225 protein-coding genes, 1 tRNA gene and 3 pseudogenes (1 of these 229 cut by a window edge) are annotated in these 224,211 nt (G+C 65.9%); 96 read left to right on the top strand and 133 right to left on the bottom strand.

The genetic code is table 11. The features are described from left to right. Positions 1-110: 110 nt before the first annotated feature. Positions 111-848: pseudogene (locus tag GGR43_RS06810) on the top strand (IS110 family RNA-guided transposase); the annotation flags it as partial. Between the two features lie 253 nt (positions 849-1,101). Here the strand turns inward: GGR43_RS06810 and GGR43_RS06805 are convergent. The 3 genes from GGR43_RS06805 to GGR43_RS06795 form a co-directional block, all read right to left on the bottom strand. After that, on the bottom strand, positions 1,102-1,827 hold the full coding sequence (locus tag GGR43_RS06805; RefSeq protein ID WP_120216664.1) for an RES family NAD+ phosphorylase: 726 nt from the start codon (positions 1,825-1,827) through the stop codon (positions 1,102-1,104). Next, positions 1,824-2,237, bottom strand: a complete 414-nt coding sequence (locus GGR43_RS06800; RefSeq protein WP_007011065.1) for an MbcA/ParS/Xre antitoxin family protein — start codon at positions 2,235-2,237, stop codon at positions 1,824-1,826. Before GGR43_RS06800 ends, GGR43_RS06805 begins: the two co-directional genes overlap by 4 nt. A gap of 61 nt (positions 2,238-2,298) precedes the next feature. After that, on the bottom strand, positions 2,299-4,029 hold the full coding sequence (locus GGR43_RS06795; RefSeq protein WP_425502163.1) for a strawberry notch C-terminal domain-containing protein: 1,731 nt from the start codon (positions 4,027-4,029) through the stop codon (positions 2,299-2,301). Positions 4,030-4,193: 164 nt separating this feature from the next. Between GGR43_RS06795 and GGR43_RS06790 the strand changes: the two genes are divergently transcribed. Genes GGR43_RS06790 through GGR43_RS06780 form a run of 3 tightly spaced genes read left to right on the top strand, consistent with a single transcriptional unit; the run spans position 4,194 to position 7,650 of the window. Continuing rightward, positions 4,194-5,741, top strand: coding sequence for a tyrosine-type recombinase/integrase (locus tag GGR43_RS06790; RefSeq protein ID WP_188071168.1), 1,548 nt, complete (start codon positions 4,194-4,196; stop codon positions 5,739-5,741). After that, positions 5,735-6,649, top strand: a complete 915-nt coding sequence (locus GGR43_RS06785) for a tyrosine-type recombinase/integrase (RefSeq protein ID WP_188071167.1) — start codon at positions 5,735-5,737, stop codon at positions 6,647-6,649. The genes GGR43_RS06790 and GGR43_RS06785 overlap by 7 nt, the downstream gene beginning before the upstream one ends. Continuing rightward, on the top strand, positions 6,646-7,650 hold the full coding sequence (locus GGR43_RS06780) for a tyrosine-type recombinase/integrase (protein WP_093067882.1): 1,005 nt from the start codon (positions 6,646-6,648) through the stop codon (positions 7,648-7,650). The genes GGR43_RS06785 and GGR43_RS06780 overlap by 4 nt, the downstream gene beginning before the upstream one ends. Positions 7,651-7,787: 137 nt before the next feature. Here GGR43_RS06780 and GGR43_RS06775 read toward each other — a convergent pair whose 3' ends face one another. Next, positions 7,788-10,256 (bottom strand): strawberry notch-like NTP hydrolase domain-containing protein, encoded by a 2,469-nt coding sequence (locus tag GGR43_RS06775; protein WP_188071166.1) that lies wholly within the window; start codon positions 10,254-10,256, stop codon positions 7,788-7,790. 103 nt (positions 10,257-10,359) lie between these two features. Further along, positions 10,360-11,268 (bottom strand): DUF7146 domain-containing protein, encoded by a 909-nt coding sequence (locus tag GGR43_RS06770; RefSeq protein ID WP_188071165.1) that lies wholly within the window; start codon positions 11,266-11,268, stop codon positions 10,360-10,362. Positions 11,269-11,395: 127 nt separating this feature from the next. Here GGR43_RS06770 and GGR43_RS06765 point away from each other — a divergent pair, with 127 nt between their 5' ends. Both GGR43_RS06765 and GGR43_RS06760 read left to right on the top strand, forming a co-directional pair. Continuing rightward, positions 11,396-12,055 carry a lytic transglycosylase domain-containing protein gene (locus tag GGR43_RS06765; protein WP_120216667.1) on the top strand — a complete coding sequence of 220 codons (660 nt, stop codon included), beginning with the start codon at positions 11,396-11,398 and terminating at the stop codon, positions 12,053-12,055. Between the two features lie 12 nt (positions 12,056-12,067). Next, entirely contained in the window at positions 12,068-12,277 is a 210-nt protein-coding gene (locus GGR43_RS06760; RefSeq protein ID WP_343054461.1) for a DUF5818 domain-containing protein, read from the top strand. Here the strand turns inward: GGR43_RS06760 and GGR43_RS06755 are convergent. The 5 genes from GGR43_RS06755 to GGR43_RS06735 form a co-directional block, all read right to left on the bottom strand. Next, positions 12,265-13,539: a tyrosine-type recombinase/integrase gene (locus tag GGR43_RS06755; protein ID WP_120216668.1), complete on the bottom strand. Its 1,275-nt coding sequence runs from the start codon at positions 13,537-13,539 to the stop codon at positions 12,265-12,267. The genes GGR43_RS06760 and GGR43_RS06755 overlap by 13 nt on opposite strands. Positions 13,540-13,955: 416 nt before the next feature. Next, entirely contained in the window at positions 13,956-14,090 is a 135-nt protein-coding gene (locus GGR43_RS23720; protein WP_281392429.1) for a hypothetical protein, read from the bottom strand. A gap of 422 nt (positions 14,091-14,512) precedes the next feature. Then, on the bottom strand, positions 14,513-15,064 hold the full coding sequence (locus GGR43_RS06745) for a hypothetical protein (protein ID WP_188071163.1): 552 nt from the start codon (positions 15,062-15,064) through the stop codon (positions 14,513-14,515). Between the two features lie 215 nt (positions 15,065-15,279). Beyond that, positions 15,280-16,224, bottom strand: coding sequence for an IS1595 family transposase (locus tag GGR43_RS06740; protein ID WP_188071162.1), 945 nt, complete (start codon positions 16,222-16,224; stop codon positions 15,280-15,282). Positions 16,225-16,435: 211 nt separating this feature from the next. Beyond that, positions 16,436-18,283 carry a HAMP domain-containing methyl-accepting chemotaxis protein gene (locus tag GGR43_RS06735; protein WP_188071161.1) on the bottom strand — a complete coding sequence of 616 codons (1,848 nt, stop codon included), beginning with the start codon at positions 18,281-18,283 and terminating at the stop codon, positions 16,436-16,438. 398 nt (positions 18,284-18,681) lie between these two features. On the opposite strand from GGR43_RS06735, the gene GGR43_RS06730 reads away from it, so the two are divergent. After that, positions 18,682-19,416: a DUF72 domain-containing protein gene (locus GGR43_RS06730; protein ID WP_188071160.1), complete on the top strand. Its 735-nt coding sequence runs from the start codon at positions 18,682-18,684 to the stop codon at positions 19,414-19,416. Between the two features lie 2 nt (positions 19,417-19,418). On the opposite strand, the gene def is transcribed toward GGR43_RS06730, so the two are convergent. Continuing rightward, positions 19,419-19,958 (bottom strand): peptide deformylase, encoded by a 540-nt coding sequence (gene def, locus GGR43_RS06725; protein ID WP_188071159.1) that lies wholly within the window; start codon positions 19,956-19,958, stop codon positions 19,419-19,421. A 152-nt stretch (positions 19,959-20,110) separates the two neighbouring features. Between def and GGR43_RS06720 the strand changes: the two genes are divergently transcribed. The 4 genes from GGR43_RS06720 (at position 20,111) to GGR43_RS06705 (ending at position 26,120) form a co-directional block, all read left to right on the top strand. Then, positions 20,111-21,751 (top strand): MBL fold metallo-hydrolase, encoded by a 1,641-nt coding sequence (locus GGR43_RS06720; protein WP_223177316.1) that lies wholly within the window; start codon positions 20,111-20,113, stop codon positions 21,749-21,751. 111 nt (positions 21,752-21,862) lie between these two features. Continuing rightward, positions 21,863-22,606 carry an ABC transporter ATP-binding protein gene (locus GGR43_RS06715; protein WP_188071158.1) on the top strand — a complete coding sequence of 248 codons (744 nt, stop codon included), beginning with the start codon at positions 21,863-21,865 and terminating at the stop codon, positions 22,604-22,606. Beyond that, positions 22,603-24,966, top strand: coding sequence for an ABC transporter permease (locus GGR43_RS06710; protein ID WP_188071157.1), 2,364 nt, complete (start codon positions 22,603-22,605; stop codon positions 24,964-24,966). The genes GGR43_RS06715 and GGR43_RS06710 overlap by 4 nt, the downstream gene beginning before the upstream one ends. Further along, positions 24,963-26,120 carry an efflux RND transporter periplasmic adaptor subunit gene (locus GGR43_RS06705; protein WP_246343379.1) on the top strand — a complete coding sequence of 386 codons (1,158 nt, stop codon included), beginning with the start codon at positions 24,963-24,965 and terminating at the stop codon, positions 26,118-26,120. The genes GGR43_RS06710 and GGR43_RS06705 overlap by 4 nt, the downstream gene beginning before the upstream one ends. A gap of 196 nt (positions 26,121-26,316) precedes the next feature. Here the strand turns inward: GGR43_RS06705 and GGR43_RS06700 are convergent, their stop codons facing one another. After that, positions 26,317-27,306, bottom strand: coding sequence for a zinc-dependent alcohol dehydrogenase family protein (locus GGR43_RS06700; protein ID WP_348538650.1), 990 nt, complete (start codon positions 27,304-27,306; stop codon positions 26,317-26,319). 303 nt (positions 27,307-27,609) lie between these two features. Here GGR43_RS06700 and GGR43_RS06695 point away from each other — a divergent pair, with 303 nt between their 5' ends. The 4 genes from GGR43_RS06695 to GGR43_RS06680 all read left to right on the top strand — a co-directional run bounded on the left by GGR43_RS06695 (position 27,610) and on the right by GGR43_RS06680 (position 30,548). After that, positions 27,610-29,103, top strand: coding sequence for an ATP-binding protein (locus tag GGR43_RS06695; RefSeq protein ID WP_246343377.1), 1,494 nt, complete (start codon positions 27,610-27,612; stop codon positions 29,101-29,103). Continuing rightward, positions 29,066-29,716 carry a response regulator transcription factor gene (locus tag GGR43_RS06690; protein WP_188071156.1) on the top strand — a complete coding sequence of 217 codons (651 nt, stop codon included), beginning with the start codon at positions 29,066-29,068 and terminating at the stop codon, positions 29,714-29,716. Before GGR43_RS06695 ends, GGR43_RS06690 begins: the two co-directional genes overlap by 38 nt. 73 nt (positions 29,717-29,789) lie before the next feature. Then, a complete protein-coding gene (locus GGR43_RS06685) occupies positions 29,790-29,933 on the top strand; it encodes a hypothetical protein (protein ID WP_188071155.1) in 144 nt (47 codons plus the stop codon). Between the two features lie 120 nt (positions 29,934-30,053). Next, complete coding sequence (locus GGR43_RS06680; RefSeq protein WP_188071154.1) at positions 30,054-30,548, top strand: Hsp20/alpha crystallin family protein; 495 nt, start codon at positions 30,054-30,056, stop codon at positions 30,546-30,548. Positions 30,549-30,615: 67 nt separating this feature from the next. Here GGR43_RS06680 and GGR43_RS06675 read toward each other — a convergent pair whose 3' ends face one another. Beyond that, complete coding sequence (locus GGR43_RS06675) at positions 30,616-31,041, bottom strand: CBS domain-containing protein (protein ID WP_223177315.1); 426 nt, start codon at positions 31,039-31,041, stop codon at positions 30,616-30,618. 361 nt (positions 31,042-31,402) lie between these two features. Between GGR43_RS06675 and GGR43_RS06670 the strand changes: the two genes are divergently transcribed. From GGR43_RS06670 to GGR43_RS06660, 3 genes are read left to right on the top strand one after another with little or no spacing between them, the layout of a single operon-like run. Further along, positions 31,403-32,734 carry an erythromycin esterase family protein gene (locus GGR43_RS06670; RefSeq protein WP_188071153.1) on the top strand — a complete coding sequence of 444 codons (1,332 nt, stop codon included), beginning with the start codon at positions 31,403-31,405 and terminating at the stop codon, positions 32,732-32,734. After that, entirely contained in the window at positions 32,731-33,396 is a 666-nt protein-coding gene (locus tag GGR43_RS06665) for a dienelactone hydrolase family protein (RefSeq protein WP_223177314.1), read from the top strand. Before GGR43_RS06670 ends, GGR43_RS06665 begins: the two co-directional genes overlap by 4 nt. Next, positions 33,393-34,088 carry a phosphoribosyltransferase gene (locus tag GGR43_RS06660; protein WP_223177313.1) on the top strand — a complete coding sequence of 232 codons (696 nt, stop codon included), beginning with the start codon at positions 33,393-33,395 and terminating at the stop codon, positions 34,086-34,088. Before GGR43_RS06665 ends, GGR43_RS06660 begins: the two co-directional genes overlap by 4 nt. 4 nt (positions 34,089-34,092) lie before the next feature. On the opposite strand, the gene GGR43_RS06655 is transcribed toward GGR43_RS06660, so the two are convergent. From GGR43_RS06655 to GGR43_RS06645, 3 genes are all read right to left on the bottom strand, one after another. After that, positions 34,093-34,536: a baeRF12 domain-containing protein gene (locus GGR43_RS06655; protein WP_188071152.1), complete on the bottom strand. Its 444-nt coding sequence runs from the start codon at positions 34,534-34,536 to the stop codon at positions 34,093-34,095. A gap of 159 nt (positions 34,537-34,695) precedes the next feature. Beyond that, on the bottom strand, positions 34,696-37,614 hold the full coding sequence (locus GGR43_RS06650; protein WP_188071151.1) for a TonB-dependent receptor domain-containing protein: 2,919 nt from the start codon (positions 37,612-37,614) through the stop codon (positions 34,696-34,698). Positions 37,615-37,676: 62 nt separating this feature from the next. Continuing rightward, positions 37,677-38,750 carry an alpha/beta hydrolase gene (locus GGR43_RS06645; RefSeq protein ID WP_188071150.1) on the bottom strand — a complete coding sequence of 358 codons (1,074 nt, stop codon included), beginning with the start codon at positions 38,748-38,750 and terminating at the stop codon, positions 37,677-37,679. Positions 38,751-38,934: 184 nt separating this feature from the next. Here GGR43_RS06645 and GGR43_RS06640 point away from each other — a divergent pair, with 184 nt between their 5' ends. From GGR43_RS06640 to GGR43_RS06630, 3 genes are read left to right on the top strand one after another with little or no spacing between them, the layout of a single operon-like run. Beyond that, positions 38,935-39,813: a shikimate dehydrogenase gene (locus GGR43_RS06640; RefSeq protein ID WP_188071149.1), complete on the top strand. Its 879-nt coding sequence runs from the start codon at positions 38,935-38,937 to the stop codon at positions 39,811-39,813. A gap of 48 nt (positions 39,814-39,861) precedes the next feature. Beyond that, on the top strand, positions 39,862-41,154 hold the full coding sequence (locus tag GGR43_RS06635; RefSeq protein ID WP_223177312.1) for an MFS transporter: 1,293 nt from the start codon (positions 39,862-39,864) through the stop codon (positions 41,152-41,154). Continuing rightward, a complete protein-coding gene (locus GGR43_RS06630) occupies positions 41,151-42,194 on the top strand; it encodes a hypothetical protein (RefSeq protein WP_188071147.1) in 1,044 nt (347 codons plus the stop codon). Before GGR43_RS06635 ends, GGR43_RS06630 begins: the two co-directional genes overlap by 4 nt. Before the next feature lie 11 nt (positions 42,195-42,205). Here the strand turns inward: GGR43_RS06630 and GGR43_RS06625 are convergent, their stop codons facing one another. The 10 genes from GGR43_RS06625 to GGR43_RS06580 form a co-directional block, all read right to left on the bottom strand. After that, a complete protein-coding gene (locus GGR43_RS06625) occupies positions 42,206-42,811 on the bottom strand; it encodes a TetR/AcrR family transcriptional regulator (RefSeq protein ID WP_188071146.1) in 606 nt (201 codons plus the stop codon). Between the two features lie 165 nt (positions 42,812-42,976). After that, complete coding sequence (locus GGR43_RS06620) at positions 42,977-44,650, bottom strand: carboxylesterase/lipase family protein (protein WP_188071145.1); 1,674 nt, start codon at positions 44,648-44,650, stop codon at positions 42,977-42,979. A 29-nt stretch (positions 44,651-44,679) separates the two neighbouring features. After that, positions 44,680-46,539, bottom strand: a complete 1,860-nt coding sequence (locus tag GGR43_RS06615; protein WP_188071144.1) for a bifunctional sugar phosphate isomerase/epimerase/4-hydroxyphenylpyruvate dioxygenase family protein — start codon at positions 46,537-46,539, stop codon at positions 44,680-44,682. 367 nt (positions 46,540-46,906) lie between these two features. Continuing rightward, positions 46,907-47,851: an isocitrate lyase/PEP mutase family protein gene (locus tag GGR43_RS06610; protein WP_188071143.1), complete on the bottom strand. Its 945-nt coding sequence runs from the start codon at positions 47,849-47,851 to the stop codon at positions 46,907-46,909. A gap of 35 nt (positions 47,852-47,886) precedes the next feature. Beyond that, the gene (locus GGR43_RS06605) at positions 47,887-50,748 is read right to left on the bottom strand and encodes a TonB-dependent receptor (protein ID WP_188071142.1); all 2,862 of its coding nucleotides are present in this window, start codon (positions 50,746-50,748) and stop codon (positions 47,887-47,889) included. A 43-nt stretch (positions 50,749-50,791) separates the two neighbouring features. Next, positions 50,792-52,138, bottom strand: a complete 1,347-nt coding sequence (locus GGR43_RS06600) for a spinster family MFS transporter (RefSeq protein WP_188071141.1) — start codon at positions 52,136-52,138, stop codon at positions 50,792-50,794. Between the two features lie 142 nt (positions 52,139-52,280). Continuing rightward, positions 52,281-52,787 carry a gluconokinase gene (locus GGR43_RS06595; RefSeq protein ID WP_188071140.1) on the bottom strand — a complete coding sequence of 169 codons (507 nt, stop codon included), beginning with the start codon at positions 52,785-52,787 and terminating at the stop codon, positions 52,281-52,283. Beyond that, complete coding sequence (locus GGR43_RS06590) at positions 52,784-53,671, bottom strand: NAD(P)-dependent oxidoreductase (RefSeq protein WP_246343375.1); 888 nt, start codon at positions 53,669-53,671, stop codon at positions 52,784-52,786. The genes GGR43_RS06595 and GGR43_RS06590 overlap by 4 nt, the downstream gene beginning before the upstream one ends. Continuing rightward, positions 53,668-54,753 carry a LacI family DNA-binding transcriptional regulator gene (locus GGR43_RS06585; RefSeq protein WP_223177311.1) on the bottom strand — a complete coding sequence of 362 codons (1,086 nt, stop codon included), beginning with the start codon at positions 54,751-54,753 and terminating at the stop codon, positions 53,668-53,670. Before GGR43_RS06585 ends, GGR43_RS06590 begins: the two co-directional genes overlap by 4 nt. Positions 54,754-54,828: 75 nt before the next feature. Continuing rightward, positions 54,829-55,875, bottom strand: coding sequence for an L-idonate 5-dehydrogenase (locus tag GGR43_RS06580; protein ID WP_188071139.1), 1,047 nt, complete (start codon positions 55,873-55,875; stop codon positions 54,829-54,831). 201 nt (positions 55,876-56,076) lie between these two features. Here GGR43_RS06580 and GGR43_RS06575 point away from each other — a divergent pair, with 201 nt between their 5' ends. Genes GGR43_RS06575 through GGR43_RS06565 form a run of 3 tightly spaced genes read left to right on the top strand, consistent with a single transcriptional unit; the run spans position 56,077 to position 58,591 of the window. Further along, positions 56,077-56,853: an SDR family oxidoreductase gene (locus GGR43_RS06575; protein WP_188071138.1), complete on the top strand. Its 777-nt coding sequence runs from the start codon at positions 56,077-56,079 to the stop codon at positions 56,851-56,853. Between the two features lie 6 nt (positions 56,854-56,859). After that, positions 56,860-57,810: a 2-hydroxyacid dehydrogenase gene (locus GGR43_RS06570; RefSeq protein WP_223177310.1), complete on the top strand. Its 951-nt coding sequence runs from the start codon at positions 56,860-56,862 to the stop codon at positions 57,808-57,810. A gap of 34 nt (positions 57,811-57,844) precedes the next feature. Further along, positions 57,845-58,591 (top strand): SDR family oxidoreductase, encoded by a 747-nt coding sequence (locus GGR43_RS06565; RefSeq protein ID WP_188071137.1) that lies wholly within the window; start codon positions 57,845-57,847, stop codon positions 58,589-58,591. A 21-nt stretch (positions 58,592-58,612) separates the two neighbouring features. Here the strand turns inward: GGR43_RS06565 and GGR43_RS06560 are convergent, their stop codons facing one another. Beyond that, positions 58,613-59,245 (bottom strand): DJ-1/PfpI family protein, encoded by a 633-nt coding sequence (locus tag GGR43_RS06560; protein ID WP_188071136.1) that lies wholly within the window; start codon positions 59,243-59,245, stop codon positions 58,613-58,615. A 282-nt stretch (positions 59,246-59,527) separates the two neighbouring features. On the opposite strand from GGR43_RS06560, the gene GGR43_RS06555 reads away from it, so the two are divergent. The 9 genes from GGR43_RS06555 (at position 59,528) to GGR43_RS06515 (ending at position 70,245) form a co-directional block, all read left to right on the top strand. Then, on the top strand, positions 59,528-60,415 hold the full coding sequence (locus tag GGR43_RS06555) for a universal stress protein (protein ID WP_188071135.1): 888 nt from the start codon (positions 59,528-59,530) through the stop codon (positions 60,413-60,415). Between the two features lie 157 nt (positions 60,416-60,572). Continuing rightward, positions 60,573-63,464, top strand: coding sequence for a monovalent cation/H+ antiporter subunit A (locus GGR43_RS06550; protein WP_188071134.1), 2,892 nt, complete (start codon positions 60,573-60,575; stop codon positions 63,462-63,464). Continuing rightward, positions 63,464-63,808: a Na+/H+ antiporter subunit C gene (locus GGR43_RS06545; protein ID WP_188071133.1), complete on the top strand. Its 345-nt coding sequence runs from the start codon at positions 63,464-63,466 to the stop codon at positions 63,806-63,808. Before GGR43_RS06550 ends, GGR43_RS06545 begins: the two co-directional genes overlap by 1 nt. Continuing rightward, entirely contained in the window at positions 63,808-65,439 is a 1,632-nt protein-coding gene (locus tag GGR43_RS06540) for a monovalent cation/H+ antiporter subunit D (RefSeq protein WP_188071132.1), read from the top strand. The genes GGR43_RS06545 and GGR43_RS06540 overlap by 1 nt, the downstream gene beginning before the upstream one ends. Then, positions 65,436-65,924: a Na+/H+ antiporter subunit E gene (locus GGR43_RS06535; RefSeq protein ID WP_188071131.1), complete on the top strand. Its 489-nt coding sequence runs from the start codon at positions 65,436-65,438 to the stop codon at positions 65,922-65,924. Before GGR43_RS06540 ends, GGR43_RS06535 begins: the two co-directional genes overlap by 4 nt. Beyond that, positions 65,921-66,202, top strand: a complete 282-nt coding sequence (locus GGR43_RS06530; RefSeq protein ID WP_188071130.1) for a K+/H+ antiporter subunit F — start codon at positions 65,921-65,923, stop codon at positions 66,200-66,202. Before GGR43_RS06535 ends, GGR43_RS06530 begins: the two co-directional genes overlap by 4 nt. Continuing rightward, the gene (mnhG, locus tag GGR43_RS06525) at positions 66,199-66,579 is read left to right on the top strand and encodes a monovalent cation/H(+) antiporter subunit G (RefSeq protein ID WP_188071129.1); all 381 of its coding nucleotides are present in this window, start codon (positions 66,199-66,201) and stop codon (positions 66,577-66,579) included. The genes GGR43_RS06530 and mnhG overlap by 4 nt, the downstream gene beginning before the upstream one ends. Position 66,580: 1 nt before the next feature. Further along, entirely contained in the window at positions 66,581-69,259 is a 2,679-nt protein-coding gene (locus GGR43_RS06520; RefSeq protein WP_188071128.1) for an HAD-IC family P-type ATPase, read from the top strand. Beyond that, positions 69,256-70,245 (top strand): L,D-transpeptidase, encoded by a 990-nt coding sequence (locus GGR43_RS06515; protein WP_188071127.1) that lies wholly within the window; start codon positions 69,256-69,258, stop codon positions 70,243-70,245. The genes GGR43_RS06520 and GGR43_RS06515 overlap by 4 nt, the downstream gene beginning before the upstream one ends. A gap of 83 nt (positions 70,246-70,328) precedes the next feature. Here GGR43_RS06515 and guaA read toward each other — a convergent pair whose 3' ends face one another. From guaA to rpsL, 35 genes are all read right to left on the bottom strand, one after another. Next, positions 70,329-71,888 (bottom strand): glutamine-hydrolyzing GMP synthase, encoded by a 1,560-nt coding sequence (gene guaA, locus GGR43_RS06510; protein ID WP_188071126.1) that lies wholly within the window; start codon positions 71,886-71,888, stop codon positions 70,329-70,331. A 90-nt stretch (positions 71,889-71,978) separates the two neighbouring features. Continuing rightward, a complete protein-coding gene (locus GGR43_RS06505) occupies positions 71,979-72,575 on the bottom strand; it encodes a hypothetical protein (RefSeq protein WP_188071125.1) in 597 nt (198 codons plus the stop codon). Between the two features lie 118 nt (positions 72,576-72,693). After that, positions 72,694-74,901: a prolyl oligopeptidase family serine peptidase gene (locus GGR43_RS06500; protein WP_188071209.1), complete on the bottom strand. Its 2,208-nt coding sequence runs from the start codon at positions 74,899-74,901 to the stop codon at positions 72,694-72,696. A gap of 171 nt (positions 74,902-75,072) precedes the next feature. Next, positions 75,073-75,498: a 50S ribosomal protein L17 gene (gene rplQ / locus GGR43_RS06495; protein WP_188071124.1), complete on the bottom strand. Its 426-nt coding sequence runs from the start codon at positions 75,496-75,498 to the stop codon at positions 75,073-75,075. A gap of 276 nt (positions 75,499-75,774) precedes the next feature. After that, the gene (locus GGR43_RS06490; RefSeq protein ID WP_188071123.1) at positions 75,775-76,833 is read right to left on the bottom strand and encodes a DNA-directed RNA polymerase subunit alpha; all 1,059 of its coding nucleotides are present in this window, start codon (positions 76,831-76,833) and stop codon (positions 75,775-75,777) included. Between the two features lie 112 nt (positions 76,834-76,945). Beyond that, the gene (gene rpsK / locus GGR43_RS06485) at positions 76,946-77,335 is read right to left on the bottom strand and encodes a 30S ribosomal protein S11 (protein ID WP_129404559.1); all 390 of its coding nucleotides are present in this window, start codon (positions 77,333-77,335) and stop codon (positions 76,946-76,948) included. Between the two features lie 102 nt (positions 77,336-77,437). Continuing rightward, positions 77,438-77,806: a 30S ribosomal protein S13 gene (gene rpsM / locus GGR43_RS06480; protein WP_188071122.1), complete on the bottom strand. Its 369-nt coding sequence runs from the start codon at positions 77,804-77,806 to the stop codon at positions 77,438-77,440. 195 nt (positions 77,807-78,001) lie between these two features. Further along, positions 78,002-79,087: an acyltransferase family protein gene (locus tag GGR43_RS06475; RefSeq protein WP_188071121.1), complete on the bottom strand. Its 1,086-nt coding sequence runs from the start codon at positions 79,085-79,087 to the stop codon at positions 78,002-78,004. Positions 79,088-79,611: 524 nt separating this feature from the next. Continuing rightward, positions 79,612-80,262 (bottom strand): adenylate kinase, encoded by a 651-nt coding sequence (locus tag GGR43_RS06470; protein ID WP_188071120.1) that lies wholly within the window; start codon positions 80,260-80,262, stop codon positions 79,612-79,614. Positions 80,263-80,299: 37 nt separating this feature from the next. Further along, entirely contained in the window at positions 80,300-81,664 is a 1,365-nt protein-coding gene (secY, locus tag GGR43_RS06465) for a preprotein translocase subunit SecY (RefSeq protein ID WP_188071119.1), read from the bottom strand. A gap of 465 nt (positions 81,665-82,129) precedes the next feature. Further along, positions 82,130-82,657, bottom strand: a complete 528-nt coding sequence (gene rplO / locus GGR43_RS06460; protein ID WP_188071118.1) for a 50S ribosomal protein L15 — start codon at positions 82,655-82,657, stop codon at positions 82,130-82,132. A gap of 135 nt (positions 82,658-82,792) precedes the next feature. Further along, complete coding sequence (gene rpmD, locus GGR43_RS06455) at positions 82,793-82,969, bottom strand: 50S ribosomal protein L30 (RefSeq protein WP_188071117.1); 177 nt, start codon at positions 82,967-82,969, stop codon at positions 82,793-82,795. A 5-nt stretch (positions 82,970-82,974) separates the two neighbouring features. After that, complete coding sequence (gene rpsE, locus GGR43_RS06450) at positions 82,975-83,664, bottom strand: 30S ribosomal protein S5 (protein WP_188071208.1); 690 nt, start codon at positions 83,662-83,664, stop codon at positions 82,975-82,977. 1 nt (position 83,665) lies between these two features. Then, positions 83,666-84,019, bottom strand: coding sequence for a 50S ribosomal protein L18 (gene rplR, locus GGR43_RS06445; protein ID WP_188071116.1), 354 nt, complete (start codon positions 84,017-84,019; stop codon positions 83,666-83,668). Positions 84,020-84,022: 3 nt separating this feature from the next. After that, positions 84,023-84,556, bottom strand: a complete 534-nt coding sequence (rplF, locus tag GGR43_RS06440) for a 50S ribosomal protein L6 (RefSeq protein ID WP_188071115.1) — start codon at positions 84,554-84,556, stop codon at positions 84,023-84,025. After that, positions 84,556-84,951: a 30S ribosomal protein S8 gene (gene rpsH, locus GGR43_RS06435; protein ID WP_188071114.1), complete on the bottom strand. Its 396-nt coding sequence runs from the start codon at positions 84,949-84,951 to the stop codon at positions 84,556-84,558. The genes rplF and rpsH overlap by 1 nt, the downstream gene beginning before the upstream one ends. A 12-nt stretch (positions 84,952-84,963) precedes the next feature. Continuing rightward, positions 84,964-85,269 carry a 30S ribosomal protein S14 gene (gene rpsN, locus GGR43_RS06430; protein WP_188071113.1) on the bottom strand — a complete coding sequence of 102 codons (306 nt, stop codon included), beginning with the start codon at positions 85,267-85,269 and terminating at the stop codon, positions 84,964-84,966. Positions 85,270-85,307: 38 nt separating this feature from the next. After that, on the bottom strand, positions 85,308-85,883 hold the full coding sequence (gene rplE / locus GGR43_RS06425) for a 50S ribosomal protein L5 (protein WP_188071112.1): 576 nt from the start codon (positions 85,881-85,883) through the stop codon (positions 85,308-85,310). Then, entirely contained in the window at positions 85,883-86,194 is a 312-nt protein-coding gene (gene rplX / locus GGR43_RS06420) for a 50S ribosomal protein L24 (RefSeq protein ID WP_188071111.1), read from the bottom strand. Before rplX ends, rplE begins: the two co-directional genes overlap by 1 nt. Continuing rightward, positions 86,194-86,562 (bottom strand): 50S ribosomal protein L14, encoded by a 369-nt coding sequence (rplN, locus tag GGR43_RS06415; RefSeq protein ID WP_188071110.1) that lies wholly within the window; start codon positions 86,560-86,562, stop codon positions 86,194-86,196. Before rplN ends, rplX begins: the two co-directional genes overlap by 1 nt. 167 nt (positions 86,563-86,729) lie before the next feature. Further along, positions 86,730-86,993, bottom strand: coding sequence for a 30S ribosomal protein S17 (gene rpsQ / locus GGR43_RS06410; RefSeq protein WP_188071109.1), 264 nt, complete (start codon positions 86,991-86,993; stop codon positions 86,730-86,732). Positions 86,994-87,006: 13 nt separating this feature from the next. Beyond that, positions 87,007-87,207 carry a 50S ribosomal protein L29 gene (gene rpmC / locus GGR43_RS06405; RefSeq protein WP_188071108.1) on the bottom strand — a complete coding sequence of 67 codons (201 nt, stop codon included), beginning with the start codon at positions 87,205-87,207 and terminating at the stop codon, positions 87,007-87,009. Continuing rightward, positions 87,207-87,641, bottom strand: a complete 435-nt coding sequence (gene rplP, locus GGR43_RS06400) for a 50S ribosomal protein L16 (RefSeq protein ID WP_188071107.1) — start codon at positions 87,639-87,641, stop codon at positions 87,207-87,209. Before rplP ends, rpmC begins: the two co-directional genes overlap by 1 nt. 19 nt (positions 87,642-87,660) lie before the next feature. Beyond that, entirely contained in the window at positions 87,661-88,356 is a 696-nt protein-coding gene (gene rpsC / locus GGR43_RS06395) for a 30S ribosomal protein S3 (RefSeq protein ID WP_188071106.1), read from the bottom strand. Between the two features lie 3 nt (positions 88,357-88,359). Then, complete coding sequence (gene rplV / locus GGR43_RS06390) at positions 88,360-88,746, bottom strand: 50S ribosomal protein L22 (protein ID WP_188071105.1); 387 nt, start codon at positions 88,744-88,746, stop codon at positions 88,360-88,362. Further along, on the bottom strand, positions 88,746-89,024 hold the full coding sequence (gene rpsS / locus GGR43_RS06385; RefSeq protein ID WP_188071104.1) for a 30S ribosomal protein S19: 279 nt from the start codon (positions 89,022-89,024) through the stop codon (positions 88,746-88,748). The genes rplV and rpsS overlap by 1 nt, the downstream gene beginning before the upstream one ends. A gap of 3 nt (positions 89,025-89,027) precedes the next feature. Beyond that, entirely contained in the window at positions 89,028-89,864 is an 837-nt protein-coding gene (gene rplB / locus GGR43_RS06380; RefSeq protein ID WP_188071103.1) for a 50S ribosomal protein L2, read from the bottom strand. Between the two features lie 14 nt (positions 89,865-89,878). Next, entirely contained in the window at positions 89,879-90,193 is a 315-nt protein-coding gene (locus GGR43_RS06375; protein WP_188071102.1) for a 50S ribosomal protein L23, read from the bottom strand. Further along, positions 90,186-90,809, bottom strand: a complete 624-nt coding sequence (rplD, locus tag GGR43_RS06370) for a 50S ribosomal protein L4 (RefSeq protein WP_188071101.1) — start codon at positions 90,807-90,809, stop codon at positions 90,186-90,188. The genes GGR43_RS06375 and rplD overlap by 8 nt, the downstream gene beginning before the upstream one ends. Positions 90,810-90,812: 3 nt before the next feature. Next, complete coding sequence (gene rplC / locus GGR43_RS06365) at positions 90,813-91,550, bottom strand: 50S ribosomal protein L3 (RefSeq protein WP_188071100.1); 738 nt, start codon at positions 91,548-91,550, stop codon at positions 90,813-90,815. 259 nt (positions 91,551-91,809) lie between these two features. Beyond that, a complete protein-coding gene (rpsJ, locus tag GGR43_RS06360) occupies positions 91,810-92,121 on the bottom strand; it encodes a 30S ribosomal protein S10 (protein ID WP_014077880.1) in 312 nt (103 codons plus the stop codon). Between the two features lie 154 nt (positions 92,122-92,275). After that, positions 92,276-93,466, bottom strand: a complete 1,191-nt coding sequence (gene tuf / locus GGR43_RS06355; protein ID WP_188071099.1) for an elongation factor Tu — start codon at positions 93,464-93,466, stop codon at positions 92,276-92,278. Between the two features lie 140 nt (positions 93,467-93,606). Next, on the bottom strand, positions 93,607-95,679 hold the full coding sequence (fusA, locus tag GGR43_RS06350) for an elongation factor G (protein WP_188071098.1): 2,073 nt from the start codon (positions 95,677-95,679) through the stop codon (positions 93,607-93,609). Positions 95,680-95,783: 104 nt separating this feature from the next. Continuing rightward, positions 95,784-96,254 (bottom strand): 30S ribosomal protein S7, encoded by a 471-nt coding sequence (rpsG, locus tag GGR43_RS06345; RefSeq protein WP_188071097.1) that lies wholly within the window; start codon positions 96,252-96,254, stop codon positions 95,784-95,786. 18 nt (positions 96,255-96,272) lie between these two features. Beyond that, a complete protein-coding gene (gene rpsL / locus GGR43_RS06340) occupies positions 96,273-96,644 on the bottom strand; it encodes a 30S ribosomal protein S12 (protein ID WP_019831557.1) in 372 nt (123 codons plus the stop codon). Positions 96,645-97,192: 548 nt separating this feature from the next. On the opposite strand from rpsL, the gene GGR43_RS06335 reads away from it, so the two are divergent. Then, positions 97,193-98,332 (top strand): M23 family metallopeptidase, encoded by a 1,140-nt coding sequence (locus GGR43_RS06335; protein ID WP_284277277.1) that lies wholly within the window; start codon positions 97,193-97,195, stop codon positions 98,330-98,332. After that, positions 98,313-98,702: a bactofilin family protein gene (locus GGR43_RS06330; protein WP_188071095.1), complete on the top strand. Its 390-nt coding sequence runs from the start codon at positions 98,313-98,315 to the stop codon at positions 98,700-98,702. Before GGR43_RS06335 ends, GGR43_RS06330 begins: the two co-directional genes overlap by 20 nt. Before the next feature lie 11 nt (positions 98,703-98,713). Here GGR43_RS06330 and GGR43_RS06325 read toward each other — a convergent pair whose 3' ends face one another. Further along, entirely contained in the window at positions 98,714-99,136 is a 423-nt protein-coding gene (locus tag GGR43_RS06325) for a DUF805 domain-containing protein (protein WP_284277279.1), read from the bottom strand. Positions 99,137-99,446: 310 nt separating this feature from the next. Between GGR43_RS06325 and GGR43_RS06320 the strand changes: the two genes are divergently transcribed. After that, positions 99,447-100,502, top strand: a complete 1,056-nt coding sequence (locus GGR43_RS06320) for an amidohydrolase family protein (protein ID WP_188071094.1) — start codon at positions 99,447-99,449, stop codon at positions 100,500-100,502. Between the two features lie 18 nt (positions 100,503-100,520). On the opposite strand, the gene GGR43_RS06315 is transcribed toward GGR43_RS06320, so the two are convergent. The 3 genes from GGR43_RS06315 to GGR43_RS06305 all read right to left on the bottom strand — a co-directional run bounded on the left by GGR43_RS06315 (position 100,521) and on the right by GGR43_RS06305 (position 103,271). Beyond that, positions 100,521-100,790: a hypothetical protein gene (locus GGR43_RS06315; protein WP_188071093.1), complete on the bottom strand. Its 270-nt coding sequence runs from the start codon at positions 100,788-100,790 to the stop codon at positions 100,521-100,523. A gap of 26 nt (positions 100,791-100,816) precedes the next feature. Next, positions 100,817-101,824 (bottom strand): zinc-dependent alcohol dehydrogenase family protein, encoded by a 1,008-nt coding sequence (locus GGR43_RS06310; protein ID WP_188071092.1) that lies wholly within the window; start codon positions 101,822-101,824, stop codon positions 100,817-100,819. A gap of 121 nt (positions 101,825-101,945) precedes the next feature. Continuing rightward, positions 101,946-103,271, bottom strand: a complete 1,326-nt coding sequence (locus GGR43_RS06305; protein ID WP_188071091.1) for an MFS transporter — start codon at positions 103,269-103,271, stop codon at positions 101,946-101,948. Between the two features lie 332 nt (positions 103,272-103,603). Between GGR43_RS06305 and GGR43_RS06300 the strand changes: the two genes are divergently transcribed. Beyond that, positions 103,604-104,722 carry an NAD(P)-dependent alcohol dehydrogenase gene (locus GGR43_RS06300; protein ID WP_188071090.1) on the top strand — a complete coding sequence of 373 codons (1,119 nt, stop codon included), beginning with the start codon at positions 103,604-103,606 and terminating at the stop codon, positions 104,720-104,722. A 62-nt stretch (positions 104,723-104,784) separates the two neighbouring features. Here GGR43_RS06300 and GGR43_RS06295 read toward each other — a convergent pair whose 3' ends face one another. Then, positions 104,785-105,096 (bottom strand): hypothetical protein, encoded by a 312-nt coding sequence (locus GGR43_RS06295; protein ID WP_246343372.1) that lies wholly within the window; start codon positions 105,094-105,096, stop codon positions 104,785-104,787. 149 nt (positions 105,097-105,245) lie between these two features. After that, a pseudogene (locus tag GGR43_RS06290) lies at positions 105,246-105,752 on the bottom strand (magnesium chelatase subunit ChlI family protein); the annotation flags it as partial. A 387-nt stretch (positions 105,753-106,139) separates the two neighbouring features. Between GGR43_RS06290 and GGR43_RS23510 the strand changes: the two are divergent. Beyond that, positions 106,140-106,694 carry a hypothetical protein gene (locus tag GGR43_RS23510; protein ID WP_246343370.1) on the top strand — a complete coding sequence of 185 codons (555 nt, stop codon included), beginning with the start codon at positions 106,140-106,142 and terminating at the stop codon, positions 106,692-106,694. Positions 106,695-106,960: 266 nt separating this feature from the next. On the opposite strand, the gene GGR43_RS06280 is transcribed toward GGR43_RS23510, so the two are convergent. Next, on the bottom strand, positions 106,961-107,293 hold the full coding sequence (locus GGR43_RS06280) for a hypothetical protein (RefSeq protein ID WP_188071089.1): 333 nt from the start codon (positions 107,291-107,293) through the stop codon (positions 106,961-106,963). Next, on the bottom strand, positions 107,293-108,357 hold the full coding sequence (locus GGR43_RS06275) for a hypothetical protein (RefSeq protein WP_188071088.1): 1,065 nt from the start codon (positions 108,355-108,357) through the stop codon (positions 107,293-107,295). The genes GGR43_RS06280 and GGR43_RS06275 overlap by 1 nt, the downstream gene beginning before the upstream one ends. Positions 108,358-108,820: 463 nt before the next feature. On the opposite strand from GGR43_RS06275, the gene istA reads away from it, so the two are divergent. The 3 genes from istA (at position 108,821) to GGR43_RS06260 (ending at position 111,845) form a co-directional block, all read left to right on the top strand. Then, positions 108,821-110,344, top strand: a complete 1,524-nt coding sequence (gene istA / locus GGR43_RS06270; protein ID WP_037487495.1) for an IS21 family transposase — start codon at positions 108,821-108,823, stop codon at positions 110,342-110,344. Then, positions 110,334-111,116 carry an IS21-like element helper ATPase IstB gene (gene istB / locus GGR43_RS06265; RefSeq protein ID WP_037487492.1) on the top strand — a complete coding sequence of 261 codons (783 nt, stop codon included), beginning with the start codon at positions 110,334-110,336 and terminating at the stop codon, positions 111,114-111,116. The genes istA and istB overlap by 11 nt, the downstream gene beginning before the upstream one ends. 201 nt (positions 111,117-111,317) lie before the next feature. Then, positions 111,318-111,845, top strand: a complete 528-nt coding sequence (locus tag GGR43_RS06260) for a hypothetical protein (RefSeq protein WP_188071087.1) — start codon at positions 111,318-111,320, stop codon at positions 111,843-111,845. A gap of 989 nt (positions 111,846-112,834) precedes the next feature. On the opposite strand, the gene GGR43_RS06255 is transcribed toward GGR43_RS06260, so the two are convergent. Continuing rightward, positions 112,835-113,371 carry a recombinase family protein gene (locus GGR43_RS06255; RefSeq protein WP_188071086.1) on the bottom strand — a complete coding sequence of 179 codons (537 nt, stop codon included), beginning with the start codon at positions 113,369-113,371 and terminating at the stop codon, positions 112,835-112,837. Between the two features lie 248 nt (positions 113,372-113,619). On the opposite strand from GGR43_RS06255, the gene GGR43_RS06250 reads away from it, so the two are divergent. Continuing rightward, positions 113,620-114,078, top strand: a complete 459-nt coding sequence (locus GGR43_RS06250) for a DUF6641 family protein (protein WP_188071203.1) — start codon at positions 113,620-113,622, stop codon at positions 114,076-114,078. 217 nt (positions 114,079-114,295) lie between these two features. On the opposite strand, the gene GGR43_RS06245 is transcribed toward GGR43_RS06250, so the two are convergent. Further along, positions 114,296-114,451, bottom strand: coding sequence for a hypothetical protein (locus GGR43_RS06245; protein ID WP_188071085.1), 156 nt, complete (start codon positions 114,449-114,451; stop codon positions 114,296-114,298). 148 nt (positions 114,452-114,599) lie between these two features. Between GGR43_RS06245 and hxsD the strand changes: the two genes are divergently transcribed. Genes hxsD through hxsC form a run of 3 tightly spaced genes read left to right on the top strand, consistent with a single transcriptional unit; the run spans position 114,600 to position 117,491 of the window. Continuing rightward, a complete protein-coding gene (gene hxsD, locus GGR43_RS06240) occupies positions 114,600-114,875 on the top strand; it encodes a His-Xaa-Ser system protein HxsD (protein ID WP_188071084.1) in 276 nt (91 codons plus the stop codon). Further along, a complete protein-coding gene (gene hxsB, locus GGR43_RS06235; protein WP_188071083.1) occupies positions 114,868-116,334 on the top strand; it encodes a His-Xaa-Ser system radical SAM maturase HxsB in 1,467 nt (488 codons plus the stop codon). The genes hxsD and hxsB overlap by 8 nt, the downstream gene beginning before the upstream one ends. Beyond that, complete coding sequence (gene hxsC / locus GGR43_RS06230) at positions 116,316-117,491, top strand: His-Xaa-Ser system radical SAM maturase HxsC (RefSeq protein ID WP_223177308.1); 1,176 nt, start codon at positions 116,316-116,318, stop codon at positions 117,489-117,491. Before hxsB ends, hxsC begins: the two co-directional genes overlap by 19 nt. A 231-nt stretch (positions 117,492-117,722) precedes the next feature. Here the strand turns inward: hxsC and GGR43_RS06225 are convergent, their stop codons facing one another. From GGR43_RS06225 to GGR43_RS06205, 5 genes and pseudogenes are all read right to left on the bottom strand, one after another. Next, positions 117,723-119,327, bottom strand: a complete 1,605-nt coding sequence (locus tag GGR43_RS06225) for a recombinase family protein (RefSeq protein WP_188071081.1) — start codon at positions 119,325-119,327, stop codon at positions 117,723-117,725. 34 nt (positions 119,328-119,361) lie between these two features. Continuing rightward, positions 119,362-120,393: pseudogene (locus GGR43_RS06220) on the bottom strand (YifB family Mg chelatase-like AAA ATPase); the annotation flags it as partial. Positions 120,394-120,483: 90 nt separating this feature from the next. Continuing rightward, the gene (locus GGR43_RS06215) at positions 120,484-120,972 is read right to left on the bottom strand and encodes an SRPBCC domain-containing protein (protein ID WP_425502159.1); all 489 of its coding nucleotides are present in this window, start codon (positions 120,970-120,972) and stop codon (positions 120,484-120,486) included. Next, on the bottom strand, positions 120,969-121,772 hold the full coding sequence (locus GGR43_RS06210) for a VOC family protein (protein WP_188071080.1): 804 nt from the start codon (positions 121,770-121,772) through the stop codon (positions 120,969-120,971). The genes GGR43_RS06215 and GGR43_RS06210 overlap by 4 nt, the downstream gene beginning before the upstream one ends. Before the next feature lies 1 nt (position 121,773). Beyond that, positions 121,774-122,136 (bottom strand): DUF1428 domain-containing protein, encoded by a 363-nt coding sequence (locus tag GGR43_RS06205; protein WP_188071079.1) that lies wholly within the window; start codon positions 122,134-122,136, stop codon positions 121,774-121,776. 176 nt (positions 122,137-122,312) lie between these two features. Between GGR43_RS06205 and GGR43_RS06200 the strand changes: the two genes are divergently transcribed. Continuing rightward, entirely contained in the window at positions 122,313-123,011 is a 699-nt protein-coding gene (locus tag GGR43_RS06200) for a winged helix-turn-helix transcriptional regulator (RefSeq protein ID WP_188071078.1), read from the top strand. Here GGR43_RS06200 and GGR43_RS06195 read toward each other — a convergent pair. The 4 genes from GGR43_RS06195 to GGR43_RS06180 all read right to left on the bottom strand — a co-directional run bounded on the left by GGR43_RS06195 (position 123,004) and on the right by GGR43_RS06180 (position 127,753). Continuing rightward, positions 123,004-124,182, bottom strand: a complete 1,179-nt coding sequence (locus GGR43_RS06195; RefSeq protein ID WP_188071201.1) for an MBL fold metallo-hydrolase — start codon at positions 124,180-124,182, stop codon at positions 123,004-123,006. The genes GGR43_RS06200 and GGR43_RS06195 overlap by 8 nt on opposite strands. Positions 124,183-124,251: 69 nt before the next feature. Then, the gene (locus GGR43_RS06190) at positions 124,252-124,521 is read right to left on the bottom strand and encodes a hypothetical protein (protein WP_188071077.1); all 270 of its coding nucleotides are present in this window, start codon (positions 124,519-124,521) and stop codon (positions 124,252-124,254) included. An 82-nt stretch (positions 124,522-124,603) separates the two neighbouring features. Beyond that, positions 124,604-125,995, bottom strand: coding sequence for a class II fumarate hydratase (gene fumC, locus GGR43_RS06185; protein ID WP_188071076.1), 1,392 nt, complete (start codon positions 125,993-125,995; stop codon positions 124,604-124,606). A 240-nt stretch (positions 125,996-126,235) separates the two neighbouring features. After that, on the bottom strand, positions 126,236-127,753 hold the full coding sequence (locus GGR43_RS06180) for a fumarate hydratase (RefSeq protein ID WP_188071075.1): 1,518 nt from the start codon (positions 127,751-127,753) through the stop codon (positions 126,236-126,238). A 688-nt stretch (positions 127,754-128,441) separates the two neighbouring features. On the opposite strand from GGR43_RS06180, the gene GGR43_RS06175 reads away from it, so the two are divergent. Together GGR43_RS06175 and GGR43_RS06170 are read left to right on the top strand one after the other, a co-directional pair. After that, positions 128,442-130,343 carry a ribonucleoside-diphosphate reductase subunit alpha gene (locus tag GGR43_RS06175; RefSeq protein ID WP_425502162.1) on the top strand — a complete coding sequence of 634 codons (1,902 nt, stop codon included), beginning with the start codon at positions 128,442-128,444 and terminating at the stop codon, positions 130,341-130,343. A 135-nt stretch (positions 130,344-130,478) separates the two neighbouring features. Then, positions 130,479-131,534 carry a ribonucleotide-diphosphate reductase subunit beta gene (locus GGR43_RS06170; RefSeq protein ID WP_188071073.1) on the top strand — a complete coding sequence of 352 codons (1,056 nt, stop codon included), beginning with the start codon at positions 130,479-130,481 and terminating at the stop codon, positions 131,532-131,534. 341 nt (positions 131,535-131,875) lie between these two features. Here GGR43_RS06170 and GGR43_RS06165 read toward each other — a convergent pair whose 3' ends face one another. Continuing rightward, positions 131,876-131,986 carry an entericidin A/B family lipoprotein gene (locus GGR43_RS06165; RefSeq protein ID WP_425502161.1) on the bottom strand — a complete coding sequence of 37 codons (111 nt, stop codon included), beginning with the start codon at positions 131,984-131,986 and terminating at the stop codon, positions 131,876-131,878. A gap of 206 nt (positions 131,987-132,192) precedes the next feature. On the opposite strand from GGR43_RS06165, the gene GGR43_RS06160 reads away from it, so the two are divergent. The 5 genes from GGR43_RS06160 (at position 132,193) to queG (ending at position 137,798) form a co-directional block, all read left to right on the top strand. Next, on the top strand, positions 132,193-132,720 hold the full coding sequence (locus GGR43_RS06160; RefSeq protein WP_188071071.1) for a glycine zipper 2TM domain-containing protein: 528 nt from the start codon (positions 132,193-132,195) through the stop codon (positions 132,718-132,720). A gap of 113 nt (positions 132,721-132,833) precedes the next feature. Then, positions 132,834-134,417, top strand: a complete 1,584-nt coding sequence (locus tag GGR43_RS06155) for an NAD(P)/FAD-dependent oxidoreductase (protein WP_284277295.1) — start codon at positions 132,834-132,836, stop codon at positions 134,415-134,417. A 4-nt stretch (positions 134,418-134,421) separates the two neighbouring features. Next, a complete protein-coding gene (locus GGR43_RS06150; protein WP_188071069.1) occupies positions 134,422-134,826 on the top strand; it encodes a GtrA family protein in 405 nt (134 codons plus the stop codon). Next, entirely contained in the window at positions 134,823-136,700 is a 1,878-nt protein-coding gene (locus GGR43_RS06145; RefSeq protein ID WP_188071068.1) for a hypothetical protein, read from the top strand. Before GGR43_RS06150 ends, GGR43_RS06145 begins: the two co-directional genes overlap by 4 nt. A gap of 39 nt (positions 136,701-136,739) precedes the next feature. Next, complete coding sequence (queG, locus tag GGR43_RS06140) at positions 136,740-137,798, top strand: tRNA epoxyqueuosine(34) reductase QueG (protein ID WP_188071067.1); 1,059 nt, start codon at positions 136,740-136,742, stop codon at positions 137,796-137,798. Positions 137,799-137,896: 98 nt separating this feature from the next. On the opposite strand, the gene GGR43_RS06135 is transcribed toward queG, so the two are convergent. After that, complete coding sequence (locus GGR43_RS06135) at positions 137,897-138,292, bottom strand: hypothetical protein (protein WP_188071066.1); 396 nt, start codon at positions 138,290-138,292, stop codon at positions 137,897-137,899. Between the two features lie 138 nt (positions 138,293-138,430). Between GGR43_RS06135 and GGR43_RS06130 the strand changes: the two genes are divergently transcribed. The 6 genes from GGR43_RS06130 (at position 138,431) to GGR43_RS06105 (ending at position 144,516) form a co-directional block, all read left to right on the top strand. Next, positions 138,431-139,426, top strand: a complete 996-nt coding sequence (locus tag GGR43_RS06130; protein WP_188071065.1) for an adenosine kinase — start codon at positions 138,431-138,433, stop codon at positions 139,424-139,426. A 143-nt stretch (positions 139,427-139,569) separates the two neighbouring features. Then, entirely contained in the window at positions 139,570-140,307 is a 738-nt protein-coding gene (mtgA, locus tag GGR43_RS06125) for a monofunctional biosynthetic peptidoglycan transglycosylase (RefSeq protein ID WP_188071064.1), read from the top strand. Positions 140,308-140,318: 11 nt separating this feature from the next. Next, positions 140,319-140,984, top strand: a complete 666-nt coding sequence (locus GGR43_RS06120) for a pyrimidine 5'-nucleotidase (RefSeq protein ID WP_188071200.1) — start codon at positions 140,319-140,321, stop codon at positions 140,982-140,984. Between the two features lie 2 nt (positions 140,985-140,986). Continuing rightward, positions 140,987-141,844 (top strand): 2,3,4,5-tetrahydropyridine-2,6-dicarboxylate N-succinyltransferase, encoded by an 858-nt coding sequence (dapD, locus tag GGR43_RS06115; protein ID WP_188071199.1) that lies wholly within the window; start codon positions 140,987-140,989, stop codon positions 141,842-141,844. 317 nt (positions 141,845-142,161) lie between these two features. After that, on the top strand, positions 142,162-143,988 hold the full coding sequence (locus GGR43_RS06110; RefSeq protein WP_188071063.1) for an ABCB family ABC transporter ATP-binding protein/permease: 1,827 nt from the start codon (positions 142,162-142,164) through the stop codon (positions 143,986-143,988). 93 nt (positions 143,989-144,081) lie between these two features. Beyond that, complete coding sequence (locus GGR43_RS06105) at positions 144,082-144,516, top strand: protein tyrosine phosphatase family protein (protein ID WP_188071062.1); 435 nt, start codon at positions 144,082-144,084, stop codon at positions 144,514-144,516. 222 nt (positions 144,517-144,738) lie between these two features. Here the strand turns inward: GGR43_RS06105 and GGR43_RS06100 are convergent, their stop codons facing one another. From GGR43_RS06100 to GGR43_RS06085, 4 genes are all read right to left on the bottom strand, one after another. Next, positions 144,739-146,067: an ammonium transporter gene (locus tag GGR43_RS06100; protein WP_188071061.1), complete on the bottom strand. Its 1,329-nt coding sequence runs from the start codon at positions 146,065-146,067 to the stop codon at positions 144,739-144,741. Positions 146,068-146,081: 14 nt separating this feature from the next. Further along, positions 146,082-146,420, bottom strand: coding sequence for a P-II family nitrogen regulator (locus GGR43_RS06095; RefSeq protein ID WP_188071060.1), 339 nt, complete (start codon positions 146,418-146,420; stop codon positions 146,082-146,084). Positions 146,421-146,816: 396 nt separating this feature from the next. Next, complete coding sequence (locus GGR43_RS06090; protein WP_343054453.1) at positions 146,817-147,017, bottom strand: hypothetical protein; 201 nt, start codon at positions 147,015-147,017, stop codon at positions 146,817-146,819. A gap of 97 nt (positions 147,018-147,114) precedes the next feature. Beyond that, entirely contained in the window at positions 147,115-147,333 is a 219-nt protein-coding gene (locus GGR43_RS06085) for a circumsporozoite protein (protein WP_188071059.1), read from the bottom strand. Positions 147,334-147,591: 258 nt separating this feature from the next. On the opposite strand from GGR43_RS06085, the gene GGR43_RS06080 reads away from it, so the two are divergent. From GGR43_RS06080 to metH, 5 genes are read left to right on the top strand one after another with little or no spacing between them, the layout of a single operon-like run. Continuing rightward, entirely contained in the window at positions 147,592-148,563 is a 972-nt protein-coding gene (locus tag GGR43_RS06080; RefSeq protein ID WP_188071058.1) for an ArsR/SmtB family transcription factor, read from the top strand. Next, positions 148,560-149,492 carry a methylenetetrahydrofolate reductase gene (gene metF, locus GGR43_RS06075; RefSeq protein ID WP_188071057.1) on the top strand — a complete coding sequence of 311 codons (933 nt, stop codon included), beginning with the start codon at positions 148,560-148,562 and terminating at the stop codon, positions 149,490-149,492. The genes GGR43_RS06080 and metF overlap by 4 nt, the downstream gene beginning before the upstream one ends. Then, positions 149,489-150,544, top strand: coding sequence for a homocysteine S-methyltransferase family protein (locus GGR43_RS06070; protein WP_188071056.1), 1,056 nt, complete (start codon positions 149,489-149,491; stop codon positions 150,542-150,544). Before metF ends, GGR43_RS06070 begins: the two co-directional genes overlap by 4 nt. 4 nt (positions 150,545-150,548) lie before the next feature. After that, complete coding sequence (locus tag GGR43_RS06065) at positions 150,549-151,097, top strand: GNAT family N-acetyltransferase (protein ID WP_188071055.1); 549 nt, start codon at positions 150,549-150,551, stop codon at positions 151,095-151,097. Beyond that, positions 151,094-153,709 (top strand): methionine synthase, encoded by a 2,616-nt coding sequence (metH, locus tag GGR43_RS06060; RefSeq protein WP_188071054.1) that lies wholly within the window; start codon positions 151,094-151,096, stop codon positions 153,707-153,709. Before GGR43_RS06065 ends, metH begins: the two co-directional genes overlap by 4 nt. 28 nt (positions 153,710-153,737) lie before the next feature. Here the strand turns inward: metH and GGR43_RS06055 are convergent, their stop codons facing one another. Continuing rightward, entirely contained in the window at positions 153,738-154,046 is a 309-nt protein-coding gene (locus GGR43_RS06055; protein WP_188071053.1) for a Kazal-type serine protease inhibitor family protein, read from the bottom strand. A 139-nt stretch (positions 154,047-154,185) separates the two neighbouring features. On the opposite strand from GGR43_RS06055, the gene GGR43_RS06050 reads away from it, so the two are divergent. The 7 genes from GGR43_RS06050 to GGR43_RS06020 all read left to right on the top strand — a co-directional run bounded on the left by GGR43_RS06050 (position 154,186) and on the right by GGR43_RS06020 (position 159,452). Then, a complete protein-coding gene (locus tag GGR43_RS06050) occupies positions 154,186-155,136 on the top strand; it encodes a right-handed parallel beta-helix repeat-containing protein (protein ID WP_188071052.1) in 951 nt (316 codons plus the stop codon). 308 nt (positions 155,137-155,444) lie between these two features. Continuing rightward, positions 155,445-155,579 carry a 50S ribosomal protein L34 gene (rpmH, locus tag GGR43_RS06045; protein ID WP_188071196.1) on the top strand — a complete coding sequence of 45 codons (135 nt, stop codon included), beginning with the start codon at positions 155,445-155,447 and terminating at the stop codon, positions 155,577-155,579. A 50-nt stretch (positions 155,580-155,629) separates the two neighbouring features. Beyond that, the gene (gene rnpA / locus GGR43_RS06040) at positions 155,630-156,049 is read left to right on the top strand and encodes a ribonuclease P protein component (RefSeq protein ID WP_188071197.1); all 420 of its coding nucleotides are present in this window, start codon (positions 155,630-155,632) and stop codon (positions 156,047-156,049) included. After that, entirely contained in the window at positions 156,046-156,258 is a 213-nt protein-coding gene (gene yidD, locus GGR43_RS06035) for a membrane protein insertion efficiency factor YidD (protein ID WP_188071051.1), read from the top strand. The genes rnpA and yidD overlap by 4 nt, the downstream gene beginning before the upstream one ends. Positions 156,259-156,329: 71 nt before the next feature. After that, positions 156,330-158,030, top strand: a complete 1,701-nt coding sequence (gene yidC, locus GGR43_RS06030) for a membrane protein insertase YidC (RefSeq protein ID WP_188071050.1) — start codon at positions 156,330-156,332, stop codon at positions 158,028-158,030. Next, entirely contained in the window at positions 158,027-158,674 is a 648-nt protein-coding gene (yihA, locus tag GGR43_RS06025) for a ribosome biogenesis GTP-binding protein YihA/YsxC (protein WP_188071049.1), read from the top strand. Before yidC ends, yihA begins: the two co-directional genes overlap by 4 nt. 106 nt (positions 158,675-158,780) lie before the next feature. After that, positions 158,781-159,452, top strand: coding sequence for a glutathione S-transferase family protein (locus GGR43_RS06020; protein ID WP_188071048.1), 672 nt, complete (start codon positions 158,781-158,783; stop codon positions 159,450-159,452). Positions 159,453-159,597: 145 nt separating this feature from the next. Here the strand turns inward: GGR43_RS06020 and GGR43_RS06015 are convergent, their stop codons facing one another. The 3 genes from GGR43_RS06015 to GGR43_RS06005 are packed head-to-tail and all read right to left on the bottom strand — an operon-like array spanning position 159,598 to position 161,293. Next, positions 159,598-160,263 carry a 5'-methylthioadenosine/S-adenosylhomocysteine nucleosidase family protein gene (locus GGR43_RS06015; RefSeq protein ID WP_188071047.1) on the bottom strand — a complete coding sequence of 222 codons (666 nt, stop codon included), beginning with the start codon at positions 160,261-160,263 and terminating at the stop codon, positions 159,598-159,600. A 2-nt stretch (positions 160,264-160,265) separates the two neighbouring features. Continuing rightward, on the bottom strand, positions 160,266-160,814 hold the full coding sequence (locus GGR43_RS06010) for an adenine phosphoribosyltransferase (protein ID WP_188071046.1): 549 nt from the start codon (positions 160,812-160,814) through the stop codon (positions 160,266-160,268). A 17-nt stretch (positions 160,815-160,831) separates the two neighbouring features. Next, positions 160,832-161,293 (bottom strand): cupin domain-containing protein, encoded by a 462-nt coding sequence (locus GGR43_RS06005; protein ID WP_188071045.1) that lies wholly within the window; start codon positions 161,291-161,293, stop codon positions 160,832-160,834. A 61-nt stretch (positions 161,294-161,354) separates the two neighbouring features. Here GGR43_RS06005 and dapE point away from each other — a divergent pair, with 61 nt between their 5' ends. Next, on the top strand, positions 161,355-162,497 hold the full coding sequence (gene dapE / locus GGR43_RS06000) for a succinyl-diaminopimelate desuccinylase (RefSeq protein ID WP_188071044.1): 1,143 nt from the start codon (positions 161,355-161,357) through the stop codon (positions 162,495-162,497). A gap of 7 nt (positions 162,498-162,504) precedes the next feature. On the opposite strand, the gene GGR43_RS05995 is transcribed toward dapE, so the two are convergent. From GGR43_RS05995 to GGR43_RS05980, 4 genes are all read right to left on the bottom strand, one after another. After that, entirely contained in the window at positions 162,505-164,130 is a 1,626-nt protein-coding gene (locus GGR43_RS05995; RefSeq protein WP_188071043.1) for a putative bifunctional diguanylate cyclase/phosphodiesterase, read from the bottom strand. Between the two features lie 154 nt (positions 164,131-164,284). Further along, positions 164,285-164,641, bottom strand: a complete 357-nt coding sequence (locus GGR43_RS23855; protein ID WP_343054452.1) for a Smr/MutS family protein — start codon at positions 164,639-164,641, stop codon at positions 164,285-164,287. Between the two features lie 190 nt (positions 164,642-164,831). Beyond that, entirely contained in the window at positions 164,832-166,118 is a 1,287-nt protein-coding gene (gene mltA, locus GGR43_RS05985) for a murein transglycosylase A (RefSeq protein WP_425502158.1), read from the bottom strand. 185 nt (positions 166,119-166,303) lie between these two features. Further along, positions 166,304-166,963 (bottom strand): Tim44/TimA family putative adaptor protein, encoded by a 660-nt coding sequence (locus GGR43_RS05980; RefSeq protein ID WP_188071041.1) that lies wholly within the window; start codon positions 166,961-166,963, stop codon positions 166,304-166,306. A 224-nt stretch (positions 166,964-167,187) separates the two neighbouring features. On the opposite strand from GGR43_RS05980, the gene secB reads away from it, so the two are divergent. The 4 genes from secB to GGR43_RS05960 all read left to right on the top strand — a co-directional run bounded on the left by secB (position 167,188) and on the right by GGR43_RS05960 (position 171,079). Beyond that, a complete protein-coding gene (secB, locus tag GGR43_RS05975) occupies positions 167,188-167,688 on the top strand; it encodes a protein-export chaperone SecB (protein ID WP_188071040.1) in 501 nt (166 codons plus the stop codon). 29 nt (positions 167,689-167,717) lie between these two features. After that, positions 167,718-169,307 (top strand): murein biosynthesis integral membrane protein MurJ, encoded by a 1,590-nt coding sequence (gene murJ / locus GGR43_RS05970; protein WP_188071039.1) that lies wholly within the window; start codon positions 167,718-167,720, stop codon positions 169,305-169,307. 2 nt (positions 169,308-169,309) lie between these two features. Next, complete coding sequence (gene trpS / locus GGR43_RS05965; protein ID WP_188071038.1) at positions 169,310-170,314, top strand: tryptophan--tRNA ligase; 1,005 nt, start codon at positions 169,310-169,312, stop codon at positions 170,312-170,314. A 132-nt stretch (positions 170,315-170,446) separates the two neighbouring features. Beyond that, entirely contained in the window at positions 170,447-171,079 is a 633-nt protein-coding gene (locus GGR43_RS05960) for a DUF4136 domain-containing protein (protein ID WP_188071037.1), read from the top strand. Between the two features lie 83 nt (positions 171,080-171,162). On the opposite strand, the gene dnaA is transcribed toward GGR43_RS05960, so the two are convergent. The 15 genes from dnaA to GGR43_RS05885 form a co-directional block, all read right to left on the bottom strand. Then, positions 171,163-172,587, bottom strand: coding sequence for a chromosomal replication initiator protein DnaA (dnaA, locus tag GGR43_RS05955; protein WP_284278865.1), 1,425 nt, complete (start codon positions 172,585-172,587; stop codon positions 171,163-171,165). Between the two features lie 577 nt (positions 172,588-173,164). Continuing rightward, the gene (gene rpsT / locus GGR43_RS05950; RefSeq protein WP_188071036.1) at positions 173,165-173,428 is read right to left on the bottom strand and encodes a 30S ribosomal protein S20; all 264 of its coding nucleotides are present in this window, start codon (positions 173,426-173,428) and stop codon (positions 173,165-173,167) included. Positions 173,429-173,569: 141 nt separating this feature from the next. Further along, complete coding sequence (locus tag GGR43_RS05945; RefSeq protein WP_188071035.1) at positions 173,570-174,334, bottom strand: metallophosphoesterase family protein; 765 nt, start codon at positions 174,332-174,334, stop codon at positions 173,570-173,572. A 147-nt stretch (positions 174,335-174,481) separates the two neighbouring features. Next, complete coding sequence (locus tag GGR43_RS05940) at positions 174,482-175,219, bottom strand: Bax inhibitor-1/YccA family protein (protein ID WP_188071034.1); 738 nt, start codon at positions 175,217-175,219, stop codon at positions 174,482-174,484. Between the two features lie 157 nt (positions 175,220-175,376). Next, on the bottom strand, positions 175,377-175,949 hold the full coding sequence (locus GGR43_RS05935; protein ID WP_188071033.1) for a superoxide dismutase family protein: 573 nt from the start codon (positions 175,947-175,949) through the stop codon (positions 175,377-175,379). A 172-nt stretch (positions 175,950-176,121) separates the two neighbouring features. Then, a complete protein-coding gene (locus GGR43_RS05930; protein ID WP_188071032.1) occupies positions 176,122-177,201 on the bottom strand; it encodes an OmpA family protein in 1,080 nt (359 codons plus the stop codon). A gap of 212 nt (positions 177,202-177,413) precedes the next feature. Continuing rightward, positions 177,414-177,920 carry a DUF2793 domain-containing protein gene (locus GGR43_RS05925; protein ID WP_188071031.1) on the bottom strand — a complete coding sequence of 169 codons (507 nt, stop codon included), beginning with the start codon at positions 177,918-177,920 and terminating at the stop codon, positions 177,414-177,416. A 38-nt stretch (positions 177,921-177,958) separates the two neighbouring features. Beyond that, a complete protein-coding gene (locus tag GGR43_RS05920; protein WP_188071030.1) occupies positions 177,959-180,166 on the bottom strand; it encodes a phage tail protein in 2,208 nt (735 codons plus the stop codon). Between the two features lie 29 nt (positions 180,167-180,195). Next, the gene (locus GGR43_RS05915) at positions 180,196-180,600 is read right to left on the bottom strand and encodes an NlpC/P60 family protein (RefSeq protein ID WP_188071029.1); all 405 of its coding nucleotides are present in this window, start codon (positions 180,598-180,600) and stop codon (positions 180,196-180,198) included. Beyond that, a complete protein-coding gene (locus GGR43_RS05910; protein ID WP_188071028.1) occupies positions 180,600-181,427 on the bottom strand; it encodes a DUF2163 domain-containing protein in 828 nt (275 codons plus the stop codon). The genes GGR43_RS05915 and GGR43_RS05910 overlap by 1 nt, the downstream gene beginning before the upstream one ends. After that, a complete protein-coding gene (locus GGR43_RS05905; RefSeq protein WP_188071027.1) occupies positions 181,424-183,748 on the bottom strand; it encodes a DUF2460 domain-containing protein in 2,325 nt (774 codons plus the stop codon). The genes GGR43_RS05910 and GGR43_RS05905 overlap by 4 nt, the downstream gene beginning before the upstream one ends. Before the next feature lie 203 nt (positions 183,749-183,951). Continuing rightward, positions 183,952-184,527 (bottom strand): tail tape measure protein, encoded by a 576-nt coding sequence (locus GGR43_RS05900; RefSeq protein ID WP_188071026.1) that lies wholly within the window; start codon positions 184,525-184,527, stop codon positions 183,952-183,954. After that, entirely contained in the window at positions 184,520-184,756 is a 237-nt protein-coding gene (locus GGR43_RS05895) for a phage tail assembly chaperone (protein WP_188071025.1), read from the bottom strand. The genes GGR43_RS05900 and GGR43_RS05895 overlap by 8 nt, the downstream gene beginning before the upstream one ends. Then, positions 184,753-185,094, bottom strand: coding sequence for a gene transfer agent family protein (locus GGR43_RS05890; protein WP_188071024.1), 342 nt, complete (start codon positions 185,092-185,094; stop codon positions 184,753-184,755). Before GGR43_RS05890 ends, GGR43_RS05895 begins: the two co-directional genes overlap by 4 nt. 11 nt (positions 185,095-185,105) lie before the next feature. Continuing rightward, positions 185,106-185,513 carry a phage major tail protein, TP901-1 family gene (locus GGR43_RS05885; RefSeq protein WP_188071023.1) on the bottom strand — a complete coding sequence of 136 codons (408 nt, stop codon included), beginning with the start codon at positions 185,511-185,513 and terminating at the stop codon, positions 185,106-185,108. Between the two features lie 84 nt (positions 185,514-185,597). Between GGR43_RS05885 and GGR43_RS05880 the strand changes: the two genes are divergently transcribed. After that, a complete protein-coding gene (locus GGR43_RS05880) occupies positions 185,598-185,909 on the top strand; it encodes a hypothetical protein (protein WP_223177306.1) in 312 nt (103 codons plus the stop codon). A 387-nt stretch (positions 185,910-186,296) separates the two neighbouring features. On the opposite strand, the gene gp17 is transcribed toward GGR43_RS05880, so the two are convergent. The 12 genes from gp17 to rnk all read right to left on the bottom strand — a co-directional run bounded on the left by gp17 (position 186,297) and on the right by rnk (position 196,042). Then, entirely contained in the window at positions 186,297-186,695 is a 399-nt protein-coding gene (gp17, locus tag GGR43_RS05875; RefSeq protein ID WP_188071022.1) for a tail completion protein gp17, read from the bottom strand. Continuing rightward, positions 186,692-186,910 (bottom strand): hypothetical protein, encoded by a 219-nt coding sequence (locus GGR43_RS05870; RefSeq protein WP_188071021.1) that lies wholly within the window; start codon positions 186,908-186,910, stop codon positions 186,692-186,694. Before GGR43_RS05870 ends, gp17 begins: the two co-directional genes overlap by 4 nt. Beyond that, positions 186,907-187,446, bottom strand: coding sequence for a head-tail connector protein (locus tag GGR43_RS05865; protein ID WP_246343367.1), 540 nt, complete (start codon positions 187,444-187,446; stop codon positions 186,907-186,909). The genes GGR43_RS05870 and GGR43_RS05865 overlap by 4 nt, the downstream gene beginning before the upstream one ends. A 74-nt stretch (positions 187,447-187,520) precedes the next feature. Next, a complete protein-coding gene (locus GGR43_RS05860; RefSeq protein WP_188071020.1) occupies positions 187,521-188,663 on the bottom strand; it encodes a phage major capsid protein in 1,143 nt (380 codons plus the stop codon). A gap of 94 nt (positions 188,664-188,757) precedes the next feature. Then, positions 188,758-189,174, bottom strand: coding sequence for an HK97 family phage prohead protease (locus GGR43_RS05855; protein WP_188071019.1), 417 nt, complete (start codon positions 189,172-189,174; stop codon positions 188,758-188,760). Beyond that, entirely contained in the window at positions 189,171-189,482 is a 312-nt protein-coding gene (locus GGR43_RS05850) for a DUF6127 family protein (RefSeq protein ID WP_188071018.1), read from the bottom strand. Before GGR43_RS05850 ends, GGR43_RS05855 begins: the two co-directional genes overlap by 4 nt. Further along, a complete protein-coding gene (locus GGR43_RS05845; protein ID WP_188071017.1) occupies positions 189,479-190,648 on the bottom strand; it encodes a phage portal protein in 1,170 nt (389 codons plus the stop codon). Before GGR43_RS05845 ends, GGR43_RS05850 begins: the two co-directional genes overlap by 4 nt. Before the next feature lie 201 nt (positions 190,649-190,849). Then, positions 190,850-191,575: a helix-turn-helix transcriptional regulator gene (locus GGR43_RS05840; RefSeq protein ID WP_188071016.1), complete on the bottom strand. Its 726-nt coding sequence runs from the start codon at positions 191,573-191,575 to the stop codon at positions 190,850-190,852. A 217-nt stretch (positions 191,576-191,792) separates the two neighbouring features. Beyond that, entirely contained in the window at positions 191,793-193,121 is a 1,329-nt protein-coding gene (locus GGR43_RS05835; RefSeq protein WP_188071015.1) for a DNA-packaging protein, read from the bottom strand. Continuing rightward, positions 193,118-193,717, bottom strand: a complete 600-nt coding sequence (locus tag GGR43_RS05830) for a transposase (RefSeq protein WP_188071014.1) — start codon at positions 193,715-193,717, stop codon at positions 193,118-193,120. The genes GGR43_RS05835 and GGR43_RS05830 overlap by 4 nt, the downstream gene beginning before the upstream one ends. A gap of 541 nt (positions 193,718-194,258) precedes the next feature. Next, a complete protein-coding gene (locus GGR43_RS05825) occupies positions 194,259-195,644 on the bottom strand; it encodes an ATP-binding protein (RefSeq protein WP_246343366.1) in 1,386 nt (461 codons plus the stop codon). Next, positions 195,641-196,042 (bottom strand): nucleoside diphosphate kinase regulator, encoded by a 402-nt coding sequence (gene rnk, locus GGR43_RS05820; RefSeq protein ID WP_188071013.1) that lies wholly within the window; start codon positions 196,040-196,042, stop codon positions 195,641-195,643. Before rnk ends, GGR43_RS05825 begins: the two co-directional genes overlap by 4 nt. A gap of 476 nt (positions 196,043-196,518) precedes the next feature. Here rnk and GGR43_RS05815 point away from each other — a divergent pair, with 476 nt between their 5' ends. From GGR43_RS05815 to trmB, 6 genes are all read left to right on the top strand, one after another. Then, positions 196,519-197,169: a YqaA family protein gene (locus GGR43_RS05815; RefSeq protein ID WP_188071012.1), complete on the top strand. Its 651-nt coding sequence runs from the start codon at positions 196,519-196,521 to the stop codon at positions 197,167-197,169. Between the two features lie 3 nt (positions 197,170-197,172). After that, the gene (lnt, locus tag GGR43_RS05810) at positions 197,173-198,720 is read left to right on the top strand and encodes an apolipoprotein N-acyltransferase (protein WP_188071011.1); all 1,548 of its coding nucleotides are present in this window, start codon (positions 197,173-197,175) and stop codon (positions 198,718-198,720) included. 54 nt (positions 198,721-198,774) lie between these two features. Beyond that, positions 198,775-199,986: a methionine adenosyltransferase gene (metK, locus tag GGR43_RS05805; protein WP_188071010.1), complete on the top strand. Its 1,212-nt coding sequence runs from the start codon at positions 198,775-198,777 to the stop codon at positions 199,984-199,986. Positions 199,987-200,115: 129 nt separating this feature from the next. Then, entirely contained in the window at positions 200,116-200,301 is a 186-nt protein-coding gene (locus GGR43_RS05800; RefSeq protein ID WP_188071009.1) for a hypothetical protein, read from the top strand. A 351-nt stretch (positions 200,302-200,652) separates the two neighbouring features. Next, the gene (locus tag GGR43_RS05795) at positions 200,653-200,976 is read left to right on the top strand and encodes a YnfA family protein (RefSeq protein WP_188071008.1); all 324 of its coding nucleotides are present in this window, start codon (positions 200,653-200,655) and stop codon (positions 200,974-200,976) included. Between the two features lie 52 nt (positions 200,977-201,028). Continuing rightward, positions 201,029-201,727 (top strand): tRNA (guanine(46)-N(7))-methyltransferase TrmB, encoded by a 699-nt coding sequence (gene trmB, locus GGR43_RS05790; protein ID WP_188071007.1) that lies wholly within the window; start codon positions 201,029-201,031, stop codon positions 201,725-201,727. Between the two features lie 57 nt (positions 201,728-201,784). Here the strand turns inward: trmB and GGR43_RS05785 are convergent, their stop codons facing one another. After that, the gene (locus GGR43_RS05785) at positions 201,785-202,102 is read right to left on the bottom strand and encodes a hypothetical protein (protein WP_246343364.1); all 318 of its coding nucleotides are present in this window, start codon (positions 202,100-202,102) and stop codon (positions 201,785-201,787) included. Between the two features lie 86 nt (positions 202,103-202,188). Next, positions 202,189-202,740 carry a hypothetical protein gene (locus GGR43_RS05780; protein WP_188071006.1) on the bottom strand — a complete coding sequence of 184 codons (552 nt, stop codon included), beginning with the start codon at positions 202,738-202,740 and terminating at the stop codon, positions 202,189-202,191. A gap of 661 nt (positions 202,741-203,401) precedes the next feature. On the opposite strand from GGR43_RS05780, the gene uvrA reads away from it, so the two are divergent. After that, positions 203,402-206,329, top strand: coding sequence for an excinuclease ABC subunit UvrA (uvrA, locus tag GGR43_RS05775; RefSeq protein WP_188071005.1), 2,928 nt, complete (start codon positions 203,402-203,404; stop codon positions 206,327-206,329). Between the two features lie 19 nt (positions 206,330-206,348). Here uvrA and GGR43_RS05770 read toward each other — a convergent pair whose 3' ends face one another. Continuing rightward, the gene (locus GGR43_RS05770) at positions 206,349-206,924 is read right to left on the bottom strand and encodes an SH3 domain-containing protein (RefSeq protein ID WP_188071004.1); all 576 of its coding nucleotides are present in this window, start codon (positions 206,922-206,924) and stop codon (positions 206,349-206,351) included. 252 nt (positions 206,925-207,176) lie between these two features. Here GGR43_RS05770 and GGR43_RS05765 point away from each other — a divergent pair, with 252 nt between their 5' ends. Then, positions 207,177-207,548: a glycine zipper 2TM domain-containing protein gene (locus GGR43_RS05765; RefSeq protein ID WP_188071003.1), complete on the top strand. Its 372-nt coding sequence runs from the start codon at positions 207,177-207,179 to the stop codon at positions 207,546-207,548. A 41-nt stretch (positions 207,549-207,589) separates the two neighbouring features. On the opposite strand, the gene mutM is transcribed toward GGR43_RS05765, so the two are convergent. Next, entirely contained in the window at positions 207,590-208,402 is an 813-nt protein-coding gene (gene mutM, locus GGR43_RS05760) for a bifunctional DNA-formamidopyrimidine glycosylase/DNA-(apurinic or apyrimidinic site) lyase (RefSeq protein WP_188071002.1), read from the bottom strand. A gap of 110 nt (positions 208,403-208,512) precedes the next feature. On the opposite strand from mutM, the gene GGR43_RS05755 reads away from it, so the two are divergent. The 6 genes from GGR43_RS05755 (at position 208,513) to GGR43_RS05730 (ending at position 213,723) form a co-directional block, all read left to right on the top strand. Next, on the top strand, positions 208,513-209,244 hold the full coding sequence (locus GGR43_RS05755) for a class I SAM-dependent methyltransferase (RefSeq protein ID WP_188071001.1): 732 nt from the start codon (positions 208,513-208,515) through the stop codon (positions 209,242-209,244). Between the two features lie 11 nt (positions 209,245-209,255). Next, complete coding sequence (ubiB, locus tag GGR43_RS05750; RefSeq protein ID WP_188071000.1) at positions 209,256-210,794, top strand: 2-polyprenylphenol 6-hydroxylase; 1,539 nt, start codon at positions 209,256-209,258, stop codon at positions 210,792-210,794. A gap of 19 nt (positions 210,795-210,813) precedes the next feature. After that, positions 210,814-212,070 (top strand): bifunctional phosphopantothenoylcysteine decarboxylase/phosphopantothenate--cysteine ligase CoaBC, encoded by a 1,257-nt coding sequence (gene coaBC / locus GGR43_RS05745; protein ID WP_188070999.1) that lies wholly within the window; start codon positions 210,814-210,816, stop codon positions 212,068-212,070. Between the two features lie 68 nt (positions 212,071-212,138). After that, positions 212,139-212,594 (top strand): dUTP diphosphatase, encoded by a 456-nt coding sequence (dut, locus tag GGR43_RS05740; RefSeq protein WP_188070998.1) that lies wholly within the window; start codon positions 212,139-212,141, stop codon positions 212,592-212,594. After that, positions 212,591-213,370, top strand: a complete 780-nt coding sequence (locus GGR43_RS05735) for a HesA/MoeB/ThiF family protein (RefSeq protein WP_188070997.1) — start codon at positions 212,591-212,593, stop codon at positions 213,368-213,370. Before dut ends, GGR43_RS05735 begins: the two co-directional genes overlap by 4 nt. After that, positions 213,355-213,723, top strand: a complete 369-nt coding sequence (locus GGR43_RS05730) for a DsrE family protein (RefSeq protein WP_284278631.1) — start codon at positions 213,355-213,357, stop codon at positions 213,721-213,723. The genes GGR43_RS05735 and GGR43_RS05730 overlap by 16 nt, the downstream gene beginning before the upstream one ends. A gap of 210 nt (positions 213,724-213,933) precedes the next feature. Here the strand turns inward: GGR43_RS05730 and GGR43_RS05725 are convergent, their stop codons facing one another. Then, positions 213,934-215,013, bottom strand: a complete 1,080-nt coding sequence (locus GGR43_RS05725; protein WP_188070996.1) for a branched-chain amino acid aminotransferase — start codon at positions 215,011-215,013, stop codon at positions 213,934-213,936. Between the two features lie 223 nt (positions 215,014-215,236). Here GGR43_RS05725 and GGR43_RS05720 point away from each other — a divergent pair, with 223 nt between their 5' ends. Further along, complete coding sequence (locus GGR43_RS05720; RefSeq protein ID WP_188070995.1) at positions 215,237-215,956, top strand: SIMPL domain-containing protein; 720 nt, start codon at positions 215,237-215,239, stop codon at positions 215,954-215,956. Between the two features lie 4 nt (positions 215,957-215,960). On the opposite strand, the gene GGR43_RS05715 is transcribed toward GGR43_RS05720, so the two are convergent. Beyond that, positions 215,961-216,851 carry a tetratricopeptide repeat protein gene (locus GGR43_RS05715; RefSeq protein ID WP_188070994.1) on the bottom strand — a complete coding sequence of 297 codons (891 nt, stop codon included), beginning with the start codon at positions 216,849-216,851 and terminating at the stop codon, positions 215,961-215,963. Further along, on the bottom strand, positions 216,848-217,609 hold the full coding sequence (locus tag GGR43_RS05710) for an alpha/beta fold hydrolase (protein ID WP_188070993.1): 762 nt from the start codon (positions 217,607-217,609) through the stop codon (positions 216,848-216,850). Before GGR43_RS05710 ends, GGR43_RS05715 begins: the two co-directional genes overlap by 4 nt. Before the next feature lie 173 nt (positions 217,610-217,782). Between GGR43_RS05710 and GGR43_RS05705 the strand changes: the two genes are divergently transcribed. The 3 genes from GGR43_RS05705 (at position 217,783) to infC (ending at position 220,813) form a co-directional block, all read left to right on the top strand. Beyond that, complete coding sequence (locus GGR43_RS05705) at positions 217,783-217,962, top strand: hypothetical protein (RefSeq protein WP_188070992.1); 180 nt, start codon at positions 217,783-217,785, stop codon at positions 217,960-217,962. 185 nt (positions 217,963-218,147) lie between these two features. Continuing rightward, positions 218,148-220,154, top strand: coding sequence for a threonine--tRNA ligase (gene thrS / locus GGR43_RS05700; protein WP_188070991.1), 2,007 nt, complete (start codon positions 218,148-218,150; stop codon positions 220,152-220,154). Between the two features lie 125 nt (positions 220,155-220,279). Beyond that, complete coding sequence (infC, locus tag GGR43_RS05695; RefSeq protein WP_188070990.1) at positions 220,280-220,813, top strand: translation initiation factor IF-3; 534 nt, start codon at positions 220,280-220,282, stop codon at positions 220,811-220,813. A 588-nt stretch (positions 220,814-221,401) separates the two neighbouring features. Here the strand turns inward: infC and GGR43_RS05690 are convergent. Continuing rightward, positions 221,402-222,094 carry an RlmE family RNA methyltransferase gene (locus tag GGR43_RS05690; RefSeq protein WP_284278510.1) on the bottom strand — a complete coding sequence of 231 codons (693 nt, stop codon included), beginning with the start codon at positions 222,092-222,094 and terminating at the stop codon, positions 221,402-221,404. Continuing rightward, entirely contained in the window at positions 222,091-223,155 is a 1,065-nt protein-coding gene (locus tag GGR43_RS05685) for a Ppx/GppA phosphatase family protein (RefSeq protein ID WP_188070989.1), read from the bottom strand. The genes GGR43_RS05690 and GGR43_RS05685 overlap by 4 nt, the downstream gene beginning before the upstream one ends. A gap of 239 nt (positions 223,156-223,394) precedes the next feature. On the opposite strand from GGR43_RS05685, the gene GGR43_RS05680 reads away from it, so the two are divergent. Beyond that, a tRNA-Gln gene (locus GGR43_RS05680) sits at positions 223,395-223,468 on the top strand. A 35-nt stretch (positions 223,469-223,503) separates the two neighbouring features. Here GGR43_RS05680 and GGR43_RS05675 read toward each other — a convergent pair. Both GGR43_RS05675 and GGR43_RS05670 read right to left on the bottom strand, forming a co-directional pair. Continuing rightward, positions 223,504-223,638, bottom strand: a complete 135-nt coding sequence (locus GGR43_RS05675) for a type II toxin-antitoxin system YoeB family toxin (RefSeq protein WP_188070988.1) — start codon at positions 223,636-223,638, stop codon at positions 223,504-223,506. 127 nt (positions 223,639-223,765) lie between these two features. Next, positions 223,766-224,211, bottom strand: partial view of an asparaginase domain-containing protein gene (locus GGR43_RS05670; RefSeq protein ID WP_188070987.1) — the 3' portion only. The gene runs 55 nt beyond the window's last position; only the last 446 of its 501 coding nucleotides appear in the window; its start codon lies off the right edge, out of view — the gene reads right to left on this strand; its stop codon occupies positions 223,766-223,768.

Here is a 224,211-nt window from a genome sequence, read left to right as displayed (position 1 = left end):
ACCGCAAGATCGCCGCTTAATATCAACCCCAGGACGAGGCCCGCACTCCGCTAATTTACGCCGCGAGTTGTGCCAAATGTTCTGACGACGGACAGAAGGCGATGAAGGCCAACAAGACCGATCTGCACGATGCGGCCGGGCTTGCTCAGCTGGCGCGTACCGGCTTCTACAAGGACGTGCATGTCAAGTCGCCGGCCGCGCACGGAGTGCGTTCGGTCATCACCGCCCGCGGCCATCTGGTCGAAGCACGCGTCCGGCTCGACAACACGATCCGCGGCCTCTGCGCCACCTTCGGGATCAGGCTCGGCGCGGGCCAGGGCGAGCGGTTCCTCGCGCGAATGCGAGTGGCTGCTTCTGTCCCCGGCCTCTGCGAAGCGGTGGCGTCGCTCCTTCGGGCCCGCGAGCGCCTCGTGGAGGAGATCGGGCAGATGGATCGCCAGCTCAAAGCGATCAGCCTGGCTTCTCCGGCCAGCCAGGCCCTGATGAGCATCCCTGGCGTGGGTGTGCAGACCTCCGCTGCGTTCGCCGCCGCTGTTGATGATGCCAGCCGGTTCAAGCGATCGCGAACGGCTGGCGCGTACTTTGGCCTGGTTCCACGCCGACACCAATCGGGAGAGCTCGACTGGACAGGACGCATTACCAAACAAGGCGACGGGACGGTCCGCAAGCTCCTCTACGAAGCGGCCAACTCGATCTTGACGCGCACACGCCAGAGCTTTGCGCTGAAAAGCTGGGCGCTCAAGATCGCAAAGCGGCGCGGGCTGCGAAAGGCCCGAGTTGCGCTAGCCCGCCGCCTCGCTGTCATCATGCACGCCATGCTGCGTGACGGGACCTTGTTCGAGGCCTGAGTTGAGGTAGCATCCCGATGCCAGTGGTGATGCTCTCGAGCTGACCCGATGGCGGTGTCCCGCGAGGGAACGCAGGGACGGACGATCTGCGAAGGTCGACAGATGGGCCACCAAGCCCGCTTCGAGTCAATGCAACGTCCGGCCTTGTGAGACCCGATAAAGCACCACCGATCCTCGCATCGGCGAGTGCGGATAGATCCTTGAAACCCTCAAGGGACAACCGCCAAGCGACCGCAAATTACAGATATGGACCCTAACGTCCAGATATGCTTACCACCCGAAACACCGCCCCTGTACCAGCGTCTCGAACCAGATCGACACCTGTTCCGTCCCAGTGGTAATCGAGGTGACGTCCCTGAGTGGGGTCGGATGCACAATCCGGGTAGAACAAGCCGACACACTCACCACCCGGATGCCGGATGCTCGGATAGACAAGACCTTCGGCCCCGCCCCCTTTGAGTTCAACTGCGAGAGCTTGCGATGCAGCATAGTTGTCGGGATCTAGCGCGGGATCGCCTGCCGCAAAGCTCCTGAGATCTTGAAGATCAGCGCTTACCGAAAGGATGATCTCACGGAACTGTGAGGTCCAGCCTGGCGCTTCTACAGTGCGAGCCATGAAGCGGGCATGGTGATGGATTGTCTCGAACAGCGCAGTTTCGAATGCATCCCCCGCGTATAGCACGCCGTAGGTCCCATCGGTGAAGCGACTTGGCCGGTCCGCGCTAACATGCGTGAACGGCGCCATCAGATAGGATGCGCCATTGCCGCCTACCCTGCGATCAGCCGGCACCAGATCGAGATTGCCGATCGTCGCCATAATGCGGGGATTGGTTTTTTGCTCTGCGGAGATCAGCAACGGCCAATCTGCAGGGTCTGCAATGTCTTCGAACAGGTCAATCGGTGGAAAGGCACTGCGGATAATCCGTACAGCACCTTTCCACTCGACCTGGGCAAGCGGAATCGCCTTGGGATCAATCACCAGGCACCACGTTCGGCATCAAGATAGCGACGCACCCGCATGATATCGGTCAGTTCGCCCCCAAGCATGACGTCGAGCGCACTCGCTCCGGCAAAGGCGGCGTTACCTGCCTTGATCCAGGCGTAGCCACGTTGGGCTTCGGAAAAGATGATCCTCAGCGCCTTGTGGATACCCATCAGGTTGGAGAGCCGCGCCGCACCATCGCGCGAGACACGGCCCGCACCCTCAGCCTTCCACCGCCGGTAGGAGCGAACCGGCATGTCGAGCAGAGTCGCTGCCTGCTCGTCTGTGAGTTCCCATTTGCCGAACAGGTTCAGCACGGCGCGGAACATCGCCGCTGCTTCCTCCTGGGTTACAGGATCGGGCCGGAAGGCATGGGGGACGGTATCAACGGGTTGCAGTGCCAACATGAGCATTCTCCATATGGCATCATATATCACTTTGGATGCCAATTGGCAATATAGGAGCGCCTCATCCGACAAGTCGCGCCAAGACCGCCACCGCGTTCGTCGTCGGGACGAAAAGTCGCGTCTGATAGCGTATGATCTCGGTGAAGCACCCATGTGCCTTGTACCAGTCGAGGCGCGACGCCGACCAACCAGCCAGTTCAAGCCGCTGCGCGCCATTCACGAGGCTGCGCTTGAGCGTAAGCGCTTCGCGGCATTTGATTTGCATCGGTCGCCCTGTCCCGAGCACCGCATCGACGATTTGCTCTGCTGAAAAGGCATGTTCGTCTTCCAGCCCAAGCGCCTGGCACAGTTCGGGCACGCAATGGAGCGGAACCTCTCGACCTAAGAGCGAGCGTCCGTCTCGCGCCGAGATCCGGCTGACCCGAACATAGTCGGAAGGAAGTTTGTCCCACACCGGAAGCAGCAGGCCGGTTGCAAGATGCAGGCGCTCGCGCTTGAGATTTGAGGCGGCGTCATCGACCTCAGCCTGCCAGAGGCGCTGAAATTCGGTTGGATCCACCGTTTCCCAGTTGCTCTCCTCGAGTTGATCGGCGGTAATGTGCCCGTGCTTCAAGGGGCGGACAAGCTCGAAGCGGGCCACACGCATACCTTCGTCGGTGAGCAGACTTCGCGCCGGGACAAGCAGCCCGATCCGGCCTGAGCGCGCATTACGCAGAAGTTGCTGACGCGAACCAGAAACGCCGTAGAGTTCCTCGAGCCGTTCGAGACGCAAAGGCTTGAGCGCGCGGGCGATCTCGAGTTCCAGGAGATGCGTAGTCGCACCCGACAGCGCATCGGTGCGCAGTAGCGTGTCGGTCAGCACCTCGTAATGCTCGACCGCAATGATCTCGACCCCAATGTCGAGCGTGCCCGCCTGGCGTGCTGCATCGATCCGCGCTTCGACGAGGCCGAGAAACTCGTCAAATATGCCGTTTTGCAGAGCAATCGGCAACGCGAGGATGCGATTGAGCCAGCGCTGGATTGTTGGCAGATCATCTACCATCGCGCCGTCGGGCCCTTCGACCCTGAGCCCGCTCAATTCCTCAAACCGAGAAAGCGTAACAGCTTCCAACTTGCCTGCGAACAGCAGGCCGAACCAGCGGTGAAGCGCCTCCTTGGCGTATGTACTCTCGAGATTGTCGGCAGGATCGAAGAGGTTCTGCCCACCCGTCTGGCGTTGCCCGCGGGTCAGTGCCCCGAGGCTATCGAGCCGACGTGCAATGGTCGATATAAACCGACGTTCGCCACGCACATCGGTGGTCACGGGGCGGAACAGCGGGGCCGACGCCTGATTGGTGCGGTTGGTACGGCCAAGGCCCTGAATTGCGGCATCGGCCCGCCAGCCCGGCTCAAGCAGGAAGTGGACCCGGCGCATCTGGTTCTTTGCGGCGAGGTCGGCATGATAACTGCGGCCGGTGCCACCAGCATCGGAGAAAACGAGAATTCGCTTGGTCCCGTCCATAAAATCTTGCGTCTCGGCTACATTGGCGCGCGGAGAGCGCGACTGGAGCACCTGGCGCCCATCGCGTCCGACGATCAGGCGGCGGGTACGGCCGGTGACTTCGGCGACCTGATCGACACCGAACCGTTCGATGATCGCATCGAGCGCCGTCGCGATCGGCGGCAAGGCACAGAGCTGCTCGATCATGCGATCGCGCGCGTCAAGCGCCGAATGACACAGAACAGGGGCACCGTTCTCATCACTCATCGGTTCGGACCGAGCATTGCCGTTCTCGTCCGTAAACACGGACATCAACCGCACCGGAAAGCTTTTGGTGAGGTAATCGACCACGTATTCTTTGCAGTCGCAGTTTATGTCGAGCGTGGCGGCGGTAGGCGCAGGTTTCCTTCGGTTTTCCATGATTTCACTCCAGATAACTACGGTTCCGTCGACCTCAGCAAGTCGAAGGAGCCAACATGCGAACACGATCATCACTGCCGTTTCGGACTACCCCGCTCCGGGTCGAAGACCCGCCCAGTCACGGCGCTCTTCTCACCGCATTTCTCTCCTCTCTGTCCCTCGACGAGAAGTCAGGCTGTGCGGTTCTGTATGGCGCGGCGGTCCGCCATTTCCTGCATTGGCTGGAACGGCATAGGACCGCGATCCGCACGATTGACGATCAGGCTGTCCGACGGTTCGAGAAGCATCGGTGCCGGTGCCACCGGTATTCGGCGCAGCAAGCGCACTACAAGGCTGACCAAGCAGCAAGGGTCAGGCGCTTCGTCCGGTTCCTCGAAGATCAAGGCTACGTCGAAGTCGACGACGGGATCGACGATCTGCCACGGCACCTCGCCGACTATTCCGATGCGATCGGCCGCCTGCAACTCGCCGAGGGACCCGCGCAGGCCTATCGGTCCGAGGCAGAGCATTTCATGGCCTGGCTTCGCATTACGCGACGCCAATGGATCGATATCGACGACACGATCATCGACCAGTACGCTGCGCATGATTGCCGATGCCCGGTATGGCGCAAGCGCGGCAAGCTGGTCGCCACGGGCACGAAGCGGCGGCGGCGATGCGCACGGCACTTCGTCGAGTTCCTGCGAGGCCGCGGTGTCATCCCATCGGTTGAACCGGTGGCTGACGATGACCCGCACATGTCGGCTTACCTCACGTGGCTCAAGCAACATCGCGGCGCCACCGATGAGACGATCCGGCGCTACCGGACCGATATCAGACGGCTCATGCCGATGCTGGGCGAGCCTCCGCAATGGGATGCCGCCGGACTCAGGAGCGCATTCCAACGACGAAGCAAGGAGACGCCGGGCTCGGCATCGCTGCTCGTCACGATAATGAGGAGCTACATCCGGTTTCTGGTCGTGCGTGGCGAGTGCCGGCCTGCATTGTTGCATGCAGTTCCATCAGTGCAGCGCTACCGCCTTTCGACGCTGCCGCGCCACGTCGACCCGGCAACGATCGAGAGGATCATTGCGGCCTGCCCGACAGATCGTCCGGTAGAAGTCCGGGACAAGGCCATCATTCTCCTGCTCGCCAGGCTCGGCCTGAGGGCTGCCGATGTTCAGGACATGCGTCTCGACGACATCGACTGGCGGTCCGGCCACCTGACGGTCAAGGGCAAGACGCGTCGACCGGACCGTCTGCCATTGCCGCAGGATGTCGGCGACGCGATCTTGGCATATCTTGCGGCAGCCCGCCCGGAGGCCGCCGAAGAGCATCTGTTCCTGCGTGCACAAGCACCGTTTCGGCCATTCCGCTCGTCCGCCGAGATCGCGGGCATCGTCGCTCGAACGCGCGACCGCGGTGGGATCGAAGGAGTGCCGACCGGGTCGCACATATTCCGGCATTCGCTTGCCACCAACCTGCTGCGCGCGGGCGCAGGCCTGGAGTCCGTTGGGACCATCCTGCGTCACAGCTCGCCTGAGACCACTGCCATCTACGCCAAGGTCGATCTGCCGATGCTCATGAAGATCGCGCAGCCATGGCCGGGAGAACCGTCATGCTGAACATGCACATTTCCAGATACGTCTCGCTCCATCGCAGCTTGGGACGGAAGTTCTCCGAACAGGAACGCTCGCTGCGCCAATACGCCGATTTCGCCGGCCGCGCCGGTGACCGGCACACCCAAGTGCAGCGCATTTACGACTGGTGCCACACGGCAAGCTCGCAGAACGTGGCCCGCCATAGGTTCGACGCCGTACGTAACTTCAGCCTTTTCGCTCATGCTGAGGATCCAGCTCACGAGGTTCCGCCTGCGGGCGTCTTCGGTCGGGGCAAGCGGCCACGCCCGACCCCGACCATCATCGAACCGGAACAGGTCCGGGCGATCATGACCGCGGTATTGGACGTTGCGCCCCAAGGCACGATCAGCCCGTACACGTATCATTATCTGTTCGGCCTGCTGGCGGCGACAGGTCTCCGGATTTCCGAGGCCCTCGCTCTTCAATGCAACGATCTGGTCGAGGATGGCCTGATCGTCCGCAACGGCAAGTTCGGCAAGCAGCGGCTGATTACCCTGCAGCCATCGACCCGTCAGGCGCTCGAAGCATATCTCGCCACCCGGGCAAGGCTTGGCGCTACGGGCAATGACCTGTTCGTGACCATTCGGGGGAGAGCACCACACAAGGTGCGCGCCCACGTGGTGTTCGTCAGGCTGGCCCGGCAGCTCGGATACCGCGGACCGACCGGAACGGCCGGGATGCGGTTACACGACCTGCGGCACACTTTCGCCGTGCGTTCCCTTGAGTCCTGTCCGCGCGACAGGGAAGCCATCGCACACCACATGGCCGGACTCAGCGTATATCTGGGGCATGCGTCGGTCGCCAACACCTATTGGTATCTCGAGGCCACTCCGGTGCTGCTGCGCGATATCGCTGCCGCCAGCGAGCAACTTTACCGGGGAGAAGCGGCATGACGGCACTCGCTCCGCATCTCTCGATCTACCTGCGTGAACATCTGCCGCGCGAACGTGCTGTCAGTCCGCACACGGTGAAGACCTATGCCAATTGCTTCGTCCTCCTGGTCCAGTTCGCTGCCGATCGGCTGAAGCGTCGGCCGACCGATCTCGAGATCGAGGATCTCGGCACCGACATGATCATGGCCTTCCTTGACCATGTCGAGAACGGTCGCGGCAGCTGTGTTCGGACCCGCAATGGCAGGCTCGCCGCGATCCGGTCCTTCTTCCGCTACATCGAGTATCGTATTCCGGCCTGCCTGGATCAGGCCCTTCGCGTCAGATCGATCCCTACCAAGAAGACCGACAAGGCGCTGATCGACTACCTCGACCGGGCAGAGATCAAGGCTTTGCTCGACGCCCCGGATCCCCGGACACGCCTTGGCACCCGCGATCGCGCAATGCTGCATCTGGCCTATGCTGGCGGGCTGAGGGTGTCGGAACTCGTAACGCTACAACTGCGCGATTTCCCGGATCGCTCGCTTTCGACCGTGCACATCTTGGGCAAGGGTCGGCGTGAACGGGTCCTCCCGCTCTGGAAGGAGACCCAGTTCGCATTGCGCGCGTGGCTTGCGATCCGCCCCGAAGCCGAGGTCGCCGAGATATTCCTCAATGCCAACGGGCAGCCGATGACACGCGACGGGTTTGCGTTCCGTTTGGCCGAGCACGTCAAGACCGCGGCAACGAAGCAGCCGTCGATCCTTGGAAAGCGCGTGACACCGCACGTGCTGCGCCATTCCTGCGCAATGCACACGCTCGCGGCGACAGGGGACATTCGCAAAGTCGCATTGTGGCTCGGCCATGCCAGCATCCAGAGCACCGAGACCTATTTGCGCGCCGATCCCGAGGAGAAGCTGCAGATTCTCGCGGCGCACGGCGCTCCTGCCATCAAGCCCGGGCGCTTCAAGCCGCCATCCGATGCCCTGATCACGATGCTCACCGACGTTCGAAGGCGGGCCTAGCCCGTCTCCGGACAACCCCCTGGCACTCATATTATCTGGAGTGAAATCATGGAAAACCGAAGGAAACCTGCGCCTACCGCCGCCACGCTCGACATAAACTGCGACTGCAAAGAATACATCTAATGTTGAGCTCAACATTAGACGTATTCGCGGGGGGAGAGATCGATTTCGAGTGCTTCGCGTTCCGCATCGGAGAGATCAGCGAGGCGGCGGTTAAGCATGGCTTCGGCGGTCGAGACGAGTTGCACTACAACCGCGTTGCCGTCGGCAAGTGCCGTATCAATCGCAGGCAGCAGGCTCGGCAGCTTCATCGATAAAAGGAGCTGCGCGAAGAAGCGCTGCTTGGTGCCTTCAAACACCGAAAGCGCAGCCGATTTGGCACCTGAATTGAGTGTCTCGCCACTGTCAGTGTCGACGATCCGCGTTGCCTCGAGAGCTTCGCGCAGGTTGGCATGAATGATTGCCCAGGCGTCTGCATAGGCGTCATAAACCGCTACCTGGTCGGGGGTCAGGCAATGCTCCAGAATCTCGTACTCAACTCCGGCGAATGAAAGGGCCCTCGCCGCATACAGCCCCAGTGACTTCAGATCGCGCGCGACCAGTTCCATTGCAGCGATACCGCCATCGCGGATATCTGCGACGAAGGCTTCGCGATTGGCAAAAGCCGTCTCGGGACCCCAAAGGCCAAGACGGGTGGCATAGGCGAGATTATTGATGTCGGATGCCCCGGTCGCCGAAGCGTAGAGCACGCGGGCGCGCGGCAGCAGATTCTGGATGCGAACACCGGCAATGCCCTGCTCCGAACCCTTGACCTTACCACGTGAGCCCTCCCCGCCAGCGGCGTTGGCCATCGCATGGGCTTCGTCAAAGACGATGAGCCCGTCGAAGTCCTCCCCTGCCCATTCGAGAATTTGCTCGAGCCGGGTTGCGTCGCTTCGGCCCGAACGCAGCGTCGGGTAAGTGACGAAGAGTATGCCTTCGCGCATCCCGATCGGGACACCGAGCTTCCATTGGCCAAGGGGCTGGACGTCGATGGGAAGGCCGCCGAGCGCGCTCCAATCGCGGCGGGCATCTTCGAGCAGAGCTTCGTTCTTGGAAATCCAGATGTGGCGCCGTTCGCCCCTCACCCATCGGTCGAGGATGACGGAAGCGACCTGCCGGCCTTTTCCCGCACCGGTTCCGTCACCAAGAAAGTAGCCCATACGGTAGGCGCATCCCTCGGCGCTCGCCTTCAAGGCGCAGCCCTTGTCGTCGGGCTCGAACCGGCCCGGCAGATCGCGGGCATGCGCGCTTGCGGCATAGATCAGGGTCTCGGCCTGTGCAGCGGATAAGACGCCTTCAGCAATGATGCTCGAAGGAAGCTGAGGCATCACTTCGGGCACGGGTGCAGTTATCGAACCCATCGCGACGGATTCGACCAGCGGGGTCGGATGCGGGACCGCATCTGCAATCGAGATCCGGCTCGGTCGGTAAGGCAAATAATGCCCAACCTGGCTTTCGATCGGCGCAGGTGCTTCGAGCGGAGTAAATTCAAGCGGCAGGATCGACGGCAGCGCAACTGCTGGATGGCCCCTAAGTGGAACCGGTTTCGTCCTGTTCGCCACCAGCCGAAGCGGCAATGCCGACTTGATGCCGATGCTGGGCTCGGCGGGCAAGCTTACCCGGTCAGGCAGCATATCGATCAGCAGATGAAGCTCGGCAAAGTTTGCCGGCTGGGCGATGATCGGACTGTGACTATCCTCAGCCTTGTCGAGAACCAGGAGCCGGGTTGAGATCGATGTGCCCTGCTTGACGAAACCGCGCTCGATCGTCGCGTTGAGGCGCAACGAGACGGGACCGGCGATCCCGGCAAGGAACTTCGGAAGCTCGAACCATTCTGGCATCACTGCGACCAGGCGGCCACCGGGCAGAAGGCGCTTCCAAGCAGAACGCAAGTGTCGGTCGCCAGTGCGGCTATCGTGGCCCCTCTCGATACCATGTGAATAGGGCGGATTCATCAGCACCACGCTCGGACCCACGTCGGGCGTGAGAAGTTCGTCGATCAGTTCCCCGTCAAATCCGGTGACTGTCGCTTCCGGAAACACGGCGCCCAGACATTCACGGCGCAGCGGCGATATCTCGTTGAGAGCGAGACGCGCAGTTGCCTTTGCCGCCCATACGCCGAGCATCCCGGTCCCGGCCGACGGCTCGAGAACCAGTTCAGCGGCAGAAATCGCGCATGCCTTTACAGCCATCCAGGCCAGACGGGGCGGCGTTGCGAATTGTTGCCACTCGATCTGCTCATCGCTCCGGTTGGACTGGGTCGGGACCAGACCTTCAAGGCGCGTGAAAGCCTCATCGGCAGCGCTGGATGGCATCGTGAGAGATAATTCAGTTGCCTGCGCCAAGAATAGCACCTGCGCCAATTCAAGTGCGGCATGGGCATCGCGTATGGACCAGCGTCCTTCGGCGTCGCTACCGCCGAAGTGATCTGCCATTGTTGCATTCACAGTGAGCCGTGAAATTGCTTGATCGGCAGCGAGCCGCGCGGCCAGTGCCCTCGCCGCCGCCAACACTTTCGGCTCGGCGGGATCGGAGAATGCAAAAGCGGTATTTGCGTGTGACATGAGAGACCTCCTGAAGAGGCCCTGGGTTTGTCCGGGTGTCCGTTCGGATGGATCCGCCCGGGGGCCTCAAAAGGCCTCAAGCCCGCTTTCCTCTCACCGACATTCAGACCGCAGCTCGGACTGAGCGCATGAGCACATCATTCCAGTCGTCGCCGGTTAGCTCCGGACGCCTGGTGACAATCAGCCGCCCTTCGCAAGCGTAGGCATCTCGCGCACGCTCTTCGGCAAGGCGCCCGCCCGCATCATTGTCGACAAAGAGATACAGCTGGCGCACAGATTCCGGGATTGTGGCCAAGCCGAAGCGTTCGTTTCCCAGCGTCGCCCAGCAGGGAACATTGAACATTTGCATCGCTGAGAGGGCCGTTTCGTTTCCTTCTGCGAGGCCAAGGCGTCCGCCATCCGGGTACGCGAAACGCACCGCGCCAGAACCGGGGCTACCTAACGCACGCCTGGGCTGATCGAAAGAAGCCAAGCTGGTTTTGTCCAGGTCAAGGAAGGAGCGGTGCAGCGCCAGAATTCCGGCATCATTGCGCACGGCCGCCACCATCGCGGGTAGAAACCGGACAGCACCCTTTGGCCCCAGCGGCATACGCGGGTGGAAACGCAGCTCCGGCGAAGAAATCGTGATGCCTCTGGACACGAGGTACTTCTCGGCGGGGCTGCCAGCGATGGTCGACGCCTCACGCCAGAGCCTCAGCGCATTCCGATTGGCGACTTCCTCGCGCGGTTCGGCCACGATCGGACCACTCGTGCCATCGAACAGGTCCGCAATTCGTATTCCGAGCCCGGCCATGGCTTCTATCACTGCCTCGTTCGTGCAGCCGGCAAAGCAATGAACGAGGATTGCGCGCTTTCCGAGTGTGATGCTTAGCGAAGGAGTGCGGTCGTCGTGGGCCGGGCAGCAGCACATTCCGCGCGAACGCGACCAAACACCGCCCAACTGCTCGACTATCTTGCGCGCGCGGGTTTCCAATTGCCCGCCTTGGAATTGGGATGATCGGTGTTGGCGCATGGGGGCATCTCCATCGTAACGTGCCTCCACCCGCGCAGCCTCCGCTCTGCGTCGCTGACGTTTCATTTTCCTACATCAGATGTTCTATATATGTTCTTTCCCGATTCGACCACTAAAGGATTCGGGAATGAGACTGAAATCGGCAGTAGCCGCAGTAGCAACGGCAGGACTTGGGTTCGTCCTCCCCGCCCACGCGCAGGAGTCGGAAGCCCCTCAGATGACCGTTGCCTCGGAGTTGACGACCGACGGCTTCCGCGTTGCAGAAGGAACCGATGGCTTTCGTCTCGTCGAACATGGCATTTGGAGAAAGCCTCCAACGGCCTCGTCCGAGCCGCCGGCTACCGATGCGGGTCGAACCTATCTGCCCTATCGATATCCAAAGCCCCAAGACAGCGCGCCATCGGGCTTCCGTCGGGCAAGCTACCTTCCTCATGTTTACGCTGCTGAGGCTCAATACTCGCTACCAAGCGGCCTTCTCGACGCTCTTGTATGGACGGAATCACGATATAATCCCATGGCCGTCAGCAAGGCTGGCGCCGCAGGTTTGGGCCAATTGATGCCAGGGACAGCGCGGGACCTTGGCGTTTCAAATCGCTTCGATCCCAAGGCGAACATCTTGGGTGCGGCCCGATACCTACGCCAGATGCTGGACAAGTTCGGGGTGGTTCATCTGGCCCTCGCTGCCTACAACGCAGGTCCAGGAGCCGTCGAGCGCGCAGGCGGTATTCCTCGCAATGGCGAGACGCCGGCCTATGTGCGCGAAGTGCTGCGCCATTGGCGTTTTTGAACGGGGGACGTTGTGAGCGCGGGTCGGATACGAGTGTCAGGAACGCTAAGCGGTGGCAGACGCGGAATGATCCTGACTACCACTTCTGACGATGTCTGGATTATCGAAGGCGATGATGTTCGTGAGGACTTCATTGGATATACAGTGACCGTTGAAGGCGTTGTCGCGGGCATGGATCGGATACGCGCCGACTGGCTCGGGGTGGAGAGTCATTCTTCCTGACTATCCTGCGGCGGATATTTCGCGACGATCAGTAGGACCTCCCTGCCCCACAGTGCGAGAGCTTCGCGTTTTTCATTCGTGTACTGATGCCGATGATAAACCCCGGCGACACCAGCCATTGCCGAGCCGGACTGATGATTGAGAACGGCCTCTGAAACGACCAGCGGTATTCCAATCCTCTGCAGTCCGGTCGCCACCGTCCGGCGAATGTCATGCATGGTAAAATGAGCGGCTTCATAGCCGAGTTTCTCGTCCACGCTTGCCCTTATCCGCTTCCAGGCCTTTGACAGCCCACTGACACTGTTTGTGCTGGTCACCTTGGATGCCAATAGAATTTGGGATTGCTTGTGAGCATCTTCAGGCGCGATCCCGGCGGCCGTGAAGATGTCGGTGACGACCTCGAGGGCCTGTGCGGATAAAGGCACCACATTTGCCTTGCCGTTTTTCGCTCTATCTCCTGGTACAGTCCAAACTTTCCCCTTGAAGTCGAACTCGTCGCAAGTGGCGGCGAGCACCTCTCCCCGGCGCTGGGCTGTGAGAATCAACATCTGCACAAGATGGCCAAACGGATAGCCATCCTCGACGGCGGCTTGCCACAGTGCAGCGACCTCTCGATCGCTGAGCACCCGGTCGCGAGGCTCGCTCCGTTTTGGGCGCCAGGCGTCCCGGCACGGATTGGCTGGCAGATTTTCAAGTCTGGTGAGCGCCCATGAGTAAAACGTCGAAAGGTGCCGATAAACGATGCGAGCCATCGTCAGGGTTTCCTTGCCCCGCTCAAATGCGATCTTCTCTACGAAGCGGCTGACGTCGCTTCGGGTGATCGAATCGGCGAGGCGGTCGCCTAGCTCAGGTTCGATGTACTTGCGGAAAACCCGGTCGAACTCATTCGCGCTCCGCTTTTTGCCGACGATCTGTTGAGCCAGGTATGTCTCGTATAGTTCGGCGACGGTGCCGACACCATTCGATCCCTTCCTCTTAGCTCCCGGCTTTCTGGCGATGCTTTTGCCTTGCTCAACGTCGACGAGCAGGTCCCGCGCCTTCCGACGGGCGTGTGCAAGAGTAAAATTCGGGCCATGCCGCCCGATAGTCACGTTCAACCATTTACCTTGGACGCGCTTACGCAAGATATAAGTCTTGGTGCCGCTCGCTCCCATTCGGAGCCGCAGGCCGGTCACGATGCCATCAGCGACCTCAATTTGCCCGCTTGCAGGCGCTTTCAATCCTGCGATCCGAGCATCTGTCAAACCAACCTTGTTCGCCATATGATCCTGCTACCTTAGGTAGCTTTTTGTAGTGGATACTGGCGAACATTTCAAGAACAATGCGGACTATGAATCGCAGATTTCTGCAGTTTTTGGACGCATGCGGAAGCGTAAGGACCCTCTGATTTCAGCTCTTAATCAGCGGGTCCTAGGTTCGAGCCCTAAAAAAAGGCGATTATGCACTTTACAAACCACAGCCATATTAAGGGGCTGTTAGCCGACTGGTGGTAGGTTATGGCCATGGACAAGAAGCGCAATCCAACCGAACGCCCTATGCCTCGCCTCGACATGTGGGATACGCCAGTTCGAGCGGATAAAACCGATGCAGTTTGCAGTCATTGCCACAATCCCTTCGTCAGCTATCAGGGATATGTGAGCGGAGAGTTTAACCTTTGCCCGGTGTGCTTCGACCGCGACTAGGTTTCCGGCTTCTCCACCGGCTTATGCTTCACAACCTTGGCAAGCCTCTCCTTGAAGCGCTGTTCGTCATCGTCCGTCTCTAGCTCGCGGGCGGCTTCCTTGAACTTGTCGAGTTGGGATTTATCTTCCATATCTCCCCTTACCAGAAAAGGCCGGAGGCTGTGAACCCCCGGCCAATCCTTCAAGTCGATTACTTCGCTCGGTCAGTACGAACGGGAATGCGGAAGGCGCGTCCATTGGGCATGCAAATCCGCTTACCATTCTTCAACGTGATACACCTACGAAAGATGTATTGGTCTTCCTTGTGCGGCATGGTTACCTCCATTGCACAGGTTGACCTGACGTAACTTGCGAGTACAATGCGAAGCGCTTACGTTCGCAATGTCGCCGCAAGGCGTCAGGCTTCGCACGGCGCGTCTTATGACGAACCGCCGAAGCTGGGTGGACCTAGAGGGACTTGCACCCTCGGCGCGTCAGGTGGGTAGCCGGTACGCCGCACTATGCTAGGCCCGAACTCAGAACGCCCCGTCAGAAATGGCGGGGCGTTCGCACATCAAAAAGGCACCTCTTCATCTAGGTCGTTGTCAAAGTTTGGTTTGGCATTATCCCAATCGGAAAACGGATTATTGGCCTCGCTCTCGGTAGGGCTTTGCTCGGCGGGTTGGATTGCCGAATATATTCCTTTGCGCCCAGGAACCGAAAAAATGAGTTCCTTTTGAGCCATTCGCCACAGCTTGTTTTGGAGAAATTTCCGGGTCTGGATGACCTGAAATCGGCGGAAAAGCTCAATCAGCACAGCGTCCAGATCAACCTCGGCGCCACCACTTTTTATGATGGTGTAAATTTGCTGCTCAAGGTCATCGACCTTTACTCCGGATAGCTCTTTCATGAGTTCCGGAGGCAAATCACTAAGATCACCATATGATGCAGGAATGGGTTTAGTAATGCGACGAAGCTGCTCAAGCTCGCTGACAATCGCGTTGAGGAACTGTATCCTGCTGTCATAACGAGCGACGGCGCGAGCATCACCCTTTCGCTCCGCCTCAGCTTGCCAGCCTTCCATGAGGCGCAAGTAGTCCTTTACAGAATCGACATGATCCGGCATACAGAAGCTCCAAACGACGGGGTGCTAGCTACGTCGGCAAACTGCGCTAACATCCCAATATCGGCCCGACCTTCTATGAAGGTGCGGGCCGATATGCGTTAAAGCATGATTCGTGGCGTCGCGTCAATGCCAACACTGGCATAACTCTGCATTTTTCTCTGCATCATCTCGGTTTTGCGCTTTCTTTGCAGATTACTCTGCAGGGCTTCACTAGTTCACCCGTAAGTCAGTCGCTTGCCTACGATGCCCTTCAAGCCTTCAGCTGCTCGCTGGCGATCATTGACGCCTAACGCGGCGCGATTGTTATAGCGGAACTCAAATTCAGCCAGATAGCGGTGTAGATGCTGCTCGCCACAATGCTGATAGACACCCTTCATGCCGCGCTTGAAGATCGAGAAATAGCCCTCCACAGTGTTGCTGTGAATCGTGCGGTCGGCCAGATCGACATACTGACCCTTGCCATGGCTGGTGGTGCCATGGCTGATGAAATGATCCTTCATCGAACGATAGCCGCTATGCTCGTCGGTCATGATGCGCGTTTCGCGGGCGACGTTCTCCAGCACGATCGGCATGAGGGTTTCGGCCTTCACATCGTCAATGACCATGGTGCGGGCCTTGCCAGTCTCACGATCCACCAGCGCGAGAACCTTCATTTTGTGGTGGAAAGCGCGCTTCTTCTCGACGCCTTTCAGCTTGCCGATAAAAGTCTCGTCCACTTCAACGATGCCGCCATTGCCACCGAAAGGGGCGAGGTCACCCGAACGCATGGCTTCGCGGATACGGTGAGCCAGAAACCACGCGCTCTTATACTGGACTTCCAGAACGCGGCTAAGCTGGTGAGCGCTGATGCCCTTCTTGCTGGACACGATCAGGTGAACAGCCTGGAGCATCTTGTAGAGCGGCATGCGAGCATGCTCGAACACAGTGCCAACCTTTACGGTGAATTGCTTGCGGCACTCACCACACTTCTTGAGACCGTGGCGGATCGCGCCTTCCGGGTTCTTCGCGCTCTTGGAGCCGCGGACGCCCGACAGGTCATAGACGCGACCACCAACCACGCCACAGTGCGGACAGGTCACGCCGTCCGCCCAAATGACGCTTTCCAGATACTCGAAAGCCTTGGCTTCGTCGTGAAAGTGCGGGGCGGACAGAACGGACATGACGGCTTAACTCCTTGCCATCATTCCTACCGTTTTAGCATGGGTTTGTAAAGTGCATAATCGCCAAAAAAAAAGTGCGTCCACCACCTTCTCTCCATGAAAGTTCAGTTATCCAGGCAGCAAGGCGAGCGCCCCTGCATGTCACCCGAAGCATCGGGCAGCAGACCACGCCGCCCTGTCGGCGCCATGCCGACAGGACGGCACTCAAACCTCAACTCGCGAGCGCGAAGTCATCCCGGTCGCTGTCGCCGCGCGGCCATGACGGCGCGCGCGCGGATGCCGCGAACGCCGCGACGGGGGACGACTTGTCGGCCCTTCGCCCCAGATTGAACTGGGTCAGCAGGCCCGCCATCTCATTGGCTTCCGAGGCGAGGCTGCGGGAAGCTTCGGTCGATTGCTCCACCATCGCCGTGTTCTGGTGCGTCATCTTGTCCATGTCGCCCACGGCCTGGTTGATGCTGTGCATGTTGCGGGCCTGATCCTCGGTGGAAACCGATATCTGGTTCACCAGCCCGGCGATATTTTCCACCTTCGCGACGATCCGGTCGAGCGCATGGCCGGTCTCGGTGACCAGGTCGACGCCCTTGGCGACCTGGGTCGAACTGGATTCGATAAGCTTCTTGATATGGCTGGCCGCGTCGGAGGAGCGCTGGGCGAGCGCCCGCACCTCGCTGGCGACGACCGCGAAGCCCCTGCCCGCATCCCCGGCGCGCGCCGCCTCCACCCCGGCGTTGAGCGCCAGCAGGTTGGTCTGGAAGGCGATGCCGTCGATCACATTGGTGATCTGCGCGATTTCCTGCGCGGATTTCTGGATGTCGTCCATCGCCCCGATCGCCTCGCGCGCCAGTTGACGGCCGCCCGCGGCATCCTCCGTCGCGCCGGCGACGGACTGGTTGACCTGCCCCGCCCCCTGCGCGGTCTCGCGGATCGCGTCGGTGATCTCGCTCACCGCCGTCGCCGTCTGCTGAAGCGCCGCCGCCTGCTGCTCGGTGCGGTAGGACAGGTCGTCGGCGGCATGGCTGATCGCGTTCGATCCGCTGCGGACCGCCTGCGCATTGTCGGCAATGGTCACCATCACGTCCTGAAGCGATTGCAGGGCGTCGTTGAAGTCCTTCTTCAGCTTCGCATATTCGCCGGGGAATTCGTCCGCGATGCGATAGCCCAGGTTCCTGTCCGCCAGCGAGCGCAGCGCCGTGGCGAGGCCGTTGACCACCAGTTCCTGCTCCTCGGACACCTTGCGCTGCATCTCGGCGGTCCGTTCCGCCAGTTCGCGCGAGGCGAGGCTCTTTTCGCGCAGCACCTCGACCGCCTTGGCCATGGAGCCGACCTCGTCCCGCCGCCCGGTATGGGCGACGTCGACGGAAAGATCGCCCTCCGCCACCCGGCCGATGATGCGGGTGAGGTTGTTGAGCGGGCGGATGGCGCCCATCGACCACCAGGCGATGACGAGGCCGCACAGTATCGCGCAGATGCCCATGGCAACGGCGAACTGCTCGAAGCCGCTGGACAGCGCGCGGGCGTCGGCCGTGATCGCCTTGTTCATCTCTTCCTGAAGGTCGATGAACTGGTTGATCCGGTCGAGCCATTCCACGAACAGCGGCCGCGCATCGGCGACCAGCACCGAGCGCGCCTGCTCCACATTGCCGGAACCGGCGATGGCGATCACCCGCTCGATCACCGGCAGGGTCCGGGTTTCGGTTTCCTTGATCGACGCAAGGATCGCGCGTTCGCGCGCGTCAGCGCGGGACGCATCGGCCATGATCTCGTCGAGCGGCTTTGCCGACTGCGCATATTTGGCCGTCAGCGTCTCGATCTCCGCCAGCGCCGCCCGCACATCGGCGGGATCGGACAGCAGCGTGACGTCGCGCAGCGCGATCGCCCGGTCGTGCACGCTGCCGCGGAAGTTGATCGCATAGCGTTGCTTGATGCTGTTCACGTCGTTGATCGTGGTCAGCATCCTGTCGATCTGCCTGACATTATAGATGCTGACGACGCTGATGCCGACCAGCATGGCCAGAATGAGGAAGAAAGCCGCCGAGAGCCTGTGTCCGATTTTCATGTGCGGAAAGTTCCTGTCGAATAACGCCATTATTCCTGCACGCGCCGACTGCCCGTTCAGCCGGAGCGCGCATGCGTTCGGCCGTTTCTTACGAAAATGCGGTTAAATATGGATGAAATCCGGCATCAGAGGCCGATATCTACAGTCAGCATCGGCTTAATCCATTGTTCTTTTATGAGAAAAAAACATGATAACCGGCGTTACTACGGATCGGTCAAGAAAGCATTGGTTCCGGACAGGCGAAGGCCATGATCTTGATTTGGTTTTCCTTTTCTTCAGGGTGTCTATTTTTTCGATTTGAATTCAAGGGAATAGAATAGAAGCCCCTGCGAATCACAGGAATATCGTTCCGATAAACAGAACATGCATCATTTGCACCCTTTCCGCGTTGAACGCATATGCCTGTCAGGATCGGAACGGCGGGGTGGAGCATCGCCTCGCATCATGCACATCATTTCCCACGCGAGGGCTTCGGGCTCGAACGCTATGCCGCGCGCTTTTCCTGCGTGGAGGTCAACTCCTCCTTCTACCGGTCGCACCGTCCCACGACATGGACCCGCTGGGCGTCGATCGTGCCGCGCGATTTCCGGTTCGCGGTCAAGGTCCCCCGCGCGATCACCCATAAGCGCAGGCTGCGCGAGTGCGGCGACCTGATCGCGCGGCTGCTGGACGAAACCTCCGGCCTTGGCGAAAAGCTCGGCGTGCTGCTGGTCCAGCTGCCGCCCAGCCTCGCCTTCGACCCCGCCACGGCCGAGGATTTCCTCGCCCGCCTCACCGCCGCGACGCGCGCGCGGGTAGTCTGCGAGCCACGGCACGCGAGCTGGTTCGAGGCCGGGCCCGCCCGACTGCTCGCGCGGCTCGGCGTCGCGCGGGTCGCCGCCGATCCCGCCCCGGTACCGGCGGCGGCCGTGCCGGGCAGCTGGCGCGGCCTGTCCTATTGGCGGCTGCACGGCTCGCCGGTCATGTACCGCTCGCCCTATGAGGCGGACCGGCTCGACGCCTATGCCGCGCTGCTCGCGCACGAAAGCGCGGCGGCAGAGCCGCCCTGGTGCATATTCGACAATACCGCCGCCTTCGCCGCCACCGGCGACGCCCTTGCGCTGGGCGAGCGGCTGGCCGCAACGCCGCACTGATCTCACTCCGTTTCCAGCGCCGCCAGCTCGGTTGCCGGAAACAGCGCGTCGATGAAGCCGAAGCGGCTCATGTCCCGGATGCGCTGCGGATAGAGTATGCCGTTCAGATGGTCGAACTCATGCTGGAAGACGCGGGCGTGGAAACCCTCCACCTCGCGTACCAGCTCGGTCCCGTCCTCCAGCAGGCCGCCATAGCGGATATGCGTCGCGCGCGGGACCATGCCGCGCAGGCCGGGCACGGAAAGGCAGCCTTCCCAATCCTCCTCGGTTTCGTCGGTCAGCACCTCGATCCACGGGTTGATGAGCGTCGTCACCGGCACCGGCTCGGCTTCGGGATAGCGCGGGTTGGCGGTGAAGCCGAAGATCATCAGGCGCAGGTCGACGCCGATCTGCGGCGCGGCAAGGCCGACGCCATTGGCCGCGTGCATGGTTTCGTACATGTCGGCGATGATCGCCTTCAATGCGGGGTCGTGGATATCCGCGACCGGCCTTGCCACCCGCAACAGCCGGGGATCGCCCATCTTCACTATCTCGCGGATCATGGCCTTTCCCCTTGCGCCTGCATCTTGCCCTGCCCGCTTATACCCCTGCGGCGCCGCTTTTGAAATCCGGCCGCCTTCGGGAATTAGCGGCTGCATCGCCGCGCGAAGCCGGTATAGACGAAAGGAGGACAAGGACAGGAGAGGTTTTGCCGATGCGCGCATCCGCCAGGGAGTTGACGATCAGGTTTCACGGCGCGGCCGGAACGGTGACCGGGTCCTGCATGGAACTGGAACTGGGCGGTCACTCCATCCTTGTCGATTGCGGCATGTTCCAGGGATCGCGCAATCTGGAAACGCTGAACCACGGCGCCTTTTCCTTCGACCCCGCCGAGATCGACGCGGTGGTGCTGACCCATGCGCATATCGATCATTGCGGGCTGCTGCCGAAGCTGGCGGCGCAGGGCTATGACAAGGCGATCTGGTGCACGCCCGCCACCACCGACCTGCTGGAATATATGCTGGCCGACGCCGGGCGCATTCAGGAAAGCGAGGCGGACCGGCGCAACCGGCGGCGCGACCGCGCGGGCGACCCCGGCTTCCAGCCGCTCTATACCGAGCAGGACGCGCTGCGGGCGTGGCGGATGTGCCGTCCGGTGAAGCTGTGCGACTGGTTCGAACCCGCCCCCGGCTTTCGCGCGCGGCTGTGGAATGCGGGGCATATATTGGGTTCCGCCTCGGTGGAGATCGAGGCGGGCGGCACCCGCCTGCTGCTGTCCGGCGACCTCGGCCCCGACAACAAGGCCTTCCACCCGGACCCGGCCGCCCCGGTCGGCGTCGATCATCTGGTGTGCGAATCCACCTACGGCAACCGCGCGCGGGAGAAGCTGACCATCGCGCAGCGCCGCGACCTGCTGGAGCGGGAGGTGAAGGCGGCGCTGGCGCGCGGCGGCAACCTCATCATCCCGGTCTTCGCGCTGGAGCGGACGCAGGAGCTGCTGCTCGACCTCGCCCATCTGGCCGACGACAACCGCATCCCCAATGTGCCGATCTTCGTCGATTCCCCGCTGGCCAGCCGCGCCACCAAGGTGTTCGCCGCCCATGCCGCCGATCTGGAGGACATGGGCGACCGCGCCATCTTCGACCATCCGTCCATCCATTATGTGGAAGAGGCCGCCGCGTCGATCCGCCTCAACAGCATGTCGGGCGCGATCATCCTGGCCGCATCCGGCATGTGCGAGGCCGGGCGCATCCGCCATCACCTGAAACACAACCTGTTCCGGCGCGAATCCACTGTCCTCTTCGTCGGCTTTCAGGCGAGGGGGTCGCTGGGACGGGTCATCCTCGACGACGCGCAGCGGGTGCGCATTTCCGGCGACGACATCAATGTGCGCGCGCAGATCCGCCGGATCGACAGCTATTCCGCCCATGCCGATCAGGAGGAGCTGCACGGCTGGATCCGCGCGCGCCGCCCGATAGCGGGCAGCCTGTTCCTGAGCCATGGCGAGCCGGAGGCGGTCGAGGGGCTGCGCGCGCTCGTCGCCGCCGACGATCCGGCGGCGAGCGTGATCGCGCCCCGCATCGGCGAAACCTGGGCGCTGCCGACCGGCGCGCCTGCCCGGCGGCTGCACACCGGGCGGGTGGATCTGGAGGAACTGGTCGGCGAGGATTGGCAGAACGACTATGCCGACTTCATCACCAACCTGAAGCGGAACCTCGGCAAGATACGCGGCGAGCGCGCCCGGCGCGAGGCGCTGGCCGACATGCGCCGGGTGCTCGACAGCTACAACGCGGTGCGGGAGGAGCGGCGCAGGCGCAACACCGCCCCCGCCTCCCGCCGCGCCGGGCGCGCGTGATCGGCAGCACCTTGCCTTGCCCATCCACGCGGCTACTATGGCCGCGCGCCGAGACGGCAGGGACCGGAGCAGAGGCCAGATGAACTTCCCCGACCGCATCGCGGCCCGATCATGACGGAGCGCCCCGCCGGGCAGGAGAGCGGCCAGAGCCGCGGCCTCGCCTTCCGGGGCGAAGAACTGCGCAAGATATACCGCACCGGCGAGACCGAGGTGCATGCGCTGCGCGGCGTCGACCTCGCCATTCCGGCGGGCGAGATGCTGGTGCTGCTGGGGCCGTCGGGCAGCGGCAAGTCGACGCTGCTCAACATCATCGGCGGACTGGACCGCGCGACATCGGGCAGGCTCTTCTATGGCGACACCGATCTCACCGCGCTGGACGACAAGGCGCTGACCCGTTTCCGCCGGGCCGAGGTCGGCTTCATCTTCCAGTTCTACAACCTGATCCCCAGCCTGACGGCGGAGGAGAATGTGCGGCTCGTCACCAACATAGCCGACAATCCGATGGACCCGGCCGAGGCGCTGGCGCTGGTCGGCCTCGCCGAGCGGCGCGATCATTATCCCGCGCAGCTTTCCGGCGGCGAGCAGCAGCGCGTCGCCGTCGCCCGCGCGGTCGCCAAGCAGCCGGGCGTGCTGCTGTGCGACGAGCCGACCGGCGCGCTCGACAGCAAGACCGGCATCCGCGTGCTGGAAACACTGGCGCGCGCGAACCGGGAGCTGGGCGCGACGGTGGTGATCATCACCCATAATGTCGGCATCGCGGCGATGGCCGACCGCGTGTTCCATTTCCTCGACGGGCGGATCGCGCGGACGGAGGTGAACGAACATCCCATCGCCCCGTCGGAGATAAGCTGGTGACGGCGCTCGACCGCAAGCTGCTGCGCGACCTGTGGCGGATGCGGGGACAGGTGTTCGCGATCGCGCTGGTGCTGGCGGCCGCGACGGCGACCTTCGTGCTGTCGATGGGCGTGCACCGTTCGCTCACCGAGACGCGCGACGCCTATTATGCGCGCAACGCCTTCGCCGACGTATTCGCCGAGATGACCCGCGCGCCGCGCGGCGTGGTGCAGCGCGCCGCCGCGATCCCCGGCGTCCGGCGCGCGGAAGGATCGATCCGCCAATATGCGACGCTCGATTTCCCGGACCGGGTGGAACCGGTGCGCGCGCTCATCAACTCGGTCAACGAGCATGGCCGCACCCATCTCAACCGGCTGACGCTGCGGCAGGGGCGCCTGCCCGAAGCGGGCCATGCGGGTGAGGCGGTGGTCGACGAGGCGTTCGCCAAGGCCAATGGGCTGGGCATCGGCGATGGCGTCGACGCGCTTATCTATGGGCGCAAGCAGCCGCTGCGCATAGTCGGCATCGGCCTCGCGCCCGATTATATCTATGCGATCGCGCCCGGCGACCTGATCCCCGACGACCGGCGCTTCGGCATCTTCTGGATGGGCGAGAAGGCGCTGGAGGCCGCCACCGACCGCACCGAGGCGATCAACGCGCTGTCGGTGACGCTGGAACGCGGCGCGCGGCAAGCCGACGTGATCCGCAAGCTGGACGCGCTGCTCGCCCCCTATGGCGGCAGCGGCGCCTATGGCCGGGCCGATCATTTGTCCCACGCCTTCCTCGACAATGAACTGATGCAGCTCGACGCGCTGACCCAGGTGATCCCGCCGATCTTCCTGCTGGTGGCGATATTCCTCGTCTATATCGTGCTGGGGCGGATGATCCGCACCGAACGGACGCAGATCGGCCTCATCAAGGCATTCGGCTATTCCGGCTGGGCGATCGGCTGGCATTATATGAAGTTCGCGCTCGCCATCGCCGTGCTGGCGACGGTGCTGGGCGCGGTCGCGGGCGTGTGGATGGGCCGGGGCATGACCCGGCTCTACACCGAATATTACCACTTCCCCTTCCTCTATTACCACATCTCGCCCGGCGTCTTCGCCGGGGCGGCGGCGTTGTCGGTGGGCGCGGCGGCGCTGGGCGCGCTGGGCGGCATGCAGGAGGCGGTGCGGCTGAACCCGGCGGTGGCGATGACCCCGCCCCCGCCGCCCGTCTATCGCGGCGGCTGGGGCGAGCGGCTGGGACGCAAGGCGGGCTTTTCCGCCATCGGCCACATGATCGTGCGCCATATCGCGCGCTGGCCGGGGCGCTCGGCGATCACGGTGACGGGCGTGGCGCTGTCGATGGGGCTGCTGTTCGCGACCATGCAGTTCGTCGACGCCAGCCGCACGATGATCGATTCCTGGTTCCTGCGCAGCCAGCGGCAGGACCTGACCATCACCTTCATCGAGCCGCGCAACGAGGCGGTGCTGCACGCGCTCGCCCAGATGCCGGGCGTGCTGCGGGTGGAGCCGACGCGCGCCGTGGCGGCGAAGATCAGCCATGGCAACCGGACGGAGCGCGGCGCGATCGAAAGCGCGCCGGAAGGGGCGGTGTTGACCGCAAGGATCGACGGCGACGGGCAGGAAATCGACCTGCCCCCCGCTGGCCTGATGCTGAGCCGCCAGTTGGCGGACAAGCTCGGCGTGAAGACCGGGGAGCGGGTGACGGTCGAGATGCTCGGCGGCCGCCGCACCCGCGCCTTCCTGCCGGTGGTGCGGATCATCGACGAGTTCATCGGCAAGCGCGCCTATGCCGCCGACGCCACCTTGCAGGCGCTCGCCCGCGACGGCGCGCCCGCGGGCGCGGCGCTGCTGCGGATCGATCCGGCGGCGCGCGACCGGATATTGGCGAAGCTCAAGACCATGCCGGTGGTGCTGGGCGTGACGGAGCGCGACGCCGCGCTGCGAAAGTTCGAGCAGATGATCGACGAGAATATCTTCACCATGCTCGGCTTCTATGTCTCCTTCGCCTCGGCCATCGCGGTGGGCGTGGTCTACAACAGTGCGCGCATCCTGTTTTCGGAGCGGGCGCATGAACTGGCGACGCTGCGCGTGCTCGGCTATCATCGCACCGAGGTCGGCATGGTGCTGCTGGGCGAGCTGGCGCTGTTGGTCGTGCTGGCCGTGCCGGTCGGCTGTGTCGCGGGCTATTGGCTGGCGCAGATGATGACGGCGATGTTCGGGTCCGACCTGTTTCGCTTGCCTTTCGCCCCGTCCCGCGCCAGCTATGGCTATTCCATCCTGATCGTGCTCGCCGCGGCGACCGCGACCGCCCTCATCGTCGGGCGCCGCGTGCTGCAGCTCGACATGGTCCGGGTTCTGAAGGCGCGCGAATGATGTGGGACAAGTTGAAGCGCTGGCGCTGGGCTGCCGCGATCGGCCTGCTGCTGCTCGCGGGCCTCGCCTTCGCTTTCTGGCCGGAGCCGACCCCGGTCGACACCGGCACGGTGAGGCGCGGCCCGATGGCGGTGGGCGTCACCGACGACGGCGTCACGCGGGCGGAGGAACTCTATGTCGTCACCGCCCCGGTGACCGGCTATCTTTCACGCATAGAGCTGGAGGCGGGCGACGGGGTGGCGCGCGGCGCGCTGATCACGACGATGACCGGCCGCCCTTCGACCCCGCTCGATCCGCGCAGCGAACAGGAGTTGCGCGGCGCGCTCGCGGCGGCGCGGGCGGCGGAAAGCGGCGCGACGGCGACGCTGGCACAGGCCCGCCGCGATCTGGCGCGGGCGGAGGAAATCGCCGGGCGGGGTTTCCTTCCGCGCGCGCAGCTGGAGGCCGCCCGCACCCGCACCGCCAATGCCGAGGCGTCGCTTCAGGCCGGCCGCGCCGAGGTGCGGCGCATCGAGGCGCAGCTGGCCAATCCCTCGGGCCGGGCGGCGCAGGCTCCGGTCGCGGTGCGCGCGCCCGCGAGCGGATCGGTGCTGAGCGTCATCACCGAAAGCGAGGGCGTGATCGCCGAAGGCACGCCGATCATGACCATCGGCGACCCCGGCAAGATCGAGCTGGTGGTCGACCTGCTCTCACGCGAGGCGGTGCGGGCCAAGCCCGGCGACCGGGTGGAGATCCGCGCCTGGGGCGGGCCGGAGCCGCTGATCGGCCATGTGAAGCGGATCGAGCCGTTCGGGCGGCTGAAGGTCTCCGCGCTCGGCATCGAGGAACAGCGCGTCAACGTCATCATCGGCTTCGATCCTGCGGCGGCCCGGCAGGCGGCGCGTCTCGGCCATGGCTATCAGATCGACGCGACCATCATCCTGTGGAGCAGCAAGGACGCGCTGCGCGTGCCGATCGGCGCGCTGTTCCGGGGCACGGACGGCGGCTGGCGCGCCTTTGTCGACGCAGACGGCCGGGCGCGGGAACGCGCGCTGAAACTCGGCCATATCAGCGAGGAATATGCCGAGGTGCTGGGCGGCCTTTCCGCCGGGGAGACGGTCATCCTCAACCCCGGCAACGCGCTGGCCGACGGGGCGAGGATTACCGCGCGCTGATGGTGGGAGCGATGGGCTGAGGACCGGGTTGGGTGGAGAGCCGCCATACCCAATCGTCATGCTGAACTTGTTTCAGCATCCATCAAGCCCCACGCTCCTCCGCTCAATCCGGTGAAATGGACCCTGAAACAAGTTCAGGGTGACGATGGAGGCGAGAGGTCAGCTCTTGGCCGAAAGCGGACACCCTGCGCCAACCCTACGGCACCAGCACCGCTGCCCCGGTAAGCGCCCCCGACCGCAGCCGCTCCAGCGCTGCATTCGCCTCCTCCAGTGGGAACGCCTCCGTCACCGTGCGGATGCCGGCCTGCTGCGCGATCTCCAGAAAGGACACGCCGTCCTCGCGGGTCAGGTTGGCGACCGAAAGGATGTGCCGTTCCTCCCACAGATCGGCATAGGGAAAGGCCGGAATATCGCTCATGTGGATGCCCGCGCACACGCATCGTCCGCCCTTGCGCAGCGCCTTCAGCGCCAGCGGCACCAGCGCGCCCACCGGCGCGAAGATCAGCGCGGCGTCGAGCGGTTCGGGCGGCCGCTCCGACGACGCGCCCGCCCAGACGCAGCCCAGCGAGCGCGCGAAGGCCTGCGCCTCCCCGTCGCCCTCGCGGGTGAAGGCATAGACCTCGCGCCCCTGCCACAGCGCCACCTGTGCGAGAATATGCGCGGCCGCGCCGAAGCCGTAGAGGCCGAGGCGCCGCCCCTCCCCCGCCAGCCGCAGCGCGCGCCAGCCGATCAGCCCGGCGCAGAGCAGCGGCGCCGCCTCGACATCGGAAAAGCCGTCCGGCAGGGCGAAGCAATAGCGCGTGTCGGCGATAACATGGGTCGCATAGCCGCCGTCGCGGGTGGCGCCGGTGAAGCGGGGATGGTCGCAGAGATTTTCCTGCCCCGCGCGGCAATAGGAGCAGGCGCCGCACGTATGGCCGAGCCACGGTATGCCGACCCGCTGGCCCGGCGCGAACCCTTCCGTTCCCGCGCCCGCCTCGATCACATGGCCGACGATCTCATGCCCCGGAATGATCGGATAGGTCGCCGCTACCTCGCCGTCGAGCACATGCAGGTCGGTGCGGCACACGCCGCAGGCCACTACCCGCACGAGCAGCTCGCCCGGTCCGGGACGCGGCACCTCCCGCTGCACGCGCCGCAGGGGCCGGCCGGGCGCGTCGATCTGCATCGCGGTCATCAGCGTCATCGCGTCTCTCCCTCACCCTGCTTATCCACCGCCCGTCCCGGCGCGGCAAGAGCCTCCCCGTCATGTCGGCGCGGACAGGACGAAGGCGACGGCCCCGCGGCCATCCGGTCGCCATGCTTTTCAACCATTCAGGCGCAGGAACCGCCCCGCTCGCCGGGCCGCTCCATTTAATTCCCGGTCGAAGGCGGTTAAGCTGCCGCTGCTTCGGGCGCGCATGTGAGTCTTTTCGAATCGGGTCTGTCCCGGTCCAGCGAAGAGAGGTCCGCCATGCCCACAGGGGAGCCGACAGGGAACCGATCGCCCTTGCCGCGCTATCTGGCCGCCGCGCTGGTCGTGCTGCTGATGGCGGCGCTGCGGGCTGCGGTCGAGCCGTGGCTGGGCGACCGCGCGCCCTTCCTGCCCTTCGTGCCGGCGATACTGGCGGCGGCGCTGTGGTGCGGCCTCGGCCCGGCGATCCTCGCCACGCTGCTTTCCTTCGTGCTGGTCCATGGCTTCGCCGGGGCCCGCCAGCCCGGCATGGGCGACCGGCTGGAGGGCCTGCTGTTCCTGTTCGTCGCGGCGGGCGTCGTGCTGCTGGGAGAGATCGTCAACCGCTCGCGCCGCAGGATCGCCGAAGCCGAGCGCCTCAACCGCCTGCGCACGCATGATGCGGAAGAGCTGGCGGAGGAACTGAACCTGCTGATCGATGGCGCGCAGGGCCATGCGATCTGCATGCTGGACGCGACGGGCCGGGTCACGATCTGGAACCGCGGCGCGGAACGGCTGCTGGGGTGGAGCGAAGCCGAGGCCAGGAGCCTGCCGCTGTCCGCCTTCTACCCGCCCGATGCGATCGCGGCGGGCGAACCGGAAAGGGACCTCGCCCGCGCCGCGACGGAGGGCAGGATCATGCGGGAGGACTGGCGCCTGCGCAAGGACGGCTCCCGCTTCCTCGCCGCCATCGCCTTAACCGCGCTGTTCACCGGCGAGGGGCGGCTGCGCGGCTTTGCCGGCTTCATCCGCGACCTGACCGAGCAGCGGCATACCGAGGAGCAGTTGCAAGCCCTGCAATCCGAGCTGATCCACGTCGCGCGCGTCAGCGCGATGGGGACGATGGCGTCCACGCTCGCCCATGAACTCAACCAGCCGATCACCGCCATCGCCAATTATGTCGAGGCGGTCCGCGACCAGCTCGCCGATCCGCGTCCGGCGGAATTTCCGGCGATGCGCGGCGCACTGGACGAAACCGCGCGCGAGGCGATGCGGGCGGGCCAGATCGTGCGGCGGCTGCGGGATTTCGTGGCGCGGGGCGATGTGGAAAAGACGATCGAGCCGCTGCCCGACCTGATCCACGAGGCGGCGGTGCTGGGGCTGATGGGCACCCGCGAGAAGGGCATAGAGGCGGTGTTCGACCTCGCCCCCGGCGACGCGTCCGTCCTGGTGGACAAGGTGCAGATCCAGCAGGTCCTCATCAACCTGATCCGCAACGGCTGCGAGGCGATGGGCAGCACCCCGGAAAGACGCCTCGTCATCGCCAGCCGCCCCGACCGGCCCGGCTTCGTCCGCGTGACGGTGACCGACACCGGCGCCGGGATCGCGCCCGAAGTGGCCAAGCAGCTCTTCCGCGCGTTCGTGAGCACCAAGTCCGAAGGCATGGGGCTGGGCCTGTCGATCTGCCGCACCATCGTGGAGGCCAATGGCGGCCGCATCTGGATGGAGCCCCGCCAGGGGGGTGGAACCCATTTCCACTTCACGCTCGCGCGCGCGCAAACAGAGGAACGCCATGGAGGACAGGAAGCTCGTTCACATTGTCGACGATGACGAGGCGGTCAGGAAATCCGCGGCCTATATGCTGAAAAGCTGCGGCTATGCGGTCGAAAGCTGGCCTTCCGGCGGCGCCTTCCTGAAAGAGGTGCGACATGCGGGGCATGGCTGCGTGCTGCTCGACATCCGCCTGCCGGGCCTCGACGGCATGGAGATGCAGCGCGTGCTCGCAGAGCGCGGCGTGACCATGCCCGTCATCATCATGACCGGCCACGGCAACATCCCCATCGCCGTGCGCGCGATGAAGGCGGGCGCGGTCGACTTTCTGGAAAAGCCGTTCGAGAAGGCGGTGCTCGTCAAGGCCATCGAAACCGCGTTCGAGCATCTGGTCGCGGCCGATGGCGCTGCGGCGCGCGCGGCCGAAGCGGAGACGATCCTGCACGTGCTCACCCCGCGCGAGCGCGACGTACTGGAGGGCCTTGCGCGCGGGCTTCCCAACAAGGCGATCGCCTATGACCTCGGCATTTCGCCGCGAACGGTCGAAGTGCACCGCGCCAATGTCATGGCCAAGCTGGAGGTGCGCAGCCTTTCCGACGCGCTGCGCATCGCCTTCGCCGCCGGCATGGGCGCGCCGCGCGACGGGGGGCCGCGCGGCCGGGAGAGCGCCTAGGTACATCTCCCAATTTCCCTCCGCCCCGCCGCGCACTACCCCTTTTACCGACAAGGATGAAGGGGAGACTCCGATGGGATCGCGGGGGCAGACACCGGCCCACGGCACAGAGGCCGAAGCAGGGTCCGAAGCCCGGTTCCGGCTGGAACTGGGCGCGGCGCTGCTTTCGCTGGTGATCGGCGTGCAGCTTTTGCTGTCCTCCGGATGGATCGGCTAGGGGCATCATCTCCCTAGTATAATTGCGGATTCAAAGCCCCGCCCGCCGGTGCTTACCATGGGCGGAGAGGATGCGGCCGGAAAGGACCGCCGCATCGCGATCCGAACAAGGGAGCGACCCATGGCCGAAAAGGACCCCGCCACCACGCGGCAACCGGCGCGCGCCGGAAAGCTTGCCGAACCGATCAACTGGCTGCGCAAGGAAGTCGACCGGGTGTTCGACGATCTGGTCCGCCAACCGGACCGGCTGTTCGATTTCGGCTTCGGCAACCCGCGTCTGCCCAATTTCCCGCTGGTGGAGATCAAGGACAAGGACGATGCCTACAGGATCAACGCCGATGTGCCGGGCTTCCAGCCCGACCGGATTTCCGTCTCCGTGGCGGACGGCGTGCTGGTGATCAAGGGCGAGGCCGATGACAGCAGCAGGAGCGAGGAGGATGGCGTCGTCGTCGAGGAACGCCATCGCGGCTCGTTCGAACGGCGCATCCCCCTGCCCGGCGCCGTCGCCGACGACGGCGTGAAGGCGCGGCTGAAGAATGGCGTGCTCAAGATTTCCGTGCCGAAGGCGAAGGCGCCGTCGGCGCGGGCGGTCCCCATCGAAACGGGCGACGGGTAGGAAGGCCGGAGCGGAGAAGTCCCGCTCCGGCCTTCCTTCGCGCGGGCCATGCGATCACTCAGCCCGATCAGCCATGATGGTCGCTGACCGCGCTCATCACCTCTGCGGTCAGGTCGCGATGCCCGCACTGGCTGATGTCGCCGATGGACAGGATGCCGACCATCCGCTTGTTCTCGTTGATCACCGGCAGGCGGCGGATCTGGCGCGATTCCATCAGACGGATGGCGTCCTCGATCCTTTCGTCGGCGTGGCAATAGACGATCGGCTCGCTCATCACGTCGCGCGCCGTCAGTTCGCCGGGATCCCTGCCGTTGGCGAGCGCCCGCACGGCCAGGTCGCGGTCGGTCACCATGCCGACCAGCCGGTCATTGTCGCCCACCGGCACCGCGCCGATATCCTTCTCCTTCATGATCCTTGCCACCTGCGAAAGCTTCGCGTCCGGCGGCACCCATTCGACCCCGTCATGCATGATTTCCGCGACTGTCGTGCTCATCTGAACCTTTCCCTCGCAAGACCGGGCGCGCGCCTTCCCGCACCCTCGTCACCCGGAAGCTTGCGCCCATTGCCGCCGCAGCCGATATTGGGGAATCTACGCATGGCGCCGCTTTTGAAAACGGCCCGCCGCTCCTCGCGCACGGGCGGCCACGGGCTGGACTTTCGCGGAACCCTTCCCTCCCGCGCGGCGTTCTCCCTTCGCCTGCCCGATTCCCTTGAGGACCACCCTTTACGGAAAAGTCCGGATACCGCCCGGCCCGCGAACAAGGCATGCAGGCCCGGCGGAACGCAGGACGCAGAGGCAGCGCGGTGCATGGCGTCGCGGCAAGGGACCGCGACCGTTCCGAAGGACCGTCGACATGATCCACGACCCAGTGAAACGCGAGGTTTCCGCCGATCTGGTCGAGGCGCTGCGCCGGCATGGCGAGCCGCTGCCCTCCCCGCTCGACGCGGAGGAGTTCGGCGCCTGCTTCGACCGCTTCGGCGACGCCCGGATCGTCCTGCTGGGCGAGGCGACGCACGGCACGTCCGAATTCTATCGCGCCCGCGCGGCGATCACCCGCCGCCTCGTCAGCCGCCACGGCTTCACCGTCGTCGCGGTGGAGGCCGACTGGCCCGACGCCGCCCGCATCGACGATTATGTCCGCCATCAGGCCCCCCGGCCGCGCCGGGGCGACGTGTTCGCCCGCTTTCCCACCTGGATGTGGCGCAACCGGGAAGTGCTGGAATTCGCCGACTGGCTGCGCGGCCACAATGCCACGCTGGTGGAGGAAAGGCGCGTCTCGTTCAGCGGCATGGACGTCTACAGCCTCAACGAGTCGATCCATGCGGTGCTCGCCTATCTCGACACCGTCGACCCGCGCGAGGCCGCCGCCGCCCGCACCCGCTACGGATGCCTGACGCCATGGCAGGACGAACCGGCGCATTACGGCCTAGCGGTCGTCCATGGCGGCCATCCGGGGTGCGAGGAGAAGGTCGTCGCCCAGTTGCGCGAGATGCTGGCCGGTCAGCTGGACGACCTGAAGCGGGACGGCGAGCGCTGGTTCGACGCGGTGCAGAATGCCCGCATCGTGCAGGCCGCCGAAAACTATTACCGGGCAATGTACCGCAGCTCGGCCGAGAGCTGGAACCTGCGCGACCGGCATATGTTCGCGACGCTTCAGGCGCTGCTCGCCCATCGCGGCGAGGGGACCAAGGCCGTGGTCTGGGCGCATAACAGCCATATCGGCAATGCCGCTGCCACCGCGATGGGGTGGCGCGGGGAATTCAACATCGGCGAGCTGTGCCGCATGGTCTATGGCGACGAGGCGGTGCTGATCGGCTTCGGCACCGATACCGGAACGGTGGCCGCCGCCGACGACTGGGGCGCGCCGATGCGGGTCAAGGCCGTGCGCCCCGCCCGCCCGGACAGCTACGAGCATGCGTTCCGCCGCGCGGGCCTGCCCCGGACGCTGACCGACTGGCGCGACCCCTCCCGGCGGGAGCTTGCCGCCCAGTTGCGCGGCCCGCTGCTGGAGCGCGCGATCGGCGTCGTCTACCGGCCCGAAACCGAATTGCTCAGCCATTATTTCGAGGCGGTGATGGCGGAGCAGTTCGACGCCTGGGTCTGGTTCGACCAGACCGGCGCCGTCACTCCGCTCGGCGACGAGCGCCCGCATGGCGCGCCCGAAACCTGGCCGTTCGGACTATGATGGCCGCCGCCCCGCCCCCGGTCGCGGCAGCGACGCCGGTCACGGTGCAACCGCAGGGGCTTCAGGGCCTGTTGCGCGCGGCGCCCGCGCCGGTCGGCCTTGTCGTCTTCGCCCATGGCAGCGGCAGCGGGCGGCTCAGCCCGCGCAACAATCATGTCGCCGAAGGGCTGGGCCGCGCTGGGCTGGCGTCGCTGCTGGTCGACCTGCTGACGCCGGAGGAGGAGCTGGACCGCGCCAATGTCTTCGACATCCCGCTGCTGGCCGCCCGCCTTGCGGGCGCGGCGGCATGGGCGCGGCACATCCCTGCGCTTGCCGGGCTGCCGATCGGCTATTTCGGCGCAAGCACCGGCGCCGGGGCCGCGCTGCTCGCCGCCTCGGCGGAGGATGCGGACATAACGGCGATCGTCTCGCGCGGCGGGCGGCCGGACCTTGCGGGGTCGCGGGCGCTCGCGCATGTGCGCGCGCCGACGCTGCTGATCGTCGGCAGCCACGACCTGCCGGTGCTCAAGCTCAACCGCGTCGCGATGCGGCACATGCACGCCCGCACCGAATTGGCGATCGTGCCGGGCGCGGGCCATTTGTTCGAGGAGCCCGGCACGCTGGACAGGGTGATCGACCATGCCGCGCGCTGGTTCGTTCGCCACATGCAGGAGGATGGATGATGGTTTCCCATGGCCCCCCGTTCCGCGACCGCAAGGATGCTGGCCGCCAGCTCGCGCAGGCCCTGATCGGCCGTGCGCCGGAAAATCCGCTGGTGCTCGGCCTGCCGCGCGGCGGCGTGCCGGTCGCCTATGAGGTCGCGTGCGAGCTGGATGCGGAACTCGACATAGTGTTCGTGCGCAAGCTGGGCGCGCCCGGTTATGAGGAACTCGGCATCGGCGCGGTGATCGACGGCGCCGATCCCCAGGTCGTCCTCAACGACGATATCATCCGCCAGATCGCGCCCAACCCCGCCTATATAGAGGCCGAAACCCGGCGCCAGCTGCGGGAGATAGAAAGGCGCAGGCAGCTCTATCTGGGCGACCGGCAACCCGCGTCCGTCGGGGAGCGCAACGTCATCCTCGTCGATGACGGCATCGCGACCGGCGGCACCGTGCGCGCCGCGCTCAAGGGCCTGCGCAAGGCGCATGCGCGCAAGGTGCTGCTGGCGGTGCCGGTCGCCCCGCCTGATGTGGTGCAGTCGCTGGCCGCCGAATGCGACGGCATCGTCTGCCTCGCGTCACCCGATCCCTTCTACGCTGTCGGCGCGCATTATATGAACTTCGACCAGACCGGCGATGCGGAGGTCACGCATCTGCTGGCCGACGCGGCGCTGCACGCCGCCGCCAGCCGGCCCGGCGCGTCCACGGAATAGCGGATCAATTCTCGTGCGCGGCGAGCGCCTTGCCGATCTCGTCCGTGTTATGGCCGGTCAGGTCCTTGCCGACCTCGGCAAAGAGATGCCGCTTCGTCGCGGTGCCGTAATGCTTGCGCAATTCGCCCAGAATGCGCGGCGGCGCGACGACGACCAGATCGTTCGGCTGCGCGTCGGCCAGACGCTCCAGCCTATCGGCCGCCTGCACGGCGAAGCGCCCCTCGGCCTGTTCGTGCCAGTCGGTTTCGCCCATGGCGCTGCGTCGCCCGTCCACGCTGGAAAAGGCCCGGCCCGGCGCGTCCGTTCCCTGCTCCCGCGACGCCGGATTGTCCGCCTCCTCATGCTCCAGCGTCGTGAGGACGGGATAGTCGGCATCCCCGTCATTGCGCAGGATCAGCATCTTCCTGCCGTCGACGGCCAGTATCAGCGTACCATTGGCAATCCGCATCGGTCATCCTCCGAACATCATAGCATCGCCTGCCTGGCGGGCCGCGAATATCCTCTTGAGGAACGACACAGGCGGGCAAGGGTTCCGTCCCCTGCCCGCCTGCCGAAAGCCGCACGGCAGGCAGGCGGGGTTTCCACCTGCCCGCCGGTCATGCCTCGATCAGAAGCTGACCTTCGCGCCGATGTAGAAGGACCGCCCGATCGCGTCGAAGGTGCCGGGGTCGGCGCCGTTCTGGGAGCTGGCGACATAGGGCAGCCCCTTGTCGAACAGGTTGGTTATGCCCCAGCGCAGGTCGAACGCGTCGGCCACCTTCACATTGCCGGTCAGGTCGAACAGATTATAGGCATCGACGCCGACCGCCGCATTGGCGGGCGTGGTCACCGCGCTGATATCGTCCATCGCATCCTGATAGCGCCAGCGCAGCGCGACGCCGAACGCGTCGGAGCGATAGCCGAAGGTGGTCAGCGCCTTCCATTCGGGACGCGGCGAGCCGATGGTGTTGGTCCCCGCGAAATCCTGGAACGCGGTGCCCGGCAGCGTCTGCACCTTGTAATGGTTCATATAGCCGATGGCGCTGTTGATGTAGACCGCGCCGCTGCCGTTGCCCACGCCGATATCGGCAAGCCCGACCGACCAGTTGACCTGAATCTCCACGCCGTCGGTCTGGAGTCCGCCCAGATTGAGGAAAGGCTGGCCGATGGTCTGGAGATTGCCCTGATCGTCGCGCGCCAGCAGCGCGCAGAAGGCGTTGGAGGCCGCATAGGTCGGGTTCGACCCGTCGAGATTATAGCATTTGGCCAGCGTGGTGAGGCCCGGCACGGTCGAGATCACGTCCTTGATCTTGATGTTGTAATAATCGACCGAGAGCGACAGGTTGCTGAGCCAGGGCGAGGTCCAGCGCGAATTCCAGATGAAGCCGATATTGTAGGTATCGGCCTTTTCCGGCGACAGGCCGGTGTTGCCGGAAATGACGCCTGCCGTCGCGGTGGTCGGGAACTGATAGCTGTCGATCGCCGCCGCCGGGACGCCCTGCGCGATGCAGAGCGCGCGGACCTGTGCCGCGTTGGCGCCGGTGCGGGCGGTGGAGCGCACGTCGCACGGGTCGCCGATGGACGCGGGCGGCGTGCCGATGGCGATCTGCACGCCCGTCGCCGGGGAGAACAGCTCGCCGATATTGGGCGCACGGACGGCGCGCTGATAGCTGCCGCGCACCAGCAGCGAGGAAACCGGCCGCCAGCGCACGTCGCCTTCATAGCTCGTCACGCTGCCCGTCACCGAATAGTCGGAATAGCGGAACGCGCCGCCGATGCCGAATTCCTCGATGAACGGCTTGTCCTTCAGCAGCGGCACGTCGATCTGCGCGGCGAATTCCTTCACGTTGATACGCCCCGCCGCAGCCGAGGAGGCGATCACCGCCTCGATATTCTGCGCCGCCAGATCGGAATCGGGCGTATAGCTGTAGGTGTTGCGGCGATAGCCGGCGAGCAGCGCCAGCTGCATGTCGCCCGCGGGCAGGCTGAACAACGGGCCGCTGATCGTGCCCTGCACCTGCGTCTGCGTCAGCTTTTCCTGGCTGAAGGCGGTCTTGGTGATATAGGCCTGACATTCGGGCGACAGGCGCGAGGCGTTGGCGAGGCCGAAGGGGTTGAAGCCGCCCGCGCACAGCGACGCGCCGCCATCGGGCGCGTTGAGCAGCTGCTGCACCCGGCTCTTGAGCACGGCGTTATAGTTTTTCTGGTCGTGCACGGTCTTGTCGTAGCCGGCATAGACGTCGAAGGTCCACGCGCCGAACAGCCCGCCTTTCAGGCCCGCTATATATTGCTGGACGGAGAAATTCTCGTCCCACGACTTGTCGGCCACGCCGACATAGCGGCCGTTCCAGGTGAAGGGCGCGGCGGCATCCGGGCGCGAGGCCAGCAGCGTCCGCAAATCGGCCGGAATGAAGGGGTTGGTGACCGGGATCGTCGTCAGCGTGCCGAACTGCGTCAGGCTCTTGCCGCTCTCGGTATTGACGGTCGAGTCCACGTAGAGGAACTGGCCATAGAGCGTCAGCGCGTCGGTCAGCTCATAATCGGCCTTGCCGAACAGCGTCGTGCGCTGGAGGCCGTTCAATATCTGGAGCTGCGGGCCGACCGGCATGCGCACATTGTTGCCGATGACCGCATAGCCGCCCGTGGTCGGCCCCTGATAGTTGATCGCGCCCGTCTGGGTGAACAGCGAGCCATTGTCGTTGAACCCCAGGGTGAGCGTGGGGTTGATGCTCGACGTGACGCCGTAGCCGGCGAACAGCGAATTGAGCACCGCCTGATCGGGCAGGTTGGTCGCGCTCGGCACGAAGGTGCTCTGGCCGATGAACGAGGACGGCACGCGCAGGTCGAAGACGGAGCGCTTGTCGCCCGACAGCGGCTGGCGGTCGGAATAGCTGGCCGACAGCATCAGGTGGCCGCGATCCTCGGCAAAGCTGGTGCCCAGCGCCACTGCGCCGGAAAAGCGGCGATAGTCGCCCCGGAAGGAATCGCCGATCTGCATGTCGGCGCGGATGCCCTCGAACGGCTTGAGCACCTTGAAATTGACCACGCCGGACATCGCGTCCGACCCGTAGATGGCCGAGGCGCCGCCGGTGATCACGTCGACCCCGCCGATGATCGATTCCGGCAGGATGTTGATGTCGACATTGCCGTTGATGTCGGACAGCGGCAGGCGCTTGCCGTCCAGCAGCACGAGATTGCGGTTGGAGCCGAGGCCGTGCAGGTTGACGGTCGCGCGGCCGCCGCCACCCTGCCCGCCGGTCGCCGCGCCGCCCGACGGCACGAAGCCCGGCAACTGGTTGAGCGTCGCTTCCAGATCGACCTGGCCTGCCGCCTTGATCGCCTCTTCCGACACCGACACGATCGGGCTGACCGAGACATTGTTCGGGCGCGCGATCAGCGAACCGGTGACGACGATGTCCTGCGGCGCGGCGCTTTCGTCCTGCGCCCATGCGGGCCCGGCCGTCACCAGCGCGGCGCCGAGCATGATGGCTCCGAAACCGAATGCGGAACCCGAAAGCAGCCTCCGCCGATATGCGATATTATTCATGATCTATTCCCCTGACGCCTGCTTTTTCAGGCATTTTTCTGATTGAAGTTCAGTTGGTTATGTTATCGGGCGACCCCGTCGCCGATCCGGGCCTCGATGAAGTCGATGGTTTCGCGCAACGCTTCGCGGCTGGCGGCCTGCGTCGCCTCGGCGGTCGCGCCGACCCAGCTGTGGCCGACGCCGGGCAGGATCTTCTCCCGCACGCTCACCCCGCCCGCCTTGAGCGCGGCGGTCATCTCCCGATGCTGGGACAGCGGCACGGTCTCGTCGCGGTCGCCATGCATCAGCAGTACCGGCGGGTCCTTGCGGTCGATATAGCTGACCGGCGAGGCCGCCTTCACCCGGTCCGGCGCGCAGTCCTTGCCGTCGCAGGCGAGGAACGCCTGCGCCGCGCTGTCCGCATTGCCTCGCGCGGCGAGCAGGGTTTGGAAATCATAGATGCCGAACCAGGACACCACCGCCTGCACGCAGTCCGACGCCGTGTCCGCGCCTTCCACCGTGGACGCCGTGGTTTCGACATTGCCCGCCCTGGGAACGATGCGGCCTTCCGGCTCCAGCGCCGCCGCGCCGCAGCTCAGACCGACGAGGCTGGCGAGGTGGCCGCCCGCCGACTGGCCCCAGATCGCGCCGCGCGCGGGGTCGATGCGATAGGTGCCGGCATTGGCGCGCAGCCAGCGCAGCGCCGCCTTCACATCCTGCGCGGCGGCCGGGAACGGCGCCTCCCGCGCGAAGCGATAGCCGACCGACGCGACCACATAGCCTTTCGCGGCGAGCGAGGCGAGCACGCGGGGCCAGTCGGTATAGGCGGCCGAGCGGCGCGGGCCGCCCGCCATCCACCCGCCGCCATGCACATAGACGACGAGCGGGCGCGGCCCGGCAAAGCTTTGCGGCGGCAGGAACAGATCGAGCTTCATCGGGCGATAGCCCGGCAGCGTCTGATAGCTCTGGTCCGGCAGGCCGGTCACGCCGCCGGGATAGCTGGCGGTGATCGACGTCAGCGAATCGGCCCCCACGGCCTGCACCGACGCGCCGATATCGGCGGCGGCGGCGATCTGCTCCCCAATCGACGGCTGGGCAAGCGCCGTGCCGCCGGGCAGCGCGGCAAGCAGCGCAAGGCTCCAAAGAGATTGCATCATCCCTCTCCCTGTTGCGGGCCTTTTCCGGCCCTCACGGGGAAATGAGTTTTAGCCCTTTCCCCTCTCTGCAGTTTTGTGTACGAAATAGTTCGTACTACGTCAACGCCGTAAAATGGCTTTTCATCGCACGGCCTGTTCAGGATGGGTGAAAGTGGCAATAATCAGGGAAAGGGGGACGGGCGAAATGAGTTCGGAAAGCCTGCAGACGCCGCCGGATGACAAGTCCGGCGCACCGATATTATGCGGGCTGATCGGCATGGATATCCAATCCTCGCGCTCCCCCGCGATGCATATGGGGGAAGCCGACCGGCAGGGCCTGCGCCTCGTCTACTGCCTCTACGACCTGTCGCTGCACAAGGATCGCGACTCGGCGCTGCCCGGCATGCTGGACGCGGTGGAGGCCTGCGGCTTCAGCGGCGTCAACATCACCCACCCGTTCAAGCAGAAGGTGATCCCGCTGCTCGACGAACTGAGCGAGGAGGCGACGGCGATCGGCGCGGTCAACACCGTGCTGTTCCGCGACGGGCGGCGGATCGGCCATAATACCGACTGGTCGGGTTTCGCCGAAAGCCTGTCGCGCCAGTTGCCCGATGCGGATCTGATGCATGTGGTGCAGATCGGCGCCGGGGGTGCGGGCGCGGCCACCGCGATGGCGATGCTGCGCCTCGGATGCCGCGAACTGGTGATCGCGGACAAGAACGAGGCGATGGCGCGGGCGCTGGTCGAGCGGCTCGGCGTCAATGCCCCGGCCGGGGTCGAGGTCCGTCTGGCGGGTGCGGACCGGGCGGCGGAAATCGCGCGGGCGGGCGGCCTCATCAACGCGACGCCGCTCGGCATGGAGGGGCACCCTGGCATGCCGGTCGAAGCCGCGTGGCTGCGACCCGGCCTGTGGGTGGCCGATGTCGTCTATTTCCCGCTGGAAACCGAATTGCTCAAAAGCGCCCGCGCGCTGGGCTGCGCGACCGCGCATGGCGGCGAGATGGCGATTTTCCAGGCCGCACGCGCCTTCGACCTGTTCACCGGGCGGCAGGCGGACCGGATGCGGATGGTAGAGAATTTCTGATCGCCGCGGCATGCGGCGAAACGGACGGACAGAGGGATGGAGAGGATAATGACGGACATCGCGGCATCTTCCGCGCAACGGCCCAGCCGGGCGCGGTTCGGCATATTGGCGCTGATCGCGAGCGGGACGCTCATCAACTATCTGGACCGGACGATCCTCGGCATCGCCGCGCCCGCGCTGACGCATGATCTGGGCATCGACGCGGCGGTGATGGGCATCGTCTTTTCCGCCTTTTCGTGGAGCTATGCCGCCTCGCAGGTGCCGGGCGGGGTGTTCCTCGACCGGGTGGGCACGCGCCTGACCTATGCGCTTTCCGTCGGTTTCTGGTCGCTGTTCACGCTGCTGCATGCGGTGGCGACGGGCCTTGCCGGGCTGCTCGGCCTGCGGCTGGCGCTGGGCATCGCCGAATCGCCCTGCTTCCCGGCCAACAGCCGGGTGGTGGCGACATGGTTTCCCCGCTCCGAGCGCGCCTTCGCCACCGGCGTCTATACGGTGGGCGAATATATCGGCCTCGCCTTCCTCAGCCCCATCCTCTTCTGGCTGCTCGCCCATCATGGCTGGCGGTCGCTGTTCATCGTCTGCGGCGTCGCGGGCCTCGCCTTCATGCTGGTATGGCTCGCCCGCTATCGCGAGCCGCAGGATCACCCGCACGCCAACGCCGCCGAGCTGGAGGTGATCCGGCAGGGCGGCGGCATGGTGTCCGCCGCGGCCAAGGGCGCGCCGTTCGAATGGCGCAAGGCGGGCGCGCTGTTGCGCTATCGCCAGATGTGGGGCATCTGCCTCGGTCAGTTCGCGGGCAATTCCACGCTGGTGTTCTTCCTCACCTGGTTCCCCACCTATCTCGCGACCGAGCGGCAGATGGACTATCTGAAGATCGGCTTCTTCGCCGTGCTGCCCTTCATCGCCGCATCGGTCGGCGTGCTGTTCGGCGGCTGGTGGTCGGACGGGATGCTGCGCCGGGGCCTTTCCCCCAATATCGCGCGCAAGCTGCCGGTCATCACCGGGCTGCTGCTCGCCTCCACCATCATCGCGGCCAATTTCGTGGAATCGGACGCGGTGGTGATCACGATCCTGTCCGTCGCCTTCTTCGCGCAGGGCATGGCGGCATTGGGCTGGACGCTGGTGTCCGACATCGCGCCCGAAGGGATGCTGGGCCTGACCGGCGGCATCTTCAACCTCGCGGCCAATCTGGCGGGCATCGTGACGCCGCTGGTGATCGGCTTCATCGTCGCGGCGACCGGCTCCTTCTTCTTCGCGCTCGCCTATGTCGGCCTGCTCGCGCTGCTGGGGGCGCTCGCCTATATCTTCATCCTCGGCGATGTCGAAAGGATCGTGCTGTGATAGCGGCGCTGGCCCTTGCGGCAGCGCCGGTGCCGTGCCCGGCAGAACCGCCGCTCTCCTATGTCTGCGGCGCCGAAAAGCCGGAGGATATCGTCCGCATCGGCCGCAGCGACTGGCTGGTGGCGAGCGGTTTCGCGCAAGGCGCGGGGCTGAAGCTCATCGACGCGCGCACGGCGGAGGCGAGCCTCTGGTATCCCGGCACGCGGGACCAGATCGCCTGGGACAGGAAGCGGTTCGCCGCCTGCCCCGGCCCGGTCGATCCCGCGCTGTTCAACGCGCGCGGGCTTTCGGTGCGGGAACAGGCGGACGGAACGTACCGCCTGCTGGTCGTCAACCATGGCGGGCGGGAATCGATCGAGCTGTTCGACATCGACCTGCGCCCGTCGCGCCCGTCGCTGCGCTGGCGCGGCTGCCTCCCGCTGCCGCCGGGCCATGTCGCCAACAGTGTCGCCTCCTTCGCGGACGGCACCATCCTGACGACGATCCTCACCCGGCCGGGTACCGGCATCACCGATTTCGTGCGCGGCGGCATCACCGGGCTGGTGATGGCGTGGCGGCCCGGCGATACCGGCTTCGCGCCGCTGCCGGGGACGGAGCTGCCCGGCAATAACGGGCTGGAGGTGTCGCCCGACGACCGGCATTATTATGTCGTCGCCTTCGGCTGGCATGCGGTGCTGAAGTTCGACCGGACCAGGCAGGACGGCCCGGTCGCCCGCCTGACCATGCCCGATTTCATGCCGGACAATATCCACTGGATCGACGGGCGGCTGGTCGCGGCGGGCATGCGGCTCGACGAACCGGCGTGCGGGGGCTTGCGCAAGATCGTCGACGGCGAGGCGGACAAGATGCTCTGCCATCGCGGCTATGTCGTCGCGGCGCTGGACGGCGAGCTGACCCATGTTTCGACGCTGGCCTATGGCGAGCCGTCCCCGTCCTTCAACGGCGTATCGGCCGCCGCCTTCGCCGGGGGCAGAATCTGGCTCGGTTCCTATCAGGCCGACCGGCTGGCATGGCGCGCCGACCCTGCCGCCGGAAACTGACCGCCAGGGCCCTAGGTCCTACGCTTGCGGCAGGAGGCAAGGACGATATCCACCACCTGCTCGCGCCGCCGCGCCACCGCCTCCGGCGAGGTCATGTCGCGGTTGAAGATCTGCGAGAAGGTGTAGCGGTTCGACACATTGTAGAAGCACAGCGCGCTGATCGTCATGTGCAGGTCGACCGGGTCCAGATCGTCGCGGAAAACGCCCTCCGCCACGCCCTTGGCGATGATGTCGCTCAGCACGCGGATCACGCTCTCGTTGCGGCGCTTGATGCCCGCCACGTCGCCGACGAAGGCGCCCTTGTGCATATTCTCGTTCATCACCAGCCGGACGAACTCCGGGTTCTCATGATGATAGTCGAAGGTGATGCGGATATTGCTGGCCAGCGCTTCCTCGGCATTCATCGCCTCGATCGGCACGGCGGTCTCGGTGGCGCGGATGCCGTTATAGGCTTCCTCCAGCACCGCGCGGTAGAGCGCTTCCTTGCTGCCGAAATGATAATAGATCATCCGCTTGGACGTGCTGGTCTTTTCGGCGATCTCGTCGATGCGCGCGCCGCTCAGCCCCTTTTCGGCGAATTCGGCGCGCGCGACCGCCAATATTTCCTGCCGCGACATTTCTCCGTCAGCCGTCCGCCCGCGAGAGGACGCGGAGGCAGCGGCGCCATTGGGATTTTTCACTCTTCTCGCGCTTTCATCATCTGTCTGCCGGTTCGATTGCAAGGAGTAGCACGATCGGCGCGCTTTGTAAGGGCCGACCGGGCTTCCTCCGGCAAAAACCGCTCAGTCGATGGGGTGGCTGCGCACGCCCGCCGGGGCGATCCGGTCGAGCGGATGCGCTTCCATCCACTCGATCCGCTTCACGTCGAGCGGCGTGACGGCGACGGCGGCGCCGATATCGAGCTGCCTTTCCGCGCGCACCGACCATGCGGGCCAGCGCAGCGCCGGCGTGTCGGGGGAACCGGTCTTGGCCATCGCGATCAGCGCGCCGAGCATCGAGGCCGACAGCGCCCGGTCCTCCGCCGTCCAGTCGCGCGTCGGCCGCAGGCTGTTATAGGCGTCGAGCGTCCCCAGCCAATAGGGCACGTCCGAGGTATGATAGGCGCCGATCGTCGCCGGATCGACATCGACGATGGCGACGCCCGGCCGGAACGGATGATGGCGGGAGAAGCGGGCGATATAAGTCGCCTGTCCCAGCTTCGCCTGATCCACCGCGCATTGGCGGGCGGCGAGGACGAAGCCCTGCGCGCGGGCGGCCTCGCGCGCGGCGGCGCGGGCCTGCTCGTCGGTGGAGGCCGGGAACAGCTTCAGGAATTGCGCGGCGTCCGCCCCGAACAGCTTCTCCGCCTGCGCCCGATAGTCCGCCAGTCCCGTGATGCGACCCAAGGGGCTCATGGCGATGTCGATATCGTCGGAAGTATAGGCGGCGATGACCGGCACGCGGGCAAGCGCGCCCGCCTTCAGCGCCGCGTCCTTTTGCAGCGGCAGCACCTTGCCGTCGAGGATCGGCCCGCCGATGCGGATGCCCTCGACCCTGGCGCCGACCTGATTTTCGCTCTGCACCGCCAATATGCGGTCGGCGGGCAGGTCGCGCATCTTCGCCAGCGAGGCCGCGCCCAGCCGCTCCTGCAAGCGCAACCCGGTCTGCTCCGCGCTCTCCAGCGTCGGCCATGGCGTGCGATAGTTGCAGCCGCTCAGCATCACCGCCGAACTGAACAGGCCCTTCGCCTCCGGCGCGAAGATCAGCGAGGCGACCGAGAAGGCGCCCGCCGACTGGCCCATCACCAGCACCCGGTCGGGATCGCCGCCGAATTGCGCGATATTCTCCCTGATCCAGCGCAGCGCGGCGATCTGGTCCATGATGCCGTAATTGCCGGAATGGCCGCCCTGCTCCTTCGACAATTCGGGATGGGCAAGGAAGCCGAAGGCCCCCACCCGATAGTTGAAGTTGACCGCGATCGCGCCCGCCTTCGCCACCGCCTCGCCGTCATAATTGGCCATGCCGGACGAGCCGATGGTGAAGCCGCCGCCATAGATGAACACGATCACCGGCCGCTTCGCGCCCTTGCCGGCATCGGCGGGCGCCCAGAGGTTGAGCGTCAGGCAATCTTCCGAGGTCGCTTCCTCGCCGAAATAATGGTTGATGTCGTGCGGGCGCAGCACCTGAATGCATTCCGGCCCCTTGCGGTCGGCGTTCCACACGCCCTGCCAGCGGATCGGCTTGGGCGCGGCCCAGCGGTTGGCGCCCACCGGCGGCTGCGCAAAGGGGATGCCGAGCCAGGCGTGCACTCCACTGTCGAGCTGCGTGCCCGCCACCTTGCCGCTGCCGGTTTCGACCGGATCGCCGGGAAGGGCGACCATGCCCCTTTTCTGCGCCGTCGCGGGGGCGGCCAGCATCGCCAGCGCGGCCGCCGCCGCCATCCATGCCCGGACCTTTCCCTTGTGCCTGCCGATCATCAACCTCTCCCCTCTTTGGTTTTTCTCGCTCAATCCAGCACCGGATCGCGATAGCGGCTCTGCGCGGCGAGGCGCACCGGCGCGTTGGATGCGCCGAAGCCGCGATAGTCCTGCCGCTGCACGATCTCGAAAAAGAAGCGCTTGTCGAAGGCGCGGGAATAAAGCTGCCAATAGCGATGCCCGGCCTCGTCCTCGTCATAGAGCAGCCCCGCCCCGCACAGCGCGGCGAGCGCCTCTTCCTCCAGCCCGAAGCGGGCGGCGAGGTCGGGATAATAGTTGGGCGGCACCTCCATCACCGGCAGGCCCTCCCGCCCCAATTGCCCGGCCGCGCCGAAGATATCCGCCGTGGAAAAGGCGATGTGCTGGAACCCCGCGCCGAAGCCGTGATGGACGAAGCGCGACGAGAGCGTGTTGCGCCCGCCCGATGCGTTGATCGTCACGCGGAAACTGCCGTCCGCCGCCGTGATCGCCCGGCTCTGCACCACGCCGCCGGGGTCGAGGATATCCAGCTCCTCCTGCTTTTCCACCTCGAACAGGCTGGTCCAGAACAGCTGCCACGACAGATATTCGTCCACGTCCACCGACGCCGCGATATGGTCGATGCCCTGCAACAGCGCCGGGCCGGGCGCCTCCACCGGCTCGAACTCCTGCGCCCAGATCGCGTCGGCGCCGCCGTCCTCGACCAGATAGAGCAGGCTGCCGCCCACCCCCCGCAGCGCCGGGATGGCGAGGTTGCCGGGGCCGGGATCCTGATCGAAACGGGCGATATCGAGCGAGGCCGCGCGGTCCAGCACGGCCGTCACATCCTCGACCCGCAGGCCCAGCGCGCAGATCGACGCGCCATGCGTCAGGCGATAGCTGTGGGCGAAGCCGTGATGCTCGCGGTTCAGCACCAGATTGACGCCGCCCTGCTGCCAGCGGTCGACCGCCTTGTTGCGGTGGCGGCCGGTGTGGCGGAAGCCCAGCGCGCGCAGCATCGGCACCAGCCGCTCGCTTTCCTCGTCCGACAGCGCGAATTCGATGAACTCCGTCCCCCTTATGTGCGCGCGGGCGGGCAGCGCCGGGGCCTCGCCATTGATCCGGCGCGCATCCTCGATCGTCGCGGTGAGCGAGCGCCACGCATCATGAGCAACAAGGCTGGAGGAGGAAGCGCGGAAGCGGTCGTTGAAGATTTCGAGCGACAGCGGCCCCCTATACCCGGCCTTCAGCAGCGCGGCGGTATAGTCGGCGATCCGCATGTCGCCCTGCCCCGGCAGGCAGCGGAAATGACGGCTCCAGTAGAGCAGCCCCATGTCGAGGCGCGGCGCGTCGGCCAGTTGGACGAAGGCGATCTTGCCGCCGTCGATATCGGCAAGGCTCTCGATCGGAATGGCGCGGGAAAGCGAATGGAAGCTGTCGAGCAAGATGCCGATATTGGGGTGATCCACCGCCTTGACGATATCCCACACCTGCCGGTGATCGTTGATGTGCCGCCCCCAGGCCAGCGCTTCATAGCCGACGACGATGCCGCGCTTCGCCGCGCGCTCGCCCAGTTCGGCGAAGTCGGCGACGATGCGCCCCCGGTCGGGCAGCGCATGGGGCGAGCAGTTGGAGCAGACGAGGATGCGGTCGGTGCCCAGTTCCCCCATCAGGTCGAATTTCCGCTCCGCCCGGTCGAAGGCGCGGGCGCGCAGCGGTTCGGGCATGCCCTCGAAATCGCGAAACGGCTGGTAGAGCACACAAGCCAGGCCGAGGTCCGCCATCATCCGCGCGACGTCGCGGGGCGTGCCGGGATAGCCGATCAGGTCCGGCTCGAAAATCTCGACCGCCCTGAACCCCGCCCCGGCGATCGCCGCCAGCTTCTGATCCAGCGTGCCGCTGACGCAGACCGTAGCGATGGATTTCAGCATGAGCGCCCTCTTCCTGCCCCACGCGACGCTTGGGGGCGTCGGTGATCCTTGGCTGACGCTATGTGTACGAACTGGTTCATTCATTGTCAATCGCAGGGGCAAAGCCATGCGTTTTTGGTGACTTCCCGTCATGCCAGCGCAGGCTGGCATCGCAGGAGACAGCGCACCATGGCCTGAGACCCCGGCCTGCGCCGGGGTGACGGTAAAGACGAAAGGGCCACTTTCCCCGCGCCAGTCTCCGGCGCATGGAAAAGAAAATGGCCCTCCCCGCCCGCATGAAGCGGGCGCGAAGGGCCTCACGCCCCGTCCCCGGTCGTCGGGGGCGCAAACGGTGCCGGACGAGGGGAAACCCCCGCCCGGCCTGATGTCAGAGACGGTCGTCGATCTTCGAGCGGAAGAAACCCTGCGGGAATTCCTCGACCGCGTTGCCGACGATCGTATATTCCTTCTGGCGGCCGCTGAAGCGCCCTTCCAGCTCCATATAGGATTGCGGATCGAACAGCGGCGTCGCGCTCATGCCCATCACGCCGGTCGCGTCGACCTTCTGGCAGGTATAATGGCACCCCTGCTGCGCGGCGTTCTTGAGGCCGTGCTCCAGCATGCCGTCCATCGCCGCCTTCAGCAGATAATGCATCGTCATGAAGTTGAAGCCGAGCGGATAGATATCGTCCACCGTCACCGCAGGCTTGCCGTCGATGTCGCGCACGTCCGGGAACATCTTCCAGCCCGGCACCTTGGAGGCGACATATTGCGCATGGGCCAGCGTGCCGATCTTCACCACGGTGGTCATCTGCGCGCCCAGCTCATGCGCCAGACGCATGCGCTCGCAGCCCTCGTCCATCTCCGTTTCCGGGTCGGCATTGGTGCGGGCGATAAGGATGCAGTCCGTCCCCTCCATCGCGGCGAGCGCGGCGCGCACCTTCTCCAGATATTTCTCGCGCGGCAGCAGCCGGGTCGATTCCTCCATGTCGCCGGAATCCTCCAGCTGCAACGCGGTCGCCCCAGCCATGATCATCCGCTTGGTGGAGCGGTAGACGGCGAGCGGGCCGCCGAAGCCGTCCTCGATATCGGCGGCGAGCGGGACCGGCGACGTCTGGGTGATGCGGCTGCATATCCATTCGATATCGGTCAGGTTGCTGAAGCCATAGTCGATCACGCCGTTCATCGCGATCGACACCTCTCCGCCGCTGAGCATCGCGGCCTCGAAGCCGACCATCTCGACCGCGCGCATCGACGCGCAGTCATAGACGCAGGGTGCGACGATGCATTTGTTCGATTCTTCCAGAAGCCGTTTAAGCGATTTCTTGGCCATTCTTCTTTCCTTGTTTCCTCGATTATGTGCGCGGATCAGAACCTGACGCGCGCGCCGACCTTGAAATAGCGGCCGATGGGGTCGAAATAGACCTGGTTGGTCGCGCCCTGCGCGCTGGCCGCCATCGGCGGATCCTTGTCCAGCACGTTGTTGACGACGCCGAACAGCTCGAACTGCTCATTCACCCGCAGCGAGGCGCTGAGGTCGAGATAGAAGCGGCCGTCCACCCGGTTGGTGTTGACGCTGCTGGGCAGGGTGGCGGCATAGCCGTCATCCTCCGGCCCGACCAGCGTGGTGTCGAAAATGCCCTTGGGGATATATTTGCCGTGGGCGCTCAGCGTGAAGGCATTCTTCCGCCAGGTGACGGTGCCGTCGATGATATAGTCGGGAACGCCGGTGGTGGTGCCGGGGCGATAGCCGGTCTGGCCGGTGCGATCGACGCCGCCGATCGCCAGCTTCAGATATTTGGTGGCGAGCACCCGGAAATCGAGGCTGCCCGCATTGCCGATATCGGTATTGTAGCTCAGTTCGAAGTCGATGCCGCGGTTGATGATCTCGCTGACGTTCTGCAGCACATCCTGCACCTGAAGCAGCGTGCCGGCACCATCGCGCGAGACATAGGAGCACAGCGCGGTGGCGCCCTGCGCGCAGCGGTCGACCACGACCTGCGCGCCCAGCGTGGAGATCGCGCCCTTGATCTTGATGTCGTAATAATCGACCGACAGGCGCAGCGACCGGGCGAAATCCCAGTCCGGAGCCAGCACCACACCGGCCGTCCAGGTATCCGCCTTTTCCGCATTGAGCGCGCGGTTGGCGCCGGTCAGCGAATTGACCTGGATCTGCGCGCCGCCGTTCACCGGATCGACGATGGTGACGCGGCCCGCCGTCACCGGACCGAACAGCTCGGTCAGGTTGGGCGCGCGGATGTCGCGCGACCGGGTGGCGCGGAAGCGAATCTCCGGAACGGGCGCATAGACCGCGCCCAGCTTCCACGTGGTCGCATCGACGCTGGTGGTGTCGACGCCAGGGGCGGACCGGCTGTAATGCGTCTGGCGGATCGCGCCGTTCAGCTCCAGCGTATCGGCGAGCGGCATATCCCTGAGGATCGGCGCGACCGCTTCCAGATAGCCTTCGATCACCTCGATCTTGCCGCTGACGGCCTTGCCGTTGAACGACCAGAAGGCATTGGCGGTGGACAGGGCGTCGGCGGTGCCGACCGCCTTGTCGCTGCGATATTCGGCGCCGGTCGCGACCGAGAAATCCCCGCCGGGCAGCGCGAACAGCGCGCCGTTCACATTGGCGGCCAGCACATGCTCGGTCGTGTCGGTGGTCTGATAGCCCGAGGGCGCGATATAGGCCGCGGCCGGGCCGGAGATATTGCCTGAGCCGAAAATATTCATCGGCACGCAAGCGGGGTCGTCATTGGCCGGATTGGCGTCGGCATTGATGCCACACACCACCTGATTGCCGACCTGCACCGCATTGGCGGCATTGGTGACGCGGCTGGCGATGACATTGCCGCTGTAGTTCTGGCGGAACTTGTTGCGGCCATATTGATAATAGGCGTCCCACTTCCAGTTGTCGCCCAGATTGCCCTCGAACGAGAGCACCGCGCGATAGGTGCGGTTGCGCGAATGGTTGATCGATCCGCCCAGATCCATGAACGCGCGGCCAAGGCTGAACGAGGTGATGCCGTTCTGGTCCATGATGTCCGCCACGCCCTGCGGCAGATAGGCATTGTTGCGGTTGATGGTGAGGGTCGAGCGCGCGACCGAGCCGATGACCATGCCCTTCACCTCGCCGTAAGAGAGGTCCAGATTGGCCTTGAGCGCGTCGGAGAACTCATAGTCGACATGGGCATAGCCGACGATGCGCTGCACCGGCGGGATCAGCAATATCCCGTCGAGAAAGCCGTTGCGCCCCGATTCCTCGCCGCCATAGGTGAACAGCGGCGACGGGTTGTTGCCGTAGATCGTGCCGAAGTCATAATTGTGCGTCGTGCCGTCCGGGTTGAAGGCGAGGCCGCGCAAAGGCCCGGAATTGGCGACGATCAAGCCGCCGGACGACAGGTTGCCGGTCCCTGCCGGGCCGGTGCGGATGCTGGCGGGCAGGCCGCCGAAACCGGCGGGCGTGTTGCCGACCAGCTGCTCGTTCGGGCACCAGCTGCGCGTGTAGCAATCGCCCATGCCGTCGGAATCATTATATTCGCCCGCGATCACGAAATTGCCGCGGCCGTCGCCGAAGCGGGTGCCGTAGGCGAGCTGGACATTGCGTTCGCCCGCGTCGCCCTCGCCCGAAATGCCAGCCTGGACCGATCCCTTGAACCCGTCGAGCGACTTGTCGATGATGAAGTTGACCACGCCCGCGACCGCATCCGACCCATAGGCCGCCGATGCGCCGCCCGTCACCACCTCGGTGCGGCTGATGATCGAGCTGGGGATCAGGTTGACGTCGATCGTCCCCTGCGTGGTCGAGGGCACGAAGCGCTTGCCGTCGAGCAGCACCAGCGTCCGCGTCGCGCCCAGGCCGCGCAGGTCGAGCACGCGCGCGCCGATATTGCCGCCGACCGCCTGCTGCGTCGCGGGCGTCACCAGCGGGCGGAAGGACGGCAGCTCGTTGAGCGCGTCGCCGACATTGGTGATCGCGCGCTGCTCGAACCGCTCCTGCCCGACCACCGACACCGGCGTCGGCGCGTCGAAGCCGCTGCGCGCGATGCGCGAACCGGTGACGATGATCTCCTGCGCCGCATTTTCCTGCGGCGCCGCCGGTTCCTCCGCCGTCTGCGCGAGGACGGCGGCAGGCGCGCTCGCCAGCGCCAGCGCGCCGAGCGCGGCGCCCCGGAAGCGGCCCTTGCCGCCGCCCTTGCCGCCGCGATGTGAAATCCGAACCTCAATCATGATGTCTCTCCCCTCAATGCGCCTTGTCCGGCGCTGTCTGACGTCAATCGGAAATGCTCTGGTCCTGCATCCGGCGCAGCAGCCGGTAGGGCTTGCGGGCCAGCAGCAGCAGAAGGACCATCACCGGCGTCGCGAGGCCGACGATGATGGAAAGCGAATATCGAATGTCGGCGGGCTCGCGGAACACATGGTCCGTCATCAGGCCGATCACCATCGGCCCGACGCCCAGCCCCACCAGCGTGATGATGGTGATGTAGAGCGCGGTCACCTGCCCGCGCGCGCGGTTGGGAATGATAAGCTGCAACGCCGTCCCCGCGCAGGGAAAGGGCATGCAGCTCAGGAACATGGCGGGCGCCAGCAGCAGCAGCGCCAGCTGCGCATTGGGCATCAGCGGCGCCAGCGCGCCGAACAGCCCGCAGCCGACGAAGCCGGCGGCCGCGACCGTCAGCTGCGCGTCGCTGTGCCCCTTGCGGGTCAGCCGGTCGCTCAGCCAGCCGGCGCAGAAGGTACCGCCCGTCCCGCACAGCAGCATGATGAGGCCGAAGCCCAGGCCGATCTCCGCCGCGCTCCAGCCATAGACGCGGATGAACAGCGCGGGCGCCCAGATATTATAGGCGTAGGACACCAGCGTCACCATGGAGAAGCCCGCGAACATCGGGATCAGCGCCGCCTTGCGCGCCGAAACGATGGCCAGCACCTGCCGGATGGACAGCGGCTCGTCCGCGCCCGGCCCCTGCCGCTTCGGTTCGCGCACGAGGAACAGGAACGGCACCAGCAGCAGGCCGGGGAAACCGACGATGATGAACGCCGCCTGCCACGGCTTCAGCCCGTCCAGCAGCCCGCCGTGCAACAGCGCGGAGGTTTCCAGCCACTCGATCAGGCTGCCGCCGCCGATGAAGGCGAGGCCGATGCCGAACGGCGCGCTCAGGAAGAAGATGCTGACCGCCCGCCCCAGCCGGTCCGGCGGGAAGAGGTCGCTCAGCATCGACAGGCTGGCCGGGGTCACGCTCGCCTCGCCCACGCCGACGCCGACGCGGGTCAGGAACAGCTGCCAATAGGTGCGCGACAGGCCGGACGCCATGGAGAACAGGCTGAACAGCGCGAGGAAGCCGCCCATGATCACCTTGCGGGGGTAGCGGTCCGCAAGCCGGCCGATCGGCATGCTGCACAGCGTGTAGAAAATGCCGAAGGCGACGCCCTGCAACATGCCGAAGCCGGTATCGTCCAGCCCGAACTCCGCCTTCACCGGCTCCACCGTCAGGTTGAGCACGACCCGGTCGAACTGCGACGCGATGGAGGCGAGCGCGAGCAGCAAGGCGATGAGCCAGCCTCGGGCCGTGCCCGACGACTTTTCCTCGATGGATTCGAATGCCTGCGCCTGCTGCCGCATATCAGGGCTTTCTCCCGACTTCCCTGCCAGTTCTATTTGCGCGCGGGAAGTCTTGTCTTGTTCAACTTATCATGTGACCGTGCACATTATCAGTAAAGCGCCATCTGTCAACTATTTCATGGACGTTCGCGTTTTTACCGATTCAGGCGGTTTCGCCCGAAAGCGCGCCCCGCACGGCGGCCAGCTGGGCATCGAGCGGCAGATCGCCCGGCACGACGATCACCGCCTCTTCCTCATCGGGCATTTCCAGCGTCGCAAGCTGGCTGTCGAGCAGCTGGACGGGCATGAAATGCCCTTCCCGCGCCGACATGCGCAGCACCAGCGAGTCCTTCGACAGCAGCGGCAGCACGAAGCGGATATCCGCCCCGGCCCGCGCACGCAGCCGGTCGCGATAGCCCCGCTTGAGCGCGGAGCAGGACACAACGCAGCCCGCCGCGCGATTCGCGATCAGCGCATCCGCCACATTGTCGAGGAAAGGCCGGCGGTCCTCGTCGTTCAGCGGGATGCCCGCCGCCATCTTCGCCACATTGGCGGGCGGGTGCAGCCCGTCCCCCTCGACGAAGGGAATGCCCAGCGCGTCGGCAAGCGCCGCCCCCAGCGTCGACTTGCCGCAACCGCTCACTCCCATGACGACGATGCCCAGGCTCATGCCTCTTCCTCCGGCGCGGCGGGGTCGAACAGCCGCATATAGGCCGCGCTGTCGGCCGGTCCCGATCCGGCGGCCACGAGCATCCGGTGCAGGTCGGCGACCAGCGAGGTGAGCGGCATCGGCACGCGCCGCGCGTGGGCGGCGGCCTGCACGGTTTCCAGGTCCTTCAGCATATTGTCGATCCTGCCGGTGGGCGAATAGTCGCGCCGCGCCATCTTCGCCATGAACTCCTGCATTATCCGCGAATCCGCGCGCCCGCCCGCCAGCGCGGCGGGCACCAGCGTGGCGTCCACCCCGTGGCATTCCGCGAACCGCACCGCCTCGGCCACCGTCAGGAACGCGCCCGCGCACAATATCTGGTTGATCAGCTTGACCGTCTGCCCGGCGCCGTTGCCGCCGACATGGGTACGATTGGCGGCAAGCCGGTCCAGCAGCGGCGCGGCGCGCTCGACATCTCCAGCCGCGCCGCCGATCATCAGCGTCAACGCGCCCCGCGCGGCGGCGGGCGCCCCGCCCGAAAGCGGCGCGTCGATCCAGCCCATGCCGGTTTCCCGCCGCAACCTTTCCGCCATCGCCGCGCTTGCCGCCGGATCGATACTCGACATGTCGACCAGCAGGCGCTCCGGCGTCGCCGCCTCGGCCACGCCGCCGGGGCCGAACACCGCGTGCTCGACGATCGCCGCGCTGTTGAGGCTGGTGATGACGAACTCCGCCCGCCCCGCCGCCTCGGCGGCCGAGGCGACGACCGTCGCGCCCCGCCCGGCCAATGCCGCGCAGGCGCCGGGATCGCGGTCATATAGCGCCAGCTGCGCCCCGCCGTCGAGCAGGCGCGCGGCGATGGCGCCGCCCATCACGCCGACGCCGATGACCGCGACCCGCATCATGGCGCCGCCTTCACCGACGCGCGCTCCGTCACCGACAGGCCGACATCGACGGCGATCGGCCGCCGCGCCGTCTCCTTGCCGGACAGCAGGTCGCGCACCGCCTGCCCCGCCCGCTGGCCGAGCGCGCGGAAATCGACATGGATCGAAGTGAGCGGCGGGTTGATCTCCCGGCCGATCTCGAAATCGCCGAAGCCCATGATCGACAGGTCGTCCGGCACCGCGATCCCGCGGCGCTGGCATTCCATCACCGCGCCCACCGCCGAGAGATCCGATACCGCGAAGATCGCCTCCACGTCCGGGTCCCGGTCCAGCAGCACGGCGAGGCTCTGCGCGCCATGATCATAGCTGATCGGCGGCTTGCCGTGGCGCAGCACATGATGCGTCGAAAGCCCGGCGATGCGCAGCTCGTCCTCGAAGCCGCGCATGCGCTCTTCGCCGCGATGGTCGATCACGTCGCCGTCGGTCGCGCCGCCGAGCGCACCGATGCGGGAAAAGCCCCGGTTGATCAGATAGCGCGCCGCCGTGCGGCCGACATTATAGTTGGAAAAGCCGACCACATGCTCGATCGGCCGGCTGGGCAGGTCGGCAATCTCGATGATCGGGATATCGGCCGCCAGCAGCATGCGCGAGGCGGTGCGGCGGTGGATCGTGCCGGTCAGCACGATCGCCTCCGGCCTGCGCGCCAGCAGGTTGCGCAGCTGCCGTTCCTCCTCCACCAGGTCATAATCGGTATAGGCGATCAGCAGGTGATAATCGTCCTCGCGCAGCGCCTCGGTGAGGCCATGGGCAACGGCGGCGAAATTGGCGTTGGTCAGCGTCGGCAGCATCAGCGCGACGAAGCCGGTGCGACGGCTCGCCAGGCTGCCCGCCGCGCGATCGGGCACATAGCCGAGGTCGGCGATCGCCTTGCTCACCCGCTCCCGCGTCGCCGGAAGCACCAGATCCGGATCGCTGAGCACGCGCGAGACGGTCATGCGCGAAACCCCTGCCAGACGGGACACATCTCGGATCGTCGGCCGCTGCTTCCCTTGCGAAGTGCGGTTTTCGGCCTTTTCCATGTCCGGCTGCACCGTTCGCGCCATGATATACTCCCCCGTCGCAGATGATTGGCGGCATGCAGTATAGCGGCAGCCCCCGCGCCGGGAAGAGCGCCCGGCTCAGCCCTCCAGCGCCAGATGCAATTTCACGACCTGGCTGCGGTCGCCCGCCCGCTCGAACGCGGCAACCGCGTCGGTCAGCGGATAGGTGCCCGACAGGATCGGCGACACGTCGATCTCCCCCGAAACGATCAGGTCGACCGCATGGTGGAATTCCCCATTGGCGCGGAAGGCGCCGACGAAATCGATCTCGCGCGCCTGCAACGCATTGACCGGCACCGGCGCGGTGCCGGGCGGCATCATGCCGACCTGCACGATGCGGCCGCCCCGGCGGACCACGCGGAACAGCGAGTCCAGCGCCTGCGGGGCGCCCGAAGCCTCGAACGCCACGTCGAAATGGCCGCCATCGGCCTCATAGCGCTTCAGCCCGTCCGGGTCCGCCGCGACATTGACGCCGTGGTTCGCGCCCATGTGGCGGCAGGCGACTTGCAGGGGGGCGTCCTCGATATCCGTGCAGACAATCTCCGCCGCCCCTGCAAGCCGTGCCGACCGGGCCGTCAACAGCCCGATCGGTCCCGATCCGGTGACGATCACCCGCTTGCCCATCAGCGCCCCGGCGCGGGCGACCGCGTGAAGGCCGACGGAAAGCGGCTCGGCGACGGACAGCTTCAGCAGGTCCGTGTCGTCCGGCACCGGAACGATCTGGTCCGTGCGCAGGATCAGATGCTGCGCGAAACCGCCCTGGACATGGGGAAAGCGCCCCGCGCTGCCCAGGAAAAACATGTTGGTGCAAAGGTTCATCCGCCCTTCGCGGCACCGCGCGCAGGAAAGGCACGGGCGGCTGGGGTCCAGCGCCGCCTTCATGCCGGGAGCGAGGCCCGTCACCCCTTCGCCCAGTTCGATCACCCGGCCGGAAATCTCATGGCCCAGCGTAAGCGGCTCCCGCACCGCGAAATCGCCGACCGCGCCGCGATGATAATAATGCATGTCGGACCCGCAAATGCCGCCATAGGCGACCGCCACCCGCACATGACCGGCGGGAATCGGCGCGTCGGCGACCTCGTCGATACGCAGATCCTTTTTCCCATGACATATGGCCGCGAGCATCCGGGAACCCTCCTTCTTCATTAATGTTACCGATATCATCTATAAATCCGGCTTGCAATCCGCTAATGAGACGACGGATATTATTTGTCACATATTGTCAGGAATCGCCGTTTTCGTGGATATTTTGACTTGAAAGAATTGCAATAGAGGTTCATCAAGGCATCAGTTATGTGACCGGTCCCTAAAGAATCGGAGAAGGATTTGCAGCACAATCTATTCGACCTGGCCGGACGCGGCGCGCTGATAACCGGCGCCTCGCAGGGCATCGGCTTCGCCATCGCGCAGGCCCTCGCGGGGGCGGGCGCCCGCGTCATCCTCAACGGCCGCTCGCAGGACAAGCTGGACCAGGCCGCCGACCGGCTGCGCGGCGAAGGCGTGGACGCCGCACGGATCGGCACGACCTGCTTCGACGTGACCGACGCGGCGTCCGTGCGCGCCGGGGTGGACGCGCTGCTGGGCTCTGGCGAACGGATCGACATCCTCGTCAACAATGCCGGCATCCAGCGCCGCAACCCGCTGGAACAGTTCGACGATGCCGACTGGGACGCGCTGATCGCCTGCAACCTGAGCAGCCTCTACCATGTCAGCAAGGCCGTCGCCCCGCACATGATAGAGCGCGGCAGCGGCAAGATCATCAATATCGGCAGCGTCCAGTGCGAGCTGGCCCGCCCCGGCATCGCCCCCTATACCGCGACCAAGGGCGCGGTGAAGAACCTGACCAAGGGCATGTGCGCCGACTGGGCGAAATACGGGCTACAGATCAACGCGATCGGCCCCGGCTATTTCGACACGCCGCTCAACAAGGCGCTGGTCGAGGATCCCGAATTCGACGCCTGGCTGCGCAAGCGCACCCCCGCCGGGCGCTGGGGGACATTGCCGGACCTGCACGGCGCGGCCATCTTCCTGGCCTCGCCCGCATCCGATTTCGTCAACGGCCAGACGATCTATGTCGATGGCGGCATCGTTTCGGTAATCTGAGAGGGCATGATGAGCATATCCCGTCCGACCGCGATCCAGATGGCCCCCTTTTCCGCCTATCTGGAGGAAGAGCTGGACCGCCGCTTCGAGATAATCCGCTGGTTCGATCTGGACCCGGCCGCGCAGCAGCAGATCCTCTCCACCGGCGACGCGGCGATCGGCGCGATCGTCACCAACGGCCATGTGGGGTGCCCCGACGCGCTGATCGAGGCGCTGCCGGGGCTGAAGATCGTTGCCATTCACGGCGTCGGCTTCGACCGGGTCAACCTCGACCTGGCGAAGCGCAAGGGCGTGGGCGTTTCGACCACCCCCAATGTGCTGAACGAGGATGTGGCCGACCTGGCCGTGGGCCTCGTCATCGCGCTGCTGCGGGCGGTGACGCCGGCCGATGCGTTCGTGCGCGCGGGCCTGTGGGAACGGGGCGACTTCCCCCTCGCCCGCAAGGTGACGGGCCGCCGCTTCGGCATTGTCGGGCTGGGCCGCATCGGGGTTGAGATCGCCCGCCGCCTCGCCGCCTTCGGCCCGGTCGCCTATACCGGCAGCAAGCCGAAGGACGTGCCCTACGCCTTCCACCCCGATGCGCGGACGTTGGCGCGGAACAGCGACGTGCTGATCCTCGCCTGCCCGTCCAACGAGCAGACCCGTCATCTGGTGAACCGCGACATCCTCGATGCGCTGGGGCCGCAGGGCTATGTCGTCAACATCGCGCGCGGCGCCGTCGTCGACGAGGCGGCGCTGATCGCCGCGCTGGAGGAAGGGCGCATCGCCGGGGCCGCGCTCGACGTGTTCGAGCAGGAACCCCATGTCCCCGACGCGCTGCGTACATCGCCCCGCGTGCTCCTCACCCCGCATATCGCCAGCGGCACCGAGGAAACGCGGCGTGACATGGCCGACATGGTGCTGCAAAATCTGGACGCGATGCTGGCGGGGAACGCCCTGCCCCATGCGCTGATCTGAGCAACGGGCAACTGGCCGGAACGGGAGGGAAAGCATGGCAAGGATCGCGGTCATCACCGGCGCGGGCAGCGGCATCGGGCGCACCGTCGCGCTCGCCCTGTCGCGGCGCGGCTATGCGCTGGCGCTCGCCGGACGCCGGGCCGAGGCGCTGGAGGAAACCGTGGCGCTGCTGGCGTCCGGCACCGCCGCGCTCTGCATGCCCACCGACGTGACCGATAAGGCGTCGGTCGCAGCGCTGTTCGATGCGACGGTGGCGCGGTTCGGGCGGGTCGACCTGCTGTTCAACAATGCGGGCGTGAATGCGCCGGACGTGCCGCTTGACGCGCTGGACGAGGCGGACTGGCGCCATGTCATCGACACCAACCTGACCGGCGCCTTCCTCTGCCTGCAAGCCGCGTTCGCTGCGATGAAGGCGCAGTCGCCGCGCGGCGGGCGCATCATCAACAACGGCTCGATCTCCGCCACCAGCCCGCGCCCCAACTCCATCGCCTATACCGCCAGCAAACATGCGATCACCGGCCTCACCAAGTCCGCCTCGCTCGACGGCCGCGCGTTCGACATCGCCTGCAGCCAGATCGACATCGGCAACGCGGCGAGCGCGATGGGATCGCGCATGGCCAGGGGCGTGCCGCAGGCCAATGGCCAACTGGCGGTCGAACCGGTGATGGATGTCGCCCATGTCGGCGAGACCGTCGCCTATATGGACAGCCTGCCGCTGGACGCCAATGTCCAGTTCATCACGCTGATGGCGACGAAAATGCCTTTCGTCGGCCGGGGATAGCGCCACCGGCCCGCGCCTTCTTCAGCGCGCGGGCGCGGCCTCCCTTTCCCCCGCCAGCGCCACATAGGGCGAGACGGCGGCCAGCGCGCGCTCGACGAAGAGCTGCTTCTCGCCGACCGGCGCGACATAATGGATCGCGGCCTCGGCATCCTGCCGGGATGCCCCGCGCAGGATCAGCCATGTCGCGAGATACTGGCTGGCGAGGCAGCCCCCGGCCGTCGCGACATTGCCATGGGCGACGAAGGGCGCGTCGATCACCCGCACGCCCGCCTCCTCCACCCAGGGCTTCGTCGTCAGGTCGGTGCAGGCCGGAAGATCGCCGACAAGGCCCAGCTTCGCCAGCAGCAGCGTGCCCGAACATTGCGCGCCGACCAGCTGCCGCTCAGGGTCGAGCCGGAGGCGAGCCAGCAGCGCCGGGTCGGCCGCGACCTCGCGCGTGCGCACGCCGCTGCCGATCAGCACCGCATCGGCCTCCTCCACGAATTCCAGCGGCCTCTGGCGGCGGATGGCGACGCCGTTCATCGACACCGCTTCCTCATCCGGGCAGGTGATCCAGGCGCGCCAGCCCTTATCCTTCATCCGCCCCAATATCCCCGCGGCGATGAAGGAATCCAGCTCGTTGAAGCCGTCAAAGGTCACAATCGCGATCTGCATGCCGTCCTTCCTTTCCTCCCCGCTTTCGCCCATGCCGCCGCCCGGCGCAAGCCCCGGCGGGATCGGTCTGCCCCGGCCCGGCGCCACGTCCGCGACGACCGCCCTGACGACCGCCCCGATGGCCGCAAAGCGACTTTCCTCGTCGAATATCTGCCTCTTCGGGTTGACGGCACTGTCCCTGACCCCTTAGCTTTCCCCCTTGAAGCAAGACCGATCGCCCGATCGTCCCCTGAGCGGATATGAGGCCAGCCCATATTCGCGCACCCATAAAGGAGAAAGGACATGGCCGAAGCGCCCTCGACCATAGCCCTCGCGACGGATCTCAGCCATCGTTCCGACCGCGCGCTGGACCGCGCGGTGCAGCTGGCGCGGGCATGGAAGGCCCGGCTACTCGTCATCCATGCGATAGAGGACGGCGCCCAGAGCTATGGCGACGGCGGCTATCCGCTGCCGAGCTGGCGCCGCCCGCCCGACCCGGCCAAGGCCGTGCGCCAGCGCCTGCACCGCGACCTTCAGCGCGAGGATACCGGGCTGGATCTCGACATCGTGGTCGAGTCCGGCACCCCGGCCAGCCTGGTGCTGGAAAAGGCGCGGGTCGCAGGGGCGGGGCTGATCGTCACCGGCGTCGCGCGCGACGAGACGCTGGGCCGCATGATATTGGGCGATACCGTCGACAAGCTATTGCGCGCCTCCCCCATTCCGATACTGGTCGTGCGCAACCGCGCGCCCGCGCCCTATGACGCGATGGTCGTCGCCACCGATTTCTCCCCCGGCGCGCACGAGATGCTGAAAAGCGCGCGCGGGCTGTTCCCCGGCTTGGGCCTCAGCCTGTTCCACGCCTATGACGTGCCCTTCGCCAGCTATCTCAACCGCGCGGAGATCGATCGCGAGTTCGAGGGCTATGGGCGGGAAGCGGCCGACCGGCTGCTGCGCGAAGCGGGCCTGTCGGAAGAGGAAGCCCGCTCCGTGCCCCGGCTGATCGAAATGGGGTCGCCAGAGGTGCTGCTGCGCGATTACGAGGCCGCCTCCGGCGACGTGCTGACCGTGGTGGGCACGCATGGCGGCGGCCTGATCTATCGCGCGCTGATCGGCAGCACCGCCCGCAAGATCATCAACGCGGTGGAAAGCGACGTTCTGGTCGTGCCGCCGTCCGACCGTTCCACCCCCTGACCCGCCTCCGCCGAAAAGTCCGACCCCCAAAGGAAATCATGCCAGACAGCCGCTCTCCCCTTCCCGATCCTTCCTGTACCACCTCGCGACGGCACCCTGCGTCGCGGCCGACCATCCTTTCCCATCCGGCCCTTTCCCTTCCGGGCGCCGATCCGGCATGAGCGGCAAGACCCTGCTTTCCCTGATCGTGGTGCTGCCCTTTCTCGGCAGCTTCCTCGCGGCCCTGCTGCCCGTCTATGCGCGCAATACCGCCGCGGCGTTGAGCGGCATGCTGGCGCTGGCGGGCCTGGCCATCCTTGCCTTCTTCTATCCGGCGGTCACCGGCGGCGGCATGGTGCGGGTGGACATCGCCTGGGCGCCGGACATCGGCCTCGACCTCATCCTGCGGCTGGACGGGCTGAGCTGGATCTTCGCCTTCCTCATCCTCGGCATCGGCGCGCTGGTCGTGCTCTACGCGCGCTATTACATGTCGCCCGAAGACCCGGTGCCGCGCTTCTTCTCGTTCCTGCTCGCCTTCATGGGGGCGATGCTGGGCCTCGTCCTCTCCGGCAATCTCGTCCAGCTCGCCTTCTTCTGGGAACTGACGAGCCTCTTCTCCTTCCTGCTGATCGGCTACTGGCACCACAACCAGAGCGCGCGGGACGGCGCGCGCATGGCGCTCATCATCACGGGCACGGGCGGCGTGTGCCTGTTGCTCGGCTTCCTCATCATCGGCCGCGTCGCGGGCAGCTACGACATAGACGTGATCCGCACGCAGGCCGACGCGATCCGGTCGAGCGGCTATTATCTGCCCGCGCTGCTGCTGGTGCTGGCGGGCGCCTTCACCAAGAGCGCGCAATTCCCGTTCCATTTCTGGTTGCCCCACGCGATGGCCGCGCCGACGCCGGTGTCCTCCTACCTCCATTCGGCGACGATGGTGAAGGCGGGCATCTTCGTGCTGATGCTGCTCTGGCCGGTGCTGGCGGGGACGGAAGAATGGTATCTGATCGTCGTCACCACGGGCCTTGCCACCATGGTGTTCGGCGCGTGGAGCGCGATCTTCCAGCAGGACCTCAAGGGCCTGCTCGCCTATTCGACGATCAGCCATCTGGGCATCATCACCCTGCTGCTGGGGCTGGGCAGCCCGCTCGGCGCGGTCGCGGCGATCTTCCACACCATCAACCATGCGACCTTCAAGGCCTCGCTGTTCATGGCGGCGGGCATCATCGACCATGAGACCGGCACGCGCGACCTGCGCAAGCTGTCCGGCCTCTACCGCTTCATGCCGATCACCGCGACGCTGGCGATGGTCGCCGCCGCCGCGATGGCGGGCGTGCCGCTGATGAACGGCTTCCTGTCGAAGGAAATGTTCCTCGCCGAGGCGCTGGCCGACCATCAGGGCACGATCATCGACGAGACCTTGCCCTATCTGGCCACGCTGGCGAGCGCGTTCAGCGTGCTCTATTCGCTGCGCTTCATCCATCAGAGCTTCTTCGGTCCGCCGCCGCGCGACCTGCCGCACGAGCCGCATGAGGCGCCGCCGTGGATGCGCCTGCCGATCGAGATACTGGTGCTGGCCTGCCTGCTCGCGGGCATCGCCCCCAACCTCACCATCGCGCCCTTTCTGGCGAATGCGGCGCAATCGGTGCTCGGCGCCCGGCTGCCCCATTACAGCCTCGCCATCTGGCACGGCTTCACGCTGCCGCTGGCGATGAGCCTTATCGCGCTGGGCTGTGGCATCCTCGGCTATCTGCTGTTCCGCGACCGGCTCAACGCCGTGAAGCGTTCCCCGGTGGTGGGCAGGCTGCAAGGCCGCCGCGCGTTCGAGCGGGTGCTGGCCGCGATCATGGACGGCGGCGTCGCGCTGCAAAGATGGCTGGGGACGAAAAGGCTGCAAATGCAGCTGCGCATCCTGCTCGGCATGGTGCTGCTGCTCGGCGCGCTGCCGTTCCTGCGCTTCGGCTACAGCCCCGGCACGCAACAGCTGACGCCGGTGGACCCGGTGTTCGCGCTGATCTGGATCGTCGGCGGGGCCTGCGCGGTGGGCGCCGCGGTGACCGCCAAATATCACCGGCTCGCCGCCCTCGTCCTGCTCGGCGGCGCGGGCATCGCCACCTGCATCAGCTTCCTGTGGCTCTCCGCGCCCGACCTTGCGGTGACGCAGCTGCTGGTGGAGATCGTGACGACCGTGCTGCTGCTGCTCGGCCTGCGCTGGCTGCCGATGCGCCGGCCGGAGCTGTGGTCGGGCAGCAGGCCGCTGCGCGTCAACCTGCGCCGCGCGACCGACCTCGGCGTCGCGCTGGCGGCGGGCGTCGGGATGGCGCTGCTCTCCTATGCGGTGATGACGCGCGAGGCCCCCGCGGGCATTTCCCGCTTCTTCGTCGAACAGGCCTATCCGGGCGGCGGCGGCACCAATGTCGTCAACGTCATCCTGGTCGATTTCCGCGGCTTCGACACGCTGGGCGAGATCACCGTGCTGGCGATCGTCGGCCTCACGGTCTTCTCGCTGCTGCGCCGGTTCCGGCCCGCCCGCGAGAGTGTCCGCACCCCGGTGCAGCAACGCCGCCAGAACGCCTATGACGAGGCGCAGGCCGACCGTTCCTTGGGCGACACGCTGGCCGATTATCTGCTGGTCCCGCGCATCATCATGGAATGGATGTTCCCGGCGATCATCGTCTTCGGCATCTTCCTGCTGCTGCGCGGGCACGACCTGCCGGGTGGAGGCTTCGCGGCGGGCATCACCTTCTCGATCGCCATCATCATCCAGTATATGGCGAGCGGGACGCGCGCGGTCGAAACGCGGCTCAGCGTGCTGCCGCTGCGCTGGGTCGGATTCGGCCTGCTGATCGCGCTGGCGACCGGCGCGGGGGCGATGCTGCTGGGCCGTCCGTTCCTGACGAGCTGGTTCAGCTATCTCGACCTGCCGCTGATCGGCAAGACCCCGGCGGCCAGCGCGCTGCTGTTCGACATCGGGGTATGCGGCGTCGTGGTCGGCTCGACCGTCCTCACCCTGATCGCGCTGGCGCACCAGTCGATCCGCACCCCCCGCACGGAAACGGAGGAAAGCTGATGGAAATCATCCTGTCGCTCGCCATCGGCATCATCACCGCGTCGGGCGTGTGGCTGCTGTTCCGGCCGCGCACCTTCCAGCTCGCCATCGGCCTGTCGCTGCTGTCCTATGCGATCAACCTCTTCATCCTGGCGATGGGCCGGCTGAAGATGGACGCGCCGCCGGTCGTCGACAAAGTGGCGGAGGCCAACCCCGCCGCCTTCGCCGACCCGGTGCCGCAGGCGCTGGTGCTGACCGCGATCGTCATCTCCTTCGCGACCACTGCGCTGCTGCTCGTGCTGCTGCTCGCTGCGCGCGGGCTGACCGGCACCGACCATGTCGACGGAACGGAGAAGACGCCCTGATGTCGCCCGCCGACCATCTCGTCATCGCCCCGATCCTGCTGCCGCTGCTCGCCGCCGCCTTCATGCTGGTGCTGAGCGAGCGGCGGCGCTGGCTCAAGCGCCTCATCAGCCTCGCCACCCTCTCCGCGCTGGCGGGGGTGGCCATCGCCCTGCTGACCATGGTGGATGCGCCGGGCGGCGCGCCGCTGGCCTACCGCCTCGGCAACTGGCCCGCACCCTTCGCCATCACCTTGGTCGTCGACCGGCTGAGCGCGCTGATGCTGCTGCTCTCGGCGAGCATCGGCCTGTGCACGCTCTTCTATGCGCTGGCGCGGTGGGACCGGGCGGGGCCGCGCTTCCACCCGCTGTTCCTGCTGCTGACGATGGGCGTCAACGGCGCGTTCCTGACCGGCGACCTGTTCAACCTGTTCGTCTTCTTCGAAGTGATGCTGGCCGCGTCCTACGGCCTCGCGCTGCACGGATCGGGCGTGGAGCGGACCAAGGCCAGCCTGCATTATGTCGCGATCAACATCGCCACCTCGCTGCTCTTCCTCATCGGCATCGCGCTCATCTATGCGGTGACGGGCACGCTCAACATGGCCGACCTGGCGGTGCGCGTGCCGGTGCTGGCGGGGCAGGAACTCGTGCTGCTGGAAAGCGGCGCGGCGATCCTCTCCATCGCCTTCTTCGTGAAGGCGGGCATGTGGCCGCTCGGCTTCTGGCTCACCCCCACCTATGCCGCCGCCGCCGCGCCGGTCGCCGCCACCTTCGCGATCATGAGCAAGGTCGGCATCTATGCGATCGTCCGCCTGAGCGCGCTCGCCTTCGGCCCGGCATCGGGCCTTGCCGCCGGTTTCGCGAACGAATGGCTGATGGCGGGCGGGCTCGCGACGATGGCGTTCGGCGCGATCGGCATGCTCGCGGCCAGCCGCCTGTCCGGCATCGGCGGGTCCTATATATTGCTCTCGTCGGGCACGCTGCTGGTCGCGACCGGCACCGGCAGCGCGCCGGTGCTGGCGGGCGCGCTGCTCTATCTGGTCAGCTCGACGCTCGGCGTATGCGCGATGTATCTGCTGATAGAGCCGGTGGAGCGCGCCGCCGACATCGACCGGGAAGCCGCCCAGCGCCAGAGCGAGCCGGTGTTCGAGGATGACGAGCCCGGCCTGCTGATGGAGGAATATGAGGCGGAGGAAGAGGAGGACGAGATCGGCATCGTCATCCCCGCCACCATCGCCCTGCTGGGCAGCGCCTTCATCTTCTGCGCGCTGCTGATGGCCGGCCTGCCGCCGCTCTCCGGCTTCATCGCCAAGTTCGCGATCATCGACGGCATGCTTTCGGGCCTGCCCGCGATGGGGACGGGCGGCTGGACGGCGATCGCCGCCATTCTCCTTTCCGGCCTCGCGACCCTCATCGCGATGACGCGGGCGGGCATCAGCCTGCTGTGGGTGCCGGTCGACCGGCCGCAGGCGCATCTGCGCGTGGTCGAGGCGATGCCGATCGCGCTGCTGCTCGCGCTGTGCCTCGCGCTCGTCATCGGCGCGGGGCCCGTCACCCGCTATATGAAGGATACCGCGGCCGCCCTGCACGATCCCGGCCGCTATGCGGGCGCCGTGCTCGACCCCGCGCTCCAGCCGCCGGAGAGAAGACGATGACCCGCTGGCTCGCCTTTCCGCTGCTGACGCTGTGCCTTCTGGCGATGTGGCTGCTGCTCGTCCAGTCGGTCGCGCCCGGCTCCATCCTCATGGGCGTGCTGGTGGCGCTGGTGGCGACGCGCCTCTTCACCGTGCTGCGCCCGGAACCGGTGAAGTACCGCCTGACCGGCGCGGTGGTCCGGCTGGCGGGGATCGTCCTTTACGACATCATCCGCTCCAACATCGCGGTCGCGCGCATCATCCTGACCGGCCGCACCGACCGGGGCATGTCCGGCTTCATCCGCATTCCGATCGACATGCGCAGCCGCCACGGCCTCGCGCTGCTGGCGGTCATCATCACCGCCACGCCGGGCACGCTGTGGGTGCAGTTCGATTCCGCGCGGGGCAGCCTGCTGATCCATGTGCTCGACCTTGTGGATGAGGAGCAATGGATCGCCCTCATCAAGAACCGCTATGAAAAGCTGTTGATGGAGATTTTCCCATGAGCGCCCTTTTCCTCGCCTGGGCGATCACCTGCGCGCAGATCGTGCTGGGCTTCGCGATGCTGTGCGCGCTGGGGCGGCTGATCCGCGGCCCGCGCGCGCAGGACAGGGTGCTGGGGCTCGACACACTCTACGCCATCGTCATGATGCTGCTGCTCACCTTCGGCATCCAGACCGGCCGCGCGCTCTATTTCGAAACCGCGCTCATCATCGCGATGCTGGGCTTCGCCAGCACCGTCGCCCTGTCCAAATTCCTGATGCGCGGCGAGGTGATCGAATGATGCAGGCTCCGGACCTGCCGCTCTGGGCGGCGCTGATAACGGCGCTGCTGCTGCTGACCGGCTCGCTGCTGACGCTGACGGGGGCTCTGGGGCTGCTGCGCCTGCGATCCTTCTATCAGCGCGTCCATGCGCCCACGCTCGGCGCGACGCTGGGCGCGGGCTGCATCCTGATCGCCTCGATGCTCTGCTTTTCGGTGCTCGAAACACGCGCGGTGCTGCATGAGGTGCTGATCGCGCTGTTCCTCACCGTGACCACGCCGGTCACGCTGATGCTGCTCGCCCGCGCGGCGCTCTATCGCGACCGGGTGGAAGGCAACCCCGAAACGCCGCCCGACACCGGGCAGGAAAGGCCCGCCAACCCCGCCGAAAAGGCTTGACATGACGGACAATAGCGAACGGACATGGCATGCCCTGCCGGCTGAAGAGGCGCTGAAGGCGCTGGAAAGCAGCACCGCAGGGCTCACCGGCGCGGAGGCGGAGCAGCGGCTGCGGCGCCACGGCCCCAACGCGCTGCCGGCGGCAAAGCCCGTCTCCCCGCTGCGGCGGTTCCTGGCCCAGTTCAATAACAGCCTCATCTATTTCCTGATCGCCGCCGCGATCGCGGCGATGCTGCTCGACCATCATATCGACGCGGCGGTCGTGCTGACCGTGGTGCTGGTGAACGCGGTGGTCGGTTTCATCCAGGAAGGGCGGGCCGAGCAGGCGCTGGGCGCGATCCGCGACATGATCGCGCCCCATGCGCGGGTGCTGCGCGACGGCGCGCGGCGCACGATCGCGGTGCCGGATCTCGTGCCCGGCGACATCGTGCTGCTGGAGGCCGGGGACCGCGTGCCCGCCGACCTGCGCCTGCTGCGCGCGCGCGGCCTGCTGATCGACGAGGCGCCGCTGACCGGGGAATCGGTCGCCGCCGAAAAGCATGAGCCGCCCGTCCCCGCCGACGCCGCCCCCGGCGACCGGAGCAGCATGGCCTTTTCCGGCACGCTGGTGGCCGCGGGCCAGGCGATGGGCGTCGTCGCGGAAACCGGGCCGCGCACGCAGATCGGACGGATCAGCGGGCTGCTTCAGGCGGTGGAGATGAAGACGACCCCGCTGCTGCGCCAGATCAACCAGTTCGGGCGGCGCTTCACCTGGTTCGTGCTGGCCGCCGCCTTCCTGCTGCTGCTCTTCGCCATCCATATCCGCGATTTCCACTGGATCGACGCGCTGATCGCCGTCGTCGCGCTCGCCGTGGGCGTGGTGCCGGAGGGACTGCTCGCTGTCATCACCATCACGCTGGCGATCGGCGTGCAGCGCATGGCGGCGCGCAACGCGGTGATCCGCCGCCTGCCCGCCGTCGAAACGCTGGGCGCCACCTCGGTCATCTGCTCGGACAAGACCGGCACGCTGACCCGCAACGAGATGACGGTGCGCCATGTTCTGATCGACGGGGTGGAGCTGTCGGTCGGCGGGTCCGGCTATGCGCCGGAGGGCGGGCTGACCAATGACGGCGACGACGAGGACGACGCCGCCGCCATCGCCCGCGCGGCGGATATCGTCCGCTGCGGCCTGCTGTGCAACGACGCGGTGCTGAAGGCGGAGGACGGCCATTGGCGGGTGGACGGCGACCCGATGGAAGGCGCGCTGGTCGCGCTCGCGATGAAGGCCGGCATCAGCCCCGATCATGAGCGGGGCGAGTGGGAACGGCTCGACGAAATTCCGTTCGATGCCGCCTATCGCTTTATGGCGACGCTCAACCGCCGATCCGACGGCAAGCGCATGATCTTCATCAAGGGCGCGCCCGAAGCGATATTGGCGATGGCCGGGATCGACTCCTCCTCATGGGAGGCGCGCATCGCCGCCGCGGCCGACCGGGGCGAACGGCTGCTCGGCTTCGCCGCCAGGGCGGTTGAGGGCGACGGCAACCGCCTCGGCTTCGACGACATGGCGGAGGGGGTGGAGTTTCTCGGCCTGATGGGCTTCATCGATCCCCCGCGAGAAGAGGCCCGCGCCGCCATCGCCGAATGCCGCTCTGCGGGGATCGCGGTCAAGATGATAACCGGCGACCATGCGGGCACCGCCCTTGCCATCGCCCGCCAGCTCGATCTGGCGGAGAACCCGCAGGCGCTGACCGGCACCGATGTCGACGCGCTGTCCGACGAGGAACTGGCCGCGCGGGTGCTGTCGACCGACGTGTTCGCCCGCACCAGTCCGGAACACAAGCTGCGCATCGTCCGCGCGCTCCAGTCGCACGGGCTGATCGTCGCGATGACCGGCGACGGGGTGAACGACGCGCCCTCGCTCAAGCAGGCCGATGTCGGCACCGCGATGGGGCGCAAGGGCACGGAGGCCGCGAAGGAAGCCGCCGAGATGGTGCTGCTCGACGATAATTTCGCGTCCATCGTCGCCGCCGTGCGCGAAGGCCGGACCGTCTACGACAATATCCGCAAGGTGATTTCCTGGACGTTGCCGACCAATGGCGGCGAGAGCGTGGCGGTGATCCTCGCCATATTGCTGGGCTTCGCGCTGCCGATGACGGCGACGCAGATATTGTGGATCAACCTCGTGCTGGCGAGCACGCTGGGGCTGGTGCTCGCGTTCGAGCCGACCGAGCCGGGCACGATGCGGCGGCGCCCGCGCCCCGCCAACGCACCACTGCTTTCGCCCTTCCTGATCTGGCGCATCGCGCTGGTGTCGGCGCTGTTCGCGGCGGTGGCGCTGGGCCTGTTCTTCTTCACGCTGGGCCGGGGGGAAAGCATCGAGACCGCGCGGACCATGGTGGTCAACATGCTGGTCGTCGCGGAGATTTTCTACCTGTTCAACGTGCGCTATCTGCATATGCATTCGCTCAGCTGGCGCGGCGCGCTCGGCACGCCGGCGGTGCTGCTGGCCATCGCCATCGTCGTGCTGGCGCAGCTGCTGTTCACCTACGCCCCGTTCATGCACGATCTGTTCGAAAGCCGCCCGCTGAGCCTGGCCGAAGGCGCGCTCATCATCGCCATCGGGGCGCTGCTGTTCCTGCTGCTGGAAGGGGAGAAGATCCTGATGCGCAAGCTGCAATGGTTCAGGGAACTGGGATGAAGACCGCGCCCATCGACCGCCGCGCCGTGATCGCCGGACTGGCGGGGGCCGCCGCCACGCTGGCCTCGCCCGCATGGGCGCAGATTTCGCTGACCGATCCCTCCACCGTCAGGACAGTGCAGGTCATGAAGCCCGGCGATTATCTCTGGGCGCCGGAGGTCGCGCCGGACGGACCCGTCATCATCGTCGTCAGCCTCGCCCGGCAACGCGCCTTCGTCTATCGCAACGGTGTGCCCATCGGCATTTCCACCGTATCCACGGGCAAGGAAGGCCATGCGACGCCCACCGGCGTCTTCACCATCCTGCAAAAGCGGGTGGATCACAAATCCAACCTCTATAACAGCGCGCCCATGCCCTATATGCAGCGGCTGACATGGGACGGCATCGCGATACATGCGGGCAATCTGCCGGGCTATCCCGCCTCGCATGGCTGCATCCGCCTGCCCATGGCGTTCGCGCAGAAGCTGTACGGCGTGACCCGGCTGGGGCTGACGGTCCTCATAACCGAGGAAGAGGCGGTTCCCCGCATCGCCCCCGATCCCGGCCTGCTCACCCGGACGCCGCCGGGGAAAAAGCCCGAGGGCAGAGGCATATGGAAACCCGAATTGTCGCCGCAGGGGCCGATTTCCATCGTGCTGAGCGCCGCCGACCGGCGCATGGTCGTGCTACGCAACGGGGTGGAGATCGGCTCCGCGCCTATCTCCATCGACGGACCGGTGACGGAGCCCGCCGCCTATACGCTGCAAAAGGTTGAGGGCGAGGCGTTCCACTGGCTCCGCATCGCCCTGCCGGGGCAGAAGGGTGTCGCGGCGGACGTCAGCGCGGAGGACCGGGCGCGGCTGCACATGCCCGAACGCTTCCGCCGCGCGCTGGCGGGCATACTCCAGCCCGGCGCCACCGCCGTCGTCACCATCGACAGCCTGCGGCAGGGCGACACCGGCCAGGCGCTGACGGTGATCGCCGGGGAAGATGATATTCCCTTATAAGGGCGCCGGATGGAGCGCGCCTGCTTCCTGAACGGATTCGGGGCAATGCCTCTTCCTGTCCGCCGTCGCTGAAGCGGCCGGGCTCACTCCCACTCGATCGTGCCCGGCGGCTTGGACGTATAGTCGTATACCACGCGGTTGATGCCCTTCACCTCGTTGATGATCCGCGTCGCCACGCGGCTGAGGAAGGCGGCGTCGAACGGATAGATATCCGCCGTCATGCCGTCGGTGGAGGTCACCGCCCGCAGCGCGCAGACGCTGTCATAGGTGCGTCCGTCGCCCATCACGCCCACGGTGCGGACCGGGAGGAGCACCGCGAACGCCTGCCAGATCGCGTCATAGAGGCCCGCATTGCGGATTTCCTCCAGATAGATCGCATCCGCCTTGCGGAGGATGTCGCAGCGCTCCTGCGTCACCTCGCCGGGAATGCGGATGGCGAGGCCGGGGCCGGGGAAAGGATGGCGGCCGACGAAGATTTCCGGCAGGCCCAGTTCCCGGCCCAGCACGCGCACCTCGTCCTTGAACAGCTCGCGCAGCGGCTCGACCAGCTTCATGTTCATGCGTTCGGGCAGGCCGCCGACATTATGGTGCGACTTGATCGTCACCGAAGGCCCGCCGGTGAAGCTGACCGATTCGATCACGTCCGGGTAGAGCGTGCCCTGCGCGAGGAATTCCGCCCCGCCGATCTTGCGCGCCTCTTCCTCGAACAGGTCGATGAAAGCCTTGCCGATGAACTTGCGCTTCTGTTCCGGGTCGGTCACGCCCGCAAGGCCGCCGAGGAACATCTCGCTCGCATCGACATGGACGAGGTTGATGCCGTAATGCTGGCGGAACAGCGTCACCACCTGCTCGGCCTCGTTGAGGCGCATCAGCCCATGGTCGACGAACACGCAGGTCAGCTGGTCGCCGATCGCCTCATGGATCAGCACCGCCGCCACCGCCGAATCGACGCCGCCCGACAGGCCGCAGATCACCCGGCCCTCGCCTACTTGCTCGCGGATTTCGGCGATCTTGGTCGCGCGGAACTCGGCCATCGTCCAGTCGCCCGCGCAGCCGCAGACATGGCGCACGAAATTGGCGATCAGCCTCGCGCCGTCGGGGGTGTGCACCACCTCCGGGTGGAACTGCATCGCGTAGAAGCGCTTCGCCTCATTGGCGACGATCGCGCAGGGGGCGCCCTCGCTCTTCGCGACGATCTCGAAGCCGTCGGCAAGGCTGGTCACCTTGTCGCCATGGCTCATCCATACCTGATGCGTCTCGCCCTCTTTCCACAGGCCGTCGAACAGCTTGCAGGCGCCGGTGATCTCGATGAAGGCGCGGCCGAATTCGCCGCCCTCGCCGCCCTCGACCTTGCCGCCCAGCTGCTCCATCATCGTCTGCTGGCCGTAGCAGATGCCGAGGACCGGAATGCCCGCGTCGAAGAAATGCTGCGGCGCGCGCGGGCTGTCCGCCCAGGTGACCGAGGACGGGCCGCCCGACAGGATGATGCCGCTGGGCTTCATCCGCTCGAACGCTTCTGCGGCGGCGTTGAACGGCGCGATCTCGCTATAGACGCCCGCCTCGCGCACCCGGCGCGCGATGAGCTGCGTCACCTGGCTCCCGAAATCCACGATCAGGATGGATTGATGGGTCGTCGCGGTCATGGGAATCGGCTTTCTCGACTGGAAGGGCGGATGGAAGTGCCGGTTAAGCCCCTCGCCCGTCCCTGTCCAGTGCCGCTCGCCGATTAAGCCTTAACCCGCATCGCGGGAGATATAGACCTCCGCCACCCGGCTGCCCTGCACGTCGCAGGAAAAGCGCCGTACCTCTCCGCCGCCGCCGCGATAGCCGGAGCGGCGCTCCACCCGGCCGTCGACGGCCCAGCCGTCCTGCCCGGCGGCGCGGGGCTCGGTGATGTCGAGGATCTGCGCATAGCCGCCCTGCTCGCCCTCAACCTTGTCGCGCACGGCGAGCGCGCAGGCGTCCGCCGCCTGATCCGCGCTCATCGCCGCACCGGAGGGGACATAGGCATCGTCATCGGGATAGTCGCGCGAGTCGCGATAATCGCGGTCGTCCGGGTAGGAGGAGCGGCTCTTGCCGTTCTTCGAGGCCGAACTGGCGATCACCGCCACCGCGCCGATCAACGCGGCGATGCCGATGATCTCGCCTCCGTTCAGCCCGCGATCGCGATGGCGATAGCCGCCCCAGCCGCGTGATCCCCAATTGCTTTGGCTCCAGCCGCCCTGCCCCCAGCCACCAGGCCCGCGCGCCGCCGCCGGGGCGACGCTGCCCATGACGAGCGCGGCCGCGCTCACCGCGCCCGCAATCCACCGCATCTTCGAACCGGACATGGTTCCATTCCTTTCCCGCCCGCCCATGATGGGCGCTTCAACAAGGCATTTTATACCCGCGCGGCTGTCCGCATTCTGAACGACGCCCGGCGCGCGGGCGGGATTGTGTAAACTCCTGTCAGTCCCTCTTCCCCGGTCCGATCGGGCGGATGGCGAGGCCGGTCCAGCGGGCGATGAAGGCATAGCTGTCCGCGAACTCGTCGATCACCTTGTCGGTGGGCTTGCCCGATCCGTGGCCCGCGCGCGTTTCGATGCGGATCAGGTGCGGCTTGCCGCCGATCTTCGCGGCCTGCAACGCGGCGGCATATTTGAAGCTGTGCCCCGGCACCACCCGGTCGTCCGTATCCGCGGTCGTCACGAGGATCGCCGGATAGTCCACTCCGTCGCGGATATTATGATAGGGCGAATAGGCGCGCAGGATGTGGAAATCCTCCTCCCGGTCGGGATAGCCATAATCGTCGACCCAATAGCGACCGGCGGTGAACTGGTCGAAGCGCAGCATGTCCATCACGCCCACGGCGGGCAGCGCGGCGGCGAACAGGTCGGGCCGCTGGTTCGTCACCGCGCCCACCAGCAGGCCGCCGTTGGAACGCCCCTCGATCGCCAGCTGATCCTTGCCGGTATAGCCGTTGTCGATCAGATATTCGCCCGCAGCGATGAAATCGTCGAACACATTCTGCTTGTTGGCGCGCCGTCCGGCCTCATGCCATTCCTTGCCGAACTCGCCGCCGCCGCGCAGATTGGCGATGGCCAGCACCCCGCCCTGCTCCAGCCAGGCGAGGCGCGTGGGCGAAAAGCCCGGCGTCAGCGCGATGTTGAAGCCGCCATAGCCGTAGAGCAGCGTCGGCGCGGCCACGCGGCCCATTGCCAGTGCCTTCTTGCGGACGATGAACATCGGCACCTTGGTGCCGTCCTTCGACGCGTAGAACAGCTGTTCCTCGACATAATCGTCGGGGTTGAAGGGCAGCTTCGGCTGCGCGAACACCTCCAGCGCGCGGGTGGAGGTGTCGAAGCGATAGATGGTGCCCGGCGTGGTGAAGCCGGAGAAGTGGAAGAAGGTCTCCGGATCGCCCGCCTTGCCGCCGAATCCCGCCGCCGTGCCCAGCCCCGGCAGCGGCACGTCGCCCGCGCGCTTGCCGTCCAGCTCGATCAGCTCCGCCTCGGACTGGGCATTGCGCATATAGGCGAGGACGATGCGGCTGCCGATCATCGACGCGCCCGCCAGCGTATCGGCGCGCTCGGCGACGATCTCCACCGGCTTGCGCCCCGGACGCGCGGCGTCCAGCTTCACCAGCCGTGCGCGCGGCGCGCCCTTGTCGGTCAGGAACCACATCTGGCTGCCGATGCTGCCGACGAAGCGCCATTCATTGTCCATGCCGCGAACGAGGGTGCGCGGCTTGCGCTTGTCCTCGCCCAGCGCGATCACGGTGATCTCGTAACGCGGGTCGGTGCCCTCGGACGAGGTGATGACCAGCCATTGCCCGTCGTCCGTCACCTCCGCTGCGTGATTCCAGCCCGGATGCCTCGGCGTCGCATAGACCAGTTCGTCCGCCGACTGGTCGGTGCCGAGACGATGATACCAGATGCGGCTGTCGCGGTTGAGCGACTGGAAGGCCGCGCCTTCCTCCGGTTCCGGAAAGCGGGAGTAGAAAAAGCCCCTGCCGTCCTTGTCCCAGCTGAGGCCCGAAAACTTCACCCAGCGGATGCGGTCGGCGAGCATCCTGCCGCTGTCCACATCCAGCACATGCAGCGTGCGCCAGTCGCTGCCGCCGTCCTGCACCGCATAGACCAGATGCCGGCCGTCGGGCGCGGGCTCCCACTCGGCGAGCGCGGTCGCGCCGTCCCTGGCGAAGCCGTTGGGATCGACCAGCAACCGCTCCTTCCCGTGCAGGCCGTCGCGGACATAGAGCGGCGACTGGTTCTGCAACCCGCTGTTATGCGCGTAGAAATAGCGGCTGCCCGCCTTGCGCGGCACCGAATAGCGGTCATAGCTGTAGAGCGCGCGCATCCGCTCCTTCAATATGTCGCGGCCCGGCAGGGTGGCGAGATAGCGGGCGGTCGCCGCATTCTGCGCCTCGACCCAGGCCTCGACCTCCTTGTCGGTGCGCACGTCGTTCTCCAGCCAGCGCCAGGGGTCGGCGACGGCCACGCCGAATTTCTCCTCGACCAGATCCTGACGGCGGGTGACGGGGTAGCGGATCGCGGACATGGCCTGGCCCTTGGCGGAGAGGGAAGAAGAGGAGGAGAAAACGGCCGGACCTGCCGCATCCGGCCCCCGCGCTTCGGCGGGCTTCTGCGCCCCGGCGGACGACGCCGCCAGCGTCATGGCCGCCCCGACAAGCAGCCAAACCCCATGCTTCATTATGTTCCCCTCGGCTGGAAGGCGCCCTGTTTGATCTTGTCGGGCGCCCCTGGATAAAACGGACAAAAACGGGCCGCCAGCCTATGGACTGACGGCCCGTTTGTGAAGTCTCGAATAAGCCCCGGAGGGAAGGGATCAGGCGTCCGCCAGCTCTTCCTCATCCGCGCCCTGCACCGGGCCGCTGTCCTGACCCTTGGCGTCGACATCACGGTCGACCAGCTCGATCACCGCGATCGGCGCAGCGTCGGACGCGCGGTAGCCCGCCTTGATGACGCGGGTGTAGCCGCCGTTGCGATCCTCGTAGCGCTCGGCCAGCACGTCGAACAGCTTGGTCAGCTGCGCATCGTCCAGCAGGCGGGCATGGGCGAGACGGCGGTTCGAAAGGCCGCCCTTCTTCGCCAGCGTGATCAGCTTCTCGACATAGGGACGCAGTTCCTTCGCCTTGGCCGCGCCGGTCGTGATCTGCTCATGCTTGATGAGCGAGGCCGCGAGATTGCGGAGCAGGGCCGTGCGATGACCGGCGGAACGCTGAAGCTTACGATGACCGACTTTATGACGCATATCTCATTCCTTCGTTCGTAAAGGGACCGTGCAAGGTATCCCAGTCCAGGCGGTGAAACGGGGCACCGCCCATACCCCTTGATGGAACCTCGCCGACGCCATGGCCGGGAGGTCCGGAATTGATGCTGACTGGCCTTGGAAGCCGGTCAGAGGGGAAGCGGCTATTCGGCAACAGGGGTTGCGTCTGGCCGCTTTACCCGCGCTTCAGCCGACCTGCCCGGTCACCTGAAGCGGCAAGCAAATTCTTCGACCGTCCCCCGGACGGTCGGAATTTGCTTACCCCATAAGCTCCTGTTCGAGCTTCTTGGCCATTTCCTCGATATTCTCTGGCGGCCAGCCAGGGATGTCCATGCCGAGGCGCAGGCCCATGCTGGACAGCACTTCCTTGATCTCGTTGAGCGACTTGCGGCCGAAATTCGGCGTGCGCAGCATCTCGGCCTCGGTCTTCTGGACCAGATCGCCGATATAGATGATGTTGTCGTTCTTGAGGCAGTTGGCCGAACGAACCGAAAGCTCCAGCTCGTCCACCTTCTTGAGGAGGTAGCGGTTGATCGTGTTCGCGCTGCCTTCGCCCTCGCTCGCACCGGCTGCGGCGGCAGCGGCGGGCTGCGGCGCGGCCAGCGCCTCGTCGAAGTGGACGAACAGCTGGAGCTGGTCCTGAAGGATGCGGGCGGCATAGGCCACCGCGTCTTCCGGGGCCACCGTGCCGTCGGTCTCGACCGTCAGCGACAGCTTGTCATAGTCCAGCTCCTGGCCGACGCGGGTATTGTCGACCTTGTAGGCGACCTGGCGCACCGGCGAATAGAGCGCATCGACCGGGATCAGGCCGATCGGCGCATCGGCCGGGCGGTTGGAAACGGCCGGAACATAGCCCTTGCCGGTGTCGGCGGTCAGTTCCATGTTGAGCGAGGCGCCCTCGTCCAGATGGCAGATCACGAGGTCGGGGTTCATCACCTCGATATCGCCGGAAACGGCGATGTCCCCGGCCCTCACCGCGGCCGGGCCGGTCGCCGAGAGCTGGAGACGACGGGGACCATCGCCTTCCATCTTCAGCGCAATCTGCTTCACGTTGAGAACGATGTCGGTAACGTCCTCGCGCACGCCGGCGAGGCTGGAAAATTCATGCAGAACATTCTCGATCTTGATCGAGGTAACGGCAGCACCCTGCAAAGAGGAAAGCAGCACGCGGCGCAGCGCGTTGCCGAGCGTCAGGCCGAAACCGCGCTCCAGCGGTTCCGCCACGAAGGTCGCCTTGCGCCGGCCATCGCCGCTGGCCTTGATCTCGAGGCTGTTGGGCTTCTTCAATTCCTGCCAGTTCTTCATGTTGACAGTCATGTATTTCCCCTGGGAATGTGGCGGGAGCATTTTGCCTCAGGAAAGGCAACCGACCCCGGCCGATGCAAATGCAGGGGCGACGCGTCCGCCGCCCCGGAACGGGTAGTCGAGATCAGACGCGGCGGCGCTTGGAGGGGCGCACGCCATTGTGCGGGATCGGCGTCACGTCGCGGATCGACGTGATGGTGAAGCCGACCGCCTGCAGCGCGCGTAGCGCCGACTCGCGGCCCGAACCCGGACCCTTCACCTCGACCTCGAGGGTGCGCACGCCATGCTCGGCAGCCTTGCGGCCCGCATCCTCGGCGCAGACCTGCGCGGCATAGGGGGTCGACTTGCGGCTGCCCTTGAAGCCCATCATGCCCGCCGAGGACCAGCTGATCGCATTGCCCTGCGCGTCGGTGATGGTGATCATCGTGTTGTTGAAGCTGGCATTCACATGCGCCACGCCCGCGGAAATATTCTTGCGCTCACGCCGTTTGATGCGCTGAGGTTCCCGTGCCATATCCTGATATTCCTACTTGAAACTGGTGATGCGGAGGCGAGGTTTGGTTGGGCCGCCTGCCTCCGGCGGAGAAGAAATGCAAAACAGTCCCCCGGACCGTTTTTATTTCTTCTTGCCCGCGATCGGCTTCGCCTTGCCCTTGCGGGTCCGCGCGTTGGTGTGCGTACGCTGGCCGCGAACCGGCAGGCCCTTGCGATGACGCAGGCCGCGATAGCAGGCCAGGTCCATCAGGCGCTTGATGTTCATCGCGGTTTCGCGACGCAGGTCGCCCTCGACGGTGTAGCTGGCGTCGATGGCTTCGCGGATCTGGAGCACTTCGGCGTCCGACAGGTCCTGAACGCGGCGGCTCTGGTCGATGCCCAGCTGGTTGGCGATGTCGACAGCGGTCTTGCGACCAATGCCATGGATATAGGTGAGCGCGATGATAACGCGCTTGTTGGTCGGGATGTTAACGCCCGCAATACGTGCCATGGAAATCTTACTCCTGCTCCACAGGATGCTTGGCAAAGCACCCCATCTCAAAGCGTCAGACCGCCCGCTGCCATGAAGGAAAAGGCGGCACCACAATTTTCCGGGGACGCAAAAAGCACGGCCAGCGCCATAATGGCACCGCCGTACATAAAGCGTATCGGAAGCGGCGGTTCCTATCGAGTCGAGCGCCCGGTGTCAACCCGGTGCCGTCTCCGCCGCGCCGACCGCTGCTTCGCCTGCGGTAGGGGTGACGCCCTTGCGCGCCTTCCACCGCTCCATGATCCAGCGGTTGGCGGGCATCTCCACATAGCGGTGCAGAATCCCGCCCAGCACCAGCACGGTCGCGATCGCCAGCCCGAAGCCGAGCCAGGGGTTCACCCCCATCCCCGCGAGGTTCACCATGATGACGAAGCCGATATTCTCATGCACCAGATAGAGCGGATAGCTCGTCCGCCCGATCCACAGCAGCGGCCGGATGGTGAGGAAGCCGAGCCAGCCCGCCAGCATCGCCCCGAACACCAGCACCAGCACGCATCCGGTCAGGAACAGGTCCCACGGCCCGGTGGCGTAGAGAGTGATGAGGGCGGCGGCGAACCAGGGCAGCTGCGCCCGCCAGCGCCGCTCCCCCGACCAGATGCGGTAATAGAGCATGCCGATGATGAAGAAGGGCAGGAATTCCAGCACCAGCACCAGCGTGAGCCGCCAGGGTATCCCATCCCACAGCAGCATCAGCCATTTCAGCCCCAGCCAGGGCAGGAACGCCCATTCCAGCCGCTTGAGCGATCCGGCGAAGAGCCGCCACAGCCCGATCATGCATGCATAGAAGCCCAGCTCATAGGCGAGCGTCCAATAGGCGCCGTCCACTTCGGGGTGGAAGAAATAGCTCTGGAGCATCGTGAAATTGACCGCGATGCTGACGAGCGGGATCTTCAGCCGGTCGACGTCCCCCACATATTCGAACAGCAGGATCAGCAGGATCGCGACCCAATAGGTGGGAAAGAGCCGGGCGAAGCGATTGACGAGGAAATCCCCGACCGTCCGGATATGCCGCAGCGAAAAGAAGATGGCGAAGCCGGAAATCGCGAAGAAGAGGAGGACGCGATATTCGCCCGGCCAGAAGGTGAAGGGCACATGCGCGACGCCGGGAAATATCTCCGGGAAGCGGGCGCTCAAATGATAGAGGACGACTGCGATCGCCCCGATGCCGCGCAGGGCGTCGAGTTCGACCAGACGGCCACCGGTGGGGCGCCGCGCGGAATCGGTCTCCTCTTTCCGTTTCATTGCCGCTCTATAAACGGAAATTGCTGAAACAGGCGTAAACTTAATCAAAGCTGAAAGTTCGCGCGCGCATTCAGGCGGCGAGGCATCGGGCGCATCGGGCGGGAAGCGGGCAGTTCCCCTGCCCCGGCACCATCAGCAAAGGGAGATGTATCCTTTGCGGGCAAAGACCGGCATCGGAAACCGTTCGGGCTGAGCTTGTCAAAGCCCTGTCCTTCTCTTGGTGGAAGGAACAGCGCTGGGTTTCGCCCGCCCTCCGGGTCGACAAGCCTGCGAACGGATGTGGAAGAATGGCAGTTGATCCCGCCAAATCCGCCATTCCCCATCCCGTCATGCCAGCGCAGGCCGGCACCTCAGGAGGCGGGGCGCAGCATGGCCTACGACCCGGCCTGCGCTGGGGTGACGAATAAGGGTGGCCGCTGACCACCCCAACCCGTCTCAAACCCCATGTTCCCAACGGATATAATCTCAAAGAAAAAGGGCGCCGACCTGCGGCGCCCTTCTGGGATCTCCCGAGGGATCGCACCTTATTTGCCGTCGAGGATCGCCCCGATCGCCGCGCTCACCTCATCCATGTCGGCCATGCCGTCGACGCGGGAGACGATGCCGCGCGCTTCGTAGATCGGCAGGATCGGCGCGGTCTTGGCGCGATATTCGGCCATGCGCGTGCGCACGGTTTCCTCATTGTCGTCGGCCCGGCGCTTGAACTCATGCCCATGGCATTTGTCGCATTCGCCTGCCGTCGCGGGCTGCTTGAACCGGTCGTGATAGCCCTCGCCGCAGTTCGCGCAGGTGAAGCGCCCGGTGATGCGCTCGACCAGCGCGTCCTCGTCCACCTCCAGCTCGATCACATGGTCGAGCGTCCGCCCGCGCGCGGCCAGCAGCTCGTCGAGCGAGCGGGCCTGCGCTTCGGTGCGGGGATAGCCGTCGAAGATCACACCGGCATCGGGGCTGAGCGCGTCGAGCGCCTCGCCGATGATGCCCGACACGATCTCATCCGACACCAGGCCGCCCGATTCCATCACGGCCTTCGCCTGCAATCCCACCGGCGTGCCCGCCTTCACCGCCGCGCGCAGCATGTCGCCGGTCGAAAGCTGCTTCATGCCGCGTTCCTCGACCAGACGGCTCGCCTGCGTGCCCTTCCCGGCCCCCGGAGGGCCGAGCAAAATGATGTTCATGTGACTGTCCCCTGTCGTTTTTCTCTGTCTTTCCGGCTCAGCGCAACCGGCCCTTCAGGCGCGCCTTCTTGATGAGATCGCCATATTGATGCGCCAGCAAATGGCTCTGGATTTGCGTCACGGTATCGACCGTCACGTTGACGACGATCAACAGGCTGGTGCCGCCCAGATAGAAGGGTATGCCCGCGCTGGAGATGATATATTCCGGAACGAGGCAGATGAAGGCCAGATAGGCCGCGCCGATCACCGTGATGCGCGTCAGCACATAATCGAGATAATTCTCGGTGTTCTTGCCGGGGCGGATGCCCGGAATGAAGCCGCCATTCTTCTTGAGGTTCTCCGCCGTTTCTTCCGGGTTGAACACCAGCGCGGTGTAGAAGAAGCAGAAGAACACGATGCCCAGGCCATAGAGCGTCATATAGACCGGGCTGCCATGGCTCAGCCACTGGTTCATCTCCAGCACGAAATCGCCCCAGCGGCTTTCCCCGGCGACCTGATCGCCCGCGAACTTGGAAACCGTCAGCGGCATCAGCAGCAGCGAGGAGGCGAAGATCGGCGGGATGACGCCCGCCGTGTTGACCTTCAGCGGCAGATGGCTGCGATCGGCCTGCATCAGCCCCTGCCGGGTCTGGCGCTTGGGATACTGGATCAGCACGCGGCGCTGCGCCCGCTCCATGAAGCAGATGAACGCGATCAGGCCGAGGCCGATCACGATGATACCGAGGATCAGGAAGCCGGAGATCGAGCCTTCGCGGCCCGACTGGAACAGGTTGCTCAGCGTCACCGGCAGCTGGGCGACGATGCCCGCCATGATGATGAGCGACACGCCGTTGCCGATGCCGCGCGAGGTGATCTGCTCGCCCAGCCACATCAGGAACATGGTGCCGCCGATCAGCGACACCACCGCGGCGACGCGGAACAGCATGCCCGGCTCGACCACTGCCTGCATGCCCTGGCTGGCGCCGAAGCTCTCAAGCCCCACGGCGATGAAATAGCCCTGCACGGCGGTGAGGCCCACGGTGCCGTAGCGGGTATATTGATTGAGCTTCTTGCGCCCGCTCTCGCCTTCCTTCTTGATCGCCGCGAGGGTGGGCGACAGCGCGGCGGCGAGCTGCACCACGATCGACGCGGTGATATAGGGCATGACGCCCAGCGCGATCAGGCTCATGCGCTCCAGCGAGCCGCCGGAAAAGGTGTTGAAGATGTCGAGCACGCCGCCCTGCGTCTGCGCATAGAGCTGCGACAGCACGGTCGGGTCGATGCCGGGCAGCGGCACGAAGGAGAGGAAGCGGAAAACGATGAGAGCGCCCAGCGTAAACCACAGGCGCTTCTTCAGTTCCGTGGCCTGCGCGAATTTGGCGAGGCTCAGATTGGATGCCAGCTGATCGGCTCTCGATGCCATTGCTCTACCATACCTTCAAAAATTCTGGCGCCCGGACGAGCGCGGAAAAAGAACCCTTTAGCGGCATCCGGTCCGGCTGTGAACCACTACCATGCCCGATGAACGCGCTTTGTCGAATCCCTGCTTTCCGCAGTTGAACCTTTCGGTCGCGCCACGCAAGCGCGCAATGCTACTTGGGTCGCATGGCAGCCATGAAAAACAGGGCAATGCCATTGATATGAACCGGCCCGGAGACGGCTTGGGAGCGGTTAGCGGACCTTCGCCTTTACCGTCACCCCAGATCGTAGGCCATGTCGCGCGCCATATCCCAAGATGCCAGCCTGCGCTGGCATGACGCGATGGTTGCCAGCTATTGGCTGAAACCCTCCCATCGACCATCAACCGTCTCAAGAACCATGGCGGCAAAAACAAAGCCCCGCTCCCGGATCGGGCAGCGAGGCTTTGGAATTCGAACAGGACTATGGTTCAGCCCTTGTTGGCTGCGGCCTTCTTCGCACTGCCCTTCTTGGCAGCGGCCTTTTCGGCGGCGCTGACCACGGCGATCACGTCGACCTTGCCACCGGCCTTCTCGACGGCCTCGATCGCGCCCTTCGACGCGCCGGCGACCGAGAAGCTGACCTTGGCGGTCAGTTCGCCCTTGCCGAGCAGGCGCACGCCGTCCTTGCCGCCACGGGCGAGACCGGCGGCCCTGAGCGCCGCGTGATCGACGAGCGCCGACGCATCGAGCTTGCCCGCGTCGACCACCTTCTGCACCGCGCCGAGGTTCACTTCGGCATAGTCCTTGGCGAAGGGGTTGTTGAAACCGCGCTTCGGCAGGCGCATGTGGAGCGGCATCTGGCCGCCCTCGAAGCCGTTGATGCTGACGCCCGAACGCGCCTTCGCACCCTTCTGGCCGCGTCCGGCGGTCTTGCCCTTGCCGGAGCCGATGCCACGGCCCACGCGCATGCGGCCCTTGCGGGCGCCCTGATTGTCGTTGAGTTCGTTCAGTTTCATGTCTTGCACTCGCTTTCGCTATGTTCGCGCCATGGTGAAGGAGCCAGGAGCCCCATCACCGAATAATAAGGAAGGGGCAGCCTGTAGCCGCCCCGCCCCTGTTCGTCCATCCCGAAAGGGATGATCGGAATTTGCTCAGTCGACCACCTGCACCAGATGGGGCAGCTTGGCGATCGCGCCGCGCACTTCGGCGGTGTCTTCCAGCTCTACCACGCGGTGCATCTTGTTGAGGCCCAGACCGATCAGGATCTTGCGCTGGGCTTCGGGACGACGGATCGGCGAACCGACCTGCTTGATCTTGATTTTCGCCATCGCTCTTACTCCGCAATCGCTTCGGCTTCGACCTGCGCCACCTCGGCGGAGGCGCCGCCGCGACGCAGCAGGTCGGCGACCTTCTTGCCGCGACGCTGGGCGACCGACTTCGGGCTGGTCTGCTCGACGAGCGCCTCGAAGGTCGCACGGATCATGTTGTAGGGGTTCGACGTGCCGACCGACTTGGTGACGACGTCCGCGACGCCCAGGCTCTCGAACACGGCGCGCATCGGACCACCGGCGATGATGCCGGTACCGGCGGGCGCCGAACGGACGGTCACCTGGCCGGCGCCGAAATGGCCACGACCGTCATGATGCAGCGTGCGGCCTTCCTTCAGCGGAACGCGGACCATCTTCTTCTTCGCGGAAGCAGTGGCCTTGCTGATCGCCTCGGGCACTTCGCGCGCCTTGCCATGACCGAAACCGACCCGGCCCTTGCCGTCGCCGACCACGACCAGCGCGGCGAAACCGAAGCGCTTGCCGCCCTTCACGGTCTTGCTGACGCGGTTGATGTGGACCAGCTTCTCGATCAGTTCCTCGCCCTGGTCTTCCTGGGCGCGGCGGTCGTCGCGGCGGCCACGGCCACCACGCTCGCCCCGGTTGCGATCGCCGCCCCGGCCACGGCGCGGGCCACGGCCTTCTGCTTCGGGAGCGCCGGTGGTGGCGCCGACTTCGTTGTTCACTTCATCCGCCATATCAGAACTCCAGCCCGCCTTCACGAGCAGCATCGGCCAGCGCCTTCACGCGGCCATGGAACAGGAAACCGCCCCGGTCGAACACAACCTTGGTGACGCCGGCCTTGACGGCGGCAGCGGCGATGCGCTTGCCGACTTCGGCGGCGGCGGCCGAGTTGCAACCGGAGGTGCCACGCAGATCCTTGTCCAGCGTCGAGGCGGCCGCGACGGTATGACCGCGCGCGTCATCAATGACCTGGGCATAGATATGCTGGCCCGAACGGTGAACCGACAAACGCGGACGAGCGCCGGAGCGAGCCTTGAGGGCGGTGCGAACGCGGCGACGGCGCCGCTCGAAGAGAGAGAGTTTCGCCATGGCTTACTTCTTCTTGCCTTCTTTGCGGAAGATGAACTCACCGCGATATTTGATACCCTTGCCCTTATAGGGTTCGGGCTTCCTCCAGCGACGGATTTCGGCGGCAACCTGACCGACCTTCTGCTTGTCGATCCCGCTGATTTCCACGGTGGTGTTGTCCGGCGTCTTGATCTCGATCCCTTCGGGGATCGCATAATCGACGTCATGGCTGTAGCCGAGCTGCAGCTTCAGGGTCTTGCCCTGAGCGGCGGCGCGATAGCCGACACCGGTGATCTCCAGTACCTTGGTATAGCCCTCGGTCACGCCGGTCACCAGATTCTGCACCAGCGTGCGCTGCATGCCCCAGAAGGAGCGCGCGCGCTTGCTGTCGTTGACGGGAGCGACGGTCAGAGCGCCGTCCTCCAGCGTGTAAGTGACCTCGTCCGACAGCGGCATGCTGAGCGTGCCCTTCGGACCCTTCACCGACACCTGGCCGTCCTGGATGGACGCGGTGACACCTGCCGGGATTGCAACCGGCTTCTTTCCGGTACGGCTCATCAGAACACCTCCGCCAGCACTTCGCCACCGACATTCTGGTCGCGCGCCTCGGCGTCGGACAGAACGCCGCGCGGCGTCGAAACGATGGTGATGCCGAGGCCGTTGCGCACGATCGGCAATTCCTTGCTGCCGGAATAGACGCGGCGGCCGGGCTTGGACACGCGGGCGACATGCTTGATCGCCGGCTGGCCCTCGAAATATTTCAGCTCGATGCGCAGGCCGGGATGCTTGCCCAGCTGCTCTTCGCTGTAACCGCGGATATAGCCTTCGCGCTGCAACACGTCGAGGACGCGCGCGCGCAGCTTCGAAGCCGGGGTCACGACGCTGTCCTTGCGCGCCTGCTGGCCGTTGCGGATGCGGGTGAGCATATCACCCAGAGGATCGGTCAATGCCATGTTGGTCTATCCTTACCAGCTCGACTTGGTGACGCCGGGGATCAGGCCCTTGTTGGCCAGATCGCGCAGCTGCACGCGGCAGAGACGGAACTTGCGATAATAGGCGCGCGGACGGCCGGTCAGCTCGCAACGGTTGCGGATCCGGGTCGGATTGCCGTTGCGGGGGATCTCGGCCATCTTCAGACGCGCGATCAGCCGTTCCGTGTCGTCGAGCGACGTATCGGCAGCAATCGCCTTCAGCTTCGCATAACGGCCGGCATATTTCTTGACCAGCTTCTTGCGACGCTCATTCTTGTTGATGGAACTCAGTTTCGCCATGACTTAAGTTCTCTTCCTTCCTTGAAGCAGGCGCGCCCTCAGGCGGCCTGCTTTTCCTCTTCGACCGGGAACGGGAAACCGAACAGGCGCAGCAGTTCGCGCGCTTCTTCGTCCGTGTTCGCGGTGGTGGTAACGATGATGTCCATGCCGCGCACCTTGTCGATGCGGTCATAGTTGATTTCCGGGAAGATGATCTGTTCCTTGATCCCGAACGCATAGTTGCCGCGGCCGTCGAATGACTTCGGGTTCAGGCCGCGGAAGTCGCGGATGCGGGGCATCGCGATGGTGATCAGGCGATCGAGGAACTCGTACATGCGCTCGCGGCGCAGCGTGACCTTCGCACCGATCGGCATGCCCTCGCGCAGCTTGAACTGCGCGATCGACTTCTTCGCCTTGGTGATGACCGGCTTCTGCCCGGCGATCAGCTCCATTTCCTCGGCGGCCGAGGTGACCTTCTTCTTGTCCTGCGTCGCTTCGCCGACGCCCATGTTCAGCGTGATCTTCTCGATCCGCGGAATCTGCATCGGGTTCGCATAGCCGAACTTCTCGGTCATCGCCTTGATGATCGTCTCGTCGTAGAGCGACTTGAGGCGCGGAGTATATTTGTCAGCCATCAGATGACCTCCCCGGACTTGACGGCCACGCGGACCTTCTTGCCGTCGCGCTCTTCGAAGCGGACGCGGGTGGCCTTGCCATCCTTGCCGGCGATCGCGACATTGGAAATGTGCAGCGGCGCGGGCCGGCGCTCGATGCCGCCCTGCGGGTTCAGCTGATCGGGCTTGCGGTGACGGGCATGCACGTTGATGCCGTCGACCAGCACCTTGTCATCCTTCGGGAAGACCTGCAGGACGGAGCCGGTGCGGCCCTTGTCCTTGCCCGCGAGCACGACGACGGTGTCGCCCTTCTTGATCCGTGCGGCGCTCATTACAGCACCTCCGGCGCGAGGCTGATGATCTTCATGAAGTTCTTCGCGCGCAGCTCGCGAACCACCGGGCCGAAGATACGGGTGCCGATCGGCTCGTCGTTCTTGCCGACCAGAACGGCGGCGTTGCTGTCGAAGCGGATGACGCTGCCGTCGGCGCGGCGCACGTCCTTCGCGGTGCGGACGATCACCGCGCGGTGCACGTCGCCCTTCTTCACACGGCCCTTGGGCTGCGCGTCCTTGACGGAGACGACGATCACGTCGCCGACGCCCGCGGTGCGCCGCTTGGAGCCGCCCAGCACCTTGATGCACTGAACGCGCTTGGCGCCGCTGTTGTCGGCGACCTCAAGATTGGATTGCATCTGGATCATTGATCCGGTTCCTTCTCATTTGGCTTGCCGGAATATTCCGGTAGTTCCTGAACGGGTCCGGCCTTTAGCGCCTTTTCCGCCAGATGCAAGGCATCCGACGGTCCGAAAACGCCATGGGCCGAAAAAACAGACCCCGGTCCCGATCTGCATCGGGACCGGAAAACGTCTTACGCCGCCTGTTCCGGGGACTTGTGCGTGTCTACCCGCTCGATGACCTTCCAGGTCTTGAGCTTCGAGATCGGCGCCGTTTCCTCGATGCGGACGGTTTCGCCCTCATGATAGGCATTGGCCTCGTCATGAGCATGATATTTCTTCGAACGGCGGATGATCTTGCCGTAGAGCGGGTGCTTCACCTTACGCTCGACGCGGACCACGACCGTCTTGTCACCCTTGTCGGAAACCACCGTTCCCGTCAGCACGCGCTTGGGCATGATAGTGTCCTTCTTACTTCGCCGCGCGGGCGCGTTCGCCCTGCAGCGTCTTGATACGGGCGATGTCGCGGCGCACTTCGCGCACCCGGCTCGCTTTTTCGAGCTGGTTGGTCGCCGCCTGGAAGCGCAGGTTGAACTGCTCCTTCTTCAGGTTGGCGAGCTCGCCCGAAAGCTCGTCGTCCGACTTGACACGCAGATCAGTGACCTTCGTCATTATTCGGCTCCCAGATGCGAGGTGTCGCCCAGGCGGGCAACAACCTTGGTCTTGATCGGCAGCTTCATCGCGGCGCGCGAGAAAGCCTCGGCGGCGAGCGGACCCGGCACGCCGTCCAGCTCGAACAGGATGCGACCCGGCTTCACGCGGGCGGCCCAATATTCGATGCTGCCCTTGCCCTTGCCCTGACGGACCTCGGCGGGCTTCTTCGACACCGGCACGTCCGGGAACACGCGGATCCACAGGCGGCCCTGACGGCGCAGGTGGCGCTGGATCGCACGGCGCGCGGCCTCGATCTGGCGGGCGGTGATCCGCTCCGGCTCAAGGGCCTTCAGGCCGTAGGCGCCGAAATTAAGCGCGCTGCCGCCCTTGGCGTCGCCCTTGATCCGGCCCTTGAAGGCCTTGCGGAATTTCATTTTCTTCGGTTGCAGCATGACGCTCTACCTTCTCAACTCAGTGCGCCGGACGGACGCCGGAGGTTTGAGCCTCCATCATCAGCCGGTCAGTCGCCATCGGATCGTGGCCAAGGATTTCGCCCTTGAAGATCCAGACCTTGATCCCGCACACGCCATAGGCGGTGTGGGCCTCGGCCTCGGCATAATCGACGTTACCGCGCAGCGTGTGCAGCGGCACGCGGCCTTCGCGATACCATTCGGTGCGCGCGATCTCCGCGCCGCCCAGACGGCCGCCGCAGGTGATCTTGATGCCCTCGGCGCCCAGACGCAGCGCGGACTGCACCGCGCGCTTCATCGCACGGCGGAAGGCGATGCGGCGCTCCAGCTGGTCGGCAACGCCCTGCGCGACGAGCTTCGCGTCGATTTCCGGCTTGCGAATCTCGACGATGTTGAGGCTGACGTCGGACTGGGTGAATTCGCCCAGCTTCTTGCGCAGCTTCTCGATGTCGGCGCCCTTCTTGCCGATGATGACGCCCGGACGGGCGGCATAGATCGACACGCGGCACAGCTTGGCCGGACGCTCGATCACCACCTTGGAGATCGCGGCCTGCGGCAGCTTCTTCATGATGAAGGTGCGGATCTTCAGATCCTCCATCAGAAGACGGCCATAATCCTGGCCTTCCGCGAACCAGCGACTGTCCCAGGTGCGGTTGATCTGAAGACGCAGACCGATCGGATTGCTCTTGTGACCCATGACTTACGCCTCCGCCTGTTCAGTCTGTTCGCGCACGACGATCCGAACCCGGCTGAACGGCTTCAGAATGCGGGTCGACTTGCCGCGACCGCGAGCGTGGAAGCGCTTCATCGTGATCGACTTGCCGACCGACGCCTCGGCGACGACCAGCGAGTCGACGTCGAGATTATGGTTGTTCTCCGCATTGGCGATGGCCGAGGCCAGCACCTTGCGGACGTCGACCGCCATCGCCTTCTTGGAGAAAGCGAGGATGTTGAGCGCGTCCTCGACCTTGCGGCCGCGGATCAGCGCCGCAACCAGGTTCAGCTTCTGCGCCGAACCGCGGATCGAGGTGCCGACGGACAGCGCCTCATTGTCGCCCACGCGACGGGGAGCCTTTGCCTTGCCCATTAGCGCTTGCCCTTCTTGTCGGCGGCGTGACCGGGGAAGAAGCGCGTCGGCGCGAACTCACCCAGCTTGTGCCCAACCATGTCCTCGTTCACCGAGACGGGAACGTGCTTGCGGCCATTATAGACGTTGAACGTCAGGCCAACGAACTGCGGCAGGATGGTCGAACGGCGCGACCAGGTCTTGATCGGGCCAGCTTTCGCGCCCGCTTCCTGCGCGGATTCTGCCTTTTTCAGCAGATGCAGGTCCACAAACGGACCCTTCCAGACGGAACGAGCCATCGCTTACCTCTTCTTCTTCGCGTGACGGCTACGGATGATGAACTTGTCCGTCGCCTTGTTGTTGCGGGTACGAGCACCCTTGGTCGGCTTGCCCCACGGGGTCACCGGATGGCGACCACCGGAGGTCCGGCCTTCACCACCGCCATGCGGGTGGTCGACCGGGTTCTTCGCGACACCGCGCGTCAGCGGACGGCGGCCCAGCCAGCGGTTACGGCCGGCCTTGGCGAGATTGGTGTTGGCGTTGTCGGGGTTCGACACGGCGCCGACGGTGCCCATGCAGTCCGCGCGGATATAGCGCTGCTCGCCCGAATTCAGGCGAACGATCACCATGCCCCGGTCGCGGCCGACGAGCTGCACATAGGTGCCCGCCGAACGGGCGATCTGGCCACCCTTGCCCGGCTTCATCTCGATATTGTGGCAGATGGTGCCGACCGGCATCTGGCCGAGTTCCATCGCGTTGCCCGGCTTCACGTCGGTCTTCTTGCCGGCGACGACCTTGTCGCCGACCGACAGACGCTGCGGCGCGATGATGTAGGCCAGCTCGCCGTCCTCATATTTGATGAGGGCGATGAACGCCGTGCGGTTGGGGTCATATTCCAGACGCTCGACGGTCCCCTCGACGTCCCACTTGCGGCGCTTGAAATCGACGATGCGATAGCGCTGCTTGTGGCCGCCGGCGATGCCGCGGCTGGTGACGTGACCCTTGTTGTTGCGGCCACCGGTCTTGCGCTTGCCTTCGGTCAGCGCCTTGACGGGCTTGCCCTTGTGCAGGTGCGAGCGGTCGACCAGAATCAGGCCGCGCTGCGCGGGGCTGGTCGGATTATAGTGCTTTAGTGCCATGATCCTGCCTCGCCTCAGATCGTGCTGGTCACGTCAATCGACTGGCCTTCGGCCAGCGTGACGATCGCTTTCTTGAAGTCGCTGCGCTGATAGGGCTTGCCCTTCCAGCGCTTCACCTTGCCCTTCTGGACAATGGTGTTCACGCCCTTCACGGACACGCCGAACAGCGCCTCCACCGCCGCCTTGATTTCCGGCTTGGTGGCGTCACCCGCCACCTTGAAAACCACGGCGTTGTTTTCGGAGAGGAGAGTCGCCTTCTCGGTGATGTGGGGAGCGAGGATAACGTCGTAGTGACGGATATCCGCAACCGCTGCCTGTTTCTTAGCCATTGAAGCGAGCCTCCAGCTTTTCCACGGCGGCGCGGGTCAGGACCAGCGCGTCGGCACGCAGAATGTCGTACACATTGGCGCCGACCGCCGGCAGGACGTTGACGCCCACCAGATTGGACGAAGCCTTGGCGAAGCTGACGTTGATCGCGTCGCCGTCAATGAACAGCGCCTTGTTCAGGCCCAGCTTTTCGAGCTGCCCGGCGAGCGCCTTGGTCTTGCCGTCCTTGACGTCGAGATTGTCGAGAACGGTCAGCGACCCGGCCTTCGCCTTCGCGGACAGCGCCATCTTCAGGCCCAGAGCGCGCACCTTCTTGTTCAGCTCATGGCCGAAGGTGCGGGCGCGGGCGCCGTGGGCCTTACCGCCGCCGATGAAGATCGGAGCGCGGCGATCGCCGTGACGGGCGGTGCCGCCGCCCTTCTGACGGCCGAACTTCTTGCCGGTGCGGGCGACATCGCTGCGCTCGCGAGTGGCGCGTGCTGGGGCGCGGCGCTTTTCCAGCTGCCACGTCACGACGCGGTGCAGGATGTCGGCGCGAGGCTCGATGCCGAAAACGGCGTCGTTCAGTTCAACGTCGCCAGCCTTGCCTGCGTCCAGGGTTTTGACTTCAACCTTCATGGCTTAGCCCTCCTGGTTTTCGGTGGCTTCCGGTGCTTCGACCGGAGCGCTGTCGTTGGCGGATGCGGCCGACTTCAGGCTGGCGGGGTACGGCAGTTCGGCCGGACGCGCCACCTTGACGGCGTCGCTGACCAGCAGCCAGGTACCCTTGGAGCCCGGAACGCTGCCCTTCACGAAGAGAAGGTCGCGCTCCACGTCGGTGCGGACGATTTCGAGATTCTGCTGGGTGCGCTGGCGGTCGCCCATGTGGCCGGCCATCTTCTTGTTCTTGAAGACGCGGCCCGGATCCTGGCGGTTACCGGTCGAACCATGCGCACGGTGGCTGATGGAGACGCCGTGCGTCGCGCGCATGCCCCCGAAGCCCCAGCGCTTCATCGCACCGGCGAAACCCTTACCCTGGGTGTGACCGGTGACGTCGACGAGCTGGCCCGCGACGAAATGATCGGCGGAGATTTCAGCGCCCACATCGAGCAACGCATCTTCGGCGACGCGGAACTCGGCGACGCGAGCCTTCGGCTCAACCTCGGCCTTGGCGAAGTGGCCACGCTGCGGCTTGGCGACATTCTTCGCCTTGGCAACGCCGGCACCCAGTTGAACGGCGACATAGCCGTCCTTTTCAATCTCGCGGCGCGAAATGACCTGATTGCCTTCCAGCGCGAGAACGGTGACGGGCACGTGCCGTCCGTCCTCCTGGAAGAGGCGGGTCATCCCGACTTTCTTCGCGATCACGCCTGTACGCATGATCATACCTCCCAACAGAGGCCCGCCGGTGCGGCGGGCGTATCCAACGAAAAACCGCAACGGAAAGACTCCGCTGCGGCCAACCCGATGCTCAGATCACCCCGTCCGGGCTGGATGCCCTCCATGAAGGAGGACGACGGGGGACCAGGACCACGTTTGGCCCGAAGGCCCGTGCGGTATCCCTTGATCGCCATGCCTGGGGAACAAGGCCCTCAAAGCATGAGACCCCCGCCGGGGCGGGGGCTGCGCTCACCTGAAATCAGGCGAGCTTGATTTCGACGTTCACGCCGGCGGCGAGGTCGAGCTTCATCAGCGCGTCGACCGTCTGGGGCGTAGGCTGCACAATGTCAAGCATGCGCTTGTAGGTGCGGACCTCGAACTGCTCACGGCTCTTCTTGTCGATGTGCGGGCCACGGTTGACCGTGAACTTTTCGATGCGCGTCGGCAGCGGAATCGGACCGCGAATGAGGGCGCCGGTGCGGCGAGCCGTGTCAGCGATGTCGCCGGTCGCCTGATCGAGCACGCGGTGATCAAAGGCTTTGAGGCGAATGCGAATATTCTGCGTTTCCATGTCCACTTTACCGATGCGAAAGAGCCAAAAAACAAACCGCCTCGCTTCCCCTTGGGAAACCCGATGCTTCAAACCTTGCTGGCGAGCGCCGGGCCGAGGCGGCTTAAAAACTCAGCCGCGCGAATCACCAGACCCGCGCGGCTTCGTGCCTATATTACTTCGTGATGGTGCTGACAACCCCTGCACCGACGGTGCGGCCGCCTTCGCGGATGGCGAAGCGGAGGCCGGTGTCCATCGCGATCGGGGCGATGAGCTTCACGCCGAGCTTCACATTGTCGCCGGGCATGACCATCTCGGTGCCTTCGGGCAGAACCACTTCACCGGTGACGTCGGTGGTGCGGAAGTAGAACTGCGGACGATAGTTGGCGAAGAACGGCGTGTGACGGCCGCCTTCGTCCTTCGACAGCACGTACACTTCGGCTTCGAAGTCGGTGTGCGGGGTGATGGTGCCGGGCTTGGCCAGAACCTGACCGCGCTCCACCTCGTCGCGGCCCACGCCACGGATCAGCGCGCCGATATTGTCGCCCGCGCGGCCCTCGTCGAGCAGCTTGCGGAACATTTCGACGCCGGTGACGGTGGTCTTCTTGGTGTCCTTGATGCCGACGATCTCGACTTCCTCGCCGACCTTGACGATGCCGGTTTCGACGCGGCCGGTGACCACGGTGCCGCGGCCGGAGATCGAGAACACGTCTTCGATCGGCATCAGGAACGGACGGTCAACCGGACGTTCCGGCTGCGGGATGTAGCTGTCGACAGCGTCCATCAGTTCCTTGATCTTGTTCTTGCCGATCTCGTCGTCACGGCCTTCGAGGGCGGCCAGAGCCGAACCCGCGATGACGGGGATGTCGTCGCCGGGGAAGTCGTAGCTGGAGAGCAGCTCGCGGATTTCCAGCTCGACCAGCTCCAGGATTTCCGGATCGTCGACCTGGTCGACCTTGTTCATGAACACGACCAGCGCGGGCACGCCGACCTGACGGGCGAGCAGGATGTGCTCGCGGGTCTGCGGCATCGGACCGTCGGCGGCGTTCACGACGAGGATCGCGCCGTCCATCTGCGCGGCGCCGGTGATCATGTTCTTCACATAGTCGGCGTGGCCGGGGCAGTCGACGTGCGCATAGTGGCGCGCATCGGTTTCATATTCGACGTGAGCGGTCGAGATGGTGATGCCGCGCTCGCGCTCTTCGGGCGCCTTGTCGATGTTCGCATAGTCGGTGAACTCGGCGCCGCCGGTTTCCGCCAGAACCTTGGTGATCGCCGCGGTCAGCGTGGTCTTGCCGTGGTCGACGTGACCGATGGTGCCGATGTTGCAGTGCGGCTTGGTCCGCTCAAATTTAGCCTTAGCCATTTCCTACCTCTTCTTGTCCAAATCTGCTTCGACAGCCATGAGGCGCCTCGCGAGTTGGCCCCCATAGCATCAAATTGTGATAATGCCAGCCTGTTTTGCAGCTTTTGAGGGGCAATTATCGCCCCTCAAAGGCGGCTCGATCAGGCCATCTTCGCCTTCACTTCGTCGGCGACATTCTGCGGCACTTCATCATAGTGCGAGAAGATCATCGAGTAGTTCGCGCGCCCCTGGGTGAAGGAACGCAGCTGGTTCACATAGCCGAACATGTTGGCCAGCGGCACCATCGCCTCGACGACCTGCGCGTTGCCGCGGCTGTCCGTGCCCTGAATCTGGCCACGGCGGCTGTTCATGTCGCCGATGACGTCGCCCAGATATTCCTCCGGGGTCACGACCTCGACCTTCATGATCGGTTCGAGCAGCTTGATGCCCGACTTCGCCGCCGCTTCGCGCATCGCGCCACGGGCGCAGATTTCGAACGCCAGCGCCGACGAGTCGACGTCGTGATAGGCGCCGTCCGTCAGGTGAACCTCGAAATCGATGATCGGGAAGCCGATGAGGTGGCCGGTTTCGGCCGTCTCACGGAAACCCTTTTCCACCGACGGGATATATTCGCGCGGAATGTTGCCGCCCTTGATCTCGTCGAAGAACTGGAAGCCCGAACCCCGCTCGCCGGGGATGACGGTGACCTTGACGCGGCCGAACTGGCCCGAACCACCCGACTGCTTCTTGTGGGTGTAGTCGATGTCGACCTTCTTCGCGAGATATTCGCGATAGGCCACCTGCGGCGCGCCGACATTGGCCTCGACCTTGAATTCGCGCTTCATGCGGTCGACCAGAATGTCGAGGTGAAGCTCGCCCATGCCCTTGATGATGGTCTGGCCCGATTCGTGGTCGGTCGAGACGCGGAAGGACGGATCCTCGGCGGCCAGGCGGTTGAGCGCGATGCCCATCTTTTCCTGGTCGGCCTTGGTCTTGGGTTCGACCGACAGCTCGATGACCGGCTCGGGGAATTCCATCCGCTCCAGAATGATCGGCTGGCGCTCGGCGCACAGCGTATCGCCGGTGGTGGTTTCCTTGAGGCCCGCCAGCGCGACGATGTCGCCCGCATAGGCTTCGTCGATGTCCTCGCGGCTGTTCGCATGCATCAGCAGCATGCGGCCGACCTTTTCCTTCTTGCCCTTGACCGAGTTCAGGTAGCTGCCCTTGGTCAGCGTGCCCGAATAGATGCGCGCGAAGGTGAGCGAGCCGACGAACGGGTCGTTCATGATCTTGAACGCCAGCATCGAAAGCGGCGCGTCGTCGGCGGTCTTGCGGCTGTCCGGCTCTTCGGTGTCGGGGTTGATGCCCTGCACGTCGGGGATGTCCAGCGGCGAGGGCAGGAAGTCGACGACCGCGTCGAGCAGCGTCTGCACGCCCTTGTTCTTGAACGAGGAACCGCACAGCACGGGCACGAACGACTGATTGAGCGTGCCCTTGCGGATCAGCTTCTTCAGCGTGTCGACGTCCGGCTCATTGCCTTCGAGATAGGCTTCCATCGCGGCGTCGTCCTGCTCGACCGCCAGCTCGACCAGCTTCTCGCGATATTCGGCGGCCTTGTCGGCAAGGTCGGCCGGAATGCCGCCATAGGTGAACTCGGCGCCCAGGCTCTCGTCCTTCCAGATGATCGAGCGCTGGTTGATCAGGTCGACCAGACCGACGAAATCGCTCTCCGCGCCGATGGGCAGATAGAGCACCGCCGGGGTCGCGCCGAGACGGTCGATGATCGTCTGCACGCAATAATAGAAATTGGCGCCGGTGCGATCGAGCTTGTTGATGTAGCACATGCGCGGAACCTGGTACTTGTCCGCCTGACGCCACACGGTTTCCGACTGCGGCTCCACGCCCGCAACGCCGTCGAACGCGGCGACCGCGCCGTCGAGCACGCGCAGCGAACGCTCCACCTCGATGGTGAAGTCGACGTGGCCGGGCGTGTCGATGATGTTCAGCCGGTGGTCGTTCCAGAAGCAGGTGGTCGCGGCCGACGTGATGGTGATGCCGCGCTCCTGCTCCTGCTCCATCCAGTCCATGGTGGCGGCGCCTTCGTGCACTTCGCCGATCTTGTAGGACTTGCCGGTGTAATAAAGGATGCGCTCGGTCGTCGTGGTCTTGCCGGCGTCGATGTGCGCCATGATGCCGAAATTGCGGTAGCGTTCGAGCGGATGGCTGCGGGCCATGATCTTAACTCCGTTGCCGGACGGCGGCGGGGCCGCGCGGCGGGTTGGGTCTTGGGGAGAGGCAGGCGGCCGGAGCATCGCTGCCCCGGCCGCCGCCATCTTCATTACCAGCGATAGTGCGAGAAGGCGCGGTTCGCTTCCGCCATGCGGTGCGTGTCCTCGCGCTTCTTGACGGCATTGCCGCGGTTGTTGGCGGCATCCATCAACTCGCCCGAAAGACGCGCGGCCATGGTGGTTTCGCTGCGGCTGCGCGCGGCGGAGATCAGCCAGCGGATGGCCAGCGCCTGCGCGCGCTCCGGGCGCACCTCGACCGGGACCTGATAGGTCGCGCCGCCGACACGGCGGCTGCGGACCTCGATGCCCGGCTTCACATTGTTGAGGGCGTCGTGGAACATCTGGATCGGATCCTTCTTCGCCTTGGCCTCGACCTGGTCGAGGGCGCCATAGACGATCTGTTCCGCAACGGCCTTCTTGCCGTCCAGCATGACGCTGTTCATGAACTTGGAAAGCACCACATCCTTGAACTTCGGATCGGGCAGGATGACGCGCTTTTCGGGGCGACGACGACGTGACATATCTTGATCTCCCCTTTCTTACTTCGGACGCTTCGCGCCGTACTTCGAACGGCTCTGCTTGCGGTCCTTGACGCCCTGCGTATCCAGAACGCCGCGCAGCACGTGGTAGCGCACGCCGGGAAGGTCGCGCACACGGCCGCCGCGGATCAGCACGACGCTGTGCTCCTGGAGGTTGTGGCCTTCACCCGGAATATAGCTGATGACTTCGCGCTGGTTGGTCAGGCGGACCTTCGCAACCTTGCGGAGAGCCGAGTTCGGCTTCTTCGGGGTAGTGGTATAGACGCGGGTGCAAACGCCGCGCTTCTGCGGGTTCTGCTCCATCGCAGGGACCTTGCTCTTGGCCTTCTGCGGTTCACGGCCCTTACGGACCAACTGGTTGATTGTCGGCATGAAGCCCTTCACCTTTTCACTAGTTACTTTACCGGACCATCGCTTCCGTTCTTGCCGTTTTTTTTACAACAGCAACGGCCCCGGCGGTCGAACGACCCCCCGGACCGGAAGAAACAGCCGGCAATGTTCAAGCTCAAAATTCGCCCGCAATCGGCATTTCGGCTTCGACGGCGCCATGGAACAGGGCACCTGCGAGTCCCAACTACTGGCCGCAAGGCAGGGCGCGCTATAGCGATGCGCCCTCCCCCGGTCAAGCATGCTCCGCGCGGAAGATCGACGCGTCGAGTCGCGGGGCCGTCGTGCAGGAATGGCAAGGCCTCATATGTAAATTTTCCCTTCCCGGTTAACGGCTCACCGTCCGATTCTTTCGATTCAACCGTCCTTGCCCGCTGAGGATTCGATTCCGCCCCGCCGCTCTGTTACGCGCCTGCCCTGCTTCGGGGGGAGCTGCAACAATCATGGGTCGCCAAAGACAGATGGATAGCGTGAAAGCGATTCCCGCGCGCTGGAAAGCGCGGGCCGCAAGCATTTTTGCGGAAAAGGAAATAGTGTTCCGCAGCCAGGGCCGCGTCCGGTTCGTCCGCATCGGCTCGGCGCTCCAGATCGGCACGGCCACGGCGGTGTGCGCGATCGCGCTCGGCTGGGCCGCCGTCGCAGGCAACATGATGTGGCAGCATTTCTCGCTCGCACAGGATCAGGCCGCCATCGATGCCCAGGCCCGCAGCGTCGCCGCCGAAGCGCGCAAGGTCGATGCGTACAAGCAATCGGTCAACGACATCGCCGCCGATCTCGACCGGCGGCAGGACCTGCTCGACGACATGATCCGCAGCCAGTTCGGCACCGACGGCGCCGACCCCGGCCTCGTCGGCGCCCCCGACGCCGAAACGCAGGCCGACACCCCCTCCGATACCTCCGCCGCCGCGCAGAAGAAGCAGCTTAGCGCCCTGTCCGGCATGGATCGCCTGCGCGCGATGGAGGAACGCCAGACCCGCTTCGCCCACCGCCTCGCCGCGCTCGTCGACCAGCGCGCGCGCAAGGCGGAGGCCGCGATCCGCAGCTTCGGCCTGAAGCCGGAGCAACTTGCCGGACGAACGGCGCAAGGCGGCCCCTATATTCCCTGGACGGCCAAGGGCGTCGCCGACGACGACGCGCTGACGAAGCTGGCCGGGTCGCTCTCCCGCCTCAACATGCTGGAACGCAGCCTCGTCTCCATCCCCTCCGGCCGCCCGACGGCCAGCCCGATGCTGAGCAGTTCCTACGGCTATCGCAGCGATCCGTTCAACGGCCATGCGGCCTTCCACGCGGGCCTCGACTTTCCGGGCCGCTACGGCCAGCCGATCCTCGCCGCCGCCACGGGGCGCGTGTCCTATGTCGGCCAGCGGCAGGGCTATGGCAATGTGGTGGAGATCGACCATGGCCATGGCATCATGACCCGCTACGCCCATCTTTCCGGTTTTTCCGCCCGCACGGGACAGGATGTGACGCGCGGCGTGCAGATCGGCCGCATGGGATCGACCGGCCGCTCCACGGGCACCCATCTGCACTTCGAGGTGCGCGTCAACGGCGCCCCGATCAACCCCCGCCGCTTTCTTGAGGTGAAGGACGATGTTCTCCAGGTCCAGCAGATCGCGAAGCAGCGCTTCGCCCGCGTCAACGGCAGGAACGACGATGAAGCGGACCGGAGCTAAGGGCGCCCCCTTCTCGATCATCGGCGCGGACGTGGTGATCGACGGCAATATCCGCGCCAGCGCCGACCTCCATATCGACGGCCGGGTCGAAGGCGACATCGTCTGCGCCGGTCTGGTGCAGGGCCCGGAAAGCGTGATCGTCGGCCGCATCGAGGCGGCGTCGGTCCGCCTCGCGGGCAAGGTCGAGGGCGGCATAGAAGCGGGCGAGCTGATCGTGGAAGCCAGCGCGCGGCTGTGCGGCGACATCAGCTATGACAGCATCTCGATCGCGCCGGGCGCGCATGTCGACGGCCGCTTCGCCTGCCGCACCGGCCAGAGCGGCGGGCCGGAGCTCAAGCTGATCGGCACGGAAACCGAAACCGCCGCCTGACACTTCCCCCTTCAGACCGGCGGATGCTCGACCGGATCGGGTCCGAAGCGGTTGGGACCGCGCGTGCCGCCGATGATCATCAGCACCAGCAGCCAGATCTGCCCGATCAGCGGGAGGAACGCCAGCAGCAGCCACCAGGCCGGGCGGTCGCTGTCGTGCAGCCGCCGCACCGCCACCGCGATCGAGGGGATGAAGGTGACGAGCGCGAACAGCCCGAACAGCGGGCCGCCCTCATGCCGCGCGCCCGCGCGCAGGTTCCAGCCGTTGCGATAGAGCCATTCGCTGCTCTGGCCGAAGCCGAACAGCCCCTCGACGATGCTGATGACGATGGCGGCGAGGAACAGGAACAGCACGTAGGACCAATATTCGCGCGGCCGCGACCGCCCGGAAAATTCGAAATAGCGCCTGAACGGCAGGAGCATCCACTGTTTCACGCGCGCTCTCCCCTGCAAGACGGCGGACGAGGGCCTGTTCCGGGGCCGGGCCGTGCGCGCAGGAAAGCATGAAGCCGCCGCCAAGGCAAGGGACATGGCATCGCCCGCGGCAGCGCCGGAAATCCGCCATATCCCTTTCCCACCCATCATCCCGACGCAGGCCCGGCCTTCGGCCAGGAAGCGCGCCTCTTCCTTCCCCCGAAAGAAGGACGGACTTGCCATTTTATTTTCAGAACATAATACTGTCTAACAGAACAGATTCTTGCGACGAAGGCCAAGGCCCGATCGCATGCCATGAAGGGACCTATTGATGACGGAAGACCTCAGGACCGGCGGCGATCGCGGCTATCTGCGCATCGCGACCGAGGAAGCCTTCGCCACGCGGGAGCAGATCGACGTCTATCTTCGCATGATCCGCGACGGCAGCGCGGACCGGGGAATGATGTCGCTCTGGGGCTTTTACGGCACCAGCCCGTCGGAGCGGGCGGTAGAGATACTCGATCGGCTGCTCGACCTCGGCGAGCGGCGGCTGGCGGACATGGACGCGGCGGGCATCGACAAGGCGGTGCTGGCGCTGACCTCCCCCGGCGTGCAGCCCTTTCTCGACACCGCCGAGGCGAAGCGCATCGCGCAGCGCGCCAACGATCTGCTGGCCGAACGCTGCGCCGCCCATCCCGACCGCTTCTACGGCATGACGGCGGTGGCGCCGCAGGATCCCGACTGGTCCGCGCGGGAAATCCGGCGCGGCGCGGAAGAACTGGGCTTTCGCGGCGTGCAGATATGCAGCCACACGCAGGGGCGCTATCTCGACGAGCCCTTTTTCGACCCGATCTTCCGCGCGCTCGCCGATACCGGCCAGCCGCTCTACCTCCACCCGGCGACGCCGCCCGACAGCATGATCGGCCCGATGGTGGAGGCCGGGCTGGACGGCGCGGTGTTCGGCTTCGGCGTCGAAACCGGCCTGCATCTGCTGCGCCTCATCACCAGCGGCATTTTCGACCGCTATCCCGATCTCCAGATCATGGTCGGCCATATGGGCGAGGCGCTGCCCTACTGGCTCTATCGCCTCGATTTCATGCATCAGGCGGCGGTGCGCTCGCAGCGCTACGACCGGATAAAGCCGCTCCGCAAGAGCATCGCCGATTATATGCGCAGCAATGTCCTCGTCACCAACAGCGGCGTGGCGTGGGAACCGGCGGTCAAGTTCGCCCAGCAGGTCATCGGCGAGGACCGCGTGATGTACGCGATGGATTATCCCTATCAATATGAGGCGCGCGAAGTGCGGGCGATGGACGCGATGGACATGACGCCGAAGCTCAAGAAGCAATTCTTCCAGACCAACGCCGAGCGCTGGTTCCGGCTGTAGCGCGGGGGCGACCTGCCGCTAGTTTTGTCCGCCTCCGCCAGCGTCCTGCTCCACGCGCATGCGGGCGACGAGTTGCGCGATCTCATCCGGGTCCAATATCCATGTGCGCGTCCTGCGCCCTTCGCGATGGACGGGCCGGGTCAGCAGCACGCGCGCATTGTCCCGCGCGTGCGGCTTGTACAGCGCGAAATGCATCGCGCAGTCGCGGATCGTGCCGATGATGGGCGCGCGCCCTTCAAGGTCGATCATCGTCGCGGGCTGATCCCACGGTATGGCGTTGACGGACATGCTGTTTTCCTTCTTCGGGCGGCGGCCTACCACTCAATCCCGATCTTGCCGAAATGCCCGCCGCCCTGCTCGAACCGGAATGCGTCGGCCAGCCGGTCGAGCGGGAAGCGGCGGTCCACCGCCGGGCGCAGCCCTCCGGCCTCGATCGCGCGGACGAAATCCTGCTGGTCGCTGCGGCTGCCGACGATCAGCCCCTGCAACCGCGCCTGCTTCGCCATCAGCACGGCGGTCGGCACCTCGCCGCCCCGGCCGGTCAGCACGCCGATCAGCGAGATATGGCCGCCGATGCGCACCGCGTCGATCGACTGCGGCAGCGTGCCGGGGCCGCCGACCTCGACCACATGATCGACGCCCGCGCCGCCGGTCCAGTCCTTCACCGCGCGGCCCCAATCCTGCCGCTCGCGATAGTTGACGAGGAAATCGGCGCCCATGTCCCGCGCCCGCTCCAGCTTCTCGCCGGAGGAGGAGGTGATCGCGACCGTGGCGCCCATCAGCTTGGCGATCTGCAATGCCCAGATCGAAACGCCGCCGGTGCCGAGCAGAAGCACCACGTCCCCGGCCTTGAGCTTGCCGTCGACCACCAGCGCGCGCCAGGCGGTCAGCCCGGCAGTGGTGATCGTCGCGGCCTCGACCGCGTCCAGCCCCTTGGGCGCGCGGGTGAAGGCCGTCGCAGGCAGCACCGCATGCTCCAGCGCGAAGCCGTCGATACCGTCGCCGGGCACGCGGCGGAAATCGCCGACGCGGGCCGGGCCGTCCTGCCAATCCGGGAAGAAGCAGGACACCACATGGTCGCCAGGGGCGAACTCCGTCACGCCGGGGCCGACGCTTTCCACCACGCCCGCCCCGTCGGCGAGCGGGATGCGCCCGTCCTCGGCCGGTATGCGCCCCAGCACCACCGACAAATCGTGAAAGTTGAGCGAACTGCCGTGCAGCGCGACGCGGATCTCGCCCGCGCCCGGCTCGCCGGGGTCGGCGCGCTCTTCCGGCGCCAGCCGATCCAGACCGCCGGGAGACCGCAATGCCATTACCTTCATCCTTCGCTCCTTCCAGACGCGCGGCGTTGCACCGAAGGGCAAGGGATAGCCCCGGACCGGCGCCGTTTCAATTCGCGCCTTCCCGAAAGGCGGCGATGGGAGGCGATACGACCGGCCCGGTTCAGGCGTGCTTGCTGCCGTCCCCGTTGCGCAGCTTCACCCCCATCAGCGCCAGCGCGGCGACCAGCGAACCCGCGCCCAGCGCCGCCGCGACGACGGGCAGGGCGAAGCCCGCCTGGAACAGCACGCCCGCCAATATCGGCGAAAGCGCCGCGCCCCCGCGCCCGACGCCGATCGCGAAGCCGGTTCCCGTGCCGCGCGCATGGGTCGGGAAGGCATGGGCGAAGATGGTGTAGAGGCCCACCACGCCGCTGTTGGTGAACAGCCCGGCGGCAAAGGCGAGCAGCGACAGCCCTTGCAGCGTCGTGACCCCGACCGCGCCGAACAACGTCACCATGCCGAAGGACGCCAGCAGCACCAGCATCGTCATCCCCCGCAGCGGGAAGCGCTGCGATAGGAGGCCGAAGATGCCGCCGCCCAGCGCGCCGCCGATATTCGCCCACACCAGCACGCCCGCCGCATCGGCCGGGACATAACCCATGTCGACGACGATCTTGGGCGCCCATTTCAGGATGAAATAGAAGGTGACGATGTGCATGAAATAGGCGGTCGTCACCAGCAGCGTGGTGGCGAGGAGGCCGGGCTTCAATATGTCCGCGATCGAGGATTTCTCCTCGTCCCGCGTCACCGGCGGCAGCTCCGCGACGGGCTGGTGCCCCATCCGCCGCATCAGCCGGTTGACGCGGTCGAGCGTGCCGCCGTCGCGCCGCACCAGCAGGAAATGGACTGGTTCGGGCACGAGGAACAGCACCAGCGGCAGAAAGCAGATCGTCACCGCCGCGCCGAAGACGAACACCGCGCGCCAGTCATAATGGGCGAGCAGCACCGCCGAGATCATCCCGCCGATCACCGCGCCGATGGGATAGCCGATCGTCATGATCGCCAGCGCCAGGTTGCGCCGTTTGCGGTTGGCGAACTCCGCCGTGATCGCCGCCGTCGCGGCCAGCATGCCGCCGATGCCGAGGCCGGTCAGCACCCGCCAGCAGGAAAGCTGGAATATCCCGCTCGCCCACGGCACCATCGCCATGCCGAACGCCATGACGACAAGGCAGGTCAGGATCGTCTTGCGGCGGCCGATCCGGTCGGCGATGCCGCCGAACAGCACCGATCCCACCGCCATGCCGATCAGCTCCATCGACAGCACGACGCCCAGCGCCGCGCGGTCGATATTCCATTCCTTCGCGATGCCGGGGGCGGCGAAGCTGATCGACAGCACGTCGAAGCCATCGAGCGCGTTCAGCCCGACGGCGATGGCGATCGCCACCAGTTGAAGCCGCGACAGCGGCGCGTCGTCGATGATCCGGCGCGGGTCCGATCCACGGGACATGCTCTTCCTCCCCCATTGCCATGGGCGCGCAGGCTCCTGCCCCTTGCGAGGGAGGCGCCGCGCGCATTCTCCGGTTGTTACGGTTATGCATCATATCAATTCAGCCGCCAACTGCAATCGCTCGCCGACGAAAGGACGATTATATCCTTTGCGGACAAGCGGGTGCACCACTCTCTCACACCCGTTCGCCCTGAGCCCTTCGACAAGCTCAGCCCGAATGGTGGGGAGGGAATGTCCGGCTTTCCTTTTCGCCGCAACGCCCTTGCCCTTGGCCGCCGGTTGGGACAGGTTGCGCGGGTCCCCGGCCCATCCAATCCTATCGAGAGGCTATCATGACCATTACCGCCCGCGCCGCCATCTGCCGTGGCCAGGACCACCCGTTCGCCATAGAGGATGTGCGGCTCGACAGCCTGCGCGCCGACGAGGTGCTGGTGCGCATCGTCGCCTGCGGCATCTGCCACACCGACCTCGCCGTGCGCGACCGGCAATTGCCGGTGCCCCTGCCCATCGTGCTGGGCCATGAAGGCGCGGGGATCGTCGAGCAGGTCGGCAGCGGCGTCACCAGCATCAAGCCCGGCGACCGCGTGATCATGAGTTTCAACAGCTGCGGCCATTGCCCCAGTTGCGAGATCGACGCGCCGACCTATTGCTATGAATTCTTCCCCAACAACTGGTCGGGCGTGCGCCCGGACGGCAGCCCGACCCTGTTCCAGGGCGATGCGCCGATGAACGGCAATTTCTTCGGCCAATCCTCCTTCGCCACCCATGCGATCGCCCATGAGCGCAACGCGGTGGTGGTGCCGGAGGACGCCGCCGACCTGCCGCTCGAACGGCTGGCGCCGCTGGGGTGCGGGCTGATGACCGGCGCGGGCGCGGTGCTGCGGGCGATGAAGGTGCGCGCCGGCCTGCCGATCGCCATCGTCGGCGCGGGTACCGTTGGCATCGCCGCCGTCATGGCCGCGAAGATCGCCGGGGCCGATCCGATCATCGCCGTCGACGTGCACGACAGCCGCCTCGAACTGGCGAAGGAACTGGGCGCCACCCACGTCTTCAACGCGAAGGACGACGCGATGGGCAGGATCAGGGACCTGTGCCCGAAGGGGCTGGGCTATGCGTTCGACACCACCGGCATCAACAAGGTGATCGAGGATCTGTTCGCGCTGCTTGCGCCCAAGGGCGTGCTGGGCATGGTCGGCGCCTCCGCCCCCACCGACATGCTCGCCTTCAATGAGGCCGAGTTCATGGGCAGCGGGCGCACGGTGATGGGCATATTGGGCGGCGACAGCGACCTTGACGGCTTCATCCCGGAGATGATCCGCTATCATCAGCAGGGCCGCTTCCCGTTCGACCGGCTGATCCGCTATTTCGATTTCGACGCGATCAACGAGGCGATCGAGGCCAGCGAGCGCGGCGAGGTGGTGAAGCCGGTGCTGCGTATGGCGGCCGCCTGACAGGCATGAAAAAGACCGCGCCGGAGAGGGCCTATCCCCTCCGGCGCGGCCTTTCCCCGATATCAGCGCATGCTGAGCATGGCGGGCTTCGCGCCGGTGGCGGCGCCGGCCGCGTCCGAGACGTCGAAGCTCACGGCAACGCCGTTGGACACGCCGGACACCTTGCCGTCGCGCACGCGCAGCGAAAAGGCCGCGCCGCCGGGATAGCGATGGCCGGAAATCACCTGCGCCTCGCCGACCTGCTGCATCTTGTACACATAGGTATAGCCGCCATGCTTGAAGGAACCCGAATCCGGGGTTTCGGCAATGGCGGGGGCAGCGAGGGACGCGACGACCGAAGCGGCTGCAATGGAAAGGACAGAAAGCATTCGCATAGGAAATCTCCTCATTTGAATGCCAGACAAACACCCTTGTTCTTGTTTTTTCGCCTTTACCCTGTTGCAGCGCAGCATTCGGAGCAATCGCAAAAGTTGCAGATGCACATGCGAATCTTGCATCCTGTATCCATGGGATACAAAATGGCCTATCCCCCGGCCGGGCGCGGACGATAGCTCAGCGCCTCGGCGATATGGCCGCGGCCGATGCGCTCCGCCCCTTCCAGATCGGCGATGGTCCGCGCCACCCGCAGCACCCGGCTGTAGGATCGCGCGGATAGCCGCATCGCCGCCGCCGCGTCGGCCAGCAGGCGCCGCCCGGCCTCGTCGGGCGTGGCGACCTCTTCCAGCACCGCGCCGTCGGCCTCCGCATTGGTGCGTATGCCGCTGCCGCCATAGCGGGCGGACTGGATATCCCGCGCCGCCGCGACCCGGCGCGCCACCTCGACCGATCCTTCGGCGGGCGGCGGCAGCATCAGGTCGGCGGCGCTGACCGGCTGGACCTCGACATGCATGTCGATCCGGTCGAGCAGCGGGCCGGACAACTTCGCCTGATAATCCGCGCCGCAACGGGGCGCGCGGGAACAGGCGAGCGCGACGTCGCCCAGATGGCCGCAGCGGCAAGGGTTCATCGCCGCGATCAGTTGCACGCAAGCCGTAATATATGTAGACTGAAAAATATTCTGCCCAAAATCCGCAGAAATCTGCGATTTCAAAGGGCGTTCCAAAGCGTGCGCCCAAGGGACAGCGCCATTTGAACGAACCCCCAAAGCACCAACGCCGCAACGACGATAACCTCAGTCCAAAACAGTAAGCGCCTCATCGTGTTATCCGCAGATACGTCGCTGGTCGTTGAATTTCGGCCAAATGACGGTGGTGCCGCTTTGAACCATGGCGCAGTTTATCTCGACGTTTGCCTCGTTGCGACAGATGGCCGTCACGCGGTTGTAACTGGTTCCAGTCTGTTCGCATCGAAGCGTTTGACCACTTGTCAACTCAGTCAGTTTTGCCGTGGCGGATGCGCCTGATGCTGAGGGGCAAGGATGACCCGGACTACAGGTTTCGTCCTTCTCTCGAGCAGCAACAGCGTGAAGGCGAACTCTCGTCCCATCGGAACAGCGGAGCGTGTCTCCATCCGTGATGCTACTCACCTGACATTGAAAGCCACTGCTGGATACCAATGGCTCCGCCATGCTGGTCGATCCAGTGGGCCAGAAAAATACGGCACAGAACACCGCCACGAACAGCACCACAATGATGGCATATGGTCTGAAATCTGTTTTGCGCTTCCCTGGACGCAAGGGAATGACGTTGGGCTGTCGTTGTTTATGGTATCTCATTTCCGCGAACCTAGTCTGCAATCCGTGATACATAAATACGGCATGAGATTTTACGAATTTGCCACAACCAAGCCCAAGAAGCCCCGCAAACCTATGACGCCTGAACAATCGCTTGAGACGGCCAAAAAGCGCGAGGTCGATATGGCGAAAAAGGCCCTGCGATCCGTGAAAGACCAGCACAAGCGCCGTAGGGAGATGGAGCGCGCCCGCAGAGACAGCTACATTGGGCAGCTACAGAAGCGACAGCAGCCGAACTAATCGCCAATCGGCCTTCGATCTGGAAGGCAGACTCCCATTCTACCCACATATATCCACCGAGCGCGATGTCGACGCCGATCAGGCACGGTAATTTACTATGTAGATAATCCCAGATCACGGCGTGGCCCACTATTAGTGGGTGGGCAAACGAAAACGCCCCCACGGCGAACCGTGAGGGCGTCTTACCAACCATCACCGTAAGGCATAGCGCCCTCCGTGGGTAAATATGTGCTGCCACACTGACGCGGTGACAGGTTGCAGGGCTTTTAGCCGTCTAACGACATCGTGACGGCATCCTCGAACATTTCCCTGTCTAGCCAGTTGAGCTTATGGCCCCGCCAAAGAACGTCGATAGGCTTGTTAGGCTGGTTGACCTTGGCGCAGAATTCATGCCGCTTGGCATGGAACCACTCAATGGCATTTTCTGCCCAGCCGCCCTTGGACAGGTTGGTGAGGGAATAGACCCCCACCTCGCCGCCAATCATAAAGCCGACCACCAGACATTGCCTGCCTTTCGATTTGAGATGATCCAGCTGGCCGACAACCCGCTGGTCAAGCTCGTCACCCTGAAAAGGGACGGAAATCGAGTTGCCGCGCATTAGGCCGTCACCTCATTTGCTTTACGCTTGACCAAGGCAATCTTAGGCTTGGATTTAGCGACTGGTCCCGCCTCCGAGCTGTCAGGAAGCACCAATTCCATGAACGCAACGTCCTGCTTCTTTTTCTGCGCGTCCCTCACGCGGCCGCTGTTCTTCTTGGCCTCCTTCTCAGCGTCGATGATGTAGGCCGCGTAATCAGGATCAGCCAAAAGCTTCTTCTTCAATGCTGCCAACTTGGGTTCTTGAACAACCAACTTCGTGACGGCTTTGCGATCCGCTTCCGTGGTGGCCGAGACTGCATCAGCGGCCTTAGAGAGATCGTCGTCGCGCTTCTTGATGACCTTGCCGCGAGCGATTGCCAGCTTCTTGAACTCGCCTTCTTCCAGCTTCGTCGCACCAAAGATAATCATCTGCTTGTTTTCGACCTTGAAGAAGCAGGAGCCGTATCCAATCGTCGGATCAAGTTCGGCGGGGAGCGGGATACCCATCACGTCAGGTTCCGAGCGGCTGGTGCCCAACTGAAGCTGATCGCTGGTGTCAGGCTTGCTACCGTCACGGGCATTCGCCTCACGATCCGCAACCTCAAGCCCCTGTAGCTTGCGAACAGTGATCCCCTCCTTGTTCGTGTATTCAAAGGTCGGGATGAAGCCCGCGACTTCCTCAGGCTTCTTTTCCAATTCCTCAAGGTGGCGAAGGACGTTGGCATACTTTTCCGAAGAACGATCATGCTGCCAAACATGAAAGATGGTTTTAGAAATCGTCTTTTCTTCCCACGAGCCGTAGAGTAGCTTGGTAACGAACAACCACCTGTTGGTGTAATTGTTGTTGCCGTACTTCGTGGCCTGATCGACCATGTTGTGCGACTTCATCAGGTTGATGAACATCATGGCATTCTTGTGTTCCATGAGGATCAGGCCGATGCGATACGCTTCTGCAATCTGGCTGTAGAGAACCGCCTGACCAGCGACCTCAAACTTCCCCATTTTCTGCTGGTCGTCAGCAAGGCGAACCTCGCGGAAATCAGTGACCAGCTTCTTCAGTTCGTCAAAATTAATAGTAACCATAACAATCAAAGTCCTTATTTTCCAACGCGGCACCGTGCGGCGTGGTGAGGAGTTGATACGTCACGGTTGTCCTGATAGGTGAATGACAAGATCATTTTGGATAAAAAAGCCAACCTCTGATGTCGGAAAAGCACCTGTCAATCCTCAGTGAGGACGCAAAATGGTATCAGCTTTGGGGTTGGTATCTCAGGGCAAGTCCTAGCTATGAGCGTGCGCGCTTTTACCGAACTGGGGTGTCGATTGGCGGCGACGACCTACCCGCCGATTTTGACGATGTGCTGAAGGTATATGACGCCTTTGGGGACGTGAGGTTCATGTCCATCACACGTTGGTGGCGATCCGTGGCAATCCTGTTGATTGCCACTGAGAGTTGACCCGGGAAGGGGCGATATTTTCACTGAGAACTGACCCATGTTGAACTCACCCCTGGCTTTGACGAGCGAGGGGTCATGGAGTGTTGGACATGGCGTTATTGAGCGTTATCCGGCGCTGGCATTTCCGCGATCATCTTTCGATCCGCGAGATTGCGCGGCGTACCGGGCTATCACGTAATACGATCCGTAAATATCTACGTTCGGACACGGTCGAGCCGCGGTTCAAGGTGCCCGATCGCCCAAGCAAACTGGACCCGTTCGCGGAGCGGCTGTCAGCCTGGCTGAGACGGGAGATGGGTCGGACCCGCAAGCATAAGCGGACGATGAAGCAGTTGCATGCTGATCTGGTCAGCCTGGGCTATGATGGCTCCTACAATCGGGTGGCGGCCTTTGCCCGGGACTGGCGCGATGATTATCGTCGTGAGCAACAGATGAGCGGGCGCGGGACATTCGTGCCGCTGTCCTTCGCACCGGGGGAAGCATTTCAGTTCGATTGGAGCGAGGACTGGGCGATCATCGGCGGCGTGCGCACCAAGCTGCAGGTCGCCCACTTCAAGCTCAGCTACAGTCGGGCCTTCCTCGTACGGGCCTATCTTCTCCAGACCCACGAGATGCTGTTCGACGCCCATAATCATGCGTTCCGCGTGCTGGGCGGCGTGCCGCGCCGCGGGATCTATGACAATATGCGCACCGCCATTGACAAGGTCGGGCGCGGCAAGGAGCGCAACGTCAACAACCGCTTCCTCACCATGGTTAGCCATTATCTGTTCGAGGCCGAGTTCTGTAACCCGGCAGCAGGCTGGGAAAAGGGCCAGGTCGAGAAGAATGTCCAGGATGCCCGGCATCGGCTATGGCAACCCACGCCGCAGGCGGAAAGCCTGGATGCCCTGAACCTGTGGCTGGAGGAGCGCTGCAAGGCGCTGTGGCAGGATATCCCGCACGGGATCGAAGCGGGTTCGGTCGCCGATGCCTGGGCCGATGAAGTGGAAAGCCTGATGCCGGTGGGCAGACCGTTCGATGGCTTTGTCGAATATGGCAAACGGGTCTCGCCAACCTGCCTGATCCACCTGGAACGCAACCGTTACAGCGTTCCGGCGTCCTTCGCCAATCGGCCCGTCAGCCTTCGGGTCTATCCCGATCGCTTCCTGGTCGTCGCCGAAGGGCAGGTCATATGCGAGCATCAGCGCATCATCGACCGATCCCATGATGGGCCGGGGCACACCGTCTATGACTGGCGCCATTATCTGGCGGTGGTGCAGCGAAAGCCCGGCGCCCTGCGCAACGGCGCGCCTTTTCTTGAGCTGCCAGAGCCCTTCCAACGGCTCCAGCGGCATCTGCTGCGCAATCCCGGCGGCGACAGGGAGATGGTCGAAATCCTGGCCCTCGTTCTCCATCATGATGAAGAGGCCGTGCTGGCGGCGGTCGCCATGGCGCTGGACGCGGGCGTGCCCACCAAAACCCATATCCTCAACCTGTTACACAGGCTGCTCGACGGAAAACCGCTCTCGACGCCCCCGGTGACGGCGCCACAGGCGTTGAGGCTGGTCAGTGAGCCGATGGCCAATGTCGAACGCTACGATGCCCTGCGCCGGGAGAACCGTCATGCGTCATGATCCCGCCACCGGCGCCCTCGTCGTGATGCTGCGCGGCCTGAAAATGCCCGGCATGGCTCAGGCCGTGACCGACCTCATGCAGCAGGGATCGCCCGCCTTCGAGGCGGCGGTGCCAATCCTCTCCCAGCTGCTGAAAGCCGAGACGGCCGAACGAGAGGTCCGATCCGTGGTCTATCAGCTCAAGGTCGCGCGGTTCCCGGCCTATCGCGACCTCGCCGGCTTCGACTTTGCCAGCAGTGAGGTGAATGAAGCGCTAGTGCGCCAGTTGCACCGCTGCGATTTTATCGATGTCGCCGACAATGTGGTGCTGGTCGGCGGCCCGGGCACCGGGAAGACCCATGTCGCCACGGCGCTGGGCGTTCAGGCGATCGAGCATCACCGCAAGCGGGTCCGCTTCTTCTCCACGGTCGAACTGGTCAACGCCCTTGAACAAGAAAAAGCCCAGGGCAAGGCCGGGCAGATCGCCAACCGGCTCGTCCACTCGGACCTCGTCGTCCTGGACGAACTGGGCTACTTGCCGTTCAGCGCCTCCGGCGGCGCGCTGCTCTTCCACCTGCTGAGCAAACTATACGAGCGCACCAGCGTCATCATCACCACCAACCTGAGCTTCAGCGAGTGGGCCACCGTCTTCGGCGACGCCAAGATGACCACCGCGCTCCTCGATCGGCTCACCCATCACTGCCACATCCTGGAAACCGGTAACGACAGCTTCCGGTTCAAAAACAGCTCCGCCCACCAGGCCAAACCCAGAAAGGAAAAACCCGCACCTTGACCCACATATGACATCCGAAACATAACCATCAGGCGGGTCACTTCTCGGTGGAAATCCCGGGTCAACTCTCAGTGGCAATCAACAGCAATCCCTCAATTCGGTGTGTCGGCGGATCGGCCGAGAGTGACGCGCTTGGGGTCTATCAGGCATTATGACGAAGATGATCGTTTCGCGCGCATACGGAGCAGCCTCAGAGATTATTTGAACGAGGAGTGGCTGGATCAAATTCAGCCTACGTCGATTATCGCATCAATTCCCATTGGTTTGCCCAAGGCGCAGATCATGGCGCAGGTATCTGCGATGATCGATGACCTGACTGAACGTGAGGCTGAAAGCGGAGCAGCCACAATGACCGGCGATGCGCCTTACAAGCTGTCGCGGGCAACAAAGCTGCATTATGTCAGTGTGTTGCGATACCTCAAGTGCCTGCATGTGAAGTCGGCAAATCCCAAGATGACCTTGTGGCAGGTTGGGGCGACGGCAGGGCTGAGCGTGCAGCATCGCTCATTGGACCCGTTGGCGGAGCCACGTGCCGAGAATGAAAAGCAGAGGACGGCGCTCAAGGAATTGACCAGCCGCGCCTTGAGCCGTGGCCATATGATCGCGGAAAACGCGGCAAGGGGTATTTTCCCCAGCTATGCCAAGTGCGAACATGCGCTGCCTGTCGATTATCCATTCATCTACCGCAAGCGCTTTGGTCCGATCCAGAAGGCTTGGAAATCGCCGTGATCGGCCACTACTAGTGGGCGCTTGCGGCCTGCAACGGGATAAATACGGGCAGCAATGACCCTTGCCGAGTTATTGCGCTCTTTCGCAGGCAACGATGGGCATCGTGGTGCTGAACGCGGTGCCCATCGTCATGGGTGCCAAAATTACCCGTTTGTCCAATTTCCCCGGCGTCCGGTATAAATAGGAATGCGGCGAGAGCGCAGATAATTCAAACCCCAGCACATCAAGGCCGTGGCAGGCAGTTGGGGATCGGGCCACCGGCAGGACAGGACAATGCGACCTAGTAATCCACTTGCCCAAGATGCGGAGTTGAGCCGCGACGTGAGGTTTACGAGTTCGTTACAATCGAGACGTTGCGATCCGAGATACTGGGTCTAAGCAAGCGAATGAAGATGTCCTGCGTCTAACAAACCAATCCAACATCAAAAGAACGCCAGAAGGACGAAACACGGTCCACTGGCACGTCGCATGGAGCTACTGTAAAGGTTCCATGCGGCCACCGGCCGGAGAGGCGAAAGCCAAAGGGATGACAAACCAGCCCAACTGAGTGGTAATACGGCCCACCACTAAATCGTCGTCGGAAAACCTGACGCGCTCTCTGCCGCCCGATGCGGTTTGTTTGCTTACAGTGCGGTGATACAGGAATGTCGCCAAGATTTATCCCCGGTCGGGAATGCTCTTTGGGTGCCTGCGATAAGGGCGCTTGAAGCTCACACGCAACGCGATAGGCGAGTGCGGAGGAAGGAATGGCGGCTGGGAAACCAGTCCATTCTTTTTGCGGACCCAGGGGCCGGGGAAATCGTGTGGCTCAACGGAATGCCCTTCATCATCCGATCCAGCCAAAAAACCAAACCAATCGACAAATCCGGCAAAAGACGATCATTCCGAGCGCCAGCGATGAATGAGCGGCGATGCCGGTTTGTCAGACACCAAGCGAGCTTGCCGAGCTTTGTGGCTGTCGAACTTCCCACTAGTAGTGAGTCCGTCCTTTACCCGCCCATGAGGCGATAGACGGATTGCCTGTTGATGCCCATCTGCTTTGCGATAGCGGATGGCCCCATTCCCGCGTCCCTGAGTTCGCGCAGCATGGCAATGTCGATGCTGGGCTTGCGGCCCTTGTAGGTTCCGCCTGCTTTTGCCTTGGCGAACCCGTCGCGCTGCCGTTCGCGGCGCAGGTCATTTTCAAATTCCGCGACCGCACCCAATATGGCGAGCGTCAGCTTGCCCGTGCTGGTGCCTGTGTCGATGGACTGATGCAGGCACTGGAACGCAACGTCCTTTTCGTTGAGCAGGTCGAGCAACTGGAACAGGTCGGACAGCGAACGCGCGAAGCGGTCGAGCCTGCTGACCACCACCACATCACCCTCGCGAACGAAGCCCAACATTTCATTCAGGCCGGGGCGGTCCCTGTTGGTGCCCGTCGCCTTGTCCTCGAAGATGCGTTCGCATCCGTGCTTGGCAAGTTCGTCCTGCTGGACGGCCAAACTCTGCCCGGTTGTGCTGACACGCGCATATCCGACAATCATGTTTCCTCGTCACATTTGGGTTTAAGACCCAAAGCGTCTGCTGTCTGATATGTGCGAGGTCGATCCGAAAGTGACAGGAAACGGCCGGTTTTAGGCCGTCATACGACGGTAAACCCAAATGTGACGGCCTCACTACTCGTGGGGAATGATCGCCGAAGAAATCAGAACCATACCGGCCTTCTTCGATCGACCGTCTTGTCGTCGGCATTATCGCCATGGGCATCAACACCGGCCAAGGAGATGCCACCATGTCGATCCTCAAGACCCTGAAACTCGCCGCCGCTGCCCGTAGCAATCTCGCTGCGTCCGAATTTGCCTTCCGCGCCAAGGTGCTGAACTGGCTGGCCGAACAGAAGGCGATGGCCGATGCGGAAATCGCTGGAACGCCGTTCAATGCTATGCGGACGGTGACGCGCACCAATGAGGCGGGCGAGAAGGTCCGTGTCGAAGCGCCCCGCAAGGTTCGCAAGGGCTGGTTCACCGACGCCACCGGCAAGATGTTCTTCCAAATCCGCTATGGGAGTAAGCCGCTGGAATTTGCCAAGGGCATGAACGCGGTCGAGGTCGAAAACCTTGCCGATGTGCCGGTCATCATCGGCTCGATCATCGAGGCAATCAACGCGGGCGAACTCGATCCCCAGCTTAATGCCGCCCGCGATGCCCGTCGCGCTAACTTCCAGCCCAAGGCGAAGAAGGCCACTGCGTGATGCCTCTCGGATAATTCCATCTTTACTATATGTTATTCACCATGGCGTAGCATCTGCACCACTGCAAGCATGGACTCTTGGACGCCCTTCTGATACGGCTTCGTAACCTTTTCGAGCGATTGTTAGGCGGTGTCGGATTGATCTGGCGTGTGAACAAGGGGCGCGAAAGGCTACTGAGTAACAGGGGAATCAGATGAATCGTAAGTTTCTCAAACCGTTAGCTGTATCCGTAGCGGCGCTGCTCGGTTCCGCGCAGGCGCAGGCCGCACTTCCTGAGCTTGTCTCGGATAAGACGGCGGCCAGCATTGCGTCTGCCGAACCGCTTGCCGGTGCCGACCTGACGATTGATCGGGCCAGCGACGCGGCTGTTCATTTTGCAGCCCATTCTTCTCATCGCTCGCACTCGTCGCATAGTTCGCACTCGTCCCATTCGAGCCATCGGTCACATTACTCTAGTTCGTATTAACAACGGCGGTTCGTCCGCCGGTTAGGGGGGGAATGTGAGTCAGGTTGGGGGTGCAATGGTCGCGTTCGCGGCCGGTCTATACTCGCTTGAAGCGATTAAGCGGGCTGCCTACGCCCTCATGGCGCGAGCGACTATTTCCATTGATCCGAGTGATGCCGAAGTGCGCTGCACGATTGAGCCTGCGTCCGGTGAGGACGTGGCGCAGCTTGTACGCGACTTTCAGCGCGAAGTGCTCGACCAAGACTTGCGGCTTGATGTCGAAGCCAAGACCGAGCCTCTGCGCAATATGATCCTTGGGTTGGCCTTCTCGCATCTATCCCAAAATGGCTAAGTTCCTTGCCCTTGCCGAATATGAGAAACCGATGGCGGCTGGTGGCTACCGGCCGTTGCCCTATAGGTTTATGCCGCTTTCCGGTGATCGCTATGTGTTGACCAATCTCGTTGGCGAGTTCGTCATCACGGAACGCCAGTCCCTGCGCGTCTTTGCCGATGGGCAGCTTTCGTATCAGGACGAATTATACAGCGAATTAAAGTCCAAGCATTTCCTGATAGATGGCGACTCCGACGTTGCGCTTGATCTCTTGGCCATCAAAGTTCGCACCAAGCTAAGCCCGCTGGCCAACTTTACCGGCCTGCATATCTTTGTGGTGACGCTTCGCTGCGAACACTCCTGCCCATACTGCCAAGTGTCTCGCGCCAACGATGATCGCCGCGAGTTCGATATGACGCGGGAAACGGCGCTCAGGAGCCTTGATCTCGTGTTTCGTTCGCCATCGCCTGCCATCAAGATTGAGTTTCAGGGCGGTGAGTCGTTGCTGAACCTTGATCTGGTTGAGTTTATCATTGAGGAAGCCAAACGGCGGAATGAACACGAACAGCGTGATCTGGCATTCGTGTTGGCAACCAACCTTGCCGTCTTAGATGACCGGGTGCTGGCGCTGGCGGCCCGCCATCAAGTTCTGATTTCTACGTCACTTGATGGCCCCGCCGATCTGCACAATAAAAACCGGCCGCGTCCAGGTGGTGACTCTCATGCCCGTGCCATCGCAGGCATTCATCGCGCGCGGATGGCGTTGGGCCGTGACCAAGTGGGCGCGTTGATGACGACCACGGCGGCCAGTCTGTCGCGTGTGCGCGATATAATCGACGAATACATTACGCAGGATTTTGATGGCATCTTCTTGCGGCCGCTCAGCCCGTATGGATTTGCGGTCAAGACGAAATCCTATGCCGCATACAACGAAACCAAATGGCTCGATTTCTATTTCGAGGGTCTGGACTACATCATCGATCTGAACCTTGGCGGCTTCCCGTTCGTCGAGCACTACGCGGCGATGATCTTGCAGAAGATGCTTACCCCCTTTCAGCCGGGCTACGTTGATCTCATGAGTCCGGCCGGTATTGGCATCGGAGCGGTGGTCTATAATTACGATGGCGACGTGTATGCGTCCGATGAAGCCCGAATGCTGGCGGAAATGGGCGATACCCGTTTTCGTATTGGGAACGTCCACGCGAACACCTATGAGGAGATTTTTCTCGGGGACGCTTTGCTCGATCCCTTGGAACAGTCATTTGCGGCTAGTGTCCCGATGTGTTCGTGGTGCGCTTTCGAGCCGTGGTGCGGCTCTGATCCGGTTTTCCACCATGCCACACAAGGCGATTTCGTAGGGAAAAAGCCGCTGTCTGCTTTCTGCGGACGCAACATGATGATCTTCAAAGGGCTGCTGCAACGCCTCAATGATCGCCCGCAGGTGCGCGAAGTATTTGAACGGTGGGCGAACATCAGATGATTACGCTCGGTTCCAGAAAAATTGATTTTGCGGCGGGGCAAGAAATCGACCCGCGCGCGATCGTTCGCGTCTCGACCGATTACCACCGCCCGCTGCCGCTGCGCGCTCGTGAGGCATTCCTTGTTCGGGGCGACGATGCCCCCGCTGGGTTTGCTTCGTATCTCGTGCTCCCCAATGGCCGGTGCCCCGATAATGTGGCCGCGCAGCGGCGCGTCCATCTCCCGCCAGAGTTTGAATATCTGGACGATGGCGATGTGGTGCGATTGGTGCCGGAGCGCGGAGAAATCCGCACACTCTATCGGCGGTCATCGCCCCATAACAGCTTTCTGCTGACGGAACGCTGCAACAACTATTGCCTCATGTGTTCGCAGCCCCCGCGCGATGTGAACGATGGCTGGATCGTGGACGAAATCCTTGCAACGATTCCGCTAATCGACCCTGACACAGGAGAGATTGGCTTTACGGGTGGCGAGCCGACCCTTCTGGGCGGTCGGTTCTTCGAACTGGTGCAGGCGTGCAAATCATACCTGCCGCGCACCGCTCTCCATATTCTGACCAACGGGCGCACCTTTAGCGATGACGCATTCGCGCGGACACTTGGGTCATTGCAGCATCACGACCTGATGCTCGGCATTCCGATTTATGCCGATCTCCCCCACGTCCATGACTATATCGTGCAGGCGGACGGTGCGTTTGACGAGACTATTCGCGGCATCTTGAACCTGAAACGTCATGGGGTGCGGGTGGAAGTCAGGGTTGTCCTGCACAAACAAACGGTGACACGCCTGCCTGCGCTGGCCGCATTTCTCGCGCGCAATCTCCTGTTTGTGGATCACGTCGCCCTGATGGGCTTGGAGATGATGGGGTTCACCCGTGCCAATCTCGACGCCCTATGGATTGACCCCGATGACTACCGGAGTGAGCTAACCGAAGCGATTGGCATTCTCGACCGCGCCCGTATGCGGGTTTCTCTCTACAATGCTCAACTCTGCCTGACAGACCAAAGGATCTGGCGCTTTGCCAAGCGTTCGATCAGCGATTGGAAGCAGGAATATATGCCGGAATGCGAAGGGTGCATCATGAAAGGTGATTGTGGTGGATTTTTTGCGTCGGCGAAGCATCGGTATAGTGATCGTATAAGCCCTATTGCGGCCTAAAAAGCCAGTGCCTTCCAGTATCTGAGACGCTAGGCGCTTTCCCTTCGCGCGGAACATCCAGATAAATATTTCTGGTCACCGAGTTGGTCACATTATAGCTTCAAACGGCTCTCACTACTAGTGGGATTGCGCTGTCTGAGCTTCTGAGCGCAGGGAACGTGGGCGCTGCTGTCAGGCTGCTGGGCAGGTGCAGATTGCCTTCGTCGGGCAGGAGAACGCACGACAGGGCAACTACGCCGCGCGCCAAATCTGCTCCCCGTCCAAAAGCGTCCCGTTCTCATCAAATCGCCACCACGTGTCCTCGTCGGGCCATATGATGAACGTGTCATATGGGGTGATTTCAATGCGGTGAAGCAATCGCCTCAAGGCGATATTCACGCGACCGCGAGCATAAGTCCGAACCTCGTCGTCCTGACTCTCAAGCTCCGCGCGTAATCCTGCAATCAGGGCGGTGTCGTCCTTGTCGCTGGGCGCTGCTAACAGAACGTCCAATTGCTTGTTTTTGGCCTCAAGCTCATTCTGTTGAGCTTCCGTCTCAGCTTCAAGCGCCGCCAATCTGGCCATTACCGCTTTGCTCGCGCTATCCCCCAGAGCATCCAAGAGGTTAGATTGCTGCTGCTGTTTGACCGCAATCTGGCGGGCAAGCTCAGCGGCACTGGCTCGCAGTTCCTTGACGGCCCTGTCCTCCTGTGGGCGATCCACCAGACGGGGCAATAACTCGTCTAACACGGTCTTCTCGATCACGTCATATTTGAGGATCGTGGGGTTGTCGCAATTGTGTTTGCGGCGGGCACGATCACAGCGGAGACGGCGATAACGTTGACGGCGGTAGTGGGCTATCTCGCCATTCTTGCGCTTGTAAGTCTGATCGCGGTGCCCTGTTTCCTCATAGTGAGCACCGCCCCCGCATTCCGAACAATACACCAGCTTGGTAAGGAGGCTATTGTTCCGCGTAGCAGGCACCTTCCTGTTGCTCTTTCGCATAGAAAGCGCAACCTGCGCGCGATTGAATTTCTCTGCCGTGATCGCTTGCGGGTAGAAATCAGCGGCGATGGTCTTGCCATCACCTGTTACATATTCACCTAAGACGGCCCGTTTCGTGAGCAAGCGCCACACGTAGCTGTAGAACCAACCATTCTTGGACCTGTTGACGGCTGTGGACCATCCAGCCTCACCACGGTCATTCAGGATCGTAACAATGCGGTGGATACCCACACCATTGATATACAAATCGTAAATTTCGTTCAGCACGGCGGTTCGATGTGCGTTCAGCACGAGCTTGCCGTCGATACGGTCAATCCATGTTGGGGTATGGGGGATTGGCTTGGTCTGAGTTCCATCCGCCATCGCAGCAAAGCGCTTTTCCCAAGTGGCCTTGGTGTAGCCGCTTTTCACCTTGCTCTCTTGGTGGGCTTGGTCAGCGAGTATGACGACCTTGAAAATGTCGATCATGTCGCCGCCGTCACCAGCGCGGTAGATATGGCGATCGCTGGCACTGAATGTGGCTACATCAACGCCAAACCCATTGAGCGACCAAATCAACTGAGCTGCTTGTTTCGCACCTTGGCGGCTCAAGCGGTTAATATGCTCGACAACAAGCACCTTGCCTTTGTGAAGGCCCTGCCGTGCTTCTACCTCGAACTGGTGGAGCGCAGCGCCCTCAAGCATGTTAGCGCCATGGAAGGCAGACTTGCCCTCATCGCTGATTATCTTCTCAACATGCCAGCTATGCTCTGCCGCGAACTCAAAAGCCTTGGTTTTCTGACGTTCTAAACCCAGTCCGTCCTTTTGCTCAGCAGAGCTAACACGGATATAGATGATTGCGGTTTGCGGCATATGCTTCTTCTAGCGATCTAATCGTTAGAAAATCGCATACGTGCATTGCGGGCTGGACCCGCGCCGGAAAGGTCAGATGCGCATTGGCGCGCGCCACCGTCACCTCGCCGGTTTCGAGCGGCTGGCGCAGCGAATCGAGCACCGCCCGCTGGAATTCCGGCAGTTCGTCGAGGAACAGCACGCCGCGATGAGCCAGGCTGATCTCGCCGGGCCGCACCCGCAGCCCGCCGCCGGTCAGCGCCGCCATCGACGCGCTGTGATGCGGCGCGCGGAAAGGCCGCCGCCGCGTCATCCGCCCGCCCTCCAGCGTACCCGCGACGCTGGCGACCATCGACACCTCCAGCGCCTCGGCGGGCGTCAGTTCGGGCAATATGCCGGGCAGACAGCTCGCCATCAGCGACTTGCCCGCGCCGGGCGGGCCGATCATCAGCAGATTATGCGCGCCCGCCGCCGCGATCTCCAGCGCGCGCTTGGCGCTTTCCTGCCCCTTGACCTGCCGCAGGTCCGGGCCGGACACGCTTTCCTCCACCCCGCCGGGCTGCGGCGGCGGCAGCACGCCACTGCCCTTCAGATGGTTGAGCAGCCCCGACAGGGTCGGCGAGGCGACGACCTCGACATTGCCCGCCCAGGCCGCCTCGGCCCCTTGCGCGGCGGGGCAGATCAGTCCCATGTCGCGCCCGCCCGCATGCAGCGCGGCGAGCAGCACGCCGGGGCTGGCGGCGACGCGCCCGTCGAGGCCCAGTTCGCCGACCACCACATAATGGGCGAGCGCCTCGGCATCGGCCACGCCCATCGCCCCCAGCACCGCGAGCGCGATGGGGAGGTCATAATGCGACCCTTCCTTGGGCAGGTCGGCGGGCGACATGTTGACGGTGATGCGCTTGGGCGGCAGCGCGAGGCCGATGGCCGCGAGGGCGTTGCGCACCCGTTCCCGGCTTTCGGTGACCGCCTTGTCGGCAAGGCCGACGATGATGAAGTTCGGCAGTCCCGCGACCAGCTGGCACTGCACCTCCACCGCGCGCGCCTCCAGCCCCAGATAGGCGACCGTCGCCACCGTTGCGATCACTTGGCTCGTCCCCCGCCACCCTGTACCCCGTTTGTTCGCGGCGCACCATGGCGGCGGGTTCGGGCGCTGTCGAGCATTATTTCATGCGGGTCATGCCCCGGCGTCGGACACCGCCCCGGTTTCGACCAGTTGCTTCAGCTGTCGAGCGCAGGCGGCCCAACCCTCGGCAAAGCCCATTTCGGCGTGGGTCCGGCGGGCGTCGTCCGTCCAGTGCCGCGCGCTCGCGCGGTAGAGCGTGCCCTCGCCCTGCGGCGCGACCTCCCAGATGCCGATCATGAACGGCCCTTGCGGATGCATGTCGTGGGTGACCGCGTCGGTGGTGACGAAACGGCGGCCGGGGGACACCTCCAGAAATATCCCCTCCTGCGGCATTTCCTCGCCATCGGGCCCGCGCATGATCATCGCGCTGCGGCCCCCGGCACGCCAGTCCATCTCCACGATCTCCACCATCCACGGCCGGGGGCACCACCATTCGGCAAGGCGCGTGGTCATGATCTCCCACACCTTGCCGGGCGGCGCGTCGATCGCGCATTGCACCGACAATTCGCGGTCGTCCTGCTTCGCATCGTCCATGGTCATGCCTCCTTCCCTGCACGCGCGCCGACCAGCGCGAAGGCCGCGCCCTGCGGATCGCTGCCCTGGATGATACAGTCTCCGCCCGGCACCTCGTGCGGGCCGTTCCAGATCGTGCCGCCCTTTTCGCGCACGATCCGCTCCGCCGCATCGATATCGGCGACGCGGAAATAGTGGTTCCAGCCGCCCTGCGGCATTTGCGGCGGCCTGGGCATCAGCGCGCCGATCACCGTGCCGTGGCGCAGGAATTCATAGGCGCCCATCGCGCCCATATCCATCTCGCCATCCTTCACCCAACCGAACTGCCCGGTGTAGAAGGCCATCGCCCCCGCCGGGTCCGGCGTCACCAGCTCGTTCCACGCGCAATGGCCGACGCGCGGCCGGTCATAGGCGAAGGCGAGGCTTTCCCCCTCGCCTGCCGGGCGCATGATGTAGAAGGGAATGCCCTGCGGGTCGCCGACCATCGCGATGCGCCCGGCCTGCGGAACGTCCATCGCGGGCATCAGCACCGACCCGCCCGCAGCGAGGATGGCGGCGGCGCTCTCGTCCACATCCTCGACCAGTATATAGCCGGTCCACAGCGGCCGCGCGCCATGCTCCGCCATTTCGGGGCTGATCGGCATGATGCCGCCCACGCCCCTTTCCTCCTCCTTCTCGTCGCTCGCGTTGATGATGCGATAGTCCGGCGTGGCGGGCCCGGCGCGGGTGAAGGTCCAGCCCAGCACCGCCCCGTAGAAATCCTCCGCCGCGTCGGCATCGCCGGTCATCAGTTCGTACCAGATGAAATCGCCCGGCTTGTTCGCCATCTCATTTCTCCGCCGAAAGGTCGACGATGCTGTCGAAGCCGCCATAGATCATCCGCGCGCCGGCGAAGGGCATCTCGCCTTCCGGCTTCATCCGCTCGTCGGCCATGATCTTTTCCCACGCCGCGTTGCGCGCTTCCCGGTCGGGCCATTCGATCCAGGAAAAGACCGCTTCCTCGCCCTCTTCCCGGATGATCGCGGTATAGAAATCATTGGTCTTGCCGGGTTTTATGTCGTCCCCCCACGCCTCGACCACGCGCGTCGCGCCATGTTCGATGAACAGCGCCGCGGCCTTCGCCGCCATCGCCCGATAGGCCTCCTTGTTCCCGGCGGGAACGGGCACCAGAAAACCATCCACATAGCTCATCGTCTCTCTCCTCGATTTGTCCGGCCTCGATCCTGTCGGCGCGCCGGGACCATGCGCTTTTTTCAACGGCGGCGGCCTCGCGCCGACTCGCATCTGATGACCGGATGATCCCACATTGATTATTTTTAACAACCTTAAAGTTGCTTTTAGAGATTAGATGGTTATTTTTTAGGATCATGAGCGATGCCACCACCCGCCCGCGCAAGCGCAGCTATGACGACGGATGCGCCGTCGCGCAGATCATGGACGTGATCGGCGAGCGCTGGGCGCTGCTGGTGATGCGCGAGTTGATGTTCGGGCCGAAGCGGTTCACCGACTTGCGCGCCGACCTGCCGGGGATCAGCGCCAATGTGCTGACGCAGCGGCTGGAAGGGCTGGAGGCGGCAGGCATCGTCGCCCGGCGGCGGCTGCCCCCGCCCGCCGGGTCGCAGGTCTATGAGCTGACCGACTGGGGCGCGGAGGCGGAGATATTGTTCCGCGTGATCGGCCGCTGGGCCGCCCGCTCGCCCTTCCTCGCGCCCGCGCCGATGAGCGTCAATTCGGCGATCCTGTCGATGCGGACGATGTTCTCGGCCGAGCGGGCGGGCGATCTGCGCTGCGCCTTCGCGCTGGAGCTGTCGGGCCTGGAGTTCGCGGTGAACGTCGCGGACGGCGCGCTGACGATCGAGCCGGGCCGCGCCAGCCATCCCGACTCAAGGATCAGCGGCAGCCCCGACATGCTGGTGCGGGCGCTGTACGGCGGCGAAAGCGTGGACGCGCTGGCCGCCGAGGGCGCGCTGCGGGTCGAGGGCGACGCGGCGCTCTTCCAGCGCTATTGCGACTGCTTCCCGCTGCCGGAGCGGGCGCCCGCGCCCGGCCCCTTCCCGCTTATCTGAGTGCGGCGAGCGCGCGCGAGCCGGGCTTGCACGCTTCCCGCGCCGCGGCATCGACGGGCACGCGCGGCGCGGGCCGTTCCGCCACCATCAGCGCCTCGCCCTGACGGCGGGCGCGGAAGCTGTCCGGCGCCAGCCCGGCGCAGCGCGCGAAGATGTCGGTCATCCGGGGCGGCGTGTCCCAGCCTTCGTTGGACAGGCGGATCGTACCCCAGTGGATCGGGATCGCCTGCGCGGGCGCCAGCGCGTCGAACAGTTCCACCGCCTGTTCCGGGCCGATATGCGCGCTCGATTCCATCTGCCCCGGATAGAAGCGGAACGCGCCGATCGGGATCAGCGCCAGCCGGATCGGACCGAAGGCGCGCGCCGCCTCCGGCCAGCGCATGTCGCCCGCGCCGGTGTCGCCCGCGAAATAGATGTTGCCGCCCGGCGTCTCGATCAGGAAGGCCGACCAGAGCGCCCGGTTGCGGTCCCGCCCCCAGCGGCTGGACCAGTGATAGTTGCGCAGCACATGGACGGTCGCGCCCTTCGCCTCGGCCGCCCCGCCCCAGTCGAGCGCGGTAGCCTCCACGCCCTCGCCGCGCAAAATCGTGTCGTTGCCGAGGCTGGTGACGATCAGCGGCCTGTCCCTGTCCCACAGCTTCCTGAGCGTGGGCACGTCCATATGGTCGTAATGATTGTGGCTGATGACAACGATGTCGATCGGCGGAAGGTCGTCGAAGGCAATGCCCGGCTCCGCCACGCGGCGCGGCCCCAGCGGCGGAAAGGGGCTGGCATAATCCGACCAGAAGGGATCGGTCAGGATGTTGAGGCCCCCGGTCTGGATGAGCACCGTCGCATGCCCCACCCAGCTGGTGCGCATCGCCGTGCCCTCCACCCGCGCGGGCGGCCTGTCCTGCTGCACCGGAACCTTGAGCGGCCATTCGGGGCGGGTGGGGTCCGAAAACAGGAAGCGCGTCGCCAGATTGCCCCGCGTCGCGCGGACGCCGGGCGGCAGCGGGAAGGAGATCGCGCCTTCCAGATTCTCGAAATGATGGCCGTCATAATGATCGCTGACCACACCCTGATAATAGATGCGGTCGAGGAAGGCGGGCACGAACGTCACCGCGAGCAGCACCAGCACGCAGACCCAGAGCAATGCGCCCGCGACGAACGACCCTATTCTTGCTATCATGCTCTCCACCGGCGTTCCGCGAACCGCGCGCTATGAGTGTTCAGGATGGCTTGTCAGCGCATGCCCCGCTCAATCGGGCCGGGCGATGCTCTGGACCGTGGCCGATTCTCCCGCGCAGCCATGGTCGGGCACAGCATAGGGCTTCGGCCGCCCCATCGTCCAGTTCTGACGCATCCGGACGTTGGGATTGGGCGCGCACCAGATTTCGCCGGTCGCATCGATCGCCGTCACCCAGATCAGATTATGCTCCGGCCCGTAATCGATGAGGCCGATGGCGAGCCCCTTGCCCTTGTCGAGCACTTCGAGGGGAATGGGCGGGTCTAGCTGGGTGAAGGACATAGGCTTTTTCTCCCTGTCCTGCTCAACGCTCCGGCTTCCGGCTGGTTGCATGGGGCCGCGCGCATTCCCCTCCATAATGGCGTCAGCCCGGCCGCGTCATCAGTTCCGGGCGGACGATCTCGTCATAGTCCGCCTCGGTGACGAGGCCGGTCGCCAGCGCCTCTTCCTTGAGCGTGGTGCCGTTCCTGTGCGCGGTCTTGGCGATCTTCGCGGCGTTGTCGTAACCGATCTTCGGCGCCAGCGCCGTCACCAGCATCAGCGAGCGCTCGACCCCGGCGCGGATATTCTCCTCGCGCGGCTCGATGCCGGTGACGCAATGCTCGGTGAAGGACAGCGCGGCATCGGCCATCAGCCGCACCGATTGCAGGAAGTTGTACGCCATTACCGGGTTGTAGACATTCAGCTCGAAATGCCCCTGGCTGCCCGCGAAGGTCAGCGCGGCATGGTTTCCGAAAATCTGCACGCACACCTGCGTCAGCGCCTCGCACTGGGTCGGGTTGACCTTGCCGGGCATGATCGAGGAGCCCGGCTCATTTTCCGGCAGCGCCAGTTCGCCCAGCCCCGCGCGCGGGCCGGAGCCGAGCAGGCGGATGTCGTTGGCGATCTTGAACAGCGAGGCGGCGACCGTGTTGATCGCGCCATGGGAAAAGACCATCGCGTCATGCGCGGCCAGCGCCTCGAACTTGTTGGGCGCGCTGGTGAAGGCAAGGCCGGTGATTTCCGCGATCTTCGCCGCGACCTTCTCGGCGAAGCCCACCGGCGCGTTGAGGCCGGTGCCGACCGCCGTGCCGCCCTGCGCCAGCTCCATCAGGCCGGGCAGCGTGCTTTCGATGCGGGCGATGCCGTTCTCGACCTGCTTCGCATAGCCGGAAAATTCCTGCCCCAGCGTCAGCGGCGTCGCGTCCTGCGTGTGGGTGCGGCCGATCTTGATGATATGATCCCACGCCTTCGCCTTGGCGTCGAGCGCGCCGTGCAGTTGCCGCAGCGCGGGCAGCAGCCGGTGCACGATCTCCTCCGCGCAGGCGACGTGCATCGCAGTGGGGTAGGTGTCGTTGGACGACTGGCTCATGTTCACATGGTCATTGGGGTGCACCGGCGTCTTGCTGCCCATCTCTCCGCCCAGCATCTCGATCGCGCGGTTGGAGATCACCTCATTGGCGTTCATGTTGGACTGGGTGCCGGAGCCTGTCTGCCACACCACCAGCGGGAAATGCTCATCGAGCTTACCGTCGATCACCTCCTGCGCGGCGGCGACGATCGCCTCGCCGACCTTGGGATCGAGGCGCCCCAGCCCCAGGTTGACCTCGGCGGCGGCGCGCTTGACGATGCCCAGCGCGCGCACGATGGGGAGCGGCTGCTTTTCCCAGCCGATCCTGAAATTGCCGCGGGATCGTTCCGCCTGCGCGCCCCAATAGCGATCGGCGGCGACCTCTATGGGGCCGAATGTGTCGGTTTCCGTGCGTGTATTGGTCATCTGAAGTGCTGTCCTTTTTCCAACGCCCCGAAGGGCACGACACACCCCGTTCATTCTCCCGTGGGTCCGCTTTTTGGCTGCGGACTCCGTGTAAACCATCTATCCCGTTCGCCCTGAGCTTGTCGAAGGGCTGCTTTTCTCTTGGGGCAAGAAAGAAAGGACAGGGCTTCGACAAGCTCAGCCCGAACGGTTAGAAAAACAAAGGGCGGAGATCGCTCCCCGCCCCCTTCAATCCTGCGCTCAGGCCTTTTCGAGCAGACCCTCTTTCGCGATCTTGTCCCGCCATACCAGCGGGGCGAGGTGGTGGACGTTCTTGCCCTCGCTGTCCACCGCGACGGTGACGGGGAAGTCCTTCACCTCGAACTCGTAGATCGCCTCCATGCCGAGGTCCTCGAAGCCGACGACCTTGCTGCCCTTGATCGCGCGGGCGACCAGATAGGCCGCGCCGCCGACCGCCATCAGATAGGCGCTCTGATGGTCGCGGATCGCATCGACTGCCGCCGGGCCGCGCTCGGCCTTGCCGACCATCGCCAGCAGGCCCTGCTCCAGCATCATGCGGGTGAACTTGTCCATGCGCGTCGCGGTGGTGGGACCGGCCGGGCCGACCACTTCCTCGCCGACCGGATCGACCGGGCCGACATAATAGATGACGCGGCCCCGGAACTCGACGGGCAGTTGCTCGCCCTTCGCCAGCATGTCCTGGATGCGCTTGTGCGCGGCGTCGCGGCCGGTGAGCATCTTGCCGTTGAGGAGCAGCCGGTCGCCCTGCTTCCAGCTCTTCACCACCTCCGGCGTCAGCGTGTCGAGATCGACGCGGATCGCCTCCTTGCTCGGCGTCCAGTTGACGTCGGGCCATTCGTCGAGGTTCGGCGGGTCGAGATAGGCCGGGCCGGTCCCGTCGAGCGTGAAATGCGCATGGCGGGTCGCCGCGCAATTGGGGATCATCGCCACCGGCTTGCTCGCCGCATGGCAGGGATAGTCGTAGATCTTGACGTCGAGAATGGTCGCGAGGCCGCCCAGCCCCTGCGCGCCGATGCCCAGCGCATTGACCTTGTCGAAAATCTCGATCCGCATCTCCTCGATCTTGTTCTGTGGGCCGCGCTGCTTGAGCTGGGCCATGTCGATCGGCTCCATCAGGCTCTTCTTGGCGAGCAGGGTCGCCATTTCCGCCGTGCCGCCGATGCCGATGCCGAGCATGCCGGGCGGGCACCAGCCCGCGCCCATCTGCGGCACCATTTCGAGCACCCAGTCGACGATATTGTCGCTGGGGTTCATCATCTTGAACTTGGACTTGTTCTCCGACCCGCCGCCCTTGGCCGCGACGTCGACGCTCACCTTGTCGCCCGGCACCATCTCGACATTGAGGACGCAGGGCGTGTTGTCCTTCGTGTTGACGCGGCCGAAGGCGGGGTCCTTCAGCACCGAGGCGCGCAGGCGGTTGTCCGGGTGGAGATAGGCGCGACGCACGCCCTCATCCACGACTTCCTGCAACGGGCGGTCGCTTTCGAGGCGGCAATTCTGGCCCCATTTCACGAACACGTTGACGATGCCGGTATCCTGGCAGATCGGGCGATGCCCCTCCGCGCACATGCGGCTGTTGGTCAGGATCTGGGCGATGGCGTCCTTCGCCGCCGGGCCCTGCTCGGCCTTGTAGGCCTCACCCAGCGCCTTGATATAGTCCATCGGGTGATAATAGCTGATATATTGCAGGGCGTCGGCGACGCTCTCGATCAGGTCAGCTTCCTTGATGACGATCATTGGGTAAATCCTCCGGCGATCTGCCTCGTATCTGCTTCGATTAGACTGGGCCCGCCTATTTCGGAATCGGCGCCGAGTCTAGGGGCGCCCGCAATTTCCGCGCTTTTCCGTCGCTTTCCCGCCCTTGCCCCGGCAGGCGAGCCGCCCCGCCGCGGGTGGAGGAAAGCAGCGCCGCCCCCCTTCACCGGAGGAGCGATCGGGGTCGAATCATGTAAAATCCTGTCCATCGGAAAATTTTATTTTTTATTACAGCCCGCCCTTGCTTTTTCATGCGCCGAGGAGTTCCCACGCGTCGCCCGGCGCCCCACCCCCGGACCTGCGACGAAACGAATCGAACAAGCGGTGAACCGTTCCCCGCCATGCAATTTTACCCTCTTGCATCGCGCGCCGCTGTGGCACTATCCCTTGTGCCGACAACGAAGGGGGCTACCAAAAGTTGTGGCTGAAAGGGCTGGCGCGGCGTTGAACAGGATCGCCCCAATCCCCATTTCAGCCATGGCCGGAGGGGAAGATCCGGTGCCCTCTTTTCGGAGCCGGCGCGACGCTCGGCGGGGCATGGCCCCGCATGCTCGACCGGGTCATGGCATTGGGTTAATTTGAGGGCGGCACGATGGATTTCAGAGACTCGCAGGAAGCAGGTACGATCGACGTGGCGGCAACCGAGGACAGACTGCCCCTTGAGCAGAATATGGGCGTGCAGAACGAGCGCGCGCAGGGCGAGGGCGCGAAAGCTGCGGATGCGAAGGCTGCGGACCCGGCCCCGGCGAAGATCGATTCCAAGACGATCGCCGAACGCCGCTTCCCCGTCGCCACCGACGCCTCGCGCGATGCGCTGCTGACCGAATTCGGCAAGGAAACCCTGAAGGACCGCTATCTGCTGCCCGGCGAATCCTATCAGGATCTGTTCGCCCGCGTCGCGGCCGCCTATGCCGACGATGCCGATCACGCCCAGCGCATCTACGACTATATCAGCCGCCTGTGGTTCATGCCCGCGACGCCGGTGCTGTCGAACGGCGGCACCGGGCGCGGCCTGCCGATCAGCTGCTATCTCAACAGCGTCGAGGACAGCCTCGAAGGCATCGTCAACACCTGGAACGAGAATGTGTGGCTCGCCTCGCGCGGCGGCGGCATCGGCACCTATTGGGGCAATGTGCGCGGCATCGGCGAGCCGGTCGGCCTCAACGGCAAGACCAGCGGCATCATCCCGTTCGTCCGCGTGATGGACAGCCTGACGCTCGCCATTTCACAGGGCTCGCTGCGCCGCGGCTCGGCCGCCTGCTATATCGACATCAGCCACCCGGAAATCGAGGAATTCCTTGAAATCCGCAAGACGAGCGGCGACTTCAACCGCAAGGCGCTCAACCTGCATCACGGCGTGCTGCTGACCGACGAGTTCATGGAAGCGGTGCGCGACGGCGCCGATTTCGACCTGAAATCGCCCAAGGACGGCTCGGTGCGCGGCACCGTCAACGCCCGCGCGCTGTTCCAGAAGCTGGTCGAGGTGCGCCTCGCCACCGGCGAGCCCTATATCGTCTTCTCCGACACCGTGAACCGCATGATGCCCAAGCATCATCGCGACCTCGGCCTCAAGGTCTCGACCTCGAACCTGTGCTCGGAGATCACGCTGCCGACCGGCGTCGACCATCTGGGCAAGGACCGCACCGCCGTCTGCTGCCTCTCCTCGCTCAACCTCGAAACCTGGGACGAGTGGAAGGACGACCGGCAGTTCATCGAGGACGTGATGCGCTTCCTCGACAACGTCCTCCAGGACTATATCGACCGCGCCCCCGACGAAATGGCCCGCGCCAAGTACAGCGCCAGCCGCGAGCGCTCGGTGGGCCTCGGCGTGATGGGCTTCCACAGCTTCCTGCAGGCGCGGCTCATCCCGTTCGAAAGCGCGATGGCCAAGAGCTGGAACCTGCGCATCTTCAAGCATATCAACGCCAAGGTGAACGAGGCCTCGATGCTGCTGGCGCAGGAGCGCGGCCCCTGCCCCGACGCCGCCGACATGGGCGTGATGGAGCGTTTCAGCTGCAAGATGGCGATCGCGCCGACCGCATCGATCAGCATCATCTGCGGCGGCACCTCCGCCTGCATCGAGCCGATCCCGGCCAATATCTACACGCACAAGACGCTGTCCGGCAGCTTCGCGGTGAAGAACCCCTATCTCGAAAAGCTGCTGAAGGATAAATCCAAGGACAGCGGCAATGTGTGGAACTCGATCCTCGAAAAGGGCGGTTCGGTCCAGCATCTCGACTTCCTGACGCAGGAAGAGAAGGACGCGTTCAAGACCAGCTTTGAGATCGACCAGCGCTGGCTGCTCGAACTGGCGGCCGACCGCACGCCCTATATCGACCAGGCGCAGTCGCTGAACCTCTTCATCCCGGCCGATGTGGAGAAGTGGGACCTGTTGATGCTGCACTTCCGCGCCTGGGAAATGGGCATAAAGTCCCTATATTATCTGCGTTCGAAGTCGGTGCAGCGCGCCGGCTTCGCGGGCGGCGTCGAGGCGGACAACACGCCCGAGGCGCCCAGGTTCGAAATCGGTGGCGAAACCACCGATTATGACGAGTGCCTCGCCTGTCAGTGAGCATGCCGACAGGCGGAGCCTTTCGGGTCGCAACGAAAGATAATGGCCGGTAACAAACCGGCCGCCGGCTTACCATAATATCAGGCGCGGGTCGGGCCGCGATGCCCGCCCGCGCCACCAACAGGATCAGTCGCCATGCCTCTTCTTCAAGCGTCCAAGACCTACAAGCCCTTCGAATATCCCTGGGCCTATGATTTCTGGAAGCGCCAGCAGCAGATCCACTGGCTGCCCGAAGAGGTGCCGCTGGGCGAGGATTGCCGCGATTGGGCGCAGAAGCTGTCCGACCCGGAGCGCAACCTGCTCACCCAGATTTTCCGCTTCTTCACACAGGCCGACGTCGAGGTGCAGGATTGCTACCACGAAAAATATGGCCGCGTGTTCAAGCCGACCGAGATCAAGATGATGCTGACCGCGTTCAGCAACATGGAAACGGTCCACATCGCCGCCTATTCGCACCTGCTCGACACCATCGGCATGCCGGAAAGCGAATATGCCGCTTTCCTCGAATATCAGGAGATGCGCGACAAGCACGATTATCTCCAGCAGTTCGGGGTAGACAGCGACGAGGACATCGCCCGCACGCTGGCGATGTTCGGCGGCTTCACCGAGGGCCTGCAACTGTTCGCCAGCTTCGCGATGCTGATGAACTTCCCGCGCTTCAACAAGATGAAGGGCATGGGCCAGATCGTCAGCTGGTCGGTGCGCGACGAGAGCCTGCATTGCGAGGGCATCACCCGCCTGTTCCACGCCTTTACCAAGGAACGCGGCTGCCTCACCAAGGCGGTGAAGGAAGACATTATCGACTGCTGCCAGAAGACGGTGCGGATCGAGGACGCGTTCATCGACCTGGTGTTCGAAATGGGCCCGGTGCCGGGCATGACCGCCAAGGAGATCAAGCGCTATATCCGCTATATCGCCGACTGGCGCCTCGGCCAGCTGGGCTTCCAGCCGATCTACATGATCGAGGAGCATCCGCTGCCCTGGCTGACCCCGCTGCTCAACGGCGTCGAGCATGCGAACTTCTTCGAAACCCGTGCGACCGAATATTCCAAGGGCGCGACGCGCGGCAACTGGAACGACGTGTGGGACAATTTCGACCGCCGCCAGAAGCTGCGCGCCAACGACGAGGGCGCCGGGGAAGGCGAGGACGCGGTGGACATGTTCAGGGCTGCCGGCGTGGCGGCGGAATAAGCGAGCCGGAACAGAATTATATCGAAAGGCCGACCGGGGAACCGATCGGCCTTTTTCTCTGGGCGTTCGGGTTTGCCATCGGCTTGCGGAAGGCGGATCGGGACTGGTTGGATGCCTCGCCTCAACCATCGCTACAGCGCAGGCTGGGCGCAGGCCATGGGGGGGTGCGCCGCCTCCCGAGATGCCAGCCTACGCTGGCATGACGGCTTTTGGGTGGTTTTGTGACATCAGCCCCTCCCCTTCAGGGGAGGGGAGGATCGATGTCCGCTTCTGGCCTCAACCCGCCATTGCACAGCCGACGGGTTCGCAAACGCCATACCACTTTCCAACCCATCCAAATCTTATTTGATCGCCCGTTCGCCCGCGCTGCCGACCGATTCAATGTCCCGGCCCACGCCCTTGACCGTGTTGCAGGCCGACAGCGCCAACGCCATGCCGGTCAGCGCCACCATCATCCACTTGCCCATATCGTCTCCTTCTTTCCGGCCCTTGCCGTCCTTCCCCTATCTATGCGGGGCGCCGCCTTCCGGCAAGGGAACGCAATATGCCTTCGGTCGGCAGGATGCCGGATGAACGGGCGGTTGTTTTCCGTTCATGCAACATTGCTCCGAACCGCCGCGTTACAGCCTTCACCAACCGGTTTTTCAGGAGACCCCCGATGAAAGGCACATACCGGACCGTCTCGGCGCTGCTGATGGCGGCATCGCTCGGCCTGGGCACGGTGGCGGCGACGCCCGCCCAGGCCCAGCCGCAGCGCTCGGCACACGACAACGACCGCGGCCGCCATGACGACCGGCGGGGCGACCGCGATCGTCACGACGCCCGCCGGGATACGCACCGCACCCCCGCCCACCGCCAGAGCCGGCGCCCGGTCATCATCCACAACTACGATTATAACCGGCCCGATCCGCGCTATCGCGGCTATTACGCCAATCATTATTATCGCAGCGGCTATCAGCCGATCCGCGTGACGCGCCAGACCCGCATCTATCGCGGCGCCGACGACCGCTATTATTGCCGGCGGTCGGACGGCACCACCGGCCTCATCGTCGGCGCGGCGCTGGGCGGCATCATCGGCAACCGCCTCGATCGCGGCCAGTCCAGCATCATGGGCACGCTGCTCGGCGCGGGCGCGGGCGCGTTGCTCGGCCGCGAGATCGATCGCGGCGGCGTTTCCTGCCGCTGAGAAACCGGGGAAAGACGCGGGCCGGGCGCGCAGACCGCCCGGCCGGTTAACCCTTCATTATCCATTTTCCTTCATTCCCCTGCTGGATGATTTCATCGAAGCGGGGGATTCTTGTGTCGAAGGCAAAGCACGAAACGGATGTCGCGATCATCGGCGCGGGACCGGCGGGCCTGACGGCCGCCTATCTCCTCTCCAAAAGCGGCCATCGCGTCACCGTCATCGAGAAGGACCCCCATTATGTCGGCGGCATCAGCCGCACCGTCGAGCATGACGGCTTCCGCTTCGACATTGGCGGGCACCGCTTCTTCTCCAAATCGAAGGAAGTGGTCGACCTTTGGAACGAGATCCTTCCCGACGACTTCATCCAGCGCCCGCGCATGAGCCGTATCTATTATGAGGGCAAATTCTACAGCTATCCGCTGCGCGCGTTCGAGGCGCTGCGCAATCTGGGCATCTGGCGCTCCACGCTCTGCATGGCGAGCTATCTGCGCTGGAAGCTGTCGCCGAAAAAGGATGTGCGCAGTTTCGAGGACTGGGTCGTCAACCAGTTCGGTCACAAGCTCTATTCCATCTTCTTCAAGACCTACACGGAGAAGGTCTGGGGCATGCCCTGCGACGAAATGTCCGCCGACTGGGCGGCGCAGCGCATCAAGGGCCTCAGCCTCGGCAAGGCGGTGCTGGACGGCCTGAAGCGCAGCCTCGGCCTCAACCGGCGGCCCAATGACGGCATGGAAACCAAGACGCTGCTGGAAAGCTTCCGCTATCCCCGCCTCGGCCCCGGCATGATGTGGGAGGCCGCTCGCGATCATGTCCGCGCCGCCGGAAACGAGGTGCTGATGGGCCATGCGCTCAAGCGCCTGTCGCAGGACCAGCTTTCCGGCCGCTGGCGCGTGTCGGCCACGCGCGAGGACGGTTCCGACGTCATCATCGACGCCGCCCATGTGATCAGTTCCGCGCCGATGCGCGAGCTGGCGGGGCGCATCCATCCGCTGCCCGAAACCATGGGCGAGGCGCTGGACCTCAAATATCGCGACTTCCTGACCGTCGCGCTGATGATCCGCTCCGAGGACCTGTTCCCCGACAATTGGATCTACATCCATGACAGCAAGGTGAAGGTCGGCCGGGTGCAGAATTTCCGCAGCTGGTCGCCCGAAATGGTGCCGGACGAAGGCATCGCCTGCGTCGGCCTCGAATATTTCTGCTTCGAAGGCGACGGCCTGTGGTCCTCCTCCGACGCCGATCTGGTCGAGCTGGCGAAGAAGGAAATGGCGATCCTCGGCCTGTGCAGGCCGGAGGACGTGGTCGGCGGCGCGGTGGTGCGGCAGGAAAAGGCCTATCCGGTCTATGACGACCATTATGCCGCCAATGTCGAGGCGATGCGCCGCGAGCTGGAGGCGAAATATCCGACGCTGCATCTGGTCGGCCGCAACGGCATGCACCGCTACAACAACCAGGACCATGCGATGATGACGGCGATGCTGACCGCCCGCAATATCGAGGCGGGCGAGCGGCTCTACGACATCTGGGCGGTCAATGAGGATGCGGAATATCATGAGGCGGGCCATGAGGGCGCGCAGAGCCACGCCGCGCTGAGCACCGGCGAGCAGGCCGCGCTGGGAAGCGTGCGGGATGTCCCCGCGCGGGTCGCGGGCGAGACCGGTTCGACTGCGGCGAAGCGGCCGAGCAAGGCGGCCTGAGCCGATGGTCGCGCAGATCGCCGGCATGATCTGGCGCATCGTCTATGCGCGCTACGTCATGGCGAGCGTGATCGCGCTGGGCGTCGACCTGGCGCTGTTCATGATCCTGCTGAACGCCGGCATGCCGCCGGTTCCCGCCTCCGCCGCCGGATACAGCACCGGCCTGCTGGCGCACTGGCTGGCGTCCTCCCGCCTCGTCTTCGCGCGGCAGACGCCCTGCTTCGTCTCGCGCAGGCGACGGCAGAAGCTGCTGTTCGTCGCGTCCGCCCTTGTCGGCCTCGCCATTACCGGCGCGATCGTCGGGCTGGGCAGCAAGCTCGGCCTCGACGCCCGCCTCGCCAAGCTGGGCGCGATCGCGGTCAGCTTTCACCTCACCTATATGCTGCGACGGAGCGTGGTTTTCGCGTGAACAGCCCCTTTTCTCCGGCCGATCTCTCTCCCGCCCGGCCGATCGACGGCATGGCCCCCGCCCGGCCCTGGCTGGACCGGAAGCATAATGCGCTGCTGCTGCTCGGCCTGCTCTGGCTGGGCTATGCGGCGTTCTGGCTGTTTCTGTCCTCCGGCGCGATCGCGACGATGGATTTTCGCGATCCCGACGATGCGCTGCGGCTGGTGCAGGTGCGGGATTTCCTCGCCGGGCAAGGCTGGCTCGACGTCAGCCAGCACCGGATCAATCCTCCGCTGGGCGGGCCGATGCACTGGTCGCGTATCGTCGACCTGCCGCTGGCGGCGGTCATCCTGCTGCTGCGTCCGCTGACGGGGCAGGCCGCCGCCGAGCTCACCGCCTGCGCGCTCGTGCCGCTGCTGACGCTGGGCGTGATCGCGCTCGGCCTGTTCAGCGCGCTGCGGCGGGTGATGGGCAATGGTGCCGCACTGCTGGCGGTCACGATGCTCGGCATGTCCTTCCCGATCATCGTGCAGCTGACGCCGATGCGGATCGACCATCATGGCTGGCAGATCGCGATGGCGGCCTGGCTGCTGGCGGGCCTGCTTCATCCCGATCCGCGCAAGGGCGGCTGGATCATGGGCGCGGCGATCGCGCTCTGGCTCCACATTTCGAGCGAGGGCCTGCCCTATGCGGCGATAGCGGGCGGCATAGTGGCGCTGCGCCACGCCGCGCGCGCGGACGAATGGCCGCGCCTCATCCGCTATGTTTCCCTGCTCGCGGGCGGATCCGCGCTGCTGCTGCTGGCGACCCATGGCTGGCGGGGGAGCCTCGTTTCCTATTGCGATGCGATGTCGCCCGTCTATCTCGCGCCGCTGCTGCTGCTGCCCCCGATGATGCTGCTGGGGCGGCGGCTGCTCGGCGACGGCACCGCGTGGCGCCGCGTTGCTCCCGCCATGATCGCGGGCGCGGGCGCGGCGGGGCTGTTCGCGGCGACCGGGGGCATCTGCCTCGCCGGTCCGTTCCGCACGCTCAGCCCGACCGTCTACACGCTCTGGTATCAGGGCGTATTGGAGGGGCTGCCGCTGTGGGACCAGAAGCTGCCGCTCGTGCTCGTCATCCTTCTCCCCTCGCTGGCGGGCATCACCGGCCTTGCACTGGCCGCCTTCACCGAAAGGGATAGCGGCCGCCGCCTGCAATGGCTGTCGCTGCTGGGGATGATGCTGGGCAGCTTCGCCGTCTCGCTGCTCGTGATGCGCGCGATGTCGGTGGCGCATCTCATGGCCCTTGCGGGCATGGCCTGGATGATCGCCCGGCTCTATCCGCCCATTGCCGCCCGCCCGAACATGCTGTCCCGCGTCGTCCTCACCTCCTCGCTCGTGCTGCTCACCCCGGCGGGCCTTGCGCTGCTCACCGATCCGCTGCTGACGCTGGCGCGGCCGAACGCCGCCGCCGGGCCGATGGAGAATGAGAATGAGCGCGAGCATCAGGCCGCCTATTCGAAGCAGGAAATCGGCAAGCTCGCCGCCCTGCCCCCCGCCATTCTCTTCGCGCCGCTGGATGTCGGGCCGGAAATCCTCGTTCGCACGCCCCATGCGGTGATCGGCACCGGCCACCACCGCAATGTCGTCGGCATCGGCAAGGTGATCGACGCCTTCATCGCCCCGCCCGACCAAGCGCGGCGGATCGTGCTGGGGACCGGCGCGGCCTATCTGCTGTTCGCGCCGAAGCTGGGCGAGATCAAGCGCTACGCGAAATATGCGCCCGATGGCCTTGCCGCCCGGCTCAGCCGTGGCGAGATTCCCTCATGGCTCAGCCCGGCCGGTCCCGCCGATGCGAACGGCATGCGGCTTTTCCGCGTGGCCGGATCGACGGCGAAAGCGCCCCCGCGACGCTGACCGGCGACAAGCGCGCGCGCTTCGCCTATAGTCCGCCCGATGCTGACCGAGGGTTTCGAACAACGGCTGAAAGAAGAAGCCGCGCGGCTGGGCTTTCTGGCCTGCGGCATTTGCGATGCCGACGCCATCGATCCGCTGGCGGGGGAAAGGCTGCGCGACTGGCTGGCGCAGGGCCATCATGGCGACATGGGATGGATGGCCGACCGCGCCGACCAGCGCGCGTCCCCGACCGCCCTGTGGCCGGAGGCGCAATCCGTCATCATGCTGGCGATGAGCTACGCCCCCGCGCAAGACCCGATGACGCTGGCCCCGGCGCGGGACCGGGGGCGGATATCCGTCTATGCGCAGGGGCGCGATTATCATGACGTGGTGAAGAAGGCGCTGAAGGCGCTCGCCCGCTGGATGGTGGACGAGGGCGCGGGCGCGCTCAAGGTTTTCGTCGATACCGCGCCGGTGATGGAAAAGCCGCTCGCCGCCGCCGCCGGCCTCGGCTGGCAGGGCAAGCACAGCAATGTGCTGAGCCGCGAGCTCGGCAACTGGTTCTTTCTGGGCTCCATCTACACCAGCGCCCGGCTGAAAGCGGACGAGCCGGAGCGGGACCATTGCGGCTCCTGCACCGCCTGCCAGACCGCCTGCCCGACCGACGCCTTTCCCGCGCCCTATCGGGTGGATGCGCGCCGCTGCATCTCCTATCTGACCATCGAGCATAAGGGGCCGATACCGGAGGAATTCCGCGCCGCCATCGGCAACCATATCTATGGCTGCGACGATTGCCTCGCCGCCTGCCCGTGGAACAAGTTCGCCGACGCCGCCCATGCGCACCACCAGTTCCTTGGCCGGGCGGAACTGGCCGCGCCGTCGCTGGCCGACCTGCTGGCGCTGGACGACGCCGCGTTCCGCGAGATATTCTCCGGCTCCCCGATCAAGCGCATCGGCCGGGGCCGCATGGTGCGCAACGCCGCGATCGCGGCGGGCAACAGCAACGACCCGGCGCTGATCCCGCCGCTGGCCGCGCTGCTGGACGATGAGGACGAGGTGGTGCGCGACGCTGCCCGCTGGGCGCTGGAACGGCTGGGCGCGGTGGCCGCGGTTGCGTGACCTCATCCCTCAACCGTTCGGGCCGAGCGTGTCGAAGGGCTCAGGGCGAACAGAGATATAGCCAAGAACGATCCACAATGCTGGCGGAACAGGTAACCTTACCGGATCCCGCAAGACGCCGGGTCCACCTCCTGCCCATTGGTCAGGCGGGTATCGATATGGGTGACGGTCGGCTCCCGCCCGCGCGCGGTCGCGTAGAGATAGGCGTCGAGCACGCAGCGGCCGCCCGCCGTCAGATATTGCAGCTTGCGCACCGTCCGGTCGCGAATGTCGAGGCGCGGTTCGCCGAAGCGCGCGGTCAGGTCCTTCGCCTCCAGCCCGAACAGCGGTTGCGAGCGGCTATATTGCACGGCGGGCGGCGGCGCCATGCCGCCGCTGCTGCCCGGCCGCTCAACCGGCGCGGAAACGCAGGCCGACAGCGCCAGCGTCAGAAGGACCAGCGCCAGCGGGACGGGCGCGGCCGCGCCACCGATTCCGAAATTTCGTATCGCCATACCCTGTTCCTTGGACCGGAGCGGCGCGCCCGTCAATCCGCGCGGGCGCCGAGCGGGCGGGGAGTTGCGCCGGGACGCGGGGGGCGCTAGGGCCTGCTGCGCAAAGTTTACACCCCAGCCCATGGACAGGACCAGCCCTTGACCCAGCCCACTCTGGATGTCGTCGCGATCGGCAATGCGATCGTCGATGTTATCGCCCAGGCCGACGACGCCTTCATCGCCGAACATGCGCTCGCCAAGGGCGGCATGCAATTGATCGACGCGGAAACCGCCGACCTGCTCTATTCGCACATGGGCTCCGCGCTGGAGGCGAGCGGCGGGTCGGCCGCCAACACGCTGGCGGGCCTTGCCGCGCTGGGCTGCAAATGCGGGTTCATCGGGCAGGTGGCCGACGACCAGCTCGGCCAGATCTTCGCGCATGATATCCGCGCGCTGGGTGTCACCTATGCCACCCCCCTCGCCACCGGCGGCGTGCCGACCGCCCGCTGCCTCGTGCTGGTGACGCCGGACGCGCAGCGCACGATGAACACCTTCCTCGGCGCGTCGCAGCATCTGCCCGCCGCCGCGCTCGACGCAGACCTCATCCGCTCGGCGGGCATCCTCTATCTGGAAGGCTATCTCTGGGATCCGGACGAGCCGCGCAAGGCGATGCGCGACGCCATCGCCATCGCCCGCGACGCCGGGCGCAAGATCGCCTTCACCCTGTCCGACGGCTTCGTGATCGAGCGCCATCGCGACGATTTCATGGACCTGATCGACCGGGGGCTGATCGATATCCTCTTCTCCAACGAGGCGGAGATCCAGGCGCTGACCCGGATCGACGGCTTCGACAAGGCGGTCGCCGCCGTCGCGCCCAAGGTGCCGTTGCTGGTGTCGACGCGCAGCGAGCAGGGCGCGGTCGCGATTCAGGACGGCATCCGCTACGAGGTCGCCGCCGCGCCGGTCGCGCAGGTGGTCGACACCACCGGCGCGGGCGACCTGTTCGCCGCCGGCTTCCTCGCCGCCCATGTCGACGGCAGGGATATCGAGCATTGCCTGAAGCTGGGCGCGATCGCGGCGGCGGAGGTCATCTCCCATTACGGCGCGCGGCCCGAAGCGGACCTCAAGGCATTGCGCGCGGCCGCGGGCCTCTGATTTCCGCTTCCGCCCGCCGCCCGTCACCGCCAGACCCTGTCCTGTTCAGATTGAACCGGACAGAGTCTGGAAGTTCCTTGTTTTCCGCGTTTTCCGAGCCGTCAGATGTTCCATCTGACTTGAAAACGCTCTATCACCGCGCCATGGCCACCCGACAGAACAGCGCCAAAGCCCGCCCCGCCAGGAAGCCCCGGTCCACCGGGGCGGGCCCGGCATGGCGCCGCTGGCTGCGCTGGCCGGTGCGGATCGTCGGCGGTTTCCTGCTGCTGTCGGTGGCGATGGTGCTGATCTACCGCTTCGTGCCGCCACCGGTGACGCTGACGATGCTGCTCGACCGCAACGGCATCACCAAGGATTGGATGAGCCTCAGCGAGATGGATCCGGACATGGCGCGCGCGGCGATCGCTGGCGAGGACGGGAAATTCTGCCTCCACCATGGCTTCGACGCCGAGGCGATCGAGAAGGCGATCAGGCATAACGAACGCGGCGGACGCATTCGCGGCGGCTCCACCATCAGCCAGCAGACGGCGAAGAATGTATTCCTCTGGCAGAATGGCGGCTTTTTCCGCAAGGGGCTGGAGGCGTGGTTCACGCTGCTGATCGAGGCATTGTGGGGCAAGCGGCGGATCATGGAGGTCTATCTCAACGTCGCGGAAACCGGCATCGGCACTTATGGCGCCAATGCGGGCGCGATGCGCTATTTCGGTCATGACGCCAGCACGCTGACGAAGCAGGAGGCCGCGCGCATCGCCGCCGTGCTGCCGCTGCCCAAGAAGCGCGAGGCGATCGCGCCGTCCGGCTTCACCCGCCGCTATGGCGCGACCATCGCCCGCCGGATCGAGATCGTCCGGCAGCAGGGACTGGACGCCTGCCTCAAATGACGCCCCCCGCGATTCATCAGGGCCTCGCCCATGTCGAGTGCTGGATATTCGACCTCGACAACACGCTCTATCCGGCGAGCGCCGACCTGTTCGGGCTGATGGACGTGCGTATGGGCGCCTATATCGCGCAGCTGCTGGGCTGCGACGCGGTGGTGGCGCGCACGATCCAGAAGCGCTATTTCCATGACCATGGCACGACGCTGGCCGGGCTGATGCACCATCATGGCGTCGATCCGCATCATTTCCTCGATTTCGTGCACGATATCGATCTCGATTGCCTCAGCGTCGATGCCGATCTGGTGGCGCGCGTCGCCGCGCTGCCGGGGCGCAAGCTGATCTTCACCAATGGCGACGAACCCTATGCGCGCCGGGTGCTCGACCGCCTCGGCCTGTCGCTCCATTTCGAGTTGATCCACGATATCCACGCGACCGGCTATCGCCCCAAGCCCGACCCGCACGGCTATGCGATGCTGCGCGACCTGCACGGGATTGACCTTGCGCGCGCCGCCTTCTTCGAGGATATGGCCCGCAACCTGAAGCCCGCCAAGGCGCTGGGCATGTCCACCATCTGGCTCAACAACGGGTCGGAAAGCGGGCATCTCGATGCGCACACGGATTTCATCGACTTCGAAACGGATCATCTGACCCCGTTTCTGACGCATATATTGGGAGCATGAGCATGACCGACCACAGCAGCCTGATCGCCACCATCGACGCCGCCTGGGACGCCCGCGCGGACATCGGCACCGCCACGCAGGGCGAGGTGCGCGACGCGGTGACGAGCGCGCTGGCCTTGCTCGACAGCGGCAAGGCGCGCGTCGCCGAACCGCTGGGCGAAGGCGAAAGCCGGAACTGGCAGGTCAACCAGTGGCTGAAGAAGGCGGTGCTGCTCTCCTTCCGCCTCAACGACAACGGCGTCATCGCGGGCGGCCCGGCGGGCGGCGCATGGTGGGACAAGGTGCCGAGCAAGTTCCAGGGCCGCGACGAGGCATGGTTCCGCGAAGCCGGGTTCCGCGCCGTGCCCGGCGCCTTCGCCCGCGCCGGCTCCTTCGTCGCGAAGAATGTCGTGCTGATGCCCAGCTTCATCAACATCGGCGCCTATGTCGATGAAGGCACGATGGTCGACACCTGGGCGACGGTCGGCAGCTGCGCGCAGATCGGCAAGAACGTCCACCTTTCGGGCGGCGTCGGCATCGGCGGCGTGCTGGAGCCGCTCCAGGCCGATCCGGTGATCATCGAGGACGATTGCTTCATCGGCGCCCGTTCCGAAGTGGTCGAGGGCGTGCGCGTCGGCCGGGGCGCGGTGCTTGCCATGGGCGTGTTCATCTCCAGCACCTCGAAGATCATCGACCGCGAGACGGGCGAGATCTTCGTCGGCGAGGTGCCGCCCTATTCGGTCGTCGTGCCGGGCACCCTGCCGGGCAAGCCGCTGCCCGACGGCACGCCCGGCCCGAATCTGGCCTGCGCGGTGATCGTCAAGCGCGTGGACGCGCAGACCCGCGCCAAGACCGCGATCAACGATCTGCTGCGCGATTGACAAAGGCCCGTTCCGGGCCTTCCCGGCCGTAGGGAAGGCCCCGTCCGGCGTGATAAGATTATTACCTGATTTTAATCCTTTAGAACTTGAAACTCGGCATATGACATGCCAACCATCAGGCCGCGACGCCATGGCCCGATCCCACTTCCGGCCGTGAGTCGCGGGGACAGCTTCTTTGGCTGACCTGCCCGGACCGAATATGGTGACCCCCACAGCAGCCATATGCGGTCCGGGCGAATGAGACGCCCCTCCCATCCGCCCCTCTCGTGACGCGCGCATCTTGGCATCGGGGCCGACAGCGCCTACATGGCCGGGAGATGCCTCCCGATATATCTTCCTCCGACCAGCCGGTGCCGCCCCTCGGCGCGACGATGCGGCGCTTCCTGCCCTATCTCTGGCCCGCCGACGCGCCCGCGCTGCGGCTGAGCGTCGTCTTCGCGCTGATGCTGGTCATCGTCGCCAAGGCGGTCACGCTCATCATGCCCTTTGCGTACAAGGGCGCGATCGACCATATGGCGCCGGGTATGGAGGCGCAGGCCGCGCTCGCCATCGCGCTGATCCTCGCCTATGCGGGCGCGCGCTTCGGCGGCATATTGTTCGACAACCTGCGCAACGTCGCGTTCGAGCGCGTCGGGCAGGAGGCGACACGGCGGCTGGCCGAGCATGTGTTCGTGCAGCTGCACCGCCTGTCGCTGCGCTTCCACCTCGACCGCAAGACCGGCGGCGTCACCAAGGTGATCGAGCGCGGCACCAAGAGCATCGACACGATGCTCTATTTCCTGCTGTTCAACATCGCCCCGACGATCATCGAGCTGATCGCCGTCTGCGTCATCTTCTTCCTGAAATTCGGCCCCGGCCTCGTCGCCGCGACGCTGGCGATGATGGCGCTCTACATCTGGTTCACCCGCGCCGTCACCCGGTGGCGCGACCATCTGCGCCGCGACATGGTGGACCTCGACACCAATGCCGTCGCCCATGCGGTCGACAGCCTGCTCAATTTCGAGACGGTCAAATATTTCGGCGCCGAGGACCGCGAGGCCCGCCGCTACAGCCGGGCGATGCGCAATTACGCCAATGCGGCGGTCAAATCGGAAAACAGCCTCGCCGCGCTCAATATCGGCCAGTCGCTGATCACCAACCTGATGATGGCGGGCGCGATGGGCTATACCGTCTGGGGCTGGAGCCGGGGCAGCTTCACCACCGGCGACGTGGTGCTGGTCAACACGCTGCTGGCCCAGCTTTTCCGCCCGCTCGACCTGCTCGGCATGGTCTATCGCACGATCCGGCAGGGCGCGATCGACATGGAGGCGATGTTCCGCCTGATCGACACGCCCGCCGAGATCGAGGACAGCCCCGGCGCGCCCGACCTGCATGTCGGGGCGGGCGAGATCCGGTTCGAGGATGTGCGCTTCGGCTATGATCCCGAGCGCGAGATATTGCACGGCGTCAGCTTCACCATCCCGGCCGGGCGGACGCTGGCGATCGTCGGGCCGACCGGCGCGGGCAAATCCACCATCGCGCGGCTGCTGTTCCGCTTCTACGACATGCAGTCGGGGCGGATCACCATCGACGGGCAGGACATAGCGCAGGTCAGCCAGCACAGCCTGCGCGCCGCCATCGGCATCGTGCCGCAGGACATGGTGCTGTTCAACGACACCATCGGCTACAACATCGCCTATGGCCGCGAAGGCGCAAGCCAGGCGGAGATAGAGGCCGCCGCACGAGGCGCCTCCATCCATGATTTCATCGTCTCGCTGCCGCAGGGCTACGACACTCGCGTCGGCGAGCGTGGGCTGAAGCTGTCGGGCGGGGAGAAGCAGCGCGTGGCGATCGCCCGCACGCTGCTCAAGGACCCGCCGGTGCTGATCCTCGACGAGGCGACGAGCGCGCTCGACAGCCGCACCGAGGCGTCGATCCAGGCGGTGCTGCGCGAAATGGCGCGGCGACGCACGACGATCATCGTCGCCCACCGCCTCTCGACCGTGGTCGATGCCGACGAGATCATCGTGCTGGAGGCCGGACGCATCGCCGAACGCGGCAGCCATGCCGGGCTGCTCGCGCAGGGCGGCGTCTATGCGCAGATGTGGGCGCGGCAGGCCGCCGAACAGGAGAGCGCGGCCCTGCCCGCCGAGGCGGAGGCCTGAAGGCGCGCTTTCCGGGGCGGGACATCGGAAGCATTTGATCCGGCCGGGAAAGGCTCTATGGAAGGCGACTGGGATTTTTCCGAAGGACAGCGCATGTTTCGCCAGCTTACCGATACTATCTTCGTCGCGCCGCAGATCGGGGTCGCCGATGTGGACCGGGCGAAGGCCATGGGGATCAGCGTCATCCTCAACAACCGCCCCGACGACGAGGAGTCCGGCCAGACCAACGGCGCGGCAATAGAGGCCGCGGCGCGGGCGGCGGGCATCGGCTATGCCGCGGTGCCGGTGACGCATGGCGGCTTCGCCCCGTGGCAGCTCGACGGCATGGACGAGGCGCTGCAAGCGGCATCGGCGGGCAAGCTGCTCGCCTATTGCCGGTCGGGCACGCGCTCCACGCTGCTCTGGGCGCTGGCGCGCGCGCGGGCCGGGGAATCGCCCGACACGCTCGCCGCCACCGCCGCCGCCGCAGGCTATGACCTGACGCCGGTGCGGCAGATCATGGATGCGCTGGCCGCCGACAAGGGCTGAGCGGCCTCCTTCCTTATGATGAGAAAAGCTTGAAAGGAGCGGTCCGGCGGGCGCTCCTTTTTTCGTCGCGCCTGTTTCCTGCGACAACCCGCCATGCAACAACCAATAAGCCCATAAAAATAGGGCCGGTACATTGCTGCACCGGCCCAGGTGTGTTCGCAGGAGGAACATCGTGACGGGTGGGGCCTGTCCTGAACCGGGCGGCCCCGCCCCGAATTTCGATCAGTTGTAGGCGCGCTCGCCATGCTCGCCGAGGTCGAGGCCCTCGCGCTCGACATCGGGGCTGACCCGCAGGCCGGTCAGGGCCTTGGCCACGTAGATGGCGACGGCGGTGCCGATGCTGGACCAGATGATCGTGGCGACGACCGCCAGGATCTGCGTCACGAGCTGCGGGCCGACCGCGAAGTCCGCGCCGCCGGGGCCGCCGAGGCCGGGCGCATAGACGATGCCGGTGCCGATCGCGCCGACGATGCCGCCCACGCCGTGGATGCCGAAGGCGTCGAGCGAGTCGTCATATCCGAACATCGGCTTCAGCTTCGACACCGCGATGAAGCAGATGATCGAGGCGACGGCGCCCAGCACGATCGCGCCGAACGGGCCGCTGTTGCCCGCCGCCGGGGTTACCGCGACCAGGCCCGCGATCACGCCGGAGCAGAAGCCGAGGGCCGAGGGCTTGTGGCCCGCCAGCTTTTCCACCAGCATCCACGCCAGGGCGGCGGAGGCGGTGGCGACGAAGGTGTTGATCATCGCCAGCGCGGCCGAGCCATTGGCTTCCAGCGCGGAACCGGCGTTGAAGCCGAACCAGCCGACCCACAGCAGGCCGGTGCCCACCATCGTCAGCGTCAGGCTGTGCGGCGGCATCGGTTCCTTGGGATAGCCGATGCGCTTGCCCAGGATGATGCAGGCGACGAGGGCGGAGATGCCCGCATTGATGTGCACGACCGTGCCGCCCGCGAAATCGAGCGCGCCCATGTCGAAGAACAGGCCGCCGCCCGCCCACACCATATGGGCGATCGGGTAATAGACGATGGTGAGCCAGATCGGCGTGAACACCATCATCGCGGCAAACTTCATCCGTTCGACCACCGCGCCGATCACCAGCGAGATGGTGATGGCGGAAAAGGTCATCTGGAAGCAGACGAACACATATTCGGAGATCACCTCATCGGTGAAGGTCGCCGCCGTGCTGTCCGGCGTGATGCCGGAGAGGAAATATTTGCCCCAGGCGATGAAGCTGTTGCCTTCCGGTCCGAAGGCGGTGCCATAGCCCCAGATCACCCAGGCCAGCATCGCGAAGGCGCTCGCCGCGCCGATCTGGGTCATCGTCGAGAGCATGTTCTTCGACCGGGTGAGGCCGCCGTAGAACAGCGCCAGACCCGGCAGGATCATCAGGAAGACCAGAAGCGTGGACGTCATCATCCAGGCATTGTTGCCCGGATTGGGCACCGGCGCGGCCGCCGCTGCGGCGTCCTGCGCCCAGGCCGGAACGGAGGCGGCCAGCGTGGCGCCCAGCGCCGCCGCCGTTCCGCAAAGCTTTTTGGAAATGGTCATTATTTCCCCCTTCATCACAGCGCTGTTTCGCCGGTTTCGCCGGTACGGATGCGGACAGCCTGCGCGACATCGAGCACGAAGATCTTGCCGTCGCCGATCGCGCCGCTGTTGGCGGCCTGCTGCACGACCTCGACCACGCGGGGCGCCAGATCATCGTCGCAAACCACCTCGACCTTGATCTTGGGCACCATGTTGGTGCTGTACTCGGCACCGCGATAAATCTCGGTCTGCCCCTTCTGACGGCCGAAACCCTTGACCTCGCTCACCGTCATGCCCGCGACGCCCACGGAGGACAGCGCCTCCCGGACATCGTCCAGTTTGAACGGCTTAATGATTGCCATGATAAGTTTCATGCTACCCCCTTGTATGGTGTGCAGGGGACTATACGCAAATGCCGTGCCAGTTTGCGAGAGGCGGCAGGACGCGGTTTTTCGCGATGGGGAAGCGCATGGCGCGCCGCAAATTTGGGCAGCGCGGTCCAGATGCCCAAATTTTAGGCAGGTATGGAGCGCGAACGCATGCGCTGCTTTGAAATCTTGGCTACAGAGTAACTGCTTTGGGTGGTTGGCGGACATCTCGTTCCCCACCGTTCGGGCTGAGCTTGTCGAAGCCCTGCCCTTCTTAAAGAGGGGAAGCGCAGCCCTTCGACAAGCTCAGGGCGAACGGAGGTTACTGTCAGGAATTGGCCGCAATCCGCCCTTCAGCAGGCGATGAACTCGCAAACGCCCGACCAAAGGATTGGCACATCCTCACCGCTGCGGCGCGTCCGCCTCTATGTCGAGCGCCGCGCGGGCATTATCCGCCTGTGCATCGAGCATCGCGGCCGCTTCGTTGAGCGCGCGCGCCTCGCCCGCCGTCACGCCGCCGACGTCGCGATCCTCGTCGGAAGCGCCGCATGCCGCCAGGGCCAGCGCCAGCAGGCCGGCCGTCATCATCCTGAACATCGCCATCGTCCTATTCCGGTCCCGTCGCCATGGCGTGGAAACGAAAAGGGGGACGGACCAACCGGCCCGATCCCCCTCTTCCGTCAGAAACCGACTGGCGCGATTACAGCGAATTCGCAACGTTGTTCGCGGCATTGCCCGCGTCGTTGGCGACATTGGCGGTGGCGTTCATCGCGGCATCCATCGCATTGTCGGCAGCATCCATCGCGTTGTCCGTGGCGTTGGCAACGACATTGGAGGCATTGGTTGCTTCCTGCTTCGAGCAAGCGGCCAGGCCGAGCGACGCGGCGAGAACGAGCGAAAGTGCGATAGTCTTGGTCATGAGCAAACCCCTGTCTCTGAGATAGTACGGCGCAGGCTCCCCCCGGAGAATAGCTTGCCCCCAATAGGCCTGCGCTGCGATTTCTAATCCTTTGCCCGTGGGAACGCAAGCCGATCCTGCGCGGACGGCTTCATCTCCGCCGATAAAAAGCACCGGAATCCGGCGAGTCCCACTATGGTAACGAACGATAGAGACGATATAAAGAATTCTTTATATGCCCTGTTGACCGCATATAAAGGAAACTTTATATGCAAGTTCATGACCGACCTTCTCGATGTTTTTCGCGCGCTCGCCGATCCGACCCGGATGCGCATCATGCACCTGCTCGGCACCATGGAACTGTCCGTGGGCGAACTGGCGCAGGCGGTGGCGCAGAGCCAGCCGCGCGTTTCGCGCCATGTGAAGATCATGGCCGAGGCCGGGCTGATCGACCGGCGCAAGGAAGGCAACTGGGTTTTCCTGCGGATCGGCACGACCCCGACCTGCCGCCAGCTGCTGCCGCTGTTCAACGCCATCCCCGCGTCGGAAAGCGAAGGGCTGTGGCTGCGCGCCGACCTTGCCCGCCTCGCCGCGATCCGTGCCGACCGGGTGCGCGCGGCCGACGAATATTTCGCCCGCCATGCCGAGGAATGGGATGCGATCCGCTCGCTCCATGTGCCGGAGGCGGAGGTCGAGCGGGCGATGGCGCGGATGCTCGGCACGGATACCGTCCGCCATCTGGTCGATCTGGGCACCGGCACCGGGCGGATGATCGAGCTGTTCGGCGGCCGGGCGGAACGCGTCAGCGCGATCGACCGCAGTCCCGACATGCTGCGGCTGGCGCGCTCGAAGCTGCCGGAGGACAATGCCGGGCGCTACAACCTGATCCTCGGCGATTTCTGCGACCTGCCGCTGGAAACGGGCAGCGCCGATCTGGTCACCGCGCACCAGATATTGCACTATAGTCCGGTGCCCGAACAGGCGATCGCGGAAGGCGCGCGCACGCTCGGCGACAATGGCCGCATGCTGGTGGTCGACTTCGCCCCGCACGACCGCGAGGAACTGCGCACCCGCGACCAGCATGAACGCCTCGGCTTCTCGGACGAGCAGATGAAGCAATGGTTCGAGGCCGCCGACATGGCGCTGGAGGCGGTGGAAACGCTGCCCGGCGCGGAACTCACGGTAAAATTATGGCTCGGCCGCCGCCGCAACGCGAAGGTCCTGCCGATCAGAGAACGGAAAAGGCGATGAACGCGCAAAGCTGCACCCTGCTGGAAACCCCCGTCTTTTCCGACGCGCCGCTCTATGCGGACATGAGCGGAGACGCGGAGGTCAGCTTCGAATTCTTCCCGCCCCGCAGCGAGAAGGTGGAAGAGCAGCTCTGGCAGAGCATCACCACGCTCGCCCCGCTGGGGCCGCGCTTCGTTTCCGTCACCTATGGCGCGGGCGGCACGACGCGCGAGCGGACCCACGCCACGGTGGAACGCATCGCCCGCGAAACAGCGATCCCGGCCGCCGCGCACCTCACCTGCGTCGGCGCGAGCAAAAGCGAGATCGCCGAGGTTGCCCATGCCTATTGGGAGGCGGGCATCCGCCACATCGTCGCGCTGCGCGGCGACCCGCCGCAGCAGGGCAGCCGGTTCGAACCGCACCCGCAGGGCTATGCCAACGCCGCCGAGCTGGTCGCGGGGCTGAAGGCGCTGCACGATTTCGAGATTTCCGTCGCCGCCTATCCCGAAGTCCACCCCGACGCGCTGAGCGCGCAGGCGGACATGGACAATCTCAAGCGCAAGATCGACGCGGGCGCGACCCGCGCGATCACGCAATTCTTCTTCGCGCCCGACACCTATTTCCGCTTCCTCGACAAGGCCCGCGCGGCGGGGATAGAGGCCGATATCCTGCCCGGCATCATGCCCGTCACCAATTTTTCGGGCGTGAAGAAAATGGCCGCCCTGTGCAACACCGAGGTGCCCGGCTGGATGGAACGGCTGTTCGAGGGCCTCGACGACCAGCCCGGCGCGCGCCAACTGATCGCCGCGACGCTCACCGCGGAACTCTGCCGCAAGCTCTATGCGGGCGGCGTGCGCGGCTTCCATTTCTATACGCTCAACCGGGCGGAGCTGAGCTATGCGATCTGCCATCTGCTCGGCCTGCGCGCGCGCAAGGAGGTACAGGCATGAGCGCCATCGACGCAGAGGCCCTGTTCCGGCAGCGCGCCGCCGAGCGCATCCTGATCTTCGACGGCGGCTATGGCACGTCGATCCAGAAATATGGACTGACCGAGGCCGATTATCGCGGCGCGCTCGACCTGGCGAAGGACCAGAAGGGCAATAACGACCTGCTCTGCCTGACCCGCCCGGATATCGTGAAGGCGATCCATACCGCCTATCTCGACGCGGGCGCGGACATGATCGAGACCAACAGCTTTTCCGGCACCCGCATCGCGATGGCCGATTATGGCGCCGAGCATCTGGTGCGCGAGCTGAACCTCGCCGCCGCGCGCCTCGCCCGCGAGGCGTGCGACGAGGCGGAGGCGAAGGACGGCCTGCGCCGCTTCGTCGCGGGCGCGATCGGCCCGACCAACAAGACGCTGTCGATCAGCCCGGACGTCAACGACCCCGCCTATCGCGAGATCGACTACGACACGCTGAAGGACCAGTATCGCGAGCAATGCGCGGCGCTGATCGAGGGCGGCGTCGACTTCCTGCTGGTCGAGACCTGCTTCGACACGCTGAACGCCAAGGCGGCGGGCCTCGCCGCGCGGGAAGCCGAAGCGGCGGCGGGCCGCAAGGTGCCGCTGATGATGAGCTTCACCATCACCGACATGTCCGGGCGCAATCTTTCGGGCCATACCGTCGCGGCCTTCTGGTATTCGCTGCGGCACCTGAAGCCGCTGACCATCGGCGTCAACTGCGCGTTCGGGGCGGACCTGCTGCGGCCTTATCTGGGCGAACTCTCGAAGATCGCCGACACGCTGATCCTCGCCTATCCCAATGCGGGTCTGCCCAACGAACTGGGGCAATATGACGAGCTGCCGGAGCGGACGGCGGAGCTGATCCGCGAATGGACGAACGAGAAGCTGGTGAACATCGTCGGCGGCTGCTGCGGCACCACGCCCTCGCATATCGCCGCCATCGCCAAGGCCGTCGCGGGTGCGCCGCCCCGGCCGATCCCGGAGCTGCCGGTCGTCACGCGGCTGGCGGGGCTCGACCCGATGCACATCGCGGCCTGAGGCCATGAGCGCGACGACCTTTTCCTGGCGCCTGCGTCCGGCCGGGCCGGAGGATGCGGAGCGGCTCTCGCTGATCGGCGCGGCGACCTTCCTCGAAAGCTTCGCCGACATCATCGGCGGCGAGGCGATCACCGCCCATTGCCTCAAGGCCAACAGCGCGGAAAGCTATCGCCGCCATCTCGACACCGGCGCGCAGGCATGGCTGGCCGAGGTCGAGCCGGGCGGCGCCCCCATCGGCTATGCGCTGCTGACGCAACCGGACCTGCCGGGCGCGCGGGACGGGGATATCGAGCTGAAGCGCATCTACACCCTTTCCCGCTTCCATGGCGGCGGGCTGGGCGCGGCGCTGATGCAGGCGGCGGTCGAAGCCGCCCTCGCGCGCGGCGCGGCGCGGCTGATCCTCGGCGTCTATGCCGGGAACGACCGGGCGCTGGCCTTCTACGCCAAACAGGGCTTTACCCGCATCGGGAACCGCCAGTTCAACGTCGGCGGGCAGATTTGCGACGATTTCGTCCTCGCCCGCCCCCTCACCCTCTCGGAAAATACGATATGACCGCCACTCAGCCCACCGCCACCTTCATCAATGTCGGCGAGCGCACCAACGTCACCGGCTCGGCCAGGTTCAAGAAGCTGATCATGGCGGGCGACTATGCCGCCGCGGTGGAAATCGCCCGGCAGCAGGTCGAGAACGGCGCGCAGATCGTCGATGTGAACATGGACGAAGGACTGCTCGATTCCGAGGCGGCGATGGTGCAGTTCCTGAAGCTCATCACCGCCGAGCCGGATATCGCCCGCGTGCCGGTGATGATCGACAGCTCCAAATGGAGCATTATCGAGGCGGGCCTCAAATGCGTGTCGGGCAAGCCGATCGTCAATTCGATCAGCATGAAGGAAGGCGTTGAACCCTTCCTGGAGCAGGCGCGCAAATGCATGGCCTATGGCGCCGCCGTGGTGGTGATGGCGTTCGACGAGGTCGGGCAGGCCGACACCAGGGACCGCAAGATCGAGATATGCGAGCGCGCCTACACGCTGCTGACCGGCATCGGCTTCCCGCCGGAGGACATCATCTTCGACCCCAATATCTTCGCGGTGGCGACCGGGATCGAGGAGCATGACAACTACGCGGTCGACTTCATCGAGGCGACGCGCGAGATCAAGCGCCGCTGCCCGCATGTGCATATTTCGGGCGGCCTCTCCAACCTCTCCTTCAGCTTTCGCGGCAATGAGGTGGTGCGCCGGGCGATGCACTCGGTGTTCCTCTATCATGCGATCCCGGCCGGGATGGACATGGCGATCGTCAATGCGGGCCAGCTCGACGTCTATGACACGATCGATCCGGTCCTGCGCACCGCCTGCGAGGATGTGATCCTCAACACCGATCCGGGCGCGGGCGAGCGGCTGGTGGAACTGGCCGAAAAGTTCAAGGGCACCGATGCCGCCGCCGAGAAGGCCGCCGAGGAATGGCGCAGCTGGCCGGTCATCAAGCGGCTGGAGCATGCGCTGGTAAAGGGCATAGACGCCCATGTCGTCGCCGATACCGAGGAAATGCGCCTCGAAATCGCCGCGCGCGGCGGCCGCCCGATCGAGGTGATCGAAGGGCCGCTGATGCAGGGAATGAACGTCGTCGGCGACCTCTTCGGCTCCGGCAAGATGTTCCTGCCGCAGGTGGTCAAGTCCGCCCGCGTGATGAAGCAGGCCGTCGCCCATCTCTTCCCGTTCATCGAGGCGGAGAAGGACGAAAACGCCAAGGGTAAGGGCCGGATCGTGATGGCGACCGTGAAGGGCGACGTGCACGATATCGGCAAGAACATCGTCGGCGTGGTCCTGCAATGCAACGGTTTCGAGGTGATCGACCTGGGCGTGATGGTGCCCTGGGCGGAGATATTGAAGGCCGCCAATGAAAATCACGTCGACATGATCGGCCTGTCCGGCCTCATCACCCCGTCGCTGGACGAGATGGTGACGGTGGCGGAAGAGATGCAGCGCGCCAACATGAACCTGCCGCTGCTGATCGGCGGCGCGACGACCTCGCGCGTGCATACCGCGCTGCGCATCGACCCCGCCTATAAGGGACCGGTCGTCCATGTGCTCGACGCCAGCCGCGCGGTGGGAGTCGCGACCGCGCTGGTCAGCGATACGCAGAAGAACGGCTTCGTCAGCCAGACCGCGGAGGAATATGAGAAAATCCGCGAATCGCGCGCCAACAAGGGGCACAGCGCGCTGATCCCGATCGAGGAGGCGCGTGCGAACGGCTTCGTCATCGACGAGGCGCTGAAGCCCGCCGCCCCCGCGCAGCCGGGCATCCATGTCTATCCCGACTGGGATCTGGCGGACCTGCGCGATTATATCGACTGGACGCCTTTCTTCCGCGCGTGGGAGCTCGCGGGCAATTATCCCGCGATCCTCGACGATGCGATCGTCGGCGAAAGCGCGCGCGGCCTCTTTGCCGACGCGCAGGCGATGCTCGACCGCATCATCGCGGAAAAATGGCTGACGGCGAGCGGCGTCGCCGCGCTCTGGCCCTGCCGCCGGGAGGGCGACGACGTGCTGATCACGACGGAAAAGGGCGAGGTGCGCATGCCTTTCCTGCGCCAGCAGATCGCCAAGCGCGAGGGCCGGGCCAATATGTGCCTGGCCGATTTCATCTCGCCCGACGGCGACTGGATCGGCGGTTTCGCGGTGACGGCGGGCCACGGCATCGATGAGCATCTGGCGCGCTTCAAGGCGACCCACGACGATTATAGCGACATATTGCTGAAGGCGCTGGCCGACCGCCTGGCCGAAGCCTTCGCCGAGCGGCTGCACCATCATGTCCGCACCGCGCTCTGGGGCTATGCGCCGGACGAGCAGCTGACCAACGAGGCGCTGATCAAGGAGCAATATCGCGGCATCCGCCCGGCGCCGGGCTACCCCGCCTGCCCCGACCACAGCCAGAAGCCGGTGCTGTTCGACATGCTGGGCGCGGGCGAAGCGACCGGCATCGTGCTGACCGACCATTTCGCGATGGTGCCGACGGCCGCGGTCAGCGGCTTCTATTTCGGTCACCCGCAAGCGGAATATTTCGGCGTCGCGCGGATCGGCCGCGACCAGCTGGAGGATTATGCGGCGCGGCGCGGCGTGGATATCCTCACGGCCGAGCGCTGGCTGCGCCCCAATCTCGATTGACCAAGGCGCGGCGTCGGCAAGCACGCTTTCAGTGCCTGCCGCCGCTCCGGCACTGGCCGTCCGCGATCACCCGATAGCCATCGGCGCGGGCCATGCAGCTGTTGCTGAAGGTTCGTTCGCGATTGCCCCGTATCGCGCAGACCGGCGCATATTCGCGGGTGCAGGCCTGTGGCCGGTCGCGTCCGGGACGATCATGGCCCGGCCGGTCATAATCCGGCCGATCATAAGGGGGGCGATGCTGCCCCGGACGGCGCCCGTCCTCGTAACAGCCCGTCAGCAACACCAGCGCGCCCAGCGCCCCTGCCGACATTGCTCTCGTCCATGCCTTCCTCGTCATGCCGCCTCTCCGACCGTGAATGGCCCCCGCCAATCCCCCCGAAGAAACTGTGCCAGTCTGACACCATTTCGGTCCCGCTGGCAAGCCGGGCCGGCAAGTCGGGATAGCAATTGGCGCCGGATCAGCTTATGCCTGCCCCATGCGGAACAGCCTTCTTCCGGCGCGCATCGGCGGCGCCCTTCTCCTCCTGCTGGCGGCGAGCGGCGCCGGCGCGCAATCCGGCGGCCCCTTCACGGTGGCGGAAACCGGCGCCCGCTACGGGTCGCTGGTCGAGGCCGTAGGGGCGATCGGGAATGGCGACGGCACCATAATGATCGCGCCCGGCACCTATCGCCAGTGCGTCGTGCAGGAAGCGGGCGCCATCGCCTATCGCGCGGCCCAGCCGGGCAGCGTGACCTTCGACAGCGAGATCTGCGAGGGCAAGGCCGCGCTGGTGCTGCGCGGGCGGGCGGCCAGCGTGGATGGCATTATCTTCCGCAACATGCGCGTGCCCGACGGCAACGGCTCCGGCATCCGGCTGGAGCAGGGCGACCTCACCGTCACCAACAGCATCTTTGCCGACAGTGAGGAAGGCATATTGACGCATGACGATCCCGCCGCGACCGTCCGCATCGACCACAGCACCTTCCGCCGCCTCGGCCGCTGCGACCGGGGCCTGTCCTGCGCGCACAGCATCTATATCGGCCATTACGGGCGGCTGATCGTCACCCGCTCCCGCTTCGAGGCCGGATCGGGCGGCCATTATGTGAAGACCCGCTCCGCCCGCGTCGACATCACCGACAACAGCTTCGACGACAGCCAGGGGCGCCTGACCAACTATATGATCGACCTGTCCAACGGCTCGTCCGGGCTGATCGCGGGCAACATCATGGTGCAGGGACGCGACAAGGACAATTACAGCGCCTTCATCACCGTCGCGCCGGAAGGGCGGGAGCGGGACAGCTCCGCGCTGGTCGTGCGCAACAACCGCGCCGCCTTCGTCCCCGGCCTGACGCGCGAGAGCACCTTCGTCGCCAACTGGACCGACGATGCAGTGACGATCAGCGACAACGACCTGGCCAAGGGCGTGAAGCTGAAGGATCGCCGCTGAGGCGGGCGTCCCCCTTCCGTTCGTCCTGCGCTTGTCGAAGCCTGTTCTGAGCGCCTGCCTTGGCAGGCAGTCGAAGGGGGCTGTAGTTCCTTCTTCCGAAAAAGGGACAGGGCTTCGACAGGCTCAGCCCGAACGGCTTATGTTTATCAACCACCGAAATCCCTGTAGCAGCGCCGACCGCAGCAACGCGGATTGACTTTTCCCCCGCGACTCCGTATCGGCTGCCTTCGATTGGCGGCTGCTGGCTGGAAATCCGGCTGGGCGGCCCCTTTTTGTCATGCAAGATTCGATTTTTTGAGGAATGAGCGATGAAGCGCACCTTTCAGCCGAGCAATCTGGTCCGCAAGCGGCGTCACGGTTTCCGCGCCCGCATGGCGACGCCGGGCGGCCGCAAGGTCCTGCGTGCGCGCCGCGCGCGTGGCCGCAAGAGCCTGAGCGCCTGAACGACGGCGGCGAGCCCGCCGCGCCGCCCCGCCCCGCCGAGGTCGCCGTCCTGCGCAAGCGCGCGGACTTTCTGGCCTGCAACAAGGGGCGGCGGCAGCCGATGCCGGGCTTCGTTCTGCTCGTGCGCGAGCGTCAGGATGGCGACCCCGCCATCCGGCTGGGCATCACGGTAACGAAGAAGATTGGCGGCGCTGTCGTCCGTAACCGGATGAAGCGCCGTTTTCGCGCATTGGCGCGGGAGATATTGCCGCGATCCGGCATCGCGGGCGCCGACCATGTGCTGATCGGCCGGGATGGCGGCATAGAGCGCGATTATGCGGCGCTGGGGCGGGAACTGGAAAAGGCGCTCGGCCGCCTCTCCGCCCCGCCCGGCGAAAAGGAGCTGGAGCGCGCGCGCCGCCATGCCGCGGGCAAAGGCGCCCCACGCAAAGGAAACGGAAGCGGCAAGGGCCGTCCCGCGGGCCGATGATCGCCCGGCTGCTCATCCTTGTCGCGCGCTTCTGGCAGCTCGGCCCGTCGCGCATCCTGCCGCCGACCTGCCGCTATCATCCCAGCTGCTCCCAATATGCGATCGAGGCGTTGCGAAAATATGGCGCGGTTCGGGGTAGCTGGCTGGCGCTGAAACGGCTATTGCGCTGCCATCCATGGGGCGGGTCAGGCCATGACCCGGTTCCCTGAACGATAGAAATGCGATACCGCGCGGGTTTCGGGCCGGCGCGGGCAAGGTGATTTTGGGGAGCAATTCCACGGTGGACGACAAGCGGAATGTCATAATCGCGATGCTGCTGACCGCGCTGATCCTGTTCGGTTGGCCTTATATCGCCGAAACGCTGTTTCCCAACGCGGCCAAGCCCGCCGCGCAGCAGCAACAGCAGCAGGCCGGTCAGCCGTCCGCGCCGGGCGCGCCCACCGCACAGGCCCCGGCGGCGATTCGCCCGCGCGCGACTGCGCTGGCCGACAGCCCGCGCATCGCCATCGAAACCCCCAAGCTGCGCGGCTCCATCGCGCTCAAGGGCGCGCGGATCGACGACATCACCCTGCCCACCTATCGCGAGACGGTGGAAAAGAACTCGGCGCCCATAACCCTTTTCTCCCCCGGCGGGACCAAGGAAGCCTATTTCGCGGGCTTCGGCTGGTCCGGCGACGGGCTGACCGCGCCGGACGGCAACACCCTCTGGCAGGCGAGCGGCACGAAGCTGACGCCGTCCACCCCGGTCACGCTCAGCTGGAACAACGGGCGCGGGCAGCTGTTCGAGATCGCCCTGTCGGTCGACAACGACTATATGATCACCGCCGCGCAGAAGGTTTCGAACACCGGCGCCGGCACGGTGGGCGTACGCCCCTATGGCTTTATCAGCCGCGCCGACAAGCCGGTCGATCCCGACACCTGGACCATCCATATCGGCCCGATGGGCGTGTTCAACGGCGCGGCCGATTATGACGTGGATTACAAGGACCTCGACAAGGGCGAGATTCCCGCGCCGATCGCCAGCACCGGCGGCTGGATCGGCTTCACCGACAAATATTGGCTCGCCGCCCTGGTGCCCGACCAGCAGTCCCGCTTCGACGGCCAGTTCCGTAAGGGCGCGGGGTCCGGCTATCAGGCCGATTACAGCCTGACGCCGACGCTGCTCGCGCCCGGCAAGGCCGTCACCCACACCTCCCGCCTGTTCGTCGGCGCGAAGGAGGTGAAGACGCTGGAGGCCTATCAGGACGCGGGCGTCCCGCTGTTCGACCGGGCGATCGACTGGGGCTGGTTCTACTGGTTCGAAAAGCCGATCTTCGCGCTGCTGCACTGGCTGTTCACGGTCATCGGCAATTTCGGCGTGGCGATCATCTGCCTGACCTTCATCGTCCGCGCGCTGATGTTCCCGATCGCGCAAAAGCAATTCTCGTCTATGGCCGCGATGCGCGCATTGCAGCCGAAGATGAAGGAGCTTCAGGAACGGCACAAGGACGACAAGCCGAAGCTGCAGCAGGAGCTGATGGACCTCTACCGCAAGGAGAAGGTCAATCCCTTCTCCGGCTGCCTGCCGATCTTCCTCCAGATCCCGATCTTCTTCGCGCTGTACAAGGTGCTGATGCTGACCATCGAAATGCGGCACCAGCCCTTCGTGCTCTGGATCCGCGATCTGTCCGCGCCCGATCCACTGCATGTGCTGAACCTGTTCGGCCTGCTGGATTTCAACCCGCCCGCCTTCCTCGCGATCGGCGTGCTGGCGATCATCCTCGGCATCACCATGTGGTTGCAGTTCAAGCTCAACCCGGCGCCGATGGACGAGATGCAGAAGCAGATCTTCGCGATCATGCCATGGATGATGATGTTCATCATGGCGCCGTTCGCGGCGGGCCTGCTGATCTACTGGATCACCTCCAACCTGCTGACCATCGCGCAGCAGAAGTGGCTCTACAGCCGCCATCCGCAGTTGAAGCAGGCGATCGCCAAATGAGCGAGTCCAGCGACGGCAGGGACGAACTGATCGAGACCGCCCGGCGCATCTTCGCCGGGCCGGTCGCCTTTCTGCGCTCCGCGCCGTCGCTCAAGTTCCTGCCCGATCCGGTGGTGAAGGAAGTGGCCTTCGCCGGGCGCTCCAATGTCGGCAAGTCCTCGCTGCTCAATGCGCTGACCAACCGCAATGGCCTCGCCCGCACCTCCAACACGCCGGGCCGCACGCAGGAGCTCAACTTCTTCGACATCGGCGACCCGCTGCTGTTCCGCCTGGTCGACATGCCGGGCTATGGCTATGCCAAGGCGCCCAAGGACGTGGTGAAGCAGTGGCGGTTCCTGGTGAACGACTATCTGCGCGGGCGGGCGGTGCTGAAGCGCGCGCTGGTGCTGATCGACAGCCGCCACGGCATCAAGGATGTCGACCGCGAGGTGATGAAGATGCTGGACGACGCGGCGGTCGGCTACCGTCTCGTCCTCACCAAGGCGGACAAGGTGAAGGCGAGCGAGCTTGCCGCCGTGACCGAGCGTACCATCGCCGAGGCGCGCACCCACCCGGCGGCGCACCCGGAGATCATCGCAACCTCGTCCGAAAAGGGCATGGGCATCGCCGAACTGCGGGCGGCGGTGATCGAGGCGCTGGACTGAACGCAGCGGCCAGGGGGCCGTTCCCCTCTGCGCGCTTTTGCCTTTTGTCCGGCGGCGGCAACCGCGCTAGGGTTCGTCTCCCCCGCCCGAAAAGGAGTCTCCTTCCATGTTGAAGATCATCGTCGGCAACAAGGCCTATTCCAGCTGGTCGCTGCGCGGCTGGCTGGCGGTCCGGCAATCGGGCCTGCCCTATGAGGAACTGGTCGTGCCGATGTATGACGAGGCATGGCCGCAGCGGCGGATGCAGCCCGACCTCGCCGTCTCCAACGGCAAGATCCCGACCTTGTGGGATGGCGACATCGCGGTGTGGGACAGCCTCGCCATCGTCGACTATCTCAACGACCTGACCGGCAACCGCCTGTTCTGGCCGCAGGACAAGGCCGCCCGCGCGCTCGCCCGGTCGATCGCGGCGGAGATGCACAGCGGCTATGTCCCGCTGCGCAAGGCCTGTTCGATGAACGTGCGCCAGGTCTTTCCCGCTCAGGCGCCGAGCGAGGCGGTGCAGGAGAACCTCTCCCGCATCACCGCGCTATGGGAACAGGCGCGCGGCCGCTTCGGCGCGGGCGGACCGTGGCTGTTCGGGGATTTCGGCGCGGCGGACATCATGTTCGCCCCGGTCGTCTTCCGCATCCACGGCTACAGCCTGCCGGTCGAGGGCGTGGCGAAGGATTATGTGGACGCGATGCTCACCCATCCGTGGATGGTCGAATGGGTCGAGGGCGCGAAAGGCGAGAGCTGGGTGCTCGACCAATATGAGCATGGGCCGGAATATGGGTAAGATGGGGGTGGCGAACATTTCGCTTCTACCGTCACCCCCGCGCAGGCTGGGGTCGTAAGCCATGTCGCGCGCCATCTCCTGAGATGCGGCCTTCGCTGGCATGACGCGACAGGGCGGGCAAGAAAATGGCCCGCTCCCCAAACCCTCAAAGCCGCTCTATGCTCCGCTCCGCCGCCTCGGCCGCGCGGCGGGCGGCGCGGAGGAGGTTGGTCTGGAAATCGCCGACGCTCGCGCCGTTGGCGCCGTCCGTCACCGCCTTGATCGCCGCCCAGCGCAGGCCGAGCCGCTGCGCCACCTGCGCCAGCGCGCCGGTTTCCATGTCGACCAGATCGCCCGCCAGCCCCTCGCGCAGCCGCAACGAATGATCCGGGCATTCGATGAAGGCATCGCCGGTGACGATCCGCGCGCGCGGCAGGCCGATGTCCGGCAGCGGCCAGGCGCGGAATGCCTCCACCCGCGCCGGCCCGATGGGCCAGCTGCCCGCCGTATAGTGGGTGAAGCCGCCCGGACGCTGCGCGCCATAATCGCCCTGCACCGCCTCCTCGATCAGGAAGCAATCCCCTTCCCGCGCCGACAGGCGGCCCGCCGTGCCGATGATCATCAGCAGTTCGGCGCGGTGCAGGCTCGCCAGCAGGGTCGCGGCGGCGGCCGCGTTCACCTTGCCGACGCCGCAGCAGCCGATGGTGATCCGATGGCCGCCATGGTCGAGGCACCGGACGGACAGATGCCCATGCTGCTCGACCCCGTCCTGCCGCCCCGGCAGGAACGCGTCCGCCTCTTCCTCCACCCCGGTGATGATCGCGATCCGCATCGTCAATGCCCCGGAAAGGCGAGCAGCGACCGGCAAGCCACGCCTTGCGCGGCGAGCCTGTCCGCACCGCCCAGAGCGGGCAGATCGACGAGGAAGCGCGCCTCCTCGACCACCGCGCCCTGTCCGCGCAGCAGGCTGACCCCGGCGAGCGCCGTCCCTCCGGTCGCGATCAGGTCGTCGACCAGCAGCACCCGCGTGCCCGGCCGCACCGCATCGACATGCATCTCGATCCGGTCCGTGCCATATTCCAGCGCATAATCGATGCCGACCGCCTCGCCCGGCAGCTTGCCGGACTTGCGCAGCATGATCTTGCCCTTGGTCAGCGCATAGGACAGCGCCGAGGCGACGATGAAGCCGCGCGCCTCTATCCCGGCGATCAGGTCGACGCGCCCGGCGTCCAGCGTCGCGATTAGCCGGTCGATCGCGGTGCGGAAGCCCCAGCCGTCGAGCAGCAGGGTGGACAGGTCGCGGAAAAGTATGCCCGGCCGGGGATGGTCTGGAATCGAACGCACCAGCACGGCCAGATCGGCATTGGCGTCGGGATCGGTCACTCGGCAAGCTCCATCGGTCAGCGGCGGCTTTCCTCAAAAGCCGAACCGTCCTTGCGGGTAAAGCCCTTTTCACCCTCGAACAGCATATCGATGTCGGGATAATGGCACGGCCCGGCCGGGGGACGGCCTATCGCGAGAAACAGGCAGTCATGCCCGCTTTCGTTGACGATATGATGGCCGTTGCCGTCGCCCTTGGGGAAAACCGCGATATCGCCGGGCAGCAGGGGCGTGCGCCCGGCATCGTCCACCAGCACCGCCTCGCCCGCCAGCATCACGACCAGTTCGTCCTCGTCCTCATGCCAATGGCGCTGGGACGACCAGGCGCCCGGCTCCAGCCGGACATGAGAGGCGCCGAAATCGGCAAGCCCCATCGCCCGCCCCACGCGCCGCACCCACCGCCCCCGCACCTGCGCGGCGTGGAGCGGCGGATAGCCGGTCGCGTTGGACATGGCTATGGCATCGATATCCACCTTCGGCATGCTGCGTTCCCCGTTCCGGCCCGCTCTGGCGCTTTTCCGAATCCTTCGCTATCGGATCGGCATGACCCTGTCCAATATCGTCGCGAATGCGCCTGCCGCCCTTGCCGTCCGGCTGATGGCCTGCCCCTCCGTCACCCCGGCCACCGGCGCGGTGTTCGACGCGCTGGAGGCGATACTGACGCCGCTGGGGTTCGAGGTGGACCGCTTCATCGCCGGGGAGGCGCCGGACGGCCCGGTCGAGAACATGATCGCGCTGCGCCGCAACGGCGACGGGCCGCATTTCGCCTTTGCCGGACATCTCGACGTGGTGCCGCCCGGCGACGGCTGGGCCAGCGACGCCTTCGCACCGGAAGTGCGCGGCGACCTGCTCTACGGCCGGGGCGCGGTCGACATGAAGGGCAGCATCGCCAGCTTCGTCGCCGCGCTGGAGGAGACGCGCGACCTGCCCGGCACGGTCAGCCTGCTCATCACCGGCGACGAGGAAGGCGCGGCGGTCCATGGCACCCGCGCAATCATCGAGCGGATGAAGGAGCGCGGCATCGCGCCGGACCTGTGCCTCGTCGGCGAGCCGACCTCGGTCCACCGGCTGGGCGACATGGTGAAGATCGGGCGGCGCGGCTCGGTCAACATGTGGATCAGCGTCGACGGGACGCAGGGCCATGTCGCCTATCCGCATCTGGCCGACAATCCGATTCCGCGCCTCGTCCGCATCCTGTCGGCGATCGAGGCGATCCGGCTCGACGAGGGCAATGACTGGTTCCAGCCCAGCAATATCGAGATCACCGACATCTCGGTCGGCAACGAAGCGACCAACGTCATCCCGGCGCAGGCGCGCGCGCGCATTTCGATCCGCTTCAATGACATGCACACGGGCGCCGAACTGGAACAGCGCCTCCGCGCGCTGGTCGAAAGCGAAGGCGGCAGGCTGGAGGCGAAGATCAGCGGCGAATCCTTCCTCACGCCGCCGGGCGCACTGTCCGCGCTGGTGAGCGGGGCGATCGAGCAGGTGACCGGGCTGACGCCGGAGCTGTCGACGACCGGCGGCACGTCCGACGCGCGCTTCCTCTCCGCGCTGTGTCCGGTGGTCGAATTCGGCCTGTGCAACGCCACCATGCACAAGCTGGACGAAGCCGTCGCCCTCGCCGACCTCGACAGGCTGAAAGAAATCTATGCGCTGATCCTACGGCGCACGCTGGCCGCCTGAACGCCGTTCAGGCGCGCGCCTCTGCTGCGTCCATCACGCCGAAGCGCTCCAGATAAACCGCTTCCCGAACGGGGCGGGACAGGTGGAAGCCCTGGAAGACGGAGCAGCCCATCACCCGCAGCAGTTCGATCTGCTCCTCGCTCTCGATCCCCTCGACCACCATGGCGAGGCCCAGCCCGCGCACCAGCCCGACAATGGCCGAGCAGATGGTCCGCGCCTCCACCGAAATGGCGATATCGCGGACAAGGCTGCGGTCGATCTTCACCCGGTCGATCGGCAGATCGCGCAGCTGCGCCAGATTGGAAAAGCCCGTGCCGAAATCGTCGATCGCGACGCGGACGCCGCGCGTGCGCAGCCCCACCAGCGCCTTGTAGGTGTCGCCGCGCAGCTTCATCATCAGCGTTTCGGTCAGCTCCAGCTCCAGCATTTCCGGCGGGGTGGCGTGACGCTGCATCGCGCGGTTCAGCCGGTCGAAGAAATCGGGCTGCGCCAGCTCGCGGCGGGAGATGTTGATCGAGATGCGCTGGTCGACGCCCGATCGCGCCCAGCGCGACGCGGTGTGGCAGACGCGGTTCAATATCCAGTCGCCCAGCTCCACGATCAGGCCGGTTTCCTCGGCCAGCGCAACGAAGCTGTCGGGCATCAGCAGGCCCCGGCGCGGATGCTCCCAGCGGACCAGCGCCTCGGCGCTCACCACGCGCCCGGCGACGAAATCCACCTGAGGCTGGAATTCCAGCAGGAACTCGTCGCGCTCCAGCGCCAGCCGCAGGTCGCGCTCCAGCTCGGCGCGCCCGGCAAGGCGCAGCGCCAGATCCTCCGAATAGAGCCGCACCTGCCCGCGCCCGCTATGCTTGGCGTCGTACATCGCATGGTCGGCCGAGCGCAGCAGCGCGGCCAGCGTCGCCCCATGTTCGGGATAATAGGCGACGCCGATCGACCCGCCGATCTCGACCTGCGTTCCGCCGATGTCGAACGGCTCGTCCAGCGCATATTGCACCGCGCGCGCGATCCGCATCGCCGAGCTTTCCGGCGGGAGGTGCGGGAAGAATATCGTGAATTCGTCGCCGGCATAGCGGCCGATGACCGCGTCCGACGCCGCGCCGAGCTGCATCGCCACCACCTCGCGCAGCCGCCCGGCGACCCGCGTCAATATATGGTCGCCCGCCGCATGGCCCAGCGTGTCGTTGACCGCCTTGAACCCGTCGAGATCGATGAAGAACATCGCAGCCGGGCCGCTTCTTTCCTGCCCCGCCAGCAGCAGCTCCACCTGGCAGCAGAAGCTGGACCGGCTGGCCAGGCCTGTCACGCTGTCCTGCATCGCCAGCGACTGCACATTGTCGAGCGTGGCGCGAGTCTGGCTGAACAGGCTTTCCATCGCCACCGCGAGATCGGGCATGGCGGCATGGACGGCGGGAGGGACGGGCGCCTGGAAATCGCCATGCGCGGCAGCCAGCAGCCGTTCCGCCGCATGATCGACCAGCCGGAACTGGCGGCGCAGGCAGTGATAGGTGGCAAGCGCAAAGACGGAGCCCATCGCAGCCGCGTAAAGCGCGATGCCGCCATGATCCAGCCGCGCGGCGCGAGCCAGCAGCAGGCCGCCGCCTGCCAGCAGGCCCACCACGCCGCCCGCCATGATTGCATGGCAGGAAGCGGTTCGCCAAAATGTGAAGTTGCCAGCGGCCACCCCGACACCCATCATTGCCGCCACGCCGATGGCGCGGCTTCCTCTCCCCGCTCAATGCCGGAAAGAAGTTAACAAATATGAAGCCGGGCCGGACGGGCGGCGGTCATTTGCGGCGGCGCAAAATAATATAGAGCGCCCCGCGCCCGCCATGGCGGGGATGGGCGGTGCGGACGCTGGCAATGGCGTCGGCATGGCCGCCGAGCGCCAGCCAATCCCCTATTTCCGCGCGGATCGCGCCGCGCGTGCGGGGCTCATGGGGATTGTCGGAGGCCGGGCGCGGATTGCCGGTGACGACCAGCAGCACCCTCGCCCCGCGCGCAACCGCCTGCGCCAGCACCTGATTGAGGCGGCGATGCGCGGCTTCCAGCGTATGGCCGTGCAGGTCGACGCTCATGTCCGGGGCGATGGAGCCGGTGGCGATCCGGCGTTCCCATGCATCGTCCAGCACGGCGACGGGCATGCGCCGGACCGGCGGCGGTTTCGGGCCTGCCGCAGGGGCGGGATTCCGCACCGCACGCGCGGGCTGACTTGCGTTCGGGATCTTTTTCCCCGCCTTCTCATCTGCCTGCGCAGGGGCAGGAGCGGGCATCCGGACGCGCCCTTTCAGCGGCCGGACAGTTTGCGCCAATCTGGACCAGATTTCGCGTTCTTCAGGGCTGAGACGTCGACCAGCCATTTTCCGCCGCCAGCCGTGCATAAGTTCCGACAGGCAGCAGCAGCAGCGCGCTGCCCCGCCCGGACATGCCGCCCGCTATGGCACGCGCGCGGTCGCCCGCGCCCCAGAAGGTGTCGAAGCGATTCGGCCCCTTGATCGCGCCGCCGGTATCCTGCGCGATCCACACCCCCTCCGGCTCCGCCCGGTCCAGCGACAGGAGGACCGGCGCGCCCAGCGGCACATAGCGCGGATCGGCGGCGACGGTCGCTTCCGCCGTCACCGGCAGCCCCATCGCGCCCAGCGGCCCGGCCCCGGTCAGTTCCCGGAAAAAGACGAAGCTCTTGTTCTCGTTCATGATCGCCCGCCCCTCGGCGGGGTTGGCGCGCAGCCAGTTCATGATGTCCTGCATCGAACCGGCGCGGATGAGGCCGCGATCCTTCATCAGCTTGCCGATGCCGGTATAGTCGCGCCCGTTCTGGCCGTCATAGCCGATCCGCATGATCGACCCGTCCGGCAGGCGCAGCCGGCCGCTGCCCTGCACCTGAAGGAAGAAGAATTCGACCGGATCGGCCGCCCAGGCCAGCTCCAGCCCCCGCCCGGCGAGGATGCCGCCATCGGCGATCTGCGCCCGCTCATGATAGGGCACGAATTTCTGGCCATCCACGCGACCCCGGATGGTCCTGCCCTTCAGGCTGTCGCTGAACAGGCCGAGATCGACGTCGATCAGGTCCGGCGGGCGGCGGTAGACCGGCACCGGATAGGCGGCGCTCCGGGTGCGGGACCCGGCGATTTCCGGTTCATAATAGCCGGTGGCGAAGGCCTTGCCGTCACCGACCTGCACCGCCTCGAAATAGCGGGAGAAGAAATCGGCGGCGCCTGCTTCGGGCCAGCTCGTCGCCGCCCCGCAGGCCGTCGCCCAGTCCTGCCCGCGCGTCAGCCCCGACTGGTCCGCGCGGCGCAGCAGCGACGGGCAGGAGAGCTTGAAGGCGGCGAAGGCGGCGCGCGTCCGCTCGCTCTGGCGGACCAGCCCGGCAACCGGCGGCCCCGGCACCAGCCCGGCGCCCAGCGCATTCTCCCCGGCGACGACCGGCACGGGCTGCGTCGGGGCGACGGGCGGGCGCGGCGTTGCGGGAGCAGGCTGCGCTGCCGTTCCCGGCGCTGGCCCGGCGGACGGCGGAATGAGGCTGCCCGCGCAACCGGAGAGCAGCGCGAGGGCCAACAGAAGGAACGGAAACAGGAAGGCGGCGGCTGGACGCGAGGGAGTGCTGCGTCCGCTCGTCACCCCAGCGCAGGCTAAGGTCGCAGGCGAGGTCGCGCCTCGCCTCCTGAGATGCCAGTCTTCGCTGGCATGACGGGGGTGGAAAGAAAGTCGCCCCCCATCCGCAAGCCCGCTCACCGCCAAAAGAAAGGGCGCGCCTGCGTGGCGCACCCTGTGCTTTTCCATCGCCTCGCGGCGCGGGATGCCAATCATGCGGCCTCGTCTGTTTCGCTCAGCTTCCAGTTGGGGTCGGCCTGGCCGATCTGGCGGGTGAAGGTCCACACATCATGGGTGGTGATCGCGTCGGTCATCGACCCCGCGATCACAGTGCCGTCGCGGTCGCGCGTCACCGCCGCGATATCCGCGTCGAACTGCACCGTGATGGACGCCGTGCCGCCGCGCAGCGCCGCATCGAGAATCTGCGCCCGGTCGATGCGGACGAGGCGGTTTTCCAGCACATGCCCGGCTTCCTCGCGATCCGCGATCGCCTGCTCGAAGGATTGGGCGACATCGCCCTCGCACAGCCAGCGCAGGTCGTCGCGCCGGCCCTGCCAGAAGGCTTCGAGAATCATGCCATAGGCCGAGCGGGCGCCATCCAGAAACTGGGTCACGTCGAAATGACGATCCGCGCCGATGATTGCGCGGATGCCGTTTTCCGCCCCCGGCGCGATCAGCGCATCGGCCGGATCCACGCGTTCGGGGGTCGCGCCCTGCGGCACGCGCGGCTGCAAGATGCGCGTGGGCACGCGGTCTTCCGGCTGTTGCAGCGGGGCGGGCTGCTGCTCATGCCCGGTCCGCCGTCCCAGCACCGAATAGAGCCTCAGCGCCAGAAAAACAGCGACCATGGCGAGGATGACGATCATGTACACGCGCGAACCAACCTTGTGCGAAATAGCCTTGCTTGCCTACATAAGCATATCGGTGCGATTTTTCAAAGGGAGCGGGCAAATTTCCCTGCGGCGCCGCGCGGGCCGCCCCACGCGTGAGGGCCTGTGCGGCCACCCGTTGCCCAAAGCGTTCCGGGCTGCTAAGCGCGCCTATCATTCCGCGCGGTCTTACCGGGCCTCGCTCCATCAGGACAGGGAAGCATTCAATGGCCGACGAAGCCACCTCCAACGAGCCGCTCGCCAATGGCGCGGACACCCAGCCCACGATCGGCCTCATCACCCAATATGTGAAGGACCTGTCGTTCGAAAACCCCAATTCTCCCGCGGTCTACCAGTGGCAGGACCAGCCGGAGATCGACGTGCAGTTCAACATCGGCACCGACAAGCCGGGCGAGGACGTGTTCGAGGTGATCCTGAAGGTAGAGGTGAAGGCCAAGACCGCGCAGGGCGCCGCCTTCGCCGCCGACCTCACCTATGGCGGCCTGTTCGCGGTGCGCAACATCTCCGACGAGCAGTTGCACCCGTTCCTGTTCGCCGAAGCGCCGCGCCTGCTCTTCCCCTTCGCCCGCCGCGTGCTGGCCGATGCGGTGCGCGACGGCGGCTTCGCGCCGCTGGTGCTCGACCCCATCGACTTCAACGGCCTCTATCTGCAACAGATGCAGACGCAGGCCGCGCAGCAGGGCGAGCAGCCCGCCGGCCACGCCTGAGGTGAGCCGCAACGGCGGGGCATGACCCGATGGGGCTGATCCGCGCAACCGGGACGATCGGCGGCCTGACGCTCATCAGCCGGATTCTCGGCATGGTGCGCGACATGGCCGTCGCGCGCTATCTGGGCGCGGGCTTCGCGTCGGACGCCTTCCTGATCGCCTGGCGCCTGCCCAACCTGTTCCGCGCGCTGTTCGCGGAAGGGGCGTTCGCCGCCGTGTTCGTGCCGATGTTCAACCGCACCATGGCCGAGGCGGACAAGGATCGTCCGGGCAGCGGCCGCTCCGCCGCCTATGATTTCGCCGGACAGGTGCTGTCCGTGCTGTTTCCGTTCCTCGTCCTCTTCACCATCGTGATGATCCTGCTGGCAGCGCCCGTGGTATGGGCGATGACCGGCGGCTTTCCCGACGGCGGGCCGGAAAAGTTCGCGCTGGCGGTCGACCTTACCCGCATCACCTTTCCCTATCTGGCGCTGATCTCGATCGTTTCCCTGCTGGGGGGCATATTGAATTCGCTCGACCGCTTCTGGGTGAACGCCGCCGCGCCGATATTGCTCAACATCTGCATGATCGTCGCGGTCGTCTTCTTCCGGGGCGAGACGCCGATCGAGACCAGCTACACGCAGGCGCTCGCCGTCACCGTGTCGGGCGTGATGCAGCTGCTGTGGCTGATGTGGGCGTGCCGGCGCGCGGGCGTGACATTGCGCCTGCGCCTCCCCCGGCTGACGCCCCGCGTCAAGGAGATGCTGGTCCTGATCATGCCCGCCGCGCTGGGCCAGGGGGCGATCCAGTTCAACCTGCTGGTTTCGACCTCGCTCGCCGCGCGCTTCCTGCCGCAGGGGGCGGTCAGCTATCTCTATTATGCCGACCGGCTGAACCAGCTGCCGCTCGGCCTGATCGGCATCGGCGTCGGCACCGCGATCCTGCCCGCGCTGTCGCGCCAGATCGGCGGCGGCAATGAGCAGGCGGCGAAGGACACGCAGAACCGCGCGATCGAGCTGGCATGGTTCCTCGGCCTGCCCGCCGCCGTGGCGCTGTGCGTCATCGCCACGCCGCTGATCCGCGGCCTGCTCCAGCATGGCGAATTCACCCCCGCCGACACCATCGGCAGCGCCTCGGCCCTCGCCATATTCGCGCTCGGCGTGCCCGCCTATGTGCTGATCAAGGTGCTGACGCCCGGCTTCTACGCGCGGCAGGACACGAAGACGCCGGTGCGCGTCGCGCTCGTCTCGATGCTGTTCAACCTCGTCGGCAATCTCATCCTGATCTGGCCGCTGGGCCATGTCGGCGTCGCCGCCTCGACCGCGCTGGCCGCCTGGGTGAACGTCCTCATCCTCTACTGGCTGCTGCACCGGCGCGACCAGTTGCGCGCCGACGCGCGGCTCATCACGCGCGGCCTGCGCATCACGCTCGCCAGCGCGATCATGGGCGCGGCGCTGTGGTTCGCCGGGCCGGTCGCCGACGCCTATATGGCCTCCACCTTCCTCACCCGCGTGATCGCGCTTGCCCTGTTGTGCGGCGGGGGCGCTCTGGTCTATGCGGTCGCGATCTTCGGCACCGGCGCCTATCGCCTGTCCGAACTCAAGTCGCTGGTCACCCGGCGCCCACAAGCGAGTAAATAGTCATGCGCATCCTCTCCGGCATCCAGCCAACCGGCAATCTGCATCTGGGCAATTATCTGGGCGCGATCCGCAACTGGGTGAAGATGCAGGACGAGATGAACGCAGGGTCCGAATGCTTCTTCTTCCTCGCCGACATGCATTCGATCACCGTGCACGAGGGGCGCGAGCAGCGGCTCGCCAATGTGCGGGACATGGCCGCCGCGCTGGTCGCCTGCGGCATCGACCCGGATCGCAGCGTCCTCTTCAACCAGGCGCGCGTCCCCGCCCATGCCGAGCTGTGCTGGCTGCTGTGCGGCACCGCGCGCATCGGCTGGCTCAACCGCATGACCCAGTTCAAGGACAAGGCGGGCAAGAACCGCGAGGGCGCGAGCGTCGGCCTCTATGTCTATCCGGTGCTGCAGGCCGCCGACGTGCTGCTCTATCAGGCGACCCATGTGCCGGTAGGGGAAGACCAGAAGCAGCATCTGGAGCTGACCCGTGACGTGGCGACCAAGTTCAACACCGATTTCGGCGTCGAGCTGTTCACCCTGCCCGATCCGATCATCCCGAAGGAAACGGCGCGCATCATGTCGCTGCGCGACGGCAGCGCGAAAATGTCGAAATCGGACCCCAGCGACATGAGCCGCATCAACCTGACCGACGACGACGATGCCATCGCGCAGAAGGTGCGCAAGGCCAAGACCGACCCCGAACCGCTGCCTTCGGAGGTCGCGGGGCTGGCGGGCCGGGCGGAGGCGCTCAACCTGGTCGGCATCTATGCGACGATGACCGAAACGACGCCCGATGCGGTGTGCGCGCAGTTCGCGGGGCAGGGCTTCGGCGCGTTCAAGCCCGCGCTGGCCGATGTGCTGATCGACCGGCTCTCCCCGATCCGCCGGCGCTATGTCGCGCTGAAGGACGATCACGCCGCGCTCGACGCGGTGCTCGCCAAGGGCGCCGAAAGAGCGGCGGCGGCGGCCGAGCCGACATTGCGCCGGGCTTATGACGCGATGGGGCTGATGCGGTAGCAGCGCATCACGGCGAACGGAGGCGGACGGACGATATTCCGTTCAAACGCCGTTCAGTTGCATAATGGCATTTTATTCCCCATCTAGGTGGGTGTCGGTGTTTTGGCGCCCATCATTATGCAGGACAAGAACATGACAGCCCGCAAGATATTCGCGACCGCCCTTGCCTCCGCCGCCCTTCTGCTGACGGGCGGCTGCGCCCAGTCGTTCAAGGCGGATGTGGCCCGCTTCCAGCAGCTGCCCGCCCCGCAGGGCGAGAGCTTCACCATCGTGGCGGACGATCCGCGCCTCGCCGGTGGCCTGGAATTCCAGCAATATGCCAGCCTCGTCGCGCACAAGCTGGGCGGGGTGGGCTATGTCCCGGCGGAAGACGCCGCCAGCGCGAAGCTGATCGTGCGGATGAGCTATGACGTGGATACGGGCCGCGAGCGGGTGCGCTCGACCAATTTCGGGCCGGATCCCTTCTATCGCGGCTATGGCTACGGCTATTGGCGCCATCCCTATTATTGGGGCTTCTACGATCCCTTCCTGTTCGGCGGCGGCTATCAGGACATTCAGAGCTATACCGTCTACACCGCCTCGCTCAGCCTGAAGATCGACCGCGCAGCCGACAATCGCCGCCTGTTCGAAGGCAAGGCGGAAGCCCAGTCGCTCAGCAACAAGCTGACCTATCTGGTGCCCAATCTGATCGACGCGATGTTCGTCAACTTCCCCGGCAAATCGGGGGAGACGGTGAAGATCACCGTCGCGCCGGAAAAGAAATAAGCGCCGGAAAGACACAGGAAAGGGCGGGAATCCTCAAAGGAGTTCCCGCCCTTCTTCTTTTACCGGTGGGCCGTCCGGCCCGCTTACATTTCCAACTGACGTTGCAGCGCGCGGATGTCGGAATCGATCTCCGGGTTGGTCTGCCGCAGGTGCTCGATCGTCCGCACCGCATGAATCACCGTGCTGTGATCGCGCCCGCCGAAGATCCGGCCGATTTCCGGCAGCGAGCGGGGCGTCATCTTCTTGGCGAGATACATGGCGATCTGGCGCGGGCGGGCGACGACGCGCGCGCGCCGCTTCGACCGCATCTCGGCCGGTTCGATATGATAATGGGCCGCGCACGCCTTCTGGATCTCGTCCACCGTGATGCGGCGCGCATTGGCGCGCACCGAATCCGCCAGCATCACCTGCGCGAATTCCATGTCGACCGCCCGGCCGGTCAGCTGCGCATAGGCGAGCAGCTTGTTGAACGCGCCTTCCAGCTCGCGGACATTGGTGCGGATCGACCGCGCCAGGAAATCCAGCACCATCTCCGGGATGGCCGCATCGCGCACGGCGGCGCATTTGGCGTCGAGAATGGCGCGGCGCAGGTCGAGGTCCGGCGGCTGGATATCCGCCACCAGCCCGCCCGCGAGGCGGGAGAGGATGCGCGGGTCGATCGCATCGAGATGATGCGGCGCCCGGTCCGCGCTGATGACGATGCGCGCGCCGTTGCCCGCCAGCTCGTTGATCGTGTGGAGAAATTCCTCCTGCGTCGATCCCTTGCCCGCGATGAACTGGATATCGTCGATCAGCAGCAGCCGGGCGGCGCGCAGGCGGGCCTTGAACGCCATGCTGTCATTCGCCCGCATCGCGGTGACGAATTCCATCATGAACTTTTCCGCCGACATGTAGATGATCGCATGGTCGGGGAAATGCGTCAGATAGGCGTCCGCGATCGCATGGAGCAGGTGGGTTTTACCCTGACCGGTCGCGCCGTGGATATAAAGCGGGTTGAACAGCGGCTTGGTGGTTTCCCCCATCGCACGCGCCGCCGAGAACGCCAGCCGGTTGCTGTCCCCCACGACGAAATCCTGAAAGCCGTGCCGCAGGTTGAGCGCCTCGCGCATCTGCGAGAAGACGGGCAGGCTCTCCCGCCCGGCATCGCCTTCCATCGCATAAGGATCGGCCGGAGCATCGAACGGGGCGGGCAGCGCAGCCTGGCCCGCCGCCTTCCCGGCGGACGGCGCACCGAATTCGAACGCCTTGCCGCTGCCCCGGACGACGCGCACTTCGCGCACGCCGACGGCGGCGGACCGCCAGGCGAGCCGCAGCCGGTCGCCAAATTGATTCGCAACGAAATTCGCGGAAAACTCGGTCGCGGCGCAAAGCTCGATCGTGCCGGTAAAGGCGCAATATTCGCCGAGCGCCAGCGGCTTGAGCCATTGATCGAACATGCGGACGCCGACATCGCGGCGCAATCCGGCGCGCAGCTCCCGCCACACGGTGTCGAGCTTGCCCCCGTCAATCCCGCCGACCCGATCCGCCGCCTCTTCCCCAGGCGTTTGCAGATTTTCAGCGAAATCACCCCTCTGCGACACTCTGCGCCCTTTCCGCCTTATCGGCACTTTCGACCCTGACACGGCATGGCGCAAAGAGCCCCCTCCGCTTCCCACGCCGTGGAAAACGCCATGCCTGTTGTCACTCACGCTGACAGCGATCTGGAGATCAGCTCGCTTGATGCGAATGATTAGGCAAACGGCAGCGCCTCAATCAAGGGGGCTCCCGTTCAAAAAAGTGAAATAAATGGTTTGACAGACACCAGCCGCAGAAATGCGTATGTCGTTATAACCGTCTGAAAGATAAAGTTATTATTTGTAAAAATCTTCCTATGCATAACGCGAATCAGCGCAACTCCTTGCTTTCCATCGCGCCACCCCGGCGGGCGAAGAAAATGCCTTCCCGCTGTTCATGATCCCGCCATGGGGCACTATGGGAAGGCCCTAACGGGCAGGGGGCCGTCCCCACGCTCGAATCAGCCACGGGCGCAGCAAAAAACCCGCCGAATCACTCCGGCGGGTTTCGAAATTCGCGAAAGGCAGGAAATCAGGCGATCGCGCCCACCGCCTTGGTCAGGCGGCTGAATTTCCGCGCAGCGGTGTTCTTGTGTAGCACGCCGCGCGCGACGCCGCGCGCCAGTTCGGGCTGGACCACCTGAAGCGCCGCGGCCGCCGCGGCCTTGTCCCCGGCCACAATGGCGCTTTCCACCTTCTTGACCAGCGTGCGAATGCGGCTGATGCGAGCACCGTTGATTTCAGTCCGGCGCGCATTGCGACGGATACGCTTTTTTGCCTGCGGCGTATTGGCCATATCGTCCTCAAAATTCCATCTGAAACAGGGAACCAGCCAGACACGCATCGCACCTGACTCGTGAAGCCGTGGCCCATACCGCCTTCCTCGCGTGCCGTCAACAAAAAGGGCGTTTTCTGTGCCGACCGCGCGGGACCGATCCTATGCACCGCCGGTGCGGAGCGTCCAGCAGCCATCCCGCTCCAGCCCCAGCGCGGTCAGCACGCCGGTTCTATAGGCGCCGGTGTCGATGCCGATCCGGTTCGGCCTGTGGTCCACATCGTCGGTCACGCTGTGGCCGTGGACGACCTTCCAGGGATGCCGGGCCTCGCTCGCCAGAAAAGGCTGCCGGATCCACAGGAGATCGGCCTCCTCCTGCCGGTCGAGCGGCACGCCGGGCCGGATGCCCGCATGGACGAACAGATAGCTGCCCTGCACATGGCAAGCCGGCAGGCCGCGCAGCCAGTCGACGATGGCGGGCGCCATCCTGTCGCGCAGCGCGGCGGCCAGCCGCTCGGCCTCGGCCACGCTCCGACAGCCCTGCTCTATCGCGTCTTCCGGAACGCCCCAGCTGCGCAGGGTCGCATCGCCGCCATAGTCCAGCCAGAACCGCAGCGCCTCATGATCGCCGTCCAGCACATCGAGCAGGGTCTGATCGTGATTGCCGCGCAGGCAGATCGCACGTCCTTCCAGCGACAGCGCATGAAGCAATTCGCACACCTCGCGCGACTGCGGGCCTCGGTCGATATAATCGCCCAGCATCACCAGCCGGGTTTCCGCCGCCGGGCGTACGGAGGCATCGCGCTCGATCCGGCGCAGCAATTCCGTCAGCAGATCGAACCGGCCATGCACGTCGCCGATCGCATAGAGGCGCAGCCCGGCGGTATCGGGCGGCGATTCGGGCCGCCGCGACCAGAGAGGCTTCACGACGGGTCTTTTCCGAGATAGCGGGGGTGGAAGAAGGTCATCACGCGTCTCCTGCCGATGCGGGAGGACAGACGCCGCCGCGCCGGAAACGACGATGCCCGGCCAATCGCTTGACCGGGCATTGCATTCTTTCGTTCGCAGTCCCGATTATTCGCGGTTGCCCATGAAGCGCAGCAGGAACAGGAACATGTTGATGAAGTCGAGATAGAGGCTCAGCGCGCCCATCACCACCGACTTGCCGACCATCTCCGTTCCGGCGACATAGGCGTAGATGCTCTTGATCTTCTGCGTGTCATAGGCGGTCAGGCCCGCGAACAGCAGCACGCCGATGGCGCTGATCGCGAAATCCATCGCGCTCGACTGCAGGAAGATGTTGATGACCGACGCCACCAGCAGGCCGACCACGCCCATGATCAGGAAGGTGCCGAAGCCCGACAGATCCTTCTTCGTCGTGTAGCCGAACAGGCTGAGGCCCGCGAAAGCAGCGGCCGTCGCGAAGAAGGTCTGGGCGATCGACATCCCCGTATAGACGAGGAAGATCGAGGAGAGCGACAGGCCCATCACCACCGCATAGGCCCAGTACAGCCCCTGCGCGGCAGGCGTCGACAGGCGGTTGATGCCGAAGCTCAGCACCATCACGAAGGCCAGCGGGGCAAACATGATCACATATTTGAGCAAGCCCGGCCCGGCCAGTATCTGATAGGCGAGCCCGCTTTGCGCGAACAGCATCGCGACGATGCCGGTCAGCAACACGCCGCTGGCCATATAATTATAGACAGACAGCATATAGGACCGCAGGCCGGCATCATAGGCCACCTGCTGGGCCGCGGGGGCGGTTCGACCGAAACCGACGCTATCCGTCCGGGGGTCAGACCAGTTAGCCATTAAAATCACTCCTTGTCATCGGCACTGTTGCCGACTTTTCCTAATATCGGCAGATGCCGTTCCGGTTTCAAGCAAAACCGGACATTCAGGGCGGGATGGGCGCGCCAGAAACATTTTGAAACAATGAAGGCGGTCGCCCCGCCCCGGCGGTGAAGCGTCAGCCGCCCAGGATGATGCCGCACGCGACCCGGTCGCCGGAATTGCCGGCCGGATCGGATTTCATGTCGTCAGGCCCGGCATGGATGACGATCGCCGCGCCGTCGGCATCGAGCAGCGCGCCCTCGCCGTCCTTGATCGTCGCGCCCGGAATGGAGAAGCGCACCGTGCCGATGCCGTCGGCGGCCACTTCCATATTGGGAAGGTCGCCCTTGTGGGAGCCTTGCGGATTTTCGAAACCATGCTGGTGGGAGGTGGGGTTCCAGTGCCCGCCGGCGGTCTTGAAATCCGGGCCGTCGCATTTGCCGGTCATGTGGATATGGGTGCCATGAACGCCAGGCGTCAGCCCACTGGCCGATACCGCGACGGCGATGCCCCCATTCTCCTCGGTGAACTGCGCCTCGCCGATGCTCTTGCCGGTCGCGTCCTTCACGATGGCGACGGCGGAGGGGCTGACGGCGGCCACCTTGTTCGTCGCGACATTGGTGCCGCCCTCGGGCGAGCCGGAGCAGGCGGCGAGCAGCAGTGCGGGGACAAGAAACGGCAGGCGATGGATCGGGGGCTGGCAAGTCATGGCGTCATCTCCGAACAGGAAAGTCGGCGCCAATCTAAAGCAAATGAGAGCCACATGCAAATATCGCCCGCCAACAGGACGAAGCGATCATAAGGAAAAGGGCCGGCCTTGCGGCCAGCCCTTCCCGATTCTTCCTTTTCTTCCGCTCGCAATGCTTGCGGAAGAAACCGGATCAGTTGCCCGAACCCGGACCGTAGGTGATTTCCACGCGACGGTTCTGCGGTTCGCGGACGCCGTCCGCCGTTTCGACGCGGGGCTTGGATTCACCGAAGGCTTCGGTGGTGATCACACCATCCGAGATGCCCTTGGAGACCAGGTAGCCCTTGACCGAGTCGTTACGGCGCTGGGACAGGCCCACATTGTACTTCGCGCTGCCCGAACGGTCGGCGTGACCGGCGAGCATGACCTGCGCGCTGCCGCAGTTGGCATAAGCCGACACGGCATTGTCGAGGATCGTCGCCGCGTCGGGCGTGATGACCGACGAGTCGAAGTCAAAGAACACGATGTACGGCCCAGGCGTGCACTCCACGACCGGCGGGGGCGGCGGAGGCGGCGGGGGCGGCGGGGGCGGCGGGGGCGGCGGCGGAGGAGCCGCTTCCGGAGCCGAGCCGAAGTTGTAGGTCAGGCCGACCAGCAGGCTGTGCGTGCGCAGATCGGCATCGACAGCGGTTCCGGCCGGAGCATAAGCGAGGGTCGGACGGGTGCTCGTCACCAGATCCATGTTCTGATGGTTGTAGAAGCGATACTTCAGCGACGCATCGAGATTATCGCTCAGCGGGAAGCGGATACCCGCCAGCACCTGCCACGCGAAACCGGTGTCGGAATCGTCGGTGGTCAGGGTATAGAGGTGGGTGCGCGCAACGCCGACACCGCCGCCGACGAAGCCCTGGAGGCCATCATCGGGACCGAAGTCGAGCAGGCCGTTGAGCATGAAGCTCAGCGAGCGGACATTGCCGCGGGTGCTTTCGTTGGGATCAACCACATATTTGGCCGCATCGGTCCAGGCGCGACGGAAGCCGACCTCGGTTTCCAGACGGAAACCGCCGAAGTCGTAACCGATGACGCCGTCGACATCGAAGCCGGTGTTATAATCAACCGTGCCGTCAGACAGGCCGCCGGCCGTCTTCATGTCGAGGTCTTCCACGATCATCGCACCGCCGTCAACGCCGATATACCAGGCGTTGTCGCGGGCGAGCGCAGGCGACGCCATTGCGGTCGTCGCAAGAGCTGCTGCAAGAGCAAGCTTCCGCATATCTTTCCCCTTTCAAAATGGTCACTAAGACTGCGACAACTCACTACTCCCACAAAAGTTGCATGGCAAGCTGAGTTTTTGCCGTTTCAGGACTATCCCTGCCGCCGCGCTTTTCCTTAAAGAGCGAGTCGACGCCGCCTCCGTATAATTGTAAATAAATTGCAACCGATGTGAACTTGTTCGGGTTCGCCGCGCGTGACTAATGATCGGAATCACGCCTCCGCGATCAGCCCGTGACTGCGCAGGGCCGCCAGCAACTGTGCCATGGCGGCGCGGACCTCGACATCAACCACGCTTCCGCCCGCTGGATCGCCGATGGCGTCTCCGCGCGGCCCCACGATCCGCTGGCCATTCACATAATAGCCGTCCTGCCGCGCCGCGTCGGGTAGCCAGGATGAGCCGTCATGACGATAGACCGCGCCCTCGTCCGCCACCTCGACCCGAAGGCCCGCGCGCGGCGCGACGAAGCGCCAGCCGCCCGCCGTCAGCATCGCGAGGCAATGGTCCCGCCCCGCCCACTCCCCGGTCGCGCCGGAGGCGACGATCCAGCATTGCCCCGGCGCGGCTGCCCCCGGCGGCGCGGTTTGCGACAGGCTCTCGGCCCGCGCATGGAGCAGCATGTCGATCCTCGCCAGCGCCTCATTATGCGTGATTTCCTTCTGCGCCTGCCCTGCCGCCAGCAGGGGCAGGGCAAAACGGTCGCTCGATTCATCCGCCATGGCTCAATTCTCCTTCCTGTATTTCATCCCGACCGGTGCTAGATGGAGAGGCCGACGCTCGCCGCCCGGCCCACCCCATGCGTCCCGATCTGACGGATTTCCGCGATGACCGCGCCGGAAAAGCCTCGCGCGCGATCGGCCGCGATCGCATCGGCGTCATAGATCCAGCGGGCCTCGCCGCTCTCCGCCGCGCGGATGAGCGTGCCGCCCTGCACCAGCTGGATGCGATACAGCTCCCGCTCCTCGACCAGCGGCGCATCGACGCCGTCGTTCCAGCGCCAGCCGTTGCGGCTGCGCCTCGTCCAGTCGATCCGCCATGCGCCGCCGCTTTGCACCGCCTGCGCATGGACGGGGGCGAGCGGCAGGATCGCCTGCCCCGTCACCAGCCGTCGTGCCTGCACCGGCGTCCCATCTCCGACGCCGATCGCATCGATCACGAGGTCCGCGCCGATGCGCAGCTGGTCGGCGGGAATGGCGAACAGGCTTTCCTGGTCCAGCAGCAGGAAAGGATCGCCCGCCTGCTGCGCCCCGATCGCCCATTCGGTCCCGCGCCGCCCACGCAGCAGATGCGTCAGCCGCCAGCGGGTTTCACCGATCCTGTCCGCCCGCCCGAACTGGATCGCCTCCTGCCCAAGCAGCGCCCGGTTGGCGCCCTCCAGCAGCGCGGCGTCCTCCGCGCCCGCCAGCATCATGTCGGCGCGCAGCAGTTCCACCTCGACGGCGGAGCGATCGTCGAACAGCCACGGACTGACGGCACCAACAGGAGGCACCGCCACCACGCCCATCGTCGCGGGTGGGGCGGTCGTGCCGAGCGGAGTGAGGCCGCCGCTCGCCTCCTCCTCGACGAACAGCTCCGCCATGCGCCACCCGGCCTCCTCGCCCGCCGCCGCCGCGACCACCAGCGGCGCGGCCAGCACCTCGTCGGTTGGCGGCGGCAGATCGGCGAGCAGCAGATGCGTCGGGCCATGCAGCCCGTCCACCTGCACCACCGGCGCGCCCGCCTCCGCCGGAGGATCGGCCACCGCGCCGCCATCGACCCGCTTCAACCGCAGGCGCACGCCCATCGCCTCCCACTCGCTCTGCTCCAGCCGCCAGCGCCCCGGCTGCCCCTCGACCGACAGCACCGCGCCCGGCGCGAAGCGCAGCGCCCGCCAGTCGCAGCGCATCTCCATTGCCGACCGTTCGATCCACAGCCGCTGCAACCGGCGCTCGGCCAAAGCCCTCGCCGCCCCGGCGTCGAGCGCGGCGGGCAGGTCGACGCTCCTCTCCAGCCGCCCCGCGCCGGGCCGCTCCGCCCGCTGCGCCCCGGCCTGATAGTCGCGCGCCGGGTCGTAATGATGGACAACCAGCCGGACCGGCACATCCTCGACGCGCCCGCGCGACTGCTTCACACCGCGCTCGGCCTTGCCGTTGAAGACAGCGCCCGCAAGACCAGCCGCCAGCACCTCTCCACCGTCCCGCCCCTGCGTCAGCGCCAGCCCGGCGGCGTCCGCCACCAGCGCCGCGTCCATGCCCTCGGTCAGCGGGGCGAGCGCATCGGCGATGCTCCCGCCGCCCGCCGCATAGCCCGACACCATGGGCAGCGCCTCATCCTCTTGCGCCAGGATCGCCCCGCCACTCAGGTCATGGCCGATCGCGGCAATGGACACCGCGCCCTCATCGGCCACCACCTCGAAGGTCAGCGACGGGATGCGGTTGCCGTAATCCGCCAGTTGCAGATCCTCGAACACCGCATAGGCCAGGCCGCGATGGGCGGGCGTGCTCGCCATGCCCTTGTGCGCCGCGATCAGCGGATCGAGCGGCTGGTCCTCGCCGCCCCGGTGCAGGCGGAACGCGCCGAGCGCCGTCTTGAAATCGCCCGCCGCGCCGCGCAGCAGGTTGCCGTCCGCCCAGATGCGCCGCACCGCCAGCACCGCGCGCGAGGAAAAGGCGACCGCGAAGCTGGCGCTGTAGCTGTAGGTCGTCACCTTGGGCTGGCCCTTGCCCGCGCTCTGCCGCTGGCGCCGCTCGACCAGATCGGTCGCCCATATCACCGATCCCGCCACCCGCATCGTGCCGTAGAGGCGCGGTATCTGGTCGCCATAGCGGGAGGTCTGAAGCCGCAGATCGGCCAGACGCGGCCCCTGCCGCGCCTTGGGCGCGAACAGTATCTGGCTGTCGATCACCTGCCCCAGCGTCGCGCCGATGGCCGCGCCGATCGGCCCGCCCAGCGCCGTTCCCACGACGGTCAGCACCATCGTCGCCATAAAACTCTCCTGTTCCGAAAGAGGAAGGGTCAGCCGATATCCGGGCAGCGCCAGCGGCTGCGCACCGGCCATGGGGAGGGGCCGGGCATGTCCACCACCCGCCCTAGCCCCGCATGCGCATGGATGTGGCCGCCGCCGGTCGCGATCATTAGGTGGAACTGGGCGACGCCCGCCTCCACCAGCACCACGTCGCCCGGCCGTTCGCCGGTTGCGGGCGCCAGCCCGGCGGCGCGCAGCCGCGCCTCATGCAGCGCGAGCGCGCCGCCCCTCAGCCGGTAGCCGTTTGGCGCCGCGCAGCGATGCCCCGCACCCGCCAGCGCCGCCGCGACGAGGCCGACGCAATCGAGCCCGGTCGCCGCATCGCGCCCGTGCAGGCGGAAGGGCGCGCCGACAAGGCTCCGCGCCGCCGCGACGATCGCCGCTTCCCGGCGCATCAGCGCGCCCCCGGATAGCGGGTCAGCAGGTCGCTGCCCGGCAGATAGGGTTCGCCCCGGAAATTGGCCGCATTGGAAAAGCGGTCCCGGCAGGTCGCGATCAGCCGGTCGCACCCTTCGGTCAGCAGCGCGCGCGTCCCCGGCGCAACGGGAAAGGCGGGCAGGTCCGAAAGGGTCGCGCCGTCCGCGTCATTGGCGATCACCGATTGGGTCAGCCCGCAATTGGCGCCCTCCAGCCAGCGCAGCGCGCCGAACGCATAGGCCCCCGCGACCAACCCGCCTCCGCCGATGACCGCCCTGTCCTCCTCCATCGCCGCCACCACGACCAGCCGCCGATGGCGCACAAGATCGACCCGGCACGCCCGGTCGCCCAGCCGCGCGCGGCATCCGGGCGAGGTTTCCGGCGCGACCGGGGCCTGCAACGCCGCATGCGGGCCGCGCAGCTCGACCGCGAATTTCTCGCCCTGCTGCTCGACCGCGCCTAGCTCGCCGCGCATCAGCTCCAGCCACAGCGCGCCCGGATCGGTCCATTCGGTCAGGTGCAGCCACAGCGCCGCGCCGTCCCAGCGCCCGGCGCGCAGATCCTCCTCGCGGATCGCATCGCTGCTGAGCGCACCCTGAAGGTCCATCGCGTCGGCCTCCAGCCCGATGCCCCGCGCGATGGCCGACGGGACGAGGCCCGGCGCCGCGCGATAGGGAAAGCCCGCCACCGTCAGATCGCGGTCATGGCTGGTGAGGCCCAGCGCCACCCCGTCGCGCCGCTCCAGCCGCCAGCAAAAGGCCAGCGCGGCAAGGTCCTGCGCCAATATCGCCGCACCATCGCTCATGCCCGCACCTCGATCAGCGGCACCGAGGGCGCTTCCCCGGCGGCGAAGGTCGCGCGGTTGATCTCCAGCCGGTCCTCGGCGAAGCGCACCGGCACGTCGAAGCGATAGCCGCAGGTAAGCACCGCGCCCTCGCCCGGCGGCTCGTCGAACGCGATCACGCCCAGCCCGGCATGGCTCCAGCCGCCCGCCTGCTCCACCCCGTCGATGGCGACGCGGATGCTGCCCGCGACCGGTCGGGTGATGATCCGCCGCTGCGCATCCGCGCCCGCACCATAGCTTTTCCCCAGCTGGAACTGGCTGGTCACGCCGTCGCCGGTGCCCAGCCGCTGGTCGATCGCGGTGACGGCCTGCCCCGGCGGCCCGCTCTGATGGTCGAACGGATCGGTGAAGCGGAACGCCCGCGCCGCGCCCCGCCGCGCGCGGAAAAAGGCGATCAGTTCGACCAGATCGCCTTCGGACCGCACCCCCGGCCCGGCATCGAAGCCCAGCCGCGCGTCGGCCCAGTCGCTGCTGCGCCGTTCATGGCCGGACAGGCTCTCGACGATCTGGGTCGAGAAGGCGGGTGCCACGCTCGCCTCCCGCCCGATCGCCAGCGGAAACAGCACATCGTCAAAGGCCTGCATATCGCCTTCCCCTTCCAGATCAAATGTCGTGAACCCGTCGCGCGCCACCTGCGGCCACGCCCAGACGAACACCGCCGCCGCGCCCCGCGCCTGCCCGGCCCGCGCAGCCGCCTCGATGCGCGGCCAGTGCGCGGCGGCGTCCTCGGCCCTGAGCACGAAGCCGGAGAGATAGTGCTGCTCCCCCGCCGCATAGCCCAGCCGCGCGCTCGCCGCCGCCACGCCCTGCCCGGTGCGGGCGCTGCGCCCCTCGGTCACCCAGTCATAATCTTCCAGTTGCAGCAGGTCGAAAGCGGGCTTCGCCCAGCCCGTCGGCATGTTCGCCCGCCGCGCCTCCGGCATCAGCGGATCGAGCACCGTCGGCAGATAGGCCAGCAGATGCGTGACCGCGCCGGGCGCCTCGTCCCGCACCGCCGCGCACAAGGCCGCGGTCGAGGCCGCCAGCAGCCCGCCCGCCTGATCCAGCAGCGCCTTCTGCGCAGCGTCGAGCGGTTCCCGCATATCCGCGATTGCCACAGGGTCGCCGCCGAAAGCCGCCTTCGCCGCCTCGTCATAGAGGCATATCCGCCCGTCCGCGGGCATGATCCACCACCATGGCTCGCCCACCTGGAATTTGGGCGCGAGCCCCGCCTCCCGCCCGATCGCGACGAACGCGCGGCCCACCGCCTGCAAATAGGCCATCGCCTCGCCATGGGCCGGGGAGAGCAATGTCGAGGGCGGTTCCCACCCGGTCAGCGCCGGATCGCCATTGGCCGCGCGCTGCTTCCAGCCTTCCGGGCAATGGGCGTCGAACAGCTCGTAGGACAGCGACCAGATGATCCCCAGCCCCATCGCCTTCGCCCGCGCCGCGAAATCGCGATGCCACGCCGCACACGGGCCGTTGAGCGGCCCGCCCTCCAGCGTGGCGAGCAGCTCGCTCCCGTCCCTCGCCAGCCGGAAATAATGGCTCATCCCGACATAATGGAGAATGTCGCCGCGATAGCCGAGCGCATGGATCTGCCGCACCAGCCGCTCCGGCGTCTGGTTGTAGCCGTCGTCATAGCCGGTCGCGATCGACAGGCCGTGCTCCGGCACCATCACATCGCCCACCGAGAGCACCGACCCCGACCCGTCGCAGCCTATGCCGCTCAGTTCCACCCAGCCTTCCCGCGCCTGCTCGAACGGCGTCGACCCCCGGTCATAGCCGGGCGGGACCAGCGAGAGGAACAGACGGTCCACATCGCCCGCCCACACCGGGTCCGCCTCGGCGGGCAGCGCGAAGCCGCCCTTCAGATCGCCAAAGTCGAGCGTGACCGTCGCGTCCTCCGGCGACCCCTGCGCATAGTTCCACAGCCGCACATACCAGCTGCGCGGCGCGCCGCTCTGGTCGCGCCCCTCGATGGTCAGCGTCGGCCCGTCCACCGCGTCGAGCGGCTTCAACCCCTCGCTCCGCCAGCGGAAGCGCAGCACGCAATGGCGGAAATCCCGCGCCGTCTCATAGGCGAGCAGCGGATGGCTCCACTTGTCCTCCGCCTCCCAGATCAGGCCCGCCAGATCGCCCGAGCCATGGAACACCGCCTCGACGCGCAGCGCATCGGGCGCGATGGTGACGATGCCCGCCATCATCGGGCGGGGAAAGTTGACGGTCCAGTAAGGCGGCGCGAACCGCTTGATGAAGATGCGCTCCTGCGCCCGCCCGGCAGGCGCCAGCCAATAGGCCATGGGATACTCCTTTTCGGCAGTCTATTCGTCATGCCAGCGCAGGCTGGCATCTCTGGAGGCTTGGCCCAGCGCTATCGAGAACGATGCCAGCCTGCGCTGGCATGACGGACAGAGAGGCGGGGAAGGCTCGAATATAAGAACCGTTCGGGCTGAGCTTGTCGACCCGAAGGGCGGGCGGAGGTGGGGGATAGCCCGCCGTAAACCTACTGCGACAAGGCCCCCCGCACCGTCCGCGCAATCTGCCGCGAGCTGCGGGCGAGCGCCTGCGGGGCGCTGCCCTCCGGCGCGCGGACATTGATCGAGACGCGCACGTCGCGCCCGCCGCCCGTCCTCGCACCCGCCGCCACCACGGTCCCGCTGCTCGTCGGCACGAACAGCTCCGGCCCGTTCTCGCCCACGCGATAGGCCCGCCCCGGCGACACCGGCCCGCCCGTCGCCCGGCCCGGAGCGCCGAGCGCCGCCAGCGCGATGGTGGTCAGCCCGCCCAGCAGCCCGCCGCCGCCCGATCCGCCGCCCAGCCCCAGGGACGACAGGCCGGAGGACAGCGCACTGCGCGCAATGCTGTTCATCGCCGACAGCGCCACGCCGCGCAGGTCGTCGAACCCCAGCTTGCCGGTCCGCACCGCGCGCAGCAGCGTCGTCTCGATCGCGCGGCCCGCCCGCTCCGCCCCGCTCGCCAGCGGCCCTTCCAGATCCTGCCGCATCGCCGATAGGTCGCGCGCAAAACCCTGCGTGTCGGCCCGGACCGCGATCACCAGCCGGTCGATTTCCTCATCCATCGGGAAACATCTCCTGCAATCGGGCGATGCTGGCGCGCGACGGCGGGGCCGCGCCCGCGCCGCCTTCCTCCGCGCCCAGCATCACCTGGACTATGCTTTCCATCTCGGCCGGGGTGGCCTGCCAGAACCGGTCGGCGCTCCACCCCAGATGCCAGCCCGCGAGGCCGGACAGGCGCAGAGCGACCGGCGCGAACCGCCTCTGCGCCTCCGCCTCCGCCGCCGCGCTCATCCCGCGCCCGCCAATATCTGCCGCAGCACCGCCTTGAGCGCCGGGGTCGCCGCGACCAGCCCCTGCGCCGCCACCGCCTCGCCCAGATCGGCGCGGCCGATCGCCTCGGGCCAGCCATGGCGGCAATGCCAGAACAGCGCGATCATCTCGGCCAGCCGCAACTCGCCCGCGCCCGCCCGCTCGACCAGCGCGAACAGCGGCCCCAGTTCCTCCTCCGCCGCCACCAGCGCGGCGAAGCTGGGGCGCAGCATCAGCCTCTCGCCCCGCACGACGAGGCTCGCCTCGCCGCGCAGCGCATTGGGACCGCGCAGCGCATCGGCCTGCCTCGCCCCGCTCATAGCCCCGCCACTCATAGCGACGTCACCGGGCCGGAGCTTTCGAGGCTGATCGTGTAATTGCGCTCGCCATTATAATCGCCCGCATATTCGAGCCGGGTGACGAGGAAGCGCCCGTGCATCCGCTCGCCGCTCTCGAAGCTCAGCTCATAATCGTCGATCGTGCCCGCCAGCGCATGGTTGCGCAGGCGCGTCTCGCCGCCCGATCCGGTGAAGATGCCCGCCGCCGACACGCTGACCGACCGCACGCCCGCGCCCGACAGCAGCTCGCGCCAGCCGCCCGAATCCTTGCTGGTGACGTTCACCGCCTCGCCGCTCACCTGCAATTGCGTGGTGCGTAGCCCGGCCACGGTCGCATAGGTCACCGGCGCATCGCCATTGCCGACCTTCAACAAAAACGCGCTTCCTTTTTCGACGCCCATGGCGCACTATTCCTTTCAGTGTGATGGCAGGCGGACGACGATATTTTTCGCCTTCCGTCGTGCCTTTCGGTTGGAGAGGTTTCGATGGTTATCGTTGCACTGATATTGGCCGCCGCCGCGCCCGCGCCCGCCGACGCGGTGCCCAAGGCGCGCCAGGCCTATGCGTCCTGCCTCAGCGGCTACACCAACGACGCCGCGACGAAGAAAGTGGCGCGCGATGCCTTTCTCGCCGGGCTGAAGACCAAATGCGCCGACAAGGAAGCCGCCTTCCGCACCGCGCTGATGGCCGCCGACCGGACCGACGGCATGACCGAGCAGGAAGCCCGGCAGGACGCGAACGACCAGGTCGCCGAATATATCGAGAAGATGACCAGCGACTACGACAGCGCGCAGTAACGGCGGGGCAGCCGGGCGGATTACCAGTTCGCAGGGCTGGGCGACATTCGCCGGCGGGCGGATCAGCCGAAGCGACGGATTGAAGGTGAGCAAGCCTCCCTCCGCCGTCGCCCCGGCGCAGGCTGGGGCCGCAAGCCCAGAATCTCAGGCCATGTCACGCGCCGCCGCCACAGATGCCAGCCTGCGCTGGCATGACGGATTGGGGGGCTGGTTAGCTGCCCCCCAACCTAATCGTCATGCTGAACTTGTTTTCAGCATCCATCAAGCCCCACAGTCCGCTGGTCAATGCGGTGAAATGGACCCTGAGCCGAAGGCCAGCGCAGCTAACCAGGTTCAGGGTGACGGTAAGGCTAAGGCCCGCTCCCCATCGCCGAACCGCCGCCTACCTCACTCCGCCGCCAGTACGCGAATGCGATAGTCCATCAACCCGTTCCACCGCCCCGCATTGGTACGCAACAGGCGCGAGCGGACGAGGCGCAGCGAGGCGATGCTCCACCCCGCCACCGTGCCGGACAGCCGCTGCACCACCTCATCGGCCAGCGCCAATATGCCGCCGATCCGCGTCACCGTCTCGATATCGTCCTCCACGGTGAGGGTGATCCGCACCTCGCGGCCGGGCCGGTCCTTGCATCCCCAGTCCGTCCCGCCGCACTCGCCCACCACCAGCATCGGCGGCGTCGCCTTCGCGGGCATGCCGTCATGGACGCGGTTGATCCTCGCGCCCAGCACTGCATCGTCCCGCAGCAGCGCCAGCACCGCCGCGCGCATGTCATGATCCGCCTTCATAGTTCCGTCCTCCCGATATCGCGCAGCCTCGCATCCCTGATCCACCGGTCGAGCAGGCCGCGCCCTTCCAGCACCACCTCCTCGCCCTCGACCCGCGCGACGATGCCGCCCAGCACCTCCGCCTCCCCGGCCAGCCCCTGCCGCAGCGCCGCCGCCCGCGCCTCGCCCGCCCGCGCGGCGCGCTCCCCAGCCACGCTCATGCCAGTCGCGCTCATGCCAGGCGCATCCGCCGCCACGGCCGCCACAGCGCGGTGACGATGGCGGGCGGCGTGTCGCTCGCGCTTTCGCCGAAAAGATGCGCGGCCAGCCGCACCACCCCCTGCCGCAACGGATCGGGAAGGTCCGCCCAGTCCTCGGCCAGCCCCGCCGTCAGGCCGATGCTGATCCGGCCCGGCAGCGGCGCCGCCGTCACCCGCACCCAGCCGTCGCCGTCCGCGTCGATGTCGATCGCATAGCCGTCCGCCGCGATCGGGCTTTCCGCGCCGCCCGCATCCACCGCCGCCACGGCCGCGATGCCGCGCACCGGGCAGGCGTGCAGCCGCCGCCATTCCCGCGCGGGCGCGAGCATTTCCTCGCCCGCCCGCGCGAACAGGCGCTGCGCGCAGAAATCCTCCGCCATGCCGATCGCCGAGCGGCACAGCGCCTCGATCGCCGCGTCGTCCTGCGCCGTCTCGATCCGCAGCCAGCTTTTCGTCTCGTCCCGCGCGCCCTCGATGATGGGCTGCGCCACCGCTTCCATTCGCACCGTCATCGCATGCGCCTTTCCCTCAAGCTCCAGATAAATGGGTGCGGCCCCCCTCCCGCGAAGGAAGGGGGGCCGGCCGCTCAGGACGTGGCGAACTTCAGCAGCTTGATCGCATTGCTGTCGGTCACCGCCCCGCCCAGCCGCTTGACCGCGTAGAAATGCACGAACGGCTTGTTGCTGTAGGGATCGCGCAGGATGCTCGTCTCGCTGCGCTCGGCGATCACATAGCCGCGCCGGAAATCGCCGAACGCGATGGAGAGGCTGTCGGCGCCGATATCCGGCATGTCCTCGGCCTCGATCACCGGATAGCCGAGCAGCGTCGCCGGGGCGCCCGCCGCCATCGCCGGCTGCCACAGGAACGCGCCGTCCGCCGTCTTGAACTTGCGGATGCGCGAAAGCGTCGCGCTGTTCATCACGAAGGCCGCACCCTGCCGATAGGGCGCGCGCAGCGACTGGACGAGATCGATCAGCACGTCCTGCGGGCTGCTCGACGGGAAGGCGCCCGACACGCCGCTCGGCACATGCTGCACCGTGCCGAACGAGCGGGCGCCGTCGCCCGCCGCGCTGGTCTGGTAGCTGAGGAAGCCCCTGGGCTGGTTGGTGCCGGTGCCGTTGACGAACGCCGCGCCCTCCGCCTTCGCGAATTCCTGCGCGATCTCTCCGGCCAGCCAGCCTTCGACATCGAAGGCCGCATCGTCCAGCATCGCCTGGCTGGCCGCCGGATTGGCGTACAGCTCGCCCCAGGGCGGCGCGATCTCGTTGAAGGTCGGGGTGGCGGTTTCGGCCCGCGCGCCGGTCTCGCTCGCCCAGCCCGAGGGCGTGCCGCCGCTCGCCACCAGCTTGCGATAGCCCGCCGTGCCGGTGCGCACCACATTGGCGATGGCGCGGATCGGCGAGATCGCCTTCAGCACCGAGTCGATCTGCGCATCGACCTCGCGCGGGACGGCATAGCCGCCGCTCGCCCCGGTCGCGCCCGACAGGCTCTTGAGCTCGACCCCCGCTTCCTGCCCGCGCCGCAGATAACGGTCGACGAAGGCCGCCCGCGCCGGGTCCGCCTCCGCCCCCTTCACGCCGTCGAGCGCGGGCCGCTCCACCGCGCCCCTGCGGATACCGGCCACCTGTCCTTTCAGCGCGGCGATATCGGCCTCCACCACCGCAAGACGATCCGCGCCCGCCAGCGCGTCGAAGCTCTCTTCCAGAGCATCGGCTTTCACTTCATACATAGGCTTCTCCTGTCATGCCCGTTGCAACGAAAAAGGCCCCGCATGTGCGGAGCCTTTGGGAACCTCTCAGAGTGGGGCAGAATGCCGCCCCACCCTATTCGACCGCGTGAACCCGCGCGCCCGGCTGCATCGGAAAGGTGACGAGGCTCACCTCGACCAGATCCAGATCCTTGAGCACGCGGGGGCAGCGCCCGTCGGCGCGTGCGACGCGATAGCCGAAGGACAGGCCCGTCACCCGCCCCGCCTTCAGCAGCGCGCCGGCCTCTCCGGCCTCGCCGTCCAGCCGCCCGATCACGCGCAGCCCACGCTCGTCCTCGGCCATCTTCTCGACGATGCCGATGCGACGGCCGGGGCGGTGCTGCCACAGCAGCGGCACCGCCCGCGCATCCCAGGCCCGGATCGCGCGGGCGAAGGCGCCCTTGCGGATGATGTCGCCGCCGCGATCCTCCCGGTCGAACAGCGCCGCATAGCCCGCGAAGCGCACGCCCGCCGTTTCCGCTGGGCCGCTCATCCGCGCACCAGCGAGAACAGGCCCAGCTTCACCGCCATGCCGATCAGCATCAGCGCCAGCCCGGCGCGCACCAGCCAGCCGATCACCGCGCCCTTCGCCGCGCGCTTGGCATCCCGCCACGCGCCCAGCAGCTCGCGCAATTCCCGCACATCGCCCTCGGCGGCGCGGTCGGACAGGCCGAGCCGGTCGAGCGCCCGGCCCGCGCCCATCTCGCTCGCCTCCTCGACCAGCGCGCGCAGCATCACCAGGTCGCCGCCCAGTCCCTCCGCCTGCGCGACGAGGCCCGCGACGATATCGCTGTCCCTCATGCCCTGCCTCCCTTCGGGTCGATATCCAGCATCGCGCGCTTTTCCTCCGCCGTCAGGAAATCCGCCGCGCCGACGCGCTGCCATTGGGCGTCCCGCTCCTCCGCCAGTTCGGGCAGGCGGTCGAGGTCGGGCGCCAGCTCCAGCCCCGGCATCCAGCCGCGCAGCCCTTGCGCCAGCCCGCCCAATATCTTGCCGAGCAGCGGCAGGATCGTCTGCCGCCACAGCGCGCGGTTCGCCTCGCGATAATTGGCGTAGGTATTGTCGCCCGGCAGGCCGAGCAGCAGCGGCGGCACGCCGAAGGCCAGCGCGATCTCCCGCGCCGCACCCTGCTTCAGCGCGACGAAATCCATCTCGGACGGCGACATGCTGAGCGTCTGCCAGCTCAATCCCCCTTCCAGCAGCATCGGCCGCCCGGCATTGGCCGCGCCCTGAAAGGCCGCCTCCATCTCCGCCTTCAGCCGGGCGAACTGCTCGGCCGAAAGCGTCGCGCCATCGCCCGGATCGTAGACCAGCGCGCCGCTGGGCCGCGCCGCATTGTCGAGCAGCGCCTTGTTCCAGCGCGTCGCCGCATTGTGGATCGCCACCGGACCCGACGCCGCGCCAAGGCACCCCAGCCCGTAATGATCGTCGAGCGGGTTGGCCGTCTTCAAATGCACGATCGCGGGCCGCCCGGCGCCGTCCTCGGCGCAAAGGCGGCTCGTCCGGTCGCCGACGCGATAGCAATAGGCGACCGGCCAGCCCCGCGCGTCGACCTCGACGCCGACCCGCTCCGGGCGCAGCGCGAACAGCTCGGCGGGCTCGCCGCCGGCGTCGCACATTATCTGCGCATAGGCATTGCCGTGCAGCAACAGGTGCAGTGCCAGCGTCTCGACCAGCCCCTGCCCGCCCGACACCCGTGTCGCCAGCTCGCACGCGCGCGCATTGTCGGCGGCGGCGGCGCCCGCGGCACGGATCGCCGCGCCGCCCGCGCCCTCCGTCACCAGCCGCACCGCCCGCTGCGCGACCGGATTGGCGAGCACCGCCGCGCGCACCTGCGGCTCATAGGCGGAGGGCCATTCCCCCGCCGCCGCGCCGCCCGCCATCCACCCCGCCGCGCCCCAGCCATGGGTGCGCGACAGCGCCGGGCGCGGCGAACCCGCCGCACCCTTCCATCCGAATAATTTCATAAATGCTGCTCCCAAAAAAGCAGTTCGTCCGGTTCAATCGGAACCGGAAGGACAAGAGTTAGCAGGGGTCGAAATTCGTCCCAGGTGGAGGCGAGAGTGGTGATTTTCGAGCATCGGAGCGCAGCGTGCTTGAGGCACGTGAGCACCGAAGCGCAGAAAAGCGCCGCTCGCAGCCCCGCATGGGGCGGATTTCGGCCCCTGCTAAGCGGCGATCAGCCCCATCCCAACGCCCCGCACGGCGGCGGAAGTCCGGTCGGACACATCCAGCTTCCCGAATATCCGCCGCAAATAGGTGTCCACCGTCGCGGCGGAGAGGTCGAGTATTTCCGCGATCACGCCGTTGCTTTTACCGCGCGCCACCCATTCCAGTATCTCCAGCTCGCGCGCCGAAAGCGACGGGCCGGGCAGGCTGAGGTCGGGCAGCAACTGGCACAGCCGCATATGCGCCGCCTGCGCGATCAGGTGCATCTCGTCGAGCGGCGCCTTGTCCAGCGCCTCCTCGCTCACCGGGTTGCCGACCGCGATCGTCCCGTTGCGGCCGCGCGGGCCGTAGACCGGCAGGTTATAGCCGTCGCCCAGCCCGACCGCATGCATCGCGTCGCGAAAGGCCGCATGCTCGTCGTCGCCCTCCAGCGCGCGGGTGCCGTCGCTCCACCGCACCGGCACACCTTGCGCGATCGCATAGGCGGGGCCGAGGTCCCGCGCGCCCCAGCCCTCGTCGATATAGCGGCGCGTCACCGCGCGGGGAAAGCCGCGATGAATGACCGTAAAGCCCCGTATCGCCCCGCGCGCCTGCGGGCTGGCGATGAAATAGGCCAGCCCCTCGAAACCCTTGGACCGGAAATAGCGGCGCAACGGGCGCCACAGCGCGCGCGGGCTCTCCGCCTGACCGATCAGATCCAGTTCCGGGACGATATCCACATTCATGCATCGATCCTCGCACGTCAGATATTCCTTGTCGCCACGCCGCCAGAAGGCCCATCCGACTTGAAAGCGCCCCCGAGGCCGCTCGACATTCAGTTCAGGTGGAGCCGAAAAGCGTGATTTTCGAGCATCGGAGCGCAGCGACCTACAGGGTCGTGAGCACCGAAGCACAGAAAAGCGCGCTTTGCAGGCCCGCATGGACTGAATGTCGAGCGGCCTCCTAAAGGGTTCTTACCCGCTGGTTCTCCATCCTCCTGCCGAGCATGAGTTCGCTCAGCGCCCAGACCAGCGCATCCGCGCGATCGGGGGACCGGCCCGGCCCGCAATATCCTCCGCCGATCAGCATAGCACACATCTGGTCCTCCATCTCGGGAAAAGCACCGGCATGGGCGACGCGCCCGCGTTCGTAGAGCGCGGCGACCGGCTCCGCCCGCGCCGCCTTGCCCCGGCTCGCATGCACCAGCCGCAGCGGCAGGTCCGCCTGCGCGGCGCGCAGCACGCTGCCCACCATCTCGCCGCCATTATTGGCCTCCGCGACGATCCGGTCCGCGCCGTGCCGCATCGCCAGCGCGACGACGCGCGCGGCCCAGCCTTCCGGGCTGACGCCCGCGACCGTGCCGTCCTCGATCACATAGGCGCGCCCGTCCGCGCCCAGGCCGGCGGCGACGATGCCGCAGGCGTCGCCCGTGCTCGACGCGGGCGGGTCGACCGCGACGACGACCCGGTTCAGCGCCACGCCGCCCGGCTGCGCCAGCGCATCGCGCCGCACCCGGCACCGCTCGATCAGCGCACGCGTCCACAGCGCGCCCTCCGGCTCCTCGATCAGCTCGCCGTCCAGCTCCTGCCGCCCCAGCACCGTGCCGCCGTAATCGCGCTCCATCGCCGCGAGGAAGGCGGGCGGCAGATGGGCGCGGTTGTCCCGCGTCGCCCCGCGCGTCACCACCACGCCGCCCTGCGCGATCAGCCGCCGGATCAGCGGCACCGGGCGCGGCGTGGTCGTCGCCAGCAGGCGCGGCGTCCGGCCGAGCCGCAGACCGAGCATCAGATTGTCCCACGCCGCCTCGCCGTTCGCCCATTTGGCGATCTCGTCGGCCCAGCCATGGGTGAATTGCGGGCCGCGCAGCGAGTCCGGGTCGGCCGCGCCGAACAGCATCGCCTGCGCGCCCGATTTCCACACCAGCCGCCGCAGCGCCGGATGCCAGATCGGCCGGTCCCACCAGGGCGCGATGGCGAGAAGGCCGCTTTCCCCCTCCACCATCACGCTGCGCGCCTCATGCAGGCTCGCGCCGACCAGCGCGATGCGCGCGCCGCCGTCCGCTTCCGCGATCGACCGCACCCATTCCGCCCCGGCCCGCGTCTTGCCGAAGCCGCGTCCGGCCAGCATCAGCCACAGCCGCCAGTCGCCCGGCGGCGGCAATTGCTCCGGCCGCGCATGCACCGCCCAGTCGTGCAGCAGCGTCATCCGCCCGACCTCGCCGATCTGGTCGAGAAAGGCCGCAAGGCGATCGGGCGGCCAGTCGGCCAGTTCCTCCCATTGCGAGCGGCTCATGCCTCACCGTCCTCCGCACCGCCCGCCTCGTCGCCGCCCGCCGCATCGCCCGCCGCATCGGGCCGCATCGCCGCGATCCGCCGCTGGATCTCCGACCGCACATCCGCGCCGCCCGGCTCGCCTTCATCCGCCCGCCTGCCCTTTTCCGCGCGATAGGCATCGACGGTGCCCCTGTGCGCCAGCAGCAGGCGCAGCGCGACCGCATGGGGAAAGCTGTGCACCCGCTTGGTGCGCCGTCCGCCCTCGCCCTTGCCGTCCTCCACCGTCTCGGTGGTTTCCGTGCCGTGGATCGCCTGCCGCAGCAGCAGCATCTCCAGCTCGGCATAGCCCTGCTCCAGCGCCTCGGCCCATTGCGCCGCAAAGGCCGGGTCGCGCCGCCTGTACGCATAGATCTGGCCGGGATGGACGCCGACGCGCCGCGCCGCCTCCATCACGTTGCAGCTCGCCTGCAACTCCTCGATGAACTGCGCCTGCCGCTTCGCCGTCCAGCGGGTCCTTTTCTGTTTCCGGCGCTGCACGCCGCCGGACACGCCCCGCTGCAACACCAGCCCCGCGCTCTTCCTCCGTCCGCCGCCCTTTCCCTCGACCGCCATCATGCCTCCGGTTCCGCGCGAAAGGGACGGCAACGCAAAAGGGCCGGAAACCGTCACCGGTCCCAGCCCTTCCCGCCGCCGCCCCGCGGCGCGACTCAGATTTTTCCACTGTCGCAACATGTGCCAGAACAGCGTGACGATGTCAAGAAAAAATTACCAAATAGGTTAATACTCCCCCTTTGGGGGAGGGGAACCATGCGAAGCATGGTGGAGGGGCACAGGCCGCCGGACGTGACGATTGACTTGGAAAAGGCGATGTACCAAGCCAATGGCGCCCCTTCCTACCCCCGCCCCACTCGTCACCCAGCGCAGGCTGGGGGTCTCAGGCCCGGTCGCGCGCCGCCTCCTGAGATGCCAGCCTGCGCTGGCATGTCACGGAAATGCGTTTGTTTTGAGGTGGAAAACTGACATAGCCCAATCGTCATGCTGAACTTGTTTCAGCATCCATCAAGCCCCACAGACCGATGGTCAATCCGGCGAAATGGACCCTGAAACGAGTTCAGGGTGACGATGAAGGCAAAGGGACGCTTCTGGCCGAAACCAGCTACACCCCGTCCTCCGGCTCGGGCACGATCAGCCGCGCCACGAAGCCGCCCGCCGGATCGTTGCGGAATTCCAGCTTTCCCCCGAAGCGCTCCATGATCTGGTGCGCGGTCGGGATGCCGAGGCCGAAACCGGCGGTGTCGCGCGGGCGGGCCTCGTCCACGCGGAAAAAAGGATCGCGCACCCGCTCGAAATATTCCTCGGCCAGCCCCGGCCCGTCGTCGGCGATCTCGATCATCCAGCGGTCGCCCAGCGTGCCCACCCGCACCTCGGCCCGCGTGCCGTGGTGCAGCGCATTGTCGATCAGCGGCTGCACCGCCATCGCCAGCGGCTCGCGCCAGGTCGTCACCGGTGCCTGCGCGGGCGCGATCAGGCTCGCCTGCTCGCCCAGCGACGCCAGCATGTCGCGCACCATCGGCACCAGATCGACCGGCTCCGGCGCGCCGCCCTCCAGATGCTGCGCGCGCAGGAAGCGCTGGAGCGACATCAGCAGCGCCTCCATCTCGTCCGCGCTGGTGCTGACGATCTTGGCGATCTCGCTCTCGCCCATGAAGTCGGACGCCAGCTTCAGCCGGCTCAGCGGCGTGCGCAGGTCATGGCTGATCGCCTCGAACGATCGCGCCTGGTCCTCCTCCAGCCCGGCGATGCGCGCCTGCATGTCGTTGAACGAGCGGGCGAGGTTGCGCAGGTCGGCGGGGCCGCTTTCGCGGATCGGCGCCAGCTTCTGGCCGTGGCTCAGCGTCTCGGCGGCTTCGGACAATTTGCGCAGCGGCGCCGTCAGCACGCGCAGCGCATAGACGCCCACGCCCACGGCGATCAGCGTGATGAGCAGGGTCATGACCATCGCCCGCAGCGCGATCGGCCAGCCGGTCGAGATATCGCGCGAGCGGAAATTCAGCCATGTCTCGTCATCGAGCCGCATCGCGCCGACCAGATCGCGGCTGCCATAGGGCTTGCGCTCTATGTCGAGCAGCAGCGTCTGCCGCGCCAGATCCGGCTCCCACTTCAATATGCGCCGCCGGATGTCCGCGACGTCGCCCTCCTTCCCCATCGCGCGGATCGACGGGGTCGCGGCGGTGGCGGCGTGGAGATGATGGGTGCTCATCACCCCGGCGGTCAGGCCGGGGTCCAGATCATGCACGCGATGGCTGACGACCAGCAGTTCGGCCACGCGGCGCGCATGGTCCTCCTGCACCGATTGCCGGTCTATCGCCTCGTAGAACAGGGTGCTCGCCACCACCTCGACGATGCCGACCGCGAGGATCAGCAGCATCGCATAGCCGACGAACCGGTGCGGCCGCAGCCGCCCCCGGATCAGCCCTTCCCGGATCAGCCCTTCCCGATTCTGGCCTTCCGTGTTTCCGGTGCTGTTCCGGCGCCCCGTCAATCGCGGCGGACCTTGTCGATGGTGAGCACGCGCTCCTTGCCGCCGCGATCGGGCCAGAGAATCGCCTGCCCCTCGCGCAGGCCGATCAGCCCCGCCCCCACCGGCGTCAGGATGGAGATGCGCCCGTCGGCGATGTCGGCATCCTTGGGATAGACCAGCTGCACCACCCGCCGCGCGCCGGTCGCGCCATCGGTGAACTCGACCGTCGACTGCATCGTCACCACGTCGGCGGGGATGGTCTTCGCGCTATGGATATGCGCGCGCGCGATTTCCTTGAGCAGCATCTCGCTCACCTGCGGCAGCCGCTCCTCCACGCCGAGCGCGAGGTCGGTCAGCGCGTCGGCCTCGCTGTCGATCATGTGAACGGGGGGGCGGCGCGCCGCCTTGCTGTTGGTCATGCTGGTACGTCCTTTGTCCAAATCTCCGTGCCGGGGCCTGCTGGGCGCAGCGCGGGCACGATTTCCATCCGATCGGTTCAGCCCCCAGGCTCAGGGCAGGGTGCACCGAACCTGGGGCTGGACGCCCGCAAGCAGCTGTCCTCCGTCATGGCGGAAGTGGAAAGGACGAATGGATGCCGTCATGGGCGAAGGATGTCACCGGAAGCAGGGCAAGTCAATTTCCTCTATGCGAGGGCGGCGCCGGGCTGGGTCATGACTTCGGGGAGAGCGCCCCTTTCTCCCTCCCCACCCCATCCCTACCTCTTCGTCACCCCACCGCAGGCCGGGGTCGCAGGTCATGTCGCGCGCCGCCGCACAGATGCCAGCCTGCGCTGGCATGACGGCAGATCAAGGTCCGCCACCCGCCCCTACCGGACCGCCGCCCGCCGCGATATCCCTCTGGCCTCGCCTGCCCATTTCCGCTACCTCCCCTGCCGATGCTGACTTTTCTGTACCAGTGGATGCTGGCCAAGGCCGCCCATCGCCATGCCGATCGCTGGCTCGCCGCCATCTCCTTCATGGAATCGAGCTTCTTCCCGATCCCGCCGCATCCGCTGCTGGGGCTGATGTGCCTCGCCCGCCCCGAAAAGGCGCTGCGCTACGGCGTCATCTGCACGCTCGCCTCGGTGCTGGGCGGGCTACTCGGCTATGCGATCGGCTATTTCCTCTATGAGAGCGTGGGCATGGCGATGCTCGCCGCGCTCGGCCTTGCCGACAAGTTCCCGGCGGCCGCCTGCTATCTGCGGGAATATGGGGCGGAGATCATCCTGCTGAAGGGCGCGACGCCGATCCCGTTCAAGCTCATTACCATCACCGCGGGCTTCATCGGCCTGTCGATCGTCACCTTCCTGTGGGCCAGCGTGCTGTCCCGCGCCTTTCAGTTCATGCTGGTGGGCGCGCTGTTCTGGAAATATGGCGCGGCGATCAAGCCGTGGATCGAGCGCTATCTCGGCTGGCTGACGGCGGCCTTCCTCGTGCTGGTGGTCGGCGGTTTCCTCGCGGTCGGCGCGCTGGGCGGCGGGGGAGAGGACAAGGCGTCGGACAAGTGCAGCCGCGCCACCATGGCGCAGACCGTTTCCACCCGCTGAGCGATGACCGGCAAAGCACTCCGCCATCCCCTGCCGCTTGCCCTCATCGCAGGGAGCGTCGCCGCGCTCGGCTTCGCGCCGCTCGGCCTGTGGCCGCTGGCGCTGGCCGCGCTCGCGCTGCTCCTCCTGCTGGCGGAGCGCGCGCGCACCCGCAAGGCCGCGTTCCTCACCGGCTGGTGCTTCGGCCTCGCCCATTTCACCGTCGGCCTCAACTGGATCGCCCACGCCTTCACCTATCAGGACGCGATGCCGCACTGGTTCGGCTATGGCGCGGTCGTCGCGCTCTCACTCTATCTCGCGGTCTGGCCCGGCCTCGCGGTGCTGGCGCTCCACATCGCGCGCGCGCGCTGCCCGCAGCTGCCAGCCGCGCCGCTCGCCGCAGGGCTATGGGTGATCGCCGAATATGGCCGCGCCACGGCCTTCACCGGCTTCGCCTGGGATCCGCTCGGCCTGATCTGGCTGGGCACCGGGGTCGATCAGGCCGCGCGCTGGATCGGCACCTATGGCCTCTCCGCGCTCGCCATCCTCGCCGCCGCCGCGCTGCTGGCGCTGGGACAGAGGCGCTGGCGCGACGGCCTGCCGACGCTGGCGGGCCTCGCACTGCTCGCGGGGGCTGGCCATCTGCCGCTGTCCGCCGGGGACACCCCCTCCACCGGCCCGGCGATCACCATCGTCCAGCCCAATATCGACCAGAGCGACAAATATGACGCCGCGCTCGATCAGGAGAATTTCGCCAAGCTCGCCCGGCTGACCGGCCCCTCCTCGCCCGATCGCCCGCGACTCGTCTTCTGGCCGGAGGCCGCGCTGCCCGCCTGGCTCGACATGGAGCCGGACTGGCGCGCCGCGCTCGCCGGGCTGCTCGGCCCGCACGACCTGCTGATGACCGGCGGGGTCAAGGTCTATCTGGAGGAAAGGCCGCACGACCTCTACACCGAGCGGAGGATCAAGGGTGCGCGCAACAGCGCCTGGGTGCTCACCCCGGACGCGCGCCTCGTCGCCCGCTACGACAAGGCGCATCTGGTGCCCTATGGCGAATATCTGCCGATGCGCGCGATCCTCCAGCCGCTGGGCCTGTCCCGCCTCGTGCCCGGCGACGCGGATTTCTGGCCCGGCCCCGGCCCGCGCTCGCTGATCCTCCCCGCCGGACAGGGCAGGGGCGCGCTGAAGATGGGCGTGCAGATCTGCTATGAGATCATCTTCTCCGGCCAGGTGGTGGACCGCAAGGACCGGCCCGCCTTCCTCTACAACCCGTCGAACGACGCGTGGTTCGGCGACTGGGGGCCGCCGCAGCATCTGGCGCAGGCGCGGATGCGCGCGATCGAGGAGGCGATGCCGATTCTCCGCTCCACCCCGACCGGCATTTCGGCGGTGATCGACGGCCATGGCCGCCTGCTCGCCCATGTCCCGCTGCATCGCGAAGGGGCGATCAACGCCCGCCTGCCCGAAGCGCTGCCGCCCACGCTCTTCTCCCGCTTCGGCAACGCCCTTCCCCTCGGCCTTGCGCTGGCGCTTGTCGCATTGGCCGTTGCAACCGCGCGGCTCAGGCGCTAAAGCGCGGGGCACATAAGGCTTTCTTTATGTAGCTTCACGACGGACAGGAGCATCATGCGCCAGAATTATCTCTTCACTTCCGAAAGCGTGTCGGAAGGCCACCCGGATAAGGTCGCGGACCAGATTTCGGACGCGATCGTCGACCTGTTCCTGTCGAAGGACCCCGAGGCGCGCATCGCCTGCGAAACGCTGACCACCACCCAGCTGGTCGTGCTGGCGGGCGAGATCCGCTGCAAGGGCGTCTATGAAAATGGCGAATGGGCGCCCGGCGCTCTCGAAGAGATCGAAAAGACCGTGCGCAACACGGTGCGCGAGATCGGCTATGAGCAGGACGGCTTCCACTGGGAAACGCTGCGCTTCGAAAACAACCTGCACGGCCAGTCCGCCCATATCGCGCAGGGCGTCGATGCATCGGGCAACAAGGATGAAGGCGCGGGCGATCAGGGCATCATGTTCGGTTTCGCCTGCGACGAAACGCCGGACCTCATGCCCGCGACCCTCTATTACAGCCACAAGATTCTGGAGCAGATGGCCGCCGACCGCCACAGCGGCGCCGCGCCCTTCCTCGAACCCGACACCAAGAGCCAGGTGACGCTGCGCTTCGAGAACGGCAAGCCCGCCGCCTGCACCGCCGTCGTCGTCTCCACCCAGCACGCGCCGGGCTATGACACGGGCGACAAGGAAGCCGAGCTGAAGAATTATGTGAAGCAGGTGGTGGCGCAGGTCATCCCGGCCGGGCTGCTGTCCGACGCGACCGTCTATCACATCAACCCGACCGGCAGCTTCGAGATCGGCGGGCCGGATGGCGACGCAGGGCTGACCGGCCGCAAGATCATCGTCGACACCTATGGCGGCGCGGCGCCCCATGGCGGCGGCGCGTTCAGCGGCAAGGACCCGACCAAGGTGGACCGCTCGGCCGCCTATGTGACGCGCTATCTCGCCAAGAATGTGGTGGCGGCGGGCCTTGCCAAGCGCTGCACCATCCAGATCGCCTATGCGATCGGCGTTTCCGAGCCGCTCTCGCTCTATGTCGACACCCACGGCACCGGCACCGTCGCCGACGACAAGCTGGAAGCGGCGATCGCGCAGGTCGCGAAGGATCGCCTCGGCGGCCTCACCCCGCGCGGCATCCGCACCGCGCTCGGCCTCAACAAGCCGATCTACCGCAAGAGCGCGGCCTATGGCCATTTCGGCCGCACGGCGGAAGGCGACTTCTTCCCGTGGGAGCGCACCGATCTGGCCGACGCGCTGAAGGCGGCGCTCTGATCGGGCCTAAAGCTTTGTAAACTTCATGACGCGGGCGAGGAGCGTTCTTCCCGCCCGCGCGATCCGGGTCTAGACATCATGCCGGGCGCCTTTCGGGTCGCGCCCGGCATTTTTGCAAGGACCGGAACCATGCGCAATCGCTTCGCCGCCTGCCTCATCGCCTTCTCCCTGCTGACCGCCACCGCCGCCCCGGCCATGGCCGCGCCCTGCAAGGACGCCAGGGGCAAGTTCGTCAAATGCCCGGAAAAGAAGCCCGCCGCCAAAAAGGGCCCATGCAAGGACGCGAAGGGCAAATTCGTGAAGTGCGCGAAATAGGCCGAACGCCCGCGTTCCGCTTTAGGGTGGGAAGCGGACGTTCCTCTACCCGTCACCCCGGCGCAGGCCGGGGTCGCGCGCCGTCTCCCGTCATGCCAGCCTTCGCTGGCATGACGGGAAGGGAGAGGTTAGGTAGTTAGATGTAACCTAATCGTCATGCTGAACTTGTTTCAGCATCCATCAAGCCCCACAGTCCGCTGGTCAATCCGGCGAAATGGGCCTTGAGCCGAAGGCCAGCGCAGCTAATCAAGTTACAGGGTGACGATGAAGGCGGAGGTCCGCTCTTGGCCGAAACCCGCCGTCCCTCCCTTCCCCATTGCATCACCGCCCCGCATGCCGCATCAGCGCTGCATGAGCAGCCTTGCCTTTCTCCTCGCCGCCATCGCCGAAATCGCCGGATGCTTCTCCTTCTGGGCGTGGCTGCGCATGGACAGGTCGCCGCTCTGGCTGATCCCCGGCATCGCCTCGCTCTGCCTGTTCGCCTGGGCGCTGACGCTGGTGGACTCGTCCCATGCCGGGCGCGCCTATGCGGCCTATGGCGGCGTCTATATCGTCAGCGCGATCGCGTGGCTGTGGCTGGTCGAAGGCGCGCGGCCCGATCGCTGGGATCTGCTCGGCGGCGCGATCTGCCTCTCCGGGGCGGCGCTGATCCTGTGGGGGCCGCGCCCGGCCTGACCAGCCTGCGCCCGCTTGCCAGTCCCGCGGCAGGCAGCTAAGCGCTCCACCCATGACAGCACATAAATCCGGCGACCCCACCACGCTCAACCGGCTCTACGGCCGCCAGTCCGGGCACAAGCTGCGCGCGGGCCAGCAACAGCTGGTCGACGAACTGCTGCCCGCTCTCTCCGTGCCGGAGGAAGGGCCGGTCACCGCCGAGCGGCTGTTCGGCTATGACCGCCCGCTGCATTTCGAGATCGGCTTCGGCGGCGGCGAGCATCTGGCGTATCGCGCTGACCTGCTGCCCGATCACGGCTTCATCGGCTGCGAGCCGTTCCTCAACGGCGTGGTCTCCGCGCTCGGCCATATCCGCGACCAGCGCCTGCCCAATATCCGCCTGCACATGGGCAATGCGCTGGAGGTCCTTTCCCGCATACCCGACGGCGCGCTGTCCTTCGTCTATCTGCTGCACCCCGACCCCTGGCCCAAGGCCCGCCACGCCAAGCGGCGGATGATGAACAAGGGGCCGGTGGACATGATCTCGGCGAAGCTGAAACCCGGCGGCGAATTCCGTTTCGGCACCGACCACCCCGTCTATCTGCGCTGGGCGCTGATGGTGATGAACGGGCGCGAGGATTTCGACTGGCTGTGCGAAAGCCCGCGCGATTTCCTCACCCGGCCCGGCGGCTGGCCGGAAACCCGCTATGAGGCGAAGGCGCGCCGCATCGGGCACGAGGTCTGGTATTTCCGCTACCGCAAGCGCGGCTGACCGCCGGGCCGGGCCACCCGCGCGGCCCCGACTTCCGCCATTGTCGCCTATTGCGGCCTATTGCTGATTGCCGTCCCGCACGTCCACGGTCGGCACGTCGATGGTTTCCTTCTTGGTGCCCACGACGACCTTCTTCGAATCCACATCGACTTTGGGCAGTTCGCCGCCCTTGACGCTGACATCCACATCGGGCAGCGCGCCGCGCCTCACCTCGGCGCTCCAGAAACCGGTCGCGAACAGCACCGCGACGATCGCCACGATCAACAGGATAACGACCAACAACGCCCGCGCGCCGCCACCGCGACGGCGCTCGGCGATCCTTTCCTCGCGGCGGGCTTCTTCCACATCCAGCCTGCGGTCTTCATATCTGTCCATGAGTCCTCTCCTCATTCTGGCATGGCGTCAACCAGCCAGAAGAGGCTCAGGTTCCCGCGCCTGCGTCGAGGCGAGGAAAGGGACCTTCAGTTGGGCGCGTTGCTGATGTCGACCTTTTCCACCCATTCGGGGTAGAAGCTCGGCTCGCGGTTCGACCAGCCGATCGCGGTCGCCGCCGCCTCGCTGATCGACTGGAGCAGCGCGCGCCGCCGGTCGGGGTGGAGGTTGGGCAGGCTCGCCGCCGCGCAGAAGGCGGCCGGCAGCCAGGGCCGCGCGCCCGCGCCCAGCAACCGCTCATAGAGGAAGCGATAGGCGGAGAAGCTGTTGAGCCGGTCCTGCCCCAGATCGAAGGCGGAGATGCTGATCAGCGGCGCCATGAACGGCTCCACCTGCTCCAGACCGCTGTCGTCGGGGATGATCGTGCGCAATTCGTTGAGCCGTTCGTAGACGCGGGACTGCGCGCGGATGCTGGCGGCCTCCACCACGTCGCGACACCACAGCTCCATCACGTCGGCCCGGCGGAACGCCACATCGAGCGACCGGCGGACATAGCGCTGCGTTGCTGCGGGGAAACTGGCGAATTCGCGCATTTCCGCGAGAGTGATGGAGCCTTCTGGCGCCTTGCCGCTGCTAGCCATATTCCTTGCCTTCCGAACTGCGAGAACCCGGATATCCACACCATATTTCCAACATGGTTAGCAAAGGCTTAATTCCCCGTTGCCCAAGGTTCATGAGCGGATGTTAATCCTGCTTCCCCGCGATTGGCAAGGGCTTTGTGCAGTGCAGCATAAGCGCCGGGCGATGGCCGTCCGCCTCCCCGGCATGTCCATTGCCGCCGGGTCCGGTTCGAGCAGACCACCCGGCCGGAGAGGCCAAGCGGCCACCGCCGGGCCGCAACCCGACAGGCGCGCCGGACAAAAAACGCCCCCGGATGCAAGGGACATCCGAGGGCGCATCCTGCATGCTGTCGGGCACTTCAGGATCTCTGAAACTTTCCATGACCTGCCAGAAATAGATGCGCGGAAAGGAGCGCGCCGTCGCCAGCGCCTGCATCCTCCCGTGTCATCGGCCCCCGCTACCTTCCCCAAGGTAACAATCTGACGAATCGCGCGGAACGTAACGTAATTTCTCGAAAGGTGCGAGGAAAAAATTAAAATTTGATAAGCATCCGCCCCCGACGGCGATGATCGCAATTGCGGAAAGCCGCTCTGGAACATATATGGAACAGCTAAGGTGCGACTCCGCCCGTGGCGGCGGCGGGCGCATGCAAAGACCGGCAATCAGGAATTTTTCCCACTCATGCTGACCCATATCAAGGTGCGGGGCGCGCGCGAACACAACCTCAAGGGTGTCGACGTCGACCTGCCGCGCGACAAGCTGATCGTCATCACCGGCCTTTCCGGATCGGGCAAGTCCAGCCTCGCCTTCGACACCATCTATGCCGAGGGGCAGCGCCGCTATGTCGAGTCGCTCTCCGCCTATGCGCGCCAGTTTCTGGAGATGATGCAGAAGCCGGATGTCGAGCATATCGACGGCCTCTCCCCCGCGATCAGCATCGAGCAGAAGACGACCAGCCGCAATCCGCGCTCGACCGTCGCCACCGTGACGGAAATTTACGATTATATGCGCCTGCTCTGGGCGCGCATCGGCATTCCCTATTCGCCCGCGACGGGCCTGCCCATCTCGGCGCAGACCGTCAGCCAGATGGTCGACCGGGTGATGGCGTTGCCGGACGGCACGCGGCTCTATCTGCTCGCGCCGGTGGTGCGCGGGCGCAAGGGCGAATATCGCAAGGAACTGGCCGAATGGCAGAAAGGCGGCTTCACCCGCGTCCGCATCGATGGAGAGCTTCACAATATCGAGGAAGCCCCCGCCCTCGACAAGAAATACAAGCATGACATCGAGGTCGTGGTGGATCGCATCGCGGTGCGCCATGACGATGACGGCAGCCTGCGCACCCGCCTAGCCGACAGCTTCGAGACGGCGCTCAAACTGGCCGACGGCCTCGCCTATGCCGATCTCGCCGAGGGCGTCGTGCCCGGCCGCGAGGAGGAAGCGCAGGCGGGCGGGGCGATGAAGAATGCGGGCATCCCCGCCAACCGCATCGTGTTCAGCGAGAAATTCGCCTGCCCGGTTTCCGGCTTCACCATCCCCGATATCGAGCCGCGTCTGTTCAGCTTCAACGCGCCGCAGGGCGCCTGTCCGGCCTGCGACGGCCTCGGCGAGAAGATGCTGTTCGACGAACAGCTCGTCGTCCCCAATGAGGAACTGACGCTCAAGAAGGGCGCGATCGTGCCCTGGGCGAAGTCCAACCCGCCCAGCCCCTATTATATGCAGGTGCTCGCCAGCCTCGCGCGCGAATTCGGCTTTTCCCTCGACACGCCGTGGCAGGAGCTGCCGGGCGAGGTGCGGCTCATCATCCTGCACGGCACCGGCGGCAAGCCCGTCACGCTGCGCTTTCAGGACGGCAAGAAGAGCTATGAGGTGCAAAAGCCGTTCGAGGGCGTGATCGGCAACCTCAACCGCCGCCTGCTCCAGACCGACAGCGCGTGGATGCGCGAGGAGCTGAGCAAATATCAGACCGCGCAACCGTGCGAGACCTGCGGCGGCGCGCGCCTCAAGCCCGAGGCACTGAGCGTGCGCGTCGCGCAGAGCGACATCAGTGCCGTCACCCGCTTTTCGGTCGTCGATGCGCTGGCATGGTTCACCGCGCTGCCGGAGCACCTGACCGACCAGCAGAACCAGATTGCCCGCGCGATCCTGAAGGAGATCGTCGAGCGCCTCGGCTTCCTCAACAATGTCGGCCTCGACTATCTCAACCTCGACCGCACCTCCGGCACGCTGTCGGGCGGCGAGAGCCAGCGCATCCGGCTCGCCAGCCAGATCGGCTCCGGCCTTTCGGGTGTGCTCTATGTGCTCGACGAACCCTCGATCGGCCTGCACCAGCGCGACAATGACATGCTGCTCGCGACATTGAAGCGCCTGCGCGACCTCGGCAATACGGTGCTGGTGGTCGAGCATGACGAGGACGCGATCCGCACCGCCGATTATATCCTCGATATGGGGCCGGGCGCGGGCGTCCATGGCGGGGAGATCGTCGCGCAGGGGACGCTGCCCGAAATCCTCGCCACCAAGGGATCGATGACCGCCGATTATCTCAACGGCACCCGCGCGATTGCCGTGCCGAAGAAGCGGCGCAAGGGCAATGGCAAGAAGCTGACGCTGACCAATGCCCGCGCCAACAACCTCAAGGGCGTGACCGCCAGCATCCCGCTCGGCACCTTCACCTGCATCACCGGCGTGTCGGGGTCGGGCAAGTCCAGCTTCACGCTCGACACCCTCTACGCCGCCGCCGCGCGCGCGCTGAACGGCGCGCGCATCGTCGCCGGGCCGCATGACAAGCTGACCGGGCTGGAGCATTGCGACAAGGTGATCGACATCGACCAGTCGCCCATCGGCCGCACGCCCCGGTCCAACCCGGCGACCTATACCGGCGCCTTCACCAATATCCGCGACTGGTTCGCCGGCCTGCCCGAAGCGCAGGCGCGCGGATACAAGCCGGGGCGCTTCTCCTTCAACGTCAAGGGCGGCCGCTGCGAGGCCTGCCAGGGCGACGGCGTCATCAAGATCGAGATGCACTTCCTGCCGGACGTCTACGTCACCTGCGAGGAATGCCACGGCAAGCGCTACAACCGCGAAACCCTCGAAGTGAAGTTCAAGGGCATGAGCATCGCCGACGTGCTCGACATGACGGTCGAGGATGCAGTCGAGTTCTTCAAGGCGGTGCCGCCGATCCGCGACAAGATGGCGATGCTGGCCGAGGTGGGCCTAGGCTATGTGAAGGTCGGACAGCAGGCGACCACCCTGTCGGGCGGCGAGGCGCAGCGGGTGAAGCTGGCCAAGGAACTCTCCCGCCGCGCGACGGGCCGCACCCTCTATATCCTCGACGAGCCGACCACCGGCCTCCATTTCGAGGATGTGCGCAAGCTGCTGGAGGTGTTGCACGCGCTGGTCGAGCAGGGCAACAGCGTGGTGGTGATCGAGCATAATCTCGACGTCATCAAGACGGCGGACTGGATCATCGACCTCGGCCCGGAAGGCGGCGTCAAGGGCGGCGAGATCATCGCTGTCGGCACGCCGGAGCAGGTGATCAACGAGCCGCGCAGCTATACCGGCAAATATCTGGCGCCCCTGCTGGGGCAGAAGGCAGCGGCGGCGGCGGAATAGCAGGCCGCCGCCGCGCGCCTTACACGCCGTAGCGCTTGTTCCCGCCCGACGTGATGCAATAGCGCCCGCCGCGCGGACCGGTGCAGACCATTCCGCTGCCGCAAGGGCAATAGCCGCCCGAAGCGCCGCCGCCCGACCGGCGCTTTTTCTTCCTCGCCGCCTTTTTCGGCACGGAAGAGGCAAGCGATACAGGCTTCGTCGCCCCTATATGCCTGCTCGCAACCCAGAGCGTCGTCGCCCCCTGCGCCACCTTCATCCACTCGCCCGACCGTTCCACCACCTGAAGCGAGGTGCCCTCCGGCAGCTTTTCCACGACAGGCGCATCCGCCGACGGGCCGGACCGCCCGTTGAGGCTGGAAGGCTGCACATAGACCGTCTCGCCGGCATTGGCGGGCACATCGGCCTCCTCCCCGATGGTGGAAAGCGAGCCCTGCGATTCCGCGCCGGCAACTGGCGCCGCGCCATTGCCCGCCGTCAGCGCCTGCGGGTCGGACGAACCGTCCCCGCCGCCCAGGCATTGCCCCAGCATCGCCACCAATCCGGCGATGAGCAAAAGGCCAAAACAGCCATTGTTCCCGCCGCCGCCCCGTGCCATTGTCTCGCATCCCTCCCCCAAAGACAGGCCGGAGGCGATCCTCTGCTCAGGAAAGCCATCCGGCAGGAAAGGCGATAATCCGGGCGGAAACCATCAAGGCAGTCCGTTTCGATCCGAAACCGGCGCTACCGGCGGAATATCTGGTCCATTTCCGATCATCCGTCACGCACCCCGGCGCTTCTCCGCCCGGCAGGGAACGCAACGGCTCGCCGCTTCGTTATCCCTCCCACTGATCCGTAGAGGAGAGACATCATGCCCCACCGGCCCGCAAGAGCCTGCGTCCTGACCGGTCTTTGCGCCTTCGTCGCACTGCCGCTCGCCGCATGCAGCGATTATGGCTATGGCGACCGCCCCGGCTATGCGAGCGACCGCTCCCATCGCTACGACAATGACGGCAGCTATTATCTCGGCGAGCGCGACCGCATCTATCGCGACCGCGACGGCCGCTATTATTGCAAGAAGCCCGACGGCACGACCGGCCTGATCGTCGGCGGGCTCGCGGGCGGGGTGCTCGGCAACGTCATCGCGCCGGGGGGCAGCAAGACGCTGGGCACCATCCTGGGCGCGGGGGCGGGCGCGATCGCCGGACAGGCGATCGACCGCAACAATGTCCGCTGCAAATAATATCCAGACTTGAGCACCGGAAGAGGCGGGCGATCAGCCCGTCACTTCTGGCATTTCGCGCAATAGAAGGTCGACCGCCCGCCATCGACGCGGCGCAGCACCGGCGCGCCGCAGCCGCAAGCTTCCCCCTCGCGCCCATAGACGCGCCATTGCTTCGAGAAATAGCCCAGCTCGCCATCGGGCCGCGCATAATCGCGCAGGGTGGAGCCGCCCGCCTCGATCGCGCTCGCCAGCACCGCCTTGATCGCCGCGACGAGCCGGTCGAGCTTCGGCGCGGAGAGCGTCCCCGCCTTCACCCACGGCGCGATGCCCGCCATGTGCAGCGCCTCGCACACATAGATGTTGCCCAGCCCGGCGACGACATGCTGGTCGAGCAGCGCCGCCTTGATCGCGGTGCCCTTCCCCGCCAGCGCCGCTTTCAGCGCCCGCCCGGTGAAGTCCTCGCCCAGCGGCTCCGGCCCCATTTTCGCGAACGGAGGATAGGCGGCGATGGCATCCGTCCGCACCAGCTCGACGAAGCCGAAGCGGCGCGGATCGCACAGCGACAGCCGCCGCCCTTCGTCCGTTTCCAGCAGCAGATGGTCGTGCCGCCCCGTCTCTTCCGGGTCCACCCGCCAGCGCCCCGACATGCCGAGGTGGAAGATCATCGAATCCCCCCGGTCCGTCTCCACCAACCCATATTTGGCGCGGCGGCCCAGCCGCTCCACCCGCGCGCCGGTCATCCGCTGGCGCAGGTCGGGCGGGAAAGGCAGGCGCAGATCGGCGCGGCGAGGCTCCACCAGCGTCAGCACGCGGCCCTCAAGCACGGATCGCAAACCGGCGACGGTCGTTTCAACTTCGGGTAATTCAGGCATGGCACCTGCTTACCCGCTTCCCGCCCGCGCGAACAGGCGCATTTTTTGACCGCGTTTTCCGAGTCGTCAGATGTTCCATCTGACTTGAAAACGCTCTAGAGGCGTAGTCCATGAACGAAACTGTGTCCTTCGGCTATCGCGATGTCGATGCCAGCGAAAAGACCGGCATGGTCCGGTCCGTCTTTTCCGGCGTGGCCGCGAAATACGACCTGATGAACGACGCTATGTCGGGCGGCCTGCATCGGCTGTGGAAGGATCATTTCGTCCGCCGCGTGAACCCCCGCAAGGACGAGGCGATCCTCGACATGGCGGGCGGCACCGGCGACATCGCCTTCCGCCTGCACAGGGCCGGCGCGCAGGTGACGGTCGCCGACATCAATCCGGAAATGCTCGCCGTGGGGCAGGAACGCGCGAAGAAGCGCGGGATAGACGACCTTCTCTGGTCGGAACAGAATGCCGAGCAGTTGAGCTTCTCCGACCGCAGCTTCGACGCCTACACCATCGCCTTCGGCATCCGCAACGTGACCTTCATCGACAAGGCGCTGAAGGAAGCGCACCGCGTGCTGAAGTTCGGCGGGCGCTTCTTCTGCCTCGAATTCTCGACCACCACCTGGCCGGGTTTTTCGGAGATGTACGACGCCTATTCGCATCATCTGGTGCCGAAGCTGGGCAAGCTGCTCGCCAATGACGAGGACAGCTACCGCTATCTGGTCGAATCGATCCGCCGCTTTCCCTCGATGCCGGAATTCGAGCGGATGATTAAGGACGCCGGTTTCGTGCAGACGAAGGTGGAGCCGATATTGGGCGGGCTGGTCGCGATCCACAGCGGCTGGAAGATCTGACGACCGGCACCATGGCATCGCACGCGACGCATCTCTGGCGGCTGCTCAAATGGGGCCGCACCCTCGCCCGGCATGGCGCGCTGATGGGGATAGAGCGGGATCCGCTCACCCCGCCGCCGGTGCGCCGCCTCGTGCGCCTCGCCCGCTTCGGCGCGCGTATCCCGGCGCAGCCCCGCTATGCCGAGGCGTTTCAGGCGATCGGCCCGGCCGCGATCAAGCTGGGCCAGACGCTCGCCACCCGCCCCGATCTGGTGGGCGAGGAAGCCGCGCACGACCTGCTCCGCCTTCAGGATGCGCTGCCGCCCGTGCCCTTCCCGGCGATCCGCGCGCAGATACAGAGCGCGCTCGGCCGGCCGATAGAGGCGCTGTTCGCCCGCTTCGACGAGGAGCCGGTGGGCGCCGCCTCGATCGCGCAGGTGCATCGCGCAGTCACCACCGACGGGCGCGACGTCGCGGTGAAGGTGCAGCGCCCCGGCGTCGCCGACCAGTTCGCCCGCGACATCCAGACCTATGAATGGGCCGCCGCCCATCTCGAAAAGCTGGGCGGGGAGGTGGCGCGCCAGCGCCCGCGCCTCGTCATCGCCAATTTCAAGCGCTGGACCGTGCGGGAACTGGACCTGCGGCGCGAGGCCGCGTCCTCGTCCGAACTGGCCGAGGCGATGGCGGCGGAGCCGGGCTATACCGTGCCCGCCATCGACTGGGACCGCACCTCAGGCCGGGTGATGACGATGGAGTGGGTCGACGGCGTCAAGATATCGGACCGCGACGCGATCATCGCCGCCGGGCACGACCCGCGCGTGCTGGCCGAGCGGCTGGTCAACACCTTCCTGCATCAGGCGATCGCGGAGGGCTTCTTCCATGCCGACATGCATCAGGGCAATCTGTTCGTGACGCCGGACGGACGAATCGCCGCGCTCGATTTCGGCATCATGGGCCGGATCGACCGCCGCGCGCGGCTGTGGCTCGCGGAAATTCTCTACGGCCTCATCACCGGCAATTACCGCCGCGTCGCGGAGATTCATTTCGAGGCGCAATATGTGCCCGCCCATCACAATGTCGCGGAATTCGCGACCGCCCTGCGCGCGGTGGGTGAACCGATGCGCGGCAAGCCGGTGCGGGAGCTGTCGGTCGGCCAGATGCTCGACGGGCTGTTCGCGATCACCCGCGATTTCGACATGCAAACGCAGCCGCACCTGCTGCTGCTGCAAAAGACGATGGTGATGGTGGAGGGCGTCGCGACGATGCTCGACCCGGACATCAACCTGTGGGAAACCAGCGCGCCCTATGTGAAGGGCTGGCTGCGCGACGAGCTGGGGCCGGAGGCGAAGGTCGCCGACGCGCTGATCGAGAACTGGCGCACGCTGCAACGCCTGCCCGACCTGATCCGCCGCATCGAGGATCGTTACCCCGCGCCCGGCGGCGCGCCTGCCCCGCCGCCGCTTCCCGAGGTGAAGCTGATGGAATGGAAGGGCGGCTGGGTGCTGCGCTATGGCGCGGTCGCCATCGTGGCGGCGGCGGCTGGCGCGGCGGCAATGCAGCTGCTAGGCTGAACGGCCATAAGGAATCCCGATGGAAAAGCGCATCCTTCTGACCGTATCGGGCGGGATCGCCGCCTATAAGTCGCTGGAGCTGGTCCGCCTGCTGCGCAAGGACGGTTTCGCCGTGCGCGCGGTGATGACCAAGGGCGCGGAGCAGTTCGTCACCCCGCTGTCGCTCGGCGCGCTGACCGAGGATCATGTCTATCGCGACCTGTTCGACCTGAAGGACGAGCAGGAAATCGGCCATATCCAGCTGTCGCGGCAGGCCGATCTGGTCGTCGTCTGCCCGGCCAGCGCCGATATCCTCGCGAAGATGGCCGCGGGGATCGCCGACGACCTCGCCACCACCCTGCTGCTCGCCACCGACAAGCCGGTGCTGGCCGTGCCCGCGATGAACGTGCGCATGTGGAACCACGCCGCCACCCGCCGCAACCTCGCTCAGCTGGAGGAGGACGGCGTCCACATCATGCAGCCCGACGAGGGCGAGATGGCCTGCGGCGAATATGGGCCGGGCCGCCTGCCGGAACCGGTGGCGATCCTGGGCGAGATCCGCCGCCTGCTCTCCCCCGGCCGGCGCGCGCAGGCCGTGGGCCTGCCCCCGCTGCTGGAGGAGCATCAGCGCCCGCTTTCCGGCCGTCATGTGCTCGTCACCGCCGGGCCGACGCATGAGCCGATCGACCCGGTGCGCTACATCGCCAACCGCTCGTCGGGCAAGCAGGGCTTCGCCATCGCCGCCGCCGCCGCGCGGGCGGGCGCCCGCGTCACGCTGGTCGCCGGGCCGGTCGACCTGCCGACGCCCGAAGGCGTCACCCGCGTGGACGTCACCACCGCGCGGGAGATGCTCGCCGCCGTGGAAGGCGCGCTGCCCGCCGATTGCGCGGTGATGGTCGCCGCCGTCGCCGACTGGCGCGTGGCGCAGGAGGCCGGGCAGAAGCTCAAGAAGGACGGCTCCGCCGCCCCCGCCCCGCTGGAACTGGCGGAAAACCCGGACATATTGGCGACGCTGGCGATCAGCGGCCAGCGGCCCCGATTGCTGATCGGCTTCGCCGCCGAAACGGAGAATGTCATCGCCCATGCGCAGGCGAAGCTGGCGCGCAAGAATTGCGACATGATCGTCGCCAACGACGTGTCCGGCGGGCCGGGGGAAAGCGTGATGGGCGGATCGCGCAACCGCGTGCACCTCGTCACCGTGGAGGCGGTCGAAAGCTGGGACGATCTTCCCAAGGAAGAGGTCGCGGCCCGTCTGGTCGACCGCATCGCCTCTCGTCTCGATTCGGTTCGCCCCTGAAAGAGCGAGCCGGATTCCGCGCTGGCGGAGGTTTCCATCTGCGCTGAAAACCCTCTATCAGGGCAGGCATGAGCAACCCTGTAGAGATTCGCCTCAAGCGCCTGCCCCATGGGCATGGCCTGCCCGTTCCCGCCTATGCCACCGCCGGGGCCGCCGGCATGGATGTCGTCGCCGCCGAGGATGTGGACCTGCCGCCGCGCGGCCGTCATGCGGTCGCGACCGGCTTCGCGCTCGCCATTCCCGAAGGCTTCGAGGTGCAGGTCCGCCCGCGCTCCGGCCTCGCGCTGAAGCATGGCATCTCGCTGCCCAACACGCCGGGCACCATCGACAGCGACTATCGCGGCGAGCTGAAGATCATCATGGTCAATCTGGGCGAGGAAGGCTTCGCCATCCGGCGCGGCGACCGGATCGCGCAGCTGGTGGTCGCCCCGGTGCAGCTCGCAAGCTTCGCGGAGGTCGAGGAGCTGGACGACACCGCGCGCGGCGCGGGCGGCTTCGGCTCGACAGGCGTGAAAAGCGCATGAGCATCGCGGCGCTGGGCGACGACCAGCTCGACCGTTATGCCCGCCATATCATCCTCAAGGAGATTGGCGGCGAGGGGCAGAAGCGCCTGCTCAATGCGCATGTGACGCTGATCGGCGCGGGCGGCATCGGCAGCCCGGCGATCCAGTATCTCGCGGGCGCGGGCGTCGGCACGCTGCGCGTGATCGACGACGACCGGGTGGACCTCTCCAACCTGCAACGCCAGACGCTGTTCGACACCGCCGATATCGGCGCGCCCAAGGCCGAGGCGGCGATGCGCGCCGTCGCCCGGCTCAACCCGGACGTGAAGGTCGTGCCGATCCTCCAGCGGCTCGACGCAAGCAATGCGGAGGCGCTGTTGCACGACAGCGACGTGATCCTCGACGGCTGCGACAATTTCGCGACGCGCCTTGCCGTCAGCGACATGGCGACCCGGCTGCGCATCCCGCTGGTGTCGGCGGCGGTGGGGCAGTTCGAGGGCCAGCTTTCGGTCTTTCGCGGCTGGGAAGCGGGCCAGCCCTGCTATCGCTGCTTCGTCGGCAACGACCCCGCCCGCGCCGACGCCAGCTGCGCCGACCAGGGCGTGCTCGGCGCGCTGACCGGCGTGATGGGCAGCCTCGCCGCGCTGGAGGCGATCCGCGCGCTCGTTCCCTTCGGCGAGGACAGCGCGGGCAAGCTGCTGATCGCGGACCTGCTGTCGCTGCGCTTTCGCACCCTGCGCCTGCCGCCAGACCCCGCCTGCCCGGCCTGTGCCGTCGAATCGTGCCCGGCGGCCTGAACATCCTACTCCTCGGCGAGGATGCGGAGCGGCTGCGCGCCGCGCTGATGCTCGCTATGGCCCAGCGGGCGCTGGAGGGCGATGCGCGGATCTTCCTGCAAATGGAGGCCGTGCGCCTGCTCGCCCCGCCCGTCGCCGCGCCGCGCGATGCGGAGCATCTGCGCGCCGGCTTCCCGCCGCTGGCGACGCTGCTCGACGAGGCGCTGGGCGACGGCGTGGCCGTCATCGCCTGCCAGAGCGGCCTTGCGCTCTGCGCGATGGAGGCCACCGATCTCGACCCACGGATCGAGACGGGCGGCCTCCTGTCGTTCATGGCAGCGATCGACCCCGCCGACCGCCTGCTGAGCGTTTAGAATTGGGTGATCATGGCGTTCGGGACCACGGCACCCGCCGAATGCCAAGGAACGGCCAATCCTCGCCTTCCCCATCGCGTCATGCCAGCGAAGGCTGGCATCTGCTGAGGCGGCGCGCCACATCGCTTACGACCCCAGCCTTCGCTGGGGTGACGGTAAAGGCGAACGGCCGATTCCCACCCCCGAAGCCGCCCTTCCACGACCAGTCAGCTACAGCGCGATCTCATGCACCCAGCCCGCCGGGCCGGGCTGCTGGTTGCGCTGGATCGCGACCAGTTCGTCGCGCAGCGCCGCCGTCACCGGGCCGGTCTGGCTGCCGCCGATGGTGAAATCGCCCTTGGTCGAGCGGATCTCGCCCACCGCGACGATCACCGCCGCCGTGCCGCAGGCGAACGCCTCGCGCAGCCTGCCGCTCTGCGCGTCGGCGCGCCAGTCGTCGATCGAATAGGGCCGTTCCTCGACCGCGCGGCCTTGCGCCCGCGCCAGCTCGATGATCGAGTCGCGGGTGATGCCGGGCAAGATCGTGCCGCCCAGCGGCGGGGTGATCATCGACCCGTCGTCGAACACGAAGAACAGGTTCATGCCGCCCAGTTCCTCGACCCAGCGGTTTTCCTTGGTGTCGAGGAACACCACCTGATCGCAGCCATGCTCGATCGCCTCCGCCTGCGCGAGCAGGCTCGCCGCGTAGTTGCCGCCGCATTTGGCCGCGCCCGTGCCGCCCGGCCCGGCACGCGAATACTCATCCGACACCCAGACCGACACCGGCTTCGCGCCGCCCTTGAAATAGGCGCCCACCGGGCAGGCGATCACGCAGAAGATGAACTCGGCGGCGGGCTTCACGCCCAGGAACACCTCGTTGGCGAACATGAACGGGCGCAGATAGAGACTGCCGTCGCCGCCCGGCACCCATTTGCGGTCGATCTTCACCAGTTCCTCGCAGGCCTGGATGAACAGCTCCTCCGGCATTTCCGGCATCGCCATGCGATGCGCGGACTGGTTGAAGCGGCGGGCGTTGCGTTCCGGGCGGAACAGGGTGATGCCGTCCTCGCCCGCGCGATAGGCCTTCAGCCCCTCGAAAATCTCCTGCGCATAATGCAATACCGCGGCGGCCGGATCGAGCTGGAACGGCTGGCGCGCGCCTACGCGGGCGTCATGCCATCCCTTTTCGGCGGTCCAGCGGATCGTCACCATATGGTCGGTGAAGACCCGGCCGAACGCCGGATTGGCCATCGCCTCTTCCCGCGCCTTGTCGTCCAGCGCGGCGGGATTTGCTGTTATTTCGAACTGCATTGCGCACCTTCATTGTTCTGCGGGCCGGTCCATAGCCCCATGATCCGGCAGGTGGAAGGCTATGGAACGGCTCGCGCCGATTTTCAAGCAAAATAGGTTAAATATGCTGACCTATATTTCGGCCCGTTTTTACGCGCCCGCATCCCGAAAGGGCAAGCCCGGTCCTCGCCTCCCGCCGCGCTTACCGCTATAGTCGCCGCGCAATGCAGAGGGAGAGAGGCCGATGAGCTGGACCGACAACCGCAATATCGTGACGCTGGCAAGCGCCGGGCTGCTGACCGTGGGCATGATCATCGGCGGCTATCTACTCGGCGACGGACTGACGCGGGCGCGGGCGGCGGACCGGTCCGTCACCGTGCGCGGGCTGGCCGAGCGCGACGTGATGGCGGACCTTGCGACATGGACCATCGCCTATAACGCCACCGGCACCGATATCACCGCCGTGCGCGCCGATATCGACGCCAGCACCAAAACGCTGACCGACTATTTCCGCGCGCTCGGCTTCAAGGCTGAGGAGCTGAAGCCGATCGGCGCGGGGGTGAACCAGTATCTCAACAACGGCATCCCCAACATCACCATCACCCAGAAGATGCAGCTGCGCACCACCGACATCGCCCGCGCCCAGCGCGCGGTCGCGCAGCAGTTCGACCTCGTGCGGCGCGGCGTCACGTTGCAGGAAGGGTCGGCGATGACCTACAGCTTCACCAAATTGAACGACATCAAGCCCGCTATGGTGGCCGAGGCGACCAAGGATGCGCGCAAGGCGGCGGAGCAGTTCGCGCAGGACAGCGGCATCGGCGTCGGCAGCATCAAGAGCGCGACGCAGGGCTATTTCTCGATCGAGCCGCGCGACGGAGAACCGTCCGGCGGCGGCTATGGCGCGAGCGACACGCCCTACAAGAAGGTGCGCGTCGTCACCACGGTGGATTTCTACCTGAAATAGGCGGTCAGCGCTTCGCCGGGGCGGTGGCGCCGTCCGCCTCCAGCTGCGCGAGCGACTCGCGCGCGGCCTTCGCCTGGACGCTCTCCGGCGCGAGCGTCAGCACCCGCTGCCACGCGGCCTTTGCGCCCGTCTCGTCGCCGGAAAGGATGGCGATATTCCCTTCCTCCAGCGCGACCGAGGCGTCATCCGGCGACCGTTTGCGCGCCTCGGCGATATCCGCCCGCGCGCGCGTCAGGTCGTTCCCCCGCCGCGCCAGCGTCGCGGACAGCAGCCAGCCGAGCGGATCGTCGGGCGCCTGTTTGAGCGCGAGGTCGATGTCCGTGCGCGCGCCTGCTATATCGCCCATGGCCACCAAAGTGCGCGCCCGGTCGAGATGGATTTCCCCCTTGGCCAGCCCGTCCGGCAGGCCATGGCCGAGCGCCGCGTCGAAATAGCCGCGCGCCCTTTCCGCCTGCCCGCCCGCCAGCGCCGCATTGCCCGCCTGCGCGAAGAGGCGCGCCGAATCGACCGGCGATCCCGCCCGCTGCGCCTCGTCGGCGGCGGCTTCGAACGCGGCGGCGGCGGCATCCCAATGCTCGGCCTGCGCCTCGGCGAAGCCCCGGCATTGCGCGGCCGGGAAACTCCCGCCCTCCAGCGCCCAGCCCTGCGCGAAACGCACGCCCGCCGCCGGATCCTCCGCCGCCCTGTCGAGGCATTGCTGGAATTTCGCGGCCATTTCGGGCGACAGCGCCCTGCCGCGCTGCTCCGGCTGCGGCCGCGCGGCGGTCTCGGCGGCGGCGGCGGAGCGCTCGTCGGCGCGGCGCTGCTCGGCCTGCCGGCGGCTGCGGTTCATCACCGCCTCGGTTTCGGGCGTATAGGCGCCCGCCTGCATCAGCAGCAGCGAAATCAGGATCATGCGTTCTCCAGCAATCCGTCGACCAGGCGCAGCAGCAGCGCGATGTCGCCGTCCCGCGACAGGCGGTGGTCGCCATTCTTGACCAGCAGCGTCTGTATGTCGGCTGAACGCAGGCAGGCGGCGGCGCGGATGGCGATCTGCCACGGTACGACCTCGTCCTGCTGCCCATGGAGCAGCCGCACCGGACAATCGAGCGCGATTTCGCCTGCGAGAAGCTGGTTCGCCTGCCCCGATTCCCAGAAGCCCAGCGTCGTCACATAGGGGTCGCCATAGTCGGACGGCTCGACGATCCTCCCCTCCTCGCGCAATTGCTTCTTCTGCTCCTCGGTGAAGCCCCAGGAGGTGAAATCGGGCGCGGCGGCGATGCCGATCAGCCCGGCCACCCGCTCCGCCCGCGCCAGCGCGACCAGCAGCGCGAGCCAGCCGCCCATCGAGGAGCCGATCGGGACGATCTGCCCCTGCGGCCAGAAATGATCGACCAGCGCCAGCACGTCGTCGCGCCAGATGGCCAGCGTCCCGTCCTCGAACCGCCCCTCGCTCGCCCCGCAGCCCGAATAGTCGAGCAGCAGGCAGGCCCGGCCCGTTTCCCGCGCATGGGCGAACACCGCCTGCGCCTTTCCGCCTTCCATGTCGGACATATAGCCGGGCAGGAACAGGAGCAGCGGCCCTTCCCCCGCGACGAAGCGGCAGGCGAGTCGCACGCCGTCGGCGCGGGGAACGAAGGAAATGGCGGCGGCATCGGCGGCGATCTGGTTCATGCCCGCCTTATGGGCCGGACCGCGCCTTTCTGGCAAGCCGCCGGGATGCTTCCCCGATGCGCAGCGCCAGCCTCCCCTCCTCGCCCGCTTGGTGCGCGAACGCGATAAATTGCTCAGGCAAGGGGCCATCCCTCTTCCCGTTGCCGTCATCTGATGGCATAGGCCAAAGGGTCATGAGCAAAGAAGAAACCTCGCAAAACACCGACTCCGGCGCTCCCGCAACGGCAACACCGGAATCGAAAACGGGTGACGCCACCCGCTCCGTCGGCGGCAAGGCGCTGGTCGGCGCCGCGGTGGGCATCGGTTCGGCGGCCATCGTCGCCGCGCTGCTTTACGCCCGCAAGCGGTCCTGACCTCTCCGCCATCGATGGGCATGGCCCCGGCCTGACGGGGTCGCCCCATAAGCGCGCCCATCCCTCCACGCCCGCGTGGAGCCTTGCGGCCGCGCCGGGTTTTTATTGACAGCGCCCGCCCTCCCTTTAAGGACCGGGCGGTGCGATTATCGCAATTTCAACCCTTTTCCACGAAGAAGCCTGCCATGTCCGCGATGCTGAAGATCACTCTGCCCGATGGTTCCGTGCGCGAAGTCGCGCCCGGCACTACGCCGGCGGATATCGCGGCGGCGATCGGCCCCGGCCTCGCCAAGGCGGCGATCGCCGCGCGGGTCGACGGCGAACTGCGCGACATCATGCGCCCGCTGGAGCAGGACGCGCACCTCGCGCTCGTCACCGCGAAGGACGAGGCCGACGCGCTGGAACTCGCCCGCCACGACTTCGCCCATGTGCTGGCCGAGGCGGTGCAGGCGCTCTATCCCGGCACGCAGATCACCTTCGGTCCGGCGACCGAGGACGGTTTCTACTACGACTTCGCGCCGAGCGCCGCGCACGGCCCCTTCACCGAAGAGGATCTTCCCGCCATCGAGGAGAAGATGCGCGAGATCATCCGCGCCGACAAGCCGCTGCGGCGCGAGGTGTGGAACCGCGACGACCTGATCGCGCGCTGGCAGGCGGAAGGCGAGACGTTCAAGGCGCAATGGGCCGCCGAACTGCCGCAGGGCGAGGACATCAGCGTCTACTGGTCCGGTGGCGACTGGCTCGACATGTGCCGGGGGCCGCATCTGGCCTCCACCGGCAAGCTCGACCCGCAGGCGTTCAAGCTGATGCGCGTGTCCGGCGCCTATTGGCGCGGCGACCAGAAGAACGCGATGCTCTCCCGCATCTACGGCACCGGCTGGCTCAATAGGAAGCAACTCGACGCCCACCTCCACCGGCTGGAGGAGGCGGCCAAGCGCGACCATCGCAAGCTGGGCGCGGAGATGGACCTGTTCCACCTCCAGCAGGAAGCGCATGGCAGCGTGTTCTGGCACCCCAAGGGCTATATCATCTGGCGCGAGCTGGAAGCCTATATGCGCCGCGCGATCGACGGCGCGGGCTATCGCGAGGTCAAGACGCCGCAGGTGATGGACTCGCGCCAGTGGGAGCAATCCGGTCACTGGGGCAAATATCGCGAGAATATGTTCGTCATCCCCGACGAGGTGCCCAATGTCGAGGATGAAGGTCCGATCATTTCCGGCGATGCGGAATGGATGGCGCTGAAGCCGATGAACTGCCCGGCGCATGTCCTCATCTTCAAGCAGGGCATCAAGAGCTATCGCGACCTGCCGCTGCGCCTCTACGAAAATGGCTGCTGCCACCGCAACGAGCCGCATGGCGCGCTGCACGGGCTGATGCGCGTGCGCCAGTTCACGCAGGACGACGCCCATATCTTCTGCCGCGAGGACCAGATCGTCGAGGAAGTCCGCGCCTTCTGCGCGCTGGCCGACCGCGTGTACAAGGATCTGGGCTTCGCCGATTATGCGATCAAGCTGGCGCTGCGCCCGGACAACCGCTTCGGCACCGAGGAAATGTGGGACCAGGCCGAGGCCGAACTGCGCGACGCGGTGCGGATCGCCAGGGAGCATGGCGAGGTGCAGGGCGAGCTGGCGGAACTGCCCGGCGAGGGCGCCTTCTACGCGCCGAAGCTGGAATGGCACCTGACCGACGCCATCGGCCGCACCTGGCAGGTCGGCACGATCCAGTCCGACCGCGTGCTGCCTGACCGGCTCGACGCCAGCTATGTCGGCGAGGACGGCGAGCGGCACCGGCCGATCATGCTCCATCGCGCGATCTTCGGCAGCTATGAACGCTTCATCGGCATGCTGATCGAGCATCATGCGGGCCGGCTGCCGATGTGGCTCGCGCCCGTGCAGGCGGTGGTCGCGACCATCGTTTCGGATGCGGAGGATTATGGCCGCATCGTGCTCGACCGGCTGAAGACGGCGGGCATCCGCGCCGAAACCGACTTCCGCAACGAGAAGATCAACTACAAGGTGCGCGAGCACAGCCTGGCCAAGGTCCCCAACCTGCTGGTGATCGGCAAGCGCGAGGCGGAGGAAGGCAAGGTCGCGCTGCGCGTGCTGGGCGCGGACCAGCCGCAGCAGATCATGCCGCTTGACGAAGCGGTCGCGATGCTTGCAAAACAGGCGCTGGCACCCGATATGCGATGATGCACCATTGCAACAACGGGGCGCACATGCGAGAGGCGATGCCGATGCCCCCTTTTCGTGTGCCCTGAAAAACGGTACACACGCCCCGGAACAGTCTGAGAGGAGAAACTGCTATACGTCCGCCGATGATGCGCCGTCCGATGGCGCCGATGCCGAAATCCGGCCCCCGTTACAATGAATTCATCACCGTGCCCAAGGTACGCGTGATCGACGAAAACGGCGAAAATCTGGGCATTCTCTATACCCGCGAGGCGATTGAGCAGGCTGCCGATGTCGGCCTCGATCTCGTCGAGGTTTCTCCTACCGCCGATCCGCCGGTGTGCAAGTTCCTCGATATCGGCAAGTATAAGTATGAGGCGCAGAAGAAGGCGAATCTCGCCCGCAAGACCCAAAGGACGCAGGAGATCAAGGAGATCAAGATGCGTCCGAACATCGACGATCACGACTATGACGTGAAGATGCGGTCGATCAACAAGTTCATCGGCGAAGGCGACAAGGTGAAGGTGACGCTGCGCTTTCGCGGCCGCGAACTGTCGCACCAGCAGCTCGGCATGCAATTGCTTCAGCGCGTCGCCGAGGAAATCGCCGAAATCGCGAAGGTCGAAGCCTATCCCCGCATGGAGGGCCGCCAGATGCTGATGGTGCTCGCGCCGAAGTAAAGCGTCTTGATACCGCCCATCCATCGAACCTGAATACGTTCGGGCCGAGCCTGTCGAAGCCCTGTCTTTCTTGAAAAGGGCAGCGCTTTCGCGGGCACGGGCGATTCCGGCTGGATACCATCGCTCCGGCCCAGCATCCCGCTCCATACGGGCGTTATCGCTGCCCCAGCCATCGACCGAGACGACCCCCAAAGGGCGGTTATATTTTTGCAAGCCGTTCGCGAGACGGTCGCTTTAGCCAATCACGGAGTTCGCCTTCATCGTCACCCTGAACTTGTTTCAGGGTCCATTTCACCGGATTGAGCGGAGCAGTGTGGCGCTTGATGGATGCTGAGCCGAAGACCAGCGCAGCTAAACAAGTTCAACATGACGGTTGGACTCTTGGAACCAACCGAACAAAATCAACCATTTATTCCCGTTATGCCAGCGCAGGCGGGCATCTCGGGAGGGGGTGTGCATCATGGCCTACGACCCCAGCCAGCGCTGGGGCGAAGGCAAAGGCGCAGACCCGCTCTCTGCCCCCAACCCGGTGCTCAAGCTCCGATCTGCAACGGACGTAACCGCCCTTAAAGCACGGCGGAGCGGCCGTCAGCCCCCGCCGCCCGCCGCCGGTTTCTCGGCGCGTCCCTTGAAGCCCTGTGCGATCACATACCATTCGCTGCTGCCCTTGCGGCTCGCCGGGGGCTTGGCATGTTTGACCGTGGCGAAGTTGCGCTTCAGCACGGCCAACAGATCCTGATCCGTACCGCCCGCGAACACCTTGGCAACGAAAGCCCCGTCCGGCTTCAGATGCTCGATCGCGAACCAGGCCGCCGCCTCGACCAGCCCCATGGTGCGCAGATGGTCGGTCTGCGCATGGCCCACCGTATTGGCCGCCATGTCCGACAGCACGAGGTCCGGCGCATCGCCCAGCGCCTCGGCCAACAGCGCATCGGCGGCCGGGTCGAGGAAATCCATCTCGAAAATGGCGACGCCCTCGATCGGGTCGACGGGCAGCAGGTCGATGCCGACGACCTTCGCCTGCGGCGCCTGCTTGCGCACCACCTGCGCCCACCCGCCCGGCGCGATGCCGAGATCGACCACCGCCCGCGCCCTCTTCAGCAGGCCGAATTTTTCGTCCAGCTCGATCAGCTTGAACGCGGCGCGGCTGCGCCAGCCTTCCGCCTTCGCCTTCTTCACATAGGGGTCGTTCAGCTGCCGTTGCAGCCAGCGCGTCGATTGCGCGCTGCGGTTGCGCGCGGTCTTGACCCGCACCTTGCCGCCGCCCGTCCCGCGCGTCACAGCCTTTGATCCATCAAACAGCGCAAAATACCCTCACGAATTCCGCGATCCGCGATCCCCAGCCGCGCGGCGGGCCAGATGTCGAGGATCCCTTCCAATATCGCGCACCCCGCGACCACCAGATCGGCCCGCTCCGCGCCGATGCTGGGCAGCGCGCGGCGTTGCTCCAGCGTCATGCCGGACAGGCGCCGGGCGATGCCGCGCATCGATTCGATCGGCACGATCAGTCCGTCGATCAACTGCCGGTTATAGCGCGGCAGGTCGAGGTGGATGCTCGCCAGCGTCGTCACCGTCCCCGATGTGCCGAGCAGCCGCGCCGCGCCACCCCCCACCGGCAGCCGCCCGGCAAAGGGCGCGAAGCTTTCCGCCACGCGGGCGCGCATATTGGCATAGGCGCGCAGCCGCACCTGCGGGTCGTCCGATTCCGCCGCCTCGCTTTCCGTCAGCGACACGACGCCGAGCGGCGCGCTCAGCCAGTCGATGATGCGCGGCGCCTCGCCCCGGCTGTCGACCAGCACCAGCTCGGTGGAGCCGCCGCCGATGTCGAAGATCAGCGCGGGTCCATCGCCCGGCTCCAGCAGCGCATGACACCCCAGCACCGCCAGCCGCGCCTCTTCCTGCGCGGAGATGATGTCGAGCGCGATGCCGGTTTCGCGATAGACCCGCTCGATGAACGCCTGCCCGTTGGTGGCCCGGCGGCACGCCTCGGTCGCGACCGATCGGGCCAGCGTGACCTGACGACGGCGCAGCTTGTCGGCACAGACTGAGAGCGCGCTGATCGCCCGGTCGATCGCCGCATCGCTGAGCGCCCCGGTCGCCGACAGCCCCTCGCCCAGCCGGACGATGCGCGAGAAGGCATCCACCACGACGAACCCGTCGGCGGAAGGCTTTGCGATCAGCAGGCGGCAATTATTGGTTCCAAGGTCGATGGCGGCGTAGCTTTTCCTGGCGGGCCAACGCGCCGCATGCAGGGCCAGCGCCCCGCCTGCTGATACGCCATTGTTCCGCCGCCGCGCGGGGTCGCGATCCCCCTGCGGCGCGGCGCGGCCTTGTTGCGCCATAAATCGTCACTCACTTATGCTCTCCGGTCCTTGCATGAGGCCGGTACTTGGCGCCCAAGCTATGACGTGTTGCCCGATTGCGCAAGTGCGGGATCGCCTTTCCCGACCGCGCCCCGCCCCTCCCCGCCGCTGCGGCGAGCGCAGGGAAAAACCGCGCCGGGGCGTGCAACAAACCCCCTTGACCCTGCATCGAACCTGGCCTATCTGCGGCCACCCATGCGGGCCATGCCCGCTTGCGATGCCCCGTCGTCTAAAGGTAAGACTACGGACTCTGACTCCGTCAATCGAGGTTCGAATCCTCGCGGGGCATCCAGAAATTTCCAGAAAATCAGATAGAGACCCGGTCAGCTAGTCGTAGTGGAAGCGGCATTGGGCGATTTCCAGCCGTTGCGCATCGCCCGCGCCTTCGACACGATAGACCGGCCGGTCAGCCTGATTGATCCGCCGCGACCACCAGTCCGTCGAGCATCCGGCACCGTCCATTCAGCATCGGTTCAGCGCCGATGGACGATCCGCGCCCTCGCCGCCCTTCCTCCCCTCCGGGCGGCGCTGAACCCTGGCCCCGCCGTCGAGCACCCGCTCCGGCGGGGCGCTTTTCCTCCGCCGCGGATTATTTGCCGACGAATACGCCGCGCGCGCGGTCCTTCGCCGCGCGGTCGGCGGGGAAGAGCGTGCCGCTCATCGCGATATAGACGCCCGGCGGGGCGACCTGCGCCGCCGCGAAGGCCATGCCGAGGTTGAAGGGCGCGTCCGTTTCGGCGAAGCGGGCGGGCGCCATCGCGCCGGTGAACACCACCGTCTTGCCCGCCGCCGCCTCGCCCAGCGCCAGCGCGCTTTGCGTCATCGTGTCGCTGCCATGGGTGATGACGATGCGACCGGCATCGCTTTCCGCCACCGCCGCCACGATCGCCGCGCGGTCGGCATCGTCGAGGTCGAGGCTGTCCTTGCGCATCAGCTCGCGCACCTCATAGGGGCAGGCGACGCGCGCGACCTCCAGCAGGCGCGGCGCCTGCGGGTCACCGGTCTTATAGTCGGACAGCGCGTCGAAATAGCTTT

It is taken from the genome of Sphingobium jiangsuense (genome assembly GCF_014196495.1).
Classification (GTDB): domain Bacteria; phylum Pseudomonadota; class Alphaproteobacteria; order Sphingomonadales; family Sphingomonadaceae; genus Sphingobium; species Sphingobium jiangsuense.
Note: the sequence above shows the minus strand (reverse complement) of the source record. Positions and strands in the feature narration are given on the sequence as shown.

Coding starts and splice junctions, on each gene's coding strand:
- GGR43_RS06800 (WP_007011065.1), bottom strand. CDS start 2,237: ATGTTGGCACTGCAACCCGTTGATACCGTCCCCCATGCCTTCCGGCCC.
- GGR43_RS06795 (WP_425502163.1), bottom strand. CDS start 4,029: ATGTCCGTGTTTACGGACGAGAACGGCAATGCTCGGTCCGAACCGATG.
- GGR43_RS06790 (WP_188071168.1), top strand. CDS start 4,194: ATGCGAACACGATCATCACTGCCGTTTCGGACTACCCCGCTCCGGGTC.
- GGR43_RS06785 (WP_188071167.1), top strand. CDS start 5,735: ATGCTGAACATGCACATTTCCAGATACGTCTCGCTCCATCGCAGCTTG.
- GGR43_RS06780 (WP_093067882.1), top strand. CDS start 6,646: ATGACGGCACTCGCTCCGCATCTCTCGATCTACCTGCGTGAACATCTG.
- GGR43_RS06775 (WP_188071166.1), bottom strand. CDS start 10,256: ATGTCACACGCAAATACCGCTTTTGCATTCTCCGATCCCGCCGAGCCG.
- GGR43_RS06770 (WP_188071165.1), bottom strand. CDS start 11,268: ATGCGCCAACACCGATCATCCCAATTCCAAGGCGGGCAATTGGAAACC.
- GGR43_RS06765 (WP_120216667.1), top strand. CDS start 11,396: ATGAGACTGAAATCGGCAGTAGCCGCAGTAGCAACGGCAGGACTTGGG.
- GGR43_RS06755 (WP_120216668.1), bottom strand. CDS start 13,539: ATGGCGAACAAGGTTGGTTTGACAGATGCTCGGATCGCAGGATTGAAA.
- GGR43_RS23720 (WP_281392429.1), bottom strand. CDS start 14,090: ATGGAAGATAAATCCCAACTCGACAAGTTCAAGGAAGCCGCCCGCGAG.
- GGR43_RS06745 (WP_188071163.1), bottom strand. CDS start 15,064: ATGCCGGATCATGTCGATTCTGTAAAGGACTACTTGCGCCTCATGGAA.
- GGR43_RS06740 (WP_188071162.1), bottom strand. CDS start 16,224: ATGTCCGTTCTGTCCGCCCCGCACTTTCACGACGAAGCCAAGGCTTTC.
- GGR43_RS06735 (WP_188071161.1), bottom strand. CDS start 18,283: ATGAAAATCGGACACAGGCTCTCGGCGGCTTTCTTCCTCATTCTGGCC.
- GGR43_RS06730 (WP_188071160.1), top strand. CDS start 18,682: ATGCCTGTCAGGATCGGAACGGCGGGGTGGAGCATCGCCTCGCATCAT.
- def (WP_188071159.1), bottom strand. CDS start 19,958: ATGATCCGCGAGATAGTGAAGATGGGCGATCCCCGGCTGTTGCGGGTG.
- GGR43_RS06720 (WP_223177316.1), top strand. CDS start 20,111: ATGCGCGCATCCGCCAGGGAGTTGACGATCAGGTTTCACGGCGCGGCC.
- GGR43_RS06715 (WP_188071158.1), top strand. CDS start 21,863: ATGACGGAGCGCCCCGCCGGGCAGGAGAGCGGCCAGAGCCGCGGCCTC.
- GGR43_RS06705 (WP_246343379.1), top strand. CDS start 24,963: ATGATGTGGGACAAGTTGAAGCGCTGGCGCTGGGCTGCCGCGATCGGC.
- GGR43_RS06700 (WP_348538650.1), bottom strand. CDS start 27,306: ATGACGCTGATGACCGCGATGCAGATCGACGCGCCCGGCCGGCCCCTG.
- GGR43_RS06690 (WP_188071156.1), top strand. CDS start 29,066: ATGGAGGACAGGAAGCTCGTTCACATTGTCGACGATGACGAGGCGGTC.
- GGR43_RS06685 (WP_188071155.1), top strand. CDS start 29,790: ATGGGATCGCGGGGGCAGACACCGGCCCACGGCACAGAGGCCGAAGCA.
- GGR43_RS06680 (WP_188071154.1), top strand. CDS start 30,054: ATGGCCGAAAAGGACCCCGCCACCACGCGGCAACCGGCGCGCGCCGGA.
- GGR43_RS06675 (WP_223177315.1), bottom strand. CDS start 31,041: ATGAGCACGACAGTCGCGGAAATCATGCATGACGGGGTCGAATGGGTG.
- GGR43_RS06670 (WP_188071153.1), top strand. CDS start 31,403: ATGATCCACGACCCAGTGAAACGCGAGGTTTCCGCCGATCTGGTCGAG.
- GGR43_RS06665 (WP_223177314.1), top strand. CDS start 32,731: ATGATGGCCGCCGCCCCGCCCCCGGTCGCGGCAGCGACGCCGGTCACG.
- GGR43_RS06660 (WP_223177313.1), top strand. CDS start 33,393: ATGATGGTTTCCCATGGCCCCCCGTTCCGCGACCGCAAGGATGCTGGC.
- GGR43_RS06655 (WP_188071152.1), bottom strand. CDS start 34,536: ATGCGGATTGCCAATGGTACGCTGATACTGGCCGTCGACGGCAGGAAG.
- GGR43_RS06650 (WP_188071151.1), bottom strand. CDS start 37,614: ATGAATAATATCGCATATCGGCGGAGGCTGCTTTCGGGTTCCGCATTC.
- GGR43_RS06645 (WP_188071150.1), bottom strand. CDS start 38,750: ATGATGCAATCTCTTTGGAGCCTTGCGCTGCTTGCCGCGCTGCCCGGC.
- GGR43_RS06640 (WP_188071149.1), top strand. CDS start 38,935: ATGAGTTCGGAAAGCCTGCAGACGCCGCCGGATGACAAGTCCGGCGCA.
- GGR43_RS06635 (WP_223177312.1), top strand. CDS start 39,862: ATGACGGACATCGCGGCATCTTCCGCGCAACGGCCCAGCCGGGCGCGG.
- GGR43_RS06625 (WP_188071146.1), bottom strand. CDS start 42,811: ATGTCGCGGCAGGAAATATTGGCGGTCGCGCGCGCCGAATTCGCCGAA.
- GGR43_RS06620 (WP_188071145.1), bottom strand. CDS start 44,650: ATGATCGGCAGGCACAAGGGAAAGGTCCGGGCATGGATGGCGGCGGCG.
- GGR43_RS06615 (WP_188071144.1), bottom strand. CDS start 46,539: ATGCTGAAATCCATCGCTACGGTCTGCGTCAGCGGCACGCTGGATCAG.
- GGR43_RS06610 (WP_188071143.1), bottom strand. CDS start 47,851: ATGGCCAAGAAATCGCTTAAACGGCTTCTGGAAGAATCGAACAAATGC.
- GGR43_RS06605 (WP_188071142.1), bottom strand. CDS start 50,748: ATGATTGAGGTTCGGATTTCACATCGCGGCGGCAAGGGCGGCGGCAAG.
- GGR43_RS06600 (WP_188071141.1), bottom strand. CDS start 52,138: ATGCGGCAGCAGGCGCAGGCATTCGAATCCATCGAGGAAAAGTCGTCG.
- GGR43_RS06595 (WP_188071140.1), bottom strand. CDS start 52,787: ATGAGCCTGGGCATCGTCGTCATGGGAGTGAGCGGTTGCGGCAAGTCG.
- GGR43_RS06590 (WP_246343375.1), bottom strand. CDS start 53,671: ATGATGCGGGTCGCGGTCATCGGCGTCGGCGTGATGGGCGGCGCCATC.
- GGR43_RS06585 (WP_223177311.1), bottom strand. CDS start 54,753: ATGGCGCGAACGGTGCAGCCGGACATGGAAAAGGCCGAAAACCGCACT.
- GGR43_RS06580 (WP_188071139.1), bottom strand. CDS start 55,875: ATGCTCGCGGCCATATGTCATGGGAAAAAGGATCTGCGTATCGACGAG.
- GGR43_RS06570 (WP_223177310.1), top strand. CDS start 56,860: ATGATGAGCATATCCCGTCCGACCGCGATCCAGATGGCCCCCTTTTCC.
- GGR43_RS06565 (WP_188071137.1), top strand. CDS start 57,845: ATGGCAAGGATCGCGGTCATCACCGGCGCGGGCAGCGGCATCGGGCGC.
- GGR43_RS06560 (WP_188071136.1), bottom strand. CDS start 59,245: ATGCAGATCGCGATTGTGACCTTTGACGGCTTCAACGAGCTGGATTCC.
- GGR43_RS06555 (WP_188071135.1), top strand. CDS start 59,528: ATGGCCGAAGCGCCCTCGACCATAGCCCTCGCGACGGATCTCAGCCAT.
- GGR43_RS06550 (WP_188071134.1), top strand. CDS start 60,573: ATGAGCGGCAAGACCCTGCTTTCCCTGATCGTGGTGCTGCCCTTTCTC.
- GGR43_RS06545 (WP_188071133.1), top strand. CDS start 63,464: ATGGAAATCATCCTGTCGCTCGCCATCGGCATCATCACCGCGTCGGGC.
- GGR43_RS06540 (WP_188071132.1), top strand. CDS start 63,808: ATGTCGCCCGCCGACCATCTCGTCATCGCCCCGATCCTGCTGCCGCTG.
- GGR43_RS06535 (WP_188071131.1), top strand. CDS start 65,436: ATGACCCGCTGGCTCGCCTTTCCGCTGCTGACGCTGTGCCTTCTGGCG.
- GGR43_RS06530 (WP_188071130.1), top strand. CDS start 65,921: ATGAGCGCCCTTTTCCTCGCCTGGGCGATCACCTGCGCGCAGATCGTG.
- mnhG (WP_188071129.1), top strand. CDS start 66,199: ATGATGCAGGCTCCGGACCTGCCGCTCTGGGCGGCGCTGATAACGGCG.
- GGR43_RS06520 (WP_188071128.1), top strand. CDS start 66,581: ATGACGGACAATAGCGAACGGACATGGCATGCCCTGCCGGCTGAAGAG.
- GGR43_RS06515 (WP_188071127.1), top strand. CDS start 69,256: ATGAAGACCGCGCCCATCGACCGCCGCGCCGTGATCGCCGGACTGGCG.
- guaA (WP_188071126.1), bottom strand. CDS start 71,888: ATGACCGCGACGACCCATCAATCCATCCTGATCGTGGATTTCGGGAGC.
- GGR43_RS06505 (WP_188071125.1), bottom strand. CDS start 72,575: ATGTCCGGTTCGAAGATGCGGTGGATTGCGGGCGCGGTGAGCGCGGCC.
- GGR43_RS06500 (WP_188071209.1), bottom strand. CDS start 74,901: ATGACGCTGGCGGCGTCGTCCGCCGGGGCGCAGAAGCCCGCCGAAGCG.
- rplQ (WP_188071124.1), bottom strand. CDS start 75,498: ATGCGTCATAAAGTCGGTCATCGTAAGCTTCAGCGTTCCGCCGGTCAT.
- GGR43_RS06490 (WP_188071123.1), bottom strand. CDS start 76,833: ATGACTGTCAACATGAAGAACTGGCAGGAATTGAAGAAGCCCAACAGC.
- rpsK (WP_129404559.1), bottom strand. CDS start 77,335: ATGGCACGGGAACCTCAGCGCATCAAACGGCGTGAGCGCAAGAATATT.
- rpsM (WP_188071122.1), bottom strand. CDS start 77,806: ATGGCACGTATTGCGGGCGTTAACATCCCGACCAACAAGCGCGTTATC.
- GGR43_RS06475 (WP_188071121.1), bottom strand. CDS start 79,087: ATGAAACGGAAAGAGGAGACCGATTCCGCGCGGCGCCCCACCGGTGGC.
- GGR43_RS06470 (WP_188071120.1), bottom strand. CDS start 80,262: ATGAACATCATTTTGCTCGGCCCTCCGGGGGCCGGGAAGGGCACGCAG.
- secY (WP_188071119.1), bottom strand. CDS start 81,664: ATGGCATCGAGAGCCGATCAGCTGGCATCCAATCTGAGCCTCGCCAAA.
- rplO (WP_188071118.1), bottom strand. CDS start 82,657: ATGAAACTGAACGAACTCAACGACAATCAGGGCGCCCGCAAGGGCCGC.
- rpmD (WP_188071117.1), bottom strand. CDS start 82,969: ATGGCGAAAATCAAGATCAAGCAGGTCGGTTCGCCGATCCGTCGTCCC.
- rpsE (WP_188071208.1), bottom strand. CDS start 83,664: ATGGCGGATGAAGTGAACAACGAAGTCGGCGCCACCACCGGCGCTCCC.
- rplR (WP_188071116.1), bottom strand. CDS start 84,019: ATGGCGAAACTCTCTCTCTTCGAGCGGCGCCGTCGCCGCGTTCGCACC.
- rplF (WP_188071115.1), bottom strand. CDS start 84,556: ATGAGCCGTACCGGAAAGAAGCCGGTTGCAATCCCGGCAGGTGTCACC.
- rpsH (WP_188071114.1), bottom strand. CDS start 84,951: ATGGCATTGACCGATCCTCTGGGTGATATGCTCACCCGCATCCGCAAC.
- rpsN (WP_188071113.1), bottom strand. CDS start 85,269: ATGGCGAAACTGAGTTCCATCAACAAGAATGAGCGTCGCAAGAAGCTG.
- rplE (WP_188071112.1), bottom strand. CDS start 85,883: ATGGCTGACAAATATACTCCGCGCCTCAAGTCGCTCTACGACGAGACG.
- rplX (WP_188071111.1), bottom strand. CDS start 86,194: ATGAGCGCCGCACGGATCAAGAAGGGCGACACCGTCGTCGTGCTCGCG.
- rplN (WP_188071110.1), bottom strand. CDS start 86,562: ATGATCCAGATGCAATCCAATCTTGAGGTCGCCGACAACAGCGGCGCC.
- rpsQ (WP_188071109.1), bottom strand. CDS start 86,993: ATGCCCAAGCGCGTGCTGACGGGAACGGTGGTTTCCGACAAGGGTGAC.
- rpmC (WP_188071108.1), bottom strand. CDS start 87,207: ATGACGAAGGTCACTGATCTGCGTGTCAAGTCGGACGACGAGCTTTCG.
- rplP (WP_188071107.1), bottom strand. CDS start 87,641: ATGCTGCAACCGAAGAAAATGAAATTCCGCAAGGCCTTCAAGGGCCGG.
- rpsC (WP_188071106.1), bottom strand. CDS start 88,356: ATGGGTCACAAGAGCAATCCGATCGGTCTGCGTCTTCAGATCAACCGC.
- rplV (WP_188071105.1), bottom strand. CDS start 88,746: ATGGGCAAGGCAAAGGCTCCCCGTCGCGTGGGCGACAATGAGGCGCTG.
- rpsS (WP_188071104.1), bottom strand. CDS start 89,024: ATGGCTCGTTCCGTCTGGAAGGGTCCGTTTGTGGACCTGCATCTGCTG.
- rplB (WP_188071103.1), bottom strand. CDS start 89,864: ATGGCACTAAAGCACTATAATCCGACCAGCCCCGCGCAGCGCGGCCTG.
- GGR43_RS06375 (WP_188071102.1), bottom strand. CDS start 90,193: ATGGCTAAGAAACAGGCAGCGGTTGCGGATATCCGTCACTACGACGTT.
- rplD (WP_188071101.1), bottom strand. CDS start 90,809: ATGAAGGTTGAAGTCAAAACCCTGGACGCAGGCAAGGCTGGCGACGTT.
- rplC (WP_188071100.1), bottom strand. CDS start 91,550: ATGCGTACAGGCGTGATCGCGAAGAAAGTCGGGATGACCCGCCTCTTC.
- rpsJ (WP_014077880.1), bottom strand. CDS start 92,121: ATGGAAACGCAGAATATTCGCATTCGCCTCAAAGCCTTTGATCACCGC.
- tuf (WP_188071099.1), bottom strand. CDS start 93,466: ATGGCTAAGGCTAAATTTGAGCGGACCAAGCCGCACTGCAACATCGGC.
- fusA (WP_188071098.1), bottom strand. CDS start 95,679: ATGGCCCGCAGCCATCCGCTCGAACGCTACCGCAATTTCGGCATCATG.
- rpsG (WP_188071097.1), bottom strand. CDS start 96,254: ATGTCACGTCGTCGTCGCCCCGAAAAGCGCGTCATCCTGCCCGATCCG.
- rpsL (WP_019831557.1), bottom strand. CDS start 96,644: ATGCCGACAATCAACCAGTTGGTCCGTAAGGGCCGTGAACCGCAGAAG.
- GGR43_RS06330 (WP_188071095.1), top strand. CDS start 98,313: ATGAAGCGGACCGGAGCTAAGGGCGCCCCCTTCTCGATCATCGGCGCG.
- GGR43_RS06320 (WP_188071094.1), top strand. CDS start 99,447: ATGACGGAAGACCTCAGGACCGGCGGCGATCGCGGCTATCTGCGCATC.
- GGR43_RS06315 (WP_188071093.1), bottom strand. CDS start 100,790: ATGTCCGTCAACGCCATACCGTGGGATCAGCCCGCGACGATGATCGAC.
- GGR43_RS06310 (WP_188071092.1), bottom strand. CDS start 101,824: ATGAAGGTAATGGCATTGCGGTCTCCCGGCGGTCTGGATCGGCTGGCG.
- GGR43_RS06305 (WP_188071091.1), bottom strand. CDS start 103,271: ATGTCCCGTGGATCGGACCCGCGCCGGATCATCGACGACGCGCCGCTG.
- GGR43_RS06300 (WP_188071090.1), top strand. CDS start 103,604: ATGACCATTACCGCCCGCGCCGCCATCTGCCGTGGCCAGGACCACCCG.
- GGR43_RS06295 (WP_246343372.1), bottom strand. CDS start 105,096: ATGCGAATGCTTTCTGTCCTTTCCATTGCAGCCGCTTCGGTCGTCGCG.
- GGR43_RS23510 (WP_246343370.1), top strand. CDS start 106,140: ATGACCCGGACTACAGGTTTCGTCCTTCTCTCGAGCAGCAACAGCGTG.
- GGR43_RS06280 (WP_188071089.1), bottom strand. CDS start 107,293: ATGCGCGGCAACTCGATTTCCGTCCCTTTTCAGGGTGACGAGCTTGAC.
- GGR43_RS06275 (WP_188071088.1), bottom strand. CDS start 108,357: ATGGTTACTATTAATTTTGACGAACTGAAGAAGCTGGTCACTGATTTC.
- istA (WP_037487495.1), top strand. CDS start 108,821: ATGGCGTTATTGAGCGTTATCCGGCGCTGGCATTTCCGCGATCATCTT.
- istB (WP_037487492.1), top strand. CDS start 110,334: ATGCGTCATGATCCCGCCACCGGCGCCCTCGTCGTGATGCTGCGCGGC.
- GGR43_RS06255 (WP_188071086.1), bottom strand. CDS start 113,371: ATGATTGTCGGATATGCGCGTGTCAGCACAACCGGGCAGAGTTTGGCC.
- GGR43_RS06250 (WP_188071203.1), top strand. CDS start 113,620: ATGTCGATCCTCAAGACCCTGAAACTCGCCGCCGCTGCCCGTAGCAAT.
- GGR43_RS06245 (WP_188071085.1), bottom strand. CDS start 114,451: ATGAACAGCCGCGTCGCTGGCCCGATCAATCGTCAGGTCGGCACCGGC.
- hxsD (WP_188071084.1), top strand. CDS start 114,600: ATGGTCGCGTTCGCGGCCGGTCTATACTCGCTTGAAGCGATTAAGCGG.
- hxsB (WP_188071083.1), top strand. CDS start 114,868: ATGGCTAAGTTCCTTGCCCTTGCCGAATATGAGAAACCGATGGCGGCT.
- GGR43_RS06225 (WP_188071081.1), bottom strand. CDS start 119,327: ATGCCGCAAACCGCAATCATCTATATCCGTGTTAGCTCTGCTGAGCAA.
- GGR43_RS06215 (WP_425502159.1), bottom strand. CDS start 120,972: ATGACCATGGACGATGCGAAGCAGGACGACCGCGAATTGTCGGTGCAA.
- GGR43_RS06210 (WP_188071080.1), bottom strand. CDS start 121,772: ATGGCGAACAAGCCGGGCGATTTCATCTGGTACGAACTGATGACCGGC.
- GGR43_RS06205 (WP_188071079.1), bottom strand. CDS start 122,136: ATGAGCTATGTGGATGGTTTTCTGGTGCCCGTTCCCGCCGGGAACAAG.
- GGR43_RS06200 (WP_188071078.1), top strand. CDS start 122,313: ATGAGCGATGCCACCACCCGCCCGCGCAAGCGCAGCTATGACGACGGA.
- GGR43_RS06195 (WP_188071201.1), bottom strand. CDS start 124,182: ATGATAGCAAGAATAGGGTCGTTCGTCGCGGGCGCATTGCTCTGGGTC.
- GGR43_RS06190 (WP_188071077.1), bottom strand. CDS start 124,521: ATGTCCTTCACCCAGCTAGACCCGCCCATTCCCCTCGAAGTGCTCGAC.
- fumC (WP_188071076.1), bottom strand. CDS start 125,995: ATGACCAATACACGCACGGAAACCGACACATTCGGCCCCATAGAGGTC.
- GGR43_RS06180 (WP_188071075.1), bottom strand. CDS start 127,753: ATGATCGTCATCAAGGAAGCTGACCTGATCGAGAGCGTCGCCGACGCC.
- GGR43_RS06175 (WP_425502162.1), top strand. CDS start 128,442: ATGGGCGTGCAGAACGAGCGCGCGCAGGGCGAGGGCGCGAAAGCTGCG.
- GGR43_RS06170 (WP_188071073.1), top strand. CDS start 130,479: ATGCCTCTTCTTCAAGCGTCCAAGACCTACAAGCCCTTCGAATATCCC.
- GGR43_RS06165 (WP_425502161.1), bottom strand. CDS start 131,986: ATGGTGGCGCTGACCGGCATGGCGTTGGCGCTGTCGGCCTGCAACACG.
- GGR43_RS06160 (WP_188071071.1), top strand. CDS start 132,193: ATGAAAGGCACATACCGGACCGTCTCGGCGCTGCTGATGGCGGCATCG.
- GGR43_RS06150 (WP_188071069.1), top strand. CDS start 134,422: ATGGTCGCGCAGATCGCCGGCATGATCTGGCGCATCGTCTATGCGCGC.
- queG (WP_188071067.1), top strand. CDS start 136,740: ATGCTGACCGAGGGTTTCGAACAACGGCTGAAAGAAGAAGCCGCGCGG.
- GGR43_RS06135 (WP_188071066.1), bottom strand. CDS start 138,292: ATGGCGATACGAAATTTCGGAATCGGTGGCGCGGCCGCGCCCGTCCCG.
- mtgA (WP_188071064.1), top strand. CDS start 139,570: ATGGCCACCCGACAGAACAGCGCCAAAGCCCGCCCCGCCAGGAAGCCC.
- dapD (WP_188071199.1), top strand. CDS start 140,987: ATGACCGACCACAGCAGCCTGATCGCCACCATCGACGCCGCCTGGGAC.
- GGR43_RS06110 (WP_188071063.1), top strand. CDS start 142,162: ATGCCTCCCGATATATCTTCCTCCGACCAGCCGGTGCCGCCCCTCGGC.
- GGR43_RS06105 (WP_188071062.1), top strand. CDS start 144,082: ATGTTTCGCCAGCTTACCGATACTATCTTCGTCGCGCCGCAGATCGGG.
- GGR43_RS06100 (WP_188071061.1), bottom strand. CDS start 146,067: ATGACCATTTCCAAAAAGCTTTGCGGAACGGCGGCGGCGCTGGGCGCC.
- GGR43_RS06095 (WP_188071060.1), bottom strand. CDS start 146,420: ATGAAACTTATCATGGCAATCATTAAGCCGTTCAAACTGGACGATGTC.
- GGR43_RS06090 (WP_343054453.1), bottom strand. CDS start 147,017: ATGGCGATGTTCAGGATGATGACGGCCGGCCTGCTGGCGCTGGCCCTG.
- GGR43_RS06085 (WP_188071059.1), bottom strand. CDS start 147,333: ATGACCAAGACTATCGCACTTTCGCTCGTTCTCGCCGCGTCGCTCGGC.
- GGR43_RS06080 (WP_188071058.1), top strand. CDS start 147,592: ATGACCGACCTTCTCGATGTTTTTCGCGCGCTCGCCGATCCGACCCGG.
- metF (WP_188071057.1), top strand. CDS start 148,560: ATGAACGCGCAAAGCTGCACCCTGCTGGAAACCCCCGTCTTTTCCGAC.
- GGR43_RS06070 (WP_188071056.1), top strand. CDS start 149,489: ATGAGCGCCATCGACGCAGAGGCCCTGTTCCGGCAGCGCGCCGCCGAG.
- GGR43_RS06065 (WP_188071055.1), top strand. CDS start 150,549: ATGAGCGCGACGACCTTTTCCTGGCGCCTGCGTCCGGCCGGGCCGGAG.
- metH (WP_188071054.1), top strand. CDS start 151,094: ATGACCGCCACTCAGCCCACCGCCACCTTCATCAATGTCGGCGAGCGC.
- GGR43_RS06055 (WP_188071053.1), bottom strand. CDS start 154,046: ATGACGAGGAAGGCATGGACGAGAGCAATGTCGGCAGGGGCGCTGGGC.
- GGR43_RS06050 (WP_188071052.1), top strand. CDS start 154,186: ATGCGGAACAGCCTTCTTCCGGCGCGCATCGGCGGCGCCCTTCTCCTC.
- rpmH (WP_188071196.1), top strand. CDS start 155,445: ATGAAGCGCACCTTTCAGCCGAGCAATCTGGTCCGCAAGCGGCGTCAC.
- yidD (WP_188071051.1), top strand. CDS start 156,046: ATGATCGCCCGGCTGCTCATCCTTGTCGCGCGCTTCTGGCAGCTCGGC.
- yihA (WP_188071049.1), top strand. CDS start 158,027: ATGAGCGAGTCCAGCGACGGCAGGGACGAACTGATCGAGACCGCCCGG.
- GGR43_RS06020 (WP_188071048.1), top strand. CDS start 158,781: ATGTTGAAGATCATCGTCGGCAACAAGGCCTATTCCAGCTGGTCGCTG.
- GGR43_RS06015 (WP_188071047.1), bottom strand. CDS start 160,263: ATGCGGATCGCGATCATCACCGGGGTGGAGGAAGAGGCGGACGCGTTC.
- GGR43_RS06005 (WP_188071045.1), bottom strand. CDS start 161,293: ATGCCGAAGGTGGATATCGATGCCATAGCCATGTCCAACGCGACCGGC.
- dapE (WP_188071044.1), top strand. CDS start 161,355: ATGACCCTGTCCAATATCGTCGCGAATGCGCCTGCCGCCCTTGCCGTC.
- GGR43_RS05995 (WP_188071043.1), bottom strand. CDS start 164,130: ATGGCGGGCGGCGTGGTGGGCCTGCTGGCAGGCGGCGGCCTGCTGCTG.
- GGR43_RS23855 (WP_343054452.1), bottom strand. CDS start 164,641: ATGCCCGTCGCCGTGCTGGACGATGCATGGGAACGCCGGATCGCCACC.
- secB (WP_188071040.1), top strand. CDS start 167,188: ATGGCCGACGAAGCCACCTCCAACGAGCCGCTCGCCAATGGCGCGGAC.
- murJ (WP_188071039.1), top strand. CDS start 167,718: ATGGGGCTGATCCGCGCAACCGGGACGATCGGCGGCCTGACGCTCATC.
- trpS (WP_188071038.1), top strand. CDS start 169,310: ATGCGCATCCTCTCCGGCATCCAGCCAACCGGCAATCTGCATCTGGGC.
- GGR43_RS05960 (WP_188071037.1), top strand. CDS start 170,447: ATGACAGCCCGCAAGATATTCGCGACCGCCCTTGCCTCCGCCGCCCTT.
- rpsT (WP_188071036.1), bottom strand. CDS start 173,428: ATGGCCAATACGCCGCAGGCAAAAAAGCGTATCCGTCGCAATGCGCGC.
- GGR43_RS05940 (WP_188071034.1), bottom strand. CDS start 175,219: ATGGCTAACTGGTCTGACCCCCGGACGGATAGCGTCGGTTTCGGTCGA.
- GGR43_RS05935 (WP_188071033.1), bottom strand. CDS start 175,949: ATGACTTGCCAGCCCCCGATCCATCGCCTGCCGTTTCTTGTCCCCGCA.
- GGR43_RS05930 (WP_188071032.1), bottom strand. CDS start 177,201: ATGCGGAAGCTTGCTCTTGCAGCAGCTCTTGCGACGACCGCAATGGCG.
- GGR43_RS05925 (WP_188071031.1), bottom strand. CDS start 177,920: ATGGCGGATGAATCGAGCGACCGTTTTGCCCTGCCCCTGCTGGCGGCA.
- GGR43_RS05920 (WP_188071030.1), bottom strand. CDS start 180,166: ATGGCGACGATGGTGCTGACCGTCGTGGGAACGGCGCTGGGCGGGCCG.
- GGR43_RS05915 (WP_188071029.1), bottom strand. CDS start 180,600: ATGCGCCGGGAAGCGGCGATCGTCGCGGCGGCGCGGAGCCTTGTCGGC.
- GGR43_RS05910 (WP_188071028.1), bottom strand. CDS start 181,427: ATGAGCGATGGTGCGGCGATATTGGCGCAGGACCTTGCCGCGCTGGCC.
- GGR43_RS05905 (WP_188071027.1), bottom strand. CDS start 183,748: ATGGCCTATTGGCTGGCGCCTGCCGGGCGGGCGCAGGAGCGCATCTTC.
- GGR43_RS05900 (WP_188071026.1), bottom strand. CDS start 184,527: ATGGATGAGGAAATCGACCGGCTGGTGATCGCGGTCCGGGCCGACACG.
- GGR43_RS05895 (WP_188071025.1), bottom strand. CDS start 184,756: ATGAGCGCGGCGGCGGAGGCGGAGGCGCAGAGGCGGTTCGCGCCGGTC.
- GGR43_RS05890 (WP_188071024.1), bottom strand. CDS start 185,094: ATGAGCGGGGCGAGGCAGGCCGATGCGCTGCGCGGTCCCAATGCGCTG.
- GGR43_RS05885 (WP_188071023.1), bottom strand. CDS start 185,513: ATGGGCGTCGAAAAAGGAAGCGCGTTTTTGTTGAAGGTCGGCAATGGC.
- GGR43_RS05880 (WP_223177306.1), top strand. CDS start 185,598: ATGGTTATCGTTGCACTGATATTGGCCGCCGCCGCGCCCGCGCCCGCC.
- gp17 (WP_188071022.1), bottom strand. CDS start 186,695: ATGAAGGCGGATCATGACATGCGCGCGGCGGTGCTGGCGCTGCTGCGG.
- GGR43_RS05870 (WP_188071021.1), bottom strand. CDS start 186,910: ATGAGCGCGACTGGCATGAGCGTGGCTGGGGAGCGCGCCGCGCGGGCG.
- GGR43_RS05865 (WP_246343367.1), bottom strand. CDS start 187,446: ATGACGGTGCGAATGGAAGCGGTGGCGCAGCCCATCATCGAGGGCGCG.
- GGR43_RS05860 (WP_188071020.1), bottom strand. CDS start 188,663: ATGTATGAAGTGAAAGCCGATGCTCTGGAAGAGAGCTTCGACGCGCTG.
- GGR43_RS05855 (WP_188071019.1), bottom strand. CDS start 189,174: ATGAGCGGCCCAGCGGAAACGGCGGGCGTGCGCTTCGCGGGCTATGCG.
- GGR43_RS05850 (WP_188071018.1), bottom strand. CDS start 189,482: ATGAGGGACAGCGATATCGTCGCGGGCCTCGTCGCGCAGGCGGAGGGA.
- GGR43_RS05845 (WP_188071017.1), bottom strand. CDS start 190,648: ATGAAATTATTCGGATGGAAGGGTGCGGCGGGTTCGCCGCGCCCGGCG.
- GGR43_RS05840 (WP_188071016.1), bottom strand. CDS start 191,575: ATGAATGTGGATATCGTCCCGGAACTGGATCTGATCGGTCAGGCGGAG.
- GGR43_RS05835 (WP_188071015.1), bottom strand. CDS start 193,121: ATGAGCCGCTCGCAATGGGAGGAACTGGCCGACTGGCCGCCCGATCGC.
- GGR43_RS05830 (WP_188071014.1), bottom strand. CDS start 193,717: ATGATGGCGGTCGAGGGAAAGGGCGGCGGACGGAGGAAGAGCGCGGGG.
- rnk (WP_188071013.1), bottom strand. CDS start 196,042: ATGACCAACAGCAAGGCGGCGCGCCGCCCCCCCGTTCACATGATCGAC.
- GGR43_RS05815 (WP_188071012.1), top strand. CDS start 196,519: ATGCTGACTTTTCTGTACCAGTGGATGCTGGCCAAGGCCGCCCATCGC.
- lnt (WP_188071011.1), top strand. CDS start 197,173: ATGACCGGCAAAGCACTCCGCCATCCCCTGCCGCTTGCCCTCATCGCA.
- metK (WP_188071010.1), top strand. CDS start 198,775: ATGCGCCAGAATTATCTCTTCACTTCCGAAAGCGTGTCGGAAGGCCAC.
- GGR43_RS05800 (WP_188071009.1), top strand. CDS start 200,116: ATGCGCAATCGCTTCGCCGCCTGCCTCATCGCCTTCTCCCTGCTGACC.
- GGR43_RS05795 (WP_188071008.1), top strand. CDS start 200,653: ATGAGCAGCCTTGCCTTTCTCCTCGCCGCCATCGCCGAAATCGCCGGA.
- trmB (WP_188071007.1), top strand. CDS start 201,029: ATGACAGCACATAAATCCGGCGACCCCACCACGCTCAACCGGCTCTAC.
- GGR43_RS05785 (WP_246343364.1), bottom strand. CDS start 202,102: ATGGACAGATATGAAGACCGCAGGCTGGATGTGGAAGAAGCCCGCCGC.
- GGR43_RS05780 (WP_188071006.1), bottom strand. CDS start 202,740: ATGGCTAGCAGCGGCAAGGCGCCAGAAGGCTCCATCACTCTCGCGGAA.
- uvrA (WP_188071005.1), top strand. CDS start 203,402: ATGCTGACCCATATCAAGGTGCGGGGCGCGCGCGAACACAACCTCAAG.
- GGR43_RS05770 (WP_188071004.1), bottom strand. CDS start 206,924: ATGGCACGGGGCGGCGGCGGGAACAATGGCTGTTTTGGCCTTTTGCTC.
- GGR43_RS05765 (WP_188071003.1), top strand. CDS start 207,177: ATGCCCCACCGGCCCGCAAGAGCCTGCGTCCTGACCGGTCTTTGCGCC.
- mutM (WP_188071002.1), bottom strand. CDS start 208,402: ATGCCTGAATTACCCGAAGTTGAAACGACCGTCGCCGGTTTGCGATCC.
- GGR43_RS05755 (WP_188071001.1), top strand. CDS start 208,513: ATGAACGAAACTGTGTCCTTCGGCTATCGCGATGTCGATGCCAGCGAA.
- ubiB (WP_188071000.1), top strand. CDS start 209,256: ATGGCATCGCACGCGACGCATCTCTGGCGGCTGCTCAAATGGGGCCGC.
- coaBC (WP_188070999.1), top strand. CDS start 210,814: ATGGAAAAGCGCATCCTTCTGACCGTATCGGGCGGGATCGCCGCCTAT.
- dut (WP_188070998.1), top strand. CDS start 212,139: ATGAGCAACCCTGTAGAGATTCGCCTCAAGCGCCTGCCCCATGGGCAT.
- GGR43_RS05735 (WP_188070997.1), top strand. CDS start 212,591: ATGAGCATCGCGGCGCTGGGCGACGACCAGCTCGACCGTTATGCCCGC.
- GGR43_RS05725 (WP_188070996.1), bottom strand. CDS start 215,013: ATGCAGTTCGAAATAACAGCAAATCCCGCCGCGCTGGACGACAAGGCG.
- GGR43_RS05720 (WP_188070995.1), top strand. CDS start 215,237: ATGAGCTGGACCGACAACCGCAATATCGTGACGCTGGCAAGCGCCGGG.
- GGR43_RS05715 (WP_188070994.1), bottom strand. CDS start 216,851: ATGATCCTGATTTCGCTGCTGCTGATGCAGGCGGGCGCCTATACGCCC.
- GGR43_RS05710 (WP_188070993.1), bottom strand. CDS start 217,609: ATGAACCAGATCGCCGCCGATGCCGCCGCCATTTCCTTCGTTCCCCGC.
- GGR43_RS05705 (WP_188070992.1), top strand. CDS start 217,783: ATGAGCAAAGAAGAAACCTCGCAAAACACCGACTCCGGCGCTCCCGCA.
- thrS (WP_188070991.1), top strand. CDS start 218,148: ATGTCCGCGATGCTGAAGATCACTCTGCCCGATGGTTCCGTGCGCGAA.
- infC (WP_188070990.1), top strand. CDS start 220,280: ATGATGCGCCGTCCGATGGCGCCGATGCCGAAATCCGGCCCCCGTTAC.
- GGR43_RS05685 (WP_188070989.1), bottom strand. CDS start 223,155: ATGGCGCAACAAGGCCGCGCCGCGCCGCAGGGGGATCGCGACCCCGCG.
- GGR43_RS05675 (WP_188070988.1), bottom strand. CDS start 223,638: ATGGACGGTGCCGGATGCTCGACGGACTGGTGGTCGCGGCGGATCAAT.